Genomic DNA, 230,686 nt, shown 5'->3' on the forward strand with positions numbered 1-230,686 from the left:
TTACCTCTTTACCAGATCGTTTTTTCCGATGGGGAAAATGGATTTTGGAGTGGAAGTCTTCTTTATGGCGGGGGATTGGTTGACAGAACAAAATGTTGAATCTTTGAATCTTTCTACCTACCTTTTTGGTATCCTCGCGACTCTTCTCATCATTCCTATTGCCCATTTTCTTTATTATTTTCTGATTCAAAAAGGGAATCGGAAAGTTGGGTTCTTTTATGTAGTGATTTTCCTTATAACACTCTTTTTGCTGGTGGGAATTTATTTCTTCGGTCGGAAATTTGTATGGATTGTCCCTCGTTTTTGGACCTTGGGACTTGTGGGGGCTTATATTCTCCCCTATCAACTCTTTCTTTTCTATCGAAACCGTAGAAAATTTGGAACATGGTACAATCCAGATGACAGACTGTTAAAGCAGGAAATGAAAGCTGCTAAGAAGACAGTATTTTCAAATCAACTAAAAAAAGAATTGCACAAAATTTATGCGAGACGTTTCCGAAAACACTTAGCCAAAGGCAACTCATCAGAAAGCTTTTACCAGAAGTTGGAAAAGGATTTGCGACGGGATAAAGTCATTGCCAAGTGGTATTGGTTGCTAGGAGTAGTGATAGTTCTATTTTTTGTTATTTCTATCTATCTGAAGGATTCGCTGGTGGAGAGCCTCATTTTTACAGCGATTGAGGTAGCGGTTGTTTTTCCTATTGTATTTTATGTCCGGCGACTCACAACAAGTGGTTTTCCATTAAGAGAGCGTTGGCTGGAAAAAGCAGCGCCTTATCGAGCAAACTTACAGGAATTTTTTGACCAGAAGGAGGGTGACAAATGATTGAATTTTTCTTTGAACTATTAGGCATGTTGGTCTTTGAATTTGCGGATTTTGTAACAGAACAAAAAGTAGCCAAGCAAGCTAAATATCGTCACTTTTATTTCTGGGGTGGGTGGCTAAGTTGTCTAGCAGTTCTGATAATGACAGGTATCGTTGGCTTAACAACATGGGCAATTGTTGCTATTTCATTGCGAGATGATAATTTTAGATGGATGCTGTTGCTGGGCTTTTTTTTACTAGGGTTGTTACTCTTTAGTCTCAGACGCTTTTGGCGTAATTTAAAAATCATGTGGCACTTAAGAAGAGTCTATTTCAATTTGTGATGTCAGGGCATGCAAAAGGATATCATAGTTTAAGCTGGAATTTCTCCAGCTTTTATTATCTGGACGTATCGTTATACTTAACAAACATCAAAAATTACTTTTTTGTTTCTTTCTTAAAAGTGCGGACGCTCAAAAGGTTTGGGGAACCTTTTGAGGTGGGAAATAGAGTTGACAAAGTCAATATCAAAACCTCCTATGGAGTTTCATTGCTACTTTTTGAGCCTAGGTCTCAAAAAGTCCGTTCTTATCAAGCAAATTACCCTCGCTTTTTTATTTCTGAGCTTGGGCTAAAACTGTCCACTGGACAGTTTCACTAATAAGAATACCACTATAGCGAAAGAAACGTTTTAACCTCACTTCGTTCGGTGGTCTATCAATAATATTAGAAGTTCTAAAATGCTAATTTTGATTTTGGATGAGTATTAAAAAATGTTCACCGTTTTAAAAAGACAACTTTCTTCCTATTTAATTATATGTTTTTTAATGAATGGTACTTTTTAAATATTTCTAAATTGAAAAAATTTTTTTAGTGAATAGTAAATAGGAAGAAAAGGAAAAATGTGATTTCCACATTAAATTTTGAGTGTACCTTTTGTGAAAAAAGTGCTATGATAATTCCTAAGGAGGTGGACTATGAGTCTTGCATCACAAGCTATTTTAGAGGTCGAAGGAAAAATTTCAGATCGTCTAAGAGAGCATGAGGAGGCAATTTCAGCCCTTAGTCATAAGACAGACCAAGATTTAGCAGCTGCGGCAGAAGCTAGTGGCAAAGCGATTTTAGCATATCAAAAAGCTAAAGAGTCTCAGTTGACTGGCGAAATTGCCCAAAAAGAAACGGCATCTCAGCAACAGATTTCAGAAGAAGTTGCGAGATTAACAGACAAGGTTGCTCAGAAAGAAGCTGAGCTCATTGCTAGCATTTTAGAGGAGGTAAGGACGCGGTATGGCGGTATCTAAAATGCAAAAACTTCTCATTCTGACGGATTATCAGACGAGAGGTGAACTTTTAAAATCCGTCCAAGAATTTCAAGCTTTTGAGCCGGCTGCGGTAGAGGATATGCGTTGCGGGGACAAGACATTGAGTGAGTTAACAACTCAAATACAGTCCCTTGAAACAGAATTAGCTCAAGTAGCGCAGGCTCAGACCTATTTGAAAGCTGTCACCCCGAAAAAAATTTGGAGTGATCGTTTCCATTTAACTGCGCAAGCTTTTGCCAAAAAAATGACAGAGGTAAAAGAACGTGACCTTTTAGGGCAAGTTCTGGCTCTTCAGCAAAAGTCCGGTTTGGTGCAAAAGCAACTGGATGATTTGGATGAAAATATCGAGCTTGCCAATAAGTGGAAGACACTTTCTTTTTTGAAAAAAGATCGCAGAGCATTGAAGGCAACTTATGCTATCATAGGGACTTTGCCTGAGGATCCAAATCAAGAAAAGCTAAGTCAACTTTTGGCGCGTGATGATTTCTATGTGGAGCGTTTGTTCCAAAATGATTTGGAACAAGGCTTAGTGGTCTATGCGAACCGTGCTGCCAAACATGAGCTCAAGGAGTTTTTGGACACTCTTCACTTTGATCAGTTTGATTTTCCTTTTGGAAAATTACCTGCTGAGCAATTGAAAGATTTCAAGATTGAACGTTCAAAGCTACTGGATGAACAAAAAGCAGTTGCTGCTAAATTAAGGGTTCTCAGTCAAGATTATGCAGATTTGATGTTCTTAGAAGAAGACCTTTACAATCAAAAGGAGCGTCTTCGTGCAGAACAATTACTGGCATCTGGTCAAGAGCTGGTTGGTTTATCTGGCTGGGTCAGAGAGGAAGACATTTCTCATTTGAAGGAGCTTTTAGCAGAGACTCTGCCATCAGGATCTTACATCAGTTTGGTTGACGATACAGAGGTTCCTGAAAAAGAGATACCAACGCAATTATCTAACCATCCTTTAGTTGAACCATTTGAACTTTTGACAGAGATGTATAGTCTGCCTAAGTATTCTGAGGTTGACCCTACTCCATATATGGCTCCTTTCTATGCTGTCTTCTTTGGGATGATGGTTGCTGATATTGGGTATGGGTTACTTATGCTCTTAGGGACTGGTTATGCCCTAACGAGAATGAAGCAGTCCAAAGGGATGCGTAAAAATATGAAGTTGTTTCATATTTTGTCTTACCCAACCATTTTATGGGGAGTTTTCTTTGGTTCCTTCTTCGGGATTGAATTACCTTTCCACGTCTTATCAACATCGACAGATGTTATTTCGATTTTGATTTTGTCAGTGGTATTTGGATTTATCCAATTGATGTTTGGTTTAGCCATCAATACAGGCTTACAAATTAAGGCAAAAGATTACCCAGCTGCTGTTTCAGATGGTATTGGTTGGTTAGGATTACTAGTAGGTGTTATCTTACTTGTTTTACAATCAGTAACTGGACAGGCTATTCTTGGTGAAGTTGGGAAATGGGTGCTTATTGTCAATGCTGTGCTTATTGTTTTAGGTACTGCAGCAGGTGCAAAAAATAAATTCCTAGGTCTTGGCTCAGGTCTTTATAAATTATATGGGGCAACCTCTTATATTGGTGATGTGGCTAGTTACACACGTTTGATGGCACTTTGTGTGTCAGGTGCAAGTATTGCTTCTTCCTTTAACATGGTTGTTGGCTTATTACCGCCTCTGGCACGTTTTTCAGTCGGTATTCCCTTAATTCTTGCTTTACAGGCACTAAACCTAGGGATGTCACTACTGGGAGCTTATGTTCATGCGATCCGTCTTCAATTTGTTGAATTTTTTGGCAAATTCTATGAAGGTGGTGGGCGTGCTTTTAAACCACTAAAAACTTACGAAAAATACACAGATTTAAAAACTAGAAAAATGGAGAAATAATAACATGAAAGCATTTTTAGAATTTTTGACATCAGCTAACGGTGGTGTCCTTATGGCTGTAACAGGTATGGCGATTTCAATGATTTTTGCAGGAACTGGATCAGCTAAAGGTGTTGGTATGACAGGTGAAGCAGCAGCTGCACTTGCAAAAGAACAACCAGAAAAATTTGGTAAATCATTGATTTTACAATTGTTGCCAGGTACACAAGGTTTTTACGGCATGATCATCTCATTGATGATTTTCTTGAAATTAGGAAGCGAGATTGATTTCCAACTTGGTGCGAAGCTTTTGGCAGCAGGCTTCACAATGGGATTCACTGGATTAACATCAGCAATTGCCCAAGGCCGTGTTGCTACGACTGGTATTCAAATTTTGGCTAAAAACGAAGAACACTTTATGAAAGGTGCTATCTACGCAGGTATGGTTGAGATGTATGCCATCCTTGGTCTCGTTATTGCCATCATGATTCTTGTCTAAGCGGGTGGCGCTTATGGCAGAATTACAGGAATTTACAGCTAATATTTTAGCTCGTAAAGAGGAAGAATTGTCGCTTTTATTAGAAAAAGCAACAGCTGATGAGAAGGCTAGACTAGAAGCAGGTTTAATGGCTATTTCTGAAAAAGAAAGAGCAGAAAAAGCAAAGCTAGATAGTAAATTTGCTTTAGAGACGGCAACGGCCTTGCAAGGTATTGACAATAAAAGCCGTAATACCATTCTTTCAAATCGACAAGAGCAGTTGCGTAGTTTGTTTGACAAGGCCTATCAAACCATGGCAAATTGGGATAGCCAAACTTTTAATGGTTTCTTACAAGGTGTCTTGGAGCAGTTGGATAAAAGTAAACACTACCGTTTACAGCTAGGTGAACAGAGTCAACATGACCTGAATTTACCATCTCATGTGAGTTTAGATTCAGAAAGTATTCCAAACGAAGCAGGTTTTGTTCTTGAAGCTGATGGTGTGCGTTACAATTATCTTTTCCGTGCCCTTTTAACTGATTTGACCCAAGACATGATGGGACGTTTGTCACGTCAACTTGGATAGCAAGGAGGTTGCTATGCTAGATATTGACTATGCAAGTATCAATACGGCTGTCCGTATTCGTGAAAAGGACTTATTGAGTCGAGATACCTTTGAAAGTCTTCTAAAGGCTAAGGACTTCGTTCAAGCTCAGCAACTGTTGAAATCAACTCATTACCATGATCTTACTGAGGATTTTGAACCACTATTAATGACAGAGTTGGCTAAAACGGCTGAATTTGTGACAGAACAAGTTGAAGATGCCCCAGTAGCTCAGATTTTTGCACTGATTTATACTTATCATAATCTAAAAGTGCTTTTAAAAAATCATTTGGCAGGTTTGGAGTTAACAGACCTCCTCTTACCCATGGGAGCATATCCTATTGATGAGTTGAAAAATCTAGTCAAGACAGAACAATCTGAAACCTTACCAGAAGTTTTGGTACAAGCGGTGCAAGATACCTGTCAAGATTATCGTGAGTATGGACGCCTAGAAAGTGTCGATGTCCTTCTTGACCGTCGTTACTTTAAGCATTTAGTAGCTGTTGCAAGAAGTTTAAACGATTCAACTATTCTGAATATGGTTCAGGCTTGGGTGGACCTTTATAATTTGAATTGTATTTTCCGTTTACGGGATAAAAAGCTGTCGCGAGCCTTTCTGATGACCGTTTTGTCAAACGAAGGTCAACTTAATCAACTAGAACTTATTGGGCTAGCGCAAGCCAATCGGTATGAAGAGATTCTTAACTTGTTGAATGAGACAGCCTATGCTAGTGCTTTAACAGGTATGATTGATCAAAATGGAAACTTAAATTTATCGCTAGAGTTAGCACGTGATCGTGTGTCTCATGCCTATTTAGACGATGCTCGTTTTGAAGCCTTTGGCTATTTACCCTTACTAGCTTATCAATATTATAAAGAGATGGAAGTTAAAAACCTGCGCTTGATTTTAACAGGTAAGGTGAATGACTTTGACCAATCCATGTTAAGAGAAAGGATGAGACCAATTTATGACTTATAAGATTGCTGTTGTCGGTGATAAGGACTCAATCCTACCTTTCAAAATGATTGGCTTTGAGATTTTTGATGCCAAAACGAGTCAGGTGGCTCGTCAAACGATTGATCAGCTTGCGCAGGACGACTATGGTATTATCTATGTGACAGAGAGTCTTGCTCAAGAAATCCCTGAAACGTTAGAGCGCTACCGCAGTCAGGCAGTGCCGGCGGTTATTCTAATTCCTAACTACAAGGGGAGCCTAGGTCTTGGCATGCAAAATATTCAGGATAATGTCGAAAAAGCCATTGGGCAAAATATTCTCTAGAAGATAAAACACGAAAAGATCTTATGAAAGGAGCTCGTGTGAAAACTGGAACAATTATAAAAGTATCTGGTCCACTGGTTATGGCTAGTGGCATGGAAGATGCTAATATTCAAGATATCTGTAAGGTTGGGACAATCGGCCTTATCGGTGAAATTATTGAGATGCGTAAAGATGTCGCATCTATTCAGGTTTATGAAGAAACATCAGGTATTGGTCCTGGTGAACCAGTTGTGACAACTGGTGAAGCCCTTTCTGTAGAGTTGGGTCCAGGTATCCTCTCTCAGATGTTTGATGGGATTCAACGCCCTCTAGATACTTACCATGAGGAAACAAACAGTGACTTCCTTTTGCGTGGTGTTGAGATTAAACCATTGAGCCGTCAAAAGGTATGGCACTTCACCCCTGCAGTAGCTGTTGGTGACAAGGTAGTTGCTGGTGATATTGTCGGAACGGTTCAAGAAACTTCTGTTATTGAGCATCGTATCATGGTACCTTTTGGTAAAGAAGGAGTTATTAAGTCTATTGAAGAAGGTGACTATACTCTCAACGATACGGTTTATGTCCTTGAAACAGCGACTGGTGAGGAAAGCTTTACCTTGATGCAAAAATGGCCAGTTCGTCGTGGTCGTCCATTTGCTCAAAAATTAAATCCAAAAGAGCCGATGTTGACTGGTCAACGTGTTATTGACACTTTCTTCCCAGTTGCTAAGGGTGGTGGTGCTGCGGTACCTGGTCCGTTCGGTGCTGGTAAAACCGTTGTGCAACACCAAGTGGCGAAATGGTCTGACGTGGACATCGTGGTTTACGTTGGTTGTGGGGAACGTGGAAATGAAATGACAGACGTTCTGAATGAGTTCCCAGAATTGATTGACCCAAATACAGGTCAGTCGTTGATGAACCGTACCATTTTGATTGCAAACACGTCTAATATGCCCGTAGCGGCACGTGAAGCATCTATTTATACAGGTATTACCATTGCAGAATACTTCCGTGATATGGGCTACAATGTGGCAATCATGGCTGACTCAACTTCTCGTTGGGCAGAAGCGCTTCGTGAAATGTCAGGACGTTTGGAAGAAATGCCTGGTGACGAAGGGTACCCTGCCTATCTTGGTAGCCGTATTGCGGAATACTATGAACGTGCAGGTAAAGTGATTTCACTTGGTAGCACAGGGCGTGAAGGGTCTGTGACGGCTATCGGTGCGGTATCACCTCCAGGGGGGGATATTTCCGAGCCTGTTACGCAAAATACGCTTCGTATCGTTAAAGTGTTCTGGGGCTTGGACGCTCTCTTGGCACAAAAACGTCATTTCCCATCAATGAACTGGTTGTCATCTTACTCGCTTTATTCAGATGAAATTGGTGAGTATCTTGATGAGAAGCTTGGAACAAACTGGTCTGAAAAAGTGACGCATGCCATGAAAACTCTTCAAGAAGAGTCAGAATTGGAAGAAATCGTGCGTTTGGTTGGTCTTGATTCGTTATCAGATAAAGACAAGATTACCATGTTGATTGCTCGTATGATCCGTGAAGATTACCTTCAACAAAATGCCTTTGATGAGATAGATACCTTTACATCATACGCGAAACAGTCACTCATGCTTGACTTGATTAGTAATTTTGAAAAAGAAGCGCGTAAAGCGTTAGAGCTAGGTGCCTACTACAATGAAATTTTATCAGGGACAGTTGCCTTGCGTGACCGCATTGCGCGTGCCAAGTATGTTGCTGAAAAAGACCTTGATCAGTTAGAAGCTCTGCTATTGTCAATCCCAGAAGAGCTTAAAGCTATCGTTGGGAAAGGAGGAATGACTGCCAATGATTAAAGAATACAAAACGGTCAGTGAAGTTGTCGGCCCTCTGATGATGGTCGAAGGTGTCGAGGGTATCAAGTTTGATGAACTGGTTGACATTCAAATTCAAGATGGTTCAACCCGTCGTGGTCAGGTCTTGGAAGTTCAAGAAGATAAGGCTGTTGTGCAGCTCTTTGAAAGTGCTGCAGGAATTAACTTGCGTGATACGAAAGTTCGTTTCCGTGGAAAACCGCTAGAACTTGCGGTGTCAGAGGATATGCTTGGGCGTGTCTTTGATGGGATGGGTAAAGTGAAAGATGGTGGTCCAGAGATTTTGGCGGAGCAAAGCCTTGATATCAATGGTCAAGCCATTAACCCAATTCGTCGTGACTATCCAGATGAATTTATCCAAACAGGTATTTCTGCTATTGACCATTTGAACACGCTGGTGCGTGGTCAGAAATTGCCAGTGTTCTCTGGTTCAGGTCTGCCTCACAAGGAATTGGCGGCGCAGATTGCCCGTCAAGCAACGGTACTTAATTCAGATGAGAAATTTGCCGTTGTCTTTGCAGCAATGGGGATTACCTTTGAGGAAGCCGAGTACTTCATGGAAGATTTCCGTAAGACAGGTGCCATTGAGCGTTCAGTCATGTTTATCAACTTGGCCAATGACCCAGCGATTGAGCGTATTGCCACACCGAAAATGGCTTTGACAACAGCTGAGTATTTGGCTTACGAAAAGGACATGCACGTTTTGGTTATCATGACAGACATGACGAACTACTGTGAAGCCCTTCGTGAGGTCTCAGCAGCTCGTCGTGAGGTTCCAGGTCGTCGTGGTTACCCAGGTTACCTTTATACTAACTTGTCAACGCTTTACGAGCGTGCAGGACGTTTGGTTGGTAAAAAAGGATCTGTGACTCAGATTCCAATTTTGACCATGCCAGAGGATGATATCACTCACCCAATTCCTGACTTGACTGGTTATATCACAGAAGGTCAGATTATCTTGGCGCGTGATTTGTACAATGCTGGTTACAAACCACCAATCAATGTGTTGCCATCTCTTTCTCGTTTGAAAGATAAAGGAACTGGTGAAGGCAAGACACGTGCTGACCATGCAGCAACCATGAACCAACTCTTTGCGGCCTATGCCCAAGGGAAACAGGTTAAGGAATTGGCAGTGGTGCTTGGGGAATCAGCTCTCTCTGAAACGGATAAATTATATGTGAAATTCACGACCCGTTTTGAGGAAGAATACATTAACCAAGGCTTCTATACCAACCGTAGCATCATTGATAGTTTAACCCTAGGTTGGGAACTCTTGTCAATCTTGCCACGAACGGAGTTGAAACGGATTAAGGACGATATGCTGGACGAATACCTTCCAAAAACGGAGGGCTAGTCTATGGCAAGACTTAATGTAAAACCGACTCGTATGGAGTTGTCAGTCTTGAAAAAACGATTGAAAACCTCTACCCGTGGTCACAAATTACTCAAGGATAAGCAAGATGAATTGATGCGTCGCTTTATTGACTTGATCAAGCAAAATAACCTGTTGCGTCAGTCAGTTGAAGAACGCTTGACGCGTGCGATGCAGGCTTTCGTCCTTGCCAAGTCAACCTTGTCAGAAAGTTTCATCGAGGAATCGTTTGCTTTGCCAACACAGGCTGTCAACTTACAGATTGATCAGAAGAATATCATGTCCGTGAATGTTCCTCAGCTACACGTCCAGTTACCTGAGAAGGCAAGTGAGTTCCAATACGGTTTCTTAAACTCCAATAGTGAAATGGATGATGCCATTGATACTTTCCAAACCATCAGTCAAGACTTGTTAGAATTGACAGAGATTGAAAAAACCTGTCAACTCTTAGCAGATGAAATCGAAAAGACGCGTCGTCGGGTTAATGCCTTGGAACACATGATTATTCCTCAGCTGAAAGAGACGATTGATTACATCCAGATGAAGCTGGAAGAAAATGAACGGAGTAACATTATCCGTATGATGAAAGTTAAAGATATTCAGTAAGGAGTGTTATGCCAAGAAGGGAGCAAGCGATTATCACAAACATGTGCTTGATTGAGGATGGTCAAGGCAACCTTGTCATGCAACGGCGAGATCCTAACCGTTATCGCTGGAGCGGCTGGTCTTTGCCTGGCGGACATGTTGAACATCAGGAGAGTCTTCATGATGCAGTCATCAGAGAGATTTTTGAAGAGACTGGATTGACGATTAGTCAGCCTAAACTTGTTGGTGTGAAGCACTGGCAGACTCAAAACGACGAGCGCTATTTAGTCTTTTGCTACAAGGCAAGTCACTATTCAGGAGAGTTACAGTCTTCTGAAGAAGGAGAAGTCGCGTGGATTTCTCGTCAGGAGTTGCCTCAGCTAGACCTTGCTTATGATATGCTGGCGATGCTCCGTCTCTTTGACGAAGAGAATCTTTCAGAATTTTATTACCCACCCGAAAAGGAAAACGGAGACTGGGTGAAACGCTTTTATTAAAAAATAGGACTGAGTACAGAGGTACTTGGTCTTTTTTGGTAAGATGGGAAGATGTCTTATATCTGAAGTGAATGTCTTCTGTGGGTATCTGCTACCGGTGAACCCAATAGCGATTCCCGAGCCTGATTATCGTGAGGTAGTGGGTTAATGAACATAGCGAGGATAAAACGCTTCTTTTGCCATAGTGGAATCCTAAGGTTTACCCAGAAAAAAACTATAACGCAAAATAGATTTAGATATAATGCTAAGAAAGCCCAGTAATGAAAACGCTTGCTGCAAAAAACAACAGATTTTTGAAAAAACATCAAAAAATTATTGTGAAACTATTTACAAACTTAAAATATATGCTATAATAAAACCATATCACAAATGTGAAAAACTTAACAAAGTTTTTTAAAAAAGGAGACAACATGGCGGGAAAAACAGTAACCCCTGAAGAAAAATTAGCAGTAGCACAAGCTCACGTTGATGAACTTGTTAAAAAAGGTCTAGTAGCCCTTGAAGAGTTCCGTAAACTTGATCAAGAACAAGTGGACTACATCGTTGCCAAAGCCTCAGTAGCTGCTTTAGATGCACATGGTATTCTTGCTGACCATGCGGTTCGTGAAACAGGACGTGGTGTTTTTGAAGATAAAGCAACTAAAAATTTGTTTGCATGTGAACACGTTGTAAATAATATGCGTCATCAAAAAACAGTTGGTATCATTGAAGAAGATGATGTTACTGGATTGACCTTGATTGCAGAACCTGTGGGAGTTGTTTGTGGAATCACGCCAACAACTAACCCTACATCAACTGCTATTTTCAAATCACTGATTGCTTTGAAAACACGTAATCCAATCGTTTTTGCTTTCCACCCATCAGCTCAAGAATCATCTGCTCATGCAGCGCAAATTGTACGTGACGCGGCTATTGCAGCTGGAGCTCCTGAAAACTGTGTCCAATGGATTGAAAAACCATCACTTGAAGCAACAAATGCGTTGATGAACCACGACGGTATTGCAACAATCCTCGCGACTGGTGGTAATGCTATGGTTAAAGCAGCTTACTCATGTGGTAAACCTGCACTTGGGGTAGGTGCTGGTAATGTCCCTGCCTATGTTGAAAAGTCAGCGAATATCCGTCAAGCAGCTCACGATATTGTCATGTCTAAATCGTTTGATAACGGTATGGTTTGTGCCTCTGAGCAAGCCGTTATTATTGATAAAGAAGTCTATGATGACTTTGTAGCAGAGTTCAAATCTTACCACACTTACTTTGTGAATAAAAAAGAAAAAGCGCTCCTTGAAGAATTCTGCTTTGGGGTGAAAGCTAACAGTAAAAACTGTGCTGGTGCGAAATTGAATCCAGACATTGTTGGTAAACCAGCAGCATGGATTGCAGAGCAAGCAGGATTCACCGTTCCAGAAGGAACAAATATTTTAGCAGCAGAGTGCGCTGAAGTAGGTGAGAAAGAGCCATTGACTCGTGAAAAACTGTCACCAGTTATTGCAGTATTGAAATCTGAATCAACAGAAGACGGTCTTGAAAAAGCGCGTCAAATGGTTGAATTCCACGGTCTCGGTCACTCAGCAGCTATTCATACTAATGATGAAGCCCTTGCAAAAGAATTTGGAACACGCGTTCGTGCTATCCGTGTCATCTGGAATTCGCCATCTACGTTTGGTGGTATCGGTGACGTTTACAATGCCTTCTTGCCATCATTGACATTAGGTTGTGGATCATACGGTCGCAACTCAGTTGGTGATAACGTTAGCGCTGTCAATCTCTTGAACATCAAAAAAGTAGGAAGACGTAGAAATAATATGCAATGGTTTAAAGTTCCTTCAAAAACATACTTCGAACGTGACTCTATCCAATACCTTCAAAAATGTCGTGACGTTGAACGTGTCATGATTGTTACAGATAAATCAATGGTAGAACTTGGCTTCTTAGATCGTATCCTTGAGCAATTGCACCTTCGTCGTAACCATGTAACTTATCAAATCTTTGCAGAAGTAGAACCAGATCCAGATATTACAACAGTTCAAAAAGGGACAGAATTGATGCGTCAATTCAAGCCAGATACTATTATTGCGCTTGGTGGTGGGTCACCAATGGACGCTGCCAAAGTGATGTGGCTCTTCTATGAACAACCAGAAGTGGACTTCCATGACTTGGTTCAAAAATTCATGGATATCCGTAAACGTGCCTTCAAATTCCCAGAACTTGGTAAGAAAACGAAATTTATCGCCATTCCAACAACTTCAGGTACAGGTTCAGAAGTGACACCATTTGCGGTTATTTCAGACAAAGCAAACAACCGTAAGTACCCAATTGCTGACTATTCATTGACACCTACAGTGGCAATTGTTGACCCGGCGCTTGTAATGACAGTTCCAGACTTTGTTGCGGCAGATACTGGTATGGACGTCTTGACACACGCAACGGAAGCTTATGTGTCACAGATGGCTAATGACTTTACAGATGGTCTTGCTCTACAAGCGATTAAGATTGTCTTTGATTATCTTGAAAAATCAGTAAAAGATGCTGATTTTGAGTCTCGTGAGAAAATGCATAATGCTTCAACAATGGCAGGTATGGCCTTTGCGAATGCCTTCCTTGGTATTTCACACTCAATGGCTCACAAAATTGGTGCGCGCTTCCATACGGTGCATGGTCGTACCAATGCTATCTTGTTGCCATATGTCATTCGTTACAATGGTACTCGCCCAGCTAAAACAGCGACATGGCCTAAGTACAACTACTACCGTGCGGATGAAAAATACCAAGACATTGCAAGAATGCTAGGTTTACCATCATCAACACCAGAAGAAGCTGTTGATGCCTATGCTAAAGCAGTTTATGATCTTGGATGTCGCCTCGGCATTAAGATGAACTTGCGTGACCAAGGTATTGATGAGAAAGAATTAAAAGAATACTCTCGTGAACTTGCACTTCTTGCCTACGAAGACCAATGTTCACCAGCTAACCCACGTCTTCCAATGGTTGACCACATGCAAGAAATCATTGAAGATGCTTACTATGGTTACGAAGAACGTCCAGGACGTCGTAAATAATAAGATTTTATGTTAAGCAAATGAGCGGCTGAAAGGCCGCTTTTTATAGTGTTTGGATGTTACTAGGGTAAATGGAATAAAAGATAGGTCAGTTCTAATCCCCTCTAAGACTTCCAGTTTTATCTGCATCATTTTGTTTTGGTGGGGATATGGCGTTGTCCAATAAATCTTTTAAGGAAATATATAACTGGTTAAATATATTTTCAGAAAAAACTTTGAAAATTACCTTGACATTTTTTGTGAAATGGCTTACAATTTATATGTAAACGATTTCAAAATCGAAAAAATATTATTTGGAGGCTTTTATGAAAGCAGTAGTAGTAAATCAAGCAAGCACAGGTGTTGAAGTTGTTGACCATGAACTTCCAAAAGTTGGTCATGGTGAAGCCCTAGTCAAGGTAGAGTATTGTGGTGTTTGTCACACAGACCTCCATGTGGCTCACGGTGATTTTGGTCAAGTACCAGGCCGCATTCTTGGTCACGAAGGTATCGGTATCGTGACAGAACTTGGTGAAGGGGTAACCTCTCTTCAAGTTGGTGACCGTGTCTCAATTGCTTGGTTCTTTGAAGGTTGTGGTCACTGTGAATATTGTACGACAGGTCGTGAAACACTTTGCCGTTCTGTAAAAAATGCTGGTTACTCAGTTGATGGTGGGATGAGTGAGTATGCTGTTGTGACAGCTGATTATGCGGTTAAAGTTCCAGAAGGACTTGATCCAGCGCAAGCTTCATCAATCACTTGTGCAGGTGTTACTACTTACAAAGCTATCAAAGAAGCTGGTGCGGCACCAGGTCAATGGATTGCTATCTATGGTGCTGGTGGTCTTGGAAACCTAGCTGTTCAATATGCGAAAAAAGTTTTCAACGCCCGTGTTGTAGCAGTTGATATCAATCAAGACAAACTTGAACTAGCAAAAGAAGTAGGTGCTGATTTAATCGTTAACGGTAAAGAAGTTGAAGATGTTGCAGCTTATATTCAAGAAAAAACGGGTGGTTGCCATGGTGTTGTTGTAACAGCAGTTTCTAAAGTAGCCTTTAACCAAGCTGTTGATAGTGTCCGTGCTGGTGGTACGGTTGTTGCTGTTGGATTGCCATCAGAATACATGGAGTTGTCAATCGTGAAAACAGTTCTTGATGGTATCAAGGTTGTTGGATCACTTGTGGGAACACGTAAAGATTTGGAAGAAGCTTTTGATTTTGGTGCGCAAGGTTTGGTGGTACCAGTAGTTGAAACTGTGCCAGTTGATAGTGCTCCTCAAGTTTTCCAAGAAATGGAAGAAGGTAAAATTCAAGGACGTAAAGTACTTGACTTCAGTAAATAATTAGTATTAGAGTCATGCAAAAGAAGAGGTTGGGGTGCCAACCTCTTTGTTTATGGTTTTGAGTGCAGGATTTGACCGATGGAAAGTGATAAGATTTTCAAGATGCACGACAATCGCATGAAAGATTTTTAGCAAGAAAGCAAAGTTTTTTGTATTTCAATTTTCGGCTTTTTCAAAAATACGTTTTATTATTGAGCTGTTTTGCTATAGGAAAAGCATTGAGAGTATCTACTTTAAACTGTACTATAATTCGGAAATAACTGTTTCATGCGTTTGTCCTGTTCAAGATGGTCAGTTGTGTAAATTTTCTGAACATTGTGCTATAATAGATAAAAGATTATCAAAAAATGAGGATATCCCATGACCCTAGTTTACCAATCAACTCGAGATGAAAAAAATACTGTCACAGCTAGTCAGGCTATTTTACAAGGTTTAGCAACAGATGGTGGTTTGTTTACCCCTGTGAATATGCCTAAGGTAGCTCTTGATTTTGAACAACTAAAAGAGGCGTCTTATCAAGAGGTTGCTAAAATCGTTTTGTCAGCTTTCTTAGATGATTTCACGGAAGAAGAGCTTGACCACTGTATCACATCAGCCTACGATGACAAATTTGATACGCCAGCTATCGCTCCTATTGTTAAATTAGGGAACCAGTACAACTTGGAACTTTTCCACGGCTCAACGATTGCCTTCAAGGATATGGCTCTGTCAATTCTCCCTTATTTATTGACGACATCAGCTAAAAAACAAGGTGTTGACAATAAAATCGTTATTTTAACAGCGACGTCTGGAGATACTGGTAAGGCTGCTATGGCAGGCTTTGCTGATGTCCCTGGAACAGATATTATTGTCTTTTATCCAAAAGACGGCGTGTCAAAAATCCAAGAATTGCAGATGACCACACAGACAGGTGCCAATACGCATGTGGTTGCCATTGATGGAAACTTTGATGATGCTCAGACCGATGTGAAACGCATGTTTAATGACGCTGATTTGCGTGAAAAACTCTTAGCTAACAAGGCGCAATTTTCATCAGCTAACTCAATGAACGTTGGTCGCTTGGTACCTCAAGTCGTTTATTATGTTTATGCTTATGCACAAATGGTTAAGGCGGGGCATATTTCTAACGGCGATAAGATTAACATTACGGTGCCAACTGGTAACTTTGGGAATATCTTAGCGGCCTACTATGCGCGTGAAATCGGTGTCCCAGTTGGGAAACTCATCTGTGCCTCAAATGAAAACAAGGTTCTAACAGACTTCTTTGCAACAGGGACTTACGACAAAAAACGTGACTTTAAAGTGACAACAAGTCCGTCAATGGATATTTTGGTATCGTCAAACTTAGAGCGCCTCATTTTCCATTTGGTGGGCAATAGCGCAGCGAAAACTAAGGCTTTAATGGAAAGTTTGACGACAGCAGGAGAATACACGCTCTTGGATGTTGATCAGTCTATTCTTGACCTCTTTGCAGCAGGTTATGCGACTGAAGAAGAGACAGTTGCTGAGATTAAACGTGTGTATGAAGAAAGTAAGTACATCGAAGATCCTCATACAGCCGTAGCATCTGCAGTATATCAAGCTTATGTTGCCAAAACAGGAGATAAAACGCCAACTGTTATTGCGTCAACGGCTAGCCCATATAAATTCCCACGTGTGGCTGTTGAGGCTGTGACAGGGGAAGATTCAGGTGATGATTTCACAGCGGTTCAAGAATTACATGACCTATCTACTGTTGCTATTCCTTCAGCGGTAAATGGTCTTGAAACAGCTGACGTTCGTCACAAAACAGTCGTTGCGACAGCAGACATGCAAAAAGCTGTGGAAAGCTATCTAGGCTTGGTGTAGAGCATGTTAAATATCTTTATTCTTGAAGATAATCTACAACAACAGTTTCGTTTGGAAAAAATTGTAGCGGGAATTTTAACGAATAGAGGTATCAAGGCAAGACATCTGAATGTTTTTGAAAAACCTAGTCAGCTATTAGACAGTATTTCTGAAAAGGGTAGTCATCAACTCTTTTTGCTAGATATTGAAATTAAGGATGAGTTACGCAAAGGACTTGATTTGGCTAAAGAAATTAGAGCCTTGGATCCGTTAGCACATATTGTATTTGTGACGACTCATTCTGAATTTCTAACCTTGACCTATCGCTATAAGGTGTCAGCCTTGGATTTTATTGATAAGGGGCAAAATGATGCAGAGCTGACCGAATGTTTGGAAGAGGTTGTTTCATACGTTCTTGAGCAGTTAACAGGGGTTCCTCAGGAGGATATTTTTCTATTCAAAACAGCTTACGCTCATATTCAGGTACCCTTTCGTGATATTTTTTATTTTGAGACCTCGGAAAAATCCCATAAAATCAATCTTCGGACAAAGACAGAGCGTTTAGAATTTTATGGAAAACTGTCAGATATCATCGCCTTAGATAAACGACTTTATCAGAGCCATCGCTCCTATGTGGTCAACCCAGAAAATATTTTAGCGTTGAACTATAAGGACAATGTAGCCGTCTTTCCAGATAAGGAGACCTGTCTGGTGTCACGTCTCAAGATGAAGGGGCTGAAACAGCGCATTTTAGAAAGCAGTACTAAGAAAGGTTGAGAAGCATACTCTCAGCCTTTTAGTTATCTGTTAATACTTAACAAAAATCAAAAATTACTTTTTGTTTCTTTCTTAAAAGTGCGGACGCAAGCAACCTCCTACGGAGTTTCATTGCTATTTTTTGAGCCTAGGTCTCAAAAAATCCGTTCATATCGAGGGTAAACTCTCGATATGAATACCACTATATCGAAAGAAACATTTTAGCCTCACTTCGTTTGGTAGTCCATCAAAAGTATTAGAGGTTCTAAAATGCTAATTTTGATTTTGGATGAGTATAAATCAACCATTCAGGGTGAAAAAAAGACCGTTTAGGGAAAGGTAGCCAGTCAAGAACTGGTTTTTGTTATACTTGGACCATAAAGTTTAGGAGGTAAATAATATGAAAAAAGAATACCAATCAAAGATCTATTATCGTTTTTTGAAATGGTTCTACGGGATTGAAGGAGATTTTACGACTGACCATGAGCTAGAGATTCAGAAATTGTCATCAGAAGTTTATCCTTTTATGATAACAGTCTTAATCGGAGGTTTCTTATTATCTATGCTATTTTATACTGACTTAACCAGTTGGGCATATCTGATAGCTGTTGGGTATCCGTTAGCCTATCAAGCGACTACTGCCCGAAAATTAGGTTGGGACAAGCTTACAGTAGTTCCTTCTCAGCTGAAAGAGGCTCGTCGTAAAATGTTTCGTAAAACACTGAGAATGGCCCTGTTTTATGTTATTGTTCTCCTTTTAACAACTGTTTGGCTCTGGCAATCAGGGATTCCACAAGAAGCTGGAACCACTTTTGAGGTTTATTGGAAAATCGCTGTGCCGGGCGTTATGGTGCTGTACACACCGATTATATTTATGATAGCCTTCTTCAGTAATCGTCGAAAAATTAAAGTAATCAAAGAATAGGAAAAATGGATATGTTACAATTAATGAGAAGAATTGATAAACAAATTGAAGTTAGCTTTAATCACCTACCTTGGTTTTTACGTTATACCGTTGGGATTTTGTTTTTCTTAGCTATCATGTGGTTTATATCAGAATGGTGGCCAAAAATTTATGAAGTTGGCAATGAGTTTGGCAGAGAACTTTATCGCTATTTTCATAAATAGGGTGGTGGGTGACTAATAGCAAAGGAGACATATGGACATTGTTTTACACCTCTTACTTATTGCCATGCAGATTATTGGTTTGAACTACCTGCTAAAAGCAATTAGTGGGATTACAATAACCTGGCAACAGAGCATTTTTCTAGTTCCTATCTGGTATATTTTTGACGATTTTGCCCTGTTACTTGTTTTTGGTTACTGCTGGCTCTTGGTTCGCCAAAAGCTCCCTTTTGAAACAAAGACACGGCGATTCTTCTATGCTGCCACTCCTTACACGATGATTTGTCTCTTTCAGATTAGCCTAGAGGTTTATTTCAAAATGCTTTTCGGAGAAGCAATAGTTAATTCCTATAAGGATTGGTTTGCGCTATTGAGCTACGTGTTGGTCTTTGCGTTATTCAAAGGATTAACGAAATGGTTGAATATTGATTATGCCTTGATTAGGCGTTACACCTCGCAAGCCTTATTAGACAAGCTATTAGTACCGATTAATATATTGACGGTATTTTACTGGTCTTCGACAGTTATTAGCCTATTTGTGCTAGGCATGATACAAGGCATGGTTGAAGCAGGTCTCACACTATCAGTAACGATTTCAGAGCAATTGGCTTTTCACATTGCAGAGCAGATAGCAGTGATTTGTTGTGTGATGTATATCGCAGCGATGCTGTCACTGAGTTATCGCATCCGTATCAACCAAGAAAAAGAATCGCGTGACCGTTATGAACACCAGTTGCGTTCCTTATCAGATTATAGTCGGCATATTGAACAGTTGTATCAAGAAATTCGTAGTTTTAGACATGACTATGTGACGATTTTAAGTAGCCTATCCAGTGCTATTGAGGATAAGGATATGGAAATGGTTGAGTCTATTTATACCAGTGTCTTGGCGGATACAGGGAAGTCTTTCTACCAAGAAAAATATGAAATTGGCAACCTTTCACGCATAGCTAATACCGCTATTAAAAGTGTGATTTCTGCTAAATTAAGAGAAGCCCAGTATGAAGGCATTGCTGTAACGGTAGAAGTAGAAGAGATGATTGATGAACCACCAATGGATTTATTAGATTACATTACGTTGTTATCGGTATTCCTAGAAAATGCGATTGAAGCAGCTAAAGTGAGTGACTCTCCTGAGTTGATACTGGCCTATTTTATGGAGAACGGTACCTATCATCTCATTATTGAAAATAGCACAGCAGAGGAAAAAATTTCCATTACTAAGGTGTTTGATAAAGGTTATTCGACCAAAGGAGAAAATCGAGGGCTAGGTTTATTTAAAGTAAGAGGCATTTTGGATAGGTATCCTCAAATATCATTGAACACAAAGAGTGATGCTTACCGTTTCAAACAACGTTTGGAGGTGAATTCCTAAACACTGAGAGTTGCTTTCTCAGTGTTTTTTTCTATATAATAGAAGAATGTTCAAGTATTCCAAAAAAATCCTCTCCATTGCTTTACCAGCGATGGCGGAAAATATTCTCCAAACCCTTATGGGAGTTGTTGATAGTTATTTAATAGCTCAGCTTGGTCTTATTGCTATCTCGGGGGTATCGGTAGCTACCAATTTACTAGCAATTTACCAAGCCCTTTTTATCGCATTAGGAACAGCGATCTCAAGTCTGATTGCCCGTAATAGAAGAGATTCTAAAAAACTACTTTTCTATCAAAGGCAGGCAGTTATATTGACCGTTTTGCTTAGCGGTTTTCTTGGTATCTTAGCTATATTTGGAAGTCATTTTATCTGGCCGTTATTAGGTGTCAAGGGAGAGGTTCTTTTAGCTGCGAATCGGTATTTTGCTATTGTTGGGGGTGGGGCAATTAGTTTAGGTTTGCTGACTAGTCTTGGAGCTATCCTGCGTTCTCAAGGAAATCCCAGAATACCGATGTATGTTAGCTTGACAACGAATATTTTAAATGCTCTTTTATCAGCTTTATCGGTATTTGTTTGGGATTTTGGAATTACTGGTGTTGCACTAGCGACGGTTCTATCGCGTTTTATAGGGATTATAATTATCACTAAACAGCTTCCAACTCTCTGGTCTGCTCAGCCTTGGTCTTGGGGAATCAATAGAGAATTACTGAGCTTAAGCCTACCAGCGGCAGGGGAGCGCTTGATGATGAGGGCAGGAGATATTGTCGTTCTTTCGATTATTATCCCCTTAGGAACGATAGTAGTATCTGGAAATGCAATTGGAGAAACCCTTACTCAGTTTAACTATCTACCAGGTGTTTCGATTGCAACAGCTGTTGTTATTTTGATAGGAACATTATCTGACGCAGATAGAAAACAATTGATAAGGACAGCCTATGTCCTAGCTTTGATCCTTATGCTGTTGGTAAGTGGTTTAGTCCTAGTGTTTGGGCCAACTCTTATTGCATTTTTTACGGAAAATAGCAGTGCCTCAGAAACCAGTGAGTTAGTATTACTAGCGTCGTTTCTAGGAACAACGGCTACTGCAGGGACTTTAGTCTATACAGCAGTCTGGCAAGGAGTAGGAAATGCCAAACTCCCATTCTATGCCACAACTATAGGAATGTGGTGTGTCAGAGTCTTATTTGCCTATCTAATCGTTATTGTACTACATCAGGGATTTGTGGGTATCTGGATAGCAACGATTTTGGACAATCTCTTTAGATGGCTAGTATTAAGTTATATCTATAGAAGACAGGGATATCAAAACGAACACTCGAAAAATTGATTAAAACGATGAGTTCAGTTTAATACATTTGAACAAATCACACGAAAATTTTCGAAGATAATTCTGACTTTTTAAGAGAAGTGAGAGCAAGGTTAAAAAATGGAAAGTTCTAAAATGAAGTTAGCCACCTAAGGGTATCAAAAAACATCTCAGAGAGATATAATTGTAATCACCACAACAACAATTAGAAAGATTCTGAGATGCAAAACTATTATACACCAAAAAGTAAACATTTGACACTAACTGAACGTAGAATGATTGAACGTTGGCTTCAAGAAGGGCTCTCAAATCGTGAAATCGCTAGGAGATTAGCTAAAGCTCCTCAAACCATTCACAACGAAGTCAAACGTGGTCAGGTTAGACAACAAGTGCGTAAAGGAAAATTTGAAGTGATCTACTCAGCTGATTTCGCTCAAAAAGCCTATCAAAACAATCGTAAACGTTCTGTTAAACAGCTCTCCCTAACCAAGGGACTCAAAGAAAAGATAACTCACTACATCGAACAGAAATATTCTCCCGAGATGATGGTAAAGTCAAAAGGGATACCTGTTCCCATCTCCACCATTTACTACTGGATGCATCATGGACACTTAGGATTGACCAAGGCTGATATGCTTTATCCTCGACAAGAGAAAGCTAAGAAAAAGCATGCTAGTCCCAATTTTAAGCCAGCTGGAAAGTCTATTGAGGAACGACCAGAAAGCATTAATAAGCGTGAGAATATCGGTGATTTTGAAATTGATACGGTTATTCAAACACGGGCAAAAAACGAGTGTCTGTTGACCCTAACCGATAGAAAGAGTCGTTATCAAATCATTCGACTCATTCCCGATAAGTCCGCGTCTTCAGTCAATCAAGCTCTGAAAGCAATCCTCAAGGATTATCAAATGAACTCTATCACAGCTGATAACGGGGCTGAGTTCAGTCGTTTAGCAGAAGTTTTTGACCCTGCTCATATCTACTATGCCCACCCGTATTCTTCTTGGGAGCGTGGTACTAATGAGAATCATAATAGACTCATCCGGCGTTGGTTGCCTAAGGGAAGCAAAAATGCGACTCAACAACAAGTCGCATTTATTGAAAACTGGATTAACAACTATCCAAAGAAACTATTCAATTATAAATCTTCTATAGAGTTTTTACAGACTGCCTAACTTGAACTTGAAATTTGGCAAGGTTAAAAAATAAGCCAAAAAAATAAAAAATCGCATCAAATCTCTTGCAACAGCAGGAGATTTTTGTTAAACTATTATGGTGCTGTAAATAAACAGCTATAGCTTTGACGCAAGAGGTTGCGACACGCACGGTTGCATTGCCACGCAACGCGAGTCGGTTTTTCTTGAAGAGCTAGCCTATTATCTTAAATAGACGAAAAAGGAGAAAAAGATGGCAAACAAAAAAATCCGCATCCGCTTGAAAGCGTACGAACACCGTACACTTGACACAGCAGCTGCAAAAATCGTAGAATCTGCAACTCGCACAGGCGCAACAGTTGCTGGGCCTGTTCCACTTCCAACTGAACGTAGCCTTTATACAATCATCCGTGCGACACACAAGTATAAAGATTCTCGTGAACAATTTGAAATGCGTACACACAAACGTCTTATCGACATCATCAACCCAACTCAAAAAACAGTTGACGCTTTGATGAAACTTGATTTGCCAAGTGGTGTTAACGTAGAAATCAAACTTTAATTGATTTCGGAGCACAAAAAACGCTCGTAAAAAACTTTTTTGAGCATAAAAAACGCTCATTAAAAACTTTTTGAAAACAAAATTAAGAAAAGGAAATATTTTCTCATGACAAAAGGAATCTTAGGGAAAAAAGTGGGAATGACTCAAATCTTCACTGAAACTGGTGAATTTATCCCTGTTACTGTCATCGAAGCAACTCCAAACGTTGTTCTTCAAGTGAAAACTGTTGAAACAGATGGTTACACTGCAACTCAAGTTGGTTTCGACGACAAACGCGAAGTATTGAGTAACAAACCTGCCAAAGGCCATGTCGCAAAAGCGAACACTGCTCCTAAGCGCTTCATCCGTGAATTCAAAAACATTGAAGGCTTAGAAGTGGGAGCAGAACTTACTGTTGAACAATTTGAAGCTGGTGATGTTGTTGACGTAACTGGAACTTCAAAAGGTAAAGGTTTCCAAGGTGTTATCAAACGCCATGGTCAATCACGTGGTCCTATGGCTCACGGTTCACGTTACCACCGTCGTCCAGGTTCAATGGGACCTGTAGCACCTAACCGTGTATTCAAAGGTAAAAACCTTGCAGGACGTATGGGTGGCAACCGTGTAACAGTTCAAAACCTTGAAATTGTTCAAGTTATCCCAGAGAAAAACGTTATCCTTATCAAAGGTAACGTACCAGGTGCTAAGAAATCTCTTATCACTATCAAATCAGCAGTTAAAGCTGCTAAATAATAAGGAAAGGGGAAATCAGTTAACATGGCAAACGTAAAACTATTTGACCAAACTGGTAAAGAAGTTAGCTCAGTTGAATTAAACGACGCTATCTTCGGTATCGAACCAAACGAATCAGTTGTCTTTGATGTAGTCATCAGCCAACGTGCTAGCCTTCGCCAAGGTACTCACGCGGTTAAAAGCCGTTCAGCAGTATCAGGTGGTGGTCGCAAACCATGGCGCCAAAAAGGAACTGGACGTGCTCGTCAAGGTTCTATCCGCTCACCACAATGGCGTGGTGGTGGTGTTGTCTTCGGACCAACTCCACGTTCATACGGCTACAAACTTCCACAAAAAGTTCGTCGCCTTGCTTTGAAATCAGTTTACTCAGCAAAAGTTGCTGAAGATAAATTTGTAGCTGTTGACGCTCTTTCATTTGCAGCACCAAAAACTGCTGAATTTGCAAAAGTTCTTTCAGCTCTTAGCATTGATACAAAAGTACTTGTTCTTGTTGAAGAAGGAAACGAATTTGCAGCACTTTCTGCACGTAACCTTCCAAACGTAACTGTTGCAACTGCAACAACTGCAAGTGTTCTTGATATCGTAAACGCAGACAAACTTCTTGTAACTAAAGAAGCAATCTCTACAATCGAGGAGGTTCTTGCATAATGAATTTGTACGACGTAATCAAAAAACCTGTTATCACAGAAAAATCAATGATTGCTCTTGAAGCAGGCAAATATACTTTTGAAGTTGACACACGTGCGCACAAACTCCTTATCAAACAAGCTGTTGAAGCTGCGTTTGAAGGTGTTAAAGTTGCAAGTGTGAACACTGTAACATCAAAACCAAAACAAAAACGTGTTGGTCGTTACGTAGGTTTCACTTCAAAAACTAAAAAAGCTATCATTACACTTACAGCTGATTCTAAAGCAATCGAGTTGTTTGCAACTGAAGCTGAATAAGACAAAGGAGAAATAACGTGGGTATTAAAGTTTATAAACCAACGACAAATGGCCGTCGTAACATGACTTCTTTGGATTTCGCTGAAATCACAACAAGCACACCTGAGAAATCATTGCTTGTTTCTTTGAAGAAAAAAGCTGGTCGTAACAACAACGGTCGCATCACTGTTCGTCACCATGGTGGCGGTCACAAACGTCACTACCGTTTGATTGACTTCAAACGTAACAAAGATGGCGTTGAAGCAGTTGTTAAAACTATCGAGTACGATCCAAACCGTACAGCTAACATCGCTCTTGTACACTACACTGACGGTGTTAAAGCATACATCATCGCTCCAAAAGGTCTTGAAGTAGGTCAACGCATCGTTTCAGGTCCAGAAGCTGATATCAAAGTTGGTAACGCACTTCCACTTGCTAACATTCCAGTTGGTACAGTTGTGCACAACATTGAATTGAAGCCAGGACGTGGTGGTGAACTTGTTCGTGCGGCAGGTGCGTCTGCACAAGTACTTGGTCAAGAAGGTAAATACGTTCTTGTTCGTCTTCAATCAGGCGAAGTTCGTATGATTCTTGGTACTTGCCGTGCAACTGTTGGTACAGTTGGTAACGAACAACAATCACTTGTTAACATTGGTAAAGCAGGACGTAGCCGTTGGAAAGGTATCCGCCCAACAGTTCGTGGTTCTGTAATGAACCCTAACGATCACCCACACGGTGGTGGTGAAGGTAAAGCACCAGTTGGACGTAAAGCGCCATCTACTCCATGGGGTAAACCTGCGCTTGGTCTTAAAACTCGTAACAAGAAAGCGAAATCAGACAAACTTATCGTTCGTCGTCGCAACCAAAAATAATCAACTAGCAAGTTGATTCATCCGCCAGCTCGGTAGCCAGCGCTTGCTGGCAAGCCGTTGTGGTACAACATTTTAAAGGAGAAAAACTACTAATGGGACGTAGTCTTAAAAAAGGACCTTTCGTCGATGAGCATTTGATGAAAAAAGTTGAAGCTCAAGCAAACGACGAAAAGAAAAAAGTAATTAAAACTTGGTCACGTCGCTCAACGATTTTCCCAAGTTTCATCGGTTATACAATCGCAGTTTACGATGGACGTAAACACGTGCCTGTATACATTCAAGAGGACATGGTAGGTCACAAACTTGGTGAATTTGCACCAACTCGTACTTACAAAGGTCACGCTGCAGACGACAAGAAAACACGTCGTAAATAATTAGGAGGAACACATAATGGCAGAAATTACTTCAGCTAAAGCAATGGCTCGTACAGTGCGTGTTTCACCTCGTAAAACACGTCTTGTTCTTGATCTTATCCGTGGTAAGAAAGTTGCTGACGCAATCGCAATCTTGAAATTCATGCCAAACAAAGCTGCTACTGAAGTTGAGAAAGTTCTTAACTCAGCAATCGCTAACGCGGAAAACAACTTTGGTTTGGAAAAAGCTAACTTGGTAGTATCTGAAACATTCGCAAACGAAGGACCAACAATGAAACGTTTCCGTCCACGTGCGAAAGGTTCAGCTTCACCAATCAACAAACGCACAACTCACATCACAGTAGTTGTGTCAGAAAAATAAGGAGGTAAAATCGTGGGTCAAAAAGTACATCCAATTGGTATGCGTGTCGGAATCATCCGTGACTGGGATGCGAAATGGTATGCTGAAAAAGAATACGCGGATTACCTTCATGAAGATCTTGCAATCCGCAAATTTATTAACAAAGAGTTGGCTGACGCTTCTGTTTCTACAATCGAAATCGAACGTGCAGTAAACAAAGTTATCGTGTCACTTCACACTGCTAAACCAGGTATGGTTATCGGTAAAGGTGGATCAAACGTTGACACACTTCGTGCACAACTCAACAAATTGACTGGTAAACAAGTACACATCAACATCGTTGAAATCAAACAACCAGATCTTGATGCACACCTTGTTGGTGAGTCAATTGCGAAACAATTGGAAGCTCGTGTAGCTTTCCGTCGTGCTCAAAAACAAGCTATCCAACGTACAATGCGTGCAGGTGCTAAAGGAATCAAAACTCAAGTATCTGGTCGTTTGAACGGTGCTGATATCGCTCGTGCTGAAGGTTACTCAGAAGGAACTGTTCCACTTCACACACTTCGTGCAGATATCGACTACGCTTGGGAAGAAGCAGACACTACATACGGTAAACTTGGTGTTAAAGTATGGATCTATCGTGGTGAAGTTCTTCCAGCTCGTAAAAACACTAAAGGAGGTAAATAACAGATGTTAGTACCTAAACGTGTAAAACACCGTCGTGAATTCCGTGGAAAAATGCGCGGTGAAGCTAAAGGTGGAAAACAAGTTGACTTCGGTGAATTTGGTCTTCAAGCTACTACAAGCTCATGGATCACTAACCGCCAAATCGAAGCTGCCCGTATCGCTATGACGCGTTACATGAAACGTGGTGGTAAAGTTTGGATTAAAATCTTCCCACACAAATCATACACCGCTAAAGCTATCGGGGTACGTATGGGTTCTGGTAAAGGGGCGCCTGAAGGTTGGGTAGCACCAGTTAAACGTGGCAAAGTAATGTTTGAAGTTGCAGGCGTTTCAGAAGAAATCGCACGCGAAGCATTCCGTCTTGCTGGCCACAAATTACCAGTTAAAGTTAAATTCGTAAAACGCGACGCAGAATAAGGAGAAGACATGAAACTTGAAGAAATCAAAAAGTTTGTTGAAGAGCTTCGTGGCTTGTCTCAAGAAGAGCTTGCGAAAAAAGAAAACGAACTTAAAAAAGAACTCTTTGAACTTCGTTTCCAAGCAGCTGCAGGTCAACTTGATCAAACAGCTCGTTTGAATGAAGTTAAAAAACAAATTGCACGTGTTAAAACTGTGCAATCTGAAATCAAATAATAGATTGGGAAAGGAGAAATTCAAATATGGAACGTAATCAACGTAAAACTCTTGTTGGACGCGTAGTATCTGACAAGATGGATAAAACAATCACTGTTGTAGTTGAAACAAAACGTAACCACCCAGTCTATGGTAAACGTATCAACTATTCTAAAAAATACAAAGCTCATGATGAAAACAACGTTGCTAAAGAAGGCGATATCGTTCGTATCATGGAAACTCGTCCACTTTCAGCTACAAAACGTTTCCGTCTTGTAGAAGTTGTGGAAGAAGCTGTTATTATCTAATCACACTAAAAGGAGAATATTGGAATGATTCAACAAGAAACTCGCTTGAAAGTTGCTGATAATAGCGGTGCCCGTGAAATCCTTACTATCAAAGTACTTGGTGGTTCAGGACGTAAATTCGCTAACATCGGTGACATCATCGTTGCTTCTGTAAAACAAGCTACTCCTGGTGGAGCAGTTAAAAAAGGTGACGTGGTTAAAGCTGTTATCGTTCGTACAAAAACTGGTGCACGCCGTCCAGACGGTTCATACATCAAATTTGACGACAACGCTGCTGTAATCATCCGTGAAGACAAAAACCCTCGCGGAACTCGTATCTTCGGCCCTGTTGCACGTGAATTGCGTGACGGTGGTTTCATGAAGATCGTATCACTTGCACCAGAAGTTCTTTAATTAACACTCAAACAATTAGTCCCCTGCAGTATTTGCAGGGTGCCCTAAGGGGCGTAAGAAATATATAGGAGAAACTCTCAATGTTTGTAAAAAAAGGCGACAAAGTTCGCGTTATTGCTGGTAAGGACAAAGGCACTGAAGCTGTTGTTCTTAAAGCACTTCCAAAAGTTAACAAAGTTATCGTAGAAGGTGTTGCTATCGTTAAGAAACACCAAAAACCAAACAGCGAAACCCCTCAAGGTGCTATCGTTGAAAAAGAAGCAGCTATCCACGTGTCAAACGTACAAGTTCTTGACAAAAATGGTGTAGCTGGTCGTGTTGGTTACAAATTTGTTGACGGCAAAAAAGTTCGTTACAACAAAAAATCAGGCGAAGTGCTTGATTAATCACGAAGGAAAGGAGAAGTATAATGGCAAATCGCTTAAAAGAAAAATATCTTAAAGAAGTTGTTCCTGCGTTGACAGAACAATTCAACTACACATCAGTTATGGCTGTGCCAAAAGTTGAGAAAATCGTTCTTAACATGGGTGTTGGTGAAGCTGTATCAAACGCTAAGACTTTGGAAAAAGCTGCTGCTGAATTGGCACTTATCTCAGGTCAAAAACCACTTATCACTAAAGCTAAGAAATCAATCGCCGGCTTCCGTCTTCGTGAGGGTGTTGCGATCGGTGCAAAAGTTACCCTTCGTGGTGAGCGTATGTACGAATTCTTGGATAAATTAGTTACTGTTTCACTTCCACGTGTACGTGACTTCCACGGTGTTCCAACAAAATCATTTGACGGACGCGGAAACTACACACTAGGTGTGAAAGAGCAATTGATTTTCCCAGAAATCAACTTTGATGATGTTGATAAAGTACGTGGTCTTGATATCGTTATCGTTACAACTGCTAACACTGACGAAGAAGGACGCGCACTTCTTAAAGGCCTTGGAATGCCTTTTGCAAAATAATATAGGAGGTAAATCTAATGGCTAAAAAATCTATGATTGCTAAGAACAAACGTCCAGCGAAGTTCTCTACGCAAGCTTACACACGTTGCGAAAAATGTGGACGTCCACACTCAGTTTACCGCAAATTCAAACTTTGCCGTGTTTGCTTCCGTGAATTAGCATACAAAGGTCAAATTCCAGGTGTTACAAAAGCATCTTGGTAATTTATGATGCAAAGGACGTTAAAAAATCCGTAGGATTTTAGTCCGTGCTCAAATTGTATGATACTAAGGGCGTGACAGTCTAAGTGAAAATAGGAAATCTAACGACGAACGCTTGCGTTCTAGGCAGATTTGTCTTTTTCACACAGGCTGTAGCCTGAGTTCAAATATGATAGTGCGGATGTATTCATGCGCACATCTCGCCTTCGGGCACACATTAACTAGCAAGTGCATCCTGCAAACTACTAGTAAGAGGAGAAATATAAAATGGTTATGACTGACCCAATCGCAGACTTTCTAACACGTATTCGTAACGCTAACCAAGCACGTCACGAAGTTCTTGAAGTACCTGCATCAAAAATTAAAAAAGGTATCGCTGAAATCCTTAAACGCGAAGGTTTCGTAAAAAACATCGAAATCATCGAAGATGATAAACAAGGAATTATCCGCGTATTCTTGAAATATGGACAAAACGGTGAGCGTGTTATCACTAACTTGAAACGTGTTTCAAAACCAGGTCTTCGTGTTTACACTAAACGTGAAGATCTTCCAAAAGTTCTTAATGGACTTGGAGTTGCAATCATTTCAACATCAGAAGGTCTTTTGACAGACAAAGAAGCACGTCAAAAGAACGTTGGTGGAGAAGTGTTGGCTTACGTTTGGTAAAATAATGATACAAAGCCCGTCAAGGACAAAGCAAATTTAGGAACTCTTTGAAGTTTGCTTGCAAACAAAAAGAGTTCCTAAATTTGCACGGTTCTTAGGGCGTGTTCAAATTAGCTTTTATGCTTTGAACGGTATTTATTTATCATCGCCCCGTGAAAACTAGTCGCTCGTCGGCTTGATAATTTAACAGGAGAAAATAAAAACATGTCACGTATTGGTAATAAAGTTATCAACTTGCCAGCTGGTGTTGAAATTAAAAACGACAACGGTTTGGTAACAGTAAAAGGACCTAAAGGTGAATTGACTCGTGAATTCAACACTAACATTGAAATTCGTGTTGAAGGTACAGAAGTAACTCTTCACCGTCCAAACGACTCAAAAGAAATGAAAACAATCCACGGTACTTCACGTGCAAACTTGAACAACATGGTTGTTGGTGTTTCTGAAGGGTTCAAAAAAGAACTTGAAATGCGCGGGGTTGGTTACCGTGCTCAACTTCAAGGAACAAAACTTGTACTTTCAGTTGGTAAATCTCACCAAGATGAAGTGGAAGCTCCAGCAGGAATTACTTTCACAGTAGCAAACCCAACTTCAATCACTGTTGAAGGAATCAACAAAGAAGTTGTTGGTCAAACAGCTGCTTACATCCGTAGCCTTCGTTCACCAGAACCATATAAAGGTAAAGGTATCCGCTACGTTGGTGAATTTGTACGCCGTAAAGAAGGTAAAACTGGTAAATAATAGATTATGGCAAAGCTGGCAAGAGGTAAACTTTTGTTGGCAGTCATACTCTAGAATTTTGCTAGCGTCTTAGTAGACAAAGAAAATTTTAAGAGGTGAAAATTGTGATTTCGAAACCAGATAAAAACAAACTCCGCCAAAAACGCCACCGTCGCGTTCGCGGAAAACTCTCTGGAACTGCAGAACGCCCACGTTTGAACATTTTCCGTTCTAATACAGGCATCTACGCTCAAGTTATTGATGACGTAGCGGGTGTAACGCTCGCAAGTGCATCAACTCTTGATAAAGAAGTTTCTAAGGGAACTAAAACTGAACAAGCCGTTGTTGTCGGTAAACTCGTTGCTGAACGTGCTGCTGCTAAAGGCATCACTGAAGTCGTGTTCGACCGCGGTGGCTATCTCTATCACGGACGTGTGAAAGCTTTGGCTGACTCAGCTCGTGAAAACGGATTGAAATTCTAATAGGGAGGACACTTAATAATGGCATTTAAAGATAATGCAGTAGAACTTGAAGAGCGCTTGGTTGGTATCAACCGCGTATCGAAAACTGTAAAAGGTGGACGTCGTCTTCGTTTCGCTGCTCTTGTAGTTGTTGGTGACCGTAACGGCCGTGTTGGATTTGGTACTGGTAAAGCTCAAGAAGTTCCAGAAGCAATCCGTAAAGCTGTTGAGGCCGCTAAGAAAAACCTTATCGAAGTACCAATGGTTGGTACAACAATTCCTCACGAAGTTCGTTCAGAATTTGGTGGAGCTAAAGTATTGTTGAAACCAGCTGTAGAGGGTGCTGGAGTTGCCGCTGGTGGTGCAGTTCGTGCCGTTGTGGAATTAGCTGGTATCTCTGATATCACGTCTAAATCACTTGGTTCAAACACACCAATCAACATCGTTCGTGCAACTGTTGAAGGTTTGAAACAATTGAAACGTGCTGAAGAAGTTGCTGCACTTCGTGGCATCTCAGTTTCTGACTTGGCATAAGAAAGGAGATTAACATGGCTCAAATTAAAATTACTTTGACTAAGTCTCCAATCGGACGCAAACCAGAACAACGTAAAACTGTTGTTGCCCTTGGACTTGGTAAATTGAATTCTTCAGTTGTTAAAGAAGACAACGCAGCTATCCGTGGAATGGTTAACGCTATTTCTCACTTGGTAACTGTTGAGGAAGCTTAAAAACTTTTGAAGTCGTAGAATTTTTCTGCGACTTTAACTTGAATATATGCATAGGCGAGTTTCACCGGAGCGTCCTTTTTCACTCTGGTGGAGCGCTAGCATTATGCCCATAAAAAAGGAGAAAAAATAAATGAAACTTCATGAATTAAAACCTGCAGAAGGTTCACGTAAAGTTCGCAACCGTGTTGGTCGTGGTACATCATCTGGTAACGGTAAAACTTCAGGCCGTGGTCAAAAAGGTCAAAAAGCTCGTTCAGGCGGCGGTGTACGTCTTGGATTTGAAGGTGGACAAACACCATTGTTCCGTCGTCTTCCAAAACGTGGATTTACAAACATCAACGCTAAAGAATACGCTCTTGTTAACCTTGATCAATTAAACGTCTTTGAAGATGGTACAGAAGTAACACCAGTTGTTCTTAAAGAAGCTGGTATCGTTCGTGCTGAAAAATCAGGCGTAAAAATCCTTGGTAACGGTGAATTGACTAAGAAATTGACTGTTAAAGCAGCTAAATTCTCAAAATCTGCTGAAGCGGCGATTACTGCAAAAGGTGGTTCAGTCGAAGTCATCTAAGCGAGGTACTCGGATGTTCTTTAAATTATTAAAAGATGCGCTAAAAGTGAAACACGTTAGACGAAAAATTCTATTTACGATTTTTATCATCTTCGTTTTTCGCTTAGGAACGCATATCACAGTTCCTGGTGTAAATGTAAAGAGTCTTGAGCAATTAGGTGATCTGCCGTTCTTGAATATGTTAAATCTAGTCTCAGGGAATGCTATGAATAATTTCTCAGTATTCTCATTGGGGGTTAGTCCATACATTACTGCATCAATCGTTGTTCAATTACTACAGATGGATATTTTACCAAAGTTTGTAGAATGGGGAAAACAAGGTGAGGTTGGCCGTCGCAAGTTGAATCAAGCGACACGCTATATTTCACTTTTCTTAGCCTTTTTCCAATCAATTGGTATTACTTATGGATTTAATGCTTTGTCAAGCGTAGCACTTGTTCCAACACCAAATCCACAGACCTATATCTTGATTGGCGCGATTTTGACAACAGGTAGTGTTGTGGTAACTTGGCTCGGTGAACAGATTACAGATAAAGGATTTGGGAATGGCGTCTCAATGATTATCTTTTCAGGTATCGTTTCTGCTTTACCAAATACGATTTCAAGTATCTATGATGATTACTTTGTTAATGTTCGTTCAAGCGATTTGCAAAGTTCATACCTTTTCATTGCAGGCTTGATTGTTGCAGCACTCATTATTATCTTCTTCACAACTTTTGTTCAGCAAGCAGAGTACAAAATTCCTATTCAGTACACTAAGTTGACAAAAGGAGCCTCAACAAGCTCATACTTACCATTGAAAATTAACCCTGCTGGAGTTATTCCAGTTATCTTTGCAAGTTCGATTACAGCACTTCCAAGTACTATAATTCCATTTGTTCAAAGTCAGGGTTGGAATTTATCATGGTTATCATCAGTACAATCAGCATTTGACTATCGAACACCAGTTGGTATGGTAGTTTATGCAATCTTGATTGTCGTGTTCTCATTCTTCTATACGTTTGTTCAGGTTAATCCTGAAAAAACAGCTGAGAATTTACAAAAGAATGCTTCTTATATTCCAAAAGTTCGTCCAGGTCGAGAGACCGAGCAATACCTCACTAGTTTGCTTAAAAAATTGGCAACTTTAGGAGCTATCTTCTTAGCCTTTGTCGCTCTAAGTCCAATCTTAGCGCAACAATTGTATGGGCTATCGGCTGGTGTGGCTCTAGGAGGAACAAGTCTTCTTATCTTAATTTCAACAGCAATTGAAGGAATGAAACAGCTAGAAGGTTACTTACTGAAGAGAAAGTATGCTGGCTTTATGAACGTTGAAGATTAAGCACATTGCAAACAAAATTGAGGATAGGGATTTCCCTATTCTTCTATTTTGTTTTTAGATAAGTTTGTCACTATTGGCAAATTTATGTGAAAACAAAATAAAGTTGTCCAAAGTTAACACAAAAAGCATTCCTTATTGACCTAAGTCACTTACGCATTTGCTTTTTGTGTAAGCAAGGACAAACCTTTAAGAAACTCTAAATCACAAAAAGGAGAAACTCATGAATCTTTTGATTATGGGCTTACCGGGTGCTGGTAAAGGTACTCAGGCTGCTAAAATCGTTGAGCGTTTTGGTGTGGCGCACATTTCTACAGGAGATATGTTCCGTGCAGCAATGGCGAACCAAACTGAAATGGGGAAACTTGCTAAGTCATATATTGACAAAGGCGAGTTAGTTCCAGACGAAGTAACTAACGGTATTGTCAAAGAACGTCTTGCACAAACTGATATTGCAGAAAAAGGCTTCTTGCTTGATGGTTATCCACGTACTATTGAACAAGCGTACGCTTTGGACCAAACATTAGCAGAACTCAACATCACACTTGATGGGGTCATCAATATTGAAGTTAATCCAGATAGCCTTTTGGAACGTCTTAGTGGACGCATCATCCATAAAGTCACGGGTGAAACTTTCCATAAAGTCTTTAACCCACCAGCTGGTGATTACAACGAAGATGATTACTATCAACGTGAAGATGATAAGCCTGAAACAGTAAAACGCCGCTTGGATGTTAACATTGCTCAAGGAGAACCAATCCTTGCTCATTACCGTGAGAAAAACCTTGTTCATGATATCCAAGGCAATCAAGAAATTGATTCTGTTTTTGCTGATGTAGAGAAAGTGATTTCATCTTTAAAATAATAGATAATCTCACTTGCATATTGACTAAACTCATGATATAATAGCTTAGTCTGACTTATAATTGTTACCTCTGTGCTCAGAGGACATCAAATCGAAATTTAGGGGGTGCTTTTGCGTGGCAAAAGAAGACGTGATTGAAATTGAAGGCAAGGTTGTTGAAACAATGCCTAATGCAATGTTTACGGTTGAACTCGAGAACGGACACCAAGTTCTTGCGACTGTATCAGGAAAAATCCGTAAAAATTACATTCGTATTTTAGTCGGTGACCGTGTGACAGTTGAACTTAGTCCATACGATTTAACACGTGGACGTATCACATACCGCTTTAAATAATTCGAAATAATTGGAGGGATTAGAACATGAAGGTAAGACCATCGGTTAAACCAATTTGCGAATACTGTAAAGTTATTCGTCGTAACGGCCGTGTTATGGTTATTTGTCCAACAAATCCAAAACACAAACAACGTCAAGGATAAGATAGAAAGGAGAAAACATGGCTCGTATTGCTGGAGTTGATATTCCAAATGACAAACGCGTAGTAATCTCATTGACTTATGTCTATGGTATCGGTCTTGCGACATCTAAGAAAATCTTGGCAGCTGCTGGAATTTCAGAAGATATCCGCGTTAAAGATTTGACATCTGATCAAGAGGACGCTATCCGTCGTGAAGTGGATTCAATCAAAGTTGAAGGTGACCTTCGTCGTGAAGTAAACCTTAACATCAAACGTTTGATGGAAATCGGTTCATACCGTGGTATCCGTCACCGTCGTGGTTTGCCAGTTCGTGGACAAAACACTAAAAACAACGCTCGCACTCGTAAAGGTAAAGCTGTTGCGATTGCTGGTAAGAAAAAATAAGTAAAATAAAATAGGAGGTAAAAATCTTGGCTAAACCAACACGTAAACGTCGTGTGAAAAAGAACATCGAATCTGGTGTTGCTCACATTCACGCTACATTTAATAACACTATTGTTATGATTACAGATGTGCATGGTAATGCTCTTGCTTGGTCATCAGCTGGTGCTCTTGGATTTAAAGGTTCTCGTAAATCTACACCATTCGCTGCTCAAATGGCTGCTGAAGCTGCTGCTAAATCTGCACAAGAACACGGTCTTAAAACAGTTGAAGTTACTGTAAAAGGTCCAGGTTCAGGTCGTGAGTCTGCTATTCGTGCACTTGCTGCTGCTGGTCTTGAAGTAACTGCAATCCGCGATGTGACTCCTGTGCCACACAATGGTGCTCGTCCTCCAAAACGTCGTCGTGTGTAATCATAATAACTAATACTACACAAGATTCGTTTCGAGGGAGTAACTAAATGATTGAGTTTGAAAAACCAATAATAACAAAAATTGATGAAACAAAAGATTATGGCAAGTTTGTGATCGAACCATTAGAACGTGGTTACGGAACTACTCTTGGTAACTCTTTGCGTCGTGTACTCCTGTCATCTCTTCCAGGTGCAGCGGTAACATCTATCAAAATTGATGGTGTACTCCACGAATTTGACACAATTAAAGGTGTTCGCGAAGATGTTATGCAGATTATCCTTAACATTAAGGGACTTGCTGTAAAATCACACGTCGAAGACGAAAAAACAATTGAACTTGATGTGGTAGGACCAGCTGAAGTTACAGCAGGTGATATCTTAACAGATAGTGATGTTGAAATTGTGAACCCTGACCATTATCTTTTCACAATTGCTGAAGGTGCAACTATGAAAGCGACTATGACAGTTGCTAAAAAACGTGGTTATGTACCAGCTGAGCAAAATAAACGTGAAGATTTACCGGTTGGAACACTGGCAGTAGATTCTATCTATACACCAGTTAAAAAGGTTAATTACCAAGTTGAACCAGCTCGTGTTGGTAGCAACGATGGATTTGATAAATTAACCGTTGAAATCATGACAAACGGCACAATCATTCCTGAAGATGCCTTAGGTCTTTCAGCTCGCGTCTTAATTGAACACTTGAATCTCTTTACTGACTTAACTGAAGTAGCAAAAGCTACTGATGTGATGAAAGAAACAGAAAAAGTGTCAGATGACAAAGTGCTTGACCGTACAATTGAAGAACTTGATTTGTCAGTACGCTCATACAACTGTTTGAAACGTGCAGGAATTAATACTGTACTTGATTTGACAGAAAAAACTGAGCCTGAAATGATGAAAGTCCGTAACCTAGGACGTAAGAGTCTTGAAGAAGTCAAGGTGAAATTACAAGATTTAGGTCTTGGACTAAAAAACGATAAATAATAGAGGAGGAACACATGGCTTACCGTAAACTTGGACGCACTAGCTCACAACGTAAAGCAATGTTGCGCGATTTGACAACAGACCTTTTGATCAATGAATCAATCGTGACTACTGAAGCTCGTGCGAAAGAAATTCGTAAAACCGTTGAAAAAATGATTACTCTTGGTAAACGTGGTGATTTGCACGCACGTCGTCAAGCAGCTGCATTTGTTCGTAACGAAATTGCATCAGAAAACTATGATGAAGCAACTGATAAATACACATCAACAACTGCTCTTCAAAAACTTTTCTCAGAAATTGCACCTCGTTATGCTGAACGTAATGGTGGATACACTCGTATCCTTAAAACTGAACCACGCCGTGGTGATGCAGCCCCAATGGCTATCATCGAATTAGTATAAAATCATCAATTTTGTTGAGTGTTATGATGATGGAAGATTATCTTCTTAGTCTAGCTCTGGTCTACCGCTAGGATTTTTTCCTAGCGGGAACACTCATCATATGATGAAAAAATAACAAGTCAACGCTTGTTTACGAAATGTCTCTAGTCTTAGAAACACTTCGTAAGCAGGCGTTTTTGAGCTTTAAAATTTCTATAGTAGATGAATCCGGCTCTATAATTTCTGTAGTGGGTAAATTCCACTATGGAGATTATAGGCCTTTTTGAGCACCTAAAAAGTCCAATAAGACATATAATGAAAAGCGACCAAACAATTCATTAGAAAATATCTCACGAAGCATCTCGCGATTGCCATGTACCCATCGGAATTAAAGGTAAAAATATCCCCTTAGAGAAAGGTGCTCACCCCTATACCCAGCAATCTCATCTGTTCGTTTTCCGTCCACAAATTTTGGAATATTTTCTAATTCTGTACTTAAACAGATAATATCTTTTTGAGGATTGATGTAGATACCATCATTTGCATTAGAGTAACCGCCACGTTTTGTAAAAATTTTTTTCATCATAAAATACCTTTCATTTATAAATATAGTTTTCAGAGAGTATTGTCATAGATTAGTGCATTTTAATCACCTCTTCTTTGTTAAACAATTTGTGTCAAAAGAAAGGTAATAAACCTATGAATAAAAAAATGACTTACACATCACTTGCAGGAGTAGCATTACTAGCAGCATCATCTGTATCAGTAAAAGCTGAAGAACAGGTAACACCTGTTACAACAGAAGAAACAGTAGCAACAACTGAAGTAAAAACAATTGAAGAATTAGAACAAGCAGTTGAAACAGCAAATCAAGAAGTTGTTGAACCAACTGTTGAAAAAGAAACTGCCAAAACTGCGGAGACAGAAGTTGCAAATGCAGAAGAAGCACTCAAATCAGCAGAAGAAAAACTAACAACAGCTCCATCAGGTACAGTGACAGAAACACACAATATTACAGTACAAGACAATGAATCAACATCAGGTTATTTGACTGAAGAAGAGATTGAACAATCAGTTAAAGATGGAGAAAATCGTACAATCAGTGGTGCAGATGAAGTATCCCCATATTCTAAAAACGACATGCAACCAGCTGAAGGTAAAACGGTTATCACAACAACATTATCAGATGAACAAGTTAAAGAGCTAGAAAACAAAGGCGTAGTAACCTTCACACCTGATGCTCAAGAGACATCTAAATACTATGCACAATTCACAAATGAAGTGAGACAATTAAATGGTTTGACAGATGTTACAAAAGAAGTAGGTCATTCTGTACAAGCATATGCACAACTTCGAGCAGAAGAAAATGCAGAACGTCAACGTATGGGTCATGATACAATTTATACCTCTAAACAAAATCCTGAAATGGTAAAACGTGATATTCTACAAGGAAATCATGAAAGTGACATTTACCGATTTGGAAGTGAAAATGCACTGGAAATTGGAGTTGTCTTAGGATATTCTCCAAATTATAAAGGTGGCGGTATACAAGTTACCTCTAATGAACAATTAGCTTATATGGCAACACAAATGTGGATGTTCGATAATGGTTGGAGAAACTTTGGACATGCAATCAATGTATTAAATGACGCCAAATACGTAGGACTAGGATTTGCTATTGAAAAAGATAGTGAAAAGCCCGTATATGACGAACACAATAACGTTATTGACGGATTAAAATACGTAGTGTTACATGGTATAGCAATCACGTCAAGAGCAACGACACTAGGTAAAAATCCATTTACGCCTGTTGTCCAAGACAATTCATTTGTAGCAATCAAAGATAAAGAAACAGGACGTAAATTTGTCAATTTACCATTGTATCAATCAATTATCAGTTACGAAACAACATCAAAAACTGACACATCTACACTTGAACAAGAAGTTGCAACTGCTAAAGAAAATCTTCAAGCGGCAAAAACAAAACTCAATAACGCTAAAGTAGCATTGGAAAACGCACAAACAAAACGTGACGTTAAACAAATTCTTGCAAACAAAGCACTTAGTGATTACAATGCGTCTCTCAAAGAACTTGAAGACGCAAAAGCAACATTGACAGCATTAATTGGAAAATTGGCATCAGCTAAAGTTACCAAACATGATGCCGAACGTGAACTAAACGCTCTAAAAATCAAAGAAGCTGTTGAAAAAGGTGAAACACCGACTATTGTAGTACCTGAAAAAACTGTTGTAGAAGTGCCTAAAGAAGCCCCTGTAGCAGAAGAAAAACCTGTTGTAGAGGTTCCAAAAGAAGCTCCTGTAGCAGAAGAAAAACCTGTTGTAGAAATGCCTAAAGAAGCTCCTGTAGCAGAAGAAAAACCTGTTGTAGAGGTTCCAAAAGAAGCCCCTGTAACACCAGAAAAAACCGTTGTAGAAGTTCCTAAAGAAACCCCTGTAACACCAGAAAAACCTGTTGTAGAGGTTCCTAAAGAAACTCCTGTAGCAGAAGAAAAACCTGTTGTAGAAGTTCCTAAAACAACACCTGTTGTTGAGAAAGCAGAAACTAAAGGTTCTGTAGCAACGGTTGTAGAAGACAGTGACACAACTGCTAATACATCAAATGTACAACAAGTCACTTATTCACGAGTTGCTAAAAAAGCTAGTTTACCAGAGACAGGAGAAAAAGATTCTCTTCTAGCTTTAGCTGGTGTCAGCCTCATGGCTACCCTTGGATTAACAACATTACGAAAAGTGAAGCGATAAGAGGTGAGATTATGACCTTAGAAAAATCACTATTTAAATTAAAACAAGTACTACAACGTTATCCTAAAGAATTGAAAAATGCTGAAATTTCCATTGAAACAATTAATGAAAATAATTTAAGTGAATTAAGAACAAAAGTAAGTTCAATGCCAAATTGTGCTGAGTTGTTACAATTAATTACTAAGATAGAAAGCTTAAAAGCAGCTAATGACGAGTGTGATTTCTTTGATCCTAGTCAGTTCGAAGTTAAAAATACTGGAATTCAACGATAAGTAACTATTGCGTCAAATTATCGGGAATAGAAAATGGAGGACTGGAATACTTTTCCCAGTCCCTATTTTCGTTAATCATATTTTTAGAAAGAGAAAGGGAACAGCAACAAATCAAAGCGTAAAATTAACAAGAAGACTGATATGCTGTAAAAGATTTCTTTGAAAATACATCAACGTTGCGTTTGTATAAGAACATATGAGGATAGGTGTTGTCTTAGTATTACAGATAGGATAGCCCGACAGTTACTACTTGAATTCATAAAATAAGCCAAACTTTTTTAGAAAAAAAGAAAAAAGTTTGAAAAAGGTGTTGACAGAGTAAGGGAAGATTTGGTAAGATATATGAGTTGTCTCGCGAGGGACGCTGGCAAAGATGACTTGAAAAAACTTTAAAAAAGTAGTTGACAAGTTATTAAAGATTTGCTAGAATATAGAAGTTGTCTCTTAGGAGAAGTCCATTGAAAACTGAACAAGACGAAGCAAGTGCGGGTTATGAAAATAACCTGTCAAGAAAAACAATAAGTCAGCGATGACAAAACAGTGAGTTAAGAACTCAAACTTTTAATGAGAGTTTGATCCTGGCTCAGGACGAACGCTGGCGGCGTGCCTAATACATGCAAGTAGAACGCTGAAGTCTGGTGCTTGCACTAGACGGATGAGTTGCGAACGGGTGAGTAACGCGTAGGTAACCTACCTTATAGCGGGGGATAACTATTGGAAACGATAGCTAATACCGCATAACAGGTGTTAACACATGTTAATATCTTGAAAGGGACAACTGTCTCACTATAAGATGGACCTGCGTTGTATTAGCTAGTTGGTGAGGTAACGGCTCACCAAGGCGACGATACATAGCCGACCTGAGAGGGTGATCGGCCACACTGGGACTGAGACACGGCCCAGACTCCTACGGGAGGCAGCAGTAGGGAATCTTCGGCAATGGGGGGAACCCTGACCGAGCAACGCCGCGTGAGTGAAGAAGGTTTTCGGATCGTAAAGCTCTGTTGTAAGAGAAGAACGGGTGTTAGAGTGGAAAGTTAACACTATGACGGTATCTTACCAGAAAGGGACGGCTAACTACGTGCCAGCAGCCGCGGTAATACGTAGGTCCCGAGCGTTGTCCGGATTTATTGGGCGTAAAGCGAGCGCAGGCGGTTTCGTAAGTCTGAGGTCAAAGGCATTGGCTCAACCAATGTACGCCTTGGAAACTGCGGAACTTGAGTGCAGAAGGGGAGAGTGGAATTCCATGTGTAGCGGTGAAATGCGTAGATATATGGAGGAACACCGGTGGCGAAAGCGGCTCTCTGGTCTGTAACTGACGCTGAGGCTCGAAAGCGTGGGTAGCGAACAGGATTAGATACCCTGGTAGTCCACGCCGTAAACGATGAGTGCTAGGTGTTAGGCCCTTTCCGGGGCTTAGTGCCGCAGCTAACGCATTAAGCACTCCGCCTGGGGAGTACGACCGCAAGGTTGAAACTCAAAGGAATTGACGGGGGCCCGCACAAGCGGTGGAGCATGTGGTTTAATTCGAAGCAACGCGAAGAACCTTACCAGGTCTTGACATCCCTCTGACCGTCCTAGAGATAGGACTTCTCTTCGGAGCAGAGGTGACAGGTGGTGCATGGTTGTCGTCAGCTCGTGTCGTGAGATGTTGGGTTAAGTCCCGCAACGAGCGCAACCCCTATTGTTAGTTGCCATCATTAAGTTGGGCACTCTAGCGAGACTGCCGGTAATAAACCGGAGGAAGGTGGGGATGACGTCAAATCATCATGCCCCTTATGACCTGGGCTACACACGTGCTACAATGGTTGGTACAACGAGTGGCAAGCTGGTGACAGTAAGCAAATCTCTTAAAGCCAATCTCAGTTCGGATTGTAGGCTGCAACTCGCCTACATGAAGTCGGAATCGCTAGTAATCGCGGATCAGCACGCCGCGGTGAATACGTTCCCGGGCCTTGTACACACCGCCCGTCACACCACGAGAGTTTGTAACACCCGAAGTCGGTGAGGTAACCTTTTAGGAGCCAGCCGCCTAAGGTGGGATAGATGATTGGGGTGAAGTCGTAACAAGGTAGCCGTATCGGAAGGTGCGGCTGGATCACCTCCTTTCTAAGGAAATGGAAGCACTTGTAGCGTCTTGTTTAGTTTTGAGTGGTCTCAGGAAGAGACAGATGTGGGGCCTTAGCTCAGCTGGGAGAGCGCCTGCTTTGCACGCAGGAGGTCAGCGGTTCGATCCCGCTAGGCTCCATTAACATCGAAGAGATGTTAAGGATTGTCCATTGAAAATTGAATATCTATATCAAATTCCACGATTCAAGAAATTGAATTGTAAGAATAGTAACAAGAAAATAAACCGAAAACGCTGTGAATTAATGAGTTTTCTAATTTGAAAGAATTAGGTTAATAAGGTTAAGTTAATAAGGGCGCACGGTGGATGCCTTGGCACTAGAAGCCGATGAAGGACGTGACTAACGACGAAATGCTTTGGGGAGTTGTAAGTAAGCGCAGATCCAGAGATGTCCGAATGGGGGAACCCACTAACTAATGGTTAGTATCCATATCTGTTAAGGATATGAGAAGGAAGACGCAGTGAACTGAAACATCTAAGTAGCTGCAGGAAGAGAAAGCAAAAGCGATTGCCTTAGTAGCGGCGAGCGAAACGGCAGGAGGGCAAACCGAGGAGTTTACTCCTCGGGGTTGTAGGACTGCAACGTGGACTTAAAGATTATAGGAGAATTACCTGGGAAGGTAAGCCAAAGGGAGTAATAGCCTCGTATCTGAAATAGTCTTTATACCTAGCAGTATCCTGAGTACGGCGAGACACGCGAAATCTCGTCGGAATCCGGGAGGACCATCTCCCAACCCTAAATACTCTCTAGTGACCGATAGTGAACCAGTACCGTGAGGGAAAGGTGAAAAGCACCCCGGGAGGGGAGTGAAATAGAACCTGAAACCGTGTGCCTACAAGAAGTTCGAGCCCGTTAATGGGTGAGAGCGTGCCTTTTGTAGAATGAACCGGCGAGTTACGATATGAAGCGAGGTTAAGTTGAAGAGACGGAGCCGTAGGGAAACCGAGTCTTAATAGGGCGAATTAGTATCATGTCGTAGACCCGAAACCATGTGACCTACCCATGAGCAGGTTGAAGGTGCGGTAAGACGCACTGGAGGACCGAACCAGGGCACGTTGAAAAGTGCTTGGATGACTTGTGGGTAGCGGAGAAATTCCAAACGAACTTGGAGATAGCTGGTTCTCTCCGAAATAGCTTTAGGGCTAGCGTCGATGTTAAGTCTCTTGGAGGTAGAGCACTGTTTGGGTGAGGGGTCCATCTCGGATTACCAATCTCAGATAAACTCCGAATGCCAACGAGATATAATCGGCAGTCAGACTGCGAGTGCTAAGATCCGTAGTCGAAAGGGAAACAGCCCAGACCACCAGCTAAGGTCCCAAAATATATGTTAAGTGGAAAAGGATGTGGGGTTGCACAGACAACTAGGATGTTAGCTTAGAAGCAGCTATTCATTCAAAGAGTGCGTAATAGCTCACTAGTCGAGTGACCCTGCGCCGAAAATGTACCGGGGCTAAAACATATTACCGAAGCTGTGGATCCCGTAAGGGATGGTAGGAGAGCGTTCTATAGGCGACGAAGGTGTACCGTGAGGAGCGCTGGAGCGTATAGAAGTGAGAATGCCGGTATGAGTAGCGAAAGACAGGTGAGAATCCTGTCCACCGTAAGACTAAGGTTTCCAGGGGAAGGCTCGTCCGCCCTGGGTTAGTCGGGACCTAAGGAGAGACCGAAAGGTGTATCCGATGGCCAACAGGTTGATATTCCTGTACTAGTGTATATAGTGATGGAGGGACGCAGTAGGCTAACTCAACCCAGCGAATGGAAGAGCTGGGCTAAACAGTGAGGTGTGATATGAGTCAAATGCTTATATCTCTAACATTGAGCTGTGATGGGGAGCGAAGTTAAGTAGCGAAGTGAGTGACGTCACACTGCCAAGAAAAGCTTCTAGCGTTAAGTATACACTACCCGTACCGCAAACCGACACAGGTAGTCGAGGCGAGTAGCCTCAGGTGATCGAGAGAACTCTCGTTAAGGAACTCGGCAAAATGACCCCGTAACTTCGGGAGAAGGGGTGCTGACTTAAAGTCAGCCGCAGTGAATAGGCCCAAGCAACTGTTTATCAAAAACACAGCTCTCTGCTAAATCGTAAGATGATGTATAGGGGGTGACGCCTGCCCGGTGCTGGAAGGTTAAGAGGAGGGTTTAGCGGTAACGCGAAGATCTGAATTGAAGCCCCAGTAAACGGCGGCCGTAACTATAACGGTCCTAAGGTAGCGAAATTCCTTGTCGGGTAAGTTCCGACCCGCACGAAAGGCGTAATGATTTGGGCACTGTCTCAACGAGAGACTCGGTGAAATTTTAGTACCTGTGAAGATGCAGGTTACCCGCGACAGGACGGAAAGACCCCATGGAGCTTTACTGCAGTTTGATATTGAGTATCTGTACCACATGTACAGGATAGGTAGGAGCCATTGATTACGGGACGCCAGTTTCGTATGAGGCGATGTTGGGATACTACCCTTGTGTTATGGCTACTCTAACCCGGATAGGTTATCCCTATCGGAGACAGTGTCTGACGGGCAGTTTGACTGGGGCGGTCGCCTCCTAAAAGGTAACGGAGGCGCCCAAAGGTTCCCTCAGATTGGTTGGAAATCAATCGCAGAGTGTAAAGGTATAAGGGAGCTTGACTGCGAGAGCAACAACTCGAGCAGGGACGAAAGTCGGGCTTAGTGATCCGGTGGTTCCGTATGGAAGGGCCATCGCTCAACGGATAAAAGCTACCCTGGGGATAACAGGCTTATCTCCCCCAAGAGTTCACATCGACGGGGAGGTTTGGCACCTCGATGTCGGCTCGTCGCATCCTGGGGCTGTAGTCGGTCCCAAGGGTTGGGCTGTTCGCCCATTAAAGCGGCACGCGAGCTGGGTTCAGAACGTCGTGAGACAGTTCGGTCCCTATCCGTCGCGGGCGTAGGAAATTTGAGAGGATCTGCTCCTAGTACGAGAGGACCAGAGTGGACATACCGCTGGTGTACCAGTTGTCTCGCCAGAGGCATCGCTGGGTAGCTATGTATGGAAGGGATAAGCGCTGAAAGCATCTAAGTGCGAAGCCCCCCTCAAGATGAGATTTCCCATGATTTTATATCAGTAAGAGCCCTGAAAGAAGATCAGGTAGATAGGTTAGAAGTGGAAGTGTTGTGAGACATGTAGCGGACTAATACTAATAGCTCGAGGACTTATCCTAGAAATAAGAAAGTATATTGACAGCGTAGCGGTTTCTTGATAGAATATAGGTATTCAATTTTGGATGGATAATCCAAGAAGAAGTTAAGTGACGATAGCCTAGGAGATACACCTGTACCCATGCCGAACACAGCAGTTAAGTCCTAGAACGCCGGAAGTAGTTGGGGGTTGCCCCCTGTGAGATAGGGTAGTTGCTTAGCGAATCATAAGGATTCAAACAAATCCTTTGGGAGTTTAGCTCAGCTGGGAGAGCATCTGCCTTACAAGCAGAGGGTCAGCGGTTCGATCCCGTTAACTCCCATGATTAAGGAAACTTAATAGGTCCCGTAGTGTAGCGGTTATCACGTCGCCCTGTCACGGCGAAGATCGCGGGTTCGATTCCCGTCGGGACCGAAGACTCGTTAGCTCAGTTGGTAGAGCATTTGACTTTTAATCAAAGGGTCGCTGGTTCGAGCCCAGCACGGGTCATGATGCGGGTTTGGCGGAATTGGCAGACGCACCAGATTTAGGATCTGGCGCCGAAGGGCGTGGGGGTTCAAGTCCCTTAACCCGCATAGGAAATATAAGCCGGCTTAGCTCAGTTGGTAGAGCATCTGATTTGTAATCAGAGGGTCGCGTGTTCAAGTCATGTAGCCGGCATAAGTCAAAGAGATGCGAATGTAGTTCAGTGGTAGAACACCACCTTGCCAAGGTGGGGGTCGCGGGTTCGAATCCCGTCATTCGCTTGAGGCGCCGGGGTGGCGGAACTGGCAGACGCACAGGACTTAAAATCCTGCGAGGGGTAACCTTCGTACCGGTTCGATTCCGGTCCTCGGCACTAATTGGAAAGATAGCGAAGAGGCTAAACGCGGCGGACTGTAAATCCGCTCCTTCGGGTTCGGGGGTTCGAATCCCTCTCTTTCCATCTTACGGGCATAGTTTAAAGGTAGAACTAAGGTCTCCAAAACCTTCAGTGTGGGTTCAATTCCTACTGCCCGTGTTTAAAATATGGCGGATGTGGTGAAGTGGTTAACACATCAGATTGTGGCTCTGACATTCGGGGGTTCGATTCCCCTCATTCGCCTATTGTTAATGGGGTATAGCCAAGCGGTAAGGCAAGGGACTTTGACTCCCTCATGCGTTGGTTCGAATCCAGCTACCCCAGTTATATTTTTAAGCCGGCGTGGCGGAATTGGCAGACGCGCTGGACTCAAAATCCAGTGTCCTCACGGACGTGCCGGTTCGACCCCGGCCGCCGGTATAGCTTAAAAATGGGAAACGTTGATTCGTCAGCGTTTTTTGTTTTTCTACAAAAATTTTATATCGCCCGAAGAAGGTGATCAGGAGTGATACTCATTAAGAATCAGAATTGGTACTTTAGTTAAGATGAAAAATGTACAAGTGTGTTAACCTGAGGAGGTTGTTTGCGTCCATCAATCGGACTTTGGTGATCTTTCAAAATAATAAATATGGATATTATAGGACTATGACCTACGACACTTTTAAGGAAGAGACCAAAAAGTAATTTTTGATGTTTCTTAAGTGTGAACGTATCGCATGTTTATTGTTTTCGTTTAGTCTGATTTTTTTGCTTTTAATTTTGGGTGTTGAGTGCTATTGTTGAGGTGTTTTATAGTCATTTGAATCAAGAATAAGACAGCAGAAAACGGATCACTTAGCAGAATTATTCTATATACCCCGATTAGTTACTGTCCTAATGTTGATTCATTGCACTAAATATGGCACTTTCTAGTGAGACCTTTAGTGCGTTTCTTCATATGTCTTATGGGACCTTTAAAAGCACCATAATTTTTGTTTTTTTGTGTCTACTGCAGAAATGGTGGTGTCTCGTAGTATCCTCTGCTCATAGTAATTTCTGCTAAGAGCATGGACTGTTGTTAGATGTTGTTTATGGTGAAGACCACAATCATACTTTAAACAAAAATGCTGCCTTTAATTTAAACCTGTTACGGAAGATGTGCCTGCATTTTCGTAAAGTCATGACTTTTCCCAAAAAAGATATAAGCTATTGTCGTAAATAACGCTATATTTCTGTCCATTTGGAAGATTATCTTGAACAGTTATTTGGTAAGAAAGGGTGACAATTGGTTTGCCTCCTACGATTACCATTTTAAAAATTGGAAGTAGGCATAAAAGAAGTGGAAGAAACTTTTCTTGCGTACGATTTGCTGGTAAAGTTCTAGAGGTTGACATTGCTTTTTAGTTTCAAAATGGAGTTACGGAGCAGTTATTAGTAGGGCAAGGTGGCGGTTTCTTCACTATTGTTACTATGTTAGTTCTTGTAGTGATTTGAAGTTTTGGGATTGCTTTTTTGAATCATTCCTGCTGTTCTTCCTCCAAGTATTATCAAGTGATTGGAAGACTATAAAAATAAAAATCGCCATATGATATTAGCGTCTTAGCTTATCAACTTATAGAAGAACTTCCATTTTTCAAAATTATAGCCACAAAGTTTTGGCGTTTTCAGATATGAAGGTAATTGAAATTGTTGGTGTAAGGATAGTTGGACCGCGCATAATATGGGTTATTTGTTTTTTTTTAAATTGACTTTTCTATCCTGAAATCACTCATTGAAATTAGCAACTTCGGGAATGTTTCTTTTTTACTTGAGAGTTTAGTTTTAGGGGCTTTTATGTTAAAATGGGAGTACGAAATGCAAGGAGAAAGTTATGTCTGAACTGTTTAAGAAATTGATGGAGCAGATTGAGATGCCACTTGAATGGAGAGATTCAAGTGTTTTTTCGTCTGGTGATATTCTTGAAGTTAAGGTACATACTGTTAGCCGTCATTGGGAATTTCATTTTTCGTTTTCGGAAGTTTTGCCTATTGAGCTTTATCGTGAATTGGCTAGTCGTTTAGTTGCGACTTTTGAACGTGCAGATATAAAGGCAACTTTCGATATTCGTGCAGAAAATAGCAGGGCTTCTGAGGAATTGATTCAGGCTTACTATCGTGAAGCGTTTGAATTACCTCTTTGTAATAGCGCTAGCTTTAAGGCTTCTTTTGCTCATTTGACGGTGAAGTCTGTTGGTGATAAAGTGATGATAGAAGCGCCAGCTTTTGTCAATAATGATCATTTTAGGAAAACTCATCTGCCACGTCTTGAGGAGCAGTTTGAGGCTTTTGGTTTCGGTCGGATAACTTTTGATATGGAGTCGCATGAGGAGATGACGCAGGAACTTCAAGAGGAGTTCTTGTCGTCTCGTGAGGCTTTGGTTGAAAAGGCTGCGCAGGAGAATTTGCAAGCTCAGAAATCTCTGGAAGCTATGGCACCAGCGCCAGAAGAGAAACCGGCTCCTAGTTTTGATTTTAAAGAACGTGCGGCTCAGCGTCAGGCTGGGTTTGACAAGGCTGAAATTACGCCAATGGTGGAGATTGAGACTGAGGAAAATCGGATAACGTTTGAGGGGCTGATATTTGATGTTGAGAAAAAAACAACTCGTACTGGTCGCCACATCATCAACTTTAAGATGACGGACTATACGTCTAGTTTTGCGATGCAGAAATGGGCTAAGGATGATGAGGAACTCAAGAAATTTGAGATGATTGCTAAGGGCAATTGGTTACGTGTTCAGGGGAATATTGAGAACAACCAGTTTACGAAGTCTTTGACCATGAATGTTCAGCAGGTTAAGGAGATTGTCCATACTCCACGTAAGGATCTGATGCCTGAGGGGCAAAAACGTGTGGAGCTTCATGCCCATACGAATATGTCTACTATGGATGCTCTTCCGACGGTTGAAGATTTGATTGATACAGCGAAGCGTTTTGGACATTCAGCGATTGCGATTACAGACCATGCCAATGTGCAGTCCTTTCCTCATGGTTATCATAGGGCTAAGAAGGCTGGTATTAAGGCTATTTTTGGCTTAGAGGCAAATGTGGTTGAGGATAGTGTTCCCATTACCTACAATGAGGTTCCGATGCCTTTGAAAGAGGCTACGTATGTGGTGTTTGACGTGGAGACAACGGGACTGTCTGCGGTTCATAATAGTTTGATTCAGATTGCGGCCTCTAAAATGTACAAGGGGAATATTATCGAGCAGTTTGATGAATTTATAGATCCAGGTCATCCATTATCTGCTTTTACGACGGAATTGACAGGAATTACGGACAATCATGTTCGTGGTTCTAAGCCTTTGCAACAGGTTTTAGAGGAATTTCAAGCTTTTTGTGAGGGAACTGTGCTGGTTGCCCATAATGCGACCTTTGACGTTGGTTTTATGAATGCTAATTATGAGCGTCAGGGGCTGCCAATCATTACGCAACCAGTTATTGACACTTTGGAGTTTGTGCGTAATCTTTATCCAGAATTTAAACGTCATGGTTTGGGACCTTTGACGAAACGTTTTCAAGTGTCGTTGGAGCATCACCATATGGCCAATTATGATGCGGAAGCTACAGGTCGCTTGCTCTTTATTTTTATCAATGATGTTTTGGATCGTCATGGCATTACGGATTTATCTGAACTCAATACAAAATTGATTGCTGAGGATTCTTATAAGAAGGCTCGTGTGAAGCATGTGACCATCTATGTGCAAAATCAGGTTGGTTTAAAGAATATTTTCAAATTGGTTTCTCTTTCTAATGTGAAGTATTTTGAAGGGGTGGCCCGTATTCCAAGAACGGTTTTGGATGCGCATCGTGAGGGCTTGTTATTGGGGACGGCTTGCTCAGAAGGGGAAGTGTTTGACACCTTGTTATCGTCTGGTATTGAGGCAGCTGTAGAGGTGGCTAACTATTATGATTTTATTGAGATTATGCCGCCAGCCATCTATGCGCCGTTGATTGCTAAAGATTTAATCAAGGATGAAGCTGCTGTTCAGCAAGTGATTAAAGATTTGATTGAGGTTGGGCGTCGTGCAGACAAGCCAGTTATGGCAACTGGGAATGTGCATTATTTAGAGCCTGAAGATGCGATTTATCGTGAAATTATTGTCCGTAGTTTGGGACAGGGGGCTTTGATTAACAGGACCATTGGTCGTGGTGAGAATGCTCAGCCTGCTCCGCTACCAGAAGCTCATTTTCGTACGACAAATGAGATGCTTGATGATTTTGCCTTTCTTGGTGAAGAATTGGCTTATGAGGTTGTCGTGACCAATACCAATGCTTTTGCGGACATTATTGAAGAGGTTGAAGTGGTTAAGGGAGACCTCTATACGCCTTATATCCCGCAGGCGGAAGAAACGGTTGCTGAGATGACTTATCAAAAGGCGTTTGAGATTTATGGTAATCCGTTGCCTGATATTATTGATTTGCGGATTGAGAAGGAATTGACCTCTATCCTAGGTAATGGGTTTGCGGTGATCTATCTGGCTTCTCAGATGCTGGTAAATCGTTCGAATGAGCGTGGTTATTTGGTTGGTTCACGTGGTTCTGTTGGGTCAAGTTTTGTTGCAACGATGATTGGGATTACGGAAGTTAACCCGATGCCACCGCATTATGTTTGTCCAAATTGTCAACATAGTGAGTTTATCACGGATGGTTCTTATGGTTCGGGATATGATTTACCTAATAAGGATTGTCCAGAATGTGGAACGCTCTATAAAAAGGATGGGCAGGATATTCCCTTTGAGACCTTCCTTGGTTTTGATGGGGATAAGGTTCCTGATATCGATTTGAACTTTTCGGGTGATGATCAGCCAAGTGCCCATTTGGATGTGCGTGATATTTTTGGAGAAGAATACGCTTTTCGTGCAGGTACAGTAGGTACAGTTGCAGATAAGACGGCTTATGGGTTTGTTAAGGGCTATGAGCGTGATTATGGTAAATTTTACCGTGACGCTGAAGTTGACCGTTTGGCAAAAGGTGCGGCAGGTGTTAAGCGAAACACGGGACAACACCCTGGTGGTATCGTTGTTATTCCTGATTATATGGATGTTTATGATTTTACACCTGTTCAATACCCTGCTGATGATGTGAACGCGGCTTGGCAGACTACTCACTTTAACTTCCATGATATTGATGAAAATGTTTTGAAACTCGATGTTCTGGGACATGATGATCCTACCATGGTGCGTAAGTTGCAAGATTTATCGGGCATTGATCCTAAGGACATTTTAGCTGATGATCCAGGCGTAATGGCTTTGTTCTCTGGAACAGAGATTCTTGGGGTGACACCAGAGCAAATTGGAACACCGACTGGTATGTTAGGAATTCCTGAGTTTGGAACGAACTTTGTTCGAGGCATGGTTGAAGAAACCAAACCGACAACCTTTGCGGAATTGTTACAGTTATCAGGGCTATCACATGGTACGGACGTTTGGCTTGGAAACGCACAAGATTTGATCAAGCAAGGGATTGCAACGCTGAAAACGGTTATTGGGTGTCGTGACGATATCATGGTTTATCTGATGCATGCGGGACTTCCTCCTAAGATGGCCTTTAACATCATGGAGCGGGTTCGTAAAGGGATGTGGCTGAAAATCTCTGAGGAGGAGCGTAATGGTTATATTCAAGCCATGCGTGATAACAATGTTCCTGATTGGTATATTGAATCCTGTGGTAAAATCAAGTACATGTTCCCGAAAGCTCACGCGGCAGCTTATGTTTTGATGGCTTTGCGGGTGGCTTACTTCAAGGTTCATCATCCGATCATGTATTACTGTGCTTACTTCTCTATCCGTGCGAAAGCTTTTGAATTGAAAACCATGTGTGCAGGTCTGGATGCAGTCAAGGCTCGTATGAAGGACATTACTGAAAAACGCCAGCGTAATGAGGCAAGTAATGTTGAAAATGACTTGTTTACCACTCTTGAAATTGTCAATGAGATGTTAGAGCGTGGTTTTAAGTTTGGGCAACTAGATTTGTATAAATCAGATGCAATTGACTTCTTGATTGAAGGAGATACCTTGATTCCACCATTTGTAGCTCTTGAGGGATTGGGGGAAAACGTTGCGAAGCAACTAGTTGCGGCGCGTGCAGAAGGGGAATTTCTTTCTAAGACAGAATTGCGTAAACGAGGTGGTTTATCATCGACTCTTGTTGAAAAATTAGATGAAATGGGCATCTTGGGTAATATGCCAGAGGATAACCAATTAAGTTTATTTGATGACTTATTTTAAGAAAACAGTTCGTGAGAGCTGTTTTTTCTTGTTTAAATAGCTGTTCTTTGATAGAATAGCACTAAATAGTAATAAAGGAGGTTTTATGCCGAATTTTAAGAATAATGCAGTCAAGTCAATGGTGGTTCTTCGTAAGGCATTTCGTACGATTGATGCTAAGGTTTCAGAAAGTTTTAAGGAGTTTGAATTGACACCTGCTCAGTTTGGTGTTTTAGATGTCCTTTATGCTAAAGGCAGTATGAAAATTGGTGATTTGATTGATAGTACACTAGCTACTTCTGGCAATATGACTGTGGTCATTAAAAATATGGAGAAAAAGGGTTGGATAAATAAGACTGCTTGTCCTAATGATAAACGTGCTTTTTGGATTGATTTGACAGATCAAGGAAGAGAGGTTATTGCGGCAGCTTTACCAGCCCATATTGAAAAAGTTGAGGAGACATTTGCTGTTTTGTCACCAGATGAGCAGGTGCAGCTGATTGACTTACTTAAGAAATTTAAAAATTGTTGAGCAAATGGGTTGACTATATTACTAAGTAGTGATAATATGGTGCCATAACATTACTATGTAGTGTTTTTAGAAGGAGACGTCATGTCAATCATCAACACTATCAAATCATTTTTCAATATCAATAAAAAAGAAGAGGAAAAATCTATGAAAAACATTCTATTTATCGTTGGTTCACTCCGTGAAGGCTCATTTAACCATCAACTAGCAGCAAATGCTGAAAAAGTTTTAGAAGGTAAAGCAAACGTTTCTTACCTCAACTGGAAAGAGGTTCCTGTTTTTTCACAAGATCTTGAAACACCAGTATTGCCAGCTGTTCAAGCTGTACGTGATGCAGTTGTTGCAGCAGATGCTATCTGGATTTTCTCACCAGCATACAACTTTGCTATCCCAGGTTCATTGAAAAACTTGCTTGACTGGTTAAGCCGTGCGATTGATCTTTCTGATACTACTGGTGCGTCAGCACTTCAAGATAAAGTATCAACCGTATCTGTTTTAGCTAACGGTGGACACGAGCAAGTAGCAGATGCCTTCCGTAACTTGATGCCATTTATCCGTACACAATTCGTTGATCAAGTGACTTTCTCAAAAGTTAACGATTCAGCTTGGGCAGATGGTCAATACGTTGCAACAGAAGAAGTTCTTGCAGACCTTAACAAACAAGCAGAAGCTCTTCTTGCAGCTCTTAACTAATCAACTTTATAGATTCTGTCATTATTGGCAGGATTTTTATTTTTTTGAAAAAATATAGAATAAGGGGTTGACATTTGAATAAATATAACATAAAATACATATACGATAATAAAAATACAAAGAAAAGGTTGGAATTATGAAAAAATTATTAACTTATGTCATGGCAGGATTTTTAGCATTAACCTTGTCAGCTTGTGGTAGCTCTAGTAGCAAAGAGGACACTTCTTTGAAGGATGTTCAGGATAAGGGGAAATTAGTGGTGGCTTTGAGTCCTGATTATGCTCCTTTTGAGTTCAAAACCTTGGTGGATGGCAAAGATACAATCGTCGGAGCCGATGTGGAAATTGCTAAGGCAATTGCAGATAAATTGGGTGTCGAAGTTGAATTGTCACCAATGTCATTTAACAATGTGTTAGCTAGTCTTTCTTCTAAGAAAGCTGACATTGCAATCTCAGGAATTTCTGCGACTGAGGAGCGTGCAAAAACGTTTGATTTCTCAGATGTGTACTACAATGCAAAAAACATCGTTTTAATTAAAAAAGAGAACTTGGAAAAATACAATACAGCCGCTAGCCTATCTGGTAAATCAATTGGGGCACAAAAAGGTTCGATTCAAGAACCGATTGTAACAGAACAATTGTCTGAAGGGCACTTGGTATCTTTGGTTCAAGTCACTGAAATGATTAACGAGTTGAAAACAGGAAAACTCGATGCAGTGGTCTTGGAAGAGACAATTGCTAAAGGTTATGTCTCTCAAAATGATGATTTAGTCATTGCTGAGATTCCCCTAAAAGAAGATGATAGCGAGCCAGGAAGTGCGGTAGCTATGGCCAAAGGAAGTGAGTCACTTAAAAAGGCTGTCAATGAAGTGATTGAAGAATTGAAAGCATCTGGTAAAATCGATACTTTTGTTCAAGAAGCCTATGAGTTATCACTATCTGCTGAATAAGTCAAAATGCCTGAGAGGAGTTCTCAGGTTTTTTGTTCGCCTAAAAAGTTTGTGAAATCACTAACTATAACAGCGTTTACAAAGGGTGGAATATGCTAAAAATAAGCGGTTCAAAAATTTGCACTTTGTGAAAAAAAAGAATATCATATTGGGGTAATATGATTAAATGGAGGCCGTAATGGTAACACTTTCAAAAGAACAACATTTAGAAATGTTTCTGAAAATGGAACGCATTCGTGAATTTGATATGCGTATCAACAAACTTGTTCGTCGTGGTTTCGTACAAGGGATGACTCACTTTTCAGTTGGTGAAGAAGCTGCTAACGTGGGTGCGGTTCAACACTTGAGCTACGATGATATTTTCTTCTCTAACCACCGTGGGCATGGTCAATCAATTGCTCAAGACATGGATTTGAATGCTATGATGGCTGAGCTTGCTGGTAAAGCAACTGGTGTTTCAAAAGGCCGTGGTGGTTCAATGCACGTTGCTGACTTTGCTAAAGGTAACTACGGTACTAACGGTATCGTTGGTGGTGGTTATGCGATGGCTGTTGGTGCAGCCTTGACACAACAATATAAAGGAACTAAGAATATCGTTGTGGCTTTCTCTGGAGATGGTGCGACTAACGAAGGATCATTCCACGAGTCTGTTAACATGGCAGCAACATGGAAATTGCCAGTTATCTTCTTTATCATCAACAACCGTTACGGTATCTCAATGAGTATCGAAAACGCAACAAACACGCCTCACCTCTACACTCGTGCTGAGGCTTATGGTATCCCAGGTTTCTACTGTGAAGATGGTAACGATGTTCTTGCCGTCTATGAAACAATGGGCAAAGCTGTTGAACACGTTCGTGGTGGTAACGGACCAGCGATTGTTGAGGTTGAATCTTACCGTTGGTTTGGTCACTCAACTGCGGATGCAGGTGTTTACCGTACGAAAGAAGAAGTTGATGAGTGGAAGAAAAAAGATCCAATGATCAAATACCGTCAATACTTGACAGCAGAAGGTATTGCTACTGATGAAGAACTTGATGCCATCCAAGCACAAGTGAAAAAAGAAGTTGACGATGCTTACGAATTTGCACAAAACAGTCCAGATCCAGACTTGTCTGTAGCCTTTGAAGACATCTGGGTAGATTAAGAAATTTTTAGCAAATAAACTGTGATATTTCAGACAGGGCGACGTAGTCGCTCGCTAAAAGGCACTTTCCGCCGTGGTGAAAGCACTAGAAGATAAGCGGTCTAGTGCGAAAGGGGTCTGCGAGACTTTGGCTCGCAGAAAAGGAATGGAACACCGAAGGTGTTCGCTTCCGCCCCTCACCACTTAAGGATACGTGCCAAAAGAAAAAATCATTTTCGGAGAAAATAACATGTCAGAAACAAAATTAATGGCTTTGCGTGAGGCGATTAACCTTGCAATGAGCGAAGAAATGCGTAAAGATGAGAACATCTTCCTTATGGGTGAGGACGTTGGTATCTATGGTGGTGACTTCGGGACATCTGTAGGTATGCTTGCTGAGTTTGGTGAGAAGCGTGTTAAAGACACCCCAATCTCTGAAGCAGCGATTGCCGGTGCGGCAGTTGGTGCTGCGATTACTGGACTTCGTCCAATCATCGACCTTACTTTCATGGACTTTATCACTATTGCGCTTGATGCGATTGTCAACAATGGTGCGAAAAACAACTACATGTTTGGTGGTGGTTTGAAAACTCCTGTTGTTTACCGTGTGGCTTCAGGTTCAGGTATTGGTTCAGCAGCGCAACACTCACAATCACTTGAAGCGTGGTTGACACACATTCCAGGGATTAAAGTGGTTGCTCCAGGTAATGCTAACGATGCTAAGGGGCTTTTGAAATCAGCTATCCAAGATAACAACATCGTTATCTTCATGGAGCCAAAAGCGCTTTACGGTAAAAAAGAAGAAGTGACTCAAGACCCAGATTTCTACTTGCCACTTGGTAAAGGTGAAATCAAACGCGAAGGTACAGATATCACTATCGTATCTTACGGTCGTATGCTTGAGCGCGTGTTGCAAGCGGCTGAAGAAGTTGCTGCAGATGGTATCAATGTTGAAGTTGTTGACCCACGTACGCTTATCCCACTTGATAAAGAAATCATTATCAACTCAGTTAAGAAAACTGGTAAATTGATGCTTGTCAACGACGCCTACAAGACTGGTGGTTTCATCGGAGAAATCGCAACAATCGTTACAGAAAGCGAAGCCTTTGACTACCTTGACCACCCAATCGTACGTTTGGCGTCAGAAGATGTGCCAGTACCGTACGCACGCGTTCTTGAACAAGCAATCTTGCCAGACGTTGCCAAAATCAAAGCAGCGATTTACAAAATGGCAAACAAAGGAAACTAATTTTCCAACTTAGACGTTTAGGGCTAAAGCTGACGAAAGTTAGCTTTAGCTCGATAGTTTCTGTGTAGTGAGATTATGAGTATTGAATTGGTATTTGAACTAATTGCCTTTTCTCACCACAAGGAATTATCATAAAAGAAACTTTCTAATAAAACTGAAAGGAAAAAACATGGCTTTTGAAGTAATCATGCCGAAACTCGGTGTTGACATGCAAGAAGGTGAAATCATCGAGTGGAAAAAAGCTGAAGGTGACACGGTCACTGAAGGCGAAGTCCTTCTTGAAATCATGTCAGATAAGACAAATATGGAGCTTGAAGCAGAAGAATCAGGTGTTCTTTTGAAAATCACTCGCCAAGCTGGTGAGGTTGTTCCAGTTACTGAAATTATTGCTTATATTGGTGAAGCTGGTGAGAGTATTTCGACGTCAGCTTCTGAAACAGTTACTGAGGTGGCAGATCCAGTTGAAGCAGCTGTTGTTGCACCTAAAGTAGAAGCGCCAGCAGTTGTTGCAGCTACACCACAAAATCATGGTGGTAAGGTTCGTGCAACGCCAGCAGCTCGTAAATTAGCTGCTGAACAAGGTGTTGACCTTGGTCTTGTACCTGGAACGGGTGCGAATGGTCGTGTGCATAAAGAAGATGTTGAAAACTTTAAAGGTGCACAACCTAAAGCAACTCCACTTGCTGCTAAAATTGCAGCTGATAAAGGAATTGACCTTGCAACTGTTGTTGGAACAGGTGCTCGTGGTAAGATTACCAAAGAAGATGTCCTTGCTCTTGTAGCGCCAGCAGTTGTTGCAGAAGCAGTACAAGCACCAAAAGCTGAAGAAAAACCGGCTAAAGAATTGCCAGAAGGTGTTGAAATCATCAAGATGTCAGCAATGCGTAAGGCTATTTCGAAAGGTATGACGCACTCATACTTGACGGCTCCAACCTTTACGCTTAACTACGACATTGACATGACGAACCTTATGGCGCTTCGTAAACAAGTGCTTGAACCAATCATGAATAAAACAGGTCTTAAAGTGACCTTTACAGACCTTATCGGTCTTGCTGTTACACGCACGTTGATGAAAGAAGAACACCGTTATCTTAACGCTTCTCTTATCAATGATGCTCAAGAAATTGAGCTGCACAAGTTTGTAAACATTGGTATTGCAGTTGGTCTTGATGAAGGCTTGGTTGTACCAGTTGTTCATGGTGCGGATAAGATGAGCTTGTCAGACTTTGTGGTGGCGTCTAAAGATGTCATTAAAAAAGCACAAACTGGTAAGTTAAAAGCAGCAGAAATGTCAGGTTCAACCTTCTCAATCACTAACTTGGGAATGTTTGGTACGAAGACATTTAATCCAATTATTAACCAACCTAACTCAGCAATCTTGGGTGTTGCCTCAACAGTTCAAACTCCAGTTGTTATTGATGGTGAAATCAAAATCCGTCCAATCATGGCACTTTGCTTAACAATTGACCACCGTATTGTGGATGGTATGAATGGTGCTAAATTCATGGTTGACCTTAAGAACTTGTTGGAAAACCCATTAGAATTGTTAATCTGATAAGAACATGCTGCTATCCCATTAAGGGAGTCCGGTAATAATCGTCACTCTTGATGGGATGGCTTTGAGGCGACGAAGTCGCTAATACTTGCTTTGTACCATAGTGGAAATTAAGCTCTTATCGTAGTAAAATAAAAATAAGAAGCTGGGCTATTATCAGTGGTATCGTTTGTAATTCTCCAACAGAAATGAATTGACGGTACTGATTGATGGTCTTTGCTCTGCTATGTGACGAAAGCAAAAAAGAGAAATAAAGCTTTAACCGAAAGGAAACTAAATAAAATGGCTTTTGAAGTAATTATGCCTAAACTTGGCGTTGATATGCAAGAAGGTGAAATCATCGAGTGGAAAAAAGCTGAAGGTGATACAGTCACTGAAGGTGAAGTTCTTCTTGAAATCATGTCAGATAAAACAAATATGGAACTTGAAGCAGAAGAATCAGGTGTTCTTTTGAAGATCACTCGCCAAGCTGGTGAAGTTGTTCCTGTTACCGAAATCATTGCTTACATTGGTGAAGCTGGTGAGACTATCGCAGACGCGTCTGCTGCAACTCCAGCTCCTGCTGAAGTAGCACAAGCTACAGCTGATCTTAAAGCAGCTGGTCTTGAAGTGCCTGCTGCACCTGCTGTTGCAGCGGCACCTGCTGCTGATAAAGCTCCGCTTGCAGACAATGAGTACGATATCGTTGTTGTTGGTGGTGGACCTGCTGGTTACTACGCAGCTATCCGTGGTGCTCAACTAGGAGGTAAAATTGCTATCGTTGAAAAATCAGAATTCGGTGGTACTTGTTTGAACGTTGGATGTATCCCAACGAAAACTTACCTTAAAAATGCTGAAATTCTTGATGGTCTTAAAATTGCAGCAGGACGTGGTATCAACCTTGCTTCTACGAACTATGCGATTGATATGGATAAGACTGTTGACTTCAAAAACTCAGTTGTTCGTACCTTAACAGGTGGTGTTAAAGGTCTTTTGAAGGCTAACAAAGTAACGATGTTCAACGGACTTGGTCAGGTGAACCCAGACAAGACAGTTACTATCGGTTCAGAAACCATCAAAGGTCGCTCTATCATCCTTGCAACAGGTTCAAAAGTATCACGTATCAATATCCCTGGTATCGAATCACCACTTGTATTGACTTCAGATGATATCCTTGACCTTAAAGAAATGCCAAAATCACTTGCTGTTATGGGTGGAGGTGTCGTTGGTATCGAGCTTGGACTTGTTTGGGCATCATATGGTGTGCCAGTTACTGTTATCGAAATGGCCGACCGCATTATCCCAGGTATGGATAAAGAAGTGTCACTTGAACTTCAAAAAATCCTTGCTAAGAAAGGCATGACCATCAAGACGAACGTTGGTGTGTCAGAAATTGTTGAAGCTAATAACCAATTAACATTGAAACTTAACAATGGTGAAGAAGTTGTTGCTGAAAAAGCTCTGCTTTCTATCGGACGTGTCCCACAATTAGCAGGACTTGAAAACCTTAACCTTGAAATGGATCGTAACCGTATCAAAGTTAATGCCTACCAAGAAACATCAATTCCAGGTATCTATGCTCCAGGTGATGTGAATGGTACGAAAATGCTTGCTCACGCTGCTTACCGTATGGGTGAAGTGGCTGCTGAAAATGCAATGCATGGTAACGTTCGTAAAGCAAAACTTGACTACACACCAGCCGCTGTTTACACACACCCAGAAGTGGCTATGGTTGGTTTGACTGAAGAACAAGCGCGTGAACAATATGGAGATGTTCTAGTTGGACGTTCTAGCTTTGCTGGAAATGGTCGTGCCATCGCTTCTAATGAAGCACATGGTTTTGTTAAAGTGATTGCAGAGCCAAAATACCATGAAATCCTAGGTGTTCACATCATCGGACCTGCAGCAGCAGAACTTGCTAATGAAGCATCAACAATTATGGAAGCTGAATTGACAGTTCATGATGTTGCACAATCAATCCACGGACACCCAACCTTCTCAGAAAACATGTATGAAGCCTTCATGGATGTTCTTGGAGAAGCTATCCATAACCCACCACGTCGTAAATAAGAAATGACTTAAAGATTCTAGTATATAGTGCTAGAGTCTTTTTATGCTTGTTCAGAACAGGAATAGTCCTTTTTATAGTGTTTTATCTTTAATACTTAACAAAAATCAAAAATTACTTTTTTGCTTCTTTCTTAGAAAGGTGCGGACGCAAGCAACCTCCTTTGGAGTTTCATTGCTACTTTTTGAGCCTAGGTCTCAAAAAGTCCGTTATAATCAAGAGTTTACTCTTGATTATAATACCACCATGGCGAAAGAAGCGCTGGGAAATTGATACCTTTATTGGTCCTTTAGTTTGCTCAATATGCTAATTTTGATTTTTATAGAGTATAAAATAGTAAACTCGTTTAAGATAAATTGTCTCAGTCACAATGAATTCCCCTTCAATATATGGTTGTTTTATCATATCTTATTGCTGGTATTTTCTGCAATCATTACGAGCGACGAAGTCGCCACAACTAGCACTTTCCGCAGTGGTGATAACACTAAAACTAATAAGTTTTAGTGTGTGTGGGTGAAATTGTCCAGTGGACAGTTTCAGCCTGAGCTTAGAAACCTGGGAGCGAAGGAAACCTAGGCTTGCCAAGAAGGAATGGAACTCTGTAGGAGGGGAGGTTCTGATACTGACTTCGTCAGCTTCATTTCCCACCTCAAAAGGTCTCCTAGACCTTTTGAGCGCCCCACACCCATTAGGAGAAGTGCTAACAAAAATACTAAATAAAAACTAATTGATTTTATCAGTATTTAGAATCACTTTAATGTTATTTAAAATGCTTAGATTAACTTGACGACGATTTGATATTTTGTTAATTTAAGAGGTATTGCAATGCTTTGTAGGCTTTGAGGGAGGTAACTCATGAAAGCATTAAATGGGTTAGTCCCTGTGTTATTTATATTGATTTTTTTATCTTTAACGATTGGGGCTAGTTCCCAGTTTTCTTGGCTAGGCTTATATCAAGGTGATGATATGGCTAGTCACGTTTTTTGGCAGTCACGTTTGCCAAGAACTTTAGCTATTTTATTATCAGCTGGAGCGATGAGTTTATCTGGCTTACTCATGCAGACAATTACACAAAATCACTACGCAGCGCCATCAACTGTAGGAACTGTCGAGGCGGCACAATTAGGGATGTTAGTGTCACTCTTCTTTTTTCCACGGGCGACCTTGTTTCAGAAAATGGTCTTTGCCTTTAGTGCTGCTATGTTAGCCACGCTCTTTTTTATCAAGGTTGTGCGTCGGTTACAGTTTAAGGAGAAATGGCAGTTGCCTTTAGTTGGAATGATTTATGGTGGGATGATAGGGGCCTTTGCACAAATGATTGCTTATCGTTTTAATCTGGTACAGTCTATGTCCTCCTGGACGCAGGGATCATTTGCCATGATTCAGACGAAGCAATATGAATGGCTTTTCTTAAACCTTGTGATTTTAGGAGCCGTTTGGTATTTTTCAGAAGGATTCTCGCTGATGAGTCTAGGTGAGGATACAAGTCGTGTACTAGGTCTTCCCTTTGAACGTATGGAAGGACTTGCCTTATTGTTGATTTCGCTGACGACAGCAACAACGATGATTACAGTTGGAGGTCTTCCCTTTATTGGGATTATTATTCCTAACTTGGTGCGTTTGCATATTAGCGAACACTTGAAAAATTCTCAGGCTGTAGTGGTGTTAGCGGGTTCTTGCCTCGTACTAGCTTGCGATATCTTTGCACGGTTAGTCATCCGTCCTTATGAGGTATCAGTTTCTCTAATTTTAGGTATTTTAGGGTCATTGGTCTTCATTTTACTCTTGTGGCGAGGTGAGCGACATGGGTAAGATGCAATCTAAACGTCGGCAGTTATTGTGGTTACTGATTATTTTGGCAATAGGCTGTGCAGTACTCTATACTTATCCTTTTGGTGGTCGTGTGGTTCCTTATATTTTGAAGTTGCGGCTACGGAAAGTTTTGACTTATGCCCTTGTGGCTGTTATTGCAAGCTTTTCAACCATTAGTTTTCAGACTATCACAGGAAATCGCTTTTTAACCCCATCAGTTCTCGGGCTAGAAAGTCTTTACGTTCTCATGCAATCTGTTTATCTTTTTTTCTATTGGAAATGGATTGAGCAACAGGCACCGAATCCCATTGTGGAATTCCTCGTGGTTTTGCTGATTCAATTGCTGTTCTTTGGTCTTTTGCAACCGATTATTCGTAACTTATTGACCAAGGGATTTGGAACGATTTTACTCATCTGTATGTCATTAGGAACCTTGTTTAGAAGTTTTTCGACTTATTTGCAGGTACTTATGGATCCTAATGAGTATGACAAATTGCAGGGCAAACTTTTTGCTTCCTTGCAACATGTTAATACCGATGTGCTTGCTATTGTAACGGTTCTTGTGGCCAGCTCTGCTATTTTCCTTTATCGTAAAAGTGCGATTCTGAATGTCTTTTATCTTGGGAAATCTAATGCGACGCTTCTTGGGGTTGATGTGGAAAAAACGCAACAGACGGTCCTGTGGGTGGTAGTGCTATTGGTGTCTGCCTCGACAGCCATGGTTGGTCCGATGAGTTTTTTTGGCTTTATGGTGGTCAATATCGTCCATCAGTTGCTTAACTATTATGAACACAAGTGGTTGTTTGGTGTGGCTAGTTTGTTAGGATTTGTGGTCTTAGTGATAGGCCAAGGTGTTTTAGAGCGGTTATTTAACTACCAGATCACGATTGCCATGTTGGTGGAACTATTAGGTGGAGCCTTTTTCTTCTATTTATTGTATAAGGAGCGGATGACATCATGATGAAGATGGCACAAATTGTAAAATCTTACGGAGACAAAGCTATTTTAAAGGCTGTTAATCTGGATATTGCTCCTGGGCAATTTACGGCTTTTATTGGACCGAATGGAGCTGGAAAATCAACACTTCTGTCAATCATGAGTCGGCTCTTGGTTAAGGATGAAGGGCTCTTGATGATCAAGGGTCAGGAAATTGAGGCTTGGCATTCGGCTGAGTTGGCAAAAGAATTGACCATGCTCAAACAGCAAATTCATTTTCAAGTCAAGTTCACTGTCGAAGAGCTAGTTGCTTTTGGGCGCTTTCCTTACAGTCAAGGTCGTCTGACAGCAGAAGACCATGCTAAAATTAATGAAGCACTGACTTATATGGACTTGCAGGATTTACGTAGTCGGTTGATTGACACCCTGTCAGGTGGGCAATTACAGCGGGTCTATATTGCGATGGTCTTGGCACAAGATACTGATATTGTCTTGTTGGATGAACCTTTGAATAACCTTGACATTAAGCAAGGGATTGCGATGATGAAAACTTTGAGACGTTTGGTTGATGAATTAGGGAAAACAGTCGTTATCGTCATCCATGATATTAATATTGCCAGTCAATTTGTCGATCAGATGGTTGGTTTTAAAGAGGGGGAAATCTTTTGCCGTGGAACCCCTCAAGAGGTGATGACAAAAACGATTTTGGATGACCTCTATAACATGGATGTTATTGTTGATGAAATCCATGGCAAACGCATTTGTATTTATCACTAAAAAGGAGACAGATATGTCAAAAACAATGAAACGATTACTTAGTGCAGTAGCACTTGTTGCAACATTTATTTTAGTAGCTTGTGGTTCAAAAACAGCTAAAGAGGAGACACCAAAGGAAACGAAAGCAGTTCCAGCAGAAGTAACGATTAAAGCGGAAAATGGGGATATCACTGTTCCAACGAACCCTAAAAAAATTGTTGTTCTCGATTTGGGAATGGCCGATACCTTACGTGCATTGGGGCATGAAGATGCGATTGTTGGTATGCCGTCTCAATCTTTACCAACTTACTTAGCTGACCTTGGTAAGAAGGATTCTGTCACAAATGTTGGTAACTTGAAAGAAGTTAATCTCGAAGCGATTGCTGAATTGGCACCTGATGTCATTATTGCTTCAGGCCGAACTCAAGGGAAAATTGCAGAATTTGAAGAAATTGCACCGACAGTTTACTTTGCTACAGATAGCGCTGACTATCTTAATTCGGTTAAAAACAATGTGACAGAAGTGGCTAAACTGTTTGGCGATGAAGCAGTAAAAACAGCCAAAAAAGAATTGGCAGAGCTAGATAATATTGTTTCTATTGCCACAAAAGCTAATGACGGAACAGCTCAAACAACCTTGATGGTTCTTTTGAATGAAGGAAATATTGCAGGTATCGGATCGGAAGGTCGCTATGGCTTTGTCTATAATACTCTAGGTTTCAAGCCAACAAGTCTTGAGATTAAAGAAGAAGCGCGTGGCGGTCGCCGTGGTGGTGGCCATGGACAAGGGCTCAGCTTTGAATCAATTGCAGAAGTTAATCCAGATACGATTTTTGTTGTAGATCGCACCCTTGCTATTGGTGGTGATACGTCAACCAATGCGGACGTCCTTAATAACGCGTTGTTACAAGGAACAAAGGCTGGTCAGAACAAACGTATCATTACGCTAACATCAGACCTGTGGTACCTATCAGGTGGTGGACTTGAGTCAACACGCCTCATGTTTGAAGAAGTTGCTGAACACGCAGGAAAATAATTAATAAGATGAACTCAGACAGGAAAAGTAGTCTGAGTTTTTTGCTGTGCAAAATTGTCTAGTTTCCAAATTATAATAGACTGAGAAAGGAATAGGACAAGAAAAGGAGCTACTGCTAGAACTAGCTTTCATCCCATTTTTTAACGATATCCTAACCTTTACTCAATTCACTATCGAAAGGGCTTTCTTAGGTACTTGTCACCCACATAATCCAAGGATAAGCGTTGATAAGCAATTCAGGGTGTCAATTATTTTTCAGTTTTTACTTGCTTTTATGGAATTATAGGTTTATAATCTATATATACTTAAATTAAGCATATGTAAAAATTAAGGAGGTTGATATGTATTACCCTATTCCATCCCCTGTGATTGAGTTTCTGGTGCTGGGGATTGTGGCTGAGCAAGATTCTTATGGCTATGAGATTAGTCAGACCTTGAAATTGCTCACTCCCATCAAAGAGTCAACGCTTTACCCTATTTTGAAGAAAATGGAGCTGAGCGCTTATCTCGAAACCTATTCGGAAGCTCATCAAGGAAGACAACGCAAATATTATCGTAGAACCACTCTAGGGAGCCAACAGTTTACGTATTTAGAAGAAGAATGGCTGCGCTACTCAGCAGCAATTCTTGACATGGCGAAAGGAAGATTGAAAAAATGACAGGACAAGAATTTTTACAGCGTTTAGAAATGGCTTTGGCTAGTTTAACAGACAGTCAAAAGCAAGAAGTAATGGCTTATTTCAAAGAATACCTTGCAGAAGCTGGGGATAATGCGGAGGCAATTGCTGAGCTTGGTCATCCAGAAGAAGTGGCTAAAGAACTGGTTGGGCAATTTCAAGAAAAAGGCATTTTAGAAGAAAGAGCCCAAGAGCTAACCGTTCGTGAGTCATTGGCTGATGTGACAACTCTTCAAATCACTTTACACGATTTTGATGTGATTGTTGAGCAGGATGATGTGTCAGAAGTTGTTATCGAAGCGGTAGAAGAGGTGAAAGAACTCTTAGCCATCTCAAGAGAAAATGGTAAGGTCACTATTGCGCAAACTTCTGATACGGCACGTTATAAAACCATTTCTATTTTAGGGTTATTTTCAGTCAAGACAAGAATGGCGTCTGGAGTAACGGTAAAAGTACCACGAAGTACGAGTTTTAAAACGGTTACGGTGACGTCAAGGGATGGCGATGCAACATTATCAGGAGTGACTGCTAATCAGGCTGTTGTGACATTAACAAATGGTGATTTAGAGTTAAAAGATTGTCGCATTGCTGATCTCAAAATGACCTTGCAAAATGGTGATGGAGAAGTAATCCATAGTACTATGGAGAATGTTTTAGGAAATTTGCAAAATGGTGACTGTGAGATTGCTGAGTGCCAACTGGGAGTAGCTGAGTTTTATTTAGCCAATGGTGATTTAGAATTAGAAAAGGTGGAAAGTCACGAAACTCTCGAATTACAACTGTCAAATGGTGACCTGATCTACCGTCACGGTAAGGCTGATCATGCAAGGGCAAAATTATCCAACGGAGACGCAACGGTGTCAGATCTTGATTTTAAAGATTTAATGCTAACACATCATTGTGGAGATGCCGCTGTTTCCTTAAAAGACGGCCAGGCAGAGGACTTAGCTATAGTGGTTGAAACAAAATTTGGAGATTATCGCGTGTTAGGTCATTCTGGAGAAAATGGTCGGTATACTCATATCAATCATCAAGCGACTCGCCAACTAACAATCACCAATCACTTTGGAGATGTTTCAGTTAACTAATACCTCTTCACTTTTTAGAGTAAGTGAAGGCTTTGGGCTTGTCTTTTGCGACCGTTTTCACTAAAATAGAAGTATCTATAGGAGGATTAACCTGTGAAATATATTGTTAACACATCAAATAACCCAGCTTATAATATTGCTCTTGAAGCCTATGCTTTTAAAGAATTGCAAGGTGAGGATGAGCTTTTTATCCTTTGGATCAATGAGCCTGCCATTATCATCGGAAAACACCAAAATGCGGTGCAAGAAATCAATAAGGAATACACAGATGCTCACGGTATCCATGTGGTTCGTCGTCTGTCAGGTGGCGGAGCTGTTTACCATGACCTTAATAACTTGAACTACACCATCATTTCTAACAAGGCTGACGAGGGGGCATTTGACTTTAAAACCTTCTCACAACCTGTGATTGAAACCTTGGCTGACCTTGGGGTAACAGCCTCATTTACGGGACGTAATGACCTTGAGATTGACGGTAAGAAATTCTGTGGTAATGCGCAAGCTTATTACAAAGGGCGCATGATGCACCACGGTTGTCTACTCTTTGATGTGGATATGACTGTTCTTGGCGATGCCCTCAAAGTCTCAAAAGATAAGATTGAATCTAAGGGAGTAAAATCTGTCCGTGCGCGCGTGACGAACATTTTAAATGAGTTGCCAGAGAAAATCACCGTTAATGAATTTTCAGATAAGCTTTTAGATAAGATGAAAGAGCATTATCCTGATATGACAGAGTATGTTTTGTCAGAAGATGAGTTGGCTAAAATCCAACAATCTTACGAAGAACAATTCTCAACCTGGGACTGGAACTATGGTACGGCACCAGATTACACCGTCGAACGTTCGGTGCGTTACCCAGCAGGTAAAATTACAAGCTATATTAAGACTGAAAACTCTGTAATCGAGACTATCAAGATTTACGGGGACTTCTTTGGAATCGGCGACGTCTCAGATATTGAGCAGCTCCTTATCGGCACGCGCTATGAGTATGCGGATGTTTTGGAGAAATTGCAGAGCATTGACACGACACACTACTTCTCACGGATGACAACAGAAGAAGTCGCAAAAGCAGTTGTGGCATAGGACAGGAATAGATGAAAAAGTTAGGAATTTTAAGTCTTGTGGTTTGTGTCACTTTACTTTTTTCTGCCTGCCAGAAAGGAAATAAATTAAATCAGGGAAACATTGAGAGAGATACTGAGAAGGTTGTTGAAGCCAAGACAGAATCGTCACAAACTACGGTATCTACTAGCTCAGAAATCCGTCAGGAGGCGCAAACCACTATTGCTGAAACATCAGAAGTTGCGGCTATTGAGAGCAATCGTAAGTGGGAAAATGCCTACGCCTGGTCTTTAGAACAAATTGGATCGGACCAGACCGAAGGGCATGCGACTCATTATGCCTTTTATGATATTGATAATGGTAGCATGGAACTGATTACAGGTCATGCTGGCAGTGATGGACAGATGTTTCTGGCATCAATTTATTACCTCAAGTCAGGGGTTTCGACCTATCTAGCTGAGTCCTATGTTCGCTCTGCTGGAGGTGGCCGAGCTGCTGCTATCATCTTTACTGACGGAATAGTTTCTCAATATTTTTGGCATTCTGGATCTGGAAATGGCGAAGCCTATCTCTATCGTTTACGGGCTGATAATAGTGGCCATGATATTCTTGACCAACAGTCCTTTGAACAAATTCAGTTCCCGGATTATCAGACAGGCCGAGATGAGGTGGACATTCAGCGTTTTGATTGGCATACATTTTAGAATAAAGATACGAATAAACAGGGAAAATTTCCCTGTTTTTGCTTTTTTATATTGACAAAGGAATAAATATGCAATAAAATGGTTTTATTCTCAAAAAAGGAAGTATATTTATGTCAAAAGAAAAAGTGATTTTAGCCTATTCAGGTGGTCTTGATACGTCCGTAGCTATTACTTGGTTGAAAAAAGATTATGATGTCATTGCCGTTTGTATGGATGTTGGTGAAGGAAAAGACCTAGAATTTATTCATGATAAGGCTTTGACTGTTGGTGCCATTGAATCGTATGTGCTTGATGTTAAGGATGAATTTGCTGAAGAGTATGTTCTCCCAGCCCTTCAAGCCCATGCCATGTATGAGCAAAAATATCCTTTAGTATCTGCTCTTAGCCGTCCTATTATTTCTAAAAAATTGGTGGAAATTGCTCACAAGACAGGTGCGACAACGATTGCTCATGGTTGCACTGGTAAAGGAAATGACCAAGTGCGTTTTGAAGTTGCTATTGCAGCACTTGATCCAAACTTGAAAGTGGTAGCTCCAGTCCGTGAGTGGAAATGGTCACGTGAAGAAGAAATTGAATATGCTAAAGCAAATGGTGTTCCAGTTCCAGCTGACCTTGATAATCCTTATTCTGTTGACCAAAACCTTTGGGGTCGTGCCAATGAATGTGGTGTCTTGGAAAATCCATGGAACCAAGCACCAGAAGAAGCCTTTGGAATTACAACCTCACCAGAACAGGCACCAGATACTCCTGAATTTGTAGATATTACCTTTGTATCTGGAAAACCTGTTGCCATCAATGGTGAAAAAATGAAACTAGCTGACCTTATTCAAACATTAAACGTGATTGCTGGTGCGCATGGTGTTGGTCGTATTGATCATGTTGAAAATCGTTTAGTGGGTATCAAATCACGTGAAATTTATGAATGCCCAGGAGCCATCACATTGTTGACTGCTCATAAAGAAATTGAAGACTTGACCTTGGTACGTGAAGTGTCTCATTTCAAACCAATCCTTGAAAATGAATTATCAAACTTGATTTACAATGCTCTTTGGTTTAGCCCAGCAACTAAAGCCATCATTGCTTATATTAAAGAAACGCAAAAAGTGGTTAATGGGACAGCTAAGGTGAAGCTTTATAAAGGACATGCTCAGGTTGTGGCTCGGAAATCTCCGAACTCTCTTTACGATGAAAATTTAGCAACCTACACGTCAGCAGATAGTTTTGACCAAGACGCAGCAGTTGGCTTCATCAAACTGTGGGGGCTTCCTACTCAAGTAAATAGTCAAGTTAATGGAACTAAGGATTAAATCATGGTAGGAAATCATAAATTATGGGGTGGTCGCTTTGAAGCTAGCCTCGAAAAATGGGTGGAAGAATTTGGGGCGTCAATTTCCTTTGACCAGAAAATGGCAGAGCAGGACATAACAGGATCCCTTGCTCATGTCACGATGCTCGGTGAGAAAGGTATTATTGCTAAAGAAGAAGCAGAGCGGATAAAATCTGGCTTAGAGGAACTTTTGATAGATTACAAAAATGGGCAACTTACCTTTGATGTAACCAACGAAGATATTCACATGAACATAGAAGCCTTACTAACCGCTAAAATTGGTCCAGTGGCTGGTAAGCTCCACACAGCTCGCTCGCGTAATGACCAAGTGGCAACGGACATGCACCTTTATTTAAAAATGAAGTTAGACGAAGTCCTAGCTAAATTAAAAAATCTTCGTCAGGTTTTGGTGGACTTAGCTGACAAGCATGTGGAAACCATCATGCCAGGCTACACGCATTTGCAGCATGCGCAGCCGATTTCGTTTGGGCACCATCTGATGGCTTATTATAGTATGTTTACTCGTGATGCGGAGCGTTTTGAATTTAATGTGAAACATACTGATTTATCACCACTGGGAGCAGCAGCCTTGGCAGGAACAACCTTTCCGATTGACCGTGAGAGGACAGCGCAGCTTATGGGCTTTGCCAAACCTTACAGCAACTCCTTAGATGCTGTATCTGACCGTGATTTTATTTTGGAATTTTTAGCCAATAGCTCTATTTTGATGATGCACATGAGCCGTTTATGTGAGGAAGTCATTAACTGGTGTAGTCACGAATACCAATTTGTGACCCTGTCAGATACCTTTTCAACAGGTTCTTCTATCATGCCTCAGAAGAAAAATCCTGATATGGCGGAGCTGATTCGGGGGAAATCAGGTCGTGTTTATGGTAATTTAATTGGGCTTTTGACGGTTATGAAATCCCTGCCTCTGGCTTATAACAAAGACCTCCAAGAGGATAAGGAAGGTATGTTTGATACGGTGGAAACCATTACAGTATCCCTTGATATTTTAGCTGGCATGCTGAGCAGTATGACTGTAAATGATAAGCGTATGGCAGAGTCAACCGAAAAAGACTTTTCAAATGCGACAGAGTTAGCAGATTACCTTGCTACTAAAGGATTGCCTTTCCGTGAAGCCCATGAAATCGTAGGTAAATTAGTCCTAGAATGTACCAAGGCAGGACACTATTTGCAAGATGTTCCCTTGGCACGTTATCAAGAAATCTCTGACTTGATTGAAGAAGATATCTATGTAGCTTTACAATCAAAAACAGCAGTTGAGCGCCGTAACTCACTTGGAGGCACAGGATTTGAACAGGTGAGATGGCAGATTGAGATGGCGAAGAAGGAATTTTAAAATAAAACGTTCGATTTATACGGACGTTTTTTGGTTTAAATAGAATGTTTGGAAAGTTTATGCTAAAATAAACAAAAAGATAAGGAGTTTGATATGAAAGCTATTGTAACGGTTGTTGGTAAAGATGGAAAAGGGATTGTAGCAGGCGTGGCAGGTAAATTGGCTGAGCTAAATCTGAACATTGATGATATTTCTCAGACGGTTTTGGATGAGTATTTTACCATGATGGCGGTGGTATCATCTGAGGAGAAACAGGATTTCACGGCTTTGCGTAGCGACTTGGAGGCCTTTGGACAAACGCTGAATGTCAAAATCAATATTCAAAGCGCAGCTATTTTTGACGCCATGCACAATTTGTAAGAGGTGACCTATGGATATTAGACAAGTTCGTGAAACAATTGATATGATTGAGGAGCAGCACTTCGATATTAGGACCATTACGATGGGGATTTCCCTCTTGGATTGTATTGATTCGGATATTGAAAAAGCTGCGCAGAAAATTTATGACAAAATTACAACTAAGGCAGCGAATTTGGTAGCGGTGGGTGATGAGATTGCAGCAGAGCTGGGGATTCCCATTGTCAATAAACGTGTCTCTGTAACGCCAATTGCGCTTATCGGAGCTGCAACGAATGCGACAGATTATCTTCCGCTAGCACATGCGCTTGACCGTGCAGCAAAGACGATTGGCGTTGATTTTATCGGTGGCTTTTCAGCTTTAGTACAAAAGGGTTACCAAAAAGGGGACGAGATTCTCATCAACTCCATTCCGCAAGCCCTAGCTCAGACAGATAAGGTCTGTGCGTCTGTCAATATTGGATCAACCAAGTCGGGTATCAACATGACCGCCGTCCGTGACATGGGGCGTATTATTAAGGAAACAGCTGACGCTTCTGACATGGGGGCAGCTAAATTGGTGGTATTTGCCAATGCGGTTGAAGACAACCCTTTTATGGCGGGTGCTTTTCATGGGGTCGGCGAAGCTGATGTCGTGATCAATGTTGGGGTCTCAGGACCTGGTGTGGTAAAGCGTGCTCTGGAAAAGGTGCGTGGTGAGAGCTTTGATGTTGTGGCTGAAACGGTCAAGAAAACAGCCTTCAAGATTACTCGTATCGGTCAATTGGTCGGTCAGATGGCGAGTGAGCGCCTTGGTGTTAAGTTTGGGATCGTTGACCTCTCGCTTGCTCCAACACCAGCAGTAGGTGATTCTGTGGCGCGTGTGCTTGAAGAAATGGGCTTGGAAACTGTCGGCACACACGGGACAACAGCTGCGCTTGCGCTTCTTAATGATGCTGTTAAAAAAGGTGGCGTGATGGCATGTAACCAAGTCGGTGGACTCTCAGGTGCCTTCATTCCTGTCTCAGAAGATGAGGGAATGATTGCGGCGGTGCAGAGTGGCTCTCTTAACTTGGAAAAACTAGAAGCTATGACGGCTATCTGTTCCGTTGGTTTGGATATGATTGCCATTCCAGAGGACACGCCTTATGAGACTATTGCAGCTATGATTGCTGATGAAGCAGCTATCGGTGTCATCAATCAGAAGACAACAGCTGTTCGCATTATTCCAAAAGGCAAAGAAGGCGACATGATTGAGTTTGGAGGGCTTTTAGGAACAGCTCCGGTTATGAAGGTCAATCAGAACTCATCAGCAGATTTCATCCATCGAGGCGGACAGATTCCTGCACCAATTCATAGTTTTAAGAATTAGTTCATCAACAGATATCAGTAGAGAAATTTATAAGAATAACAAATGAAGATTGGAGAAACACTCAAAAGGGTCTTTCTCAGTCTTCTTTTTATTTTTTCAAAAAAATAGTAAAAATGTTTGACTGTTTTCCAGATGAAGTGTACAATGTCTTTAAATAGTAAAAATATTTGACTAAATAAGGAGGTTGTGATGAAAGCCGTGGTAGTTAATCGTCCAGGTAGTTCCGATGTTTTAGAGTTAGTTGAGAAAAGCATTCCAAAGGTTAGAAATGGGTGGTCCCTAATCTGTGTCAAAGGTTTTGGCATTAATCGTTCAGAAATTTTCACGAGACAAGGTCACTCTCCTAGCGTCTCCTTTCCTCGTGTGCTTGGTATAGAGTGCGTGGGAGTAATTGTTGAAACGACGGATCATAGTCGCTTGCCTGTCGGTCAGAAGGTCTTGTCAACTATGGGCGAAATGGGGCGAGCTTTTGATGGTTCTTATGCGGAGTATGTTTTAGTACCAAATGAGCAAATTTATCCAGTGGAAACCAATTTGACTTGGGAGGAATTTGCGGCTGTTCCGGAAACCTTTTTCACAGCTTATGGGTCTATGCAGCAGCTACGTTTAGAAGATGGTGATCGGATTTTGGTCCGTGGAGCCTCTTCGGGTGTCGGTGTGGCTTTTACAAAATTAGTCAAGGCGATTTTCCCTAAGTGTCAGGTTTATGGGTCTGTCCGTAATCGTCAGAAAGAAGCGCAGCTTTTAGCCGTTGGCTATGATGGCGTTATTGTCGATAAGGATGGGAAACTGGAAACGGACCTGACCTTCCATAAGGTGTTTGAGCTAGTAGGGCCAAGCAGTATCAAAGATTCCATTGCTCACATGGAGATGTATGGCATTGTTTGCAGCACGGGGCTTCTGGGAAACCAGTGGTATTTGGAAGAGTTTGACCCGACTTATGAGTTGAGAAAAAATATCTATCTGACCACTTTTTATTCTGGTAATGTTTCGGAGGAACAATGGCAGAGCTTGTTTGACGTGATTGAGCACTATCAGATTGATGTCAAGCCAGAGAAGGTGTTTAGTCTAGATGATATCAGATTGGCACATGATTATCTTGAAAGCTCACAAGCATTTGGCAAAGTCATTGTGAGAAATAAAGAACGCTAATCCCATTTATAATGGATGTGCTGTCACCAAATTGAAAGGAAATCTTATGAAAACCGATTTAGAAATGAAATCCTATGTGCGTATCATGGATGAACAAGCTGCGCTTTATGAAAACTACGCGAGAAAACATGGCATGCAAAGCAAATCCTTGCAGCTCTTGCTATGGGTGACGAATTATCCACTAGCGACTGGAAACTATGTGACTCAAAAATTGCTAGCAGAGAAAACGTACTCAACCAAGCAGGTTGTCAATGCCACTGTTAAGAGTTGGCAGAAACAAGGCTATGTCGAATTGCGAGAAAATGCCAGTGACAAACGCCATAAATTAGTCGTTCTGACTGAAAAAGGCAGAGAGTTTGCCTCAAGTGTTGTTGAGAAACTCAATCGTATTGAAAATGAAGCGGTTCAGGTATTGACAGAAGAAGAACAACAGACCCTGACAGCCCTGACTGCCAAGTATAATGCTGCTTTGAAATTAGAAATGGAGAAGGCCTATGATAAGATTTGAAGAGGTAACGAAACGCTTTGGAAGTAAGACCGTTCTGGACCATCAAACATTTGACATTGCGGATGGGGAATTCTTAGTTTTGGTTGGGCCATCAGGCTCAGGGAAAACGACCATTCTCAAGATGCTTAATCGTCTGGTTGATTTGACTGAAGGGAAAATCATCATTGATGGCAAGCAACAAAATCAACTGGATTTACGTGAACTGCGCCTGTCTATGGGCTATGTCTTGCAACAAATTGCACTTTTTCCAAATCTGACTGTGGCTGAAAATATTGCCGTTATTCCAAAAATGAAAGGCTGGAGTAAGGACAAAATTGCAGAAAAAACACGTGATTTACTTGAAAAGGTTGGACTACCTGCGGCTGCTTACTTGAACCGTTACCCAAAAGATTTATCGGGTGGTGAACAACAAAGGGTTGGAATTGTTCGTGCGATTATTGCCGAGCCAAACTTTTTACTGATGGATGAACCTTTTTCTGCTCTGGATCCGATTAGCCGTGAACAGTTGCAGAAATTGACTAAGGCACTCCATGATGAGTTTCAGATGACGACAATATTTGTCACGCACGATGTTCGCGAAGCCTTAGAATTAGCAGATCGTATTGCCGTTCTTAATCAGGGACGTATTGTACAGTTAGCGACACCGCAAGAGCTGTTAAGCCACCCTGCTGATGCCTTTGTTCAAGAATTATTTGGAGGTGTGCTTGATGACTAATTTAATAACGACATTCCAAGATAGATTTGATGAATGGCTGCTAGCCTTGATTGAGCACTTACAAATTTCCTTGATTGCTCTTTTGATTGCTATTGTGATTTCGGTGCCACTTGCTATTTTACTGAGCAAAAATAAACGCTGGGCAGAGCTGTCCTTGCAAATGACAGGTATCTTTCAAACCATACCTTCTCTGGCCTTGCTAGGACTTTTCATTCCTTTTATGGGAATTGGGACGTTGCCTGCGGTAGTAGCGCTAGTGACTTATGCGATTTTCCCGATTATGCAAAATACCATTACCGCCCTAGATAGCATTGATCCTAGTCTGGTTGAAGCCGGTACAGCTTTTGGGATGACTAAGTGGGAACGGCTAAAAACTTTTGAAGTTCCTATCAGTCTTCCGATTATCATGTCAGGGATTCGGACGTCAGCTGTGATGATTATTGGTACGGCAACCTTGGCGTCACTCATTGGGGCTGGGGGCTTAGGTTCCTTCATCATGCTGGGAATTGACCGCAACAATTCCTCGCTCATTCTTCTTGGTGCCCTGTCTTCTGCGGTGTTGGCTGTCCTCTTTAATGCGGTTTTGAAGCTTTTGGAAAAGGCAAAGCTGAGAACCATTTTAGTTACCCTGTTTGCCATTGTGTCTGGACTCTTTGTCTCCTATGCGCCAGCCCTTTTCCCCAAAAATGAACCGACTAAGGAAACGATTACCGTTGCAGGAAAATTAGGGGCAGAGCCTGAAATCCTAATCAATATGTATAAGGAACTCATCGAGCAGGACACTGATATAAGGGTTGAGTTGAAACCAAGTTTTGGGAAAACCAGTTTTCTCTACGAGGCTCTTAAAGCTGGTCAGATTGATATCTATCCTGAATTTACAGGGACAGTGACAGGTTCTTTATTGAAAAATTCGCCCCAACTATCAAATGACCCTGAAACGGTTTTTGAAGCAGCGCGTGAAGGCATTTTAGCGCAGGACAATCTGGTCATGTTAAGGCCGATGGCTTATCAAAACACTTACGCTCTTGCAGTGACACGTGACTTTGCAGAGGAGCATGGCCTGACAAAAATTTCAGATTTGGCTAAGGTACAAGACCAATTAGTTGCAGGATTTTCATTGGAGTTTAATGACCGTGCAGATGGCTATCCTGGCTTACAAAAACTGTATGGATTAAATTTCAAGGTAAACACTATGGAGCCAAGCCTTCGCTATCAAGCTATTCAAACAGGAGATGTGAACCTTATTGACGCTTATTCAACAGATAGTCAAATCAAGCAATATGATTTAGTGGTCTTAGAAGATGACAAACAGCTCTTCCCGCCATATCAGGGAGCACCGCTTTTGAAAAAAGAGTTATTAGACAAGTATCCAGAACTGGAAAAAGTCCTAAACCGGTTAGCTGGCAAAATTTCTGAGAGCGATATGTCCGAGATGAACTACCAAGTTGATGTCAAAGGAAAACCAGCGGCGGAAGTCGCACATACTTATTTAGTGGAAAATGGATTTATTGAAAACTAGGAGAAAATGATGACAAGATACAAAGAATTATTGATTGATGACCTCACACGCGCCTACGAGCGGTTTGGAAGAGCTTTTGAAGGTGTGACTGTGGAGCAGGCTAATGCCTTTCCAGCTGCACAAATTGCTCCGCAGATTAAGTCAATGACCTGGCTACTTTGGCACACGGCAATGGTCTTGGATATTCAGATAGCAGAGTTAGCTGGTACCGAATGGCTTTATCACCAAGATTGGAAGACAAAGTTACCAGAAAACAAAAGTCAAAATCCAAGTTGGTTACATACGCTAGAAGAGGCACAAACCATCACAGTGGATAATTTTGACGATCTCTTTGCTTATTTCAAGGCAGCAAAAGAGCAAGCAGTTGCTTATATTGACAGTCTGACTGAAGACAGCCTTGATGATATTGTGGATGAGTCTTGGACACCAGCGGTAACTCGTGGGGTACGCTTGGTATCAACTTTAGATGATGTGACCATGCACTCAGGTCAGGTCTTTTATGCACGTCGCCTTTTGGGATTGACAGATTAAGGAGGAAATGATGATTGCTATTACTGGAGTGACTGGACATTTAGGAAGTCAGTTGGCACGTGGTTTATCAGAAAAAGGAATTTCAGCTAGACTTTTAGCTCGCCGACCAGAGGCTGTTGAGGTCTTACCTCACACGACCATTCACAGAGCTTATTATGATAATAGCCAAATCACTATTGATAGTCTATCTGGTGTGGATGTTCTTTTTATGGTATCAGCACGAGAGTCAGTTAATCGTGTCAAAGAACATAAAGACTTGATTGATGCCGCAAAAACGGCTGGGGTCAACCATATTATCTATACAAGTTTTTACAACGCAGCTCTTGATGCGACCTTTACCTTGGCGCGTGACCATGCCATGACTGAGGATTACATCAAACAAAATGGTTTTACCTATACCTTTTTACGTGATAATTTTTATATGGATTTCTTTGTTGATTTGGCTAATACTTACGGTGAGATAAAAGGACCCGCTGGTAAGGGAAAGGTGTCTGCTGTTGTTCGTGACGATGTTGTCAGCGTTGCGCTAGCCATTCTTCAAAATCCTGAAAAATGGGAAAATGAAACCTTGGATATGACGGGTCCTGAAGAATTGACCTTGTCAGAAATGGCAGAGCAAATTAGTAATATATGGGATAAGAAGATTTCATATGTTGAAGCAAGTGTTGACGAAGCCTACGTCTCTCGTAAAGTCTGGGAAGCAGAAGATTGGGAATACGACAGTTGGGTATCTACTTACACGGCTATTGCCAGAGGTGAACAGGCTGGAGTATCACATGATATAGAGAGGGTTTTGGGCAGAAAGGCAACAAGTCTTTCTCAGTTTCTAGAGTGAGCATAATGATGTCAAAAAAAGAAACCAATCACATAAGAATTGTCCCAGCTGGTAAATTTTTAAAACTCTTTAAAAAGGACTCCCTCTACCAGACACCGATTTTTAGAAGAAATAAAGATCGTAAAAACCTCTACTTCATCATTGTGTTTAAGTTGGATGACAAAGACAGTCTGTACGTGTTGAACCGATCAAAATTGGGCTACAGCGACAATTGGCAACGTATCAAAACCTTTACCCCATCACAACTTTACCAAGCTTTATTAGCGGTTCCTCATCGAGGGCAAATTTCGATTCAGATTTTACAGGTGCCAAGTGATCGAAAGAACCTCAAATCCTACATTACTTACTATGAACCTCAAGAGATTGATAGGCTATTGTCTGGGAAAATAGCTGACGCAGACACCTACGATCCCTTTCGAGACGCCCATTCAGCTCTTTTTCATAAAGAACATGAAGGCGATAACTTTGTTCCTAAGGAAGATTATCAAGGAATCCAAGATTTTCACCCCTTTTTAAGAGACGGTGACCAAGTCTTTTCACTGCCCTGCTTTTACCAAGATCCCGTCCGTAAAATGACCATCAAGCTCCAACTGATGGGCTGGTACTATCTAGACAAACAATTAAAAATCAGCTGGAAGCCTGATAATCAAAGTAATGCCCGCTGGCGCTCGTCCCTTCTTGCCATTGATCGAAAAACGCGCCGCTATTTCTTTCAAGGCAACATTTATCAGCAAAAAGGAACAGATCCAGTATTTCTTGAGTACCTGCAATTTGACGCTAAAGACAATATCACTGCGCAGCAAGAATTTCATCATTTAATAGAAGAAATCAAAAAACAAGAGCGACTAGCTCTGATGAAAATGAGATAGCAATACTAATAAGGCGAGACTTTTTAAAGTCCGCCTTTAGTTTTTACTTGACTTGGAGTGCACTTCAAGGTTTATAATAAGGACAAGATGAAAGGAGGCGGTCATGAATATTAAAAAGTCAGTGAAATGACGGGGATTTCCGCAGATACCATTCGTTACTACGAGAGGATTGGTTTGATTCCACCTGTAACGAGAAATACGTCAGGAATCCGTGATTTCACAGAGCATGAGGTGCAATTGTTGGAATTTGTCCGCTGCTATCGTAATGCTGGTGTGGGCGTGGAGCCTTTGATTGAGTACATTCAATTATTGAATCAAGGAGATCAGACCGTACCAGCTCGTATTGAATTGTTATCTGAGCAGTTAGAGGACATGAATCAGCGCTTAGCAGAGTTAACGCAGGCGCGTGATCGTTTGCAGTACAAGATTGACAACTACAAGAATGGTATTCTCCCTCATGAGCAAGAATTATTTGACGAATAGAGGAGTGACTAACGGCAGAAAACGAAATAGTCTACTCAAATCCGATTTTTGAACTAGGACTTGACTTGGAGTGCACTCCAAGGTGTATGATGATACTATCGAAAGAAAGGAGTAGGATAGTTGGGATGTTTTCCCTGCTATCCGAATATAGAAAAAATGAAAACTGCTATTTTTGAAAAAGCTGGCTCTATGATTATTGAAGAAGTGGCAAAGCCAACAATTCAAGCCAGTGATGATGTGATTTTAAAGATTGTTCGTGCCTGTGTCTGTGGGTCAGACCTCTGGTCTTATTCACACGGAGATGCGCGTGATAACCATACCAATAACTCTGGTCACGAAGCGCTAGCCATTGTCGAAGAAGTCGGACCAGACATTACAACGGTAAAACCTGGTGATTTTGTCATTGCTCCTTTTACACATGGTTGCGGTCACTGTGATGCCTGCCGTGCTGGATTTGACGGGACTTGTGACAATCACCCAGCCCCAACCAACTGGGGTGGCGGTTTCCAAGCTGAGTATCTCCGTTTCCACTACGGAAACTGGGCTCTCATCAAGGTTCCAGGACAGCCATCAGACTATTCTGAAGGCATGTTGAAATCCCTCCTCACCCTTGCTGACGTCATGCCAACTGGCTACCATGCTGCGCGCGTGGCACAGGTCGAAAAAGGAGACAAAGTGGTCGTTATCGGAGATGGTGCCGTTGGGCAGTGTGCGGTTATTGCGGCAAAAATGCGCGGAGCTTCTCAGATTATCATGATGAGTCGCCACGAAGACCGTCAGAAACTCGCGCTTGAGCTAGGAGCTACCGCTGTCGTAGCCGAACGTGGTGCAGAAGGGATTGCCAAGGTACGTGAAATCTTAGGCGGAGGTGCTGACGCAGCTCTTGAATGTGTCGGTACAGAAGCTGCCATCGAACAAGCCCTAGGTGTGCTTCATAATGGTGGACGAGTAGGTTATGTTGGAGTACCGCACTATAATAACCGTGCTATCGGCTCAACCTTCGCACAAAACATCTCCTTCGGTGGTGGATCAGCATCTGTAACAACCTATGTCAAAGGTGGACTTCTAAAAGCCGTCCTAGATGGAGATATCAACCCAGGTAAAGTCTTCACCAAAATCTACGACCTCGCAGATGTCAACCAAGCCTACCAAGACATGGCAGATAGGAAAACGATCAAGTCAATGCTAGTAGTCGCTGAATAAGTCAATTATTCGATGTTATAAAATGAAAGAGCCTACGACTCATAAATTTGAGTAATAGGTTCTTTTTAACACTAGCTAAATATTGGTGTAATACTCATCCAAAATCAAAATTGGCATTTTAGAACTTCTAACATCATTGATAAATCAGCAAACGAAGTGAGGTTAACAGGTTTTAGTTAGTATTATGTTCAACTTATGGTAAACTATAAGGGAGAGAATTAAATAGAAGGAGAGCGTTCAGCTATTGATGACTGAACATGGGTGATCAGCTAGGTTTTGAATGGAGATTTTAAATCTATTAGTTTACCCCACACATGTTATGACGACACGTTTATTTATTGCACGACATGGTAAGACGATGTTTAATACTATTGGAAGAGCACAGGGGTGGTCGGATACGCCTTTAACTGCAGAAGGTGAAAGAGGTATCCGTGAGCTTGGGCGTGGTTTGCGTGAGGCGCAGCTTGATTTCCAATCGGCTTATACCAGTGACTTAGGGCGCACAATCTTGACCTTGGATATTATCTTAGAAGAGATGAAGTTATCCCGCCTTCCTCATACGAGAGATAAGCGCATTCGTGAGTGGTGTTTTGGCAGTATGGATGGTGGCTTTGATGTTGATTTGTTCCATGGCATCTTACCACGTATTTTCAACCGTTCACACAAGGAGTTAAGCTATCAAGAGATGGCTGAGGGGATCTATGAGGCTGATACAGCTGGTTGGGCTGAAACGTGGGAACAGCTGAGCGGAAGAATTTTAGATGGTTTCACAAGCATTGCCAAGCAAGTTGAAGCTGGCGGTGGTGGCGATGTCCTTGTTGTCAGTCATGGAATGACGATTGGGACCTTCCTATCCTTGATTGACCCAGATTATGTGAAATCGACTTATATCGCTAACGGTAGCATTACCCAAGTCACATTTGAAGATGGGGCATTCACGATTGAGACGATCGGTGATCTCTCTTATCGTGAAAAAGGGGCAGAGCTGTTAGCTTTAAACTAATCTATTGAGATAAAAAGGTGTAGAGGTGTGTGCTTCTACACCTTTTTCTGACACTTTGTGAAGTGACCTAAAAATGACAACAGTCAATCAGTCGTAATATAATCAATCCTAGATTGGTAGCATTTTTTAATAGAAATATAGAAAGAAATTGTTGTTACGTATATTATTTCAACTAGAAGTGATGACATGATACGAGTTGAGTAAAATCGAAGCATAAAATATTCTTTTGATATTAAATTAGAAACAAGTCGCAACTGTAGCATGTTTTTTATCTGCTAGTTGACTACAGTAAAAAAACAGTTGTTATGGAAGATAATCTCATCTTTTTTCTTAAATAGACAATAGCCTCTCGTTTGTTTTTAGACACCTGTTCAGTTATAAAAACCATATTTTATACAGTTTTTGATGCAATACATAAAGATGAATATATACTATTGTTCGCTTTTTGTGTGTTTTTGAAGAGTATTTTAAAGTAAACATAGTCCTAATGTGGATTTTTTCTAATAAATAAGGAACTTTAAAGCCTAAAATGACTTAATTTTTTTCAAAAAAGAAACAAAAAACCTTGACATCGATAACAAAAAGGTGTATTATTATTATTTTTTTAGGATGATAATCCTAGAAAAAGAAAAAATAAGAGGTTCTCAAAATGAAAAAATTTGCATTTTTATCACTTGCAGCATTGACACTTGCAGCTGCTACACCTGTATTAGCTCAAGGACCAAACTTCCAAGGTAACTACGATGCAGCTCAAACAACTCGTAACGATGCTGCTGCTAAAGCTTTCCTTTACGAGCAACTTGATGCAGCTAAAGTTCTTGTAGTTGACGCAGAAGCTGAAGTGGCTCGTGCTCAAAAAGAATACGATGCTAAAGTTGCTGAAATCAACGTTCTTAAAGCTCAACTTGCAGACGTTCAAGCTAAAGTAGGTGCTGCTGAAACTGCACCTAAAGCTGAAGACAAAAAAGCTGAAGAAGCTCCAAAAGCTGAAACTAAAAAAGAAGCTAAAGTTGTAAAAGCTGCTAAAACTGCTACTACTTCTAAAGCTCTTCCAAAAACATCTGCAGTAAAATAATTTAAGATTATTTTCATAAAAAAAGGCTGTCTTATACGACAGCTTTTTTAGTAAAAAGATAAGGATACATGATGACAAGCAGACGACAAATGAAAAATAAAAAATTATTTCCAGTCTTATTTTCTATCTTAGCAGTTGCTCTAGTTGCTATTGGTGGTTACTTCTTCTTTAATAAAAACCAATCCTCTAACACGAATACTGGTAATTTTCCAAAAACAGAGCAAAAAGCCACTAAATCTGAATCCAAGAAGGCAACCTATACTGTTAGTGCTGAAGAAAAAGAATATCTAGCTAACCGCTTTGCTGGATTATCAGCGACTAACTCAGAAACAGTAGGTTACGTTTATGCTCCTGGAACGTTATTAGATGAACCTGTTGTTCAAACGACAGACAATGCGACCTATCTTGACAAAACCTTTGAAGGTGAGAATGTTCCCTTGTTAGGTGCTGTCTTTATGGATATGGACAATTCTAAAAATTTTGATGATGAGTTGACATGGCTATTTGGCCATGCTCGTGGAAGTAAGGTTCCTGACCATCGGATGTTCAAGGTGGTTAATTACTATGATGATCAAGCTTTTTTTGATGAACACCCTTATGTCGTTATTGAGACACCTGAGCGTAAATACTATTATGAAGCAGCCTTCTTGATTATTGTCCCTGAGACGACAGCTTTCTATAAAACAGAGTTTGCAAGCAAAGCTGAATTTAAAGAGCAATTGACAGAAGTTCAAAAGCAGTCGCATACAAGCAATAAAAATATCGTGATTAACGAAAATGATAAATACCTTGTTCTTTCGACTTGCCGTGAAGATGATGATACCATCCGTAGCAATCTTTACATGCGTCAAATTCCAGACGAAGAACTTCCAGAATTCTTGGAAAAACATGGTGATCAGTTAACTTATACACCAACTCGTTAATCTTGCTAAAACCCCATTTCCATAATTGGAAATGGGGTTTTTAGATGAGAATATGAAGACTTTTTGCTAGAGTGAATATTGGACATGTCCATCTGCCTTTCTATACTGAGTTGGGCATATCAGACGAATATGTCTTTTTCTGTTGCACGTCATTTTACAACGCGGGACCACTTTTTAATTATAATTTAGTTATATTTCCATCTTGTTTGAGAAAATGAATCATTGTTTCCTTTAATTCTTCGAAGTCTCCCTGAAATGTAGCAATTTCAATTGTTTTTTTTCAGTCCATCACTTAGTGAGAGATGGGACTGATAGCCATTCATTGCTAGAAACATATGTAAGGCAAGAACGGCAGTTCGTTTATTGGCATTGTAAAAAGGGTGTTTCTTAATCAAGTTTATCCAGATGATAGCCCCCTTGCTGTAAATATCTGGATAGAGTGTTTTTCCAAAAATCTCTTGTTTAGGCTGTTCAATAATCATCTGCAAGCTATTAGGATCAGCTATTCCAACGGGTTCTTTGGGAGAATATTTCCCAATAACCATAACATTGATTTTGATAATATCTTCAGCAGTTAGATACCTCATCTATCCACCAATTCTTTCAAGAGTTCATCGTATTGGTTCATTGCTTTTTCTAGTTCTCTGTCGAAATCAAATTTTGGCTTGGCTTTACGGATGATGACATTATTTCCTGAAGTGACAAATTCAATTTCTTCGCCAATTTCTGCTCCAAGTGTTTCTTTAATTTTATTTGGAATTGTGATGACAGTGCTGTTTCCTGTTTTTCTTAAAATAACATTCATGATTCCACCTCGTTTTTTGTATATACATTATAAAATGAATATACAAAAAAGTAAAGTAAATACATGGTTCTTTCAATTACATTATCACTTTCGAATGATATAAATGTTAAGTATGTTAGTGTTTTACTTGACACTTAGACTAACCTTTGGTATCTCTAAACATAGAAAAAGAGGTTGGGACATAAAATATCTCAACCTTCTATTTTTAATGGCATTAACATTAACAGATTGACGCAGTGGTTGATTGGAAGTCCTAACTGGACACTTTTTCATTTTCAAGTGTCCACCTAAAATAGTCCACTGGACTATTTTGCTACCACGCAATCGTTAGCGGCCATCCTATACGAATGTGATGAACTTCGTTCATCTTATTTCCAACCTCCAAAGGTCTCCCAGACCTTTGGGGCTGTGCGGATGTGGGAGTGAAACTGTCCAGTGGACAGTTTCAGCCTAAGCTAAGAAACCAGAGAGTGAGATCTAGGCTTGCCAAGAAGGAATGGAACTCTGTAGGAGGTCGCTTCCGCCCCACACCACATTAGGAGAAGTGTTAACAAAAATACTAAATAAAAACTAATTGACTTTAAAAAGTAATTTTTGATTTTTGTTAAGGATAAAAATATTCCTAAATATTAAGATAACTGATTGGCGCAACAGGCAGTATGATAGCTGTTTAATGGCTTAATCAAAATGATACTAGGTCTCTAGACCGATTTTTAGCACTCTTGTAAAAAGAGTGCTAATTTTGTTGACAAGGGCATAAAAAAGAGTATAATAGAATCATGAGTTAGCACTCAGATATAAAGAGTGCTAAGATGAAAGAAGGTGACGTCTCTCATGATAACTGAACGTCAGAATGACATTTTGAATTTGATTGTTCAGATGTTTACACAGACGCGTGAGCCGGTTGGCTCAAAAGCCTTACAGGATTTGATTGCTTCGAGTTCTGCCACGATTCGAAACGACATGGCAAAGCTTGAGAAATTAGGTTTCTTGGAGAAAGCTCATACGTCAAGTGGGCGTCTGCCTAGTCGAGCTGGCTTTCAATATTTTGTGACGCATTCGCTGAATCTAGATAGCATTGATGAGCAGGATGTCTATGAGGTGATAAAGGCTTTTGATTTTGAAGCGTTTAAACTGGATGACATTCTCGGTGCGGCGAGCAACCTATTGTCGGAAATGACAGGTTATACAGCGATTGTTCAGGATGTTGAGCCGACTCGTCAGAGGCTAACAGGCTTTGACATCGTTCAATTGTCGAGCCACGATGCGCTGGCGGTACTAACCCTTGATGAGTCTAAACCTGTGACGGTGCAGTTTGCGATTCCTAAAAATTTCTTGACCAGTGATTTAGTCACTCTTAAAGCGTTGATCGATGAGCGTTTTTTGGGAAAAGCGGTGCTAGACATCCATTATAAGCTGAGGACGGAAATTCCTCAGGTGGTTCAAAAGTATTTTAAAACCATCGATAATGTCTTACCACTTTTTGATTACATTTTTAGTCATCTCTTTAAGGAAACGGTTTTTGTTGCTGGAAAAATAGCTGCGCTAACGTATGCTAATCTAGCCATCTATCAGTTCCTAGATAATGAACAAAGGGTCGCACTAGAATTACGCTCTGCCATTTCCCAAGAGCAAATGACCAAAGTGCAAGTCGCAGAGAGCAAGGAGCCTGCGCTATCGGAGTTGACGGTGATTAGCCATCAATTTCTTATTCCTTACCGGGGGATGGCGCTGATGAGCTTGATTGGTCCTGTCGAGATGGATTATCGTAGGATAGTGAGTCTCATCAATATTATCAGCCGCGTGATGGTTGCTAAGTTGACCGATTACTATCGCTATCTCAATAGTAACCACTATGAAGTGCATTAGAGATGAAAGCATTTATTAAGAAGTTAAGGAGGCACCTTGTGTCAGAAGAAGTAAAAAACGAAGAACTTCAGGAAGAAGCTGTCGAAACCGCTGAGGAAGTGGTGGAAGAGACAACAGAAGTTCCTGAAAAATCAGAATTAGAATTGGCTAATGAGCGTGCTGAGGATTTTGAAAATAAATACCTCCGTGCGCATGCCGAAATGCAAAACATTCAGCGCCGAGCTAATGAAGAGCGTCAACAATTGCAACGCTATCGCTCACAAGACTTGGCTAAAAAAATCTTGCCAAGTTTGGATAATTTAGAGCGTGCCCTAGCTGTTGAAGGTCTGACAGACGATGTCAAAAAAGGCCTTGAAATGACGCGTGATAGCCTTATCCAAGCGCTGAAAGAAGAAGGGGTTGAAGAAGTTGCTTTAGAAACCTTTGACCACAATCTTCACATGGCTGTTCAAACCCTGCCAGCAGATGACGAACACCCAGCGGACACTATCGCTGAAGTCTTCCAAAAAGGCTACAAACTTCACGAACGCCTACTGAGACCAGCTATGGTGGTGGTGTACAACTAGTCACTAATGATGGCCATTAAAATGGCTCATCATTAGACGGCAACCGTTATGGCGGATTGCCTAGACTCCTTACTAGCTCGATAACAAAATGATATCGATTTTGTTATCTCACGTCGCAACTATCCAATAGTAACGGCATCGAAATAAAATAATCTCGTCCGAAATGACGGTAAACTATGACAATAAGAAATAAAATTGCTATCTCGGACGCGTCAGCAATGAAGCGAACGAAGTGAGCAAAGTACGATATTTTCCGCTCGTGGTGAGAGTAACAGTTGCGTCAGTAACCGTTATGAGGAAATTCTTGAGACCATAGGCTCAAGAATTAAGGATGGAACTCCGTAGGAGGTCGCTCCTGTCCCCACAACTTAAGGAAAATATTAAAAGAAAACATTAACATAAAAGAGGAAAATGAAAGGAATTGAACCCGAACGGAAAGCTCGGAATTTAGATAAATCGCCTTGTGTGCAAGCAGACTGCGTTGATTTCCTAAAATTCTAATCGCTTTCTCGGCGTTCTTGGTATCTTATATTATGTCTAAAATTATTGGTATTGACTTAGGTACAACAAACTCAGCAGTAGCAGTTCTTGAAGGAACTGAATCAAAAATCATCGCAAACCCAGAAGGTAACCGTACAACACCTTCAGTAGTGTCATTCAAAAACGGTGAAATCATTGTTGGTGATGCGGCTAAACGTCAAGCGGTAACAAACCCAGATACCGTTATCTCAATCAAATCAAAAATGGGAACTTCTGAAAAAGTTTCTGCTAACGGTAAAGAATACACTCCACAAGAAATTTCAGCAATGATTCTTCAATACCTTAAAGGTTACGCAGAAGATTACCTTGGTGAAAAAGTAACAAAAGCAGTTATCACTGTTCCAGCTTACTTTAACGATGCGCAACGTCAAGCAACGAAAGACGCTGGTAAAATTGCAGGTCTTGAAGTAGAGCGTATTGTCAACGAACCAACTGCAGCAGCTCTTGCTTACGGTATGGACAAAACGGACAAAGATGAAAAAATCTTGGTATTCGACCTTGGTGGTGGTACATTCGACGTTTCAATCCTTGAATTAGGTGATGGTGTCTTCGATGTATTGGCTACTGCTGGTGATAATAAACTTGGTGGTGACGACTTTGACCAAAAAATCATTGATTTCTTGGTAGAAGAATTCAAGAAAGAAAACGGTATTGACTTGTCAGCTGACAAGATGGCGCTTCAACGTTTGAAAGATGCTGCTGAAAAAGCGAAAAAAGACCTTTCAGGTGTGACTCAAACACAAATCAGCTTGCCATTCATCACTGCTGGCGCTGCTGGTCCTCTTCACTTAGAAATGAGCTTGTCTCGTGCGAAATTTGATGATTTGACTCGTGATCTTGTTGAGCGTACAAAAGTTCCAGTTCGTCAAGCTTTGTCAGATGCAGGTTTGAGCTTGTCAGAAATCGACGAAGTTATCCTTGTTGGTGGTTCAACTCGTATTCCAGCCGTTGTAGAAGCTGTTAAAGCTGAAACTGGTAAAGAACCAAACAAATCAGTTAATCCTGATGAAGTTGTTGCTATGGGTGCTGCTATCCAAGGTGGTGTAATCACTGGTGATGTTAAAGACGTTGTCCTTCTTGACGTAACACCATTGTCGCTTGGTATCGAAACAATGGGTGGTGTCTTTACAAAACTTATTGACCGTAACACAACTATCCCAACATCTAAATCACAAGTCTTCTCAACTGCAGCAGACAACCAACCAGCCGTTGATATCCACGTTCTTCAAGGTGAGCGCCCAATGGCAGCAGACAACAAGACGCTTGGACGTTTCCAATTGACAGACATTCCTGCGGCTCCTCGTGGTATTCCACAAATTGAAGTGACATTTGACATCGACAAAAACGGTATCGTATCTGTTAAAGCAAAAGATCTTGGAACACAAAAAGAACAACATATTGTGATTAAATCAAATGATGGTCTTTCTGAGGAAGAAATCGAACGCATGATGAAAGATGCAGAAGCTAACGCTGAAGCAGATGCAAAACGTAAAGAAGAAGTTGACCTTCGTAATGAAGTTGACCAAGCTATCTTTGCAACTGAGAAAACGATCAAAGAAACAGAAGGCAAAGGCTTCGACGCAGAACGTGATGCCGCTCAAGCAGCTCTTGACGAATTGAAAGCAGCGCAAGAAGCAAACAACCTTGACGACATGAAAGCGAAACTTGAAGCGCTTAATGAAAAAGCACAAGCTCTTGCAGTGAAAATGTACGAACAAGCTGCCGCAGCACAACAAGCAGCGGGTGGTGCAGAAGGTGCACAATCAACTGACAACGCAGGTGACGATGTCGTTGATGGAGAGTTTACTGAAAAATAAGATGTGAGAGCGTAAAAAGAACGACAGAAAAATAGGAGATTGACAACGGGTGCTTGCACCCTAGGAAATCTATCTTTTTTCCGAAGTTCTTAGCTCGAACTCAGTTTAGCTGGCTTTACCCACTTGGTGAAAACTAGAAACGAGTGAGAGAATATTCTTTCGACGTAACACAAAAACAATCACAGAGGTTGAATCCCAGCCTCTGTTTTTGGGTAAAAGCGATAATGTTAAAGCGGTCGAAGACCGTCTAATCGGATAAATCCGTCGTAGCGAAAGCGTCAAATCATCTCTACCCTAAAAATTCAAGAGGCTGGGATAGTTTTGCCAAAAAGGAATGGAATTCCGAAGAAGGTCGCTTACGCCCCACGCGACTTAAGGTCTTGTCCAAAAATGAAACCTTTATAGAAAGGAAATGAACCCGGGCTACGGACTGTGCAAAAAAGATAGATTTTTCTAGGATGCAGCATCCGTTGTCAAATCTCCTATTTTTGCAGTGTCCGCTTAACGCCCTTGGTATCTTAATTATGAACAATACGGAATATTACGATCGTCTTGGCGTTTCTAAAAACGCTTCGCAAGACGAAATTAAAAAAGCTTATCGTAAGATGTCTAAAAAGTACCATCCAGATATTAACAAGGAGGCTGGTGCTGAGCAGAAATATAAGGATGTTCAAGAAGCTTACGAGACATTAGGTGATGAACAAAAACGTGCGGCTTACGACCAATATGGTCCTGCGGGGGCCAATAGTGGCTTCGGCGGCGGTGGTTTTGAAGGCTTTGGAGGTGCTGGTGGTTTCGGTGGCTTTGAAGATATCTTCTCATCATTTTTCGGAGGAGGCGGAGGGATGCGTAATCCTAATGCCCCTCGTCAAGGTGATGACCGTCACTACCGTGTTGACTTGACGTTTGAAGAAGCCATCTTTGGAACGGAAAAAGAAGTCAGCTACCAACGTGAGTCAGAGTGTAACACCTGTGGTGGTAATGGCTGCAAACCAGGTACAAGTCCTGTAACTTGTGGTCGTTGTCATGGTCAAGGGGTTATCAATGTGGATACGCAAACGCAACTTGGTATGATGCGTCGTCAAGTGACTTGTGACGTCTGTCATGGTCGTGGAAAAGAAATCAAAGATCCGTGTCAAACTTGTCGTGGAACAGGTCACGAAAAACGTGCTCATAAAGTCTCTGTTAAAATTCCAGCAGGTGTTGAAACAAGCCAACAAATTCGTTTAACAGGACAAGGAGAAGCTGGTTTCAACGGCGGTCCTTACGGAGACCTCTATGTCATTATAAACGTCAAACCAAGCGACAAATTTAAACGTGACGGCACAACGATTTACTACAGTCTTGATTTGAACTTTGTTCAAGCAGCGCTAGGAGATACTGTGGAAGTGCCTACCGTTCATGGCGATGTGGAAATGACCATCCCAGCGGGAACGCAAACTGGAAAAACCTTCCGATTGAAAGGTAAGGGAGCACCAAGATTGCGTGGTGGCGCTCAAGGAGACCAACATGTGACAGTCAACGTTGTGACACCAACAAAACTCAATGACGCTCAAAAAGAAGCTCTTAAAGCCTTTGCGGCAGCAAGTGGCATGAAAACAGTTCAGCCAAAGAAAAAAGGTTTCTTTGACAAGGTAAAAGACGCTTGGGAAGAAATATAGATATATTTATGCAGAGGATTGTTCCTCTGTTTTTTAATTTTATACTAGAAAATTTGTGGTGGAAAACGTCGGTATTATATTTCTGAAATTGCTATTTTTGTATGTTTTTCAAACAACATTAGAATTTATACAGGTGTCTGTATAGTATTTTGTCAGAAGTGATTGAAATATTTGATAAAATATGTGAGAATATTTACAAAGCAGTTTTAGGACAATATAGGGAGAGGTATTATGGCAGTTTCAAAAATATTAAAATCTATTGAAATTTTTCGTGAAGAGAATAATATTGAGTTGGCAACTAAGAATTTTTTAGAGAGAGTCTATAAAGATACAGGAATCACAAATGAACAGATTAATGTTCTTGTTGATGATGAAGCTTTAGAAAATTTTGTAGATCTAAAAGTGATAAAAGATGATATTTTAAAGAGTAAACAAGTTAAGGAAAATTTAGCAACAGAATTTTCATCAGAAAAAATTGATTTTGAAGAGTATAAGATAGCTTTTATGAAATCTTACTATCTTAAAATTTCCAAGTTTTTTAATGAGTTAATTTTAGTTGTTTTAAGTTTGATAATTCCGACAATTGTTCAATTGTATTTCATTGATAAAGTTTCTGTGCTTAGTGCAGTTTGGTTGACAATTCCTATTACCATCTTTAGTTTAATTAGAGAAAGTAATATCATGGACTTTTTGGCTTTGAAAAATAGCTATAAAGGGATTGTAATCAAGGACTACTTTAAAAATGTATTTAGAGGAAATTCTAAAAATAAACTTTTTAATATTTTATTATTACCTTTTTATTTGATAAAATGGCTTCTTTCATTTTTGCATTCTTTCATTTTTGCATTCTTTCATTTTTCAGTACAAGTTTCAATTATTGTTCTATGTGGCACTAATTGTTCTTTTGACAGTGGGCTATCAACAGGTTACTGAAATTTTTGGATTTAATAGAAATAAAGAGAGTAAAGTGGTATCAACATCTTTATCAGCTACTAAATTAGAAAGCAAACAAATTAAGAAGAAAGAAAAAACTTTAGTTGTAAAACCTTTATTAGATGAAGAAGTTGTTGAAAATGAAGTCAATCAAGTTGTTTACTTTCCGGGAGAAGGACAAGATACAGTAACAGAACAGGCAAAGGAAAAAGAATATTCTTATATTGCGCCTAATACAGGTATATATTATTTTGAACTTTTAGATATAAAGCAGGGAAGTTATTTAGATGTTGATTTACTAGATGAGTCAGGTAAACAAATTGCACAACTTGACATGCAGGGAAAAGGAGTAGAGTTAGAAGCTGGAAAAACGTATAAAATAAAAGTTGCTCGAAGTGGATCTGATTTATCATATCGTTTGAAAGTAACTGTTGCTAAGAAAATATTAGATATATCAAAAGGTACGACTGTGAAAGACTCTATTGTTTTTCCTGGGCAAGCAAATATTTATTCTTATACTGTTGCAAGAAATGGGAGTTATCACTTCGAATTATCAGATGTTGTTGCAGGTTCAAGTTTTGAGGTTTATGTCCTAGATGGTTTAGGTAATAAATTAGATAGAGTAGGGTATGAAGGTTTCACTTTTGAACTAAAAGAGCATGAAACGTATACATTAGGAGTGCGTCATTATTCAAGTTATGAGTTGAGTAACTATACCTTAAATATTGGAGTTCAAAAACCTATCGAGAAAGTAGATGATTATACTAAAGTTAAAGACAGTATTGAATTTATAGATCAAGTGAATCACTATACCTTTAAAGCGCCAGAAAAAGGAATTTATGGATTTGGAATTACTGATAAAATGGCAGACACTGACATATCTGTAGTCATTTCAAATAAACTAAAAGAAGAGTTAGGAAAAATATCTTCTTATCAATCCTCTACAACGGTTGCTTTGGAAAAAGATGAAGAATATGTGATTTCAGTGCATCAAGAAAAAGGTTTGACTAATTATATCCTTAAAATAGGTTATGCCAAACCTGAACGCGATATTTTGCAAGAAACAACGTTAACAGATGAAATGAGTTTTTCAAAAGAGGTACACAACTATAGATTCATTCCATCCGCTACGAGCAGTTATTCCATTTCTTTGACAAATGATGTTGCTGATATTGCTGTACTTGATGAGTATGATAATCCAATTAGTGGGAACTATAGAAACGAATTTGAACTCAATAAAGGGAAAAAATATACAATCCAACTGATTCAAAATGGAGATTTAGGAAAATATGAAATTAACATTAACAAAATGAAGGAATAGATGAGAGTTATCTCAAGGGTGTGACAAAAGGAATAAAAATTCGTTGAGGACATTTTTGGTCTCGCCATATCATATAAAGTTAAATTAAAGGGTAGAACAATAAATCTGAAAGATATGATAGTAAAAGGTTATATCGCTATAACCCATCAGCAAGAAGAAATTCTTGCTGATTTTTTCATTTCATGATAGGCTACAAGAAAGGAGAATAAGCGATGACATGGAAAGATGCGACAGAACAAGCAAGTGCGATTAAGTCTGGAAAAATATCTGCAAAGGAATTAGTTCTTGAAACAATTGAGAAAATTGAAAAACTCAATCCAGAGTTGAATGCCGTCGTTTCAACACAATTTGATGAGGCTTTGGAAAAAGCGACTGCGCTGACAGATACCAAAGTGCCATTTGCAGGTGTACCAATATTACTTAAGGATTTAGGGCAAAATCAAGTAGGACAATTATCAACATCAGGTTCAAGGTTATTTGCCCACTACCGTGCTAGTCATGATGATTACTATACTAAGAAAATTCAAGAACTAGGTTTTATTGTCCTAGGTCGTACTAATACCCCTGAATTTGGCTTTAAAAACATTTCAGATAGTCAGCTTCATGGTTCGGTTAACCTTCCTAAGGATTATACGCGTAATGCTGGTGGCTCGTCTGGTGGTGCGGCAGCAGCTATTGCTTCTGGGATGGTTCAAATAGCTGGAGCTTCTGACGGGGGTGGTTCTATCCGTATCCCAGCAAGCTTTAATGGTTTGATTGGATTGAAGCCTACACGTGGGCGTCTGCCTGTGGGACCTTCCTCCTACCGAGGCTGGCAAGGAGCCTCTAGCCACTTTGCCCTCACCAAGTCTGTCCGTGATACCAGAGCCCTTCTTTATGGCATGCAGACTTGCCAGCTAGAGAGTCCTTTTCCTCTCCCTATGCTTTCTCAGGCATCTCTTTTTGGAAAAATAGCAGAGCCCTTGACGATTGCTTACTGTTTGGAATCACCAATTGGGACATCAGTTTCTAAGGAAGCTCAACAAGCGGTACTAGAAGCAGTAGATACTCTTAAACAACTGGGACACAAAGTTGTTCAGCTAGATAGTCTTCCTGTAGATGGTATTGAAGTCATGAAATCTTATTACCTCATGAACGGTGTGGAAACCGCACAAATGTTTGATGAGATTGAACAATCTTTTAAAAGACCAATGACCATTGATGACATGGAATTGATGACTTGGGCGATTTACCAAAGTGGGCAAACCATTCCAGCCAAACGTTATTCAAAAGTCTTACAGGATTGGGATAGGTATAGTGCCGTCATGTCTGATTTTCATCAAACATATGATCTTTTATTAACCCCAACGGTAGCAGACGTGGCGCCAAAACATGGACAATTTACGCTTTCCAAAACTTTGCAAGAAAACCTCAGACAAATGGATACTTTTTCAATGCTTGACCAGCAAGATTTGATTTGGCAAATGTTTGAACACAGCTTAGCTTGGACACCTTTTACCCAGTTGCAGAATCTGACGGGGCAACCAGCTATTTCCCTGCCAACATTTGAGAGAGAAGATGGCTTACCAATAGGTGTGCAATTAGCAGCAGCCAAGGGGCGTGAAGACCTACTCTTAACCCTTGCCGCACAGCTTGAAGAAAATCATTTTCTGAAAATGTAAACGCCTCATTTTCAGGTTAAAATAGTTGTCTTGTCAAAGTGATTGTGATAAAATTAGGGAGTTGGTCGCCAAAGACCAGCTAAGAATAGGAGAATCATAAATGTTTAAAAAGTTGTTGACCTCAGCAGCCTTGCTTTCTGCCCTTGTATTGACGGCGTGCTCATCTAATGGTGAAAAAGCTGAACAAACACAATGGGATAAAATCAAAGAAGCTGGTGTCCTTAAAGTTGCAACTCCAGGGACGCTTTTCCCAACATCATATCATGACGACAGTGAAAAACTTGTTGGTTATGAAATTGACATGATGAATGAAATTGGTAAACGTCTCGATCTTGAGATTGAATACCAAGAAATCGGTGTTGCGGAAGCTTTGACATCAGTAGACTCAGGAAAAGTTGATGTGTCGGTCAACAACCTTACCCCAACAGCAGAGCGTCGTGAAAAATACAACCTTTCAGAGGCTTACAAATACTCTGTGAGCGGGATGATTGTCCGTGAAGATGGCTCATCAAACATCACAGCAGAAGACCTTTCAGACTGGAAAGGGAAAAAAGCTGGTGGTGGCGCTGGAACGACCTTTATGAAAATTGCTGAAAAACAAGGCGCAGAACCAGTGATTTACGATAACGTGACCAATGACGTGTACCTTCGTGATGTGTCTACAGGTCGTACAGACTTTATTCCAAACGACTACTACACACAAGTCATCGCAGTAAAAGTGATTACGGAAAAATTCCCAGATATCAAAGTTAAAATGGGAAATGTTAAGTATAATCCTAACGAATCTGTAATCGTCATGAGCAAAAAAGATGACAGTCTAAAAAAAGAACTTGATAAGGTCATCACAGAAATGAAAGAAGACGGCACGCTTAAGAAAATCTCTGAAACGCATTATGCTGGTCAAGATTTGACAAAACCTGCCGAAGATGCCGACAAATTACCAGTAGTCAATATTGACTAAGGTTTTCTACATTTGACTTGTTTGTAATAACCACTAAAGAGGTCAGGGAGTGTCCCAACCTCTTTCTTACTCTTAAAAATGAAAGGTGTAGTTATGTCTATCAATTGGCAGGCGATTTTCGACCCCAAATTAGCCCTAGAAGCGATTCCTGATATTCTTCAAGGATTGCCTTATACGCTAGCGTTGTCTTTGATTGGATTTGGGTTGGGGATTTTCTGTGGCTTTTTCGTTGCTCTGATAAGGATGTCAAAAGTCTTGCCTCTGCGTTATCTAGCAATTTGGCATGTATCCTTGATGCGCGGAGTTCCCCTCATGGTGCTGCTTTTCTTTATCTATTTTGGTCTGCCATTTATGGGAATTCAATTAGATGCCATCGTCGCCTCTATCATTGCTTTTACAGCCATGTCTAGTGCCTATATTTCAGAGATTATCCGCTCAGCCCTAGCAGCGGTTGATGTAGGCCAATGGGAAGCTGCGCGCTCGCTAGGTTTGCCGACGTCAGTCATTTATCGTAAGATAATTATTCCACAAGCCTTTCGCATTGCTCTGCCACCGCTTAGCAATGTCTTTCTGGACATGATTAAATCAACCTCGCTCACAGCCATGATTACAGTCCCTGAGATTTTTAACAAGGCAAAAATTGTCGGCGGTGCCAAATCAGATTATATGACTGTCTACATTTGTGTTGCCTTTATCTACTGGCTCATCGCCACCTTCTATGCCTTGGGACAAGGTATCTGGGAAAAGAAACTCCATACTTACTGATTGCCAAGATGAGCTTTCTGAGATGAATTGACTTTGTACACATTTTGTCTAGAAGGTGAAAATGTTTCCTATTACAAACAAAAACAGCTTTTCGTCAGTTGAAAAGCTGTTTTAGCATTTTTTTACGCTGTTTAGCGACTAGAACTTCTAGAGATTAGTAAAGCTCCTTTAGGATAAATTCCTTCGAATACTTTGTAGTGTTGTTCTTCGGTTAGAATATAGCTCAATTCAGGGTCTTTATTCAAATTGTCATTGATTGTCTTATAAAAAGTAGCTTCATCTAGTTTTGAGCCAGAATGATTAGAAAGGTCGTAATCTCTATAAGTTTCATATTCAATTTCAAATACAGCCATAATACCGTTGTGAACTTCCGCTAAATCTTTACCATTGTTAAAATATCTAAAGCTACGTTCTTGCAGGGTTTGATAGAGTTGTTCCTTGGCTTGAGTAACTGGATTAGTTTGCTGTGAACTTTGGATAGCAATAGCTTTTGCTTCTGTAATGGTCAAAGCTCCTGCCAATGTTAAGCCTGTTAAGGCAGTTCCTAGTAATGTGATTGCCTTTTTAGTGAAATGATTTTGTTTTGCACTCATGTCAGTGCCCTCCTTAAATAACATTATGATAATGTTACTATAACGAATGGAGGTCATTGTGTAAATACTGTTCTAGCAACTTTTGTGAAATCTTTGGCTTATCTTTATCTTATGTTTATGTTGTTAATAATATATTAAGAAACTTCGTTTATGTTTTGAGAATATCGTGTTAATCAAGTTCTGTTTAGATGAAAACAAGGCTGAGCCTAGGAGCATTTTTGTAGACGAATATGAGCTGCCTATATAAGCAGGAAGTAAATTTAGTGAGAGGTTTATTGTGGATAATGTCATCACGATTTTGAGTGTCTAGATGAATTGATTTTGGAAATATAAGACAATAGGATTGGTTACAAAACCTCTTCCAAAGTAGCTACCAAATGAACAAATTCCTCTGTGGTCATATTAGCGTATTGAATGACGAAGTGATTTTGAGGAACCGTAGCTTTGTTGTGGGCAAAGTCGCTCAAGGGGCTTAAGAGAATACCCTTCTGACGGCAGTTTTTGACTAAATCTTTTTCGTTTAAATCTGTTTTGACAACCAAAACAAAATGCAACCCTGAATGGTCCTCTGTAATGGTAATCTTGTCTTTGAGAGGGCTTTTTTTGATGGTCTGATGACAAGACTCAAGTTTTTTCTGATAGCGCAACCGCATGCGACTCAGGTGTCTTTCAAAATATCCCTGTGAGATAAATCGTGCTAAGGTGTACTGTTCCAAATTGGAGACGGTCGGTGAATAAAATCCCAGTTTATCGTGGAAGGTTGCTAATAACTTTGGTGGCAAAATCATGTAGGCAATGCGGAGCGTGGTCAACAGACTTCGACTAAAAGTATTCATGTAGATAACCTTGTCGGATTGGTCAATTTCTTTGAGGCTGGGAATGGGGCGGTGCTTGAAACGAAATTCACTATCGTAATCATCTTCGATAATGTAACGATTGTCAGCTTGGCTAGCCCACCCCAATAATTGATAGCGTTTATTCACAGGTAACACCTGACCTGTGGGAAACTGGTGCGAGGGAGAAATATGTAAAATATCTGCTCTGCTTTGTTCCAAATCCTTAAGATTAATGCCATCGGCGGAAATTGGTAGGTAGGTAAGAGGAATCTGGTGGGAAAGGTAAACCTTAGCGATACGGCTGTATGATGGGTCTTCAATGGCGATGTGTTGCTTGGGACCAAAGAGCTGACTGATCAGGGAGTAGAGGTATTCGGTGCCTGCTCCGATAATAATCTGCTCAGGAGAGACAAGCATACCACGGAAGTCATAGAGGTGCTGGGCAATGGCTTCTTTCAAGTCTTGAACACCACCGCTGGGTGCGGGTTCCAGTAACTTATGGGAATCTTGATTAAGCACCTGCTTGAGTAATTTACTCCAGACGCTAAAGGGAAAATCTTGCTGGTGCTGATAGGGTTTGGCCGGAACAAGTAAGGAGTTATCCACAACTGGACTGGTAGTTTTGTGGAAAACTGGTCTGATTGGGGAGTCAGTTGATATTAGGACATGCTGAATATCAGAGACAAAGAAACCGCTATTTGGTTTACTGTAAAGGTACCCCTCGGCAATCAATTGCTGGTAGGCAGTGTCCACAGTTGTGACGGACAAGCCTAGATGTTTAGCCAATTTGCGCTTGGATGGTAATTTTTCATGTCCCCGGAGTTTAGCGGTGGTAATATCGTTTTTGAGGGCGAGATAAAGCTGTTGATAAAGTGGTTCAGATTGATGTGGGTTGAGGTTGTAGGTCAGCATAGAAACTCCTTTTTGACATCTTAAAAAAAGACTAAAATGATTATTTATATCATACCAGTTTTTGTTAGAATAAGTCTATTAATTTTTATTAAAACTGTTCAGTAATGCTATTTCTGTGGATAATGAGTCTCTCTCTATGGGGCTTGTCTTATTTGCACAGGGCTTGTTTTCTTGCTATAATGCTAGTCATGGTAAGATATAAAGCGATTATTTCATATGACGGTAGAGATTTTTCAGGTTTTCAGCGTCAGCCTCATGCGCGGAGCGTTCAAGAGGAAATTGAAAAGACCCTTTTGAAGCTTAATAGTGGTGTTCCTGTCACGATTCACGGTGCAGGTCGAACAGATGCAGGTGTTCACGCCTATGGACAGGTCATTCATTTTGACCTCCCTCAATTGCGCGATGTGGAAAAACTGCGCTTTGGTTTGGATACGCAGTGTCCAGACGATATTGATATTGTTGAGATTTCAATTGTTCCAGATGATTTCCATGCTCGCTACAATAAGCACAGTAAGACCTATGAATTTTTAGTGGACACCGGTCGTCCTAAAAATCCTATGATGCGCAACTACGCTACCCATTATCCCTATCCAGTGGATTTGGCTCTCATGCAAGAAGCCATCAAGGACCTAGTAGGAACGCATGATTTCACAGGTTTTACCGCTTCAGGAACCAGTGTTCAAAATAAGGTACGCACCATCACTCAGGCGACGGTTGTTGTCGATGACAAAACAGGGTTTCTAGTCTTTACCTTTTCTGGTAATGGTTTTCTCTATAAGCAAGTACGAAATATGGTAGGTACTCTGCTGAAAATCGGAAATGGGCGCATGGCAACAAGTCAGATTCGAACAGTTTTAGAATCCAAAGACCGCAACTTAGCTGGTCCAACAGCAGCAGGAAACGGTCTGTATCTAAAGGAGATCACTTATGAAGAGTAAGTATATTTTGGCAATTTCAGGAAATGATATTTTTAGTGGTGGCGGTCTTCACGCTGATTTGACCACCTACACCGTTAATGGACTACATGGCTTTGTTGCCGTGACATGTCTGACTGCTATAACTGAGAATGGTTTTGAAGTTTTTGGTACAGACTCGAATATCTTTGCACATCAATTGGCTTCCCTCAAGGATGTCCCTTTTGCAGGGATTAAATTAGGCCTTCTTCCAAATGTGGAAATAGCAGAGCAGGCATTGGATTTTGTAAAGGCTCATGCAGATATTCCAGTAGTTTTAGATCCTGTCTTGGTCTGCAAGGAAAGTCACGATGTTGAGGTCTCAGCTTTGCGTGACGAACTTCTCAAATTTTTCCCTTATGTGACCATTATCACACCAAATCTGGTAGAAGCTGAGCTATTGACCCAAAGCAGTATCAAAACCTTGGACGATATGAAAGTTGCCGCTAAAACCCTGTACGAACTTGGCGCTAAAAATGTCGTGATTAAAGGTGGTAGCCGTCTGGATGATACGGTTGCAACGGACGTTTTCTATGATGGAACAGAGTTGGTTGTCCTTGAAAGTCCAGTGATTGCTAGAAACAATATCGGTGCAGGTTGTACCTTTGCTTCCTCTATTGCCAGCTATTTAGTTGCTGATAAGACAGCTCAGGAAGCTGTTCGTGATGCTAAAGCATTTGTGCATGCGGCGATTCAAAAATCTGACGATTATGGAGTGATTCAGTATGAGACAAACTAAAACAAAACAACTCACGCTGTTAGCGATTTTAACAGCTCTGACCGTCGTTCTTGGACTTTTTGTCAAGATACCTACAGTTAAGGGAGTAACCACTTTATTAGATGCAGGCATTTTCTTCGCAGCTTTTCATCTGGGTAAAAAGGAAGGCGCCATTGTCGGAGGGCTATCAGGCTTTCTTTTTGACTTGATTGCAGGATATCCACAATGGATGTTTATTAGTTTGGTTGCCCATGGAGGTCAAGGCTATTTAGCAGGTTTTACTGGGAAAAAACGTTACCTTGGGATTCTCTCATCTGTGATAGTTATGGTAGCAACCTATTTTGTAGCTTCTAGTGTGATGTATGATGTCACCGCCGCTACGGCAGATATTATTACTAATATCTTACAAAATGTGGTTGGTATTCTCGTTGGCTTGACTTTGGTAAAAGCAGTAGAGCAGGTGAAATGAAAATAGTAGCACGATATGTTCGGATCTACCGTTAGAAGAATAGCGGTAGGTTTTTATGTTTCGTGATATAATATTAAAAAGGGAGAGAACGATGGATTTAAAGCAATTAGCAGAAGAAACAAGACAGATTATTACAGACATTCTTAACCGCTCAGCTATTAAAAAAGGACAAATTTTTGTCCTGGGTTTGTCATCTAGCGAGGTGGCAGGTGGTGTGATTGGAAAAAATTCTAGCCGAGAAGTCGGGCAAGTTATTGTGAAAACGATTCTAGACGCTTGTACGGAACGTGGTATTCATCTAGCCGTTCAAGGATGTGAACACTTGAATCGTGCTCTTGTGGTTGAACGTGAAGTCGCAGAGCAATACAATCTTGAAATTGTTAATGTCCTACCTAGCCTACATGCGGGTGGCTCTGGGCAGTTGGCAGCCTTTGATTATATGACCAATCCAGTTGAGGTAGAAGAGCTTGTTGCTCACGCAGGAATTGACATTGGAGATACGTCAATTGGTATGCATGTCAAACGTGTTCAAGTGCCGTTAAGACCGATTCAGCGTGAATTAGGAGGTGCCCATGTGACAGCTCTTGCTAGTCGTCCGAAACTTATTGGCGGTGCGCGTGCTCTCTATCAAGAAGACGAGATTAGGAAAAATTAAAGTCATTTGAACTAGATTTAATATATCGTCACTTTTGACTTGCCGTACTTTTTTAGGAAAGCCCTGTTTTCCCCAGTTACAGAGCCTCAAAGACCCCATTGGAGCCTTTGGAATGTCTGCGTCACAGCTCTTTGTTTTATACTCCTCCAAAATCAAAATTAGCATTTAGAACCTCTAATATAGTGTTTTAGCTTTTTTTGATTTTTGTTAAGTATTAAAGTTAATTCATTCGACTATAAAACACAGAAAAAGGCTCAGAATGTTTCGTCCTTAAAACGAGACTTCTAAGCCTTTTTAGTCTATTATTTTGGTGAGGTGCTAAAGGTATTTGCTGTAGGTAAGGCAATATTCTCTTTCACCAATCCTTCTTGATACAGTCTGAAAAATTGAGAGTAGATACGATTTTGTTGACCATTTTGAACAAAAATATCCACACGATAGATGAATTGCCCATTTGGGAGTGTTCGTGGTCCAATGAGTGTTGGTACACCGACAATTTCAGGATAATTTTCCAATTGTTCATCATTAATAGCTTGAATAATCTGCCCAATTTTTTCTAAATTGCTATGGGCAAAAATCGGAATATCAATTTGTACCCGCATATCACCTCGCGATTTATTGCTGACGATGGTGATGTTACGATTTGGAATGAAATGAAGCGTACCGTCAAATCCTCTGATTTGCGTTGTCCGAATACCGACACTGGAAATATTCCCAATGATGCTACCAATTTCAACCGTTTCACCTACATCGAATTGATTTTCCAAGAGAATGAAGAAACCATTAAGAACATCCGATAAGAAGCCTTGTGCCCCAAGTCCAATAGCCACCCCGGCAATTCCAGCTCCTGCTAGCAGGCTTGAAACAGGCACCCCGATAATCGTCAACATCCAATAAATCAAAATGAAGTAGAGGGTGTAATTAAGAGCGCTGTGCATCAATTTGATTAAGGTTTTCTGACGAGCAGGTTTAGTCTGAGAAAAGGTTAAGGATTTTTCGATGGTATGTTTAAAAGCAAAATGGCAGAGCTTTTTAGTTAGCGTAAAAAGGATGAGTAAGAGAAGAAGTGAGACGAGCTTTGTTCCTAGCTCCTCCAAGTGCCAAGAAATAAGATAGTTTTCGATAATTTTCATACGTCTAGTTTACCAAAAAGTAACGTAAAAAACTTTAAAAAACTCATAAAATATGGTAAACTAAGCTGTATAACATTTTTTAAGGAGAATGACTAATGTCAGTATCATTTGAAAACACAGCAACTAACCGCGGTGTCATCACATTTACAATTAGCCAAGAGCAAATCAAACCAGCTCTTGATAAAGCATTTAACCGTATTAAAAAAGATTTGAACGTTCCAGGTTTCCGTAAAGGTCAAGTGCCACGTCCAATTTTTAACCAAAAATTTGGTGAAGAAGCGCTTTACGAAGATGCATTGAACAGCATCCTTCCATCAGCTTATGAAGCAGCTGTTACTGAACTTGGACTTGATGTTGTTGCACAACCAAAAATTGATGTGACATCAATGGAAAAAGGTCAAGACTGGACAATCACAGCAGAAGTTGTGACTAAACCTGAAGTTAAACTTGGTGACTACAAAAACCTTGCTGTTGAAGTAGAACTTTCTAAAGAAGTTACTGATGAAGAAGTTGATGCTAAAATTGAGCGTGAGCGTAACAACTTGGCTGAATTGGCTGTTAAAGACGGCGCGGCTGAAAATGGCGACACTGTTGTTATCGATTTCGTAGGTTCAGTTGACGGCGTTGAATTTGATGGCGGAAAAGGTGAAAACCACTCACTTGAACTTGGTTCAGGTCAATTTATCCCAGGCTTTGAAGAGCAACTTGTAGGCGCTAAAGCTGGTGAAACTGTAGAAGTTAAAGTAACATTCCCAGAAGAATACCACGCAGAAGATCTTGCAGGTAAAGCAGCACTCTTTGTAACAACAGTTAACGAAGTTAAAGCTAAAGAAGTTCCAGCTCTTGACGACGAACTTGCAAAAGACATCGACGAAGAAGTTGAAACACTTGATGAGTTGAAAGCTAAATACCGCAAAGAACTTGAAGCAGCTAAAGAAATTGCATTTGATGACGCTGTAGAAGGCGCAGCTATTGAGCTTGCTGTAGCAAATGCTGAAATCGTTGAATTACCAGAAGAAATGGTACACGACGAAGTTCACCGCGCTATGAACGAATTCATGGGCAACATGCAACGTCAAGGTATCTCACCAGAAATGTACTTCCAAATCACAGGTACAACTCAAGATGACCTTCACAAACAATACGAAGCAGATGCTGATAAACGTGTGAAAACAAACCTTGTTATCGAAGCAATCGCTAAAGCAGAAGGTTTCGAAGTATCAGATGAAGACATCGAAAAAGAAATTAACGACCTTGCAGCTGAGTACAACATGGAAGTTGAACAAGTTCGTAGCCTTCTTTCAGCTGACATGCTTCGCCATGATATCACAATGAAAAAAGCTGTTGAAACAATCACATCAACTGCAACAGTTAAATAAGAATCTTAGAAACGTTGAGCTAATCTAGACACGTTTCATGATAACGAAAAAATCTTCCAATTGTGGAAGATTTTTTCTATACCTTTTTTACTAAAGTGAGGTGCTGTAAAAAAGAAATATCCTTATAGGGGGTTAAATCAGCAACAGCTAATTCAGCTTTAAGCAAGTTGTCTAACCATCCCTCTTCTGATTTGACGGAGTTGGGTTGTAGGGCGTAGAAGGTGCGTAGTCCACGGTAGTTTTGCAGAGTGAGAGAGGTATATTCTTTTAAATCCTCAAAATCATAGGTTGTTCCATTCGCAAAAGAGAGACTCTCGTAGCTTTTCCCGTCCAATAAGTCTAAAGCGAGATTGATGTCGTTGCTAAAAACCACAGCCTGCATGACTTTACCGACTTGATTATGCTTAATCAGAGATAATTGTCCGCCTGGAACCAGCAAACGCTCAAATTCACTGAAATAGCTTGGTCGCTCATCTTCTGGGATATATTCCATGACATTGTGACAGATGATGGCATCAAATTGTGCGTTTGGTAGTTGTTTCAAAGCATCCAATGAGCCATGGATTTTAGTAAAGCTTTTCCCAGCATCAGCAAATAACATATCGGCATTAGGTTCGATAGCCGTGATGGTATTTTCTTGGGACAAATGCTGAGCAGTCAAGCCGAAACCAGCTCCAAAATCAAGTATTCTTTTTCCTTTGATACTTTCCAACTGAGCAAAAATCAATTCATACATGATTTTCCCCCACGGCTGTGTTAACATCTCTTTATAAGTTTCTAAATTAACAGACATCTGATCCTCCTTTTTGTCATTATATCACATTTTTAATTTCTCTTACGAATAGTAAGGTAAGGAGGTACAAAACATGTACAATAAAGTGATTATGATTGGGCGTTTAACGTCCAATCCTGAAATGGTTAAGACTGCCACAGATAAAGCTGTTTCTCGAGTAACTATTGCGGTTAATCGCCGTTATAAGTCTAGTTCTGGTGAACGTGAAGCAGACTTTGTCCAAGTTGTTTTCTGGGGACGCCTAGCAGAAACACTTGCAAGTTATGCGTCAAAAGGTAGCCTCGTTTCCATAGATGGTGAGTTGCGGACTCGTCAGTATGAAAAAGCAGGGCAGAAACACTATGTGACTGAAGTGTTAGGTCATGGATTCCAGTTGCTAGAAAGCCGTGCCCAACGTGCCATGCGAGAAAGTAATGTAGCGGATGAATTGGCTGATTTGGTCTTAGAAGAAGAGGAATTGCCATTTTAAGAATAAGAAAAATCTAGGATAGATTTCCTAGATTTTTTCTATTTAGTCACCGAATGACTTTTCTGAAACAGGATTAGTTGCCTGAAACTTCAGAAGCGTAATCATCCATTGAAAGAACTTCGTGGAAGACACGTTGTGTCAATTCAGTTTTTTGTTCTTTAGTGAGGTATTTAGTGTTTACGCAGTATCCAGAGATACGAACGATAACATCTTCACCATCCATGATTTTCTTGTAAACGTCGTTCAAGTCCATAACGTTCAAGTTAACGTGTTGACCACCGTTTTCGAAGTAACCATCAAGGATTGTTACCAAGTTATCAACTTGCTCATCGTGTGTTTTACCAAGAGCGCGTGGTGATACTTGAGTTGTCAATGAGATACCGTCAGCAGCATATGAGAAGTCAAGGCTTGACAATGCGTTCAAGTTTTGCAACCAACCACCTTTAGCTTTGTTTGATGGGTTAGCACCTGGTGAGAAGAACTCAAGTTGTGACAAGTTAGTTGTACCATCTTCGTTGAGGTAAACACCACGGTGAACTGGAGAGTTACCAGTTTGTTTAGAGTAAGCAACGTTTGAAGTGATTGTAAGAAGTGATACAGTTGCTTCAGCGTTCTTATAAAGTTTGTGGCTGCGAAGACGAGTTGTGTAAGCTTCAATCAACCATTCAGCTAATTCGTTTGAACGAGGATCGTCTTCACCCCAACGTGGGTATTCACCAATTGTTTCGTAGTCGTAGATGTAACCATCTTCGTCACGGATTGGTTTAACAGTAGCGTATTTAATAGCTGACAAAGTATCAACAGTATTTGCAAAACCACAGATACCGAATCCCATGTTAGCACGTTGGTGACTTGGCAAGAATGCCATTTGAACAGCTTCGTAGTTGTATTTATCAGTCATGTAGTGAATGATGTTAAGAGCGTCTACGTAAGTATCAGTCAACCAGTCAAGTGATTTTTCAAAGTTAGCTTTAACAGTATCGAAGTCAAGAACGTCATCAGTAACTGGCTCGATGTCAAATACTTTATAGTCTTTGTGAACATCGTCATAACCACCGTTAAGACCAGTAAGAAGAGCTTTAAGGACGTTTACACGAGCACCGAAGTACTGAATGTTGTGACGTTGTTCTTCGTTTTCTGGGTCAAGTGGAGATACACAGCATGAGATACATGACATTTCACCGTAACCATCTTTAGCCATTGTTGTTACACCTTCGTATTGGATAGAAGAGTGTTTGTGGCTCATGTGCATACAGTAACGACGGAATGCGTATGGCAATTTATCAGTCCAAAGAACTGTCAAGTTTGGCTCTGGAGAGTTACCGATGTTATCAAGAGTGTTCAAGAAACGGTAGTCCATTTTAGTAACACGGTGACGACCGTCGTTACCCATACCAGCCATAGAAGTTGTGATGAATGTTGGGTCACCTGAGTAAAGGGCATCGTATTCTTTAGTACGAGCAAATTTAACGGTACGAAGTTTCATAACGAAATCATCAACAAACTCTTGGATTTCACTTTCAGTGTAAGTACCACGAGCAAGGTCACGTTCTGCGTAAACGTCAAGAACGATTGGCACACGTCCAAGTGAAGTAGCCGCACCATTGATCACACGACATACAGCCATGAAAGCAATGTTAGTCCATTGGATAGCTTCTTTTGTATCGTAAGCAGGACGACGAACATCAACACCGTAAAGATCACCAAGGCGAACAACTTGTTGCAATGCTTGGTACTGCATGTTGATTTCTTCACGAAGACGAATAGTTTCTTCGTCGATTTCAGTGATTGCGTTCCAGTCGTTAACTTTTTCTTGCATCAAGTAGTCAGCACCGTACAAAGCAAGACGTGCGTAAACCCCGATGATACGTCCACGTGAGTAAGCGTCTGGAAGACCAGTAACTGTGTGGGCGTGACGAGCACGACGGATATTTGAAGTGTAAGCGCGGAAGATACCGTCATTTACAGTTGTAACGTGTTTAGTGTAAATTTCGTGAACGGCTGGATCTGGCTCATAACCATGTTCTTTAAGAGCTGTTTCAGCCATACGGATACCACCTTTTGGCATGAAGTTCAATTTGAACAATTGGTCATTTTGAATACCGAAAATCAATTCATCTTCTTTAGAGATGTAACCAGCGTCAATGTCGGCGATTGAAGTTGGGCGTGTATCCATTGGGAAACGTCCTTCAGCTTCATAACCAGCTTTTGTTTCATCTACGATTTTTTTGATTTTGAGTGAGCGCTCAGTTGGACCAGCCAAGAATGACTCATCGCCATCATAAGGTGTGTAGTTTGCTTGAACGAAACGAGAAACGCTAGCTTTTTTTTTCCAGTCAGTTCCTTTAAATCCGTCCCAAGCTTTTTCAAAAACATCAGTGTTTGTTTTGACAGTTACCATAATAGGTCTCCTTAAAATTCTAGTAACAAAATCATCTGTTACAATTTACGAATTCATTGTATCACACAGTAAACGGTTTCAGCAAGCATAAAACTTGACAAAAAGACTTTTCTTTTGTAATACAGTTATTTGATTTTTTATAAACTGTACTATAAATTTGAAAACACATGAAAGAAATGTAAAAGTGTTATAATAATGTTGTAGTATTTACAGAAAGAAGGCGATTGCTTGTGTTGATTTTTCCTCTCATCAATGACACATCACGGAAAATTATTCATATTGACATGGACGCTTTTTTTGCTGCCATTGAAGAAAGGGATAACCCTGATTTGAGAGGAAAGCCAGTTGTGATTGCTAAAAATCCTCTGGAAACAGGTGGACGTGGTGTGGTTTCAACCTGTAATTACGAGGCAAGAAAATACGGCATTCGATCTGCTATGTCCAGCAAAGAAGCCTATGAACGTTGTCCACAGGCGGTTTTTATCTCTGGAAATTATAGTAAGTACCGTGAGGTCGGGATGCAGATTCGTGAGATTTTTAAGCGCTACACAGACCTTGTCGAACCGCTTTCTATTGACGAAGCCTACCTTGATGTGACAGATAATAAGTTAGGGATTAAATCTGCTATCAAAGTGGCAAAGCTCATTCAACATGACATTTGGCAAGAGGTTCACCTCACCTGTTCTGCTGGGGTTTCTTACAACAAATTTCTTGCTAAATTAGCGTCAGATTTTGAAAAACCAAAAGGTTTGACCTTGATTTTACCAGAAGAAGCGGAGGCTTTCCTAGATAAATTGCCAATTGAAAAATTTTATGGTGTGGGTAAAAAATCAGTAGGACGCCTCCATGACATGGGTGTTTATACAGGTAAAGATTTAAGGCAAATTCCAGAAATGACCTTAATTGATACCTTTGGTCGCTTTGGCTACGACCTTTATCGCAAGGCTAGGGGGATTTCAAATAGTCCCGTCAAGCCCAATCGTATCCGAAAATCCATCGGAAGCGAGCGGACTTATGGCAAATTGCTTTATGATATCGAAGATGTCAAGCTAGAACTTTCTAAAAATGCCCGTCGGGTAGCTGATGTTTTGGAGAGCAATAGCAGAGCAGGAAAAATAGTTGTCATTAAAGTGCGTTATTCAGACTTTTCAACGCTGACCAAGCGTGTCACCCTACCTGTCGTAACTAAAGAATTTAGCATTATCGAGCGAGTTGCCCATGAAATCTACGATAGTTTAGAGGAAAATCCCTTAGGTATTCGTCTTTTGGGAGTGACGGTGACAGGGCTAGAAGATGAAGATGATGAAGTGCTTCTAGATATCTAACTGGGTGTAATCACAAGGTTAAAAGTATTCAAAAAAGTGAGTATGATCCGTTTTTATCATTGAAAACGAAATCGTACTCACTTTTATTTTACAGTGTGTAGGAAAAACAGTTGTTTGTTACTGTTCTTCTTTTTCTTTCAGTGTTTGAGCTTTTCTGAGTGTGAAAACATGGAAAAATCCAAAGAGCAAGACCCAGATTGGAGACAGTAAAGATAAGGTGCCCAGCATTAAAAATTCTAAAATAACAGAGATAACAGCCCATCCAATACCGATATAGTAGACGGTGTAGCTAATTTGGCTGTCTAAATTTTTATTAGCTTTACTACGATTGATAAGGGCTAAAACAGCGATCACAATGGTAACGATAAGTCCCAAGCCAAACGTAAAAAGAGCAAAAGGTGTTGTTGAAAGGTGAAGTGCCTCTAAGGTAATCTCATCTAGACTAGCATAAACCTCAGGTTGTTTCTCCAACATAATTTTATTCACAGCTCCACCTAGCAATGAAAAAAGGAAAAGAACAGCATTTAAAATGTAAAGAACACCGATTGTTGTGTTCCAAGTTTTAAAAGATTGACGAACTTTTTCATATGAAATCATTAAAAAAATCTCCTTGACTTATTTTGATGATACAAGTATATCAAAAATGAAAGTGTTTGTAACGATTTGTTAGGCTTTTTTCACAAAAATTAATTGATTTTCAGAAGAAAGGTCTTCGCGGTAATGAAAATCAGCAAATGTGAGTTTCATCAAATCAGCGACGGTCTGTGCCTCTTGGGCAAGTGCCTGGCTGAGAAAGGCACCTCTAGCTTTTTTAGAAATGGTCGAGTGTGTTTTGAGTTGCCCGTCTTTGTCTTCCATAAAAGTCACTGTTATCAATTGTTTCTTGATGTGACTTGAAAAAATGTCTAAAAACTCACTAGATAGCAGGGACACGATGGTTTCTTGTTGCTTGGCAAAGGCATCGTAATCAGGTCTCCAAAATTCTTTTAATGACTGATTGTTGACCTTGATTTTGGTATGAAAGTCATGGCGATGCTCTGCTATTGGCTCCAGCGCATGAATGATTCCGTAAAACGACGAGGTGATATAAACTGGGCTTTGCTTTGAGATGACATTTTTATCCAGATGTCGGTACATTAAACCATTAAAAAGCGATGTCGCAGGATAAGCAGGTGCAGAATTTTCCACAATAGCCTGCCAACGTGTGGCTTCTTTTTGGGCAGCTGTTTCTGAGATTTTGTAAGCTTTCGCAAGTTCCTCTAAAGATAGTTCTGACATTTCTTGGGCAATAGCGGAGCTTTTTTCAGAAAGCTGGTGAGGTAAAGTCTCTTTGGGAATGTTCATCTCTTTTGCTGTTGGAATCAGAAAGGTTAATGACATAATGCTCTCCTTTGGTGTGATATAATAAGTTTAACAAAAGATGTGTGAGAATACTACTAGGAGAAGGAGATACCTGATTGGAAACTAAAACGAATGCCAAAGGTTGTGTCAAAGTAGGCTGTTTGACGATTTTAGGGTTATTTGTAGTCTTATTGGCTTTTATATTGTTGTGGTCTTGGGAAGGGAAGAGAAAGGATGCCCTTAATCGAGAAATCCTAGTTCAGCAAACTGCCCTCTATATTTACAACCACTATGAGGATGTCAAAACCATTCAGTATGATGAGTTTACTGTGGGTTCCTTTGGACTTGGAAGCCACACTTACGATTTTAAGATTACGGTCAATGGCAGAGCAGAATTTGAGTTAGACATGAATTGGGATTATGAGATTGAACGAGGAGATGAGATAGCCGCATGGGAGACACAAACCCATCTAATGACTGAAAAGTCGCTTCCTACTGAAGAAAAATCCTTACCTGATGATGTCAAAATCATCGACAATACGGATTAAACCTTTTAAATCATCAAAAATCTGTTACAATAAAAACAACGAAATGTCCAAGGAGGAAACTATGCAAACCTATCTTCAAGCGCGTGTTACTAATTTTGTAACGAAACTAGCTCAAACCGATGTTGACGCGATTTTAGTCACTAATTTAACGAATATCTACTATTTAACTGGTTTTTCAGGGACGGCTGGGACAGTTTATATTTCTGGCAAAAGACGTCTCTTTTTGACGGATGCTCGCTATAGTTTAATGGCTAAAAAAGCAGTTCAAGGTTTTGATATTATTGAAACGAGAGCGCCCCTAGCTGAGATTGCTAAGATAGCAGCAGAAGATGGTCTTTCTCGTCTCGGCTTTGATAGTCAAATCAGCTATGCCTATTATCAGCAGTTGCAAGAAACGTTTTCGGGTGTTGTGTTAGTTCCGCAGACTAATTTTACAGAAGAACTACGGATGATTAAGGATGCCATCGAAATTGAAACGATTCGTAAGGCTTGTTCAATCTCTGACCGTGCTTTTACGGATGTTTTGGATTTTATCAAGCCAGGGCAAACAACAGAGATTGATGTGGCTAATTTCTTAGATTTTCGTATGAGAGAGTATGGGGCGTCAGGGATTTCCTTTGAAACTATCGCAGCGTCAGGTTACCGCTCTTCTATGCCTCACGGTCGTGCCAGTGATAAAGTGATTGAAACTGGTGAGACCTTGACCCTTGATTTTGGATGTTACTATAACCATTATGTGAGTGATATGACCAGAACCATTCATATAGGGCAGGTGACGGACCAAGAACGCGAGATTTACGACCTTGTTTTACGTGCTAATAAAGTTCTGATTGAAAAAGCCAAAGCTGGTTTAACTTATCGAGATTTTGATGCCATTCCTCGTCAAGTGATTACTGATGCTGGCTATGGTAACTACTTCACCCATGGCATTGGTCACGGTATTGGATTGGATATTCATGAAGAGCCCTATTTTGGGAAATCTGATGAAACCATTAAGGCTGGTATGATATTGACGGATGAACCAGGTATTTATCTTGAAGGTCAGTATGGTGTTCGCATTGAAGATGACCTACTCATTACAGAAACAGGCTGTGAAATCTTGACCCTTGCACCAAAAGAACTCATTGTTATTTAAGGGGGGAGTTATGGAAGAAAGACTTTCATGGCAAGATTATTTTATGGCAAATGCAGAGCTGATTTCAAAGCGCTCAACCTGTGATCGTGCCTTTGTTGGTGCCGTTTTAGTGAAAAATAATCGAATCATTGCCACAGGTTACAATGGCGGTGTTTCAGCAACGGATAACTGCAATGAAGCGGGACACTATATGGAAGATGGGCACTGCATTCGTACGGTTCATGCCGAGATGAATGCCCTTATCCAGTGTGCCAAAGAAGGCATTTCGACAGACAATACAGAAGTCTATGTCACTCATTTTCCATGTATTAACTGCACCAAGGCGCTGCTTCAAGCCGGAATAACCAAAATTACCTACAAATCGAATTACCGGCCGCATCCCTTTGCCATTGAGTTGATGGAGAAAAAAGGTGTCTCTTATGTGCAGCACGATGTACCAAGTATTCATCTGGGAGAGAGGTAAACGTTAATACTCGTCCAAAATCAAAATTAGCATTTTAGAACCTCTAATACTTTTGATGCACTACCGAACGAAGTGAGGCTAACATGTTTCTTTCGCTATAGTGGTATTCATATCGAGAGTAAACTCTCGATATGAACGGATTTTTGGGAGAACTACAGAAATTGAAAGTCAATTTCGTAGTAGTTCCCCCGCAAGGATGATTAGGGTGGCCGTTGTCGAGTAGTCGACAAGTACATCCAATCATCTACTGCGATAGAGATAAGCTCAAATCTAGCAATGAAACTCCGTAGGAGCGTCCGCACTTTTAAGAAAGAAACAAAAAGTAATTTTTGATTTTTGTTAGGTATAAGAATATTTTCTAATAAAAAAGAGCGGACAGAAGTCACCATGACGATGACTTTTGCCTGCTTTTTTCTATCTACTTTTATAACTTAGTTTTGTTATGTTATTACGTGATAGGAATGCTTATCTTTCTTGAGAGATTGTCATGTTTTGCTCAGAGTAATAGTTTTGATGTATGAAAATTGAAATCATCCTGTTGCTGCCACATTAACTATTGGATTGGGTGAATAAAAAATACCACTGGTGCTTCATAGATATAAATAACAGCCTAAGTGTAGAAAAGCTGATCTCATCGTATTAATTCTCCACATCTTGACATGTTATTTTGAGCAAATATGAGAGCTATCTCTCAGTTCTGACACGACAAACGCATGAAGAAAATATGGCTTACAGAAAAGACTTTCATGGATGAATTCAAAATCCTTCGCTATAATAAAAGTGGAGGATTTTGTTATGGAAGACCTTTTAAATTTCTTGATTACTGTTAGAGACGACCGTTCCCCATGGAAAATTAAACACTTATTGTCAGATATCGTTCTTCTCATCTTCTTTGCTCGCTTATCAGGCGCAGAACACTGGGATGAGATAGAGGAGTTTGGTATTGCCTATGAGAAATCCTTACGCACCGTTCTCAAATTAGAAAATGGCATTCCCTCTCATGACACTCTACAACGTGTTTTTGCGACCTTAGATTCACAAGTTCTTGTAGAACTCACACAGATATGGACTTCTCTTCTTGAAGCGTGTGACTCATCATCTAAAACCTTACCACAACTTTCAAAACGTTTAGTAGCCATTGACGGGAAGACTATCCGTGGTAATGGCAGTCAAACTCAAAAAGCCCTACATATTGTCTCAGCCTATGCGACAGATTTAGGGATTTCGTATGGCCAGGTAGCGACTGATGAAAAAAGCAATGAGATTACAGCGATTCCACGATTATTAGACATGATTTCAGTAAAAGGGTGCATGATTAGTATTGACGCCATGGGCACACAAAAGGCTATTGCGGATAAGATTATCATGAAGAAAGCAGATTATTGTCTAGCAGTCAAAGAGAATCAAAAGAGCCTTCTAGAAGATATTCGTCCCTATTTTGAACTCTCTCAGAATTTTGACGATAGCTATGAAACGCTTGAGAAAGCGCACGGTCAGATTGAATTGAGACAGTATGAAGTCATTACTGATACAGAGTGGATACGTCAAGAGCATCCTGATTGGGGACATATCCAAAGCATTGGACGGGCGCGTATTCAGATAACAAAGAATGGTCAAGAGAGCGAAGAAACCCGCTACTTTATTTTAAGTTGTCAGGTTAGCGCTAAAGAGTTGTGTGACTATGTGAGAGGTCATTGGCAAATAGAGAGTATGCACTGGCTACTAGATGTTGTTTTTCGTGAAGATGCCAATAAGACTTTGAATAAACAACTCGCATTTAATTTAAATGTCATGGATAAATTCTGTTTAGCGGTATTAAAACAGTTAGATTTTGGAAAGAAGATGAGTCTGCGTCGTAAGAAATATGCCCTAAGTCTGTCCTTTGACAAGTATTTAAAACAATTGCTTTAGGGCAAAAAACTTTCAACACTTGCAAAATGGAAATAGAAGATTTCATGCGTTTGTCGTGTTATATCAATTTTTCTCTTGACAAATTTCTGTTGTATGGTAACATTGATACATAGGTATTGTATTGATTTAAACATACAAAAAAGAGACTAAAAATTCAGAAGGAGTATTGTAATGGTTGAAACATTGTTACAGATTAGCGATATTAGTAAAAAATATGGTAAGCAAGAAGCTTTATCACACGTTAGTTTTGACATCAAAAAAGGTGAAATTTGTGGTCTTGTTGGACAAAATGGTGCAGGTAAAACGACCCTCATTCGAGTCTTATCTGGGCTTATCAATGCTAGTTCAGGAAAAATTGAGCGCTGTCAAGATTATAAAATTGGTGCTTTGATTGAGTCTCCAACGCTTTATCCTAATATGTCTGCTTACGCCAATCTTAAATATACAGCCTTGCAGATTGGTTTGCCAAAGGCTGATGAGCGCATTAAAGAAGTTTTAGACTTGGTTGGTCTAGCAGATGTTGACCGTAAGAAAAAGGTCAAAAATTTCTCTCTTGGTATGCGTCAGCGTATGGCGATAGCACTTGCCATTATTGATTTTCCAGATTTTCTGATTTTGGACGAACCGATTAACGGGCTTGATCCATCTGGTATCAAGGAGATGCGTGATATTATCCTGAACCTCAGAGACACATTTGGCATCACCATTCTTATCTCCAGCCATATTCTGTCTGAATTGGAGCTGGTGGTTGACCGTTTTGTTATCATGCATAAAGGGCGCGTGATTAAGGATATTGAAAAAGCTGCGCTTAAAGCAGAAGTGGAGAACCGTATTCGCCTAGAGACAGTAGATAATGCTAAAGTCGCGAAAGCGCTGCAAGCAACAGGGGTGTCACTAGATGTTGTGGAAGATTACCTCAGCATTAAACCAGAAAAAACCGTTCAAGAATTGATTGATTTAGTAGCTGAACTAAATGTTGAGATAAAAGGAATCTACCAAACAGGTTCAAGTTTTGAAGATTATTATCTAAGTTTATTACAGTAAGGAGAAAAATAATGTTAAAATTTTTAAAAGCCGATTGTTACCGCATTTTTAAAGAGCGTTTGAGTTTGATTTCGTTGATTATTTTACTCCTACTTAGTGGAGGGATAGCTTATGCCATTTCTCGTCAAACGATACCTCAAACAGCAGTGGTACCTTTCATGATGCCATTTTTTACCAGTTTCTTTCCCCTCTTTTTTGTCACTCCAGGAAAAATCTTCTTTGGTGAGGATTTTGTACAGCGTACCATTAATAATAGTTTGGTTAAAATTCAAAGCCGACCAAAGACATTTGCTTATCGTTGGTTAATGAGTATTGTTGTCAGCTTTTTGTATATTGTAATTGCCTATACGTTTGCAGGTATTGTTTATCAAATACTTACTGGCGATATGATTTTTTCAGGACTTTTTGAAGCTTTTAGCTACCAATTTCCTTATTATTTAGCGACAGCAGCATTGCCTTTGGTTTTCTTTAATTTGTTTGATAAACTTTATAAAACCAATACACTTTTCATCATTGTCTTTACCATATTTGAAAGCTTTACTAACCTTATTCTTGGCATGTTGTTAAAAATTGATTCAGAAGTGTACAGGCCTTATATGATTTTCGATAAACTGGCTAATACAGTAGATGGTTCAGAAGCGTTTATTAACCATTCAAGCATTGTTGCCTTTGTTTACACAATTCTTTTTGCAGGAGTTTCTTATCTTCTCTTTGCTCGTCGTGAGTTTAAGTAAAAAGCAGGGCAGGAAAGACGCTAAAGGGACAGGAGCTTTTCTGTAGAAGCTCTGCTATTTCCAAAAAAAGCAATAAAATCCTTGCAAAAGGCTGTGAATTCTAGTAGAATAGTATTCTGTGAGTATCCCTCACTTCCTGCTGGCAAAGTTCAGTAGGCATTAGACCAAAAGGAGGAACATATCAATGGCTAAATACGAAATTCTTTATATCATTCGTCCAAACATTGAAGAAGAAGCTAAAAACGCTTTGGTAGCACGCTTTGACTCTATCTTGACTGACAACGGTGCAACTGTTGTTGAATCAAAAACATGGGAAAAACGTCGTCTTGCATACGAAATCAATGATTTCCGTGAAGGACTTTACCACATCGTTAACGTTGAAGCGACTGACGCAGTAGCTCTTAACGAGTTTGACCGTTTGTCAAAAATCAACGGCGACATTCTTCGTCACATGATCGTTAAACTTGACGCGTAAGAAGGTGCTCTATGATTAATAATGTAGTACTTGTGGGTCGTATGACTCGTGATGCAGAACTTCGTTACACTCCAAATCAGGTGGCTGTAGCAACTTTTACCCTGGCTGTTAACCGTATTCGTAAAAACCAAAATGGTGAGCGTGAGGCGGACTTCATCAACTGTGTCATCTGGAATCAACCAGCTGAACACTTGGCGAACTGGGCTAAAAAAGGAGCTTTGATTGGAATTACAGGTCGTATTCAGACTCGTAACTATGAAAACCAACAAGGTCAGCGCGTTTACGTAACAGAAGTTGTTGCTGAAAATTTCCAAATGTTGGAAAGTCGTGCTACACGTGAAGGTAATGCTGGTAGCTCTTATAATGCAGGTGGATTTGATTCATTTGGTGGAGCACCAACAGGTGGAGGTTTTACTTCTCAACCATCACAATCAACACCAAATTTCGGTCGAGATGAAAGCCCATTTGGTAACGCAAATCCAATGGACATTTCAGACGATGATCTTCCATTCTAATGGATAAAACGAATTAAATATATAAAGGAGAATTAAACATGGCTCAACAACGTCGTGGCGGATTCAAACGCCGTAAAAAAGTTGATTACATCGCAGCTAACAAAATTGAATATGTTGATTACAAAGATACTGAGCTTCTTAGCCGTTTCGTTTCAGAACGTGGTAAAATCTTGCCACGCCGCGTAACAGGTACTTCAGCTAAGAACCAACGTAAAGTAACAACAGCAATCAAACGTGCTCGCGTTATGGCTCTTATGCCTTTCGTAAACGAAGACTAATCAAAATGACCTTTCGGGGTCATTTTTTGATGTCTTTATAATATTAATGAATGTAGAGTTAGCTTTCATACTCATTCAAAATCAAAATTAGCAGTTTAAGTCAAATCAAGAACCAATAAATGGTTTGATTTACCAGAGCTTCTTTCGCCATGGTGGTATTATAATCAAGAGTAAACTCTTGATTATAACGGACTTTTTGAGACCTAGGCTCAAAAAGTAGCAATGAAACTCCGTAGGAGGTGGGGACACTGACTTCGTAAGCTTTATTCCCCACCTCAAAAGGTTCCTCGAACCTTTTGAGCGTCCGCACCTTTTTAGAAAGAAGCAAAAAAGTAATTTTTGATTTTTGTTAAGTATCAATTGATGTTTCAATTTAAAAACTGAGCATTTTTGTTTTGCCATTTTCATGGTCTAAAAAAGCTATTTTATTAAATCAAATCAGGTCAAATTTCTTGCATTTGCTATGTATATATGCTAAACTAACAAAGTTTTATATGCTTTTTTTGAGAAACTGTCTAATTTAATTAGATGGAAAATGATGAGATATAAAAAGTGAGAAATCTGAGTAAAAATAGGTAGAAAGTATCATGGAAATTAAACAACTAAAAAAATTAAAAAGAGAACAGTTAATTGCCATTATGCTAGAGCAGCAAGAAAAGATTGAGAAACAAGAAGAAACAATAATGCAATTAACAGAGCGTTTGGAAGATAAAAAGATTTTATTGGAAAAATCTGGTTCGATTGCGGAAGCTTCTTTGGCTCTGAATAAAGTTTTTGAAGCAGCTCAAGCGGCGGCTGACCAGTATCTACAAAATATCAAGAGAGACATTTAATATTATAAGAGGATGATCAAAAAGAAGGTGAATATTTCGGAACTCAGTTCTAAAGAGTTGGCGCAAGAATTAGAGCGCCTAAGGTATAGAGGTCGTTTTTGGACGATTATTAAACAAACGTTATATACCTTGTTAGCAGTTGTAGCTGTAGCCATTTTGATAGCGGTATTGTGGTTGCCGGTGCTCAGAATTTATGGGCAATCCATGAATAAAACATTGCAAGAGGATGATCTTGTCCTTACCGTAAAGGGGTCTAGCTTTGAAACGGGAGATGTCATTGCGTTTTATTACAATAATAAGGTCTTGGTAAAGCGTGTGATTGCGCAGTCTGGAGATTGGGTAAATGTTGACTCTGAGGGTGATGTCTATGTCAATCAGAAAAAATTAGATGAGCCTTATGTGCTGGATAAAGCACTTGGCAAGAGTGATATTACCTATCCTTATCAAGTGCCGGATCAAGAAATTTTTGTGCTAGGCGATAATCGTTCGGCATTTATAGATTCCCGTAATACAGCCATTGGTGGCATTTCTGAAGAACAAATCGTCGGAAAAATTTCTTTTAGAATTTGGCCGTTGGATAAATTTGGCACCATCAAATAAAGGTTATAATGAGAAAAAACTGTTTTTGGAGAGCTGTATGAGATTATGATGATGGATTGGAGGTAAAGTGGACAAGATTTATAAATACGTAACGACTTATGTTGGTAAGCTTGAAAATAAACTAAAGTGGAAGAGTATGACCTGGACTCTCTTGGCTATAGCGACTTTTCTAACCACCTATTTTTTGATTTTGCCAGCGATTACAGTTACAGATAAACAAGCTGATGAGGCTGCGATACGACTGGAGGTTCCGGAAACGGAAGAAACATTTCCAGAAAAGGGAGAAGGGCTAGGCGATGTTGAGACGTCAACCGTTTCGATGCAGTCGGAAGGAAGTGTAGAAACGTCAGAGTCAATGACAATTGTTACAGAGGTAGCAACGACGACCGAAGCTACTAGTGAAACAGAGGCTGCGGTAAAGTATTTTGATGATGTTTTGACTTATCGAGGTAGTGATTACACTGTCAAAGTAAGTATTCCGAAAGAGGCAAAGATACCAGATAACGTTCAGTTGGATGCACAAGAAATTAAAGAACAAGAAGCTGAGTATCATGGCTATAAGGAAAAAGTTCTTGATAAGGTTGCTCGTCAAGAAGAAGAAATTCAACTGTTGAGGCTATATGATATTCGATTGCTGGTTGATGACCAAGAAGTGGAACCGCAAGCTTCCGTAAAAGTTGAAGTGTCATATGACGAAAAGTTAGATGCCAAGGATGAAGATTTGAAAATTGTCCATTTCAAAGATGACGGACAGACAGAAATTTTAAAATCAAAGGCAACTAAAGAAACCAAAAATACCGATAGTGATATTGCCTTTAAGACAGACTCCTTCTCTATTTATGCCATTGTGCAAAATGGAAAAGAAGTTCCGAGGCATACTTATAGGTTTCAAAATTATGATGGAACAGAGTATAAGTTTGTCAATAGTTCTGGCGAATTAGTTTCTGAACAAATCATAAAAAATGGGGAAGAGCTGCATGGTGTGGGGATTCCGATTACCGAGCATCAGCAACGATTCAATGGTTGGTTTGAGTATAGCAACAATACGCTGGGAAATCGTGTTAACTTTGATCAGTCAATAACAGTTAATGAAAGTAAAATAATCTACGTTAGACCAAGTATGGATCAAATAGTTTATCTTACAGTTTATGATGATGAAGCTGGGACAATTATTCTTGAAAAAGATCAACTAGCTCTTAAAGATGGTGGAGTAATGGTAGATTTATCAAGGTATAGTGAAGTAATCAAGCCACCGACAGCAACGAAACGTTTAGTTGGATGGTCATTAGCTCCGAATGGCCAAGATAGTATTTTTGATATAGGTGCAAAATTACCTATGGATAAGGATGCGAATATCTATCCAGTCTTTAAGGAATCTAAACGTTTAGAGTTTTACACAAATACTGTCAATGATACAGATAGTATTTCAAATGGTGCTCCATATGTTCCTCCTAAATTTGTAATTGATGGGGAATTGGCAAGTAAATCACAACCAACGGATCCTGAACGTTATGGTTATACCTTTGATGGTTGGTATTCTAATAAAGAGTTTATAGGATCTAAATTTAACTTTGCTCAACCATTGACTGCGGATACACAGTTATATGCGAAATGGAATCCAGACAAAGCAAGTTACACAATTGTGTATTGGTTGCAGAGCTCGACAGATAAAAAAGATGCAAGACCAGAAGATAAAAATTATGATTATGCAGGTCAACGGTATGTTACCTCAGCACAAGTTGGTACTCGGGTTGCACCCAGTCAGAGTGATATATCTGGGGCTAATGTCACAGGTTTTGTATCGGCAGGATTTGAATATACACAAGATCGTGGAGAGACTTCGACAACAGTTAAGGCAGATGGCTCCTCTGTACTGAATGTCTATTTCAATAGGCGCTTAATTACCATGAGATTTTATGATAGTCCTACTACTATTGGAGCAAATGATAGTAGATGGTTTACTAGTAGAAATTTAACTACTATGACTGGATTATATGGAACATCATTAGAGAATAATGGATATACTTGGAAAGATAGTGGAACTAATACGTGGCGCTACTATGAGTATAACCAATACGGCAATGTTAGTGACAGAGGGATGACCTATTTAGGTGAGTTTGTCTTACCAGAGGGAACTTATCCTAGAATTCAAGCTTTTCCATCAATAAGCCAAGAAATACGTTTATTTAAATCAACTGATAAAAAAGCAAAGACAATTTATTTTTATAAACAAAAGGCAGATGGTACCTATCCTGATATTGGAAATCATGATGATACAGGTTCTTCTAGCGAAATCTCGACTCTATTTACCTTTTCAGAAAAATATAATGGGTTTAATGTCCACAGTTATCGTCGCTATGATATAACAAATCGTAGAAATGTGGATGATGATTGGAGAACTACTAAATCTGGAAGTAACGTAGATACTGTTGGCTACAGCAGGCAATATGATTATTATAATTATAGGTGGTATAACTATATTTCTAGTCAATATGACTTGCATATTCGTTATCAAAGAAAAGAATTCAATCTAAAGTTTAGATATCCAGATACGAATGCTCCGTTAAAAGATTTTGATGACAAAAAGGTATTATACGAAGCAAGCTTGCTTGCTTATCGACCAGATACGACAGTAGTCAAGCCTAAACCACATTTGAACGGCTATGAGTGGGATGGGAAATGGTACAAAGATCAGACATTGACACAAGAGTTTGAGTGGGATAGCAATATGCCTGACCATGATCTCGCTATTTATCCTGGATTTAGAAAAATAAAATATAATATTATCTTAGATGCCAATGGTGGGGAACTGGCAGATTCACAAGATACACACTTTACTTTGGAGTATGGTCAAACTGTTCCAAAATATGAAGATATTTCACGTAATTTCATTGAGGATTCACAGGGGATGTACTATTATCGAAAAGATACTGTAAATCTAATTGATATCGTCAATGATGGGAAAAATCAACATGCACACTATACACAAAATCCAGTGTCCGCAAGGACGTGCCGGTTCGACCCCGGCCGCCGGTATAGTTAAAAATATTGAAAAGACAAGGTTTCTAAGCCTTGTCTTTTTGTTTTTTCTCTATTTGCTGTTTGTGTGAATTACTAAAAATTACTAATCTTATAACAAATCATCTAGTTTATCAGCCAAATCTTTCTGCTTACTAGGGTATAAATGAGAATAGGTATCAATTGTAGTCGTGATAGAAGCATGTCCTAGCCGTTCTTTTACAACTAGATAATCTTCCCCTTGGTTAATCAGTAGGGAAGCATGGGAGTGTCTAAAATCGTGTATGCGTATTTTTTTAAGTGTGTTATCACGCTCAAGAATTTTCTTGTATTGCTTTTCAACAGTATTTTTTGTAATTGTGATAGGGCTACTTTGAAACACTTGTAGGGTCAAGCTATCACTAGTAAATTTCTCTAACAGATGTTTTTGGTGCTCTTGCCAATGTTGTAGTTCTTGGCTTAATTTTTTATTGATAACAATTCTTCTTGTTCCTGCTTTAGTTTTTGTTGTGCTGATGTGGCTAATCCCCTTATTGACATAAACAGATTTTGTGATATGAATTATATCGCTTGAAAAGTCGATGTCTTTCCATGTTAGTGCAAGTGCTTCCCCAAGTCTTAACCCTGTGAAGAATAGAACAGTAAAGAGTAATTTTATATTATATTCTTCTTGTTCAAACAGTGTTAGAAACTGCTGGAATTCTTTGACCGTCCAAAACTGCATTTTAATCTTTTCAACAGGCAATTTTTTTAGTAGCTTTACTGGATTTGTAGTGTAATAACCTTTTCGCAAGCCGACGTCAAAAATCTTTTTAAGCAAAATCATGATTTTGTTGATAGTATTTGTGCTTAAAGGATTATCAGAATTTTGGGCAACTTTTCGCCTAAGATGTTCTCTGAACTGGTAAATATCTTCATAGGTTAGTTTTGCGACATTATCAACCTTTGAAAAATAACCTTTTATGTGTTTGTTATAGTTATTTTCTTGTGTGTTGATATAGCTAACTTTTCGATGATTTATATTATCTTCTTCTTTTAGCAGTTCATAGAGCATTGAAAGGGTAATTTTAGCCCCATAGAAGCGTTCTTTGAGCTCTACACTTCTTAGGTAGTGTTCTGCTTCAGTAGCCTCTTTCTTGGTCTTATAGCCCTTTCTGACTATTCTACGTTGCTTAAGTGTTATTGGGTCAAAACCATTGCTAATATCAACTATCCAACCGCCGTCTTTATCTTTTCTAATTGCCATATATTACCCCCTAGAAAGAGAGCTATTTTGGACATCAAAACCAAGTAATTCAGTAGCGATAGAAGCAGGGATAGTTCCAATACGCTTATTTTGATAAACCCTAAATCCTCTTGCTATTAAAAGTTCTTTCCCCTGTCTGATAATTCGTTTAGAAGTTCCCTCAGAGAAACCGAGGGCAATCAGGTCATTCTTATTTACGGTTGCTATCATGTGACTTACTCCTTTGTATCTAACTTTATCTTTTTGTAGGTAACGTAATTATCGAAATACTGTCCGTCTTTATAGACTTTGCTGGTGTATTCCGTTTCATATAGGACGGTTGAGTTATTATAATCAAAAGTTTCATAAGTATAAAACTTATCCTCATCAGGCTTCTTCAAATTACGTGATGATAGATAGGCTTGTTTACCAAAGTTTTCCAATAGCTCCTGTCCGATACCTTTTTCAAAATATTTGGTAACATATCGACCGCGGTTTTCTTTGCTATCGACATCAACTTTATTTATCCGTACTGCTCCATATCCCCAAAGTTCCAAGAGTTGACGGTGTGGAACATAAGGAACGCTGAAAAGCAGAATATGAGCATGCCATGCCCCACGTTTTTGTTTTTCTAATACTGCTATATATCTCAATTGGCTTTTCTTAGTCTTAAATATGTGATAATTAAAGCGTTTAATAAAGGTTTTGAGTAAGTCTTTGAAATGGTTTCTATCGCTGATATTTTCTTTAGTGGTTAATGTGAGAAAAGAAGTCGTATCATCAAAATTACAATCGACTAGACGGAGTAAATTCCACTTTGCTTCTAAGCGAGTTTTCTTCATGCGTTCAAGATGTTGTTCTTGTTCTTCTGGTGTTAGTTCGTCAAATGTTCTGCGTTTTGATTTTTCCTTGTTTTCAGCATTAGTATCTAAAATTGATTTTCCCTTTGAAAATATTGGCTTTTCATATTCCCAAATTTCAATATAAGAAGAAGTGCGGACTATTTTTTTATTATATGAAGTCATAAAAAATAGTTCCTTTTAACTTTGCTTTTCGCCAAAAGATTGTCTATATAATAAATAAACTAGGAGGAGCTTTGCTCCCCCTACTTCTATCATGTGATCCTCAGCATCGCTCTGCTAAACACGCTTCCAGCTTGCCGACCTCCAGTCGGCAGTTTTGCCTAGGTACATGATTAGAAGTCATAGAAAGTAATATTTCTTGGTAGTAATATCAAATGCCAAAACAGGTATAGTTTTGCTTTGACTTACAAAACCATCAATAAAATAATGGCTTTTTTGGTCATAATAGATTTTTCCAAGATAGGTTGGGTCATTTGCTACTTCACAAGAAGAAATGTGACCTGAAATAATATCTTTATAGAATTTACCAGTGGTAAGAGGAAATTTATTTGTGAATATTTTAGTATCTGTTAACACTTTCCATAATTCACCTGCTTCTTCATCAATACCAGCATGGACAAAAATTTGATTTTCTGTTTCAAAATAGCGACTATCCTCATATCGTTTTTGAAACCAATTTATGAATGGAATAAACTTAGTATTATTTCTAATTTCATTTCTTATGGTGGTTTCAAAATTATTAGGATTAAAAGTTAAGAGTTTGTTTAATTCCTCTGTAGAAAAGAAACTTTGTATTGTTTCACCATATGCAGAAGCAGTAGGTTTTTCTAAAATCAACCAATCATAAAACCATTCTTCATGATTTCCAAAAAGCGTAATAATTTGTTTTGGATGAATCTTTTCAAGTTCAATTATTTTAGAAATGACTTGAAAAGATTGAGAACCGTTATCAATATAGTCTCCAAGTAGTATAAGTCGATTATCCTTATCAGATAAATCTATTTTTGAAAGGCTCTCAACAAATTCATTAAAATATCCATGAATATCGGACATAGAGTAATAAATAGCCATAATGTCATCTAATTGTTTATCGAGCATTTAAGGCATAGATATAAGCCACAAAGCAAGCAAAGTCTCCAATGCGTTTTCTATCATCGTTAAATTTTTCAAACCAAGAAACATCATTACCCTGTTCATTTGCCAAACCTTTTAAGAGTTTTAGTTGATAAATCACCTTATTATGAGTAACAGTTCTTGCTTCATCATTGGCAAGTTTTTCTTCTCTTGAGAGTGTGAGCCATTTGCCACGTGCAGAGGCATACTCTACGCAGAGTAGTATAAATGTTGTCCATTCTTCTTGAAATTCTTTATCAAGCTGATTAGAGGAATTAAGAAGATTAGAATAGATTTGTTCCGCTTCAGAAAATGATATAATCCCCTTTTCATTTTTAAAATCATCGTAGCTAAAAATTTGCATTGTAAAACTCCTTTATATGTTTTTGTCATATTTTAACATAACTATTTTGTTACAGGTAAGATATCAGAGCAAGCAAACCAAAGATTGCCATTGAATTGTCCAACATTCAAATCTTTAAGTGCAACAGGACAAGTCTTGTTGTTTGCCATTTCTTGAACAGAAACAGTAGGCGTGAGAGTATTAACCTTGACTTGTATCATTTCCATGAAGAAATCTGAGGTCTCATCTTGGATGGAAACATTCAACCGAAGAGCAGTTGGTTTTCCAGTCTCACGGTCTAGAACCTCACTGTATCCCTTTACGGCTACAAAACGGCTACCTAACAATTCTGCTTTAAGAAAATCATTTAATTTCATGTGTACCTCTTTTCTATCATCGCAGAGCGATGAGGAACAGATATTGTTGCTGAAAATCTAGCGAATTTAAGCAACAACATCCGTTGTAATTAGTTTGTTTCTGTTAAATAAAGTTGTAATTCTTTGATAAAGTCAAATTGAGTAGTATCAAGATAAGGACTTTCCCAGTATTGTGCTGTCTCCTTGCCTGAACCTTGCATATAAAGATAACCTGCCCCTTTTTCTTCGATAGGTTTTAACTTATCAGGAGTAGCTGAACCAAAGACCATGCGGTAGCCCTCACTAGAATTAGCGCCAAGAGCAATTCTCAATCCCAAGTTATCTCTAAGGTCGGTATTTAGGGTTTCGGCTCTCATTTGTTGAGCTGACAAAAGGATAAATATGCCTGATTGTCTCCCTAGTAGAATAATTTGTTTAATGCCATCCATAACTTCAACAATAATTTCTTTTGATTTTTTATCTGTTCCTGAAGCTTGAAATGCTCCCATTTCATCGAAGATAAGCCATAGTGGTTTAAAATCATGGTTGGTAAAATTTGAGCCGTATTGAAAGTTGTCCCGCATATATTGATATCGTTCTTGCATTTCTTCAACTACTAAACGGACAATACGAGCGATATTGTTCGGAGTTGTTGCTACATACTTTTCTCCGAAATAATATGATAAGCTACCTAGGTCAGAATTTTTAGGGTCTGCTATATAGACAGTTGATTGCCGTTTGAGAAGTTCTAAAATCAAGAAAGATATGAAAACAGATTTTCCACTTCCAGTACCACCAGCAACTAGAATATGAGGGCACTTGACAGGATTATAATTCACACCATATCCTAAATCTATATTAAGGTTATCAATTTCTTGCTTCTGGTTGTGAGATTGAAGAACTAACCTATCAGGTTTCTTGTAATAGAAATGATATTCCACAAAATTAGGACGAATAATTTTTTCTTCTAGTTCCAGTTCGAGTACTCCGGCAAGGACATCATCAAGTGATTGTACCTTTTTGCTAAATTCATCACCAGTAATCAGAGCTTTGATAAGAATATGCCCTTTTTGTTTGTCTAGCTCGTATTGCAAGATTGCACTTCTAGAGATTCTTTCATATCCTGAGCTATCTTTATATGTTGTATAAAGGTGGTTTGTATGTAATACATACAATAAGCTTTCTCTGATAATTAGGTAATAATCCAAATGATATCTAAAATATTTTAATTGACGATGAAATTTGTATATGACAAATCCTGCTAGAATAAATAAAGGGATTTTAATAAGGTCAGGAGCTCTAATATTTGCAATAATAGTAAGCATAATACAAGTAGAGAAGCCTAATATTGACCAATGAGCTATCTTTAATTTGCTAGTTGAAATAATATAATTTCTCTTTAAGTCAGCGACTTTCTTTATTTTAAACATAATCAGCGCCTCATGGAGAATTATAAAGAAATAGTTGCTGATAAAATCGCATGGTCTGGGTAGCCTACTTGGCTTTTATAATCAGGATTTTTTAAGAATTCCCAAGAATAATTTTCATTTACTATAGGGATATTTGCAAAAATATGGTCTAACTTACAATACTTCCAAGAGTTTGAATCTGATGGAGTATATACAGTTAATCCTGCCTTACTCATTATCGACTTAAGTAATGGATAAGAGTAAAACTCTCTAGCTTTTCCTTGATAGGAATGAATATCATCATTCTGTTTGAAAAAACCATTATTAAAGTCACCTAGAATGATGGTATGTTCATGACTTGCAGGCAAATTTGAAATTAGATTATCTAGCTGTATTTTGCGCTCTTTAAAATCTTCAATGATATCTTTTCCACCAGTTTTTATACGAGTACCTATAATATTTAATTCCTTACCAAATATATTTACTGCGACTCGCAAAAAGTTTGGATTACTATCATCATGATGCTAGTAGTATTATTGTCCGTGGAAGTCAAAAAGTTCGCTTGGTAAATGTGATTGCCAAAGTAAATCTTAAACCTACTGAAAAAGGAGAGTTACTCAGAGACTTCATGGTACGATACTTAGAAGCCGAAGAAAAAACAGTGGCTATTGGCGCCTCAGTTTATTTTACGGATGTCGCTTTACGAATTGATAGCATGAAATCTGGACAAATTACGCGTGTGGAAGTGATTAAGTCCTCAGTGTGATTTTCTTGAAAATTTCTGAAAAAAATGAAAGTTGGATGAAAATTTAATGAATGTAAGAAAAAGATTGAAAAAAGAGTGATAAAGCGATATCATAGTATATGATTTAGATATTTATAGGAGAATAGCATGTCACATATTACATTTGATTACTCAAAAGTTTTAGAAAAATTTGCTGGTCAACATGAGATTGACTACTTGCAAGGTCAAGTCTCAGCAGCAGATAAATTATTGCGTGAGGGAACTGGACCAGGTTCAGACTTCCTAGGATGGATTGACCTTCCAGAAAATTACGACCGTGAAGAATTTACTCGTATTCAAGCAGCTGCTGAAAAAATCAAGTCAGATTCTGAAGTCTTGGTTGTTATCGGTATCGGTGGGTCTTACCTTGGTGCGCGCGCAGCTATTGATTTCTTAAGCAACCATTTTGTAAACCTTCAAACAGCTGAAGAGCGCAAAGCCCCACAAATCCTTTATGCTGGAAACTCAATCTCATCAACTTACCTTGCTGACTTGGTTGAGTATGTTCAAGATAAAGAGTTCTCAGTTAACGTGATTTCAAAATCAGGTACAACAACTGAGCCTGCGATTGCTTTCCGTGTCTTCAAAGAGCTTTTGGTTAAAAAATACGGTCAAGAAGAAGCTAACAAACGTATCTATGCGACGACTGATAAAGCTAAAGGTGCTGTTAAAGTTGAAGCTGACGCTAATGGTTGGGAAACATTTGTGGTTCCAGATGACATCGGTGGCCGTTTCTCAGTCTTGACAGCAGTAGGACTTCTTCCAATCGCTGCATCAGGTGCTGATATCACTGCTCTTATGGAAGGTGCAGCAGCAGCACGTAAAGAGTACTCATCAGATAAAATCGCTGAAAATGAAGCATACCAATACGCAGCAGTTCGTAACGTCCTTTACCGTAAAGGTTACTCAACTGAGATTTTGGTCAACTATGAGCCATCACTTCAATACTTCGCAGAATGGTGGAAACAATTGGCAGGTGAATCAGAAGGGAAAGACCAAAAAGGGATTTACCCATCATCAGCGAACTTCTCAGCGGACCTTCACTCACTTGGTCAATACATCCAAGAGGGTGCTCGTATCATCTTTGAAACAGCTATCCGTGTTGACAAACCACGCAAAAACGTGATTATCCCAGAACTTGCTGAAGATCTTGATGGCCTTGGCTACCTCCAAGGTAAAGATGTAGATTTCGTTAACAAGAAAGCAACAGACGGTGTGCTTCTTGCTCACACAGATGGGGATGTGCCAAACATGTTTGTGACCTTGCCAGCGCAGGACGAATTCACATTGGGTTACATCATCTACTTCTTCGAGCTTGCAATTGCTTTATCAGGTTACCTCAATGGTGTTAACCCATTTGACCAACCTGGTGTTGAAGCCTACAAGAAAAACATGTTTGCCCTTCTTGGGAAACCAGGATTTGAAGAACTTTCAGCAGAATTAAACGCACGTCTATAATTAAGACTAATCTCTCCTTTTTTGAGGAGGGATTTTTTGCTAGTAGAGTTGTAAAGTTCGTCAGAATTTACATTAAGATGTGACCTCTTTATGCAAAATTCCACTCGGCCTCTTTTTATACTTATCCAAAATCAAAATTAGCATTTTAGAACCTCTAATACTTTTGATGGACTACCGAACGAAGTGAGGCTAAAATGTTTCTTTCGCTATAGTGGTATTCATATCGAGAGTTTACCCTCGATATGAACGGATTTTTTGGGAGAACTACAGAAATTGAGAATCAATTTCGTAGTAGTTCCCCCGCAAGGATGATTAGGTTGGACGCTGTCGAGTAGTCGACAAGTACAGCCAATCATCTACTGCGATAGAGGGCTCAAAAAATAGCAATGAAACTCCGTAGGAGGTTGCTTGCGTCCGCACTTTTAAGAAAGAAACAAAAAGTAATTTTTGATTTTTGTTAAGGATTAATTTCCAAATTTTCAGACAATTTGTTATAATAGTAAGCACATAAACTTGAAATTGAAAGGACTGGAGTGTTTAGTGAGGGAGAGTTGCAGTAACTGTTCTTTTGCTAAAAGTGTCAAAAAAAGAGTGAATAGCTTACCTGTCTCTTTTTCTCGCTTTGGTAACACTCTAGGGGATTTTAACTATGACAGCGCAAAAAATGTCTGCTCAGGAAATTATTGCTTTTATTGGAAATGCTGTGAAAAAAACGACTGTAAAGGTAACGTTTGAAGGTGAATTGGCGGGAGCTATTCCTGCTGAGGTAACTAAACTTGGTAATGTTCTGTTTGGTGATTGGAAGGATATTGAGCCACTACTTGCGAACTTGACTGAAAATAAAGACTATGTGGTTGAGCAAGATGGCCGTAATTCAGCTGTGCCATTGCTTGATAAACGGAATATCAATGCTCGTATTGAACCAGGTGCCATTATTCGTGATCAAGTAACTATCGGTGATAATGCGGTTATTATGATGGGGGCTGTTATCAATATTGGTGCTGAGATTGGTGAGGGAACCATGATTGATATGGGAGCAATTCTAGGTGGTCGTGCAACGGTTGGTAAAAATAGTCATATCGGTGCTGGTGCAGTCCTTGCTGGCGTGATTGAGCCTGCTTCTGCTGAGCCTGTTCGTATTGGTGACAATGTGCTTGTCGGAGCAAATGCTGTCGTTATCGAAGGTGTTCAAGTAGGTAATGGTTCTGTCGTAGCGGCAGGTGCTATCGTGACTCAGGATGTGCCAGAAAATGTTGTTGTAGCAGGCGTTCCTGCACGAGTTATCAAAGAAATTGATGCACAAACGCAACAAAAAACAGCGCTTGAAGACGCTCTTAGAAATTTGTAATAACTAAAAAGGTTGAGGAAGCTCAGCCTTTTCCCTTAAGGAGATAGTATGTTAGATTTAATTAAAACACGTCGTGACTTGCATCAAATTCCTGAGATTGGCTTGGAAGAATACAAGACACAGGCTTATTTGCTAGAACGCATTACCGAAATCACAGCTGGCAAATCATTTGTGGAGCAGCGCCTTTGGAAAACAGGGATTTTAGTCTTTTTACATGGTTCGTCTCCGATGAAAACCATTGGTTGGCGGACGGACATTGATGGGCTTCTTATCACTGAGGAGACGGACTTGCCTTTTTCCAGCCAACATGAAGGGCGGATGCATGCCTGTGGGCACGATTTTCATATGACGATTGCTTTAGGGCTTTTGGAGAAAATGGCAGAGCAACAACCTAAAGAAAATATGCTTTTCCTATTTCAACCTGCAGAAGAAAATCTGGGTGGGGCTAAGCTCATGTATGAAGATGATGCTTTTAAAGATTGGTTGCCTGATGAATTTTATGGGCTTCATGTTCGACCAGATTTTAAGGTGGGAGATATAGCAACTAACCGTTCAACACTTTTTGCTGGTACCTGTGAAGTCTATCTAACTTTTAAAGGAAAAGGTGGGCACGCAGCCTTTCCACACCTTTCCAATGATGCCTTGGTAGCGGCAGCTTATTTTGTAACCCAGGCTCAGACAATTGTGAGTCGAAATGTTGACCCTATCGAGGGAGGTGTTGTGACTTTCGGTGCTATGCACGCAGGGGTGACAAGTAACATCATTTCTGAGACAGCCAGTCTTCGCGGAACCATTCGTGCCTTGACGCAGGAGATGAGCTTGCTCATGCAGGATCGCGTCAAGACCATAGCACAGGGCGTAGCGGTTAGTTTTAACATGGAAGTTGAAATCGAACTCCGTCAAGGGGCTTGGCTTCCTGTGGAAAATCAACCTGAACTAGCTGATGAGCTAATGGCTTTCTTTGGACAAAGCAGTGCGGTCAATCTGATTGATTGTCCTCCAGCAATGACTGGTGAAGACTTTGGTTACTTACTACAAAAAGTTCCTGGTGTCATGTTCTGGTTAGGGATTGATACTCCTTACCCGCTCCACCATGCCAAAATGAGCCCTGATGAAACAGCTCTGCCCTTTGCCGTAGAGGAAATTTCAACATTTTTGAGTTATAAAGTTCAGTAAGATAATTATATAAAGAGAGAGTAGGATAGAAGTTATAAGTTCAAAGAAAATAGCTTCCGTCCGCTCTTTATTTTTTACATTTAGACTGAGGTTAGGGCAAAAATATCTCAACTTATACTCATCCAAAATCAAAATTAGCATTTTAAGTAAAATCAAGAACCAATAAATGGCTTGATTTACCAGAGCTTCTTTCGCCATGGTGGTATTCTTATTAGTGAAACTGTCCAGTGGACAGTTTTAGCCCAAGCTCAGAAATAAAAGAGTGAGGGGAATTGGCTTGATAAGAACGGATTTTTGGGAGAACTACAGAAATTGAAAATCAATTTCGTAGTAGTTCCCCCGCAAGGATGATTAGGTTGGACGCTGTCGAGTAGTCGACAAGTACAGCCAATCATCTACTGCGATAGAGATAAGCTCAAATCTAGCAATGAAACTCCGTAGGAGGTTGGGACACTGACTTCGTCAGCTTTATTTCCCATCTCAAAAGGTTCCCCCAACCTTTTGAGCGTTCGCACCTTTTTAGAAAGAAGCAAAAAAGTAATTTTTGATTTTTGTTAAGTATTAATGCTAATAACAAATTGAAGCAGTGGGTGATTAGAAATCCTGAAACTGGATATTTTTTATTTTCAAGTATCCACCTAGAATACCCACTGAACTATTCTTGCTCTTTAGTACCACGCATCGTTAGTGGCCGTCCTATACGACTGTGACGGTTTTATACCTAACTTCAAAAGCCTTTAAGACTTTTTGATTAAACAGTAAGTGATGATAAAAAAGCGTACTTGTTTAAACATGGAATGACTATTGGTCAAGTGGAATCATCTATTTGAGAAATCTGAAATGAATGCCAAAAAGCGAACAAGCCCCTCGGAGTGAGGAGCTTGTTCAGGAGATTTATGAAAAAGTGGGAAATTAGGAGATTTCCCAACCACTTAAGGAAGTGGTGATTAGGATATTTATATCATAACGTTTTATTGTTAAGATAAGGTTAAAAAAACCTAAAACTTTCCTAAATTTTAGTGATATCGCAATTTTTTTGCCAAAATGAAGCTACTTGGAGCTAAAATGATAACACTTCCTAACCAAGCGGCGGGGCTTGCACTGGCAACGCCGTAAAATCCAAAGTAAATCATGCCGATAATGGCGACACCAGCTCGCATGATGAGCTCCATAATACCAGCAAGGGTTGGAACAAATCCTTTGCCGAGACCTTGGATAAAACTTCTAAGGATAAACAAAATGGCTAAAATCCAGTAACAGAAACCATTGATAGTGAAATAAATCAAGGCAAGGTCAAAAACCTCTTTACTACCATTTGATAGGAAAAGTCCCGAGAAGAAATCGTGGAAATTTACGAGGATAATGGCAAAGATGATGGACCAGATGATATTAATTACCAGAGATTGTTTAAGACCTTCTAAAATGCGACGGTATTGTTTAGCTCCGTAATTTTGGGCGGTAAAGGTTGAGACAGCAAGACCTAGATTCATCATTGGTAACATGGCAAGTTGGTCGGTTTTACCGGCAATAGCCTGCGCTGCGATAGCATTTGTCCCTAGTTTATTTAAAACGACTTGAAGCGTAATAGCACCCAGTGCGATGATACTGGCTTGAAAGGCCATTGGGAAGCCTAAGCGTGCATGGATGTTTAAATTTTTCCTGTCCAAATGCCAATCACTTTTGTGAATATGAAGTTGAGGCACCGCTTTTTTAATGTGAATGAAAAGGAAGAGGACAGAAAAGGCTTGAGCGATGATGGTTGCAAGACCTGCCCCGAAGACTCCCATGTGGAAATTAAGGATAAAGCTGAAATCTAGAATGATATTGATGATACAGGCAATAATCAGAGCATATAGAGGCGTTTTTGAGTCTCCGAGACTGCGCAAAATGCTGGAGAGATAGTTGAAAAGGATGGTGAAAATCATACCTCCAAATATAGCTATTAAAAAGTTTTGCGAATGTTCGATTAGATTCTCTGGTGTCTGCATGAGTATCAAGAGAGGACGCAAGCCAAGTAAGGAGATACTACTAAGGGTGATTCCAGTTAGTAGGGCATAGAACAGTCCATGGACAAAACTTTGCCGAATACCAACATCATCCTTGGCACCGAATTTTTGAGCTGTGATAATCGCTAATCCACTGGTAAGACCTTGAGCAAATCCTAAAATTAAAAAGGTAATACTCCCAGTTGCCCCCACACTAGCAAAGGCGTCTTTTCCTAGGGTGTGACCTACAATCATACTATCAGCGAAATTATAGGCCAGCTGAAAGAAGCTTCCTATCAATAGCGGAATGGTAAATAATAAAATAACCTTAATCGGTTTTCCTTTTGTTAAGTCTTGCATATCCCAGAACACCTAATATTATGCGTATCTAAACTATACGCCAATCTTTCTACAAAATAATATCTCCGGTCAGTATTTTACGTTTTCGTCGTTAGAATTGCAAGAAGAAAGTCGTTAAAAGATGTTTTTTTTCGTTTTTGTATAAATTTGTTTTTTAATTCTTGAAAAAGTTGTCATTGGTTGATGAAGACGCTTCGTTTAAAGGGTTTTGAGCTGGTCTAAGGAGAAGCATAAATTTTGTATAAAAAGGGGACAAAGATTTTTCATGAAAAAAGTAATAAATCATGATATGATGTGAACATGGACAAAAAGAAACTTAGGACGACAATGTTAACGATGTTAAAGTCGCAAGATAGGGAGTGGAAATCACATTATGATAAACGATTGGCAGAACGCTTATTTCGTTTACCGATTTATCAAACAGCGACAACGATAGCGGTTTATCTTTCATTTGATTTTGAATACGACACCACTCTGGTGATTGAAAGAGCTTTGGCGGATGGAAAAAGGATTGTGATTCCTAAAACCTATCCAAACGGCAAAATGATTTTTGTTGACTACGATCCCACGGCGCTAGTAGCCTCTTCCTTTGGGGTGTTAGAGCCTGTGAGTAGTCAAGAAGTAGTTAAAGAGACGATTGATTTGGTGGTGGTTCCAGGGGTTGTTTTTAGCAATCAGGGCTACCGCATTGGTTATGGGGCAGGTTATTACGACCGTTATTTGAAGGATTATCTGGGTGAGACTATCAGCCTCATTTATCCTAGTCAGCTCAGCCATTTTCAACCACAAAACCATGATATTCCCGTGAAAGGATTACTTTATGAAGACGATACAACAGACATTTAGACAAAGTCCTGTGACAGCGACGCTTTTGTCTTTGACCATAGGCTATTTTCTCCTGATTCAGCTTCTCTTTTGGGGGAAGTCGACAACAGCTGTTTCTATCTTGAGAGCTGGCGGGATATATGGCGCTTACTTGCACTTTTATCCAGCAGAGCTGTGGCGCTTGATTTCTCCCATCTTTATTCATATTGGTTGGGAACACTTGATTATGAATGCTATTTCGCTTTATTTTGTGGGTGCAATGGCAGAGCAGTGGTGGGGAGTGTGGCGTTTCTTAATGCTTTACCTTCTTTCGGGGGTGATGGGAAATGTTTTTGTCGTCTTTTTTACTCCTGATGTTGTGTCTGCAGGAGCCTCCACATCAATTTTTGGGATGTTTGCAGCCATTTCTGTAATCGGTTATTTTGGCAGAAATGCCTACCTCAAGCAAGTAGGGCAAAATTACCAAGTTCTCTTAGTCATGAACCTTGTGTTTAATGTCTTTATGCCAAGCGTCAGCATAGCAGGACATATTGGTGGAGCTATTGGTGGTGGTCTGTGTGCCGTTTTTCTGACCACTCGCTTTGACCGCTTTATATTTAAACAATCTCAGAGAATGTTGGCCTTGGTGGCTTATGTTGCCCTACTCATCCTGCTCTTAGGAATCGTTTTTGTGAGACCATTATAATTGAGGAAACAATATGACTGAAAATGATAAACAGCTGATTGAAACTATGGAAGCAAAATATGACGCCTTTAATTCAAAACTAGAGGCACTGAGAAAAGCCGTAGAGGATTTTCAAAATCACTATGATGATTATATCGCCTTGAAAGATTTTTATGGTAGTGATGACTGGCATAGACTTTATGACCAACCTCATGACGACGTCAAATGTGGAGTCCTAAGTCAGGATCAATTATTTAACCTCGTCACTGACCATAACGATCTCCTCAAAAACTTCTTAGAACTTGCCCCTAGCATGTATAAGAATATGTGAGGAAATTAGTCACTCAATATTGGAATAAAAAATAAGGCTAGGATTTTATTCTTAACCTTATTTTTATTGGAGATTTTAAATAGAAAATTAATCGAGTTTTCCACCTTCAACAACAATTTCATCTGGTTTGGCCTGATCACCGTAGACAGGGTGAAGGGTTTCTTCGTAGTTCTTGTGGAAGAAGTTTTCTGCCACGAGGCCTTCGATGTGTTTGTTGATGTAGTCTAACAGTTCAGTGTTTCCTTTTTGAACAGCTGGTGCAATGGTATCAACATTTCCAAGAGAAGTAATACCGACTTCAAATCCTTTATTTTCAATAGCCCAAGCCAGAACTTCTGTGTTATCTGTTGAAAAAGCGTCGCCACGTCCGTCAAGGAGAGCTGAGTAAGCATCACTGTACTGGTCAAATTTGATTAATTCTACTTCTGGGAAGTTTTCAGAGAAATAAGTCTCAGCAGTTGTTCCTTTAGCGACAATCAATTTTTTACCGTTGAGCTGCTCTGCGTCTGTGATGACCTTACCTTCTGGTGAAACAACACCGAGAGATACTTTCATGTAAGGATGGGCAAAATCTACCTGCTCTTTACGTTCATCAGTGACAGTGAAGTTTGCTAGGATGACGTCAACTTTAGCAGATGTTAAAAATTCCACACGGCTGGCAGCTTCTACTGGGACATATTTTACTTTGACTCCGAGGTCTTTTGCAAGTCGGTTACCATAGTAGACATCGTATCCTTGGTAGTCTCCGTTTTCGTCAACATAACCAAAAGGTTTTTTATCACTAAAGACGCCGATAGAAATTTCTCCACTTTTTTTGATATCGTCTAGTGTACGAGCTTTGGCAACACTAGGTGCATTGGTAGATGAAGTGCTTTGTTTATCTGAGGATTTATTAGCACAAGCTACCAAGAAAAATGTTGTAACAAAAGCTAAAATAACAGTTAAAAGATTTGATTTTTTCATAAATAATACTCCTTTTTAGATATTATGCGATTTGACTAAAGTCAAAGACGTTTAGAAAGTCACGTGCTCTTTCAGTTTTAGGATTAGTAAAAAATGCTTCTGGAGTGGCTTCTTCGATAATTTTTCCCTTATCCATAAAGATAATACGGTCTGCAATAGCACGTGCAAATTGTAATTCATGGGTAACGATGATCATTGTCCGTTTTTCATTAGCTAGGTCACTGATGAGTTCAAGGACTTCTCGAACCATTTCAGGGTCTAGAGAAGCAGTCACTTCGTCAAATAAAATAATTTCTGGATGCATGAGTAAAGCACGTATTATAGCAACCCGCTGCTTTTGACCGCCAGATAATTGCCTTGCAAAGCTGTGCTTTTTATCCAATAAGCCAACCCGATTGAGAAGTTGTTCAGCTTCCTCAATAATACTAGCCTTAGGTTGTTTGGTTACCTTGCTAGGAGCCAAGGTAAGATTTTGTAAGACATCTAGGTGAGGAAATAACTCGTAGTTTTGAAAAACCATTCCAATTTTTTGCCGAACCAGATGCAGGTTTTTGGTATTGTTGATTAAAGGATTTCCGTCTAAGAGGATTTCCCCTTTTTGGATGGTTTCGAGACCGTTAAGGCAACGTAGTAAGGTACTTTTTCCACAGCCAGATGGACCTAGAACAACGACAACTTCTCCTTTTTTGACTCGAAATGACAAGTCATGAATAATGGTCTGGTCATCGAAGGTTTTTGTGAGATGAGTGATGATTAAAGTATCTGTCATGACTTAGTCCTTCCAATTGTTTTCTAAATAACTTGCAAATTTTGAGATGGGATAACAGGAGATAAAATAAAGTATTAGGATAACTCCGTAAACCCAGAGTGCTGCTGAGGGATATCCAAGGCGATTGCTTTCGATGATTTGTTGTCCTGTTTTAACCATTTCGACAACTCCGATTAGTACGATTAAGGATGTGGTTTTAATCATTCTGGTAACAAGATTGATGGCTTGTGGGAGTAGACGCCGTAACATTTGAGGAATTAGAATATGGCGGTAGACCTGATTTTTTGAGAGTCCTAGTGCTAATCCACTTTCTATCTGATGACTAGGTAAGGAAGTGATTGCTCCTCGTACTAAATCTCCGATCTCTGCCGTTCCCCATAAGGAGAAGACTAAGATTGCAGCAATCTCTCCGGACATGTTTATATTGAATGCTCTTGCTAATCCAAAATAGATTAAAAAGAGGAGAACGAGCTGTGGCATAATTCGGATAAATTCCAGATAGGTTTTGGATAATAGTCTTATTGTGAAATGATGCGAGGTCATAATAATGCCAAAGATAGTCCCCAATACGAGAGAAATTAAGACTGACACCAAGGCAATGCCAAGTGTAATGCCCAATCCTTGTAATAACCGTAAAAAATTATTTCCCTGAAAGAGAACTTGTAGACCCAAATCCTGCATAACGTAGCCTCCTTTCAATTAGACTAAGGATAATAGAAAGAGGAAGTAAAATAATCAAGTAGGAAACCACCAGCATTAATAGAGCTTCGTCCGTTTCATAATAAATACCAATCAATTCTTTTGCTACATACATTAAATCCGCTAGTGCAACAATTGAAAATACAGATGTTTCCTTAATTAAGAAAATCACATTAGCACTGATAGATGGCAGTGAAATAGCTAAGGCTTGCGGCCAAATAATATAAACAAATACTTGCCAAGATTTAAGACCTAGAGCAGTAGCAGATTCTTTTTGACCAAGACTAATAGCTTCCATACCACTGCGGAAAGATTCTGCCATATAAGAGCCTCCTAAAAAAATGAGCCCAATAATGGCACAAGCTTCAGACGATAGGGTCAGCCCAATCTTAGGCAAACCAAAGTAGAGAAAGAATAGTTGGATGAGGAGAGGTGTGTTTCGAGAGAGTTCAATATAAGCGCCAGCTACTTTACTAATAAGAGGAATCTTAAAGTAACGAATGAGACTGATAAGCGAACCGATTACCAAGGAACCTAAAATCCCCAAAAATGCCAAGCGAATGGTTAATAAAAATGCCTCTTGATAGAGTGGGATATTCTCTTGTATAAAATCCCAATTCAACTGTTACCACCACCTTTAACTAAAAGATGAATTTAGTTTAGCATAGATTTAATCATAAGAATAATAGATATTTTTAAAGGCAGCTATAAATAAAAACTATTGGATTTCAAAATATTGAAAGAGTTGTAGATAAGTTATAACTAGTTATTCAAGAGTCTTATTTAGAATAATTTAAAAAGATAATTTATTGAGATTAGCTTTTGATGTTGTTAATAAACAAAAAATCGTTCACAGAAAACATGAACGATTTTTTCAATCTTAGTAAGTCAATACAGAGTATTTTTTCTTACCGCGACGAATAACAGTGAGTTCGCCATCGATTTTATCTGTATCTGAAAGTGTGTAGTCTAAGTCTTGAACACGGTCGCCGTTGATGTAGATGGCACCGTTTTGCACATCTTCACGGGCTTGGCGTTTAGATGGAGACACGCCTGCAGTTACCAAAATATCCACGAGGTTAAGGTTATCATCAGTTTGAACGGCGTAGGTTGGGACACCATTAAGAGCTGCTTTCAAATCTTTAGCGGAAAGGGCACGGATATTTCCAGCAAAGAGTTGCTCTGTGATATTGAGGGCTTGGTTATAAGCTTCTTCTCCATGGACAAGCGTGACAACTTCGCGAGCAAGAATTTTTTGAGCTAAGCGTTCGTGGCGTGCTGCATCAAATTGTTTTTCAATGTCAGCAATTTCATCTAGTGAGAGGAAAGTGAAAATTTTCAAGAAACGAACGGCGTCATCATCCATCACGTTGAGCCAGAATTGGTACATTTCGTAAGGTGATGTTTTCTCAGCATCAAGCCAAACGGCGTTTCCTTCTGATTTACCGAATTTTTTACCAGTTGAGTCAGTGATAAGTGGAACCGTCATAACGTGACCGGTTTTATCAGCTTTACGGCGAAGCAATTCAGTACCAGCAGTCATGTTGCCCCATTGATCTGAACCACCGATTTGAAGGGTAACATTGTGCTTGTCATTGAGTTCGTAAAAGTCATAGCCTTGCATAATTTGGTATGCAAACTCAGTGTATGAAATCCCTGTCTCGATACGTTTTTTAACAGAGTCTTTACTCATCATGTAGTTGACGGTGAAGTATTTACCGACATCACGTAGGAAGTCAATAAAGCTCACTGAGCCGAACCAGTCGTAGTTATTCACCATTTCAGCTTTGTTGTCGCCATTTTCAAAGTCGAGGAAACGTGATAGTTGACCTTGGATTTTAGTCACCCAACCATCAACGGTGTCCTTTGTTTGAAGGCTACGCTCTGCATCTTTAAATGATGGGTCACCGATGAGACCAGTAGCACCACCAACAAGGGCATAAGGTTTGTGCCCTGCTAATTGTAAGCGACGTGATGTCAAGATTGCTACCAAGTGACCAAGGTGAAGACTGTCTGCTGTTGGGTCGTAGCCAGTATAATAGGATACTTGCCCTTCTGTTAATGCTTTGACGAGGGCTTCTTCGTCTGTCGTTTGAAAGACGAGGCCACGTGCTTTGAGTTCTTCGAAAATATTCATTGGCTTTCTCCTTTTATTAAGATACAAAGATTTAGACTTAAAAGTCTACTACACCCTTGCTCATTTTATAAAACTTAGATTATTATATCAAAAAATAAGGAAAATAAGCAAGTTGGGTAAAAGAATCTTGAAATAATTTAGCATAATTTGATAGTGGTTTCTCTATTTTTTGAGTGAGTTGTTCAAAAAGGAAAAGTGAACTTAAAAGGATATTGGCTAACCTTAAGAATAGTAGTGTTTTATTAAGTTTGGCTTATCTATTCTTAATGTAATCTTATGAAATAAAGGCTGTATTTTGTGCTAGAATTAAACGTGCAGAAGAAGTGTTTTTGTCTAAATAACGAAATTCTAAATCATAAAGAAAAGAATAGGTGGAAATGAAAATAAATCAAGAAATCACATTAAAACGACTTGCTCTTAAGCTAACCGTCGGGGTTATCGGGGTAGTCCTTACCGTTGGAACACCTGATGTTAGTGCGGAGAACCACGCTAGAGCCGTAAGCCAGTCGAGAGTAACTTATCAAGCGCCTAGTATCCTATCACGTGTCATGGATAAAAGGGATGCCAAGCATAAGTTTAAAATGTCAGAGTTATCTCTTAAAGAATCATTGGAGAAAGCGTTTTCAGAGTCTGGAAATAAGTCAATTAGTGTTCATACCTTCGCTGGTGAACGAAGCAAAGCAGAAGTGGGGACTACAGCTGACATTTTGACTCAACTGAAGAAAGAGCTTGGTGACAATGTAGAATCTGATTATACGTTATTGCTAGTAAATGATACATTTTTGAACCATAATACCATAGCGTATGTTGTTAAGAAATCAGGTCGCATTGTCAATACCATGTCTGAATATCAGGCCTTAGTTCGAGAAATGTTAACCACTAATCAAATGGAGCAAGAAGTCTATGCTTCTATTGGTTTCAAGAGAAGTTTCTCAGATATTCTACTACACGCGAATGGCCTAGCACTTGTTCCGCAAGAGCGTCGCTACAATATTATCAATGATGTTGAAATGCACGGGGCGAATTATCGCTTGTCTATTTCTGCTGAAGAGTTAAGTCAGATTCCTCAGGATAAAACTCTGTTAAAAATGGAATCATATATTCAGAATGACACAAAAATTTGGGAGTTGATTCAAAAGTCAGGTGTCTTAGATAAGAAAACGGACGAGGAAAAAGTCAAGGCATGGTCTGATTTTGTGCAACGAAATTTCCCCTACGATACTGCCGCTTTGGCAGCAAGAAAAAACAACTATAATGTTGCCTCTAGTATTTTTTCGGTAACCGAACGTGCAAAAGCCATGTGTGTCGGCTACAGTACCCTATCGGCTCGTGCATTCAATATGATGGGAATTCGTTCTTATGTGGTGTATGGCTTTACTCCTAGTGGAGGCGGGCATGCGGTGACTCGTAGCTATTATGATGGGGCTTGGCATTTTGTGGGTACGACGGCTGCTGAAAATGCAAGCATTGTTTCGTATGTCATTGATACTTACGTTGGGACTGATGGTTCTGCGACCAATAATCAAATGGTCGTTAATAAAGCCTTTGAAAAATGGGCTGAGAAGCAGCGACCGCGTGATTTATTGCTAGTCAATACGGAAATTGGGAAATCGTCGAATCAACGTGATGACGAGTTTATTTCGGTAAATGAATACAAAGAACTTCAAGAACGACAACAATTTATCCGTGAACGCTATCAATATATTGTTGAAAAAGTGAAAAAAGATTATCCAGATAATCCATATTTATTGGAAAATGTAGAAAGTTTTCTTAAAGCTGTTGAAAAAGATCAAGAAGAAACAACAACGAGCGACCTACTAATTGGAAGCCTAGCAGATAACTATACAGAGCATCTAACGGACTTAGAAAAACAAGCAGGTGCAATTGAATATCAATTAAAATTTGAACCATTCAAAGAGGGTAAATCATTTAAAGATATTACGTATGTGAAAGCATCACAGGATGAGGTTCTGAAGGAAGAATCAAATACAGTACAACAATTAAATGAGACTTTGAACAATATAGAACTTGATGAAAAGTCGGAGCATTTAAGAACAAAATATTCTGAGTTGTATCGACAATATGAAACAACAGAAAATACAACAGAGAAAGAGACGATTGCTAAACAATTGTTGGATTTGGGGCGACAGATTGAGACAGAACAAGTAAAAACAATGTCGCAAGATTCAACTAGTCGTGATTACCAAGCGGTAGAAACGGGAGAATCAAATCAAGATGTTCGTGAAGAAGTACCTGTTCAAGAACAAGGTGAGGCGTTCTCGCAAGAAGAAGCCACACTTGAAACCGCATCACTCCAGAATACAGCTGATGCCCTGACAGATATTAATCAAGAGGCGACGACCAATTTTATGAATGACTACGTTGCTCCAGTATTTGACTATGCTGTACCTGTTGTTGAAACAGACAAGCATTTGCGACGGAGATTTGGAGCTCAATCAGTTCAATTTGGCAATAAACAATAGTTAAGAAACGACAAAAAAAGGAGAAGTAACCTAATGAATAACCGTTTATCAAATAAAAGAAATGTCACAAGCGTTTGTGCCTTGGCACTAGCCACAATGTTCTTGTTTTCTAACCATCAACCAGTGATTGTAAGAGCGCAAAGCAATACTGCTACCCATCAAGGGGTAGTAGATAAGTCAAAAGCGGGTCAGATAGTGGAGGATATTCGCTCTGGGAGAAGAGGCCCCCTCTATGCAGGGTATTATCGAACATGGCATGATGAAAAGGCGACAAAGAATAAAGAAGCAGCAGGAAGTAATCCATCCGAAATTGATAAGCCATTGGGGGGACTCAATCGTATGTCAGATGCTCCGAAAGAAGTAGATATTCTTTTTGTATTTGATAGTTTCGTCCATGAGAAAAGTCCTTTTTGGACAACATTGAGAAATGATTATGTTCCTAAATTACATAAAAAAGGAACAGCGGTTGTACAGACAATTGGCATTAAATTTCTAACTGGTGAAGCAGGCCTCTCAGTTGATAGTAAGACTTATCCTGATACTGATGAAGGAAACCAAAAACTTGCCAAAGCTATTGTAGATACCTATGTTAAGGAACGTGGGGTAGATGGCTTGGACATTGATATTGAAGCTCCAGATTATGATGTGGAACAGAAACCTAAAGAGGCCAAACGTGCACTAGCAGTGTTTAAAGAAATTGCTAAATTGATTGGTAAAGATGGGGCTGATAAATCAAAATTATTGATTATTGACACAACCCTTGCGCCGGATAAGAACCCTTTGTTTACAGAAACGGCTAAGTCTATTGATTTCCTTTTACGTCAATATTATGGGAATCAAGATGGAAGTGATGGTTTCAAAAAAATCAATGAAGAATGGTTGCAGTTCAAAGAGCATATTAAGTCGGAACAGTTTATGCCTGGATTCTCATTCTTTGAAGAAAATACCCCGGATAAGAGCCTATGGTTTGATGTTGATCAAGAGGATAGTAATGAAGAAACACGTGCTGAGAAATACGCTAAATGGCAACCTCAAACGGGTGGTCTAAAGGGAGGGATTTTCTCTTATGCTATTGATCGTGATGGTGTTATACATCCAAGTAGGAGACTATATTCCCCTCATCATAAATCAAATGAAAAAGTAAAAACAGAGTATAAATTCTCGCAAAAATTGAAAAAAATGATGACTGATGATGAGCGAAACAAAACGATTTCTGAGAAGGATATCCATGATGAAATACTGCGCAAAGAGATCATGAAGCAAGTAGGAAGAGGTCAAGGTAACTTTGACTTGTTTGATGGAACATTGGTTATCAATAATCCTGAAATTACTTCTCTTAAAGGTTTAGAGAATTTTAAGAATGTTAAGAAGATTGTTATTGATGGTTTGAAAAATATAAAAGAATTGTCTACTAACCATTTTCCAGAAAGTTTAAAGTATGAAAATGGTCAAACGGATTCTGTTATTGAAATTAAAAATATGCCTACTTTGGAAACAATTGATTTGTCTAATTTGAAGATTCAAACATTAGATGGTATTGACTTCAAAAGTATGCCTTTGTTGAAAACGGTTGATATTTCTCAAAATGCTATTGATTTTTCACTTAACAGTAAAGATTATACTACTCTTACGTCTCTCTTAGATAATCGTAAGCAAGTGACTTTTGATAAGCAACGTCCAAAAGGGTATGTTCCAAACCGTTTTGGAAACTCCAAGGTACAATGGGATAAATCTGGGAATGCTATCAATTTGATTGATGCCTTTTTAACTGGTGGTCAGACCGTTAGTGGAAGGACTCTTTTTGATGAGAGAAGTTTTAATGAGATGGTAGAAGAGAAAATTCACGGCCAAACATTCATTGATCCGAACTATAAATTCGATGAATTTAAAGTAAACTATAGTGACTATACTGTTGATATTGTTGATCATCGTTTAGTAAGATCAAAAGAGAAGACTTTGGTGCCCTCTCAAGATTCGGTTTATAAGATTACTTTTAAAGATCCGGCGGATAAAGAAGTGTTGTTTGCAGACGGTGCAAATCAAGCTGTGCTGACAGTTGGTAGTGGTGCAGATACCTTAGATGATTTAGCAGTAGGGGCTAAAGAATTATATAGAACAGGAGTTTCGGATAGTAGATTACTTTTTGATGGAAAATATGAATCAGGAGAGATTTACAAAGAATATCAAGATAGATTTGTTGTATTTGAATTATTAAATCCTGGTGTAGCTCAGTACTGGAATCTTTATAGAAGTGGATATGGAATAGGGGGGTCAAATGGTGATGTAATTCAAGCTAGTTTGAAAATTTTGAAGAATGAAGAGGCGTATTATGAATTACTATCAAATTCTAATATTGCATTAGAGTATTTGAAGAATGAGGATAATTGGCAAGAAATATCAAGTTTTTCTAATGATGTGAGTGGTACTACGCTTTCCTTGCCTATAACTGTGCAACAGGCTCGTATCTTTAAGGTGCATTTTCAAAAATCTTCTGATGGTTATGGGGTTGCGAGTGTCGAACTACAAATTGTAGGGAAAAAACTAGCTAATAATGAGACAATTGTTACTCCAGTGGCCCCTTTAAGTGAGTTAAAAGCAAAACAAGCAGAGTTATCTAAGAAACAAGAGAGCATAGAAGGGACTTCTGAATTTCATGCAATTGCTCAGCAGTTGCATGAAATTAATCGTCAAATAGAGGAATTAGAGGGGAATAGGTCTTCGAGTTGGGAATCTTCAGATGAAGATACGGGTCAGAAAGTAGAGAAAGAATTAGAGCTGAACGTAATTCCTCCTGAAACGGTAGCTCTACAAACGGAAAATTCTTCAGAAACCAATTACATTGATTCAGCATACGAAACTGTTCAAGAGCTTGTCTCTAAAGCATGGAAAGACATCAGTGAGTGGGCTCTTCAATATATTCAATAAAGTAATAAAAGACAAAAAAGTGTTAGGACACTTTTGCAAAGAAAGAAAAATATGCAATGACTTATAAGCAAACAAATATTAAGAAATACGCTCTTAGAAAATTAGCTATCGGAGTAGCCTCATGTGCGATTGGCTGTGCAGTTGTTAATATAGGGTCTCTAAAAGTTTATGCGAATACAAGTGCAGTAGCAACAACAGGTAGCGCTTATGATATTTCGGACATCATTGCAAGAATACCTAAATCCAAAAAAATTGCGGAACGTCAATTTAAGAAAGTCAATTTATCGGAAATTACTAGCATACAAGAAGCTATTAAAAAGGAGAATCCTGAAAACGGAACAGTCCATATCAGTAAGATGCTTGATTCAACTTTTATGGAAATGGATGTTCCTATTAACAAATTAAAGGAAACGTTACAGCAAGAGCGATTTAAAGAATATTCTATTGTAATGCTTGATAGTCAAAAATCATCTTATTTAGCCGGTAGTAAGATTCTTTATTTGATGAAAACTGATGGTAGGATTGTTAATTCTGAGGAAGAGTACAATCAATTAGTGTCAGAATTATTACAGGCGAATACTGTTGAGAATCGTGAAATTTACGCACCATTTGAGTTTGAAAACTCCTACATTGACTTACTCCTAGATGGTAATGGATTAGGTTTGGCAGGTTATCGTAATTCCGTAACCATTAATGGTATCAATATGTATACTGGTAAACTGAGATTAGCTACTTCTGGTGAATCAATTAATAGAACAGAGTTCAGTCAATTAAATCGAACCATTGAAGACTATGCTAATAATGATAAAAAGATTTTGGAGTTAATTTATAAGTCAGGTGCTTTGAATAAGGAAACAGAAGCGGAACGTGTTCAAGCATGGTCTGACTTTATCAGAAAAGAATTTTCTTATGACATTGATGCACTAAGGGACGGAGGAGAAGATTATAATAAAGCTTCTAGTATTTTTTCGGCAGTAGAGCGTAAAATGGCGATGTGTGTTGGTTTTAGTACCCTGTCTGCTAGGGCATATAATATGATGGGGCTTAGAGCTTATGTCGTTCATGGCAAAAGGCAGAATGGTTCACCACATGCTATAACACGTGTCTATTTCGGTAATAAGTGGCATTTTTTGGATACGACAGCTTCGATTGATGGCAACCGTTACGCGTACCTTTTAGATACTTATAAAGAGGCCGATACAAGCGCATTGGCAGGTGAGATGGTTATCCATCGAGACTTTGAAAAGTGGCTAGAAAAACAACGGCCACGTGATATTCTTTTGGTGAATAATGATGTAGCAAAAATTTCTCCAACATCATCAGTTGATTCTTTTGCTGAAAGAACTGAGCTACAAAAAATGTACGACAGAGTTGTATTTGATATTGCCCGCTATAACTATTTAATTACAAAGTTAGAGGAAAAGGCATCACAACCAACAAGTATTATCAGTCAATCCAAAGATGCTGTGCGTGAGTTAGAAATGTATCGCGATGATATTGATGTTTCAGATAAAGTAGTAAAAAGTTACCTGGAATTACTTGACTGGAAAATAAAAGTTTTAGAAAATTTTGCTGGCCAAGTTGAAATTGGATTTGAAATTCCAAAATTTTTAGAACAACGGACAGCAAATAAAGAAGAAACTATTCTTGAAAAGCATATCTCATCAAATGACTCAGATGAAGATAGTCTACATTCTGAAGATGAGCGGATGTCTCCTCAAGAGGATGTTCAAATAAAAAAAGTAGAGAGTACAGTTGAGGAAGTAAAAGAACTTATAGTACCAGAAAGTAATGGTATTGAGGAAAGTAGGCATAATGAAGAAAATTCAGAACTTGTAGAAAATGTGCCGGTTTTGCATGAATCAATTCCAACTAATGATAATTATAGTGACGTAACTTTAGGAACTGTTCAAAATATTATTTTTTCACTTTGGAACGATGTAAGTAGTCTGTTTTCAAGTAACTAAATTATATAGCACCACCTCTACCTCCAAAATAATCATAAAATCCTTAGTAAGTATTATCTACTTATTGAGGATTTTTGGGTTATTGAAGTCTATCTGAATGTGACAAGTAAGGAGTAGATTCAGATTTTGTGAGTCATGGAAATATTTTTAAGATAACATTAATGTCATCTTAAGAGTGTCTTTATGATGGTGTGATAGAATATTACCAAAAAGAATAGAAAGCAGTATTGATTTATGAATGGTAAGGTAAAACAAACAACTAATCGAAAAATAGATTCACAAAAAGTAAAACTTGGGCTCGCTTTAGGTGTTATCGGAGCAAGCTTGGCGCTCCAAAGTTATTATGCTAAAGCAGAAGATATCTTATCTCAAAATTTAACTCAAAATAGTTCATTTTCAAGGTTTCTTGCTGAAATGAACAGGAATCAAAAGAGCTCAAATACATTTAGTAAAGATGGTTTAGGTGTTGATACTGCCTTTGGTAAAATTAAAGATGAGCTTTCAGTTACCAAGCGAACAGCTATTAATGTGCGTGAATTAGGTGGGAATGAAGGGCTTCTTACTCAAGTTGATGTTCAGGAGTTGTTACCTAAATTAAGACATCGAATTCCTAATTTTGATTCAGACTATACTCTCGTGACTGTTAATGGGAAATATCTTTATGATGATGTTACGCTTTACATTGTTAAAAAGTCAGGTCACATCGTTAATTCTATGCAGGATTATAGTAAGGTGCTGCACGACTTAATGAAGAACAGTGGAAAAGAAATGGATGTCTATGCTCCTTTTAATTTAGATGAGAGTCATTTGAATTTATTGCTACAAGCTAATGGTTTTGGTCTAGTAGGAGATCAACATACTATAGCGGTTAATCATTTAAATATGTATCATGGGAAAGTAAAGGTAGCACCAGTATCCGAATATTTCACTCGTGTTAAGTATAAAAATTCTAATAGAACTCTAGAAGATTACTTAGAAAATGATAATAAGATTCTAGAGCTGGTAAGAGCTTCAGGGGCAATGGAACAAGCAACAGAACGTGAAAAAATTACTCAGTGGTCAAACTTTCTAAAAAGTAAGTTTCGCTATGATAGAAGCTTACTAGATATCGGGGGGACAGACAATTATAATATCGGTTCAGATATTTATTCGATTACAGAACGTGATACAGCCATGTGCGTGGGATTTAGTGTTCTATCAGCGCGAGCTTTGAACATGATGGGAATGCGCTCTTACGTTGTTTATGGTAAAACAAAGGATGGTATCGAACATGCTATCACTAGGGTGTTCTTTGATAATAACTGGCATTTTGTAGATACTACAACACCTCTTAATCATTTGGTGCAACTAACGATTGATACTTTCTCTGAGATGGATAAAAACGAAGGTGGCTATACTCCTAACGGAACAATGCGTGTTGACAAGTCTTTTGAAAAATGGGTGGAGAACCAAAATCCTAGACATCTTTTGCTGTTGAACACTGAAAAAGCGCTTTTCACAAATAAACGTTTAGAATATTATATTTCGGATGGTGAAAAGCAACAGTTGTTAAGTTTGCAACAACTATTGAAAGATCGTTATGACTATATTGTATCAACATTAGAGAAATCTCCTCAGAAAAATGAAAACTTGTTAAAAAACATCAAAGGGTTTGTTGATAACATTGAACAGGATATTGAACAAGTTAAGAGCTATGACAAGATGATTGGTAGTGTCGCAGATAAGTATCGAATGACGATTGACCGATTTAATAGCACTGCTGGATCTATTGAAAGAGAACTTGCCATACAAAATTTCAGTAAAAGTTCAGAAATTGAAAAAGATATAAAAGCTATCAGTAAAAAAGCAACAGAAATAGCCGCTATGACTGAAGATAAGTATACAGAGGCGGAAAAAAATGCTTACAGTGACCACGAGGTAGAACAAGAAGAGAAGGTTGTGAAGACTGAAGAGAGTAAAAAACGCTCTAGGCGTTCGTTGCCAAGTGAATCAGAAGAATCAATCAGTCATAAGGAGAAGCAAGAGTCTGATCAGGATGCCCTTTCTCAAGAACTAGAGACGCTAGTTTCTCAAGAAGTTACAACAGAGGAAAAAGTTGTAGTAGAAGAGAAACAAAAGCTAGAAGAGAGCACTCCAATATCAGAAAAAGTTGATCAAGGAAATATCGTGTCAGATACTTCTGAACAGCAAGAATCATCGCAATCAACGGATAGTAGTGGTACAATGTCGTTTGATAATGGTCTTACAACAACACTGGATGTTATTAAAGAGATTGTTTCTACCGTTTGGGAGAGTCTGAGCTGGATTTTGGAATAGCCAATTTATAAAGGCTTCTTAAATGATTTAACAGAGAAATGACAGATAGAATTTAGTACTGGCTGGGTTCTAGTTGTCGTTTTTTATTGGGCAGAATTTGAAGGTTCGTAAACGTCTAAACAGACAAACCCATTAAAGGAGGAGATGACGATTTGGAGGCTAAATTCCCAAACTAACTTCCACCGTCTGTTAAAGTGGAAGTTAATCTGATAAAACCTCTAACAACCAGTGAAACTCCGTGTCAGGGTAAGTTCCACTGGTTTTTATAAAGGTTGATTTATTGCATTTTTAGGCTAATTTAGTTGACAAAAAGGGTACACAAAATCCCCTCATCTGAAAGCGTTTCAGATTAAGTTCCGCTATGGTGGAAGTTAGTGTGAGACGTTTGAGTGGCTTATATTAGGTTGTTTTTAGAATTTGTGTTGGAGTAATTTTGGAGACTGACAGACGTCTTCTGCTGGAATTAAGGAAATGCCGAGTAGTTTAGCCAGTTCTTCGTCATAGGTAAAGGTAAAGAGCTCATAAGCTGATTTCCCATTCAGAGCAGCGCGTTTCACGCTATTCACATGAGAACAGACTAGGTTGATATCGTTCTGAGTTAAGTTGTCAAAAGAAGTTCCCTTGGGTAAAATATCGCGAATAAGTGTGTGATTTTTCTCAATTCTTCCTTTCTGGTCAGAGCGCTTAGGGTCGCAAAAGAATAGTTTAATCTCACCTCTGATATCCATCTCAATGTCATCAACTTTGGCAAACTCTCCACCATTGTCAGTTAGAATGACAGGGAAAACATCGAAGAAATCTCGGTCAGCCTCATAAAGCGTGTTCTTGATAACATAGAAGTGTTTAGCGACCTCAAGAGCGGTTTTATTGTCCAGAAGTCTAGCGAAGATAAAGTTACAGAAAGAGACATTGAAGGTGAGTAATACTTTTCCACCAACCCGTCCAATAACGGTGTCCATTTCAAGCCAAGAGGTCAGCTGTCTATGTGTCAGGAAGTTTTGGAAGTCCTCATAAGAACGCCCTTTTTTAGCTTCTTTAGGGATAGCAGGTAGTGTAGCCTTTCGTCTAGGTTTGAATTTTACAGCTCTAGCCAGATCAATAGGAGCGATAGAAAGGTATCCTTTACGGATGTGTCGATAGACGGTTGAGGAACTGACATCAAGGTTATGAGTTTTAAGGATGTGATAGATGTGCTGTCCCTTTTTCACACCATCGGAGATGACTTTATCCATGTCCCAGAACGTTTGAGAGTTGAGAGGTGTTCCTTCTCGAGCCTCAACGAGGGTTTGTTCGTATTGTTTTTGAGCCTGTTTAGCGAGGTAGAAGATTTTCTTGTAGCCACAATTTTGTCTTCTCTTAGGACATCCGTTACAGACAAATGGGGATTTATCAAGGAGAGGGCAAGGAAGCCCATCATTGGTAGAGGTTTGACCTGTCTGTTACGTTTGACCTCTTTGGAAACGGTAGTAGGATCTTTTAGGATAGTTTGTCCAATGACTTTGAAGGTTTCTCCACGTTCTAAGCCAAGTTGGATGTCATTGCGGTCTGAGAGGGTAAGGTGTTTATATTTTGTCATAGTAAGGACTCATTTCTAACGCAAACGTCTCAGACTTAATTCCACCATAAAAATCCGTTTTAGACTAACTTCCGCTTCGAAAGCTAAAGTGGAAATTACTTTGGGAAATTACCTGACGATTTGGAGAATGTATAAGCCTCGTTGCAAACTGTTAATTTTTATCTTTTTTTGATATAATGAATAATGAGGTATTTTATGAACGATTGGAAAAAGAAGTTTGCTGATTTTTGGCAAGGCTTGAAAAATAAAAACGGCTCCAAAAATTCATCGCGATCATCAAAAAGTGCTGAACGCTATAATTGGAAAGATTATGGCTTGGTTTTTTTGAGAACTTTAAAGCTCTTGGTTGATTTCGCTTATTTGATTCTTGCCTTGATAAGCTTGCTAGGCGCGGGTATTGGTGCTGGTTATCTTGCTAGTCAAGTCGATACCGTGGATGTTCCAGAAACTAAAGAATTGACCGCTAAGGTTAGTGATTTGAGCAAGATTTCTCAGTTGACCTATGCCGATGGAAAACTGATTTCAAAGATTGATACGGATTTGCTACGAACACCTGTTGAAAGCTCTGCTATTTCTGATAATATCAAAAATGCTATTGTCGCAACTGAGGATGAAAATTTTAAGTCCCATAAAGGTGTGGTTCCTAAAGCGATTTTTCGTGCAACCTTGGGCTCTGTCCTAGGTATTGGAGAGTCTAGTGGTGGTTCAACGCTGACACAGCAATTGATTAAACAACAGATTTTAGGTGATGATCCGACCTTTAAGCGTAAGGCGACAGAAATTCTCTATGCCTTAGAGCTTGAGCGGAATATGGATAAGGACACTATTCTCACCAACTATCTGAACGTTTCACCGTTTGGTCGAAATCATAAGGGGCAAAATATTGCAGGGATTGAAGAAGCAGCGCAGGGGATATTTGGAGTCTCTGCGAAAGATTTGACCATTCCGCAAGCGGCTTTCTTGGCTGGTTTGCCACAGAGCCCGATTGTCTATTCACCGTATTTGCCGACAGGTGCCTTTAAGACGGATGAAGACATGACGTTAGGACTGACACGTCAAAAAAATGTGCTTTATAACATGTATCGCGCAGGCATGTTGACCAAAGAAGATTATGAGAGCTATCTTGCCTATGATTTAAAACAAGATTTCAGACAACCAGAAGCAAGGACAACTGACAGTCATGATTATCTCTACTACGCTGTTTTAGAGGAAGCTCAGGAAATCATGTATCAATATCTTATCAAACGTGATAAGGTATCTGAACAAGAGTTGAAAAATGATGCAACCAAGGAGACTTATCGTGAATTAGCCTACCAAGAATTATCGCAAGGAGGCTATACGGTTAAAAGCACCATCAAGCCTAATATTTACAAGGCTATGCAGGATACAGTTGCTAATTATGGTCATCTACTTGATGATGGTACTGGTGAGGTTCAAGTGGGGAATGTCTTGCTTGATAATAGCACCGGAGCTATCTTAGGTTTTGTTGGTGGTCGTAATTATAATACTAACCAAAATAATCACGCTCTAAATTCTCTACGCTCCCCAGGTTCGAGTATCAAACCTATTCTTCCCTATGCTATCGCAATTGACCGAGGTTTAATGGGAAGCGCAAGTATTGTCTCTAACTACCCGACGACTTATTCTAGTGGTCAACGGATTTATCACGTTGGTGATGCAGGGACGAAGATGATTACGCTTCAGGAAGCTTTAAATATTTCTTGGAATATTCCCGCTTTTTGGACTTATAAAATGTTGCGAGATAAAGGTGTGGACGTTGAATCCTATATGACAAAAATGGGATATGATATCCAGGAATACGGTATTGAAAGTCTTCCTTTAGGTGGAGGTGTTGAAGTATCGGTCTTGCAACAAGCTAATGCTTATCAGACCTTGGCAAATGGTGGAGCTTATTTAAAACATTATATTGTTGAATCTGTGACGGCAAGCGATGGAACAGTAATTTTCAAACATGAAAAAAAACCTGTTCAAGTGTTTTCTAAAGCAACGGCAAGCATCATGATGCATCTACTTAGAGGACCGTTGACATCAGGTTATACCACACGTTATTTAAGTGCTTTAAGAGGCGTTAATGGAAATCTTGCCAATGCCGATTGGGCAGGTAAAACTGGAACCACTGATGACTACACAGATTCTTGGCTCGTTGTTACAACGCCAGGAGCTTCGCTGGGTTCGTGGATTGGTCACGATGATAATACACCGCTAGCTGCTGGTACTGGTGTTACCAATATGGCATCCTACCTAGCACAACTAACCAATGCCATTCATGCAGCGGATTCGTCTGTATTTGCGACTAATAAGCGCTTTGAATTGGATTCTAGTGTGATTGGCTCAACCGTTCTAGCTTCAACAGGGCTAAGACCAGGTACTGTGTTGGTAAATGGGAAAAGTATCACTGTTGGTGGTGCAACAACGACAAGTTATTGGGCTAAAAATGGTGCGCCAAGCATGACTTACCGCTTTGCGATCGGTGGAACAAATGCAGACTATACCAACGCATGGGGGGCTTTCATGCCAAACGATTCCAATAAAAATAAACAAGAGTCTCGAACAGACGAAAAAGATAAAGATAGAGACAAAAAGGAAGACACTAAAACGGACGATAAAGAAAGCTCCGAATCGAGTGATGCGGAAAGTGATTCGTCAGAATAAAATAGTTGCTTCTAACAAGAAAATATGATAAAATATCATAAATTATTTGTCGTCTGTTTTCTTGAAATATTGTCCAGGAAGACTTACAGCAGTTAAATCCAGCTTTTATAGTCAGATTTAGCTGCTCTTTTTGTGCTTAATTTTGACGAATTTAAATCTTGTCACAAAGATTTAAAAGTTCTGAAAATTGCAAGAAGGACAAGGAAGTCTGTTAGCTCAGACGTGTAAAAGCTGTGACCTAAGGTCACGTGTCAGATAATAAAAAGGAGAACAATCACTTGGCAGGACATAATGTTCAGTACGGTAAACATCGTACTCGTCGTAGTTTTTCAAGAATCAAAGAAGTTCTTGATTTACCAAATTTGATTGAAATTCAAACCGACTCATTCCAAGAATTCTTGGACAATAGTTTGCGTGAAGTTTTTGAAGACGTACTTCCAGTATCAAACTTCACTGATACAATGGAACTTGAATTTGTTGGCTACGAATTAAAAGAACCTAAATATACTTTAGAAGAAGCGCGTGCACACGATGCTCACTATTCAGTGCCTCTCTTTGTCACTTTCCGTTTGGTTAACAAAGAAACTGGTGAGATTAAAACGCAAGAAGTTTTCTTTGGTGACCTTCCTTACATGACTGAAATGGGTACGTTTGTTATCAATGGTGCAGAGCGTATCATCGTATCTCAGTTAGTGCGTTCACCAGGTGTTTATTTCAACGATAAGGTTGATAAAAATGGTAAAGTTGGCTATGGCTCAACAGTCATTCCTAACCGTGGCGCTTGGCTTGAATTGGAAACCGATTCAAAAGATTTAGCTCACACACGTATTGACCGTACGCGTAAAATTCCATTTACAACACTTGTTCGTGCGCTTGGTTTCTCAGGTGATGATGAGATTTTAGATATCTTTGGTGATGGCGACTTGGTGCGTAACACGATTGAAAAAGATATCCATAAAAATCCAGCAGATTCACGTACAGATGAAGCCCTCAAAGAAATTTATGAGCGTCTTCGTCCAGGTGAGCCAAAAACTGCAGATAGCTCACGTAGCCTTTTGACAGCACGTTTCTTTGATCCAAAACGCTATGATTTGGCAGCTGTTGGTCGCTATAAAATCAATAAGAAACTTAATGTTAAGACACGCTTGTTGAACCAAACTATTGCTGAAAACTTGATTGATGCTGAAACAGGCGAAATTCTTGTTGAAGCTGGTACAGTGATGACGCGTGACGTGATTGATTCAATTGCAGAGCACCTTGATGGTGATCTTAACAAGTTCGTTTACACACCAAATGATTTTGCGGTAGTAACAGAGCCTGTTATTCTTCAAAAATTCAAGGTCGTAGCTCCAACTGATCCAGACCGTACAGTAACTATCGTTGGTAATGCTAATCCAGATGACAAGGTTCGTGCCTTGACAACTGCGGATATCTTGGCTGAAATGTCATACTTCCTTAACCTTGCTGAAGGTATTGGTAAAGTGGACGATATCGACCACCTTGGAAACCGTCGTATCCGTGCGGTTGGTGAACTTCTTGCTAACCAATTCCGTATTGGTCTTGCTCGTATGGAACGTAACGTTCGTGAGCGCATGTCAGTTCAAGACAACGAAGTGTTGACACCACAACAAATCATTAATATCCGCCCTGTTACAGCTGCCATCAAAGAATTCTTTGGTTCATCACAGTTGTCACAGTTCATGGACCAACACAATCCACTTTCTGAGTTGTCACACAAGCGCCGTTTGTCAGCCTTAGGACCTGGTGGTTTGACACGTGACCGTGCAGGATATGAAGTCCGAGACGTTCACTACACCCACTATGGTCGTATGTGTCCAATCGAGACACCTGAGGGACCAAACATTGGTTTGATCAATAACTTGTCAACCTATGGTCACCTTAACAAATATGGTTTCATCCAAATACCATATCGTAAAGTTGACCGTGCAACTGGTCAAGTAACTAACGAAATTGTTTGGTTGACTGCCGATGAAGAAGATGAATTTACAGTAGCGCAAGCTAATTCAAAACTTAATGAAGATGGTACTTTCGCTGAAGAAATCGTTATGGGACGTCACCAAGGTAATAACCAAGAATTCCCAGCAAGTATCGTTGACTATGTAGACGTATCACCTAAACAGGTAGTTGCCGTTGCGACAGCATGTATTCCATTCTTGGAAAACGATGACTCTAACCGTGCCCTCATGGGGGCGAACATGCAACGTCAGGCTGTGCCGTTGATTGATCCTAAAGCACCTTACGTTGGTACAGGTATGGAATATCAAGCAGCGCACGATTCGGGTGCTGCAGTTATTGCCCAACACGATGGTAAAGTTGTTTATTCAGATGCTGATAAGGTTGAAGTTCGTCGTGAGGATGGTTCACTTGATGTTTATACCATTCAAAAATTCCGCCGTTCAAACTCAGGTACTGCTTATAACCAACGTACGCTTGTAAAAGTTGGTGATATTGTTGAAAAAGGAGACTTTATCGCTGACGGACCTTCTATGGAAAACGGTGAGATGGCGCTTGGACAAAACCCAATCGTTGCCTACATGACTTGGGAAGGTTACAACTTCGAGGATGCGGTTATCATGTCTGAACGACTTGTGAAAGAAGATGTTTACACATCTGTTCACTTGGAAGAATACGAATCAGAAACGCGCGATACGAAGTTAGGCCCTGAAGAAATCACTCGTGAAATTCCAAACGTTGGTGAAGAAGCCCTCAAAGATCTTGATGAGATGGGTATTATCCGTATCGGTGCGGAAGTTAAAGAGGGTGACATTCTTGTTGGTAAGGTAACACCTAAAGGTGAAAAAGACCTTTCAGCAGAGGAACGCCTCCTTCACGCTATCTTTGGTGATAAATCACGTGAAGTTCGTGACACTTCTCTTCGTGTACCACACGGTGGTGACGGGGTTGTTAGCGACGTTAAAATCTTTACGCGTGCTAATGGTGACGAGCTTCCTTCAGGTGTGAATATCCTTGTTCGTGTCTTCATTGCTCAAAAACGTAAAATCAAGGTCGGAGATAAGATGGCCGGTCGTCACGGAAACAAGGGTGTCGTTTCACGTATTGTTCCAGTTGAAGACATGCCATATCTTCCAGATGGAACGCCTGTTGATATCATGTTGAACCCACTCGGGGTGCCATCACGTATGAATATCGGTCAGGTTATGGAACTTCACCTTGGTATGGCGGCTCGTAATTTGGGTATCCACATTGCAACTCCTGTCTTTGACGGTGCAAGTTCAGAAGACCTCTGGTCAACTGTTCGTGAAGCTGGTATGGATTCAGATGCCAAGACAGTTCTTTACGATGGTCGTACAGGTGAACCATTTGACAACCGTGTTTCTGTCGGTGTCATGTACATGATCAAACTTCACCACATGGTTGATGATAAACTTCACGCACGTTCAGTTGGTCCTTACTCACTCGTTACGCAACAGCCACTTGGAGGTAAAGCTCAGTTTGGTGGACAACGTTTCGGTGAGATGGAGGTTTGGGCCCTTGAAGCTTACGGTGCGTCAAATGTTCTTCAAGAAATCTTGACTTACAAGTCAGATGACGTTAATGGACGTTTGAAAGCCTATGAAGCTATCACAAAAGGTAAACCAATTCCAAAACCAGGTGTGCCAGAATCATTCCGAGTTCTTGTCAAAGAATTGCAATCTCTTGGACTTGATATGCGAGTTCTTGATGATGAAAACAATGAAGTTGAACTTCGTGACCTTGATGAAGGTGAAGATGATGACGTGATGCACGTTGATGATCTTGAAAAACTTCGTCAAAAACAAGCAGAAGAAGAAGCTCGCCTAGCAGCAGAAGTTGCAGCTGAAAATGGTGAAACACCAAGTGAAGGTGAATAAAACAGTCCAGTGGACTGTTTTATCCGACACTTGGAACTTGAAAAGTGTTGTCAGTCAGTTTGGATGAGTTACTCAGCACTTTGACTGGTGTTTGAAAACACAACATTAAATTTAACGAGAGGAAGAGCTTAATGAGAATAGTCCTTCTCATTAGCTCCTAATACCTCTGAATGCTCTGTCTGAATGTAGCTCTGCTATGTTCAAAAGAAAAAAGAAAGGTAATACTAGTGGTTGACGTAAATCGTTTTAAATCTATGCAAATCACATTAGCCTCACCAAGTAAGGTCCGTTCATGGTCTTATGGTGAAGTTAAAAAACCTGAAACAATCAACTACCGTACGCTCAAACCAGAACGTGAAGGTCTCTTTGACGAAGTCATTTTTGGACCTACAAAAGACTGGGAATGTGCTTGTGGTAAATACAAACGTATCCGTTATAAAGGAATTGTCTGCGACCGTTGTGGTGTCGAAGTGACACGTGCTAAAGTTCGTCGTGAACGTATGGGACACATCGAGCTTAAAGCACCAATTTCTCACATTTGGTACTTCAAAGGTATTCCATCACGTATGGGGCTTACCCTTGATATGAGTCCACGTGCGCTTGAAGAAGTTATTTATTTTGCTGCTTATGTGGTCATTGATCCAATGGATACCCCACTTGAGCCAAAATCACTTTTGACTGAACGTGAATACCGTGAAAAACTTCAAGAGTACGGCTACGGTTCATTTGTTGCGAAAATGGGTGCGGAAGCTATCCAAGATCTTCTTAAACGCGTCGATTTGTCAAAAGAAATCGCAGAGCTTAAAGAAGAGTTGAAGTCAGCAACAGGTCAAAAACGTGTTAAAGCTGTTCGTCGATTGGACGTGCTTGACGCTTTCTATAAATCTGGAAACAAACCTGAATGGATGATTCTTAACATCTTGCCAGTTATTCCACCAGATTTACGTCCGATGGTTCAATTGGATGGTGGTCGTTTTGCCGCTTCTGACTTGAATGACCTTTACCGCCGTGTTATCAACCGTAACAACCGTTTGGCTCGTCTCTTGGAACTTAACGCTCCAGGTATCATCGTGCAAAACGAAAAACGTATGTTGCAAGAAGCGGTCGATGCGCTTATTGATAATGGTCGTCGTGGTCGTCCAATTACAGGACCAGGTAGCCGTCCATTGAAATCTTTGAGCCACATGCTTAAAGGTAAACAAGGACGTTTCCGTCAAAACTTGCTCGGTAAACGTGTTGACTTCTCAGGACGTTCCGTTATTGCCGTTGGTCCAACGCTTAAAATGTACCAATGTGGTGTGCCACGTGAAATGGCAATTGAGCTCTTCAAACCATTTGTGATGCGTGAAATCGTTGCCCGTGATATGGCTGGTAACGTTAAAGCGGCTAAACGTATGGTTGAGCGTGGAGACGAGCGCATTTGGGACCTTCTTGAAGAAGTAATCAAAGAACACCCAGTTCTTCTTAACCGCGCACCGACTCTTCACCGTCTTGGTATCCAAGCCTTTGAACCAGTTCTTATCGATGGTAAAGCCCTTCGTCTTCACCCACTTGTGTGTGAGGCCTACAATGCCGACTTCGATGGAGACCAAATGGCGATCCACGTGCCACTTTCAGAAGAAGCTCAAGCAGAAGCTCGTCTTTTGATGCTTGCTGCGGAGCACATTTTGAACCCTAAAGATGGTAAACCAGTTGTTACCCCATCTCAGGATATGGTACTTGGTAACTACTACCTTACAATGGAAGATGCTGGTCGTGAAGGTGAAGGTATGGTCTTCAAGGACCGCGATGAAGCTGTTATGGCTTACCGCAATGGTTATGTTCACTTGCACTCACGTGTCGGTATTGCTGTTGATAGCATGCCAAATAAACCTTGGAAACCAAATCAACTTCACAAAATCATGGTGACAACTGTTGGTAAAATCCTCTTTAATGATGTGATTCCAGCAGAAATTCCTTACCTTCAAGAGCCAAACAATGCAAACTTGACAGAAGGAACACCTGATAAATACTTCCTTGAACCAGGACAAAACATCCAAGAAGTGATTGATGGCTTAGCAATCAATGTGCCATTCAAGAAGAAAAATCTTGGTAATATCATTGCTGAAACCTTCAAACGTCTTCGTACAACAGAAACTTCTGCTTTCCTTGACCGTTTGAAAGACCTTGGTTACTATCACTCAACTCTTGCTGGCTTGACTGTGGGTATTGCCGACATCCCTGTTATTGATAACAAAGCTGAGATTATTGAAGCAGCTCACGAAAAAGTTGAGCAAATCAATAAAGCCTTCCGTCGTGGTTTGATGACAGATGATGACCGTTATGTTGCGGTTACAACAACATGGCGTGAAGCTAAAGAAGCTCTTGAAAAACGCTTGATTGAGACACAAGATCCTAAGAACCCAATCGTTATGATGATGGACTCAGGAGCCCGTGGTAACATCTCAAACTTCTCGCAACTTGCGGGTATGCGTGGTTTGATGGCTGCTCCTAATGGACGCATCATGGAACTTCCTATCCTGTCAAACTTCCGTGAAGGTCTTAGCGTTTTGGAAATGTTCTTCTCAACTCACGGTGCGCGTAAAGGTATGACGGATACGGCTCTTAAGACAGCCGACTCAGGTTACCTTACTCGTCGTTTGGTTGACGTTGCCCAAGATGTTATTATCCGTGAAGATGATTGTGGTACTGACCGTGGTCTTCTTATCCGTGCTATTACAGATGGTAAGGAAGTTACAGAAACTCTTGAAGAGCGTCTTCAAGGTCGTTACACTAAGAAAACTGTTAAACATCCAGAGACAGGTGCTGTTATCATTGGCCCTAACAAGTTAATCACAGAAGATAAAGCTGCTGAAATTGTTAATGCAGGTGTTGAAGAAGTGACGATTCGTTCTGTGTTCACATGTAACACGCGTCATGGTGTTTGCCGTCACTGTTATGGTATCAACTTGGCAACAGGCGATGCGGTTGAAGTTGGTGAAGCAGTTGGTACAATCGCTGCGCAATCTATCGGTGAGCCAGGTACTCAGCTTACAATGCGTACCTTCCACACGGGTGGTGTAGCCTCAAATACCGATATCACTCAGGGTCTTCCACGTATCCAAGAGATCTTTGAAGCTCGTAACCCTAAAGGGGAAGCAGTTATCACAGAAGTTAAAGGTACTGTTATCGAGATTGAAGAAGATGCGTCAACACGTACTAAGAAAGTTTACGTTCAAGGTGAGACTGGTATGGGAGAATATGTCGTACCATTTACAGCTCGCATGAAAGTTGCTGTTGGTGACGAAGTTGCTCGTGGTGCGGCCCTTACGGAAGGGTCAATCCAGCCAAAACGTTTACTTGAAGTTCGTGACACACTTTCTGTTGAAACTTACTTGCTTGCGGAAGTTCAAAAAGTATACCGTAGCCAAGGGGTAGAAATCGGAGATAAACACGTTGAGGTAATGGTTCGCCAAATGCTTCGCAAAGTTCGTGTTATGGATCCAGGTGATACTGATCTTCTTCCAGGTACTTTGATGGATATCGCAGATTTCACAGATGCTAACAAAGAAATTGTTATTTCTGGTGGTATTCCAGCGACATCTCGTCCAGTCCTCATGGGAATTACAAAAGCTTCTCTTGAAACTAACTCATTCTTGTCGGCTGCATCCTTCCAAGAAACAACACGTGTTCTTACAGATGCTGCTATCCGTGGTAAGAAAGATCACCTTCTTGGTCTTAAAGAAAATGTTATCATCGGTAAAATCATCCCAGCTGGTACTGGTATGGCTCGTTACCGCAACATTGAACCACAAGCAATCAATGAAGTTGAAATCATTGAAGAAGCAGAAACGACAGAAGAAGTGGTTACAACAGAAGCAGAATAAGATAATCGTTGCTTAAATTGGTTTTTTGAATCGATTGGTAGCTGATTTGGAAAATCATAAAACAAGGCGACTCCTGAAGGGGTCGTCTTTTTGAGTATCTGTTAATAAAAATGCCTCTTTGTGAATTATGGTGGGGAACTTATAAAAATCAAGATAGGCAATATTTTATACCTACCAGGCTTATTCATTTTATAAGTGATTAATGGTGTCTCTCTCATGGCAAAAAGGGATCTCTAAGATTCCTTGCCAGCTGGAAATAATATTAAAATATACTTGATTAAGTGTATATAATTAGGTAAATAGGTTAAACCATGTTATACTAAGAGAGTAATTATATTAACTTAGGAGATTAATACCCCATGCCAAGAATCCAACGATTCTCAATTAAAAAATTATCAGTAGGTGTTTGTTCTATTTGCATCGGATATGCTTTTTTATCAGGTGCAGTTGTTCGAGCAGATGTTGTCACTGATACTGCGGAGTCTACTGCAGTAGTTGTATCTGATTTGAAACAGGCTTCAGAGGATTCAGCACCTTTGCTGACTAAGGAAGAACAGCCGATCTTAGGTAGTGAGCCAGTTTTAGAAGACGTAGAAGAGACACAACAACTTCAACCACAGGATTCTGAGTCTACTGCTCTACCATTGACAAAAGACCTAGAGGTGACTGATAAAGTATCTCCTGAAAATACAGCGGTAGAAGCTCCTAAAGAAGTGTCAAAGAGTGAAGAAGATGCAAGTGCTCCTCTTTCTCAGACAGGATTTAGAGCCGCAACTACAGCAACGACAGGGTCTCAGACTGCTATAGATGTTTTAACAGAAGAAGCGGCAACATTCCCGAATAGCAAGGTTATAGCAATATTAAGTAGTGACGATCAAAAGCGTTTGAATGAGATAGTGGTCACTAACTTTGAAACTAAGGCTAATGAAGTTGCTCTTCGTGATGTGGTGAAACCTGTCACATCGTTGACAATTGACCAAATTACAAAGTATTTAACGCCGACCATCACTAAATTGCGCACCGAAGCTAAAAACCGTGGCGAAGATATTACTAATACTGAGGTTTTGAAAGGTATTGTTGCACAGGCAAATAAACAAGCCCTAGCTGCCGCCAATGCCGACCTTTATAAGGATGAGGCGTTTAGCAATTTAGCACCAGAGGCTAAGACGTTGTTGACTTCTTTCTTGGATAAAGGGTTGTTGGCAACTAACCAGCAATTGACAGTTTCCCAATTGAGAGCGGATTTAGGGGCTCTGTATCGTGGTGTTCTCTATTTGCAACAACAATTTTCGTTTGCGGCGGATTTGCCAGAGCGCTTAGTCTTTGATCCACAAATGATTAGTGGAACTGCAGAACGTGATACTGCTTACGATCGCTTAAAAGCATATGGTACGGTATCACTAAAAGACCCTCAACGGGTGAAGCGGTCTATGACCTTACTTCAAAACATTAATCAATTTCAAGATCGTAAAGTAGCTTATTACACTGGTACAGCTAATCCAGCAGATTTGGTGGAACGTTTAGCCCAAGAAAAAGGGAAATCGGCAGCTGATTATTTTGAGGAGCAGACACAAGCTCTAGTTGGGTCAGTTTCTGGAACACGTATTTTTGACTTATTGAAGGCAAATAGACCGGAGTTGATTTTACCGCTCTTGTCACAAGGGAAAGGCCTTTACGCAGCAACAACTTCTAAAACGGTATCGGTTGGAATGCTGGCTAGCTATGTTGATCAATTCCCAGAATTAGCGAACTTTAACAAAGCTAGAGGAGATAAGCAACCCGAGTTACCATTCTTTGCGCAGCCATTGGCTTACCAAGAGAATTTTGTGAAGTTCTTAGAGTCGGTCAAGGTGAAACCAATTTCTTTCACATTGGCTATTGACACCATGAACCGCTATAATACATCTGGAAAAATTGGTTGGTCACCGAGTGAGGGAGATAATGCAGAGAAGGCTGTCATTAATTTCTTTGTACCAATGAATTACTATGATTCTACCTATTCTAACGCTAAGAATTTGGGTGGAATGTCTACGAGTCAAACGTCAATGCGCATTTTTGAAAATCGCTTGATGGCCAAAGAAGCGGCAGGATTAGCTGTTTTCACTCATGAATTAACCCACAGTAATGATGAAGAAGGATTGTTTGGTGGGACTTATCAAAAGAATGGTCGTAGAAAAGGTCAAGGAGCGGAGCTTTATGTACGTGGCTTGTTTGAGGTGATTGACAATACGCAAAATCAAAAAGCGAGTGAATTTGTTCCTGTCTTTAACTTGAACACAGCTATTGAGATTGCCAAGACACCAAATCGTGTTCAGGCAGCGCTTCCTCAAACGTCTAAAGAAGCCTTGGAAAACTATAGTAGAAACTTGATGGATTTGGTTGCCTACTTAGAAGTTAAAGAGGCTGAAGCAGCTCTTGCTAGCCTATCAGCTGAAGATCAAGCGATTTACTTTAATAAGGTTGCTCAAGTGAATCCACAGTTGCGTAGTGGTGCTGTTGATACAGCGCGTGTGGCAAATAAATCAACCAATGACCAGTTTGTCCCATTTGGAAAACTCGGTCAAGCGGAGTTTAAGCCAGCAACCAGTGTTGCAGATTTAGTGGATCAAGCAGCGGTCAGTGGTCAGTTTATCCCACGAGGGGTAACACCATTTATCCGCAATCTTGATACCAACCAATATGATAATGTACCGCTATTAGAAAGTTTTTATGCAGCGAATGTTGCTCCTTCTGGTATGAATACGGTAGGTGATATTAGCTTTAAACGTAATGCCTATGAAATTCTTGGTTGGCAGGGCTGGGATGCTTTTGTAGACTATTTGAGTAACCGTTATACAAGTGACCAAGAGGTGTTTTCTAAAATCTTAGCCGATGACACGGAAAAAAGCTGGGCTGATTATAAGAAAGCTCAGTATAACCGCTTATCAGAATTAGAAGCAGTTAATCATCTTTGGGAAACAGATACCTTAATGGCAGATTTGAAGGTGGCTATTCAAAAAGATTTGGCAGTTATCAAAAACTTTAAAGCTCAGGTTGAACCTAGCTGGACAACTGCTACTGTAACAGATTCTGAAGTTGCTAGCCGCCTTGGTTTCCCAACACAGGCAACTAATGTCCGTAAAGTTAAATTGGCAATCTTGCGAGCAGCATTAGATTATAATGAATTAGTTGAGACTGTCTTAGTAAAAGATCAAATAGAAACAGCAAAAGGCTCAGGGCTTGCTCAAGATGCGAAACCAGAGTTAATCTGGGAAATCGCGAAAGGTTCAGGTCTTGTTCAAGAAGAGAAACCCGAATTAGTTTGGGAAATCGCCAAAGGCTCAGGGCTTGTTCAAGATGCAAAACCCGAATTAGTTTGGGAGACCGCAAAAGGTCCAGGTCTCGTTCAAGATGCGAAACCAGAGTTAATCTGGGAAATCGCGAAAGGCTCAGGTCTTGTTCAAGATGCAAAACCCGAATTAATCTGGGAGACCGCGAAAGGTTCAGGTCTTGTTCAAGAAGAGAAACCCGAATTAGTTTGGGAAATCGCGAAAGGTTCAGGTCTTGTTCAAGAATCTAAACCAGAGTTATTGTAGGAAACAGCAAAAGGTTCAGGGCTTGTTCAAGAATCTAAACCAGAGTTAATCTGGAAGACTGCTAAAGGCTTAGGTCTTGTTCAAGAAGAGAAACCCGAATTAGTTTGGGAAATCGCCAAAGGCTCAGGTCTTGTTCAAGAATCTAAACCAGAGTTAATCTGGGAGACTGCTAAAGGTTCAGGGCTTGTTCAAGAATCTAAACCAGAGTTAATCTGGGAAACGGCGAAAGGCTCAGGTATCACACAAGCTCAAAAACCAGAAGCAGAGTTACTAATCCAACAATTAGGTACTCAAAATCAAAAAGTTGATCAAATGGCTACAAAGGAATCAAATAACACTACCGCTGAGACGACTTCTGCCAAACTACCTGAGACAGGTGAACAATTTAATTTCCTAGCGTTACTGGGCTGGCTATTATTATCTGTATTTAGCTGGATTACATTTGGTGATAAGAAAAAAGATACGAATTAAAGGACGTTACAGTACTGTTAATCATATTACTAGTGACAATCATTGGTGATTTTAATCCTGATTTTCTATTTTGGAAAATCAGTGAAAAAGTTGAAAACGCATTCTGAGCATATATTTTCCTATTTCTTTAAAAAAGGTTTATAATAATCGAACAGTTAGATAAATAGTGGAAAGGAATGTTCAGTTAATAGGTCTAACTGAACGGGGACAAGTTTATCAAGAAAAAGGTCTATCCTTATTTGAATATCAGGCAGTCAATAGCTGCTTTTGTCCCTTGCGTTTAAATTATGTATCAAGTAATCAATTTATGTGGAGATTTCGAGCCTTGGTGGTTTTTAGATGATTGGAAAGAAGATATCACTGAACTCCAAGAGTTTAGCACTTTTGAAGAAGCGGAACAGCATTTCTTAAAACAGTGGCAGGACTTGCAGAAAGGCTTTCCCTATTTTGAGAGCCGTTCGGATTATTTAGCAGCTTTTTGGGATAATAAAGAGCTCCGCTGGTGTGAAGAGTGTACAGAGGATTTGCAACAATACCATTCCATTTTATTGCTCAAAGATTATCAACTCATTAGCGAAGACAGGTATAACGATAAACTGTCTATTTCCAATGCGGAACCTCGTCAACCCTCAAGTTGTCGCCTATCTCTTTAAATCTATTCTTAGTGAGACTGGAAAAAATTCCGGTCTCCTATTTTTTGTCCCTAATAACCACTGATACTCATCCAAAATTAAAATTAGCAGTTTAAGTTAAATTAAGAACCAATAAATGGCTTGATTTACCAGAGCTTCTTTCGCCATGGTGGTATTCTTATTAGTGAGGTTGGGGCATAAATATTTCAACCTTCTATTTTTAATGGTAATAACAGATTGACGCAGTGGTTGATTGGAGGTCTGCAACTGGACACTTCTTCATTTTCAAGTGTCCACCTAAAATAGTCCACTGGACTATTTTACTACCACGCAATCGTTAGCGGCCATCCTAATCAACTGTGCGGAGGTGGGACGACGAAGTCAATTTCTTCGAAATCATGACTTCTGTCCCACTCTCAGCCTGAGCTTAGAAACCTGGGAGCGAAGGAAACCTAGGCTTGCCAAGAAGGAATGGAACTCTGTAGGAGGGGAGGTTCTGACACTGACTTGGTCAGCTTCATTTCCCACCTCAAAAGGTCTCCTAGACCTTTTGAGCGCCCCACACCACATTAGGAGAAGTGCTAACAAAAATACTAAATAAAAACTAATTGACTTTATTAACATTTTAGAGTATCAACTTATAGAAGACTGTCCATTTTTCAGAATTATCTCCACAAAGTTTTGGCATTTCAGATATAAAGGTAATTGAAATTGTTGGTGTAAGGACAGTTGGATTGGGGATAATAGGGGTATTTGATTATTTTTCAAAAAATCGAATTTTCTAGAGTGAAATCACTCATTGAAAATAGCAACTACGGGAATGATTCAGCTAATCAAATACTACAAAAATATTGTACTTTTTGTTATAATAAGGTCAGTATTAGTCAAAAACCTCTAGTTTTTCGATCAGCAAAAGCGATATTAGAAAAGTGATAGCTGGAGGTAATGAGGAATGAAAAGAGGGGCCGATGGCGTTAAAAAATACATCTGATTATATTGAAGAACACATCAAACGCTTGCTTGCCCAAACAGGTGTTGCAGAAATTCAACGGTCGCAACTGGCGGAATCTTTTCAAGTGGTTCCTAGCCAGATTAACTATGTGATTAAAACACGTTTCACGGAAAGTCGTGGCTATGTTGTTGAGAGCAAGCGAGGTGGTGGTGGCTATATTCGTATTGTTAAAGTTGCTTTCTCTGACCAGCACCATTTTTTAGGAGATTTGCTTAGCAAGCATTGCCAAAATCCTAGCGAGCAAGTTTTTGCTGATGTGATGCAGCTCCTTTATGATCACGGGGTGATTACTGAGCGAGAAGGTAATCTGTTGCTAGGCATATGTAGCGATGAGATTTTGGGAGTTGATGCTAATCAGATAAGGGCAAGGCAACTTCGGAAAATTCTTCAAAGATTAGATAGAAAAGGTTAAGTATGGTTAAATATTCGTTAAAAATGCAGGAAGTCTTTCGCTTAGGACAAGAGCAGGCAGCCCGCTATGAAAGTCTTTACCTAGAGACTTGGCATTTGCTTTTAGGGATGGTGGCCCTCCATGATTCTGTAGCAGGTCTTAGTTTTTCAGAGTATGAGGATGAATTTCCTTTAGAGGAGTATGAAGCGGCAGCTATTTTAGCCATGGGAAAAGCTCCGCAGGATGATGTGAAAAGGACTGATTTTCTGCGTCCATCGTCTAAAGCCTTAAAAGAGGTTCTTGACTATGCGTTAGCTATTGCTCAAGTGATGGCTAATGATGAAGTCGGAACAGAGCACGTTCTTTTTGCTATGTTAGTGAATGCTGACTTACTGGCAACGAGAATTTTAGAGTTAGTGGGCTTCAAGGTCAAGGATGATGGGAATTCTCTTCGCTTAATTGATCTGCGCAAGACTTTGGAGCGTCATGCGGGAATCACTAAAGAAGATTTGAAAGCCATTCATGAATTGAGAAAACCTAAAAAAGCAAAATCTGCTGGCAACTTCTCTGATATGATGAAGCCACCTTCAACAGCAGGGGAACTTTCTGATTTTACACGTGATTTGACGGCAATGGCAGAGCAGGGATTGTTAGATCCTGTTATCGGACGCGACAAAGAAGTAACACGCATGATTCAGGTATTGAGCCGTAAGACAAAAAATAATCCTGTCCTAGTTGGGGATGCCGGTGTCGGAAAAACAGCTCTAGCTTACGGCCTTGCCCAGCGTATTGCTACTGGAGAAATCCCATATGAGCTCCAAGACATGAGAGTCTTAGAACTTGATATGATGTCTGTGGTTGCAGGAACACGTTTTCGAGGTGACTTTGAAGAGCGAATGAATCAAATCATCGAAGACATCGAAACAGATGGGAAAATCATTCTCTTTATTGATGAACTTCATACTATTATGGGGACTGGTAGCGGTGTTGATGGGACGCTTGATGCAGCCAATATCTTGAAACCTGCCCTTTCACGTGGAACCCTTCACATGGTTGGAGCTACCACACAGGCTGAGTACCAAAAACATCTTGAAAAAGATGCCGCTCTCTCTCGTCGATTTGCAAAAATTATCATTGAAGAGCCAAGCCAAGCTGACGCTATTGCCATTTTAAAAGGACTTAGACCAAGTTACGAGGCTTTTCACAATGTTTCTATCTCAGATGAAGCGATTGCGACGGCTGTCAAAGCTGCGCATCGTTACTTAACAACGAAACAGTTACCAGATTCGGCTATTGATTTGCTTGATGAGGCTAGTGCTACTGTTCAGGTCATGACTAAAAAAGAAGTCCAAGAGACTCTTAGCCCAGTTGACCAAGCTCTGCTTGCAGGAGACTTAAAACGTGTTAGCCAGTTATTAAAAGTCTCACAAAAAGAGACCCTTCGTCCAGCAATCCCTGTGACCGAAGACCATATTTTAACAACTCTAAGTCGCCTATCAGGGATTCCTGTGGAAAAATTAAGTCAGAAAGACAGCCAGAAATACTTGAACCTAGAGACGGAGTTACACAAACGTGTTGTTGGTCAAGATGCCGCTGTTTCAGCTATTAGTCGTGCCATTCGTCGCAATCAATCAGGCATTCGTACAGGGAAACGACCAATTGGTTCCTTCATGTTCCTAGGCCCAACGGGTGTTGGTAAGACGGAGTTGGCAAAAGCTTTAGCAGAAGTGCTCTTTGATGATGAATCAGCTCTTATTCGCTTTGACATGTCTGAGTACATGGAAAAATTTGCGGCAAGTCGTCTTAACGGTGCCCCTCCAGGTTATGTTGGTTACGATGAGGGTGGCGAATTGACTGAGAAAGTTCGTAATAAACCTTATTCAGTTTTACTCTTTGATGAGGTTGAAAAAGCCCATCCAGACATTTTCAATGTGCTGTTACAGGTTCTCGATGACGGTGTTCTGACAGATAGTCGTGGACGTAAAGTTGACTTTTCAAATACCATTATCATCATGACCTCAAATCTTGGGGCAACCGCTCTCCGTGATGATAAGACCGTTGGATTTGGAGCGCAAGCCATTTCCCACGACCATAAGGCTATGGAGAAACGTATCCTGGAGGAATTGAAAAAGGCTTACCGCCCAGAGTTTATCAACCGTATAGATGAAAAAGTGGTCTTCCACAGTCTTGAAGAGGTGCATATGCGTGAGATTGTGACGATCATGGTTCAACCTTTGGTGAAAGCTTTGGCAGACAAGGGAGTGACCTTGAAGTTCCAACCAGCAGCTCTGAAACATCTGGCCCAAGATGGCTATGATATTGAAATGGGAGCTCGCCCACTGCGTCGCACCATCCAAACAGAAGTTGAGGATAAACTATCTGAACTCATCTTAGCTGGTGAGCTAGCCCAAGGACAAACTCTAAAAATCGGTTTCTCTAAAGGAAAATTAAAATTTGATATGGCTTGATAATAAGTAAGCTACTGCGTCAATCTACTTTTCACATTAAAACAAGAAGTGGTTGGTCAAAAACTTAAATTTTAGTCTTGCTGTTGAAAATGGAACAAAATAAAATGGCTTAGAATCAACGTTTTTTGACGACGTTACTCTAAGCCATTTGCTATTTTGAAGATTTTTTGTCCACTCTCTCTTTTTAATATAGTTTAAAACTATACTAAAACTTATAAAACAACTATTTTTCAACAAATTAGTTATAGTTTATAATAATACCATAACAAATAAATGAGGTAAGACACATGGCACAATCTAAATTTCAACTAGTCAGCTCACTCCTTCGTCCAGCAAATCTTCGTGAATTCAAAACTGAAATTGAGCACCGTGATGATATTCAATATCCTTTCTATGATGCTCTACCTGGTTACCAAGAAACCGAAACAGCTGGCATCAAGCAGATTATTGTAGATCAAAAATCAAATGGTATTGATATTTTAACAGATGGGGAGTATGGTCGTTCTATGTGGCATCTTGATTTTGTATGGGGCCTCAAAGGAATTGAACGCTATATTGCGGAGCATGGCTACCGCTTCAATGACCACGATGGCGGAGATTTTGAAACACGAAAAGACATTGGGATTCGTATCACAGAGCCACTTTCAGGAAAAGGCCATCATTTCCTTAACATTTTTAAATTAGTTAAGGCAGAAGCAGGTGGTGAACAAACGAAACAAACCATTTGGGGACCAGCTCATGCCTATACAGAACTAGCTATTTTTGATAAACTAGCTGGTGAAGGCCAAGTTTATGAGACAAACGAAGAATTGAAAAAAGGCTTGATTCAGGCTTACAAAGAATTTTTAGCTGAATACAAAGAAGCAGGTGGTGAAATCATTCAGTTTGACGACTGCCTTTGGGAACTCTTTGACGAGTCAAATCCTGCCTCTTTCTTCGCTGATGGTAATGCTGCCTTAGCAGATTTAGCGGATGAATTTATTGCCATCAATAATGAGGTTGTGGATTATGCTCATGAGATTGGCTTAACGGTTTGGACTCATAACTGTCGTGGAAATTACGAAAGCCGTTCTGCTGCAGAAGGGACTTACGAAGCTATTGCGAAAAAATTCTTGGCAGAGCAACACTATGACCGTTTCTTCTTAGAGTGGGATAGCGACGTAGCCGGTGATATTCGTGCATTAGAAGCTTTAAAAGATAGTGAAGCAGAAGTTGTTTTAGGTCTTTTGTCTTCTAAAACGACAACACTTGATGATGAAGAACGTGCCCTTGCCTTGCTTGAGGAAGCTAGCCAAATTTTGCCAAAAGAGCGTCTTTTCCTCTCTCACCAATGTGGTTTTGCCTCATGCGACTCGGGAAATGAACTTGCCATTCCACAACAATGGGAAAAAATCAAACAAGGTCAGGAAATCGCAAAAAAATTCTGGAATGATTAGACTTTTTCTATTGAATCGATTAAGAAGTCGATATTATACTCATTCCAAATCAAAATTAGAATTTTAGAACCACTAATATCGTTGAGATAGTGATGAGCGTAGCGAGAAAAATGTTTCTTTCGCTATAGTGGTATTCTTATTAGTGAAACTGTCCAGTGGACAGTTTCAGCCTGAGTTTAGAAATTAAAAAGCGAGGGTAATTTGCTTGCCAAGAACGGACTTTTTGCGATAGAGAGGCTTAAAAAAGTAGCAATGAAACTCCAAAGGAGGTTTTGATGTTGACTTTGTCAACTCTATTTCCCACCTCAAAAGGTTCCCTGAACCTTTTGAGCGTCCGCACTTTTAAGAAAGAAACAAGAAAGTAATTTTTGAATTTGGTTAAGTATTAATATAGTAAAAAGCATAAAATCTCGTTCAAACAGACAGATTTTATGCTTTTCATTTTACTGTTTAATTTCTCGTAAATGGATGGTCGTCAGCATCAGCGGATTGTCCGATAAGGATGCGGTCGGTGTCTGTTACATCTCCAAAATGAGGATTCGGAACATTGGCAGGGATGACGATAAAGACAGCTCCCCCTACCAATTGGTTAGGATCACCGATGCCTGCAAAGAAGCAATTATCATGAACTCTTCCTTGAGAAATTTGGAGTGTTGTTGTTTTTTGTGTGCTTGTTACTTGCCCATCTTGGTTAATGGTGATAATTTCCCCTAGGTCATTAGACCAAGTTCCAGCGATGGTTGTTAAGTCTTCGTTGAGGAGTGCATCGATGTCGATAGAAGAGCTAGTATGAGCTGGTTGGACAGTTTGTGCTTGGCTGGTAGTTGCTTGTGTTTCTGCATTGCTAGAGTTGCTCGCTAAAGTAGTTTCTGTGCTTGAATCAGATGCTTTTGAGGTATTCTTGGTAGTTGAAGAAGATTTTTCAGATTTTTTAGGAGTAACTTTGCTGCTTTGAACAGTAGATTGGTTATTTGTAGACTTACTTTCTTTTTTTCCACAAGCTCCTAATAGGAAGAGACTAGTTAGTAGGACGATGGCAGTTGCTTTCTGGCTGTTTTTCATGAGGCTACTCCTTATTTATTGTGTTGATTTGATTACATTATATTACAAATATGTTTCAAAATCAACAAAAATGTCATTTTTTTGAAATATTCATTTAGCTATTAATTTATTTATTTTTAGTTAGGTGCTTTTATGACAAATGACTATGACTTGAAAGACCATTCTCAGTAGAATTAACGTGAAGATGGTATCACATATAAAAATGGTGTGTCTTTAGAAAATAGCACATGCCTATTCCTCGTAAGTTATCTGACTAACTTGACATTTCTGTACCAATTGGTACAATTGTAACAATCAGCTTTTAATGATTTGTAAAAAATGTCACCTAGGAATCAAAACATCTCATTTCCCCCTCCTTAAATTTATGAAACTCGCTTGAAAGGACTTGATATGGCAGTAAGAGATACGATTATATTAAAGACGCAAGAGCTTATATATTTAAAAGGCTATGTTGCCACGTCAATAAGCGATATTTTGACTGCATCTGGTGTGGGGAAAGGGCAGTTGTACCATTATTTTTCATCGAAGAAGGAGTTGGGCTTAGTTGCAACGAAACTGCTTTTAGAGCAATGGCGGGTGGAATTATTTCAAAGTATTTTCCAATCAGACAAATCGCCTTCAGCTAAATTTTTAGCCATGCTAGATTGGGTTTACAATTTTCACTTAAACCAAGAAGGAGACGTTTTTAATGGTTGTCCAGTAGGTAACCTCATTGTGGAGCTCTCGACGAAGGATGAAGAATTTCGCTTATTGCTTCAAGGGTTTATGGAAGAATGGCAGAGCGAGTTATCGAAGGTTTTGAATGGTAGTCATCGAAGCTGGTCAAAGAAAAAATGCCTCCAAGAAGCTCAGCAGATTATTGCCAGTATTCAAGGAGCGATTATCCTTCTGAAAGTTAGTCAAGATTTTTCTGTGATTACAACTGTCACGATGGATTTAAAAGAGAAGTATCTGTAAATAAAGAAGAAAAATGCTTTAAATAGCATAATGAGGTTGGGACAAAGGTCCCAACCTCTCTTTAGGGTAGCGATCATTTGATGCAGTAGGTTATTGGAAGTGAATGCTTCAAAATTACGATTTCTGACAGATTCTCATTATGATAGCGTATTATACTGTGAAAAAGTTTTCAAAAAAAGGCTTGTTTTTTTGAAAATATATGACAAAGGCTGGGTAAGCTATCATGGAAGTCTTCCCCAGCCTCTTTTATTTATTATGCTCGTTTGGAGCAAGTTGGAAATCATCTCAAGGTATTAAAATGTCCTTGAACTTCCTCAAATGTTTCAGCCTTAGCAACAGCTGAACGAACTTTAGCAGCGCCAGAAGTACCACGGAGATAGTAAGGAGCAAGTCCTCGGAATTCACGGACAGCTACTTTTTCACCTTTGAGATTAACGAGACGGCGAAGGTGTTCTTCTGCGATGTCCAGTTTTTTGACAAAAGGAAGATCAGGTAATTCTTCACCGGTTTCAAAGAAGTGATTGATCTGAGTGAAGAGATGTGGATTGTTAAGGGCTGCGCGGCCAATCATAACGGCATCCACACCAAGTTCTTCAATCATGAATTTAGCATCTTTGACACTACGAACATCTCCATTTCCGATGAATGGAATTTTTGTAATGGCTTTGGCAACACGAGCAAGGGTTTCATGGTCACAAGTACCAGTGTACATTTGTTCACGGGTACGGCCATGCATGGCAAGCGCAGAAACACCAGCTGATTCTGCAGCAAGGGCATTTTCAACTGCTAGAGAGCTATCAGACCAACCTGTGCGCATCTTGACAGTCAATGGGATATCAAGAACAGAAGTTACTTCTTTAACGATGTGGTAAATCTTGTCTGGGTCTTTTAGCCACTTAGCACCAGCTTCATTTTTGACAACTTTGTTCACAGGGCATCCCATATTGATATCAACGATATCAGCTTTGGTATTATTTTGAATGAAATCAGCTGCGCGTTTAAGACCTTCTGCGTCTCCACCGAATAATTGAATGGACATTGGGTGTTCATTTTCATCGATGTGGAGCATGTGGAGGGTTTTTTCATTGTTGTAAAGAAGTCCTTTTTCGGAAATCATTTCCATAACGACGAGACCTGCACCAAATTCTTTAGCAATGGTACGAAAGGCAGAGTTGGTAACTCCAGCCATCGGAGCTAAAACAGTGCGGTGTGGAATTTCAACGTTTCCAATCATAAAGGATGAACTGAGTTTAGTCATTGATAAGATCCTCCAAATCAGTTTCGGTGAAGTTGTAGTGATTTCCACAGAATTGGCAAGTGATTTCAGCCCCGTGGTCTTCCTTAGCCATGGCTTCCAGCTCTGCTTTTCCAAGAGTGATAAGAGCGCCTTCAAAACGTTCACGTGAGCAGTCGCAGGCAAAACCGATTTCTTCTTCAGAAAGCACTTTGTAGTCATCATCTCCATAAATAGCTTCTAGTAGAGCTTGGGTGTGATTGTCTGATTCAAGAAGGGTTGAAATAGCAGGCATTTCCTGAATGCGTTTTTCGTAGCGTGTGATTTCTTCCTCAGAAGCTCCTGGGAGGACTTGAAGCATGAAGCCACCCGCAACCTTAACCTTGTCATTTTCATCTAGAAGGACATTGAGCCCGACAGCTGACGGTGTTTGCTCTGATTCGGTCAAATAGTAAGCAAAATCTTCTCCAATTTCTCCTGAGATAAGAGGAGTTGTAGAAGTGTAGGGGTTACCTGTACCGTAGTCGATGATACTAACAAAGTGTCCATTTCCCATGAATGGCCCAACTAATACTTCACCAGTGGCAGTTTTTTTGATATCAACACCAGTGTTTTGGATGTAGCCTTTGACATGTCCCTTTGTATCAGCAACTGAAATGATGTGACCAAAGGAACTGTCACCGATCACTTTGACAGTGATTTTGCTGTCGCCTTTTTGGTTGGCTGCTAAAATCTGATTAGCAATCAATGTACGTCCAAGTGCGACAGTAGAAGAGGAGAGGGTTTGGTGTTTTTCTTGAGCGGTTCTAACAGTTTCAGTGCTATCAAGAACATAGGCACGGAAAGAACCAGATGTTGCAATTGATTTAATAAGTTTATCCATAATGTTCTTATTATAACATAAACAAGAGAAAACGAGACTTGCTTTAGCCTCGTTTATGTCATTTAGTTTATAAAAATAATACTGCTTGAAATTGTGCCACTCTCTTTAGTTGGGTGTGACGTCTTCCCTTGGACGCTCAACTTCTTCTTGAACTTGTTTTCCTTCGTTGAGGAGGGCAGCGACGATTTTCTCATCACGCAATTTAACAGAATCGTTGATGGTTTCAGCTGACTTGATGATGGCTGTTTCTAGTTGAGCACGTTGCTTGCGACCAGTTTCAATAGCGGCGATGATACCATTGTTTTGAGCGACAAGGCTTTCTGCTAAGGCAGCAACAGATGTCATGGATACTGTTGGACTTTGGGCAGAACGTTCCAGAGCAGGAATGGCTTCCTTACTTGTCTCAGCAAGCATTTGGAGAGCTGCATTGTTAGCGTTGACAATAGCATCTGCAGTGACACCAGATTTGACAGACTGTTGCAACATGCCGAGTTGGGCAATTGAGAGCTTCATTGTAGGAATCGTGTTACGGCGTAACATGCCTAATTTTTGCCGCATATCTGAGGAAACCTTAACCAGGTTGCGCATCTGAGGTGTGGTTGCCCAAGCCACATAAAGACGGCTGACATACTCGGTATGCTGTTGTTCCAAGGTATTGATGACTTCAGTTATGCGTGCCAGTTCTTCAGATTTGGTATGAAATTCTGGGCTTTGTGTTTCAAGAGTCGCAATTTCAGCCTGCAATTGGCTAGCGCGTTTAGCACCTTCAAGGCTGGTGGCTTCAAGAAATGAAATCACTCCCACTAGATTTTCGATAGACTTGGTATTGTCTTCAATTAGCATTTCAGCTGAGACGATGTTACGAGCTAAGATCTCTTCTTGTTTAACAACGGAAGCAGCCATACCATCCATCTTTTGTTCGATATTCTGTGAATCGAAGTAGAATTCTTGAAGAGTGTTTTTGCTTTGTTTAAATAAACGTTGCAAGAAGTTTGGTTTTTCTTCCAATTCAGCTGGTTTCACATCCTTGTATTTAGCGATAAAACCATTAAGCTCACGGTTGGTATTTTTTAAAAGTTCATCAACTTGAGGAATTTCTAATTTTTTCTGTTCAGATAAGATGTGGTTAACTGTTGTATTGACTTGTTCAACGGCAGCTGTTCCAAAATCAAGCAAGGCATTTTGATCCACCAAGAAATTATCAACGAGAGCAGGAGCTTTTTCAGTAATCGCAGCCTGCTGCTCAGGACTTAATTTTTCAAGGAAAGAAATTTGCCCAGTCGAGGTTGTTGTCTCTGTGGCGATAATTTCAGTAGTTTTATCTGTTTTTGTGATGGCGTTATTAGCAATTTTATCAATATCGAAGTTAAAGTCGGCCATGGTCATCTCCTTTTAATAAATATCAGAACCAGTATTGGTATCTTCCATCATGCGCATGCTAATTTCAAAATCTTTGAGTTCTTGTTCGTTGAGCTTGCGTAGGGTTTCGTCTAGGGACAAATCAAATTTTTCTAAGGTTGCTTTAGCCTGAGATAAGCGTTCGTCAGCATTATAAAAATCTTTTGGTGATTGCTTGATTTTCAGGTAGCCAGAAAGAATATCCTTGAAACGATTCATTTCACTCTCGTGAATGGCTAGCAATTCTGCCTTATTATCCATCTGTTCAATCTTATCTAGAATAACCCCGTGGTCTCTTTGAATATTACGGTAAATCGTCAGAAGTTCAGGAGCATTTTCAAGAAGTGATTTTTCTTCAGCAGAAGCAGCCTTGAGATCAGGAGCGATATCTAACCGTTTTAATTGTTTTTGAATGTCTGTGATAACATCAGTCGCTTTTTTATTCACACGTTTGTAGATGTTGAGGTCCATCTTATCTTTCAAAGCTTCGCTCTCGTCCCTGATATGTTCCACCTGAGGAAGCACCTCTCGGGCAAGTAGGGTGTACTGACCGTAGTCTTTATTGCTTAAATATTTTTCTAATAGTTTAACTTGACTATCTGTTTGGTGAATATCGTCTCTAAGATCTTGTAAGCGTAGGCTCGTGTTGCGTTTTTCTAAACTGGCTTGGCGTGTAGCTAGGCGATAAACTCCATAGCCGATAGCACCAACAACGACGATTGGCAAGATTGACTTGATGAGAACAGCCAATAAAATGAGAAAGACAATACCTTTTAGAAAAACATTACCTGTATTGTTAGGATTTGAATGGTGATGGGACATCTTTGATACACTCCCAAATATAATTGTAGTATGATATTTATTCTATCGTAAAACTGAAGTAAGGACAAGATTTTACTCATGTTTCTGGGAAAAGTTCTTGTTTTTATGCTATATTAGATGGTATAGAGTAAATGTGATAGCAAATAGTCTATACCAAGATTTTCGTTGGTATAATTTATACTTGTCAAAAATCAAAAATTACTTTTTTGCTTCTTTCTTAAAAGTGCGGACGCTCCAAAGGTCTGGGAGACCTTTGGAGGTGGGAAATAAGACGAACAGAGTTCGTCACAGTCGATAAGGTTTGGGAAACCTTTTTAGGTGGGAAATAGAGCTGACGAAGTCAGTATCACAACCTCCTTTGGAGTTTTATTGCTAGATTTGAGCCTATCTCTATCGCAGTAGATGATTGGCTGTACTTGTCGACTACTCGACAGCGTCCAACCTAATCATCCTTGCGGGGGAACTACTACGAAATTGACTTTCAATTTCTGTAGTTCTCCCAAAAAGCCCGTTCTTATCAAGCCAATTCCCCTCGCTCTTTTATTTCTGAGCTTGGGCTAAAACTGTCCACTGGACAGTTTCACTAATAAGAATGCCACCACAGCGAAAGAAGCGCTGGGAAATTGATACCTTTATTGGTCCTTGAGTTTGCTCAATATGCTAATTTTGATTTTGGTTGAGTATTAGATCATTTGAGATAGGAGAGAGTATGGATAATAAAAAGCAGGATTTTCAAATGCTTGGTAGGGAGTTAGACCAGGCAATGGAGCGTCGTTGGCTTGATGAAAAATTACCTCTTTATTTAAGGAAGAGGTTTATTGTTCTTATTGGGCTTTTGGTGATGGGCTTTCTGGTTATTAGGCTGGTGACGCCAAGTCGATTAACCTTTAAAAGTGTGTCTGAGTTACCGGCAAAAACGGCGCAGGAATTTCAATTCAAATGGACAGAAGAAAACTTTTCGGAACTTCGGAAAGGTACTACAATCAACGATGTGTTAGAAAGCTATGGTCGCCCATCGAGTAGTAGGGATTTGATAATCGCAGGAGATCCTGGTGTAGAATTAACCTATGATCAGGGAGCATTTTCAGGGCAGTTTAATCAAGGTGCTCTGATTACTTTGATTTTTAAAAATATTGACGAACCAATCCTAAGTTCTAAATCTTTTTATAGATTGCCTGTTTTGCCCTACACTGACCAAAAATCGGATACTGCTTCTGACGAATGGACAGAGAAAGTTGTGCAAGGGTTAAAAGTAGGAAGTACAGATGGGCTGGGTGGTGATACATTAGAAGATATCCTAGATAAATACGGGTATCCTAAGTCTTACGAAACCTCAGGTTATAATGATGATAGGCAGATTATTATATCTTATCATTTTGAGAACCGTCACCTATATTTAACCTTTTATAAGCAAAGTCAAGCGCAGGAATATCGTTTGTCACACAAGGAATGGAGATTGCAGTGAGTAAGAAAGTTAAAAAGAAGGAATCTTTTGGGAGTTTAGAAAAAGCACTCCATGTAGAGTTTGAAAGAGAATATCAGAAATCTCAAAAAATCAAAGCTTATGTTGGGTACGGCCTATTGGCTGTTTTTGGTCTTTTGATATTGATATGGCTGCAACGAAATCAATCAGATAAGAAAGTGGAAGATAAAAGTGTTGAGAAGGTTTATCAATTTAAGTCAGCTGATGTGACGACCGAAAATTCAATAAATGAGTCAGAAATAAGGACGGATTTTACCAAGCAACTAATAGCGAGCGAAAAAGAATTTGATTTCAAATGGGGGATTGAGAATTTTTTATCCCTAGAGGTTGGAAATATATATGATGGTGGGGGCGCAACCTTAACAAAGGTGTTGCAGGATTATGGAAAACCTTCAGATGCTTATTTTTATGACTCATATTTTGATGAAAGATCCCTTTACCTTACCTACGATTATGGCATTTATACTAACTTTGCTTACACTTCTGAGAAAGATCCTAGAGATCGGGGAGATATCAATTTGAATTTTTACAAGAGTGGTGATGAGTATTATTTACAGTCAAAGGATGCTTATAGTTTAGAGGATGATGCCTATCCTGTAGCTGGGAAAGATGATCCTAAATTTGAGTGGACCCTAGAGGAGTTTGGAAAGGTAACGGTGGGAGATGGCAATACCGGTGATGGAGGAGTTAGTTATGATGAGGTTATTGCTAAATACGGGCTTCCAGACAAATCTCTCTTATCCCTTATAGGAAGTAAAGAGGTGCGACAAAGTCTTGAAATGGTTTATCTTAATGGCTATCAAGGACACGTTAGTTTTCGTTTATATAAACAGGAAGATGGTGTATTTCGGCTATTTGCCAAGGATACTGCGCTAAGTCAATGATAGGAATAGTTGAACCTCTTCACTCAACACAAGGTTCGGAAATTTTATAAAACTCTCTTAAAAATAACAAAAAAATCGCTAAAAACCGAATTTACACTTGGAAAGTTCGCCTGTTTTTTGCTATAATAGGGTGTAATATGTAAACTTGCAGGTGAGATTCCTGCCATAAGTTTTAAGTCTGAAAGGAATTGGACAGCGGGCAGATTCTAAAGTCAGGAAGCGCCTAATGTCCTAGGTATCTTAGTTATGACATCAGTAGTAGTTGTTGGTACCCAGTGGGGTGATGAAGGTAAGGGGAAAATCACTGATTTCCTCAGTCAAGATGCAGAAGTCATTGCACGTTATCAAGGTGGGGATAATGCAGGACATACCATTGTCATTGATGGAAAAAAATTCAAACTGCACTTAATTCCATCAGGGATTTTCTTCCCAGAAAAAATCTCAGTTATCGGTAACGGTGTTGTGGTAAACCCTAAATCATTGGTGAAAGAAATTAACTACCTTCACGATGAAGGGGTGACGACAGACAATCTTCGTATTTCTGACCGTGCCCATGTCATTTTGCCATACCACATCAAATTGGACCAGCTTCAAGAAGATGCTAAAGGGGATAACAAGATTGGTACAACCATCAAAGGGATTGGCCCAGCTTACATGGACAAGGCTGCGCGTGTTGGTATCCGTATTGCAGATTTGCTTGACAAAGAGATTTTTGCTGAGCGTTTGAAAACAAATCTTGCTGAGAAAAACCGTCTCTTTGAGAAAATGTATGACAGCACACCGCTTGAATTTGACGAGATTTTTGAAGAATACTATGAGTATGGTCAACAAATTAAACAATATGTAACAGACACTTCAGTTATCTTAAACGATGCTCTTGATGCAGGTAAACGTGTTCTCTTTGAAGGTGCGCAAGGGGTTATGCTTGATATTGACCAAGGGACCTACCCATTTGTAACTTCATCAAACCCAGTTGCAGGTGGTGTAACGATTGGTTCTGGTGTTGGTCCAAGCAAAATCAACAAGGTTGTTGGGGTATGTAAAGCCTACACTAGCCGTGTTGGTGATGGTCCATTCCCAACCGAACTCTTTGATGAGATTGGTGAGCGTATCCGTGAAATTGGTCATGAGTATGGTACAACAACAGGTCGTCCACGCCGTGTGGGGTGGTTCGACTCAGTTGTGATGCGTCATAGCCGTCGTGTCTCAGGTATCACAAACTTATCACTTAACTCAATTGACGTGCTTTCAGGTCTTGAAACAGTTAAAATCTGTGTGGCTTATGACCTTGATGGTGAGCGTATTGATCACTACCCAGCGAGTCTTGAGCAGTTGAAACGTTGTAAACCAATCTACGAAGAACTTCCAGGATGGGAAGAAGACATTACAGGTGTTCGTAGCCTTGATGAGCTTCCAGAAAATGCTCGTAACTATGTTCGTCGTATCGGAGAATTGGTTGGCGTACGCATTTCAACCTTCTCAGTAGGTCCAGATCGTGACCAAACGAACATTCTTGAATCAGTTTGGGCAAATATTTAGGAAAAATTAAGCCAATCTTTATGTTATCTTAATATTGTTTGGTTATACTAGTATCATCCTAGAAATAGGGGACCTATCAATTTTCTTTTTCATATTAAATCTCCTAAAAATAGCTCTATCGTCGATAGGGCTATTTTTTTGCTCTCTAGAATAAGATTGTCAATTGAGAGATAAGGAAGTATAATAAGGTTAACTAACATAGAAAGCGTTTGCCTATATACTAGTCAGATAGGAGAAGAGAATGTCGAAACATGAATTAGTTGTGCCTACAAATAACTTACCAGCTTGGGTTTATTTGCACGAAGAGAATCAATCTACCTTTATTGAGCCTCACTGGCATTCGTCTGTCGAATTAAGTTATACGATAAGTGGGCATATTGCTAATTTTTTTATTGCTAACACTCCATATATGACTGAGCCAGGGACGATTTTGGTGGTTAATACGATGGAAGTTCATAGTATCAGAACCTATCGTTCGCCAGATGGTGAATCTCGGGCGATTTCCATTATTTTTCCGTATAGTCTATTAAAAATGTATCAACCGGATATTAGTGACTATAAGATTCTTATTAACGATTTTTCTGGTGAAAAAGATTGCCGTTACGAGGCTTATTGTCAACTACAAGAAAAATTGAATGCCCTTGCGGATTGCTATCATGGGAAAGATACTTTACGGAAATCAATCTTGATTTTAGAAATTTTGGAACTTCTACTCAAACATTTTTTGGTCAAGAGGCACTTATCTCTGTCAGATAGGAATGATGATAAGCAAAAAGAACGATTAAGCAACATTAAAAGTTTTTTAGAGGAAAATTACAGGGCAGAGATTACCTTAGATGATGTTGCGGAGCATTGCTATTTATCCAAGGAACACCTATCACGTTTTTTTAAGGAGCAGATGGCAATTACTGTATTTCAATATTTGAATTATATAAGGGCAAAGCACGCGAAGCCATTATTGTTGAAAACTAAGAAAACAGCAACTCAGATTGCGCAAGAGTGTGGTTTTAGTGGGCTTAGAACGATGGATCGAGCATTGCAAAAAGTTTATGGTCTTTCATCTCGAGAACTAAGAAAGCAACATATCAATCAGAGCCCAAAATCTGCTAAATGAAACAAGTCAAAGTTTAAATGACTTATGGTATAGTCAATTGAGATAAAGGAGGAAATTATGGCTTATTATTTAACAATTGATGTCGGAGGTACTCACATTAAGTATGCCATCATGACAGAGGATGGTGAGCAAACAAAGCGTGGACACATTCCGACACCTCAAAATCAAGTTGAAGATTTTTTGAATAGCATTTATGGTATTGTGGATGATTGCACAGAAGAGCTTTCAGGAATAGCGTTTAGTGTGCCAGGAAAGGTTGACACGTCAGAAGGTGTTATCTATTTTGGCGGTGCTCTTCAATACCTAGATGGGTTGAGAATTGTTGATATTATGACTGAAAAATACCAGATTCCTGTTAGCGTGCAAAATGATGCTAAAGCAGCAGCTCTTGCAGAGCTTTGGAAAGGGAGTCTTAAGGGAATTCAAGATGGTGCTGTCATTGTGCTTGGTACAGGCGTTGGAGGCGGTATCATTCTTGATGGTAAATTGCGCCTAGGCCCACATTTCCAATCTGGAGAATTAAGTTTGTCTATCTTAGATGCTAGTAAAGATGGCTTTGACAAGATGGTAGGTTATAGTGGTTCAGCTGTGAGAATGATTAGTCAAGTGAATGAGGCGCTAGGGCAGGAGGATGTGACGGACGGTTTATTGGCATTTGAGGCAATCAATAATAGAGATGAAGTTGCCTATCCACTCTTTCAGAATTATTGTCGTCAGATTGCCTATCTTATTTTGAATCTACAAGCCTTTTTTGATCTAACTACCTACGCTATTGGAGGGGGAATCAGTTCTCAAGCTATCTTAGTTGATGAGATTCGTTATCAGTTTGACAGTTTCCTAGAAACAAATCCGGTGATGAAGTTAAATGTACCGAAAGTAGATATTGTAGCAGCTAAGTTTACTAATGATGCTAATTTATATGGTGCCCTCTTTCACCTTTTGTCAGTTAAATAGATTATAAAGACCTCCGCTATGATGGAGGTCTTTATTGGGAACATCTGATAAAGTCAATTAGTTTTTATTTAGTATTTTATTAGCACTTCTCCTAATGTGGTGTGGACGCTCAAAAGGTCTGGGAAACCTTTTGAGGTGGGAAATGAAGCTGACCAAGTCAGTGTCAGAACGTCCCCTACTACAGAGTTCCATTCCTTCTTGGCAAGCCTAGGTTTCCTTCGCTCCCAGGTTTCTAAGCTCAGGCTAAAACTGTCCACTGGACAGTTTCATTAATAAGAATACCGTCATGGCGAAAGAAGCCCTGGTAAATCAAGCCATTTATTGGTTCTTGATTTGACTTAAACTGCTAATTTTGATTTTGAATGAGTATGAAAATCAAAAACTTACAGGTGCAAATAGGATCGAGGACTATATATTGAGATTCAGTTAGATTTACTCTGTTTTTACAAGATAGCGCCTAAAGAAATTTAACTCATCCTGATTACATTGATTTGCCATTTCATCTCTGATATTACAGTGAAAAACATGGTGTTTTGGGTTATCAGGTGTTCCATAAATGTGAAATTCGTGTTCAATTCCTTTTGCGATGAGGTAACCGTCTAATCTAGTAGAATTATCCCGAAGAAAATCATCAGATGCCGTCATAATAAATAATGGGGGACAAGCAGTGGTGAGGTATTCTTCGGTGCGGAGCAATTCCCCATGTTTAGCAAGGCTTTCATCTGTAAAGTAAGCTTCCGTTGCTCCTGAAATCGCACCGGGAAGGTGGAGGAAACTGCCACCGCAATTGATGGCTGCTGCCCTCAGAGTAAGATTTGGTTTCTCATATTTAAACAAGTTACGGAATTTCTCATTTGTCAGAATAGCAATATACTGAAGAGCCATTTGTCCGCCTGCACTATCTCCGACGATAAAGACATTAGTGAGGTCAAGCTGATAGCGTTCGGCATTTCCGCTTAACCAATGAATGGCAAGATTGATATCGTCTAATTCAGTTGGAAAGACAACTTCTGGGGCTAAACGATAGGTAATATTAACAAAAGCAAAGTCCTCTTTGGCAAGGCTCATACCATAAAATTGGTAGGTTTCTTTAGTCCCATATACCCACCCACCTCCGTGAATATTGATAATAACAGGAAGTTTCCCTGTCTGTTTTTTAGGGCGATAAATGTCCAGTAAATGCCATTTAGAGTCAAATCCATATTGGAGATTGTCAAAGCGTTGCACTTCTGGAATAGTAGTTGGTAATCCCTGGTCTCGTTTTTCATCTCCTTTTTGGAACAAGTCGCGTAGTTGTTTTGCTAAAGCAATAATGTCATCTCGGTTACTCATGGTAAACCTCCTTGTCAATAAAGATACCTCAATTATAGAAGATTGTCAGACGATACTGATTGTGATTTTTGATAAAAAAGAGGCGTTAGTTGATACAAAAAATATCAAAGAGCGCCATTTTTTGGTTAATAGAAGACTTATAAAACAAAAATGTAAGCGCTATACTTGAACTATCATAAGACGGAGGAAGTTGAAATGACACATACCTTTCCTGAAAATTTTTTATGGGGCGGTGCAACAGCAGCCAATCAGTATGAAGGTGGTTATCGTGAGGATGGTAAAGGATTAAATACCAGTGATGTTCTTACGAATGGTAGCCATACCGTGGCGAGACGATTGACGTGGCGTATTCCTGAGACAGGTGAGACTGGTTCAACGGGAATGGGCTTTGGTGCTGATTTGGAATTACCTGATGGAGCGGTCCTTGATATTATTGAAGGCGAGTACTATCCTTCTCATATCGCAACAGATTTCTATCATCACTATAAGGAAGACATTGCTTTGTTTGCAGAACAAGGGTACAAATGCTTCCGTTTGTCCATTAACTGGGCACGTATTTTCCCAAATGGAGATGATGCAGAGCCAAATCAAGCTGGGATTGATTTTTATCATGCTGTTTTCGATGAGTGTTTGAAGTACGGTATTGAACCCTTGGTGACTATTTCTCACTATGAAACACCGCTAGCTTTGACCAATAAATATGGTGGCTGGTTAGATCGTCGTGTGATCGGTTTCTACTTAAATCTTTGTCGTGTATTATTTACAGAATATCGAGACAAAGTGAAGTATTGGATGACTTTCAATGAAATCAATATCATGGCAGCAGCTCCTTATATGGGTGGTGGCCTTGTCAAATCTGACGAGCAAAGTAAAGCTCAGGCAGCTCACCATCAATTTGTTGCCAGTGCTAAGGCTGTTCAGTTAGCACGAGAATTATCGCCAGAAGCTAAGGTTGGTATGATGGTTGCTTATGGTGTTACCTACGGTGAGACTTGTAATCCTAAAGACCAACTCATGGTGATGGAAGGTTCTCACTGGGGACACTTTTATACTGATGTTCAATGTCGTGGAAAATATCCAGCTTATAAATTAAAAGAATATGAGCGTAAAGGTATCCAAGTTGTAATGGAAGAAGGAGATTTGGAAATCTTGGCAGATGGTACGGTTGCCTTCATTGGATTCTCGTATTACTCGACTCACGTAGCTAGTTCGGCTAAAGCAGCGGAGCAAGGTGGAAACTTCATGGCGGGGGTTAAAAATCCTTACCTCGAAGCTAATGCATGGGGCTGGCAAATTGATCCGATTGGCTTACGTATTGCCCTTAATACACTTTGGGAACGTTACGAGTTGCCACTTTGGATTGTTGAAAATGGTCTTGGCTACGAAGATGTGCTAGAAGAAGATGGAAGTATTCACGACGATTATCGAATCGCCTATATGAAAGGTCATATTGAAGCAATGGCAGATGCCATTAATCTTGATGGGGTAGACCTTATCGGCTACACTCATTGGGGATGTATTGACCTTGTAAGCTGTGGCACAGGAGAAATGCGCAAGCGTTACGGTATGATCTATGTTGATCGTAATGATGATGGTGAGGGAAGTCTCGTTCGCCGCCGTAAGGATAGTTTTTATTGGTATCAAAAAGTTATTCAGTCAAATGGTGCTGATTTAGATTAAAAGGAGGACATAACATGTCATTCATGGAGTCAATGCAATCAGGGCTTGAAAAAATCATGGGCCCTTTTGCTCAGAAGTTAAGTGAGAGTAAGATTATTTCTGCTTTAACAGCAGGGATGATGTCGTCTATGCCAATCACGCTAGGGGTGGCAGCATTTGCGATTTTGGGGAATTTACCTATTGGAATTTGGCAAGATTTTTTGACGACCACTGGTATGGGGCAGCACATGCTTGATATTGTAGCTGGAACCTCTAGCCTACTGGCTATCTATATTGTACCGACCATTGCTTATCATTATGCTAAAAATGAAAAGGAAAATGGTTTGACAGCGGCTGTTCTTGCATTAGCGGCATTCATTGTTCTTCAACCGCAAAATATCTCCCTAGGAGAACAAACAGTAGCGGGTCTTCTCCAAACAAATCTTGGTAGTAATGGGATTTTCGTCGGAATGATTACGGCTGTGGTTATTGGGATGAGCTATTCTAAATTGATGAAACAAAACATCAAATTGAAATTGCCATCATCAGTACCACCGAATGTTTCAGAATCGCTTAGTCCAACCTTTGTGGCGATGATTCTTTTTGCAGGTGTCTTTGTTGTACGATACCTAGCAGGGTTGACCCCTTATGGAAATATCTTTGATTTGGTGAGTAATGTGGTTGCAAAACCTGTTATGCTCTTTGGCGCAAATCCATGGTCATTGATTGCTTTCCACTGCTTCATGAATCTTTGCTGGTTCTTTGGTATCCACCCAGCGCCAATCTTGAGTGTCTATATCCCAGTATTGATGTCAGCAGGGACAGCTAATACGGAAGCATTCTTAGCAGGAACTCCATCAGCTGAACTCCCATTCTTGACCTTCTCATTGCTTTATGGTTTCTGTTACATTGGTGGTACAGGAAGTACCCTCTCACTTGCATTTTCAATGTACACTGCGAAATCAGAGCGGTATAAAGTCTTTAGAAACATCGCTGTTGTGCCAAATATTTTCAATATCAATGAGCCTATGATTTTTGGGATGCCAATCATGCTTAACCCAATATTCTTCATTCCAATGATTCTATCAAGTCTAGTGGGTGGCCTTATGGGTTACGTAGCTCTTGAATTCTTTGGTGTCGGCTCAGCTTTTAATCCAACAATTTCACTACCTTGGGTAATGCCTCCATTTATCGGTCCATTTATCACAGGTGGTTGGAAACTTGGCGTATCAATTATTGCTGTTATCTTTGTTCAAATGTTTGTTTGGTACCCATTCTTCAGAATTGCGGATAATCAAGCACTTAAAGAAGAACAAGCTGCTTAGTCATGTTAAAAACGAAAGGAATGAAATATGAGAAATGTATTATTAGTTTGTGCTGCGGGTATGTCAACCTCACTTTTGATGAATAAAATGCGTGAGTATGCTGAAAGTATTAATTATGAAATTTCAGTAGAAGCTCACCCTGTCTCAGTTGTTGATGAAAAGGGAAAAGAGGCAGACGTTATCTTATTAGGACCACAAATTCGTTTCAACCTTAACAAAGTGAAGGGACTTTTCCCAGACAAGCCTGTTGAAGCTATGGATATTCAAGCCTACGGTACAATGAATGGGCAAAAGATTGTAGAGCACGTTAAAACCCTTTTGGGAGATTAGGAGGCTTGTATGGAAGGAATTGAATTAATCGCATTTCAAATTATTGCTTCTGTAGGCTCTGCTCGCTCATCGTACATTGAAGCTATTCAAGCAGCTAAAGCGGGGAATTTTGAAGAAGCAGAAGCTCTTATTAAAGCAGGTGATCGTGAGTTCAATGAAGGTCATCATGCCCACGCCTCCTTGATTCAAAAAGAGGCGAACCAAGAGCAAGTTGACCTTAAGCTTCTTCTGATGCACGCAGAAGATCAACTCATGAGTGCAGAAGGTTTTAAAGTCATTGCACAAGAATTTATTGATGTGTATGACCGATTTAGTAAGTTAGGATAATGAGAAAACGGGGCTATTTCATTTGACAGTAATCAGATTGAAATAGCCTTTTATAGGATTGTTCAAGGAGTTAGTATATGAAATTGCGTATTGGTAAATATGTTCTCCTAGCGTTAGCAGGAATTTCGTTGGTAGCTTGTAGTAAAGGAGGAAATGAGAATGTGACAAAGACACAAGAAAAACTAGCTATTAATCAAGTGAATATTGGTGTAACAGGTTACGAATGGGGGCCGTCGGTATCACGCCTTGTGCTAGAACTCAATCAAGAAGTAGAGAGCTTATCGACAGATAAGTTAGAGGCAGTCACAGCAGGTGTGAAACGGAACATCAAGGACGCCTATCTCTCAGATGCCAACGGGGAAAAAGTCAAGGGAGCTAGTCAATATGTTACTCTTGATTTGGAAGTGACTTACACTTTTATGGCTGAGGATAATGCCTCTCCGTTTGCCTTTAATTTTACCAATATGATGAATGAGTGGGCAGCAGAGTACCCCGTAAAAGTCACAGGTCTGACTATTGGCGATAATGACTTATCTGTTGAAGCGGATGCCATAAACAATCGTGTGATTCCAGAAACCGCTGTTTTCAATATTCGAGAAAAGACAACGGGCAACTATCGCAATCCTCTAACTGGGAAAGACGAAGAGGTGACACTTCACTACGCCGCTTTTGAACCAGAGTATTTGAAAGAGAGTAACGCTAAGAGCCCTCTCGTGATTTGGCTGCATGGTCAAGGTGAAGGGGGAACGGATACCGATATTACTCTACTTGGCAATGAAGTGGTTGCCTTGGCGCGTGAAGAGATACAGTCTCACTATACAGCCACTGGAAATGCCAAAGAGAAGGGAGCCTATGTCCTAGCAGTTCAAACCCCAACCTATTGGATGGACGAAGGTGATGGCACAAATGGAGCTGGAGCGGGTGTGTCTCGCTATACCGAGGCCCTGATGGATACGATTGATGCCTATGTCAAGAGCAATCCAGATATTGATACCAATCGTATCTATCTTGGAGGTTGCTCAAACGGTGGTTACATGACGATGAATATGGCCATTCACTACCCAGATTATTTCGCAGCAGCCTATCCAATTGCTGAGGCCTATTCCTACTATGAATTTGAGAAAAATCCAGATGGGACCTATGTGCGCCAAACCAGTGAGGAAAATCCTGTCGGTGTAGCGGTTCAAAAAGACACGCCTTACTTTACCGAGGATAAATTGAACAAGATTAAGGACCTTCCGATGTGGTTTGTGACCGCTCAAAATGACGACACGGTTAAACCAGCGACTTATACTCTACCAACCTATCAAGCGATGGTGAAAAGCGGTGCACAAAATAAATGGTTCTCTTACTATGAGACTGTAGAAGGTGCAGACATTGAAGAAAATGAATACATGGGCCACTGGTCATGGATTTACTTCTTCAATAATGAAGTGACAGGTGTGCAAGATGTTGTTGCAGTTAAGAACGCAGCAGATGTGACTTCTGGATTTAAAGCCGACAACGCCACTAAAGGGGGAAGTGATAAAGCTATCGTAAATGGTACCACTTACGATAATATCTTTGATTGGATGAATGCTCAGACAAAATAACGATTCCGTTCTTTCAAGAAAAACAATAAAAATCTGGGATTAAGACTCTCAGATTTTTTTGCTAAGCACGATTCAAGCCCCTTGAAATAAGAACGGGTTCATTGAACGAAGCTAAAAATGAAAAGATATGCTATACTAAAGAGAGAATATGTATAAAAACAAGAAGAGGATAGGGGAACTTTTATTATGATTTGGTCAATGCTTATTGGTTTATTTATTGGTGCTGTTGCAGGTTCTATCACAAATCGTGGGGAACGCATGGGCTGTTTTACAAAAATGTTTGCAGGTTGGATTGGTTCGTCAGTGGGTCAATCATTGTTTGGTCACTGGGGACCGAGTTTTGCAGGGATGGCGCTGATTCCATCTATCATCGGAGCAGTTATTGTGATTGCTGTTGTGGATTTCTTCTTTGGAGGTAGACGTTAGACCAAGTCGGGAGTGTTTTATGGATTGTATTTTTTGTCAACTGCCCAAGGAAAATTGGGTGTCTGAGACTTCACATTTTTTTGCGGTTTGGGATATTGATCCTATTCAAGAAGGGCATTTACTGGTGATTGCTAAAGCACATCGCCTGTCGCTGAGTGAGCTAACAACTGATGAAAGGCTCGATTTGCTAAACTTTCAGGAGCAATTGATTGAAAAGTTGGAAAGAAGCTCTGCTATTTCAGGAGTAACCATTGCTATCAATAATGGGCGTCTGATGGACGAGGGAACGCATTTTCATAGTCACTTGATTCCTCGTTATGAAAATGATGGTTTTTGGGATAACCTTGTCCTTAAAAATCACCCTTTTGATAAAAGCTTATTTTAAGAAGAAATTTTGCCTAGTAGTTGTTGATAACTGCTAGGTTTTTAAATCGCTTTATGGTAAAATGAAACAGATACGTGCTTGATACAAAGGTGAGTTAGTAGGGGCTGATTGACCTTTGTAGCCAAGACGTAGCTAAGAAAATGTAAAAGGAGACTAAGATGTCTAAACAAGTATTTCAAACAACTTTTGCGGGTCGTCCGCTTGTGGTTGAAATTGGTCAAGTTGCCAAGCAGGCTAATGGTGCAACTGTCGTTCGATACGGTGAGTCAACCGTCTTGACAGCCGCTGTCATGTCTAAAAAAATGGCAACAGGTGATTTCTTCCCGCTTCAAGTGAACTATGAAGAAAAAATGTATGCTGCTGGGAAATTCCCTGGTGGTTGGATGAAGCGTGAGGGTCGTCCGTCAACAGATGCGACTTTGACAGCCCGTTTGATTGACCGTCCGATCCGCCCAATGTTCGCTGAAGGCTTCCGCAATGAAGTCCAAGTCATTAACACGGTGCTTTCTTATGATGAAAATGCTAGCGCTCCAATGGCAGCCATGTTTGGTAGTTCATTGGCTTTGTCAATCTCAGATATTCCGTTTAATGGTCCAATTGCGGGTGTGCAGGTTGGGTATATTGATGGGGAATTTATCATCAACCCAGACAAGGCACAGCAAGAAGCTTCGCTTTTAGAATTGACAGTTGCTGGTACCAAAGAAGCAATCAACATGGTAGAGTCTGGGGCAAAAGAATTGTCAGAAGATATCATGCTTGAGGCCCTGCTTATTGGTCACAAAGCCATCCAAGAATTGATTGCCTTCCAAGAAGAAATCGTAGCGGCTGTTGGTAAGGAAAAGGCGGAAGTAGAGCTTCTTCATGTTGACCCAGAATTGCAGGCTGAAATCATCGCAAAATACAATGCTGATTTGCAACAAGCGGTGCAAGTTGAAGAGAAAAAAGCGCGTGAAGCAGCAACAGAAGCTGTTAAAGAACGCGTGACTGCTGAATACGAAGAAACATTTGCAGAGCATGAAGAATACGCTCGTATCATGCGTGATGTGGCAGAGATTCTTGAACAAATGGAGCATGCCGAAGTCCGTCGTTTGATTACAGAGGATAAAATCCGTCCTGATGGTCGTCGTGTGGATGAAATCCGTCCTTTGGATGCTGAGATTGATTTCTTGCCAAAAGTTCATGGCTCAGGTCTCTTTACACGCGGTCAAACTCAGGCCTTGTCAGTCTTGACGCTTGCTCCTATGGGTGAGACACAAATTGTCGATGGTTTGGATGACGAGTACAAGAAACGTTTCCTTCACCACTATAATTTCCCACAATACTCTGTTGGTGAAACAGGTCGCTACGGTGCCGCAGGTCGTCGTGAAATTGGTCACGGTGCACTTGGTGAACGTGCGCTTGAGCAAGTCTTGCCAAGCCTTGAAGAATTCCCATACGCTATTCGTTTGGTAGCGGAAGTGCTTGAGTCAAATGGGTCATCGTCACAGGCTTCTATCTGTGCAGGCACCCTTGCTCTTATGGCGGGTGGTGTGCCAATCAAAGCACCAGTTGCTGGTATCGCTATGGGACTTATCTCAGACGGGACAAATTATACCGTACTGACAGATATCCAAGGTTTGGAAGACCACTTTGGAGACATGGACTTCAAGGTAGCTGGTACCCGTGATGGTATTACAGCGCTTCAAATGGATATCAAGATTGAAGGTATTACGCCTCAAATCCTTGAAGAAGCGCTTGCTCAAGCTAAGAAAGCTCGCTTTGAAATCCTTGACTTGATTGAAGCAACGATTGCTGAGCCACGCCCAGAATTAGCACCAACAGCACCAAAAATTGATACCATTACGATTGATGTTGATAAGATTAAAATTGTCATCGGTAAAGGTGGGGAAACCATCGATAAAATTATCGCCGAGACAGGTGTTAAAATTGACATTGACGAAGACGGTTTGGTATCTATCTTCTCATCTGACCAAGCAGCGATTAACCGCGCCAAAGAAATTATTGCTGGTCTTGTTCGTGAAGCCAAAGTTGATGAAGTTTACCATGCTAAAGTGGTTCGTATTGAAAAATTCGGTGCCTTTGTGAATCTCTTTGAAAAGACAGATGCCCTTGTTCATATTTCAGAAATGGCTTGGACACGTACAAATCGTGTAGAAGACTTGGTTGAAATTGGTGACGAAGTAGATGTTAAAATCATTAAGATTGACGAAAAAGGCCGTATTGATGCCTCTATGAAGGCTCTTCTTCCAAAACCAGAAGGTTATACTGAAGAAGCTAAAAAAGAACGTTCAGACCGCCCACGCCATCGTGAGCAACATGGAGATCGTAAACCACATCATAATGGTGGATTAGGTGGACATTTCCGTGAACCAAAACCTCGTTCAACAGAAGAAAAGGCAGACTAAAATGACTGGATTAGGAAAACTTGACCAACAGCTCCGCGATTTTATTGCAGACCCAACTGATTTTTTGAGTATCATATCTTTTGTTACGGGGCTTCATGGGCAAGCGGTGCTGGCAAGCGATAAACCGTATGCCCTTGAAATTGATGGCAAGAAGGTCACGCCGGTCTTTACAGATGACTTTGACCTTGAAACCTTTAAGGCGCAACAAGCTAGTGCTCGTGAACAAAATTGGATTGAACGAAAGACGCTGGACATTCTAGAAGAGGTCATCGTGAAACAACTCTCGGGTCTCGTTTTTAACCTGAAAAAAGAAGGGGATATGGGAAATTCAAGTATTTTCCAGTCTAGTGAATTAATCGCTTTTGTCAATCATTACACGACAATTCTTAATCAAGTGATGGGAGATGGGAATATCCAAGCTCCTCTGCTTGAAAAAACATATCTTGTACCTGTCTTTGTTCATCCAAATGAAGATGGCTCCAGTGATCGAATGTTCCCTACCTTATCAAATCAAGAAAACGATAGTTTTGTTCCGGTATTTTCAAATATGGCTAGTTTTGCCAAATGGTATCGCGAAGATGACTTCGGGGGACGCTTTAAACAAGCTAATGGTGTTGTGGTTGCGTGGACGCTACAAGAGATTAAGTCACCTGTAGATGGAGAAAATGAGATTTCAGACACCATTGGTGTAGTGATTGATTCTTTTGATGATAAACAAATTTTAGTGAAGTGGGAAGACATTAAGTAGGGAGGTAACCATGGGCTGGTGGAAAAAAAGTATCGATATCGTTAAGGAACTTGATCCAGCGGCTCGTAATAGCCTTGAAGTTCTCTTAACTTATCCTGGATTGAAAGCCTTGGCAGCACACCGTTTGTCACATTGGCTCTGGAATCATAATTTTCGATTATTAGCACGGATGCATAGCCAGTTTTGGCGTTTTTGGACCAATATTGAAATTCATCCAGGCGCTCAGATTGCAGCGGGGGTTTTCATTGACCATGGTGCTGGCTTGGTCATCGGTGAGACAGCTATCGTTGAGGAAGGCGTGATGCTTTATCACGGTGTTACTCTCGGAGGTACTGGGAAGGATGTGGGGAAACGCCATCCGACCGTCCGTAAAGGTGCCCTTGTTTCAGCACACGCTCAAGTGATTGGACCTATTGAAATTGGTGAGAATGCTAAAGTAGGTGCAGCCGCAGTTGTTCTTGCAGATGTACCAGCAGATGTCACGGTGGTAGGTATGCCAGCTAAAATTGTGCGTGTCCATGGGAAAAAGGATGACGAGGTCATCCATGATTTGGAAGACCATCGTGAACATTACTTGCACAAATTAGAAGAATTACGTGAGGCTAGTCACCGTTCAGCAGGATTATAAAACTAAAGAGGAAACTCGTGTTATGAAATATAAAGACAATCCTTCCAGATTTTAAAAATAAAGCAGAGCTCCAAAGTCGTTGTGATTTTCGGAGCTTTTGTTTATAATAAATTAACAAACTGAGGAGGTGCCTTATGTTATTGAATGAATTTGATAATTCCAAAGCGGTCATTGAGCCAGAGACTATTTTGTCGCTTAAGAAAGGGTTAGATATTCAGGAAGTTTGCGATACCATCATCATGCCTTTTTCAGGTACTTTGTTTGATAAGATTATCAATCTAGATGGTGTTTACCAAGGTGGTTATAAATCTAATATCAACGGCAAGCAACCTTGGTACATTTATGAGTATATGGGCAAAAAGGTGGCTGTGATGAAGGCGCTTCTTGGTGGACCAGCTTTGGTAGGAACTTTAGAAGAATTAAAGGCATCTGGTTTTAAAAACTTTATTATTTTTGGAACCTGTGGTGTACTAGATGGTGATTTAGAATCAAATAAGATTATTTTACCGACATCTAGTCTGCGTGATGAGGGGATTTCTTATCATTATGCACCAGCTTCTGATGAGATTGGATATTCAAATGAACACATGAACTATTTTGCCAGTATTTTAGACAAGCACGGCATTCCTCATACTCAGACAAAGGCTTGGACAACGGATGCCTTTTATCGTGAGACGCCTGACAAAGTTAAGCGTCGTATGGAAGCGGGAGCTCAGGTGGTTGATATGGAGTGGGCTTCTGTGGCAGCCTGGGCACAGTACCGAAAAGCTGATGTTTACCATTTCTTTTACACCTCCGATTATGTAGATGTAGATAAGGGCTGGGATGCGCGTGATGGGCACGATGAAGAAAACCTGCTTCGTTTTTTCAATGTTGCCCTAAAGATTGCGGAAGAGTTATCATAATTTATTTCAAGGAGGTTAATGATGGTATCATTTCTAAAAAACTATTGGGCTTATCTGGTCATGATTGCCTGTGGTAGTTGTTTAGCGATTAATTATTTCTTATCAGATAAAACTTGGATGGGATTTGTCTGGGTAACTTTTGCTATGGTGTGATGTGTTCGCTTTTATCAACAATATCAGAAGGATAAAGGTCACAGATAAGGATAGTCATTCAAAAAATATTACAAATACTAAAAAGCCTAGAATCCGACTGGTGGATTTTAGGCTTTTTATTGACTTATGGCTCTTTAAAGAGTTATTATCTCTTTGTGTGTTTACCTCCCTTGTTCTAGCTTACTAGATAGATTAACTTTTTTGACATAATTAGAGAAGAAATCTTTTTTAAAGTAGGTGGCATATAGGGTGTTAAGAATAAATAAGATGGATTCTTCAGTTGAGAAGTTTCCAATTTTTTTAAATTTATCTTCTTTGGTACATAGAAGAAAGGTTGTGTCAGCAGCTTCTTTGAGCAAATCTCCACTTTCACTGGTTAGGGCAATGATTTTTGTCTTATTGGCTTTTAATAACGGAATGTAGCGAAGGCTCTCCATGGTTTCAGAGTTACCAGAATAAGAGATAATAATGGCAAGATCATCTTCTTGGAGTGACGAACTTGTTAGCCCAAATTCTCCTGAATGCCCAATTTCAATGACTTTACCAATAGTGAGCATTTTACGTCTGAAAAGGTAGCCTAAGTATTCATTAGGACTGAGCCCAAAGAGAACCACTCGTTTGGCTTGTTTGATCAAGTCAGTAGCCTTATCAAGATCTTCTGGTTTGATTTTATCAGCAGTGTCTTGAATGCTTTCTTTTTCAACAGTTGCAATTTTTTGGATGATAGTAGTAATATCGTCATCTTCGTTAAAGGGCAGATTATGATCGACATCTGAATAATGGGTATCAGAATAATAACGTTCGGCTATCAAAGCAGGGAGAAAATCGGTCCATCCTTTGTAACCGAGAGATTGTGCAAAACGAACCAAGCTAGCTTTTGAGGTAAAGGTTGCGGTAGCTAGTTCTTCCAATGAAAAATGTTCAATGGTGCCTAAGTTTTCTAATAGAAATGCTGCAATAACGGCTTTTGATGTTTGTCCATTGACAGTATAATCTTTAATCGCTTGTAACATAGCGCCTCCTTATTTCACTTCATTTCACGATTTGAGGCTATTTTAAGTAGATTTTGAAACCGTATTCCAAGTTTAGCAAAAAAGCTAGCTCTTGTCCAACAGCTGGGATATACTGGGGGTAGAAGTTGAAATAGTTATCTTTTGAGTTTGTAATGAGTGAGAAAGGAAAATAGATGACATTACCAAAGAATTTTTTATGGGGTGGTGCAACAGCTGCTAATCAAGCAGAAGGTGGTATTTTTGAAGGTGGTCGTGGTCTCACGAATACGGACTTGATGCCAATTGGTGAAGATCGCAAAGCCATAGCTTTTGGGAGCTTAGATAATCTAGAGCGTCGCTCCGATTATTTCTATCCAAGTGAAGAAGCCATTGATATGTACCATCATTATATGGAGGATATTGATTTATTGGCGCAAATGGGTTTAAAAGTCTATCGGATGTCAATTTCTTGGACCCGCATTTTCCCAAATGGAGACGATGCACATCCTAATGAAGTAGGTTTGCGTTTTTATGAGGCGATTTTAAAAAAATTACGCGAGCATCAGATTGAACCGTTGGTAACCTTGGCTCATTTTGATGTACCAGTGGCTTTGATTAAAAAATTTGGTGGTTGGAGAGATCGCCGTATGGTCAAAGCCTATGTCAATTATGCGCAGACCGTTTTTACGCGTTATAAAGGGCTAGTCAAGTATTGGCTAACAATCAATGAAATCAATATCTTACTGCATCAACCTTTTGTTGGTGGAGGCTTGATATTTAAAGAGGGAGATAACATTGAAGCCCTCAAATATCAGGCAGCCCATCATCAGTTAGTAGCGTCAGCTTTGGCAACGAAAATTGCCCATGATATTGATGAGAACAATCAAGTTGGTTGTATGCTTGCAGGAGGTAGTCACTACCCTTATAGCTGTCGTCCAAAAGATTATCTTGAGGCGATTCATCGTGACAATGGGGAATATTTCTTTATTGATGTTCAATCTAGAGGTTATTATCCTAGCTATGCTCTCAAGAAATTGGAACGTGAGCATATCACTTTATCTGTTGAACCAGAAGATGAGCGTATTTTAAAAGAAAATACTGTGGATTTTGTCTCTTTTTCTTACTATTCTTCACGGACGGTATCTGGGTATGATGAGGATTATGCCACTACAACTGGGAATCTTTTTAAATCTATCAAAAACCCCAATCTCCCTTCAACAGACTGGGGGTGGCAAATTGATCCTCTTGGGCTTAGATCATCGCTTAATATGCTTTACAATCGTTATCAAAAGCCTCTTTTTATTGTGGAAAATGGCTTGGGTGCTAAAGATGTGCCTAATGAGATGGGTTATGTAGAGGATGATTACCGGATTGATTACACGCGCCAGCATATTGAAGCCTTTAAGGATGCTGTAGAGATTGATGGTGTGGAACTATTAGGATACACAACTTGGGGCATTATTGATGTAACTGCCGCATCAACTGGCCAAATGAGTAAGCGCTATGGTTTTATTTATGTTGACCGTGACGACGAAGGCAACGGTACACTAGCAAGAACGCCTAAAAAATCATTTTATTGGTACAAGGATGTCATTGCAAGTAATGGAGAAGTGCTATAATGAAGAAAGAAGGTGAAATGATGCGTCGGTATCACAAGGCTTGGACCGTTTTAGCTGTTTTATGTGGTCTAGCAGCAGCGGCTATTGGAGTATCGATTAACACCTCAGGAGTTTTTTATACAGTGGTTTCTGAAGATTTGGGAATGCTGAGAGGTGCCTTTGCTTTCCACATGACCATATTTTCTTTAGTGACTGCGATTAGTGCCTTATTTGTACCGCGCTTGCTAAATCGTTACCCTTTCAAACGCTTTTTAATGATAGCTGTTCTGGTTGGCGTGGTAGGGACAGGTTTGATGGCAGTTTCTAGTCAACTTTGGCAATTTTATCTTTTGGGAGCTATCCGCGGCTTTTCAACAGGGATGTTTTCGATTGTGACAATCACGTTGATTATTAATCAGTGGTTTAAAGAAAAAAACGGTTTGGCTACGAGTATTGCGCTAGGATTTTCAGGGTTAGTGGGTGCTGTATTTTCACCTATCTTTTCATGGGTTATTGCCCATATAGGATGGCGAGGAGCTTATGGTCTTGAAGCGCTACTGATTGGCTTGCTTTGCCTACCGGCTATTCTTTATCCTTTTACGATGATGCCAGAAGATGAAGGTAGCAAAGCGTATGGAAAACAATCAGTGAAAAATCATCAGGTTGTGACTGCTCAGGATAAGAAAGTGGCAACAGTTTTTCAGTTAGGAGCTTTGTTAATCTTTGCTAGTTTAATCGGATTTATGTCGAGCATGACCCAACATTTACCAGGATATGCTACAAGTGTTGGTCTATCAGTGACTTTAGGTGCTAGTCTTTTATCGATGGGCATGCTAGGTAATATTATTTCTAAATTAGTGATTGGCGTTTTAAGCGACCGCTTTGGGTCCTTAAAAGCAACAACTGTTCTACTAGCGCTAGCACTTTTAGGGAATCTGCTATTGATGCAAACACAGGTAACGGTTTTCTTATTATTGGCAGCCTTTCTTTTTGGATCTTGCTATGGTTTAGGCAGTGTATCACTAGCGTTAGTAACGCGTGATATTTTTGGAGATGACGCCTATGGGAAACGATTCCCGATTATTTCCATCGCGGGGAACTTGGGCGCAGCTCTAGCTTTTTCAATTATTGGTTACATTTATGATTTTACAGGAAGTTACTTTCCCACACTGATAATGCTTGTTGCCTTTCTTTTGATCAGCACAATAAGTTTATTTTCAGCTTTTTATAGGAGAAAAATGGTAAGGGAGAAATGAGATGAAATTATCATATAGTTCGCATGGACAAGCCATGCCTGTTGCAACAGAACAAATCACTCAAGAGGCCTTTGCGGCTATGTCGCATACGGAGATTCGTTGGTTGGGTAATGCCAGCATCTTAATTAATAGTCGAGGTCACATTATCCTAATTGATCCCATTTTAGATGGATTTGATATGCCTCTATTGATTGATATGCCGATTGAAAGTACGGCTATTCCGAAAGTTGATAGCTTACTGATTAGTCATATTGATGGAGATCATTTGAATTTTGACACGTTGACAAATATCAAAGCAGTTACTAAAGCATATTATGCACCGCCTTACGTTTCTGAGGTAATGACAGAAAAAGGTTACTCAACACAAGAGTGTTCACTAGGGCAACCATTTACGATAGGCAATACTTTGGTCACTCCGACACCAACCAAGCACAACTGGCAAAATGGATTGGAAAAATATAAGTACCGTGAGTGGCGAGAGGAAGAGTATTTAGGTTACTGGATGGATACACCAGATGGTGCGATCTGGTTACCGAGTGATTCTAAGTTATTACCAGAACATTTAAATATGCCCGAGCCAGCTGTTATTTTGTTTGATTTTAGTGATAATGATTGGCATATTACTTATGAAGGGGCTGTTACATTAGCCAATACTTACCCTAAGGCTGAATTGATTTGCATTCACTGGGGAAGTGTTGATGCGCCAGACTGGAACACCTTCAATGGAAATCCAGAAAAATTATTGGCTGATGTTGTCAATCCAGAAAGGGTACATGCGTTAAACGTGGGACAAAAATTAGTTTTAACAGACAAGGTAGCTAGTCTGTAAGAAGTTATCTGATCAAATTCAATTCAAATCTTGTTATGATATTGGAGGAAATTATGGAATATACAAAACTTGGAAATACTGGATTAGAAGTATCAAAAATCTGTCTTGGTTGTATGAGTTTTGGAGATGCTAGTCAAGGGTTTCATTCAGGATGGTTACTTGATGAAGAAAAATCACGTGTGATTATCAAAAAAGCCTTGGATATGGGGATTAACTTTTTTGACACTGCAAATGGTTATGGTAAAGGGTCCAGTGAAGAATATCTGGGGCGTGCTTTACGCGATTTTGCAGATCGAGACGAGGTTGTTATTGCGACAAAAGTGTTTTTCGGAGACGGTCTCCACGAGGGAAGAAATACAAAAGGTTTGTCACGAAAGGCCATTTTTAACCAAGTAGAGGCGAGTTTGAAACGTTTAGGAACAGATTATATTGATATCCTTTATATTCACCGTTGGGACTACCATACACCAATTGAGGAAACCATGTCAGCCTTACATGATTTAGTCAAGGCTGGTAAAGTTCATTATCTCGGAGCTTCGGCTATGTACGCTTGGCAATTTCAAAAAGCCCAGTATATTGCTGAGAAAAATGGTTGGACACCGTTTTCCGTCATGCAAAATCACTACAATATGCTCTATCGTGAAGATGAACGGGAGATGATTCCATTTTGTAAAGATTATGGTGTTGGTCTTGCCCCTTATAGCCCACTCGCAGCAGGTCGTATCGTTCGAGACTGGGATGCTGACACTGCTAGAAGTAAAGCAGATACAATAGCTATTTCAAAATATGATAGTACGATGGAGCAGGACAAAGCAATTGTAATGAGAGTGGCAGAAATTTCAGAAAAATATGGGATTACCCGTTCTCAAGTAGCACTTGCATGGCTATGGAAGAAAGGGATAGATTCCCCTATTGTTGGTGTAACAAAGGAAAAATATTTAGATGATTTTATGGGAGCATTTGAAGTAGCATTAACAGATGAAGATATTGCTTACTTGGATGAACTATACCGGCCACATCAGATTATGGGAGCTTTATAATATTTTTAGTAATCCATTATCCATTGTATGGGTAGTGCCATTTTAATATTATAGTGTTTTATCTTTAAAATAGTAAACTCGTTTAAGATAAATTGTCTCAGTCACAATGAATTCTTCTTCAATATATGGTTGTTTTATAATATTTTATTGCTGGTATTTTCTGCAATCATTACGAGCGACGAAGTCGCCACAACTAGCACTTTCCGCAGTGGTGATAACACTAAAACTAATAAGTTTTAGTGTGAAGGGGTTGGCAAGACCTAGGCTTGCCAAGAAGGAATGGAACTCTGTAGGAGGTCGCTTCCGCCCCACACCACATTAGGAGAAGTGCTAACAAAAATACTAAATAAAAACTAATTGACTTTAATACTTAACAAAAATCAAAAATTACTTTTTGTTTCTTTCTTAAATGTGCGGACGCTCCAAAGGTCTGGGAGACCTTTGGAGGTGGGAAATAGAGTTGACAAAGTCAACATCAAAACCTCCTACGGAGTTTCATTGCTAGATTTGAGCCTACTTTTCGCAGTAGATGATTGGATGTACTTGTCGACTACTCGACAGCGTCCAACCTAATCATCCTTGCGGGGGAACTACTACGAAATTGATTCTCAATTTGTAGTTTTCCCCAAAAAACGTTCTTAGCAAGCAAATTACCCTCGCTTTTTGATTTCTAAGCTCAGGCTGAAGCTGTCCACTGGACAGTTTCACTAATAAGAATACCACTATAGCGAAAGAAACATGTTAACCTCACTTCGTTCGGTAGTCCATCAAAAGTATTAGAGGTTCTAAAATGCTAATTTTGATTTTGGATGAGTATAAGAAAGATTCACCCTCGTATTTTTGTGCGAGGGTGTCTTTGTGGTATAATGAAAGCATTAGAAAAGAAGAGAGTATGAGTATGACGATTAAGATTTATGATACTATGACCCGTAGCTTGCGTGAGTTTGTGCCTTTGGAAGAGGGCAAGGTTAAGATGTATGTCTGCGGTCCCACAGTTTATAATTACATTCACGTGGGAAATGGGCGGAGTGCGGTAGCTTTTGATACCATCCGTCGTTATTTGGAGTACCGTGGTTATGACGTGACTTACATTTCTAACTTTACGGATGTGGACGATAAGATTATCAAGGGTGCGGCCGCAGAAGCTATGACCACCAAGGATTTTTCAGACAAGTACATTGCGGCTTTTATGGAAGACACGGCAGCGCTTGGTATCAAGCCGGCGACAAAAAATCCTCGTGTCATTGACTATATGGATGAGATTATTGCTTTTGTAGTTGACCTTGTAGAAAAAGGCTTCGCTTATGAGTCAGAAGGGGATGTCTATTTCCGTGTGGAAAAATCTGTGGATTACGCTAAGTTAGCCAATAAAACCCTCGATGATTTGGTTTTAGGAGCCAGTGGGCGTACAGACGAAGAAACTGCTCGCAAGGAAAATCCTGTGGATTTTGCCCTTTGGAAATCGGCTAAGGCAGGCGAAGTGTCTTGGGAGAGCCCTTGGGGAGCTGGTCGTCCAGGCTGGCACATCGAGTGTTCAGTCATGGCAACTGAAATTTTAGGCGATACCATTGATATTCATGGTGGCGGCGCCGACCTTGAATTCCCACACCACACCAATGAAATTGCGCAATCAGAAGCCAAAACGGGTCATAAATTCGTCAACTACTGGATGCATAACGGCTTTGTCAATGTGGACAATGAAAAAATGTCAAAATCCCTTGGTAACTTCATTACCGTTCACGATGCCCTCAAAACCGTTGATGGACAGGTTCTACGTTTCTTCCTTGCGACGCAACAATACCGCAAACCAATTAATTTTACCGAAAAGGCCATCCATGATGCTCAGACCAATCTGAAATACCTGAAAAACACTTATGAACAACCTTTCACAGGTCAAGTGAATGCTGATGAACTAACTGATTTTGTAACAAAATTCACTGATGCTATGGATGAAGATTTCAACACAGCAAACGGGATTACAGTGATTTTTGAAATGGCCAAGTGGATTAACTCAGGCAACTATGATGAAACAGTTAAAGCGGCATTGACCAAGATGTTAGAGGTCTTTGGGATTGTCTTTAAGGAAGAAGTTTTGGATGCTGACATTGAGCGCTTGATTGAGGAACGCCAAGCAGCGCGTGCCAATCGTGATTTTGCGACAGCTGACCGTATCCGTGATGAATTGGCAGCGCAGGGGATTAAGTTGCTTGATACCAAGGATGGTGTGAGGTGGACGCGTGACTAATCTTGATGTCAATTTGATCAATGGCATAGCGCTCGCATTTGAAGGGGACGCGGTGTATTCCATGTATATTCGCCGTCACTTGATTTTTACAGGTCAGACCAAGCCCAATCAGCTGCACCGCTTAGCGACAAAATATGTGTCTGCAAAAGCACAGGCAAGTCTGATTACGAAAATGTTAGAAGCGCAGCTATTGACCGAAAAAGAAGAAGAAATCTACAAGCGTGGCCGCAATGCCTCAACCCATACCAAGGCTAAGAATACGGATATCATCACTTACAAGATGTCCACAGGTTTTGAAGCGGTTCTTGGCTACCTTCACATGACCGAGCAAATTGAGCGCATGGAAGAGCTGATTGGGTGGTGTATCAAGACTATTGAGGAGGAAAATCAGTGATTTCTTTTTTCAAAAATTTGTTGAGAGGTCAGGAAGATTATCTTGAATTTGATAACTTTAATTTTAAGTTAGTAATTATCCAAGAGCTCATGTATGAACAGGAAGTTCTGACACCGAAGTTTGATGTCTACGAGTATGCCAAACAAGTTCCTGTTGATTTCGAAGCGACCTACGATGGTGTGGCACCAGAAGTTAAGAACTATTTTGAGGCTTTCAAAATTCCCAAACGATTAGCAAAATATGTTAAAAAGCTCTATTTAGATGGTGGTAATGACATTTATTTACAGCTAATGCCTTACGGCGATGGTGAGGGAGATGAGTTCGATATCTCAGAAATCTCTCCAAGAGAACTTGGTCAATTTAAACAGTTAGTTGAAATTGATGCTCAAGCAGTGAATTATTTTTCTCCAGAAGCAACTGACTATCTACGAAGTCAAGGTATTGCTGTAAAAGAATATCAACATAAAGTAAAAAAGAATTGAAATGCTCAATTCTTTTTTTGTTTTCTTACGAATAGTTAGATAAGAGGGACAGAGAGTTCCGATTTTATATGTTGAGGAGAAAAGAAATGACTTATAAACGTTTATCATCAGCAGTCCTTTTAGGGGGTGCACTACTAGGATTATCAGGACAACAAGTGGCTATGGCAGAGGAAACTCCTAATCAAGTAGTAGAGCAAACGACAGAATTGCAATATAGTTTAGGTATTCCTACAAGTGCCACTCTGCGCTCTGATCAGACAGCTATTGACCTTGCGATAACCCTGCCTAAGAAATTTGAGGAAGCCAAGGTTGTCACAGTTGAGTTGAGAAATATTGTAGGGAAAGAGTTGAATACGTTAGATTATACCGTTCCTAAAGGACAACAAAAATTCACTTGCTGGTTTAGTTTGGCAGGATTGCAAGAAGAAGGGTACTATGTGACGGTTACTCTTCCAGATGGATCAGTTACCCACTCAGGCTATTCTAAGAGCATCTACATCCAGCAACCTAATGAAACAGGAACACCAGAAAAAAATCAAAATACAGAAAAGGTTTCTCAAGAGAAAATAACTCAGAAAAATGCACCTCAGCAAGCCAATCAATCACCGACAGTAGAAGGTGAAGAGAAGCCAAAAACTCAAGAGAAACCTACTGTTTCTTCTGTCAAAAGTGACGAAAAACTAGACACGACAAAGGTGAATGGTGCAAAACAAACTGCTGTAACTCAAAAAGCAACTCTTAGTTCATCAAATCAGCTGTCGCAAGCTCCCAAAGACTCAGGGTTTTCTAAGGTAGTTATAGCAGTAATGGGAATCGGTGCTGTCGGATTACTAGCAGGATTGACCTATTTTTTCAAAAAACGATAATTTATAGAGAACAGATTAGCAAGCTCTAGCTGTTATTGAGATAAAAAAGAAACGAATGCTTAACACTTTAGAAGGTATTTTCTAGTGTTAGCGTCGTTTTTTATTTGCTCTGACTTGTCCAAAATCAAAATTTATGAAAAGGGATAAAAAATGACCTCCTAGCTGAGTTTCGTGCTATAATGAAGACATGAAAGAAAGAAAACAAGAAGAAGTAACAGATATCGTCTACGGCGTACATGCCGTCACTGAAAGCCTGCAAGCCAATACAGGTAATAAACTCTATATCCAAGATGACCTTCGTGGCAAAAATGTGGATAAAATCAAAAACCTAGCCACTGAAAAGAAGGTTTCGATTTCTTGGACACCCAAAAAGACCTTGAATGAGATGGCCAACAACGGTATCCACCAAGGCTTTGTCTTGCGTGTATCGGAGTTCGCTTATGCCGAATTATCTGCGATTATGGAAAAAGCAGAGCAGGAAGAAAATCCCCTCATTCTTATTTTGGACGGACTGACAGACCCACATAATTTGGGGTCAATCTTGCGAACAGCTGACGCTACAAAAGTAGCAGGCGTGATTATTCCAAAACACCGTGCCGTTGGTGTAACACCAGTTGTTGCTAAAACCTCAACAGGTGCTGTGGAACATGTTCCGATTGCCCGTGTGACCAATCTCAGTCAAACCTTGGATAAATTAAAAGCAGCAGGTTTCTGGATTTTTGGAACGGACATGAACGGTACTCCAAGCCACAAATGGAATACTGCTGGCAAGCTGGCTCTTATCATCGGCAACGAAGGTAAAGGCATTTCAGCTAACATCAAAAAACAAGTGGATGAGATGATTACTATTCCTATGGATGGGCATGTGCAGAGCTTAAATGCTAGTGTAGCGGCAGCCATTCTCATGTATGAGGTGTTTAGAAATAAACAATAGGGGCAACAGAGGAGGCAATCCATGAAAAAGAAACTCATGCTAGTTGATGGTTATAACATGATTGCCTTCTGGCAAGAGACCAAGCAGGCATTCAAAACCAATCAATTAGATGAAGCGCGAAACATTTTATTGCGCAAACTCAATAACTATGCTAATTTTGAACAGATTGAGATAACCTGTGTCTTTGACGCTCAGTATGTTCCAGGAAATCGACAACGCTACGATCAGTACAAGGTAGAAGTCATTTTTACCGAAGAAAATGAGACTGCAGATGATTACATCGAACGTATGGCGGCTGAGCTAAACACATCATTAAATTTGGTAGAAGTAGCAACCAGCGACCTCAATGAACAGTGGACCATTTTTGCACAAGGTTGTTTGCGCGTCTCTGCGCGTGAATTAGAACAACGTGTCAACACTGTGAAATCTGACTTAGATAAATTATCTGCACAAATTGACTTGAAAAAGCCTCGCTTATCAGCAATTGCAGATGACCAAATGGATTTATTGAAAAATTTATTACATTCTATGGAATAATAAAAAAAGCTGGGCTTCCAGCTTTTTTGTTATCTTTAGTCGCTTAGTCTAAAATAATCACACCATCTTCGATTTTAAAAGGTTCAGCAATGTTGATGCGGTCATAGAACATGACACCGTTGAGGTGGTCGATTTCATGCTGAACAACAATGGCGTTGTAGCCTTTGAACTTGACCTTGTGTTTTTCGCCGTTTTTATCAAGGTATTCGACAGTAATACGAGCGTGACGAGGGACGTAACCTTCAACAACGCGATCGACAGATAGGCAGCCTTCTCCGTCAGCCAGCGCAGCTTGTTGGACAGAATGTGCGACAATTTTAGGGTTGTACATAATCGCTTGTAAACTGTAGGCTTCTGTCGGAGGATTGCCCTCTTCATCCTCTGGATTTGGGACAAGGCAAGCAATAATGCGTTTTGACACATCTAATTGTGGAGCAGCAAGGCCAACCCCACCACGTAGTCCCATCTTTTCAGCGGTCACTGGGTCTTGGGAGTTTTTCAAAAATTGCATCATTTTTTCGCCAAGAATAATGTCCTCATCGCTTAATGGCAGAGCAACTTCAGCAGCTTTTTCACGAAGTGTCGGATGACCTTCGCGAATAATATCATCCATGTTAATCAAGTGACTAGCTTTGATTAATTTATCTTGTGCAGTCATAATAAATACCTAGAGCCTGTCATCCTTTCGTATTGACTAGAAAAAAGTTGAAGAGATAACTGTTTCTGGCTCTTAATCCTTTCCGTTCTAACAATTTCTTATTCATTCTATCACAAAAAAAGAGATAATAAAAGCAAAGATGGATAAGCGAACGATTTAAGTTTTTTTGATAAAATAGTTCAGAAATGTTGCTAATGTTTTCTAGTTTTGTTATACTGTAGTCTAAAAATTAATGAAAAGGTGTATTATGTCTCAAGATAAAGTTCTTATTGACCACGGACATGTGGAAGAAACACATGATGAAATGCTCTATAACATTGAAGATCGTCCGCCGCTTGGTGTATCGGTAGTTCTAGCACTCCAACATATCCTAGCAGCTTTTGCAGGTATCATTGCGGTACCGCTTGTTGTTGCTGGTGCTATTGGGTTATCTGTTGAGGATACTGCTGTCATGGTATCTGCAACTATTTTTGTAGCAGGTTTAACAACTATCTTACAGTCTAAAGGATTGGGACCAATCGGCTCTCGTGTGTCAGGAATGATGGGAACTGACTTTACTTTTGCGAATCCTGCTATTAGCGTTGGTGCTAAGTTTGGGATTGCAGGAATTGTTGGTGCGACCATTGCAGGTTCTTTGGTAGAAATTGTTCTCAGTCGCTTTATCAAACCGTTGATGAAATTTTTCCCACCGTTGATTACAGGTACCGTTGTCTCTCTTATTGGGATTACCCTTTTGCCTGTCAGCATGGACTGGGCAGCGGGAGGTTCAGGAGCAGCAGATTACGGTTCAGTTCAAAATGTAGCCATCGCTTTTGCGGTTATGGTATTTACCCTTGCCTTAAATCATTATGGTAAAGGGATGTGGTCAACAGCTTCTGTTTTCATAGGAATGATTTTTGGCTATGTTCTCTGTATCGCTCTTGGCAAGGTTGATTTGTCAGCTGTGGCAGATGCCTCATGGTTTGCGATTCCAAATGTGCTTCGTTATGGTGTGACTTTTGATTTTTCATCAATCTTGTCATTCATCCCAGCCTATATCGTTTCACTTATCGGTACTGTTGGGATTATGATGGCTATTGGTGAGGCGTCAAATGTTAAGATTTCGAGCGACCGTGCTGCAAACGGTGTCTTAGCTGATGGTGTAGGTTCTCTTATTGCTGGTGTCTTCGGAGCTGGACCTAATACGGCTTTCTCACAAAACGTTGGTTTGATTACCTTGACGAAGGTTGCTAGCCGCCATGTTATGGTGATTGCTGGGATTATCCTTGCTGTTCTTGGTGTCTTTCCAAAACTATCTGCTCTGATTTCAATTATGCCTCAGCCAGTCCTTGGTGGTGTAGGGGTTATCATGTTTGGACTTGTTGCCGCTCAAGGGATTAAAACCCTAGCAACGATCAAGATTGGTGACCGAGAACTCCTTATTATCTCAGTTGCCTTTGCGCTTGGTATCGGCGTGACTGTTCGTCCAGAACTCTTAGCAAACCTGCCAACGCCTATCCAGATGGTTTTATCATCAGGTATTTCAACAGGTACCCTTGCAGCCCTCATTTTGAATGTCGTTCTAAAAGACAAACGTTAATGAATTTTGGAGCCATTGGCTCCTTTTTCTTTGGGAAATAGCAGAGCTACCCTACCAGTTTTTCCAAAACTATCAGTTGACGAAGCTCAGCCATTTTGCTAAAATATAGAGGTCTATAAGACAAATAACTTCTTCTTGGTTGTAGGAATGCCAACCTGCCACTCGGATGAAGCCAAATAAAAAGGAGAAACATCATGGCAATCTCAAAAGAGAAAAAAAATGAAATCATTGCACAATATGCACGTCACGAAGGTGACACAGGTTCAGTAGAGGTTCAAGTTGCTGTCCTTACTTGGGAAATCAACCACCTTAACGACCACATCAAACAACACAAAAAAGACCACGCTACTTACCGTGGTTTGATGAAAAAAATCGGTCACCGTCGTAACCTTTTGGCTTACCTTCGCCGTACAGACGTTAACCGTTACCGCGAATTGATCGCTTCACTTGGTCTTCGTCGTTAATCAAGATACGGAGCCGTTAAGCGACACACAGCAAAATAGGAAAGCTGACGAAGACGCAAAGCGTCTAGGAGGTCTTTATCTTTTTGCCAAGTGTCGTAGGTGAGTTCAATTAGGCATCTCTGCTTCAGGAGATGTCTTTTTACTTTCTCGGAATAGACTGGATGACTCACTAGGATTTTAGGTTGGGTTCAGTTAGGCACTCTAGTTGATGAGTGCTTTTCTTTTTTGCCAAGTGTCGTAGGCGAGTTCAATACATAACTAAATTAAGTAGAGTTCGAAAAGTATACTAGTTAAAAGGATGCTCTTTCGAAATTGTAGTTTGTGTTTAACATAGCCTAGCTGGATAAACGTTTTATCACCTAAAATCTGAGTTTCTCAAATTGTGGGGGAGTTACTTTTAAGTGTGTGATGGAGCGTATTAATCGCTTCTAGTTAGTTTCCTATAAAAATTCTTTGACGAATAGGATTTTTTAGCGTAAAATAATAAGGAATATTAAATTAGGGATAGACTGTGCTTTGTCTCTTAAAAAGGAGAATACCTTTGGAATTAGATGTATTTGCTGGACAAGAAAAAAGTGAATTGTCAATGATTGAAGTGGCGCGTGCGATTTTAGAAACACGTGGTCGTGGAGACGAGATGTACTTCAATGACTTGGTTAATGCCATCCAAAACTATTTAGAAAAATCAGATGCTGCTATTCGTGAAGCACTGCCATTTTTCTATTCAGACTTAAATACTGATGGTAGCTTTATCCCACTTGGTGAAAATAAATGGGGCCTTCGTTCATGGTACGCCATTGATGAAATCGATGAAGAAATCATTAGTCTTGAAGAAGATGATGAAGATGCACCAAAACGCAAGAGAAAACGTGTTAATGCCTTCATGGACGGTGATGAAGATGCTATTGATTACTCTGATGATGATCCAGAAGATGAAGATTATCGTCCTGAACGTGATAGTCTTGAGTACGACGAGGATAACCCAGATGATGAAAAATCAGAAGTGGACTCATATGACTCAGAGTTAAATGAAATCATCCCAGACGAAGACTTGGATGAAGATGTTAACATCAACGAAGAAGATGATGAGTTTTCAGACGAAGAAGAAACAGAAGAATAATGTTTCGCAGGAGGTTGGGAGAAATATCCCAGCCTCTCTTTTTATGTCAATTTTTTTCGTTGAAGATTCGTGGAGAAAGTAGTATAGTAATGACATCATAAGATAAAGGAGAATTGAGGATGAAAAAAATCTATTCAACAAAAATGATTAACACTGGCGGACGTACAGGTGAAGTACATTCTCCAGATAATAGTTTCCAATTACAGATTGTTCAACCAGGACAACGTGTGGAAGGTGCTACAAACCCAGAACAGCTATTTGCTGCGGGTTACAGCGCCTGCTTTAACAGTGCTCTTAGCTATGTCCTATCTAGTCATGGTGTAACAGCTGAAGCAACGATTACAGCAACAGTATCGCTCTTTAACCTTAGCGTCAGCAATGTTCCAGACGTTCAGCTTGGTGTTGAACTTGAAGGACACATTGAAGGTGTTAGCTTAGAAGAAGCGCAAGCTTATCTTGAAGAAGCACACCAAGTTTGTCCGTATTCACGTGCTACCAAAGGAAATATTGAAGTGACTGTTAAGGCTGTTTAATAGCGATTAAGGCGTTTGCTGCAGCAACCTGATAAGTTAACGTGGTCAGGTTGGTTTGCTTGTTTGCTAAAATCAGACAAGGCATCACAGTTGTCGTTTAGAGAACTAACCTCAGATGGTATGACTGAGGTTTTTCTGTATTTCCATGTTTCAGCTAAATTCCCAAACTAACTTCCACCGTCTGTTAAAGTGGAAGTTAATCTGATAAAACCTCTAACAACCAGTGGAAATCCGTGTCAGGGTAAGTTCCACTGGTTTTTATAATGGTTGATTTTATTGCATTTTTAGGCGAATTTAGGTGAAAAAAGGGTACACAAAATCCCCTCATCTGAAAGCGTTTCAGATTAAGTTCCGTTATGGTGGAAGTTAGTGTGAGACGTTTGAGTGGCTTATATTTAGATTAGTTTTTAGAATTTATGTTGGAGTAATTTTGGGGACTGACAGACGTCTTCTGCGGGAATTAAGGAAATGCCAAGAAGTTTAGCCAGTTCTTCGTCATAGGTAAAGGTAAAGAGCTCATAAGCTGATTTCCCATTCAAAGCAGCGCGTTTCACGCTATTGACATGAGAACAGACTAGGTTGATATCGTCCTGAGTTAAGTTATCAAAAGAAGTTCCCTTTGGTAGAATATCGCGAATAAGGGAGTGATTTTTCTCAATTTTTCCTTTCTGGTCAGAGCGATTAGGGTCACAAAAGAATAGTTTAATCTCACCTCTGATATCCATCTCGATGTCATCAACTCTGGCAAATTCTCCGCCATTATCTGTAAGAATGATAGGGAAAACATCGAAGAAATTTCTATCAGCCTCATAAAGTGTGTTCTTGATGACATAGAAGTGTTTAGCGACCTCAAGAGCGGTTTTATTGTCCAGAAGTCTAGCGAAGATAAAGTTACAGAAAGACAAATTGAAGGTGAGTAATACTTTTCCGCCAACCCGTCCAATAACGGTGTCCATTTCAAGCCAAGAGGTCAGTTGTCTATGTGTCAGGTAGTTTTGGAAGTCCTCATAAGAACGCCCTTTTTTAGCTTCTTTAGGGATAGAAGGCAGGATAGATTTGCGCCTTTCTTTGAATTTTACAGCTCTAGCCAGATCAATAGGAGCGATAGAAAGGTATCCTTTACGGATGTGTCGATAGACGGTTGAGGAACTGACATCAAGGTTATGCGTTTTAAGGATGTGATAGATGTGTTGTCCCTTTTTCACACCATCAGAAATGACTTTATCCATATCCCAGAACGTTTGAGAGTTGAGAGGTGTTCCTTCTCGAGCCTCAACGAGGGTTTGTTCGTATTGTTTTTGAGCCTGTTTAGCGAGGTAGAAGATTTTCTTGTAGCCACAATTTTGTCTTCTCTTAGGACATCCGTTACAGACAAATGGGGATTTATCAATGAGAGGGCAAGGAAGCCCATCACTGGTAGAGGTTCTGACCTGTCTGTTACGTTTGACCTCTTTGGAAACGGTAGTAGGATCTTTTAGGATAGTTTGTCCAATGGCTTTGAAGGTTTCTCCACGTTCTAAGCCAAGTTGGATGTCATTGCGGTCTGAGAGGGTAAGGTGTTTATATTTTGTCATAGTAAGGACTCATTTCTAACACAAACGTCTCAGACTTAATTCCACCATAAAAATCCGTTTTAGACTAATTTCCACTTCGAAAGCTAAAGTGGAAATTACTTTGGGAAATTACCTTTCCATGTTTCAAATGCGTTTTCTATATAAAATAATTCACCCAAAGTGTCGGAATATGCTATAATATTAAAGATTGAAAACTATACAGGAGAAAACAATGTCTAACGAAATTCGTGTACGTTATGCCCCAAGTCCAACTGGACTATTGCACATCGGGAATGCCCGTACTGCCCTTTTTAACTACCTTTATGCGCGTCATCATGGCGGAACTTTCCTTATTCGTATTGAGGATACGGACCGTAAGCGCCATGTTGAAGATGGTGAGCGTTCGCAACTTGAAAACCTACGCTGGTTAGGGATTGATTGGGATGAAAGTCCAGAAACGCATGAAAACTATCGCCAGTCAGAACGCTTGGAGCTTTATCAAAAATATATTGACCAACTCTTAGCAGAAGGCAAGGCTTACAAGTCTTATGTGACAGAAGAAGAATTAGCCGCTGAGCGTGAGCGCCAAGAGGCAGCAGGTGAAACACCGCGCTATATCAATGAATACCTTGGCATGTCTGAAGAAGAAAAAGCAGCCTACATCGCAGAGCGTGAGGCAGCAGGTGTGATTCCAACAGTTCGTTTGGCTGTCAATGAAGCTGGTATCTACAAATGGAATGACATGGTCAAAGGTGAAATCACTTTTGAGGGGGGCAATATCGGTGGTGACTGGGTTATCCAGAAAAAAGATGGTTACCCAACTTATAACTTTGCTGTGGTGATCGATGACCATGACATGCGTATTTCACACGTTATCCGTGGTGATGACCATATTGCTAACACGCCAAAACAATTGATGGTGTACGAAGCTCTTGGTTGGGAAGCGCCAGAATTTGGTCACATGACCCTCATCATCAATTCTGAGACAGGTAAAAAACTCTCAAAACGTGACACTAATACGCTTCAATTTATCGAAGATTATCGCAAAAAAGGTTACCTTCCGGAAGCGGTCTTCAACTTCATTGCCCTTCTTGGATGGAACCCAGGTGGTGAAGATGAGATTTTCTCTCGTGAGCAATTGATTGAGCTCTTTGATGAAAATCGTTTGTCTAAATCACCAGCAGCTTTCGACCAGAAGAAATTGGATTGGATGAGCAATGACTACCTTAAAAATGCTGATTTTGAAACGGTATTTGCCCTTTGTAAACCCTTCTTAGAAGCAGCAGGTCGCTTGACAGACAAGGCTGAAAAATTAGTTGAACTTTATAAACCACAATTGAAATCAGCAGATGAAATTGTTGGTTTGACAGATCTCTTCTTCGCTGATTTCCCAGAATTAACTGAGGCAGAAAAAGAAGTGATGGCAGGTGAGACTGTTCCAACAGTTCTTGAAGCCTTTAAAGCTAAATTAGAAGCTCTATCTGACGAGGAATTTGTAACAGAAAATATCTTCCCACAAATCAAAGCTGTTCAAAAAGAAACAGGCATCAAAGGGAAAAACCTCTTCATGCCAATCCGTATTGCGGTTTCAGGAGAAATGCACGGTCCAGAATTGCCAGATACAATTTTCTTGCTTGGTCGTGAAAAAGCGATTAAACATTTGGATAACATGCTAAACAGCTTATAATCTTAGAAACTCACCTAGAAAACTGGGTGAGTTTTTGCTATAATTGTGAAAAAAGTATAAAGAAAGCGTACTCTAATGACAGAATTATTTCCTTATCGTTCCATGAATTTGTATCAAAATTATCTAGAAGCTAGTCAGGCTTATCCTGATTGTGAAATCATTTTTGATCAACCTGCAATAGCTTTTCCTGAATTGGGGACAGAAACGACTTATCTTGCCAGTCATGATGCCATCGTTAGGCGTGCAAAACAGCTGGCGCACCTTGGAATTAAAAAATCAGATAAGGTGATTATTTTTAAAGGTCAGGCTTTTGACACTTATATGTTGGCTGTTGCAGTCACTTACCTTGGTGCGGTGCCGGTTATGGTTTCTTATCACTTTAACAGCCAAGTTATTTCAGTCTTTGCGGATCGTCTAGAAAATCCCTTTATCATTTTTGATGATGTGACGGCAGCTGTTGTGGCTGAGGTTGAAAACATTTCTGATGTTCATAAGATTTCAATTGAGAAACTGTTAACAACTGATGCTCTTGAAGTATCTTTCAGTCCGCTTCCAGATGATCAGATTGCTTATATCACACATACTTCTGGGACGACTGGAATTCCTAAATTAATTTGTCACTCGGCAAATACTATGGGCTGGCGTACAAAATATCAAAAAACCATCCTAAATCATATGCCAGAACGCCGTATTGTTGGTTTTCAAATTTCACCGGTACATTCACGTTTTAATATCGGAATGTCCTCTTTGATGATTATGGGCTTCCCGCTTCTTCCTTTGGCAAATACTGACCGCGAAACAGTTGAACGTCTCTTTCTCAAGTACCAGCCCCAAGCTGTTGAAACTCACCCAAATCATTTTGTACAGTGGGCAACAATCGCACGTGAACATCCAGCAGTTTTTGCAAAGACAAATTATTATCACTCAACTTTTGATGCCATTAACAACGCGACCATGTTGGCTTTTCTAGAAGCGTCTGACAATGCGCAAGCCATTTTCCTTCAAATCTACGGTCAAAGTGAGTGTGGACCAATGATTTTAAAACCTCATACAAGAGAAAGTTTGAAACATTCAAATGCCCGTGATATGGGTGTTGGCTTGGGAGAATTGACCAAAGCGCGCATTACTGATGACAAGGGAAATTCTTTGCCGGTTGGTCAGGATGGGCACATCCAACTCTTTTCAAGAGGGCGTGCGCTGACCTATTTCAAAGAAGACCAGCGTTTCCAAGATAATGTTTATGGAGACTGGTGGGATAGTGGCGACTATGGCTGTATGGATGAAGATGGCCATCTTTTCCTTAAGGACAGACAGGTTGACCTCATTGATAAAATAGATAGTAACCTCGCACTTGAAGATATGTTACTGGATAAACTGACTTTCTTAGCAGAGGTTGTACTGGTTCGTGATCAACATGGTAAACCTCAGCCCTTTATTGCTTTGGAAAAAGGCAGAGCAATGGATATGGATGCTTGGTGGCAGGCAGTATCAGAACTTCCGTTCTTGAATGCACCGATTCTTCTTGATTATGACGAGCTACCACGTACGGCAACCATGAAAATCCAACGATTACAATTAGAAAAAGACTTAAAAGAAGGAAAATACCAAGTTAGTTAATAGTAAAAAGGCACTCGGTTAACAAACCGGTGCCTTTAATGATTATATCGTCGAATGAATGAGTTGCAAGTACGGCAAGTTGAAAGCAGAGATGTATTACAACAAATTCAAGTGATTATGAATTGCTATTTTTGACAACGTGGCTGTATTTCACAGCAACAAGCGTTGCGACAATTGCTTTTAGGGTGTCTCCTGGGATGAAAGCTAGGTTTGCCCAGAGTGCAGCATCCAGGGTCATTTCAGTCATATGCGCCAGCCAGATTGCTCCCAAAACATCAACGAATAAAACCCCACCAAGACAAATAATAACAAATGTTAGAATGGGATTCTTAGTGGGAAGTTTTGACAATCCAGTTCCGATTAAAAGTGGGACACCAATCCAAGAGACGACATAACCTGCTGTTGGCCCCATAAGGACTGGAATAGTATTGCTGCCGCCAGAGAAAGCAGGAATGATCGTCCCCAAGAGGAGAAAGAGTAAGACAGAGAGAGTACCGCGTTTGGCACCTAATAGAACCCCTGCTAACATAATAGCAAGGTTTTGTAGGACAATAGGTACTGGAATGAACCCTAATGGAATACCAGGAATATTACCCAGAATGATGATTAGAGTAGCCATCATTGCGATGTAAACTAGATCTCTTACTTTGGTTGACATAAAACTAAACTCCTTTAAAATAAATAGAATAATGTGCTTTACAATTTGGATTAAAAGGATGATGACAGTTGGGGCAACTACCGGTTTGATAGTCTATAAAATCTAAATAAGTCATACAGTTACCGCACAGAATTGGCTTGCCACTAGTGACATTGGAAGCTTGAAAATGATGATTTTCCAAACTATCATGGCAATGATAACAAGCGTAGTAATGTTGACAAGTAGCACACTTTAATGCCACTATATCACAGGATGTATGATAATGACGACAACGCCCAGCTGAATCTAAATCAAGTCCTTTAATCTCCATAAGTCATAGTTTAAAGGTTTTTATCTTCCGTGTCAACCTAATTTTAAATATCGGTTAACAAAAACAAAAAGAAAACCTCTGAAAAATGATGCATACAGAGGTAATGTTAGTTTTTGGATATAACTATTGTCTGTTGTTCGATTTGCGACATGATAATATCCGCAGAGTCTTCGTGGGATTTGTAATAAGTTTCATACTGTTGGCGCCTGGCAAGATGTGCTTGTAAGACAAAGTCAGTTTGTCGGCCTCGGACTTTGGTGTCACGTTCGAGACGGCGATTTAGCTCAGTCTCTTCGTCTGTTACCAGTGCGATGCTCAAGTCAAAAAGTGTCTTATTCTAAAAAGCCGGCAGACATTCCCTCGATAATGAGAATAGGTTTACTGCCTTTAAGGATACGGCTAGGCGCCCAAGGTTCATCAATGGTTAAGATGTCCATCCCCATTTGTAAGGCTGTGATGTCTCTTTTTAGGCTATTAAGCTCGTGAGATATAGGCATGCTAGCTGTCACTTTTTGATTGGGAAAGGCTTTTGGAGAAACCAGCTGCCTGAGTTCTCCGTTGATGATATAGGGATCTGTTTCAAGAAGATTTACCTTATCGCTAGGCAGTATCTCCAGCAATTTCTTAGCAAAAGTGGACTTACCTGCTCCGCCATGTCCGAAAATACGGACAGTGTGCCTTTGACCATCAGAAAGGTAGTTATGGAGATAATCTAGTAGTTCTATTTTGGTCATAAGTACCTCCTAGTTTCCTAGTTGGAAGATTTGGGCAAAATACTCATCCAAAATCAGTTGGTGTTGGGTATTAACGATAGTGATCTGCTTGGTTTCTTCCTGAGTAAAAAAGCGGAGCTCTAAGGTTTCTTGGTTTGAAAAGGTGCTAATGTCGTAAGGTTCCTTGGCTTCAACCTCATAAACAATTCCGACTGTCTGAGCGACATCGCCATTGGGGTAAGAATCTTCAAAATTCGTATAGACATTGAGCAGGCGTTTGGGAATAATAGCAATACCAGATTCCTCTTTAAATTCCCTAATTAACGTATCGACGGAACTTTCACCTAGCTCCATACAGCCACCAAGAAGTCCCCAAGTGCCCTTGTCCCCACGCTTTTGCAGCAAAATAGCTCCGCAGTTATCCGTGAGAATACCAGCCGCAAAGGTTAGGAAAATCTTATCGTGTCCAACTTTGGAGCGAATGTATGAAATATAGTCTTGAGTCATGAAAGCCTCCTGTAGTAGTGATGACAGTGTGTTAAAAAACGTTTGAGACAAGCAGTGCCCCAAACGTCGTTGTTTAGAAATTACGGTTTGAACGGTTATAGCCGTATTTCTCCATGAAATCTTGACGGAATTCAAGAAGGTTATCGTCCATGATAGCTTGACGAACCTTTTTCATCAAGTTAACCAAGAAGTAGAGGTTGTGGTAACTTGTCAAACGGATACCGAAGGTTTCGTCGGCTTTCAACAAGTGACGGATATAAGCGCGTGTGTAGTTTTTGCAAGTGTAGCAATCGCATTCTGGATCAAGTGGCGTGAAATCCTCTGCAAATTGAGCATTTTTGATCACAAGGCGACCGAATGAGGTCATACAAGTACCATTACGAGCAATACGCGTTGGTAAGACACAGTCAAACATGTCAACACCACGGATAACACCATCAATCAAACTATCTGGTGCCCCAACTCCCATCAAATAACGCGGTTTATTTTCAGGAAGTAGTGGTGTGGTGAAGTCAAGAACGGCATTCATTTCGTCGTGCGTTTCGCCAACAGCAAGTCCCCCAATAGAGTAACCTGGGAAGTCCATGCTGACAAGGTCAGCAGCTGACTGGCGACGAAGGTCTTCAAAGCCGGCTCCCTGAACGATACCAAATAAGCCTTGATCGTGTGGACGACGGTGTGCCTTAAGGCCTCGCTCAGCCCAGCGACTGGTACGCTCAATTGATTTTTTGACGTAGTCGTAAGGTTGGTAGAATTGAGGGCACTCGTCAAAACTCATCATGATATCAGAACCAAGGTTGTTTTGAATAGAGATCGCTTTCTCTGGAGAGAGGAACATTTTTGAGCCGTTTAGATGATTTTTAAAGGTTACCCCTTCTTCAGTAATATTTCTGCTATCAGCAAGTGAGTAGACTTGGAAACCACCACTATCTGTTAGGATGGCTTGGTCCCAGTTCATGAATTTGTGTAATCCGCCAGCTTGGGCAATCAATTCATCCCCAGGGCGCAGCCAAAGGTGATAGGTGTTTGAAAGGATAATACCTGATCCCATTTCTTTCAATTCCTCGGGGCTCTGCGTTTTAACCGTGGCTTGTGTCCCAACAGGCATGAACATTGGCGTAGGGAAGGTACCGTGTGGGGTGATGATTTCACCAAGTCTAGCACCCGTGTGCTTTTCCGTCTTAATGAGACGGTACTTAATAGGATAATCTGTCATTTTTTCCTCGCTTTCAAGAAATACAGTCTTGTGCAATTTAGTGCTTATCTATTCTACCAAAAAGACAGGGGTTTGTCAGTTATCATCAGAAGAAATGAAAAAGCGAGAAACTGTGGCAGAATGTTAGCAGTTTTGAACATTTTGTGATATAATGAACGAGTAAACTAAAAATTTAAGGAGCTTACTAATGGCTAAATTGACTGTTAAAGACGTAGAACTTAAAGGTAAAAAAGTTCTTGTCCGTGTTGACTTTAACGTGCCTTTGAAAGATGGTGTTATCACAAACGATAACCGTATCTCTGCGGCACTTCCAACAATCAAATACATCATCGAACAAGGTGGTCGTGCAATCCTCTTCTCACACCTTGGACGTGTGAAAGAAGAAGCTGATAAAGCTGGTAAATCACTTGCACCAGTAGCTGCTGATTTGGCTGCTAAACTTGGTCAAGAGGTTGCTTTCCCAGGAGCTACTCGTGGTGCTGAATTAGAAGCAGCTATCGACGCTCTTGAAGATGGGCAAGTTCTCTTGGTTGAAAACACTCGTTTTGAAGATGTTGACGGCAAAAAAGAATCTAAAAATGACGAAGAGCTTGGTAAATACTGGGCATCACTTGGTGATGGTATCTTCGTAAACGATGCATTCGGTACTGCTCACCGTGCGCACGCATCAAACGTTGGTATCTCAGCAAACGTTGAAAAAGCAGTTGCTGGTTTCCTTCTTGAAAACGAAATTGCTTACATCCAAGAAGCTGTTGAAACTCCAGAACGTCCATTCGTGGCTATCCTTGGTGGTTCAAAAGTTTCAGATAAAATCGGTGTTATCGAAAACCTTCTTGAAAAAGCTGATAAAGTCCTTATCGGTGGTGGTATGACTTACACCTTCTACAAAGCACAAGGTATCGAAATCGCTAACTCACTTGTTGAAGAAGACAAATTGGATGTTGCGAAAGCACTTCTTGAAAAAGCAAATGGTAAACTTGTCCTGCCAGTTGACTCAAAAGAAGCTGACTCATTCGCAGGTTACACAACTGTTCGCGATACTGAAGGTGAAGCTGTTTCTGAAGGCTTCCTTGGTCTTGACATCGGTCCAAAATCTATCGCTAAATTTGACGAAGCATTGACTGGTGCAAAAACAGTTGTATGGAACGGTCCTATGGGTGTCTTTGAAAACCCAGACTTCCAAGCTGGTACAATCGGTGTGATGGATGCTATCGTTAAACAACCAGGCGTGAAATCAATCATCGGTGGTGGTGACTCAGCAGCAGCTGCTATCAACCTTGGTCGTGCAGACAAATTCTCATGGATTAGTACGGGCGGAGGCGCAAGTATGGAATTGTTAGAGGGTAAAGTTTTACCAGGTCTTTCTGCATTGACAGAAAAATAGGCCTTGAAGGCTAGAAAAAAGAGACGCAGGTCTCTTTTTTCTGTACATCGCGTAGAGTTTCTACGAAGCAGTGCGAGTTAGAAAATCTAGCAAGGTATAAAGTTCTCCCTGGACTTGCAGCATTAACTGAAAAATAGGCGGTAAGTCAGAAATCTTTGATTTCGTAGACGCACCCCCGCAAGGCTGAATAGGTTGGTCACAAATGAAATGAAGTGAACTGCTATTCAGCTACTGCGTTCAAAAATGAAGGCTAGAGGTTGGGCAAGACTCAAATTTCCGCCTTGCTGTTAAAAATTGAACAAAATAAAATGGCTTAGAATCAACGTTTTTTGACGACGTTACTCTAAGTCATTTGCTATTTTTAGACTTTTTGCCCAGCCTCTGTGCATGGCGTAGAGTTTCTGTGACGCGTAGCGAACTAGAAAATCTGGCAAGGTGTAAAGTATTACCAGATTGGCAGATCTTGCTGAAAAATAGGAGATTTAAAGAGGGGTTACGGCCTCTCTTTGTTTATACAATTATGTTATACTGATGGCAAGACGTGCTATTTCTAATTTATCTATTCTGTATTGCAATAAAAATATAAGACTAGTAATATTTGAGCGCTATAAAAATAATAACTGTTTACAACAAAGAGAAAAGAGATTTGAGTATGTTGATTATTAACTATTTTATTCTTGCGGTGATGGTGTCTTTAATTCTTTGGATGCTAAAAGGAAGTCGACAGATATTTCAATTGACCGGTGTCTTTGAGAGGATAATGTTCTGTGTATCTTTTGTTTTAATCAGTTATAGCGTTGGTTTTGTTACTAGCTATTGGCTTTCAACGATGTTTCTAGTTATTGTATTGGTTACCTTTGGAATGGCTCTCTTACAGTGGATATTACCTTATTACAGTTTGAATTTGTGGAATCATCGTGCTTTAAATCTGTGCCAAACTTTTTTTCACTTAGTTTCATTTTTTTGTATTTGCTACCTTTTTGTCATTATTATGACTTTTGAAGATAAAGTCAATGTAGATGGATATAATCATTTGGTTGTTAACCAACTTGCAAAGCAAATTGCTCAGGTGGCAATAACACTCTTTCTGATTATTCAATTGCTACGGTTTATCTATGTGATGTTCTTTTTAAAGAAGAAAAATTAATGCTGTGCAGGGCGTGTGTTTGTGCAAGGAGAAAAAATATGAAATGTCTGTATCAATAATTTTGGGATGTTTTGAGAAAGAGGTTGAATTTATTTTATCTAACATATTTATCCCAAAAATCTTCTCGTTCATGTTAAAATAATCTTATGTTTAAAAATTATCGTTTTGACCCTAAAAAGTTTCGTTTGGGGATGAGGACTTTGAAAACAGGAATATCAGTTTTTTTAGTTATTTTACTGTTTCAATTTTTAGGTTGGGAAGGGACAAATATCGCGGCCCTGACGGCAGTTTTCAGCCTACGTGAGGATTTTGGGCAGAGTTTACACTTTGGAAGTTCTCGTATTTTGGGAAATACCATCGGAGGTCTTTATGCGGTGGCTTTCTTTGTTGTGTCTCAAATTCTTCATGGACAATCGTGGGTTTTCTTGATTTTTGTGCCTATTTGTACCATGCTGACGATTATGACCAATGTGGCAATGAATAATAAATCAGGGATTATTGGTGGTGTATCTGCTCTTTTGATTATTACCTTGTCCACTCCATCTGGTGGCCCGATTCAGTATGCAATTGTCAGGGTCTTTGAAACCTTTATCGGTGTTTTTATTGCAATTTTGGTCAATGCAGATGTTGACAAAATACGAACTTTAATCCAGAAAAGAAAATAATTCAAAATGATGTCACAAAATGTGACATAAATACTTGACAGACATTTTTTTAACCCCTATAATGTAAGAGTAACAGGAGTATTTTTGTGAAAGAAAAAGAACTAAGGCGAACGTTAGCAGTGTTTCCTATTGGAACCGTTATGAAATTAACGGATTTAACGGCGAGGCAAATTCGCTATTATGAAGATCAAGGTTTAATTTTGCCTGAACGTACTGAAGGTAATCGGCGCATGTATTCATTAAATGACATGGATCGTCTCTTAGAGATTAAGGATTTCTTGTCTGAAGGACTTAACATGGCGGCGATTAAGCGTGAGTACGAGGCTAGAAAAACTAAGAGTCAACAGAAAAAAGCTCTAACAGACGCTGATGTTCGACGACTTTTACAGGATGAACTTCGTACTCAAGCGGGATTCGGAGCTCCTAGTACGCAATTTGGTGGTATGCGCCTATAGCGCATCAAGATTTATTAAAATGGAGAATTTAAATGACAATCACAGCAGCTGACATCCGTCGTGAAGTCAAAGAGAAAAATGTCACCTTCCTTCGTTTGATGTTTTCAGATATTCTTGGAGTAATGAAAAACGTCGAAATTCCTGCGACTGAAGAGCAGTTGGAAAAAGTGTTATCAAACAAAGCCATGTTTGATGGTTCCTCAATTGAAGGGTTTGTCCGTATTAACGAATCAGACATGTATCTTTACCCTGATTTAGATACTTGGACAGTTTTTCCTTGGGGAGATGAAAATGGGGCTGTTGCAGGTCTGATTTGTGACATCTATACAGCTGAAGGTGAGCCATTTGCTGGGGATCCTCGTGGAAATCTTAAAAAGGCTTTGCGTCACATGGAAAAAGTAGGCTACAAGTCATTTAACCTTGGACCAGAACCAGAATTTTTCCTTTTCAAATTGGACGAACAAGGAAATCCAACCCTTGAAGTTAATGATAAAGGTGGCTATTTTGACCTTGCTCCGACTGACTTGGCAGATAATACGCGTCGTGAAATCGTGAATGTCTTGACGCAAATGGGCTTTGAAGTGGAAGCGAGCCACCATGAAGTGGCGGTTGGTCAGCACGAGATTGATTTCAAATATGCAGATGTCTTAAAAGCCTGTGATAACATCCAAATTTTCAAGCTCGTTGTTAAAACCATTGCTCGTAAACATGGGCTCTATGCGACCTTTATGGCGAAACCGAAATATGGTATTGCAGGTAGTGGGATGCACTGTAACATGTCTCTCTTTAATGATAAAGGAGAGAATGCCTTCTTTGATCCAGAAGATCCACGCGGAATGCAATTGTCAGAGGATGCTTATTATTTCCTAGGTGGTTTGATGAAACACGCCTACAACTATACGGCTATCATTAATCCAACTGTAAACTCATATAAGCGTTTGGTTCCAGGCTTTGAAGCGCCAGTTTACATTGCATGGGCTGGTCGTAACCGTTCACCGCTGATTCGTGTTCCAGCTTCACGTGGAATGGGAACGCGTTTGGAGCTTCGTTCGGTTGACCCAATGGCTAATCCCTATCTTGCCCTTGCGGTTCTCTTAGAGGCTGGACTTGATGGTATTGAAAATAAAATTGAAGCACCAGCTCCGATTGAAACAAATATTTATGCGATGTCTGCTGAAGAGCGTAGAGAAGCAGGTATTATTGATTTACCTTCTACGTTACACAATGCACTTAAAGCTTTACAAGAAGATGATGTTGTGAGAGCAGCTCTTGGTGATCATATTTACTACAACTTCCTAGAAGCTAAACGTATAGAATGGGCATCATACGCAACCTTTGTTTCACAATGGGAAATTGATAATTACCTTGATATTTATTAATGCTCATTCAAAATCAAAATTAGCATTTTAGAATCTCTAATATCATTGAGAGCGTAGCGAGAAAAAATGTCTCTTTCGTTATAGTGGTATTCTTATTAGTGAAACTGTCCAGTGGACAGCTGCAGCCCAAGCTTAGAAATCAAAGAGCGAGGGCAATTGGCTTGATAAGAACGGATTTTTGGGAGAACTACAGAAATTGAAAGTCAATTTCGTAGTAGTTCCCCGCAAGGATGATTAGGTTGGACGCTGTTGAGTAGTCAACAAGTACATCCAATCATCTACTGAGAAAAGTAGGTTCAAATCTAGCAATGAAACTCCAAAGGAGGTTTTTGATGTTGACTTTGTCAACTCTATTTCCCACCTCAAAAGGTTCCCCGAACCTTATCGACTGTGACGAACTCTGTTCGTCTTATTTCCCACCTCCAAAGATCTCCCAGACCTTTGGAGCGTCCGCACTTTTAAGAAAGAAACAAAAAGTAATTTTTGAATTTGGTTAAGTATAAAAAATAAAAGCTCTCTATGACGGAGAGCTTTTTGAGCGTGAAAAAACCGAGTTCGTAAGAACTCGGAAATAGTCTATTCATCGGGTGTTAAAATCATCGGAATGATAATTGGTTCACGCTCTGTTTTTTCGTACAGGAATGGACGGAGAGCATTGACCGCAGCGCCACTAACGGTTTGAACGCTAGCGTCTTTATTCTTAAGTGCGATACGAATAGCATTAAATAGCACGCGTTGGCTCTCGCGGATAAGGTCGCCAGATTCACGCATGTAAATAAAGCCGCGACTGAGAATATCTGGACCAGCCAATATCATTTTTGAATTGAAATCAACGGTAGCAACTGCTAGTACGACACCATCGTCAGATAAATCTTTACGGTCACGAAGGACTGCAGCGCCGATTTCACCGATACGGTTTCCGTCTACATAAACGTCTTGCGCGTTGAATTTTCCAGCCATACGAGCTGAATCTTTAGTCAGAGCAAGTACGTCACCATTTTCCATGATGAAAATATTTTCTTTAGGAACGCCGGTATCAACTGCTAGTCCGGCATGGACTTTTTGCATGCGGTATTCACCGTGTACTGGCATAAAGAATTTTGGCTTCATCAGGCGGAGCATGAGTTTTTGTTCTTGTTGTCCACCGTGTCCAGAAGTATGGATGTTATTGATTTTACCGTGAATAACTTCGACACCAGCTTCTTGAATGGTGTTGATGAGTTTGTTAACGCTAGTTGTGTTTCCTGGAATTGGACTTGATGAGAAAATAACAGTATCACCTGGTTGCAAGGTCACTTGACGGTGCATACCGTTAGCAATACGTGCTAGCGCAGCCATGGATTCCCCTTGAGAACCTGTACACATAATGAGGATTTCACTAGCGTGGTAGTTTTTCATCTCGCTAGGGTCAATGATTGTACCTTTTGGGACTTTGATGTAGCCAAGCTCAACACCGTTGATGATGGCTTTTTCCATAGAGCGACCAAAGACAACAATTTTACGCCCGGTTTTAACAGCAGCTTCTGCAGCCTGTTGGAGACGGAAAATATTTGAAGCGAAGGAAGCGAAAATGATACGTCCATCAATACCTTCGATAATTTTCATGATTGATTGCCCAACGACTTTTTCAGAATTGGTAAAAGTTGGCACCTCAGCATTTGTAGAGTCTGACAACAGACAGAGGACACCTGACTCACCAAGTGCTGCCATGCGGTGTAAATCAGCTGGTTCCCCTACAGGAGTGAAGTCAAATTTGAAATCTCCCGTACAAACTACCTTACCCTGAGGAGTGTGGATAACAATACCTAGTGGTTCTGGGATTGAGTGAGTTGTGCGGAAAAAGGTTACGCTGAGATTTTTAAAGGTTAACTCAGTGTTGTGATTGATTTCGTGAAGAGTCGCATCTCGAAGTAAGCCGTGTTCTTCCAGTTTACCTTTAATTAATGCAAGAGCAAGTGGTCCAGCGTAAATTGGGACATTAGCTTGCTTGAGCAAGAATGGGATACCGCCGATATGGTCTTCGTGCCCGTGAGTAATCACCAAGGCTTTAACACGGTTTAAGTTTTCAACGATGTAAGAGTAGTCTGGGATAACGTAGTCGATGCCAAGTAAATCATCTTCTGGGAATTTAATACCAGCATCTACGATAATAATCTCGTTTTGATATTCAATACCGTAAGTATTTTTTCCGATTTCACCTAAACCACCAATCGCATAAACCCCAACCTCATGTGGTTTTAGATTGATATTAGACATATTAAAGCTCCGTTAAGTTGAATACGCCAGTTTCTTTTTCGTAGGCAAGTGATTTATCATCCAAGAGTTGGATGTGCTCAATATTATAAGCAGTTTTTTCTTCAACTAGCTTACGGGCTTTGATGCGTCCTTCCAGTTCTGTTTGAGCATCAATCTCTAAATAGAGAGATTTAGTCGTCTCACGACGAGGGCTACGGTTTTTGGTTTCTTGATAAAATACTTTATAAATCATTAGATTTCCTTTCTTTTGAGCGGGCTGACTGTGCAAAAAGCCTTCCAAAACTAGCCTTGTTTTGAATGATTTTTATGTTAAGATCAGTCTAATCAATTTTTACCCGAGTTTACAATTATTATAATTATATCATAAAGTCTGTTTTGAGTAAAAAAATCAATTGAAAATCTTTGCAAAGGTTCGTATTTGTGATTTATGGTATAATTGAAAAAGATTATATCAAAGGAAGAACAATGAAAGTATTAGCATTTGATACCTCAAGTACAGCATTATCGGTCGCTCTTTTAAATGGCGACAAGGTAATGGCAGAACAAACACTTAATATCAAAAAAAATCATAGCATTAGCTTGATGCCAACAATTGATTTTCTGATGAAGCAACTTGATTGGGTGCCAACTGACTTGGATCGTATTGCCGTTGCACAAGGACCAGGATCTTACACTGGGCTTCGTGTGTCTGTAGCAACGGCAAAGACAATGGCTTACACACTTGATATTGATTTGGTCGGTGTGTCAAGTCTACAAGCGCTGTGCCCCAAAATAGAAGGCTTAGTAGTTCCTGTAATGGATGCTCGTCGGAATAACGTTTATGCTGGTTTTTATGAAAATGGCAGAGCAGTACAACAAGATTGTCACATCAATTTTACAACACTTTTAGATCAGCTAAAAGATATGGCTCAAGTGACTTTTGTTGGTGAAGTGGAAGCATTTCGAAGCCAAATTGTTGAAGCTCTGCCAAATGCGAGTATTCAACCGACCTTGCCATCGGCTACGACGATTGGAAAAATTGGTCAATCTTTATCGCCAGTTTCAGCGCATGCTTTTGTCCCAGAATATCTGAAAAAAGTAGAAGCAGAGGAAAATTGGCTTAAAACGAATCAAGAAGTTGAGACAACTTATATTAAGCGAGTGTAAGATGAGAGATAGGGCAAGTGAAATTTTCGAGGTTTTAACAGACGTCTATGGAACTTCTCCTTGGAATCTCGAACAGATTATTACTGACTTAGAACAGGAAAATACGGATTATTTTTTTGAATACATGAACGGTCAGCTTGGCGGTTTTTTATCTATTCAAAATCTAGTTGGAGAGCTAGAAATTACCAATATTGCAGTGCGAAAAGAATATCAAGGTCAAGGAGTTGCAAAACGCTTGATGGAACAGTTGGACGAACGTTCTGAAACTGTTTTTTTGGAAGTGAGAGAAAGTAATTTACCCGCGCAGGCTTTGTATCAGAAATACCATTTTGAAATGATTGGACGTCGTAAAGAGTATTATCACAATCCGATTGAAGATGCGATTTTAATGAGAAGAGAAAGGAAATAACGAGGGAATCTGAGAGATTCTTCTTGCTTAAATTATGACAGATAGATATATTTTAGCCATTGAGTCCTCTTGTGATGAGACGAGTGTGGCAATTGTCAAAAATGATAAAGAATTATTAACCAATATTATTGCCAGTCAGGTTGAGAGTCATAAACGGTTTGGTGGTGTGGTACCTGAAGTTGCCAGCCGTCATCATGTTGAAGTGATTACAACTTGTATTGCGGATGCTTTGACAGAGGCAGGTATCGAACCCAAAGACTTGTCGGCGGTGGCGGTAACCTATGGTCCAG

The 230,686-nt window shown here is 40.1% G+C and carries 212 protein-coding genes, 13 tRNA genes, 3 rRNA genes and 5 pseudogenes (2 of these 233 only partly in view); 192 read left to right on the top strand and 41 right to left on the bottom strand.

The window, feature by feature from the left end; all coding sequences use genetic code 11:
- From AB6M99_RS00295 to rplQ, 51 genes are all read left to right on the top strand, one after another.
- On the top strand, nucleotides 1-83 hold the end of the coding sequence (locus tag AB6M99_RS00295; protein ID WP_121835887.1) for a hypothetical protein. 241 nt of this gene lie to the left of the window's left edge; only the last 83 of its 324 coding nucleotides appear in the window; the start codon falls outside the window, past its left edge; it ends in the stop codon at nucleotides 81-83.
- Complete coding sequence (locus tag AB6M99_RS00300) at nucleotides 65-826, top strand: hypothetical protein (protein ID WP_121835888.1); 762 nt, start codon at nucleotides 65-67, stop codon at nucleotides 824-826. Before AB6M99_RS00295 ends, AB6M99_RS00300 begins: the two co-directional genes overlap by 19 nt.
- Nucleotides 823-1,149 carry a hypothetical protein gene (locus AB6M99_RS00305; RefSeq protein ID WP_121835889.1) on the top strand — a complete coding sequence of 109 codons (327 nt, stop codon included), beginning with the start codon at nucleotides 823-825 and terminating at the stop codon, nucleotides 1,147-1,149. Before AB6M99_RS00300 ends, AB6M99_RS00305 begins: the two co-directional genes overlap by 4 nt.
- Before the next feature lie 633 nt (nucleotides 1,150-1,782).
- Nucleotides 1,783-2,106, top strand: a complete 324-nt coding sequence (locus tag AB6M99_RS00310) for a hypothetical protein (RefSeq protein WP_121835891.1) — start codon at nucleotides 1,783-1,785, stop codon at nucleotides 2,104-2,106.
- On the top strand, nucleotides 2,093-4,024 hold the full coding sequence (locus tag AB6M99_RS00315; protein WP_121835892.1) for a V-type ATP synthase subunit I: 1,932 nt from the start codon (nucleotides 2,093-2,095) through the stop codon (nucleotides 4,022-4,024). Before AB6M99_RS00310 ends, AB6M99_RS00315 begins: the two co-directional genes overlap by 14 nt.
- Nucleotides 4,025-4,028: 4 nt before the next feature.
- Entirely contained in the window at nucleotides 4,029-4,502 is a 474-nt protein-coding gene (locus AB6M99_RS00320; protein WP_121835893.1) for a V-type ATP synthase subunit K, read from the top strand.
- A gap of 13 nt (nucleotides 4,503-4,515) precedes the next feature.
- Nucleotides 4,516-5,067: a hypothetical protein gene (locus AB6M99_RS00325; protein ID WP_121835894.1), complete on the top strand. Its 552-nt coding sequence runs from the start codon at nucleotides 4,516-4,518 to the stop codon at nucleotides 5,065-5,067.
- Nucleotides 5,068-5,080: 13 nt separating this feature from the next.
- A complete protein-coding gene (locus AB6M99_RS00330) occupies nucleotides 5,081-6,064 on the top strand; it encodes a V-type ATPase subunit (protein WP_121835895.1) in 984 nt (327 codons plus the stop codon).
- Nucleotides 6,054-6,365 (top strand): V-type ATP synthase subunit F, encoded by a 312-nt coding sequence (locus AB6M99_RS00335; protein WP_121835896.1) that lies wholly within the window; start codon nucleotides 6,054-6,056, stop codon nucleotides 6,363-6,365. Before AB6M99_RS00330 ends, AB6M99_RS00335 begins: the two co-directional genes overlap by 11 nt.
- A 38-nt stretch (nucleotides 6,366-6,403) precedes the next feature.
- On the top strand, nucleotides 6,404-8,188 hold the full coding sequence (locus AB6M99_RS00340) for a V-type ATP synthase subunit A (RefSeq protein ID WP_369350867.1): 1,785 nt from the start codon (nucleotides 6,404-6,406) through the stop codon (nucleotides 8,186-8,188).
- Nucleotides 8,175-9,560, top strand: a complete 1,386-nt coding sequence (locus AB6M99_RS00345; RefSeq protein ID WP_121835898.1) for a V-type ATP synthase subunit B — start codon at nucleotides 8,175-8,177, stop codon at nucleotides 9,558-9,560. The genes AB6M99_RS00340 and AB6M99_RS00345 overlap by 14 nt, the downstream gene beginning before the upstream one ends.
- Nucleotides 9,561-9,563: 3 nt before the next feature.
- On the top strand, nucleotides 9,564-10,184 hold the full coding sequence (locus AB6M99_RS00350; RefSeq protein ID WP_121835899.1) for a V-type ATP synthase subunit D: 621 nt from the start codon (nucleotides 9,564-9,566) through the stop codon (nucleotides 10,182-10,184).
- A gap of 8 nt (nucleotides 10,185-10,192) precedes the next feature.
- Nucleotides 10,193-10,660 (top strand): 8-oxo-dGTP diphosphatase, encoded by a 468-nt coding sequence (locus AB6M99_RS00355; RefSeq protein WP_369350869.1) that lies wholly within the window; start codon nucleotides 10,193-10,195, stop codon nucleotides 10,658-10,660.
- A gap of 410 nt (nucleotides 10,661-11,070) precedes the next feature.
- Nucleotides 11,071-13,719, top strand: coding sequence for a bifunctional acetaldehyde-CoA/alcohol dehydrogenase (adhE, locus tag AB6M99_RS00360; protein ID WP_121835901.1), 2,649 nt, complete (start codon nucleotides 11,071-11,073; stop codon nucleotides 13,717-13,719).
- A 305-nt stretch (nucleotides 13,720-14,024) separates the two neighbouring features.
- Nucleotides 14,025-15,041: an alcohol dehydrogenase AdhP gene (gene adhP / locus AB6M99_RS00365; protein ID WP_121835902.1), complete on the top strand. Its 1,017-nt coding sequence runs from the start codon at nucleotides 14,025-14,027 to the stop codon at nucleotides 15,039-15,041.
- Between the two features lie 360 nt (nucleotides 15,042-15,401).
- The gene (gene thrC / locus AB6M99_RS00370) at nucleotides 15,402-16,889 is read left to right on the top strand and encodes a threonine synthase (RefSeq protein ID WP_121835903.1); all 1,488 of its coding nucleotides are present in this window, start codon (nucleotides 15,402-15,404) and stop codon (nucleotides 16,887-16,889) included.
- 3 nt (nucleotides 16,890-16,892) lie between these two features.
- A complete protein-coding gene (locus AB6M99_RS00375; RefSeq protein ID WP_121835904.1) occupies nucleotides 16,893-17,645 on the top strand; it encodes a response regulator transcription factor in 753 nt (250 codons plus the stop codon).
- A 379-nt stretch (nucleotides 17,646-18,024) separates the two neighbouring features.
- Nucleotides 18,025-18,549, top strand: a complete 525-nt coding sequence (locus AB6M99_RS00380; protein ID WP_121835905.1) for a DUF3278 domain-containing protein — start codon at nucleotides 18,025-18,027, stop codon at nucleotides 18,547-18,549.
- Between the two features lie 11 nt (nucleotides 18,550-18,560).
- Nucleotides 18,561-18,752 carry a hypothetical protein gene (locus AB6M99_RS00385; protein ID WP_369350875.1) on the top strand — a complete coding sequence of 64 codons (192 nt, stop codon included), beginning with the start codon at nucleotides 18,561-18,563 and terminating at the stop codon, nucleotides 18,750-18,752.
- Nucleotides 18,753-18,783: 31 nt separating this feature from the next.
- Entirely contained in the window at nucleotides 18,784-20,124 is a 1,341-nt protein-coding gene (locus AB6M99_RS00390; protein WP_121835907.1) for a GHKL domain-containing protein, read from the top strand.
- 46 nt (nucleotides 20,125-20,170) lie between these two features.
- A complete protein-coding gene (locus AB6M99_RS00395; protein ID WP_369350877.1) occupies nucleotides 20,171-21,451 on the top strand; it encodes an MATE family efflux transporter in 1,281 nt (426 codons plus the stop codon).
- Nucleotides 21,452-21,651: 200 nt separating this feature from the next.
- Nucleotides 21,652-22,605 carry an IS30 family transposase gene (locus tag AB6M99_RS00400; protein WP_369350879.1) on the top strand — a complete coding sequence of 318 codons (954 nt, stop codon included), beginning with the start codon at nucleotides 21,652-21,654 and terminating at the stop codon, nucleotides 22,603-22,605.
- A gap of 232 nt (nucleotides 22,606-22,837) precedes the next feature.
- Nucleotides 22,838-23,146, top strand: a complete 309-nt coding sequence (rpsJ, locus tag AB6M99_RS00405; protein WP_018368193.1) for a 30S ribosomal protein S10 — start codon at nucleotides 22,838-22,840, stop codon at nucleotides 23,144-23,146.
- A 105-nt stretch (nucleotides 23,147-23,251) separates the two neighbouring features.
- Nucleotides 23,252-23,878 (top strand): 50S ribosomal protein L3, encoded by a 627-nt coding sequence (rplC, locus tag AB6M99_RS00410; RefSeq protein WP_121836373.1) that lies wholly within the window; start codon nucleotides 23,252-23,254, stop codon nucleotides 23,876-23,878.
- Between the two features lie 24 nt (nucleotides 23,879-23,902).
- The gene (rplD, locus tag AB6M99_RS00415) at nucleotides 23,903-24,526 is read left to right on the top strand and encodes a 50S ribosomal protein L4 (RefSeq protein WP_369350882.1); all 624 of its coding nucleotides are present in this window, start codon (nucleotides 23,903-23,905) and stop codon (nucleotides 24,524-24,526) included.
- Nucleotides 24,526-24,822, top strand: a complete 297-nt coding sequence (locus AB6M99_RS00420) for a 50S ribosomal protein L23 (protein ID WP_121836375.1) — start codon at nucleotides 24,526-24,528, stop codon at nucleotides 24,820-24,822. Before rplD ends, AB6M99_RS00420 begins: the two co-directional genes overlap by 1 nt.
- Before the next feature lie 17 nt (nucleotides 24,823-24,839).
- Complete coding sequence (gene rplB, locus AB6M99_RS00425; RefSeq protein WP_121836376.1) at nucleotides 24,840-25,673, top strand: 50S ribosomal protein L2; 834 nt, start codon at nucleotides 24,840-24,842, stop codon at nucleotides 25,671-25,673.
- A gap of 92 nt (nucleotides 25,674-25,765) precedes the next feature.
- Nucleotides 25,766-26,047 (top strand): 30S ribosomal protein S19, encoded by a 282-nt coding sequence (gene rpsS, locus AB6M99_RS00430; RefSeq protein ID WP_000533766.1) that lies wholly within the window; start codon nucleotides 25,766-25,768, stop codon nucleotides 26,045-26,047.
- Between the two features lie 16 nt (nucleotides 26,048-26,063).
- On the top strand, nucleotides 26,064-26,408 hold the full coding sequence (rplV, locus tag AB6M99_RS00435) for a 50S ribosomal protein L22 (protein ID WP_027974083.1): 345 nt from the start codon (nucleotides 26,064-26,066) through the stop codon (nucleotides 26,406-26,408).
- A gap of 12 nt (nucleotides 26,409-26,420) precedes the next feature.
- Nucleotides 26,421-27,074, top strand: a complete 654-nt coding sequence (rpsC, locus tag AB6M99_RS00440) for a 30S ribosomal protein S3 (protein ID WP_121836377.1) — start codon at nucleotides 26,421-26,423, stop codon at nucleotides 27,072-27,074.
- A gap of 3 nt (nucleotides 27,075-27,077) precedes the next feature.
- Nucleotides 27,078-27,491: a 50S ribosomal protein L16 gene (rplP, locus tag AB6M99_RS00445; RefSeq protein ID WP_121836378.1), complete on the top strand. Its 414-nt coding sequence runs from the start codon at nucleotides 27,078-27,080 to the stop codon at nucleotides 27,489-27,491.
- A gap of 9 nt (nucleotides 27,492-27,500) precedes the next feature.
- Nucleotides 27,501-27,707 carry a 50S ribosomal protein L29 gene (gene rpmC, locus AB6M99_RS00450; RefSeq protein WP_121836379.1) on the top strand — a complete coding sequence of 69 codons (207 nt, stop codon included), beginning with the start codon at nucleotides 27,501-27,503 and terminating at the stop codon, nucleotides 27,705-27,707.
- A 26-nt stretch (nucleotides 27,708-27,733) separates the two neighbouring features.
- Entirely contained in the window at nucleotides 27,734-27,994 is a 261-nt protein-coding gene (rpsQ, locus tag AB6M99_RS00455) for a 30S ribosomal protein S17 (protein WP_002885836.1), read from the top strand.
- A 24-nt stretch (nucleotides 27,995-28,018) separates the two neighbouring features.
- Nucleotides 28,019-28,387, top strand: a complete 369-nt coding sequence (gene rplN / locus AB6M99_RS00460) for a 50S ribosomal protein L14 (protein ID WP_018164522.1) — start codon at nucleotides 28,019-28,021, stop codon at nucleotides 28,385-28,387.
- Nucleotides 28,388-28,467: 80 nt separating this feature from the next.
- A complete protein-coding gene (rplX, locus tag AB6M99_RS00465) occupies nucleotides 28,468-28,773 on the top strand; it encodes a 50S ribosomal protein L24 (RefSeq protein ID WP_369350899.1) in 306 nt (101 codons plus the stop codon).
- Nucleotides 28,774-28,796: 23 nt separating this feature from the next.
- Nucleotides 28,797-29,339, top strand: coding sequence for a 50S ribosomal protein L5 (rplE, locus tag AB6M99_RS00470; protein WP_121836381.1), 543 nt, complete (start codon nucleotides 28,797-28,799; stop codon nucleotides 29,337-29,339).
- A 17-nt stretch (nucleotides 29,340-29,356) separates the two neighbouring features.
- Nucleotides 29,357-29,542 carry a type Z 30S ribosomal protein S14 gene (locus AB6M99_RS00475; RefSeq protein WP_001085697.1) on the top strand — a complete coding sequence of 62 codons (186 nt, stop codon included), beginning with the start codon at nucleotides 29,357-29,359 and terminating at the stop codon, nucleotides 29,540-29,542.
- Between the two features lie 264 nt (nucleotides 29,543-29,806).
- The gene (gene rpsH / locus AB6M99_RS00480) at nucleotides 29,807-30,205 is read left to right on the top strand and encodes a 30S ribosomal protein S8 (RefSeq protein ID WP_121836382.1); all 399 of its coding nucleotides are present in this window, start codon (nucleotides 29,807-29,809) and stop codon (nucleotides 30,203-30,205) included.
- A 204-nt stretch (nucleotides 30,206-30,409) separates the two neighbouring features.
- Entirely contained in the window at nucleotides 30,410-30,946 is a 537-nt protein-coding gene (gene rplF / locus AB6M99_RS00485; protein ID WP_121836383.1) for a 50S ribosomal protein L6, read from the top strand.
- Nucleotides 30,947-31,050: 104 nt separating this feature from the next.
- Nucleotides 31,051-31,407: a 50S ribosomal protein L18 gene (gene rplR / locus AB6M99_RS00490; protein ID WP_121836384.1), complete on the top strand. Its 357-nt coding sequence runs from the start codon at nucleotides 31,051-31,053 to the stop codon at nucleotides 31,405-31,407.
- Between the two features lie 18 nt (nucleotides 31,408-31,425).
- Complete coding sequence (gene rpsE / locus AB6M99_RS00495; protein ID WP_121836385.1) at nucleotides 31,426-31,920, top strand: 30S ribosomal protein S5; 495 nt, start codon at nucleotides 31,426-31,428, stop codon at nucleotides 31,918-31,920.
- A gap of 14 nt (nucleotides 31,921-31,934) precedes the next feature.
- Nucleotides 31,935-32,114: a 50S ribosomal protein L30 gene (gene rpmD, locus AB6M99_RS00500; RefSeq protein ID WP_000057245.1), complete on the top strand. Its 180-nt coding sequence runs from the start codon at nucleotides 31,935-31,937 to the stop codon at nucleotides 32,112-32,114.
- A 130-nt stretch (nucleotides 32,115-32,244) separates the two neighbouring features.
- Nucleotides 32,245-32,685: a 50S ribosomal protein L15 gene (gene rplO / locus AB6M99_RS00505; RefSeq protein ID WP_121836386.1), complete on the top strand. Its 441-nt coding sequence runs from the start codon at nucleotides 32,245-32,247 to the stop codon at nucleotides 32,683-32,685.
- A gap of 13 nt (nucleotides 32,686-32,698) precedes the next feature.
- Nucleotides 32,699-34,006, top strand: a complete 1,308-nt coding sequence (gene secY, locus AB6M99_RS00510) for a preprotein translocase subunit SecY (RefSeq protein WP_121836387.1) — start codon at nucleotides 32,699-32,701, stop codon at nucleotides 34,004-34,006.
- Nucleotides 34,007-34,226: 220 nt separating this feature from the next.
- Nucleotides 34,227-34,868, top strand: a complete 642-nt coding sequence (locus AB6M99_RS00515; protein WP_121836388.1) for an adenylate kinase — start codon at nucleotides 34,227-34,229, stop codon at nucleotides 34,866-34,868.
- A 115-nt stretch (nucleotides 34,869-34,983) separates the two neighbouring features.
- Nucleotides 34,984-35,202, top strand: a complete 219-nt coding sequence (gene infA, locus AB6M99_RS00520; protein ID WP_027974096.1) for a translation initiation factor IF-1 — start codon at nucleotides 34,984-34,986, stop codon at nucleotides 35,200-35,202.
- A 26-nt stretch (nucleotides 35,203-35,228) separates the two neighbouring features.
- Nucleotides 35,229-35,345, top strand: coding sequence for a 50S ribosomal protein L36 (gene rpmJ, locus AB6M99_RS00525; RefSeq protein ID WP_000868345.1), 117 nt, complete (start codon nucleotides 35,229-35,231; stop codon nucleotides 35,343-35,345).
- Nucleotides 35,346-35,362: 17 nt separating this feature from the next.
- On the top strand, nucleotides 35,363-35,728 hold the full coding sequence (gene rpsM, locus AB6M99_RS00530) for a 30S ribosomal protein S13 (RefSeq protein ID WP_027972207.1): 366 nt from the start codon (nucleotides 35,363-35,365) through the stop codon (nucleotides 35,726-35,728).
- A 26-nt stretch (nucleotides 35,729-35,754) separates the two neighbouring features.
- Complete coding sequence (gene rpsK / locus AB6M99_RS00535; protein WP_001118387.1) at nucleotides 35,755-36,138, top strand: 30S ribosomal protein S11; 384 nt, start codon at nucleotides 35,755-35,757, stop codon at nucleotides 36,136-36,138.
- 47 nt (nucleotides 36,139-36,185) lie between these two features.
- Nucleotides 36,186-37,124 carry a DNA-directed RNA polymerase subunit alpha gene (locus AB6M99_RS00540; RefSeq protein ID WP_121836389.1) on the top strand — a complete coding sequence of 313 codons (939 nt, stop codon included), beginning with the start codon at nucleotides 36,186-36,188 and terminating at the stop codon, nucleotides 37,122-37,124.
- A 14-nt stretch (nucleotides 37,125-37,138) separates the two neighbouring features.
- Nucleotides 37,139-37,525, top strand: a complete 387-nt coding sequence (gene rplQ, locus AB6M99_RS00545) for a 50S ribosomal protein L17 (RefSeq protein ID WP_000331493.1) — start codon at nucleotides 37,139-37,141, stop codon at nucleotides 37,523-37,525.
- A gap of 367 nt (nucleotides 37,526-37,892) precedes the next feature.
- On the opposite strand, the gene AB6M99_RS00550 is transcribed toward rplQ, so the two are convergent.
- Entirely contained in the window at nucleotides 37,893-38,090 is a 198-nt protein-coding gene (locus tag AB6M99_RS00550; RefSeq protein ID WP_142925604.1) for a hypothetical protein, read from the bottom strand.
- Nucleotides 38,091-38,203: 113 nt separating this feature from the next.
- On the opposite strand from AB6M99_RS00550, the gene AB6M99_RS00555 reads away from it, so the two are divergent.
- The 51 genes and pseudogenes from AB6M99_RS00555 to srtB all read left to right on the top strand — a co-directional run bounded on the left by AB6M99_RS00555 (nucleotide 38,204) and on the right by srtB (nucleotide 84,321).
- Nucleotides 38,204-40,267 (top strand): LPXTG cell wall anchor domain-containing protein, encoded by a 2,064-nt coding sequence (locus AB6M99_RS00555; RefSeq protein ID WP_369350921.1) that lies wholly within the window; start codon nucleotides 38,204-38,206, stop codon nucleotides 40,265-40,267.
- A gap of 11 nt (nucleotides 40,268-40,278) precedes the next feature.
- Nucleotides 40,279-40,539: a hypothetical protein gene (locus tag AB6M99_RS00560; protein WP_121836392.1), complete on the top strand. Its 261-nt coding sequence runs from the start codon at nucleotides 40,279-40,281 to the stop codon at nucleotides 40,537-40,539.
- Nucleotides 40,540-41,099: 560 nt separating this feature from the next.
- Nucleotides 41,100-42,648, top strand: a 16S ribosomal RNA gene (locus AB6M99_RS00565).
- 66 nt (nucleotides 42,649-42,714) lie between these two features.
- Nucleotides 42,715-42,787 (top strand) — tRNA-Ala (locus AB6M99_RS00570).
- Nucleotides 42,788-42,946: 159 nt separating this feature from the next.
- Nucleotides 42,947-45,846: ribosomal RNA gene (locus tag AB6M99_RS00575) — 23S ribosomal RNA — on the top strand.
- Nucleotides 45,847-45,929: 83 nt separating this feature from the next.
- Nucleotides 45,930-46,045 (top strand): 5S ribosomal RNA (rrf, locus tag AB6M99_RS00580).
- Together the 16S, 23S and 5S rRNA genes with 13 tRNA genes alongside form the textbook arrangement of a ribosomal RNA operon.
- A gap of 28 nt (nucleotides 46,046-46,073) precedes the next feature.
- Nucleotides 46,074-46,146, top strand: a tRNA-Val gene (locus AB6M99_RS00585).
- Nucleotides 46,147-46,165: 19 nt separating this feature from the next.
- Nucleotides 46,166-46,238, top strand: a tRNA-Asp gene (locus AB6M99_RS00590).
- Between the two features lie 2 nt (nucleotides 46,239-46,240).
- Nucleotides 46,241-46,313 (top strand) — tRNA-Lys (locus AB6M99_RS00595).
- A gap of 4 nt (nucleotides 46,314-46,317) precedes the next feature.
- Nucleotides 46,318-46,399, top strand: a tRNA-Leu gene (locus tag AB6M99_RS00600).
- Between the two features lie 12 nt (nucleotides 46,400-46,411).
- Nucleotides 46,412-46,484, top strand: a tRNA-Thr gene (locus tag AB6M99_RS00605).
- A 14-nt stretch (nucleotides 46,485-46,498) separates the two neighbouring features.
- A tRNA-Gly gene (locus AB6M99_RS00610) sits at nucleotides 46,499-46,570 on the top strand.
- A gap of 6 nt (nucleotides 46,571-46,576) precedes the next feature.
- Nucleotides 46,577-46,662, top strand: a tRNA-Leu gene (locus AB6M99_RS00615).
- A 6-nt stretch (nucleotides 46,663-46,668) separates the two neighbouring features.
- Nucleotides 46,669-46,749 (top strand) — tRNA-Tyr (locus AB6M99_RS00620).
- Nucleotides 46,750-46,753: 4 nt separating this feature from the next.
- Nucleotides 46,754-46,824 (top strand) — tRNA-Trp (locus AB6M99_RS00625).
- 11 nt (nucleotides 46,825-46,835) lie between these two features.
- Nucleotides 46,836-46,908, top strand: a tRNA-His gene (locus tag AB6M99_RS00630).
- Nucleotides 46,909-46,917: 9 nt separating this feature from the next.
- Nucleotides 46,918-46,989, top strand: a tRNA-Gln gene (locus AB6M99_RS00635).
- Between the two features lie 12 nt (nucleotides 46,990-47,001).
- Nucleotides 47,002-47,085 (top strand) — tRNA-Leu (locus AB6M99_RS00640).
- 634 nt (nucleotides 47,086-47,719) lie between these two features.
- Nucleotides 47,720-47,866, top strand: a pseudogene (locus AB6M99_RS00645) (ISAs1 family transposase); the annotation flags it as partial.
- A gap of 648 nt (nucleotides 47,867-48,514) precedes the next feature.
- Nucleotides 48,515-52,909 carry a PolC-type DNA polymerase III gene (locus AB6M99_RS00650; RefSeq protein ID WP_121835853.1) on the top strand — a complete coding sequence of 1,465 codons (4,395 nt, stop codon included), beginning with the start codon at nucleotides 48,515-48,517 and terminating at the stop codon, nucleotides 52,907-52,909.
- A gap of 85 nt (nucleotides 52,910-52,994) precedes the next feature.
- Nucleotides 52,995-53,420, top strand: coding sequence for a MarR family winged helix-turn-helix transcriptional regulator (locus AB6M99_RS00655; protein WP_121835852.1), 426 nt, complete (start codon nucleotides 52,995-52,997; stop codon nucleotides 53,418-53,420).
- A gap of 81 nt (nucleotides 53,421-53,501) precedes the next feature.
- A complete protein-coding gene (locus AB6M99_RS00660; RefSeq protein ID WP_183121670.1) occupies nucleotides 53,502-54,110 on the top strand; it encodes an NADPH-dependent FMN reductase in 609 nt (202 codons plus the stop codon).
- A gap of 136 nt (nucleotides 54,111-54,246) precedes the next feature.
- Nucleotides 54,247-55,059, top strand: coding sequence for a transporter substrate-binding domain-containing protein (locus tag AB6M99_RS00665; protein ID WP_121835851.1), 813 nt, complete (start codon nucleotides 54,247-54,249; stop codon nucleotides 55,057-55,059).
- Nucleotides 55,060-55,237: 178 nt separating this feature from the next.
- On the top strand, nucleotides 55,238-56,206 hold the full coding sequence (locus tag AB6M99_RS00670) for a thiamine pyrophosphate-dependent dehydrogenase E1 component subunit alpha (RefSeq protein ID WP_121835850.1): 969 nt from the start codon (nucleotides 55,238-55,240) through the stop codon (nucleotides 56,204-56,206).
- Nucleotides 56,207-56,435: 229 nt separating this feature from the next.
- Nucleotides 56,436-57,434 (top strand): alpha-ketoacid dehydrogenase subunit beta, encoded by a 999-nt coding sequence (locus tag AB6M99_RS00675; protein ID WP_121835855.1) that lies wholly within the window; start codon nucleotides 56,436-56,438, stop codon nucleotides 57,432-57,434.
- A gap of 169 nt (nucleotides 57,435-57,603) precedes the next feature.
- A complete protein-coding gene (locus tag AB6M99_RS00680; protein WP_121835849.1) occupies nucleotides 57,604-58,989 on the top strand; it encodes a dihydrolipoamide acetyltransferase in 1,386 nt (461 codons plus the stop codon).
- A gap of 282 nt (nucleotides 58,990-59,271) precedes the next feature.
- Nucleotides 59,272-61,038: a dihydrolipoyl dehydrogenase gene (gene lpdA, locus AB6M99_RS00685; protein ID WP_121835848.1), complete on the top strand. Its 1,767-nt coding sequence runs from the start codon at nucleotides 59,272-59,274 to the stop codon at nucleotides 61,036-61,038.
- 853 nt (nucleotides 61,039-61,891) lie between these two features.
- Nucleotides 61,892-62,848 carry an ABC transporter permease gene (locus AB6M99_RS00690; protein ID WP_121835847.1) on the top strand — a complete coding sequence of 319 codons (957 nt, stop codon included), beginning with the start codon at nucleotides 61,892-61,894 and terminating at the stop codon, nucleotides 62,846-62,848.
- Nucleotides 62,841-63,809 (top strand): iron chelate uptake ABC transporter family permease subunit, encoded by a 969-nt coding sequence (locus AB6M99_RS00695; RefSeq protein WP_121835846.1) that lies wholly within the window; start codon nucleotides 62,841-62,843, stop codon nucleotides 63,807-63,809. Before AB6M99_RS00690 ends, AB6M99_RS00695 begins: the two co-directional genes overlap by 8 nt.
- Nucleotides 63,809-64,561 carry an ABC transporter ATP-binding protein gene (locus AB6M99_RS00700; protein ID WP_369351183.1) on the top strand — a complete coding sequence of 251 codons (753 nt, stop codon included), beginning with the start codon at nucleotides 63,809-63,811 and terminating at the stop codon, nucleotides 64,559-64,561. The genes AB6M99_RS00695 and AB6M99_RS00700 overlap by 1 nt, the downstream gene beginning before the upstream one ends.
- 13 nt (nucleotides 64,562-64,574) lie before the next feature.
- Nucleotides 64,575-65,576, top strand: coding sequence for a siderophore ABC transporter substrate-binding protein (locus AB6M99_RS00705; protein ID WP_121835844.1), 1,002 nt, complete (start codon nucleotides 64,575-64,577; stop codon nucleotides 65,574-65,576).
- A 341-nt stretch (nucleotides 65,577-65,917) separates the two neighbouring features.
- Nucleotides 65,918-66,235: a PadR family transcriptional regulator gene (locus tag AB6M99_RS00710; protein ID WP_121835843.1), complete on the top strand. Its 318-nt coding sequence runs from the start codon at nucleotides 65,918-65,920 to the stop codon at nucleotides 66,233-66,235.
- Nucleotides 66,232-67,341 carry a DUF4097 family beta strand repeat-containing protein gene (locus tag AB6M99_RS00715; protein ID WP_121835842.1) on the top strand — a complete coding sequence of 370 codons (1,110 nt, stop codon included), beginning with the start codon at nucleotides 66,232-66,234 and terminating at the stop codon, nucleotides 67,339-67,341. Before AB6M99_RS00710 ends, AB6M99_RS00715 begins: the two co-directional genes overlap by 4 nt.
- A gap of 93 nt (nucleotides 67,342-67,434) precedes the next feature.
- Nucleotides 67,435-68,424 (top strand): lipoate--protein ligase, encoded by a 990-nt coding sequence (locus tag AB6M99_RS00720; RefSeq protein WP_121835841.1) that lies wholly within the window; start codon nucleotides 67,435-67,437, stop codon nucleotides 68,422-68,424.
- Between the two features lie 11 nt (nucleotides 68,425-68,435).
- Entirely contained in the window at nucleotides 68,436-69,107 is a 672-nt protein-coding gene (locus AB6M99_RS00725; RefSeq protein WP_121835840.1) for a hypothetical protein, read from the top strand.
- A 110-nt stretch (nucleotides 69,108-69,217) separates the two neighbouring features.
- Entirely contained in the window at nucleotides 69,218-70,414 is a 1,197-nt protein-coding gene (locus tag AB6M99_RS00730; protein ID WP_121835839.1) for an argininosuccinate synthase, read from the top strand.
- The gene (gene argH / locus AB6M99_RS00735; RefSeq protein WP_369351184.1) at nucleotides 70,415-71,797 is read left to right on the top strand and encodes an argininosuccinate lyase; all 1,383 of its coding nucleotides are present in this window, start codon (nucleotides 70,415-70,417) and stop codon (nucleotides 71,795-71,797) included.
- Nucleotides 71,798-71,890: 93 nt separating this feature from the next.
- Nucleotides 71,891-72,157: an ACT domain-containing protein gene (locus tag AB6M99_RS00740; RefSeq protein ID WP_121835837.1), complete on the top strand. Its 267-nt coding sequence runs from the start codon at nucleotides 71,891-71,893 to the stop codon at nucleotides 72,155-72,157.
- 10 nt (nucleotides 72,158-72,167) lie between these two features.
- Nucleotides 72,168-73,505, top strand: coding sequence for a PFL family protein (locus tag AB6M99_RS00745; protein ID WP_121835836.1), 1,338 nt, complete (start codon nucleotides 72,168-72,170; stop codon nucleotides 73,503-73,505).
- A gap of 189 nt (nucleotides 73,506-73,694) precedes the next feature.
- A complete protein-coding gene (locus tag AB6M99_RS00750; protein ID WP_121835835.1) occupies nucleotides 73,695-74,657 on the top strand; it encodes a zinc-binding dehydrogenase in 963 nt (320 codons plus the stop codon).
- Between the two features lie 46 nt (nucleotides 74,658-74,703).
- Nucleotides 74,704-75,165, top strand: coding sequence for a MarR family winged helix-turn-helix transcriptional regulator (locus AB6M99_RS00755; RefSeq protein WP_121835834.1), 462 nt, complete (start codon nucleotides 74,704-74,706; stop codon nucleotides 75,163-75,165).
- Entirely contained in the window at nucleotides 75,152-75,880 is a 729-nt protein-coding gene (locus tag AB6M99_RS00760; RefSeq protein WP_369350932.1) for an ABC transporter ATP-binding protein, read from the top strand. The genes AB6M99_RS00755 and AB6M99_RS00760 overlap by 14 nt, the downstream gene beginning before the upstream one ends.
- Entirely contained in the window at nucleotides 75,873-77,399 is a 1,527-nt protein-coding gene (locus tag AB6M99_RS00765) for an ABC transporter permease/substrate-binding protein (protein WP_369350933.1), read from the top strand. Before AB6M99_RS00760 ends, AB6M99_RS00765 begins: the two co-directional genes overlap by 8 nt.
- A gap of 9 nt (nucleotides 77,400-77,408) precedes the next feature.
- On the top strand, nucleotides 77,409-77,930 hold the full coding sequence (locus AB6M99_RS00770; RefSeq protein ID WP_121835831.1) for a DinB family protein: 522 nt from the start codon (nucleotides 77,409-77,411) through the stop codon (nucleotides 77,928-77,930).
- Nucleotides 77,931-77,940: 10 nt separating this feature from the next.
- Nucleotides 77,941-78,765 (top strand): SDR family oxidoreductase, encoded by an 825-nt coding sequence (locus AB6M99_RS00775; protein WP_369351185.1) that lies wholly within the window; start codon nucleotides 77,941-77,943, stop codon nucleotides 78,763-78,765.
- 5 nt (nucleotides 78,766-78,770) lie between these two features.
- The gene (locus AB6M99_RS00780; RefSeq protein ID WP_369350936.1) at nucleotides 78,771-79,634 is read left to right on the top strand and encodes a hypothetical protein; all 864 of its coding nucleotides are present in this window, start codon (nucleotides 78,771-78,773) and stop codon (nucleotides 79,632-79,634) included.
- Nucleotides 79,635-79,760: 126 nt separating this feature from the next.
- Nucleotides 79,761-80,117 carry a MerR family transcriptional regulator gene (locus tag AB6M99_RS00785; RefSeq protein WP_121835828.1) on the top strand — a complete coding sequence of 119 codons (357 nt, stop codon included), beginning with the start codon at nucleotides 79,761-79,763 and terminating at the stop codon, nucleotides 80,115-80,117.
- 156 nt (nucleotides 80,118-80,273) lie between these two features.
- Nucleotides 80,274-81,320, top strand: a complete 1,047-nt coding sequence (locus tag AB6M99_RS00790) for an alcohol dehydrogenase catalytic domain-containing protein (RefSeq protein ID WP_121835827.1) — start codon at nucleotides 80,274-80,276, stop codon at nucleotides 81,318-81,320.
- Between the two features lie 280 nt (nucleotides 81,321-81,600).
- Nucleotides 81,601-82,323: a histidine phosphatase family protein gene (locus tag AB6M99_RS00795; protein WP_121835826.1), complete on the top strand. Its 723-nt coding sequence runs from the start codon at nucleotides 81,601-81,603 to the stop codon at nucleotides 82,321-82,323.
- Between the two features lie 649 nt (nucleotides 82,324-82,972).
- Nucleotides 82,973-83,398: a hypothetical protein gene (locus AB6M99_RS00800; protein ID WP_121835825.1), complete on the top strand. Its 426-nt coding sequence runs from the start codon at nucleotides 82,973-82,975 to the stop codon at nucleotides 83,396-83,398.
- Between the two features lie 89 nt (nucleotides 83,399-83,487).
- Nucleotides 83,488-84,321 (top strand): class B sortase, LPKTxAVK-specific, encoded by an 834-nt coding sequence (gene srtB, locus AB6M99_RS00805; RefSeq protein ID WP_245962709.1) that lies wholly within the window; start codon nucleotides 83,488-83,490, stop codon nucleotides 84,319-84,321.
- A gap of 178 nt (nucleotides 84,322-84,499) precedes the next feature.
- On the opposite strand, the pseudogene AB6M99_RS00810 reads toward srtB, so the two are convergent.
- Both AB6M99_RS00810 and AB6M99_RS00815 read right to left on the bottom strand, forming a co-directional pair.
- Nucleotides 84,500-84,908 (bottom strand): annotated as a pseudogene (locus AB6M99_RS00810) (type II toxin-antitoxin system death-on-curing family toxin).
- Nucleotides 84,905-85,126 (bottom strand): AbrB/MazE/SpoVT family DNA-binding domain-containing protein, encoded by a 222-nt coding sequence (locus AB6M99_RS00815; protein WP_121835823.1) that lies wholly within the window; start codon nucleotides 85,124-85,126, stop codon nucleotides 84,905-84,907. The pseudogene AB6M99_RS00810 and the gene AB6M99_RS00815 overlap by 4 nt, the downstream one beginning before the upstream one ends.
- An 834-nt stretch (nucleotides 85,127-85,960) precedes the next feature.
- On the opposite strand from AB6M99_RS00815, the gene hrcA reads away from it, so the two are divergent.
- The 9 genes from hrcA to AB6M99_RS00860 all read left to right on the top strand — a co-directional run bounded on the left by hrcA (nucleotide 85,961) and on the right by AB6M99_RS00860 (nucleotide 97,220).
- Complete coding sequence (hrcA, locus tag AB6M99_RS00820; protein ID WP_121835822.1) at nucleotides 85,961-86,995, top strand: heat-inducible transcriptional repressor HrcA; 1,035 nt, start codon at nucleotides 85,961-85,963, stop codon at nucleotides 86,993-86,995.
- Between the two features lie 2 nt (nucleotides 86,996-86,997).
- Nucleotides 86,998-87,561: a nucleotide exchange factor GrpE gene (grpE, locus tag AB6M99_RS00825; protein WP_121835821.1), complete on the top strand. Its 564-nt coding sequence runs from the start codon at nucleotides 86,998-87,000 to the stop codon at nucleotides 87,559-87,561.
- Between the two features lie 533 nt (nucleotides 87,562-88,094).
- Nucleotides 88,095-89,918, top strand: a complete 1,824-nt coding sequence (gene dnaK, locus AB6M99_RS00830) for a molecular chaperone DnaK (RefSeq protein WP_121835820.1) — start codon at nucleotides 88,095-88,097, stop codon at nucleotides 89,916-89,918.
- 524 nt (nucleotides 89,919-90,442) lie between these two features.
- The gene (dnaJ, locus tag AB6M99_RS00835; RefSeq protein ID WP_369350942.1) at nucleotides 90,443-91,579 is read left to right on the top strand and encodes a molecular chaperone DnaJ; all 1,137 of its coding nucleotides are present in this window, start codon (nucleotides 90,443-90,445) and stop codon (nucleotides 91,577-91,579) included.
- A gap of 231 nt (nucleotides 91,580-91,810) precedes the next feature.
- Nucleotides 91,811-92,512 (top strand): hypothetical protein, encoded by a 702-nt coding sequence (locus tag AB6M99_RS00840; protein WP_369350944.1) that lies wholly within the window; start codon nucleotides 91,811-91,813, stop codon nucleotides 92,510-92,512.
- A gap of 34 nt (nucleotides 92,513-92,546) precedes the next feature.
- Nucleotides 92,547-93,833, top strand: coding sequence for a hypothetical protein (locus AB6M99_RS00845; RefSeq protein ID WP_369350946.1), 1,287 nt, complete (start codon nucleotides 92,547-92,549; stop codon nucleotides 93,831-93,833).
- Nucleotides 93,834-94,045: 212 nt separating this feature from the next.
- Nucleotides 94,046-95,494: an amidase gene (locus AB6M99_RS00850; protein WP_121835817.1), complete on the top strand. Its 1,449-nt coding sequence runs from the start codon at nucleotides 94,046-94,048 to the stop codon at nucleotides 95,492-95,494.
- Nucleotides 95,495-95,594: 100 nt separating this feature from the next.
- Complete coding sequence (locus AB6M99_RS00855) at nucleotides 95,595-96,455, top strand: transporter substrate-binding domain-containing protein (protein ID WP_121835816.1); 861 nt, start codon at nucleotides 95,595-95,597, stop codon at nucleotides 96,453-96,455.
- Between the two features lie 93 nt (nucleotides 96,456-96,548).
- The gene (locus tag AB6M99_RS00860) at nucleotides 96,549-97,220 is read left to right on the top strand and encodes an amino acid ABC transporter permease (RefSeq protein ID WP_121835815.1); all 672 of its coding nucleotides are present in this window, start codon (nucleotides 96,549-96,551) and stop codon (nucleotides 97,218-97,220) included.
- Between the two features lie 131 nt (nucleotides 97,221-97,351).
- Here AB6M99_RS00860 and AB6M99_RS00865 read toward each other — a convergent pair whose 3' ends face one another.
- Nucleotides 97,352-97,813, bottom strand: a complete 462-nt coding sequence (locus AB6M99_RS00865) for a hypothetical protein (RefSeq protein WP_121835814.1) — start codon at nucleotides 97,811-97,813, stop codon at nucleotides 97,352-97,354.
- Between the two features lie 347 nt (nucleotides 97,814-98,160).
- Nucleotides 98,161-99,561 (bottom strand): PLP-dependent aminotransferase family protein, encoded by a 1,401-nt coding sequence (locus AB6M99_RS00870; RefSeq protein WP_369350949.1) that lies wholly within the window; start codon nucleotides 99,559-99,561, stop codon nucleotides 98,161-98,163.
- A 188-nt stretch (nucleotides 99,562-99,749) separates the two neighbouring features.
- Here AB6M99_RS00870 and truA point away from each other — a divergent pair, with 188 nt between their 5' ends.
- From truA to AB6M99_RS00890, 4 genes are all read left to right on the top strand, one after another.
- Nucleotides 99,750-100,499, top strand: a complete 750-nt coding sequence (truA, locus tag AB6M99_RS00875) for a tRNA pseudouridine(38-40) synthase TruA (protein ID WP_121835854.1) — start codon at nucleotides 99,750-99,752, stop codon at nucleotides 100,497-100,499.
- Complete coding sequence (locus tag AB6M99_RS00880; RefSeq protein WP_121835812.1) at nucleotides 100,489-101,253, top strand: bifunctional hydroxymethylpyrimidine kinase/phosphomethylpyrimidine kinase; 765 nt, start codon at nucleotides 100,489-100,491, stop codon at nucleotides 101,251-101,253. Before truA ends, AB6M99_RS00880 begins: the two co-directional genes overlap by 11 nt.
- Nucleotides 101,240-101,701, top strand: coding sequence for an ECF transporter S component (locus AB6M99_RS00885; RefSeq protein WP_121835811.1), 462 nt, complete (start codon nucleotides 101,240-101,242; stop codon nucleotides 101,699-101,701). Before AB6M99_RS00880 ends, AB6M99_RS00885 begins: the two co-directional genes overlap by 14 nt.
- A gap of 91 nt (nucleotides 101,702-101,792) precedes the next feature.
- Nucleotides 101,793-102,356, top strand: coding sequence for a TIGR01440 family protein (locus tag AB6M99_RS00890; RefSeq protein WP_121835810.1), 564 nt, complete (start codon nucleotides 101,793-101,795; stop codon nucleotides 102,354-102,356).
- Between the two features lie 302 nt (nucleotides 102,357-102,658).
- Here the strand turns inward: AB6M99_RS00890 and AB6M99_RS00895 are convergent, their stop codons facing one another.
- Nucleotides 102,659-103,489, bottom strand: coding sequence for a mechanosensitive ion channel family protein (locus AB6M99_RS00895; protein ID WP_121835809.1), 831 nt, complete (start codon nucleotides 103,487-103,489; stop codon nucleotides 102,659-102,661).
- 95 nt (nucleotides 103,490-103,584) lie between these two features.
- Between AB6M99_RS00895 and tig the strand changes: the two genes are divergently transcribed.
- A complete protein-coding gene (tig, locus tag AB6M99_RS00900; RefSeq protein ID WP_121835808.1) occupies nucleotides 103,585-104,868 on the top strand; it encodes a trigger factor in 1,284 nt (427 codons plus the stop codon).
- 76 nt (nucleotides 104,869-104,944) lie between these two features.
- Here the strand turns inward: tig and AB6M99_RS00905 are convergent, their stop codons facing one another.
- Nucleotides 104,945-105,661, bottom strand: coding sequence for a class I SAM-dependent methyltransferase (locus tag AB6M99_RS00905; protein WP_369350952.1), 717 nt, complete (start codon nucleotides 105,659-105,661; stop codon nucleotides 104,945-104,947).
- A 73-nt stretch (nucleotides 105,662-105,734) separates the two neighbouring features.
- Here AB6M99_RS00905 and AB6M99_RS00910 point away from each other — a divergent pair, with 73 nt between their 5' ends.
- The gene (locus tag AB6M99_RS00910) at nucleotides 105,735-106,130 is read left to right on the top strand and encodes a single-stranded DNA-binding protein (protein WP_369350953.1); all 396 of its coding nucleotides are present in this window, start codon (nucleotides 105,735-105,737) and stop codon (nucleotides 106,128-106,130) included.
- A gap of 73 nt (nucleotides 106,131-106,203) precedes the next feature.
- Here AB6M99_RS00910 and pflB read toward each other — a convergent pair whose 3' ends face one another.
- Entirely contained in the window at nucleotides 106,204-108,531 is a 2,328-nt protein-coding gene (gene pflB, locus AB6M99_RS00915) for a formate C-acetyltransferase (RefSeq protein ID WP_121835805.1), read from the bottom strand.
- 230 nt (nucleotides 108,532-108,761) lie between these two features.
- Between pflB and dinB the strand changes: the two genes are divergently transcribed.
- Entirely contained in the window at nucleotides 108,762-109,856 is a 1,095-nt protein-coding gene (gene dinB / locus AB6M99_RS00920; RefSeq protein ID WP_121835804.1) for a DNA polymerase IV, read from the top strand.
- 117 nt (nucleotides 109,857-109,973) lie between these two features.
- Here the strand turns inward: dinB and AB6M99_RS00925 are convergent, their stop codons facing one another.
- The gene (locus tag AB6M99_RS00925; protein ID WP_121835803.1) at nucleotides 109,974-110,453 is read right to left on the bottom strand and encodes a hypothetical protein; all 480 of its coding nucleotides are present in this window, start codon (nucleotides 110,451-110,453) and stop codon (nucleotides 109,974-109,976) included.
- Between the two features lie 69 nt (nucleotides 110,454-110,522).
- Nucleotides 110,523-111,236 (bottom strand): peroxide stress protein YaaA, encoded by a 714-nt coding sequence (yaaA, locus tag AB6M99_RS00930; protein WP_121835802.1) that lies wholly within the window; start codon nucleotides 111,234-111,236, stop codon nucleotides 110,523-110,525.
- 77 nt (nucleotides 111,237-111,313) lie between these two features.
- Here yaaA and AB6M99_RS00935 point away from each other — a divergent pair, with 77 nt between their 5' ends.
- The 12 genes from AB6M99_RS00935 (at nucleotide 111,314) to AB6M99_RS00990 (ending at nucleotide 122,776) form a co-directional block, all read left to right on the top strand.
- Nucleotides 111,314-111,745, top strand: coding sequence for a hypothetical protein (locus tag AB6M99_RS00935; RefSeq protein ID WP_121835801.1), 432 nt, complete (start codon nucleotides 111,314-111,316; stop codon nucleotides 111,743-111,745).
- A gap of 61 nt (nucleotides 111,746-111,806) precedes the next feature.
- The gene (locus AB6M99_RS00940) at nucleotides 111,807-112,880 is read left to right on the top strand and encodes a Xaa-Pro peptidase family protein (RefSeq protein WP_121835800.1); all 1,074 of its coding nucleotides are present in this window, start codon (nucleotides 111,807-111,809) and stop codon (nucleotides 112,878-112,880) included.
- Nucleotides 112,881-112,890: 10 nt separating this feature from the next.
- Complete coding sequence (locus AB6M99_RS00945) at nucleotides 112,891-113,343, top strand: deaminase (RefSeq protein ID WP_121835799.1); 453 nt, start codon at nucleotides 112,891-112,893, stop codon at nucleotides 113,341-113,343.
- A gap of 750 nt (nucleotides 113,344-114,093) precedes the next feature.
- Nucleotides 114,094-115,254, top strand: coding sequence for an ISAs1 family transposase (locus tag AB6M99_RS00950; protein WP_121836465.1), 1,161 nt, complete (start codon nucleotides 114,094-114,096; stop codon nucleotides 115,252-115,254).
- A 171-nt stretch (nucleotides 115,255-115,425) separates the two neighbouring features.
- Nucleotides 115,426-116,298 carry an ABC transporter ATP-binding protein gene (locus tag AB6M99_RS00955; RefSeq protein WP_121836172.1) on the top strand — a complete coding sequence of 291 codons (873 nt, stop codon included), beginning with the start codon at nucleotides 115,426-115,428 and terminating at the stop codon, nucleotides 116,296-116,298.
- An 11-nt stretch (nucleotides 116,299-116,309) separates the two neighbouring features.
- Nucleotides 116,310-117,032 carry a hypothetical protein gene (locus tag AB6M99_RS00960; protein ID WP_369350954.1) on the top strand — a complete coding sequence of 241 codons (723 nt, stop codon included), beginning with the start codon at nucleotides 116,310-116,312 and terminating at the stop codon, nucleotides 117,030-117,032.
- Between the two features lie 184 nt (nucleotides 117,033-117,216).
- Nucleotides 117,217-117,507, top strand: coding sequence for a 30S ribosomal protein S6 (gene rpsF / locus AB6M99_RS00965; RefSeq protein WP_121836170.1), 291 nt, complete (start codon nucleotides 117,217-117,219; stop codon nucleotides 117,505-117,507).
- Between the two features lie 11 nt (nucleotides 117,508-117,518).
- A complete protein-coding gene (locus AB6M99_RS00970; protein ID WP_121836169.1) occupies nucleotides 117,519-118,022 on the top strand; it encodes a single-stranded DNA-binding protein in 504 nt (167 codons plus the stop codon).
- Between the two features lie 38 nt (nucleotides 118,023-118,060).
- Nucleotides 118,061-118,300, top strand: coding sequence for a 30S ribosomal protein S18 (gene rpsR, locus AB6M99_RS00975; protein WP_000068664.1), 240 nt, complete (start codon nucleotides 118,061-118,063; stop codon nucleotides 118,298-118,300).
- A gap of 593 nt (nucleotides 118,301-118,893) precedes the next feature.
- Entirely contained in the window at nucleotides 118,894-119,133 is a 240-nt protein-coding gene (locus AB6M99_RS00980) for a DNA repair protein (RefSeq protein ID WP_121836176.1), read from the top strand.
- 12 nt (nucleotides 119,134-119,145) lie between these two features.
- The gene (lepB, locus tag AB6M99_RS00985; protein ID WP_369351243.1) at nucleotides 119,146-119,733 is read left to right on the top strand and encodes a signal peptidase I; all 588 of its coding nucleotides are present in this window, start codon (nucleotides 119,146-119,148) and stop codon (nucleotides 119,731-119,733) included.
- Between the two features lie 136 nt (nucleotides 119,734-119,869).
- On the top strand, nucleotides 119,870-122,776 hold the full coding sequence (locus AB6M99_RS00990; RefSeq protein ID WP_121836175.1) for an InlB B-repeat-containing protein: 2,907 nt from the start codon (nucleotides 119,870-119,872) through the stop codon (nucleotides 122,774-122,776).
- Nucleotides 122,777-122,863: 87 nt separating this feature from the next.
- On the opposite strand, the gene AB6M99_RS00995 is transcribed toward AB6M99_RS00990, so the two are convergent.
- From AB6M99_RS00995 to AB6M99_RS01030, 8 genes and pseudogenes are all read right to left on the bottom strand, one after another.
- Nucleotides 122,864-123,997, bottom strand: coding sequence for a site-specific integrase (locus tag AB6M99_RS00995; RefSeq protein WP_121836167.1), 1,134 nt, complete (start codon nucleotides 123,995-123,997; stop codon nucleotides 122,864-122,866).
- A 3-nt stretch (nucleotides 123,998-124,000) separates the two neighbouring features.
- Nucleotides 124,001-124,207 (bottom strand): DUF3173 domain-containing protein, encoded by a 207-nt coding sequence (locus tag AB6M99_RS01000; RefSeq protein ID WP_105153632.1) that lies wholly within the window; start codon nucleotides 124,205-124,207, stop codon nucleotides 124,001-124,003.
- 5 nt (nucleotides 124,208-124,212) lie between these two features.
- On the bottom strand, nucleotides 124,213-125,001 hold the full coding sequence (locus AB6M99_RS01005; RefSeq protein ID WP_369350968.1) for a Rep protein: 789 nt from the start codon (nucleotides 124,999-125,001) through the stop codon (nucleotides 124,213-124,215).
- Nucleotides 125,002-125,178: 177 nt separating this feature from the next.
- Entirely contained in the window at nucleotides 125,179-125,910 is a 732-nt protein-coding gene (locus AB6M99_RS01010) for a metallophosphoesterase (RefSeq protein WP_369350969.1), read from the bottom strand.
- Nucleotides 125,911-125,926: 16 nt separating this feature from the next.
- A complete protein-coding gene (locus AB6M99_RS01015; protein ID WP_121836166.1) occupies nucleotides 125,927-126,316 on the bottom strand; it encodes a hypothetical protein in 390 nt (129 codons plus the stop codon).
- A 41-nt stretch (nucleotides 126,317-126,357) separates the two neighbouring features.
- Nucleotides 126,358-126,672 (bottom strand): hypothetical protein, encoded by a 315-nt coding sequence (locus tag AB6M99_RS01020; protein ID WP_121836165.1) that lies wholly within the window; start codon nucleotides 126,670-126,672, stop codon nucleotides 126,358-126,360.
- Nucleotides 126,673-126,761: 89 nt separating this feature from the next.
- Nucleotides 126,762-128,081: an FtsK/SpoIIIE domain-containing protein gene (locus AB6M99_RS01025; protein WP_121836164.1), complete on the bottom strand. Its 1,320-nt coding sequence runs from the start codon at nucleotides 128,079-128,081 to the stop codon at nucleotides 126,762-126,764.
- A gap of 20 nt (nucleotides 128,082-128,101) precedes the next feature.
- Nucleotides 128,102-128,578: pseudogene (locus AB6M99_RS01030) on the bottom strand (endonuclease/exonuclease/phosphatase family protein); the annotation flags it as partial.
- Here AB6M99_RS01030 and AB6M99_RS01035 point away from each other — a divergent pair.
- From AB6M99_RS01035 to AB6M99_RS01050, 4 genes are all read left to right on the top strand, one after another.
- Nucleotides 128,563-128,826 (top strand): hypothetical protein, encoded by a 264-nt coding sequence (locus tag AB6M99_RS01035; RefSeq protein ID WP_369350970.1) that lies wholly within the window; start codon nucleotides 128,563-128,565, stop codon nucleotides 128,824-128,826. The pseudogene AB6M99_RS01030 and the gene AB6M99_RS01035 overlap by 16 nt on opposite strands.
- Before the next feature lie 126 nt (nucleotides 128,827-128,952).
- Entirely contained in the window at nucleotides 128,953-130,302 is a 1,350-nt protein-coding gene (locus AB6M99_RS01040; RefSeq protein ID WP_121834982.1) for a glucose-6-phosphate isomerase, read from the top strand.
- A 649-nt stretch (nucleotides 130,303-130,951) separates the two neighbouring features.
- The gene (dapD, locus tag AB6M99_RS01045) at nucleotides 130,952-131,650 is read left to right on the top strand and encodes a 2,3,4,5-tetrahydropyridine-2,6-dicarboxylate N-acetyltransferase (protein WP_121834983.1); all 699 of its coding nucleotides are present in this window, start codon (nucleotides 130,952-130,954) and stop codon (nucleotides 131,648-131,650) included.
- A 48-nt stretch (nucleotides 131,651-131,698) separates the two neighbouring features.
- A complete protein-coding gene (locus tag AB6M99_RS01050; RefSeq protein ID WP_369350971.1) occupies nucleotides 131,699-132,826 on the top strand; it encodes an N-acetyldiaminopimelate deacetylase in 1,128 nt (375 codons plus the stop codon).
- 1,016 nt (nucleotides 132,827-133,842) lie between these two features.
- On the opposite strand, the gene AB6M99_RS01055 is transcribed toward AB6M99_RS01050, so the two are convergent.
- A complete protein-coding gene (locus tag AB6M99_RS01055) occupies nucleotides 133,843-135,171 on the bottom strand; it encodes an MATE family efflux transporter (protein WP_121834986.1) in 1,329 nt (442 codons plus the stop codon).
- Between the two features lie 300 nt (nucleotides 135,172-135,471).
- Between AB6M99_RS01055 and AB6M99_RS01060 the strand changes: the two genes are divergently transcribed.
- The 3 genes from AB6M99_RS01060 to AB6M99_RS01070 are packed head-to-tail and all read left to right on the top strand — an operon-like array spanning nucleotide 135,472 to nucleotide 136,991.
- Nucleotides 135,472-136,017: a 5-formyltetrahydrofolate cyclo-ligase gene (locus AB6M99_RS01060; RefSeq protein WP_121834987.1), complete on the top strand. Its 546-nt coding sequence runs from the start codon at nucleotides 135,472-135,474 to the stop codon at nucleotides 136,015-136,017.
- Nucleotides 136,001-136,681, top strand: a complete 681-nt coding sequence (locus AB6M99_RS01065; RefSeq protein WP_121835044.1) for a rhomboid family intramembrane serine protease — start codon at nucleotides 136,001-136,003, stop codon at nucleotides 136,679-136,681. Before AB6M99_RS01060 ends, AB6M99_RS01065 begins: the two co-directional genes overlap by 17 nt.
- 13 nt (nucleotides 136,682-136,694) lie before the next feature.
- Nucleotides 136,695-136,991, top strand: coding sequence for a DUF4298 domain-containing protein (locus tag AB6M99_RS01070; protein WP_121834988.1), 297 nt, complete (start codon nucleotides 136,695-136,697; stop codon nucleotides 136,989-136,991).
- Between the two features lie 87 nt (nucleotides 136,992-137,078).
- Here the strand turns inward: AB6M99_RS01070 and AB6M99_RS01075 are convergent, their stop codons facing one another.
- The 5 genes from AB6M99_RS01075 to tyrS all read right to left on the bottom strand — a co-directional run bounded on the left by AB6M99_RS01075 (nucleotide 137,079) and on the right by tyrS (nucleotide 141,559).
- Entirely contained in the window at nucleotides 137,079-137,954 is an 876-nt protein-coding gene (locus AB6M99_RS01075) for a cysteine ABC transporter substrate-binding protein (RefSeq protein WP_121834989.1), read from the bottom strand.
- 22 nt (nucleotides 137,955-137,976) lie between these two features.
- The gene (locus tag AB6M99_RS01080; RefSeq protein WP_121834990.1) at nucleotides 137,977-138,723 is read right to left on the bottom strand and encodes an amino acid ABC transporter ATP-binding protein; all 747 of its coding nucleotides are present in this window, start codon (nucleotides 138,721-138,723) and stop codon (nucleotides 137,977-137,979) included.
- Nucleotides 138,724-138,726: 3 nt separating this feature from the next.
- Nucleotides 138,727-139,404 (bottom strand): amino acid ABC transporter permease, encoded by a 678-nt coding sequence (locus AB6M99_RS01085; protein WP_121834991.1) that lies wholly within the window; start codon nucleotides 139,402-139,404, stop codon nucleotides 138,727-138,729.
- Nucleotides 139,364-140,044 carry an amino acid ABC transporter permease gene (locus tag AB6M99_RS01090; protein WP_121834992.1) on the bottom strand — a complete coding sequence of 227 codons (681 nt, stop codon included), beginning with the start codon at nucleotides 140,042-140,044 and terminating at the stop codon, nucleotides 139,364-139,366. Before AB6M99_RS01090 ends, AB6M99_RS01085 begins: the two co-directional genes overlap by 41 nt.
- A gap of 258 nt (nucleotides 140,045-140,302) precedes the next feature.
- On the bottom strand, nucleotides 140,303-141,559 hold the full coding sequence (gene tyrS / locus AB6M99_RS01095) for a tyrosine--tRNA ligase (RefSeq protein WP_369350972.1): 1,257 nt from the start codon (nucleotides 141,557-141,559) through the stop codon (nucleotides 140,303-140,305).
- A 377-nt stretch (nucleotides 141,560-141,936) separates the two neighbouring features.
- Between tyrS and AB6M99_RS01100 the strand changes: the two genes are divergently transcribed.
- The 4 genes from AB6M99_RS01100 to AB6M99_RS01115 all read left to right on the top strand — a co-directional run bounded on the left by AB6M99_RS01100 (nucleotide 141,937) and on the right by AB6M99_RS01115 (nucleotide 151,250).
- The gene (locus tag AB6M99_RS01100; RefSeq protein WP_369350973.1) at nucleotides 141,937-144,042 is read left to right on the top strand and encodes a transglutaminase domain-containing protein; all 2,106 of its coding nucleotides are present in this window, start codon (nucleotides 141,937-141,939) and stop codon (nucleotides 144,040-144,042) included.
- A gap of 33 nt (nucleotides 144,043-144,075) precedes the next feature.
- Nucleotides 144,076-146,967, top strand: a complete 2,892-nt coding sequence (locus AB6M99_RS01105) for a hypothetical protein (RefSeq protein ID WP_121834995.1) — start codon at nucleotides 144,076-144,078, stop codon at nucleotides 146,965-146,967.
- Nucleotides 146,968-147,023: 56 nt separating this feature from the next.
- Nucleotides 147,024-148,934 carry a transglutaminase domain-containing protein gene (locus tag AB6M99_RS01110; protein WP_369350974.1) on the top strand — a complete coding sequence of 637 codons (1,911 nt, stop codon included), beginning with the start codon at nucleotides 147,024-147,026 and terminating at the stop codon, nucleotides 148,932-148,934.
- Between the two features lie 234 nt (nucleotides 148,935-149,168).
- Nucleotides 149,169-151,250: a hypothetical protein gene (locus tag AB6M99_RS01115; protein ID WP_121834998.1), complete on the top strand. Its 2,082-nt coding sequence runs from the start codon at nucleotides 149,169-149,171 to the stop codon at nucleotides 151,248-151,250.
- Nucleotides 151,251-151,660: 410 nt separating this feature from the next.
- Here AB6M99_RS01115 and AB6M99_RS01120 read toward each other — a convergent pair.
- Nucleotides 151,661-152,826 (bottom strand): annotated as a pseudogene (locus tag AB6M99_RS01120) (IS30 family transposase).
- A gap of 195 nt (nucleotides 152,827-153,021) precedes the next feature.
- On the opposite strand from AB6M99_RS01120, the gene pbp1b reads away from it, so the two are divergent.
- From pbp1b to AB6M99_RS01165, 9 genes are all read left to right on the top strand, one after another.
- Entirely contained in the window at nucleotides 153,022-155,499 is a 2,478-nt protein-coding gene (gene pbp1b, locus AB6M99_RS01125; RefSeq protein WP_369351244.1) for a penicillin-binding protein PBP1B, read from the top strand.
- A gap of 278 nt (nucleotides 155,500-155,777) precedes the next feature.
- Nucleotides 155,778-159,371, top strand: a complete 3,594-nt coding sequence (gene rpoB, locus AB6M99_RS01130; protein WP_369350976.1) for a DNA-directed RNA polymerase subunit beta — start codon at nucleotides 155,778-155,780, stop codon at nucleotides 159,369-159,371.
- A 227-nt stretch (nucleotides 159,372-159,598) separates the two neighbouring features.
- Nucleotides 159,599-163,237 carry a DNA-directed RNA polymerase subunit beta' gene (gene rpoC, locus AB6M99_RS01135; RefSeq protein WP_369350977.1) on the top strand — a complete coding sequence of 1,213 codons (3,639 nt, stop codon included), beginning with the start codon at nucleotides 159,599-159,601 and terminating at the stop codon, nucleotides 163,235-163,237.
- A gap of 359 nt (nucleotides 163,238-163,596) precedes the next feature.
- A complete protein-coding gene (locus AB6M99_RS01140; RefSeq protein ID WP_369350978.1) occupies nucleotides 163,597-166,812 on the top strand; it encodes a ZmpA/ZmpB/ZmpC family metallo-endopeptidase in 3,216 nt (1,071 codons plus the stop codon).
- A 312-nt stretch (nucleotides 166,813-167,124) separates the two neighbouring features.
- Nucleotides 167,125-167,283: an LPXTG cell wall anchor domain-containing protein gene (locus AB6M99_RS01145; protein ID WP_121835002.1), complete on the top strand. Its 159-nt coding sequence runs from the start codon at nucleotides 167,125-167,127 to the stop codon at nucleotides 167,281-167,283.
- Nucleotides 167,284-167,570: 287 nt separating this feature from the next.
- The gene (locus AB6M99_RS01150; protein ID WP_121835003.1) at nucleotides 167,571-167,936 is read left to right on the top strand and encodes a DUF1033 family protein; all 366 of its coding nucleotides are present in this window, start codon (nucleotides 167,571-167,573) and stop codon (nucleotides 167,934-167,936) included.
- 947 nt (nucleotides 167,937-168,883) lie between these two features.
- The gene (locus AB6M99_RS01155; protein WP_121835004.1) at nucleotides 168,884-169,339 is read left to right on the top strand and encodes a CtsR family transcriptional regulator; all 456 of its coding nucleotides are present in this window, start codon (nucleotides 168,884-168,886) and stop codon (nucleotides 169,337-169,339) included.
- Nucleotides 169,340-169,341: 2 nt separating this feature from the next.
- The gene (locus tag AB6M99_RS01160) at nucleotides 169,342-171,786 is read left to right on the top strand and encodes an ATP-dependent Clp protease ATP-binding subunit (RefSeq protein WP_121835005.1); all 2,445 of its coding nucleotides are present in this window, start codon (nucleotides 169,342-169,344) and stop codon (nucleotides 171,784-171,786) included.
- Nucleotides 171,787-172,073: 287 nt separating this feature from the next.
- Entirely contained in the window at nucleotides 172,074-173,222 is a 1,149-nt protein-coding gene (locus AB6M99_RS01165; protein WP_121835006.1) for a cobalamin-independent methionine synthase II family protein, read from the top strand.
- 450 nt (nucleotides 173,223-173,672) lie between these two features.
- On the opposite strand, the gene AB6M99_RS01170 is transcribed toward AB6M99_RS01165, so the two are convergent.
- The gene (locus tag AB6M99_RS01170) at nucleotides 173,673-174,284 is read right to left on the bottom strand and encodes a DUF6287 domain-containing protein (protein WP_121835007.1); all 612 of its coding nucleotides are present in this window, start codon (nucleotides 174,282-174,284) and stop codon (nucleotides 173,673-173,675) included.
- Between the two features lie 390 nt (nucleotides 174,285-174,674).
- Here AB6M99_RS01170 and AB6M99_RS01175 point away from each other — a divergent pair, with 390 nt between their 5' ends.
- The gene (locus tag AB6M99_RS01175) at nucleotides 174,675-175,241 is read left to right on the top strand and encodes a TetR/AcrR family transcriptional regulator (protein ID WP_121835008.1); all 567 of its coding nucleotides are present in this window, start codon (nucleotides 174,675-174,677) and stop codon (nucleotides 175,239-175,241) included.
- A gap of 280 nt (nucleotides 175,242-175,521) precedes the next feature.
- Here the strand turns inward: AB6M99_RS01175 and dusB are convergent, their stop codons facing one another.
- The 4 genes from dusB to AB6M99_RS01195 form a co-directional block, all read right to left on the bottom strand.
- Nucleotides 175,522-176,499 (bottom strand): tRNA dihydrouridine synthase DusB, encoded by a 978-nt coding sequence (gene dusB / locus AB6M99_RS01180; RefSeq protein ID WP_369350980.1) that lies wholly within the window; start codon nucleotides 176,497-176,499, stop codon nucleotides 175,522-175,524.
- Entirely contained in the window at nucleotides 176,492-177,358 is an 867-nt protein-coding gene (hslO, locus tag AB6M99_RS01185; protein ID WP_121835010.1) for an Hsp33 family molecular chaperone HslO, read from the bottom strand. The genes dusB and hslO overlap by 8 nt, the downstream gene beginning before the upstream one ends.
- 105 nt (nucleotides 177,359-177,463) lie before the next feature.
- Entirely contained in the window at nucleotides 177,464-178,738 is a 1,275-nt protein-coding gene (locus tag AB6M99_RS01190) for a toxic anion resistance protein (RefSeq protein ID WP_121835011.1), read from the bottom strand.
- A 12-nt stretch (nucleotides 178,739-178,750) separates the two neighbouring features.
- Entirely contained in the window at nucleotides 178,751-179,578 is an 828-nt protein-coding gene (locus AB6M99_RS01195; RefSeq protein ID WP_121835012.1) for a hypothetical protein, read from the bottom strand.
- 709 nt (nucleotides 179,579-180,287) lie between these two features.
- Between AB6M99_RS01195 and AB6M99_RS01200 the strand changes: the two genes are divergently transcribed.
- The 5 genes from AB6M99_RS01200 (at nucleotide 180,288) to AB6M99_RS01220 (ending at nucleotide 185,552) form a co-directional block, all read left to right on the top strand.
- Complete coding sequence (locus tag AB6M99_RS01200) at nucleotides 180,288-181,043, top strand: hypothetical protein (RefSeq protein ID WP_121835013.1); 756 nt, start codon at nucleotides 180,288-180,290, stop codon at nucleotides 181,041-181,043.
- Nucleotides 181,040-181,945: a hypothetical protein gene (locus tag AB6M99_RS01205; RefSeq protein WP_121835014.1), complete on the top strand. Its 906-nt coding sequence runs from the start codon at nucleotides 181,040-181,042 to the stop codon at nucleotides 181,943-181,945. The genes AB6M99_RS01200 and AB6M99_RS01205 overlap by 4 nt, the downstream gene beginning before the upstream one ends.
- Before the next feature lie 246 nt (nucleotides 181,946-182,191).
- Entirely contained in the window at nucleotides 182,192-183,484 is a 1,293-nt protein-coding gene (locus AB6M99_RS01210; protein ID WP_121835015.1) for an adenylosuccinate synthase, read from the top strand.
- 241 nt (nucleotides 183,485-183,725) lie between these two features.
- Entirely contained in the window at nucleotides 183,726-184,598 is an 873-nt protein-coding gene (locus AB6M99_RS01215; RefSeq protein WP_121835016.1) for an AraC family transcriptional regulator, read from the top strand.
- A gap of 57 nt (nucleotides 184,599-184,655) precedes the next feature.
- Entirely contained in the window at nucleotides 184,656-185,552 is an 897-nt protein-coding gene (locus AB6M99_RS01220) for an ROK family protein (RefSeq protein ID WP_121835017.1), read from the top strand.
- A 432-nt stretch (nucleotides 185,553-185,984) separates the two neighbouring features.
- On the opposite strand, the gene AB6M99_RS01225 is transcribed toward AB6M99_RS01220, so the two are convergent.
- Entirely contained in the window at nucleotides 185,985-186,884 is a 900-nt protein-coding gene (locus AB6M99_RS01225) for an alpha/beta hydrolase (RefSeq protein ID WP_121835018.1), read from the bottom strand.
- Nucleotides 186,885-187,079: 195 nt separating this feature from the next.
- Between AB6M99_RS01225 and AB6M99_RS01230 the strand changes: the two genes are divergently transcribed.
- From AB6M99_RS01230 to AB6M99_RS01285, 12 genes are all read left to right on the top strand, one after another.
- Nucleotides 187,080-188,564: a glycoside hydrolase family 1 protein gene (locus AB6M99_RS01230; RefSeq protein WP_369350981.1), complete on the top strand. Its 1,485-nt coding sequence runs from the start codon at nucleotides 187,080-187,082 to the stop codon at nucleotides 188,562-188,564.
- Between the two features lie 14 nt (nucleotides 188,565-188,578).
- Nucleotides 188,579-189,868: a PTS sugar transporter subunit IIC gene (locus AB6M99_RS01235; protein ID WP_369350982.1), complete on the top strand. Its 1,290-nt coding sequence runs from the start codon at nucleotides 188,579-188,581 to the stop codon at nucleotides 189,866-189,868.
- 27 nt (nucleotides 189,869-189,895) lie between these two features.
- Nucleotides 189,896-190,198, top strand: coding sequence for a PTS sugar transporter subunit IIB (locus AB6M99_RS01240; protein ID WP_121835021.1), 303 nt, complete (start codon nucleotides 189,896-189,898; stop codon nucleotides 190,196-190,198).
- 9 nt (nucleotides 190,199-190,207) lie between these two features.
- The gene (locus AB6M99_RS01245) at nucleotides 190,208-190,525 is read left to right on the top strand and encodes a PTS lactose/cellobiose transporter subunit IIA (protein ID WP_121835022.1); all 318 of its coding nucleotides are present in this window, start codon (nucleotides 190,208-190,210) and stop codon (nucleotides 190,523-190,525) included.
- A gap of 77 nt (nucleotides 190,526-190,602) precedes the next feature.
- Nucleotides 190,603-192,117 (top strand): prolyl oligopeptidase family serine peptidase, encoded by a 1,515-nt coding sequence (locus tag AB6M99_RS01250; RefSeq protein ID WP_121835023.1) that lies wholly within the window; start codon nucleotides 190,603-190,605, stop codon nucleotides 192,115-192,117.
- 186 nt (nucleotides 192,118-192,303) lie between these two features.
- Nucleotides 192,304-192,543 (top strand): GlsB/YeaQ/YmgE family stress response membrane protein, encoded by a 240-nt coding sequence (locus AB6M99_RS01255; RefSeq protein WP_121835024.1) that lies wholly within the window; start codon nucleotides 192,304-192,306, stop codon nucleotides 192,541-192,543.
- 19 nt (nucleotides 192,544-192,562) lie between these two features.
- On the top strand, nucleotides 192,563-192,928 hold the full coding sequence (locus AB6M99_RS01260; RefSeq protein ID WP_121835025.1) for an HIT family protein: 366 nt from the start codon (nucleotides 192,563-192,565) through the stop codon (nucleotides 192,926-192,928).
- 158 nt (nucleotides 192,929-193,086) lie between these two features.
- Complete coding sequence (gene pnp / locus AB6M99_RS01265) at nucleotides 193,087-195,333, top strand: polyribonucleotide nucleotidyltransferase (protein ID WP_121835026.1); 2,247 nt, start codon at nucleotides 193,087-193,089, stop codon at nucleotides 195,331-195,333.
- Nucleotide 195,334: 1 nt separating this feature from the next.
- Nucleotides 195,335-196,081 carry an SseB family protein gene (locus tag AB6M99_RS01270; RefSeq protein WP_121835027.1) on the top strand — a complete coding sequence of 249 codons (747 nt, stop codon included), beginning with the start codon at nucleotides 195,335-195,337 and terminating at the stop codon, nucleotides 196,079-196,081.
- A gap of 10 nt (nucleotides 196,082-196,091) precedes the next feature.
- A complete protein-coding gene (cysE, locus tag AB6M99_RS01275) occupies nucleotides 196,092-196,709 on the top strand; it encodes a serine O-acetyltransferase (RefSeq protein ID WP_121835028.1) in 618 nt (205 codons plus the stop codon).
- 134 nt (nucleotides 196,710-196,843) lie between these two features.
- Nucleotides 196,844-197,614 (top strand): nucleoside phosphorylase, encoded by a 771-nt coding sequence (locus AB6M99_RS01280; RefSeq protein WP_369351245.1) that lies wholly within the window; start codon nucleotides 196,844-196,846, stop codon nucleotides 197,612-197,614.
- Nucleotides 197,615-197,632: 18 nt separating this feature from the next.
- Nucleotides 197,633-197,767 carry a hypothetical protein gene (locus AB6M99_RS01285; protein WP_369350984.1) on the top strand — a complete coding sequence of 45 codons (135 nt, stop codon included), beginning with the start codon at nucleotides 197,633-197,635 and terminating at the stop codon, nucleotides 197,765-197,767.
- 161 nt (nucleotides 197,768-197,928) lie between these two features.
- Here the strand turns inward: AB6M99_RS01285 and AB6M99_RS01290 are convergent, their stop codons facing one another.
- The gene (locus AB6M99_RS01290; RefSeq protein ID WP_121835030.1) at nucleotides 197,929-198,780 is read right to left on the bottom strand and encodes a MurR/RpiR family transcriptional regulator; all 852 of its coding nucleotides are present in this window, start codon (nucleotides 198,778-198,780) and stop codon (nucleotides 197,929-197,931) included.
- Between the two features lie 173 nt (nucleotides 198,781-198,953).
- On the opposite strand from AB6M99_RS01290, the gene AB6M99_RS01295 reads away from it, so the two are divergent.
- The 10 genes from AB6M99_RS01295 (at nucleotide 198,954) to AB6M99_RS01340 (ending at nucleotide 208,940) form a co-directional block, all read left to right on the top strand.
- On the top strand, nucleotides 198,954-200,378 hold the full coding sequence (locus AB6M99_RS01295) for a 6-phospho-beta-glucosidase (RefSeq protein WP_121835031.1): 1,425 nt from the start codon (nucleotides 198,954-198,956) through the stop codon (nucleotides 200,376-200,378).
- Nucleotides 200,378-201,613, top strand: a complete 1,236-nt coding sequence (locus tag AB6M99_RS01300) for an MFS transporter (RefSeq protein ID WP_369350985.1) — start codon at nucleotides 200,378-200,380, stop codon at nucleotides 201,611-201,613. Before AB6M99_RS01295 ends, AB6M99_RS01300 begins: the two co-directional genes overlap by 1 nt.
- 1 nt (nucleotide 201,614) lies before the next feature.
- Entirely contained in the window at nucleotides 201,615-202,442 is an 828-nt protein-coding gene (locus tag AB6M99_RS01305) for an MBL fold metallo-hydrolase (RefSeq protein ID WP_121835032.1), read from the top strand.
- A 53-nt stretch (nucleotides 202,443-202,495) separates the two neighbouring features.
- A complete protein-coding gene (locus tag AB6M99_RS01310) occupies nucleotides 202,496-203,482 on the top strand; it encodes an aldo/keto reductase (RefSeq protein WP_121835033.1) in 987 nt (328 codons plus the stop codon).
- 898 nt (nucleotides 203,483-204,380) lie between these two features.
- Nucleotides 204,381-205,727 carry a cysteine--tRNA ligase gene (gene cysS / locus AB6M99_RS01315; RefSeq protein ID WP_369350986.1) on the top strand — a complete coding sequence of 449 codons (1,347 nt, stop codon included), beginning with the start codon at nucleotides 204,381-204,383 and terminating at the stop codon, nucleotides 205,725-205,727.
- A complete protein-coding gene (locus AB6M99_RS01320) occupies nucleotides 205,720-206,121 on the top strand; it encodes a Mini-ribonuclease 3 (protein ID WP_121835035.1) in 402 nt (133 codons plus the stop codon). Before cysS ends, AB6M99_RS01320 begins: the two co-directional genes overlap by 8 nt.
- A complete protein-coding gene (locus tag AB6M99_RS01325; protein WP_121835036.1) occupies nucleotides 206,118-206,603 on the top strand; it encodes a hypothetical protein in 486 nt (161 codons plus the stop codon). Before AB6M99_RS01320 ends, AB6M99_RS01325 begins: the two co-directional genes overlap by 4 nt.
- An 86-nt stretch (nucleotides 206,604-206,689) precedes the next feature.
- Nucleotides 206,690-207,469: a hypothetical protein gene (locus AB6M99_RS01330; RefSeq protein WP_121835037.1), complete on the top strand. Its 780-nt coding sequence runs from the start codon at nucleotides 206,690-206,692 to the stop codon at nucleotides 207,467-207,469.
- 187 nt (nucleotides 207,470-207,656) lie between these two features.
- Nucleotides 207,657-208,403 (top strand): 23S rRNA (guanosine(2251)-2'-O)-methyltransferase RlmB, encoded by a 747-nt coding sequence (gene rlmB, locus AB6M99_RS01335; protein ID WP_121835038.1) that lies wholly within the window; start codon nucleotides 207,657-207,659, stop codon nucleotides 208,401-208,403.
- 21 nt (nucleotides 208,404-208,424) lie between these two features.
- The gene (locus AB6M99_RS01340) at nucleotides 208,425-208,940 is read left to right on the top strand and encodes an NYN domain-containing protein (protein WP_121835039.1); all 516 of its coding nucleotides are present in this window, start codon (nucleotides 208,425-208,427) and stop codon (nucleotides 208,938-208,940) included.
- 43 nt (nucleotides 208,941-208,983) lie between these two features.
- Here the strand turns inward: AB6M99_RS01340 and def are convergent, their stop codons facing one another.
- Entirely contained in the window at nucleotides 208,984-209,598 is a 615-nt protein-coding gene (gene def / locus AB6M99_RS01345) for a peptide deformylase (protein ID WP_121835040.1), read from the bottom strand.
- Nucleotides 209,599-209,845: 247 nt separating this feature from the next.
- On the opposite strand from def, the gene AB6M99_RS01350 reads away from it, so the two are divergent.
- The 4 genes from AB6M99_RS01350 (at nucleotide 209,846) to AB6M99_RS01365 (ending at nucleotide 213,294) form a co-directional block, all read left to right on the top strand.
- Nucleotides 209,846-211,177 (top strand): nucleobase:cation symporter-2 family protein, encoded by a 1,332-nt coding sequence (locus AB6M99_RS01350; protein ID WP_121835041.1) that lies wholly within the window; start codon nucleotides 209,846-209,848, stop codon nucleotides 211,175-211,177.
- A 194-nt stretch (nucleotides 211,178-211,371) separates the two neighbouring features.
- Nucleotides 211,372-211,641, top strand: coding sequence for a 30S ribosomal protein S15 (gene rpsO / locus AB6M99_RS01355; protein ID WP_018164109.1), 270 nt, complete (start codon nucleotides 211,372-211,374; stop codon nucleotides 211,639-211,641).
- Between the two features lie 541 nt (nucleotides 211,642-212,182).
- A complete protein-coding gene (rpoE, locus tag AB6M99_RS01360) occupies nucleotides 212,183-212,761 on the top strand; it encodes a DNA-directed RNA polymerase subunit delta (RefSeq protein WP_121835042.1) in 579 nt (192 codons plus the stop codon).
- A 119-nt stretch (nucleotides 212,762-212,880) separates the two neighbouring features.
- Nucleotides 212,881-213,294 (top strand): organic hydroperoxide resistance protein, encoded by a 414-nt coding sequence (locus AB6M99_RS01365; protein WP_121835043.1) that lies wholly within the window; start codon nucleotides 212,881-212,883, stop codon nucleotides 213,292-213,294.
- Nucleotides 213,295-213,701: 407 nt separating this feature from the next.
- Here the strand turns inward: AB6M99_RS01365 and AB6M99_RS01370 are convergent, their stop codons facing one another.
- Nucleotides 213,702-214,868, bottom strand: a complete 1,167-nt coding sequence (locus tag AB6M99_RS01370; protein ID WP_369350352.1) for an IS30 family transposase — start codon at nucleotides 214,866-214,868, stop codon at nucleotides 213,702-213,704.
- A gap of 211 nt (nucleotides 214,869-215,079) precedes the next feature.
- Between AB6M99_RS01370 and gltX the strand changes: the two genes are divergently transcribed.
- Nucleotides 215,080-216,534 carry a glutamate--tRNA ligase gene (gene gltX, locus AB6M99_RS01375; protein WP_121835047.1) on the top strand — a complete coding sequence of 485 codons (1,455 nt, stop codon included), beginning with the start codon at nucleotides 215,080-215,082 and terminating at the stop codon, nucleotides 216,532-216,534.
- A 75-nt stretch (nucleotides 216,535-216,609) separates the two neighbouring features.
- Nucleotides 216,610-218,151 carry an acyl-CoA synthetase gene (locus AB6M99_RS01380; protein WP_121835048.1) on the top strand — a complete coding sequence of 514 codons (1,542 nt, stop codon included), beginning with the start codon at nucleotides 216,610-216,612 and terminating at the stop codon, nucleotides 218,149-218,151.
- Nucleotides 218,152-218,266: 115 nt separating this feature from the next.
- On the opposite strand, the gene AB6M99_RS01385 is transcribed toward AB6M99_RS01380, so the two are convergent.
- The 5 genes and pseudogenes from AB6M99_RS01385 to tgt all read right to left on the bottom strand — a co-directional run bounded on the left by AB6M99_RS01385 (nucleotide 218,267) and on the right by tgt (nucleotide 221,555).
- On the bottom strand, nucleotides 218,267-218,809 hold the full coding sequence (locus AB6M99_RS01385; RefSeq protein ID WP_121835049.1) for a biotin transporter BioY: 543 nt from the start codon (nucleotides 218,807-218,809) through the stop codon (nucleotides 218,267-218,269).
- A gap of 4 nt (nucleotides 218,810-218,813) precedes the next feature.
- Nucleotides 218,814-219,119, bottom strand: coding sequence for a CHY zinc finger protein (locus AB6M99_RS01390; protein WP_121835050.1), 306 nt, complete (start codon nucleotides 219,117-219,119; stop codon nucleotides 218,814-218,816).
- Between the two features lie 106 nt (nucleotides 219,120-219,225).
- Nucleotides 219,226-219,853 (bottom strand): annotated as a pseudogene (locus tag AB6M99_RS01395) (uridine kinase).
- 9 nt (nucleotides 219,854-219,862) lie between these two features.
- Nucleotides 219,863-220,339, bottom strand: a complete 477-nt coding sequence (locus AB6M99_RS01400; RefSeq protein ID WP_121835051.1) for an NUDIX hydrolase — start codon at nucleotides 220,337-220,339, stop codon at nucleotides 219,863-219,865.
- A 73-nt stretch (nucleotides 220,340-220,412) separates the two neighbouring features.
- Complete coding sequence (gene tgt, locus AB6M99_RS01405) at nucleotides 220,413-221,555, bottom strand: tRNA guanosine(34) transglycosylase Tgt (protein ID WP_121835052.1); 1,143 nt, start codon at nucleotides 221,553-221,555, stop codon at nucleotides 220,413-220,415.
- Between the two features lie 187 nt (nucleotides 221,556-221,742).
- Between tgt and pgk the strand changes: the two genes are divergently transcribed.
- The 5 genes from pgk to glnA all read left to right on the top strand — a co-directional run bounded on the left by pgk (nucleotide 221,743) and on the right by glnA (nucleotide 226,585).
- Nucleotides 221,743-222,939 carry a phosphoglycerate kinase gene (gene pgk, locus AB6M99_RS01410; protein ID WP_121835053.1) on the top strand — a complete coding sequence of 399 codons (1,197 nt, stop codon included), beginning with the start codon at nucleotides 221,743-221,745 and terminating at the stop codon, nucleotides 222,937-222,939.
- Between the two features lie 652 nt (nucleotides 222,940-223,591).
- Entirely contained in the window at nucleotides 223,592-224,086 is a 495-nt protein-coding gene (locus tag AB6M99_RS01415) for a hypothetical protein (protein WP_121835054.1), read from the top strand.
- Nucleotides 224,087-224,232: 146 nt separating this feature from the next.
- Nucleotides 224,233-224,751: an aromatic acid exporter family protein gene (locus tag AB6M99_RS01420; RefSeq protein WP_121835055.1), complete on the top strand. Its 519-nt coding sequence runs from the start codon at nucleotides 224,233-224,235 to the stop codon at nucleotides 224,749-224,751.
- A gap of 86 nt (nucleotides 224,752-224,837) precedes the next feature.
- The gene (locus tag AB6M99_RS01425) at nucleotides 224,838-225,206 is read left to right on the top strand and encodes a MerR family transcriptional regulator (RefSeq protein ID WP_121835056.1); all 369 of its coding nucleotides are present in this window, start codon (nucleotides 224,838-224,840) and stop codon (nucleotides 225,204-225,206) included.
- 32 nt (nucleotides 225,207-225,238) lie between these two features.
- The gene (gene glnA / locus AB6M99_RS01430; RefSeq protein ID WP_121835057.1) at nucleotides 225,239-226,585 is read left to right on the top strand and encodes a type I glutamate--ammonia ligase; all 1,347 of its coding nucleotides are present in this window, start codon (nucleotides 225,239-225,241) and stop codon (nucleotides 226,583-226,585) included.
- A 576-nt stretch (nucleotides 226,586-227,161) separates the two neighbouring features.
- Here glnA and AB6M99_RS01435 read toward each other — a convergent pair.
- The gene (locus AB6M99_RS01435) at nucleotides 227,162-228,841 is read right to left on the bottom strand and encodes a ribonuclease J1 (RefSeq protein WP_121835058.1); all 1,680 of its coding nucleotides are present in this window, start codon (nucleotides 228,839-228,841) and stop codon (nucleotides 227,162-227,164) included.
- Nucleotide 228,842: 1 nt separating this feature from the next.
- Nucleotides 228,843-229,073, bottom strand: a complete 231-nt coding sequence (locus AB6M99_RS01440; protein WP_121835059.1) for a DNA-dependent RNA polymerase subunit epsilon — start codon at nucleotides 229,071-229,073, stop codon at nucleotides 228,843-228,845.
- A gap of 233 nt (nucleotides 229,074-229,306) precedes the next feature.
- Between AB6M99_RS01440 and tsaB the strand changes: the two genes are divergently transcribed.
- The 3 genes in view from tsaB to tsaD are tightly spaced (at most 34 nt apart) and all read left to right on the top strand, a layout consistent with a single transcriptional unit that may run on beyond the window.
- Nucleotides 229,307-229,987: a tRNA (adenosine(37)-N6)-threonylcarbamoyltransferase complex dimerization subunit type 1 TsaB gene (gene tsaB, locus AB6M99_RS01445; protein WP_121835060.1), complete on the top strand. Its 681-nt coding sequence runs from the start codon at nucleotides 229,307-229,309 to the stop codon at nucleotides 229,985-229,987.
- A gap of 1 nt (nucleotide 229,988) precedes the next feature.
- Nucleotides 229,989-230,396 (top strand): ribosomal protein S18-alanine N-acetyltransferase, encoded by a 408-nt coding sequence (rimI, locus tag AB6M99_RS01450; RefSeq protein WP_121835061.1) that lies wholly within the window; start codon nucleotides 229,989-229,991, stop codon nucleotides 230,394-230,396.
- A gap of 34 nt (nucleotides 230,397-230,430) precedes the next feature.
- Nucleotides 230,431-230,686: the 5' portion of a tRNA (adenosine(37)-N6)-threonylcarbamoyltransferase complex transferase subunit TsaD gene (gene tsaD, locus AB6M99_RS01455; protein ID WP_121835062.1), read on the top strand. It continues 752 nt past the right edge of the window; only the first 256 of its 1,008 coding nucleotides appear in the window; it begins with the start codon at nucleotides 230,431-230,433; its stop codon lies beyond the right edge, outside the window.

The organism is Streptococcus hillyeri (assembly GCF_041081565.1).
Lineage (GTDB): Bacteria > Bacillota > Bacilli > Lactobacillales > Streptococcaceae > Streptococcus > Streptococcus hillyeri.

Coding starts and splice junctions, on each gene's coding strand:
- AB6M99_RS01175 (WP_121835008.1), top strand. CDS start 174,675: ATGGCAGTAAGAGATACGATTATATTAAAGACGCAAGAGCTTATATAT.
- AB6M99_RS01285 (WP_369350984.1), top strand. CDS start 197,633: ATGATGGTATCATTTCTAAAAAACTATTGGGCTTATCTGGTCATGATT.
- cysS (WP_369350986.1), top strand. CDS start 204,381: ATGACGATTAAGATTTATGATACTATGACCCGTAGCTTGCGTGAGTTT.
- AB6M99_RS00355 (WP_369350869.1), top strand. CDS start 10,193: ATGCCAAGAAGGGAGCAAGCGATTATCACAAACATGTGCTTGATTGAG.
- AB6M99_RS00390 (WP_121835907.1), top strand. CDS start 18,784: ATGGACATTGTTTTACACCTCTTACTTATTGCCATGCAGATTATTGGT.
- rplX (WP_369350899.1), top strand. CDS start 28,468: ATGTTTGTAAAAAAAGGCGACAAAGTTCGCGTTATTGCTGGTAAGGAC.
- AB6M99_RS00750 (WP_121835835.1), top strand. CDS start 73,695: ATGAAAGCCGTGGTAGTTAATCGTCCAGGTAGTTCCGATGTTTTAGAG.
- AB6M99_RS01240 (WP_121835021.1), top strand. CDS start 189,896: ATGAGAAATGTATTATTAGTTTGTGCTGCGGGTATGTCAACCTCACTT.
- AB6M99_RS00665 (WP_121835851.1), top strand. CDS start 54,247: ATGAAAAAATTATTAACTTATGTCATGGCAGGATTTTTAGCATTAACC.
- AB6M99_RS00680 (WP_121835849.1), top strand. CDS start 57,604: ATGGCTTTTGAAGTAATCATGCCGAAACTCGGTGTTGACATGCAAGAA.
- AB6M99_RS00375 (WP_121835904.1), top strand. CDS start 16,893: ATGTTAAATATCTTTATTCTTGAAGATAATCTACAACAACAGTTTCGT.
- pnp (WP_121835026.1), top strand. CDS start 193,087: ATGTCTAAACAAGTATTTCAAACAACTTTTGCGGGTCGTCCGCTTGTG.
- AB6M99_RS01085 (WP_121834991.1), bottom strand. CDS start 139,404: ATGCAGGATTTGGGTCTACAAGTTCTCTTTCAGGGAAATAATTTTTTA.
- AB6M99_RS01145 (WP_121835002.1), top strand. CDS start 167,125: ATGGCTACAAAGGAATCAAATAACACTACCGCTGAGACGACTTCTGCC.
- cysE (WP_121835028.1), top strand. CDS start 196,092: ATGGGCTGGTGGAAAAAAAGTATCGATATCGTTAAGGAACTTGATCCA.
- AB6M99_RS00880 (WP_121835812.1), top strand. CDS start 100,489: ATGAAGAGTAAGTATATTTTGGCAATTTCAGGAAATGATATTTTTAGT.
- AB6M99_RS00790 (WP_121835827.1), top strand. CDS start 80,274: ATGAAAACTGCTATTTTTGAAAAAGCTGGCTCTATGATTATTGAAGAA.
- rpsR (WP_000068664.1), top strand. CDS start 118,061: ATGGCTCAACAACGTCGTGGCGGATTCAAACGCCGTAAAAAAGTTGAT.
- AB6M99_RS01400 (WP_121835051.1), bottom strand. CDS start 220,339: ATGACTCAAGACTATATTTCATACATTCGCTCCAAAGTTGGACACGAT.
- rpmD (WP_000057245.1), top strand. CDS start 31,935: ATGGCTCAAATTAAAATTACTTTGACTAAGTCTCCAATCGGACGCAAA.
- adhP (WP_121835902.1), top strand. CDS start 14,025: ATGAAAGCAGTAGTAGTAAATCAAGCAAGCACAGGTGTTGAAGTTGTT.
- AB6M99_RS00870 (WP_369350949.1), bottom strand. CDS start 99,561: ATGCTGACCTACAACCTCAACCCACATCAATCTGAACCACTTTATCAA.
- AB6M99_RS01060 (WP_121834987.1), top strand. CDS start 135,472: ATGGACAAAAAGAAACTTAGGACGACAATGTTAACGATGTTAAAGTCG.
- AB6M99_RS01225 (WP_121835018.1), bottom strand. CDS start 186,884: ATGAGTAACCGAGATGACATTATTGCTTTAGCAAAACAACTACGCGAC.
- AB6M99_RS00990 (WP_121836175.1), top strand. CDS start 119,870: ATGACCTGGACTCTCTTGGCTATAGCGACTTTTCTAACCACCTATTTT.
- rpsQ (WP_002885836.1), top strand. CDS start 27,734: ATGGAACGTAATCAACGTAAAACTCTTGTTGGACGCGTAGTATCTGAC.
- AB6M99_RS00765 (WP_369350933.1), top strand. CDS start 75,873: ATGACTAATTTAATAACGACATTCCAAGATAGATTTGATGAATGGCTG.
- rpmC (WP_121836379.1), top strand. CDS start 27,501: ATGAAACTTGAAGAAATCAAAAAGTTTGTTGAAGAGCTTCGTGGCTTG.
- AB6M99_RS00890 (WP_121835810.1), top strand. CDS start 101,793: ATGGATTTAAAGCAATTAGCAGAAGAAACAAGACAGATTATTACAGAC.
- AB6M99_RS01080 (WP_121834990.1), bottom strand. CDS start 138,723: ATGACAGATACTTTAATCATCACTCATCTCACAAAAACCTTCGATGAC.
- AB6M99_RS00335 (WP_121835896.1), top strand. CDS start 6,054: ATGACTTATAAGATTGCTGTTGTCGGTGATAAGGACTCAATCCTACCT.
- AB6M99_RS00555 (WP_369350921.1), top strand. CDS start 38,204: ATGAATAAAAAAATGACTTACACATCACTTGCAGGAGTAGCATTACTA.
- AB6M99_RS00695 (WP_121835846.1), top strand. CDS start 62,841: ATGGGTAAGATGCAATCTAAACGTCGGCAGTTATTGTGGTTACTGATT.
- AB6M99_RS00350 (WP_121835899.1), top strand. CDS start 9,564: ATGGCAAGACTTAATGTAAAACCGACTCGTATGGAGTTGTCAGTCTTG.
- AB6M99_RS00950 (WP_121836465.1), top strand. CDS start 114,094: ATGAATTCAAAATCCTTCGCTATAATAAAAGTGGAGGATTTTGTTATG.
- AB6M99_RS01245 (WP_121835022.1), top strand. CDS start 190,208: ATGGAAGGAATTGAATTAATCGCATTTCAAATTATTGCTTCTGTAGGC.
- AB6M99_RS01155 (WP_121835004.1), top strand. CDS start 168,884: ATGGCGTTAAAAAATACATCTGATTATATTGAAGAACACATCAAACGC.
- secY (WP_121836387.1), top strand. CDS start 32,699: ATGTTCTTTAAATTATTAAAAGATGCGCTAAAAGTGAAACACGTTAGA.
- rpsF (WP_121836170.1), top strand. CDS start 117,217: ATGGCTAAATACGAAATTCTTTATATCATTCGTCCAAACATTGAAGAA.
- AB6M99_RS01000 (WP_105153632.1), bottom strand. CDS start 124,207: ATGATAGCAACCGTAAATAAGAATGACCTGATTGCCCTCGGTTTCTCT.
- AB6M99_RS01385 (WP_121835049.1), bottom strand. CDS start 218,809: ATGTCAACCAAAGTAAGAGATCTAGTTTACATCGCAATGATGGCTACT.
- AB6M99_RS01255 (WP_121835024.1), top strand. CDS start 192,304: ATGATTTGGTCAATGCTTATTGGTTTATTTATTGGTGCTGTTGCAGGT.
- AB6M99_RS00785 (WP_121835828.1), top strand. CDS start 79,761: ATGACGGGGATTTCCGCAGATACCATTCGTTACTACGAGAGGATTGGT.
- AB6M99_RS00310 (WP_121835891.1), top strand. CDS start 1,783: ATGAGTCTTGCATCACAAGCTATTTTAGAGGTCGAAGGAAAAATTTCA.
- AB6M99_RS01160 (WP_121835005.1), top strand. CDS start 169,342: ATGGTTAAATATTCGTTAAAAATGCAGGAAGTCTTTCGCTTAGGACAA.
- dnaK (WP_121835820.1), top strand. CDS start 88,095: ATGTCTAAAATTATTGGTATTGACTTAGGTACAACAAACTCAGCAGTA.
- AB6M99_RS01290 (WP_121835030.1), bottom strand. CDS start 198,780: ATGTTACAAGCGATTAAAGATTATACTGTCAATGGACAAACATCAAAA.
- rlmB (WP_121835038.1), top strand. CDS start 207,657: ATGAAAGAAAGAAAACAAGAAGAAGTAACAGATATCGTCTACGGCGTA.
- AB6M99_RS00675 (WP_121835855.1), top strand. CDS start 56,436: ATGTCAGAAACAAAATTAATGGCTTTGCGTGAGGCGATTAACCTTGCA.
- AB6M99_RS01270 (WP_121835027.1), top strand. CDS start 195,335: ATGACTGGATTAGGAAAACTTGACCAACAGCTCCGCGATTTTATTGCA.
- rpsE (WP_121836385.1), top strand. CDS start 31,426: ATGGCATTTAAAGATAATGCAGTAGAACTTGAAGAGCGCTTGGTTGGT.
- AB6M99_RS01010 (WP_369350969.1), bottom strand. CDS start 125,910: ATGGCTATTTATTACTCTATGTCCGATATTCATGGATATTTTAATGAA.
- AB6M99_RS00840 (WP_369350944.1), top strand. CDS start 91,811: ATGGCAGTTTCAAAAATATTAAAATCTATTGAAATTTTTCGTGAAGAG.
- AB6M99_RS01440 (WP_121835059.1), bottom strand. CDS start 229,073: ATGATTTATAAAGTATTTTATCAAGAAACCAAAAACCGTAGCCCTCGT.
- AB6M99_RS00850 (WP_121835817.1), top strand. CDS start 94,046: ATGACATGGAAAGATGCGACAGAACAAGCAAGTGCGATTAAGTCTGGA.
- AB6M99_RS01370 (WP_369350352.1), bottom strand. CDS start 214,868: ATGACAAAATATAAACACCTTACCCTCTCAGACCGCAATGACATCCAA.
- lepB (WP_369351243.1), top strand. CDS start 119,146: ATGATCAAAAAGAAGGTGAATATTTCGGAACTCAGTTCTAAAGAGTTG.
- AB6M99_RS00780 (WP_369350936.1), top strand. CDS start 78,771: ATGATGTCAAAAAAAGAAACCAATCACATAAGAATTGTCCCAGCTGGT.
- pbp1b (WP_369351244.1), top strand. CDS start 153,022: ATGAACGATTGGAAAAAGAAGTTTGCTGATTTTTGGCAAGGCTTGAAA.
- AB6M99_RS01295 (WP_121835031.1), top strand. CDS start 198,954: ATGACATTACCAAAGAATTTTTTATGGGGTGGTGCAACAGCTGCTAAT.
- AB6M99_RS01140 (WP_369350978.1), top strand. CDS start 163,597: ATGCCAAGAATCCAACGATTCTCAATTAAAAAATTATCAGTAGGTGTT.
- AB6M99_RS00855 (WP_121835816.1), top strand. CDS start 95,595: ATGTTTAAAAAGTTGTTGACCTCAGCAGCCTTGCTTTCTGCCCTTGTA.
- AB6M99_RS00300 (WP_121835888.1), top strand. CDS start 65: ATGGCGGGGGATTGGTTGACAGAACAAAATGTTGAATCTTTGAATCTT.
- AB6M99_RS01190 (WP_121835011.1), bottom strand. CDS start 178,738: ATGGCCGACTTTAACTTCGATATTGATAAAATTGCTAATAACGCCATC.
- pflB (WP_121835805.1), bottom strand. CDS start 108,531: ATGGTAACTGTCAAAACAAACACTGATGTTTTTGAAAAAGCTTGGGAC.
- tsaB (WP_121835060.1), top strand. CDS start 229,307: ATGAAAGTATTAGCATTTGATACCTCAAGTACAGCATTATCGGTCGCT.
- AB6M99_RS00385 (WP_369350875.1), top strand. CDS start 18,561: ATGTTACAATTAATGAGAAGAATTGATAAACAAATTGAAGTTAGCTTT.
- AB6M99_RS01150 (WP_121835003.1), top strand. CDS start 167,571: ATGTATCAAGTAATCAATTTATGTGGAGATTTCGAGCCTTGGTGGTTT.
- tgt (WP_121835052.1), bottom strand. CDS start 221,555: ATGACAGATTATCCTATTAAGTACCGTCTCATTAAGACGGAAAAGCAC.
- AB6M99_RS01110 (WP_369350974.1), top strand. CDS start 147,024: ATGACTTATAAGCAAACAAATATTAAGAAATACGCTCTTAGAAAATTA.
- AB6M99_RS00740 (WP_121835837.1), top strand. CDS start 71,891: ATGAAAGCTATTGTAACGGTTGTTGGTAAAGATGGAAAAGGGATTGTA.
- thrC (WP_121835903.1), top strand. CDS start 15,402: ATGACCCTAGTTTACCAATCAACTCGAGATGAAAAAAATACTGTCACA.
- rplO (WP_121836386.1), top strand. CDS start 32,245: ATGAAACTTCATGAATTAAAACCTGCAGAAGGTTCACGTAAAGTTCGC.
- AB6M99_RS00730 (WP_121835839.1), top strand. CDS start 69,218: ATGTCAAAAGAAAAAGTGATTTTAGCCTATTCAGGTGGTCTTGATACG.
- AB6M99_RS00745 (WP_121835836.1), top strand. CDS start 72,168: ATGGATATTAGACAAGTTCGTGAAACAATTGATATGATTGAGGAGCAG.
- AB6M99_RS00800 (WP_121835825.1), top strand. CDS start 82,973: ATGAAAAAATTTGCATTTTTATCACTTGCAGCATTGACACTTGCAGCT.
- AB6M99_RS00550 (WP_142925604.1), bottom strand. CDS start 38,090: ATGATGAAAAAAATTTTTACAAAACGTGGCGGTTACTCTAATGCAAAT.
- AB6M99_RS01100 (WP_369350973.1), top strand. CDS start 141,937: ATGAAAATAAATCAAGAAATCACATTAAAACGACTTGCTCTTAAGCTA.
- AB6M99_RS01165 (WP_121835006.1), top strand. CDS start 172,074: ATGGCACAATCTAAATTTCAACTAGTCAGCTCACTCCTTCGTCCAGCA.
- AB6M99_RS01115 (WP_121834998.1), top strand. CDS start 149,169: ATGAATGGTAAGGTAAAACAAACAACTAATCGAAAAATAGATTCACAA.
- AB6M99_RS00315 (WP_121835892.1), top strand. CDS start 2,093: ATGGCGGTATCTAAAATGCAAAAACTTCTCATTCTGACGGATTATCAG.
- AB6M99_RS00690 (WP_121835847.1), top strand. CDS start 61,892: ATGAAAGCATTAAATGGGTTAGTCCCTGTGTTATTTATATTGATTTTT.
- AB6M99_RS00320 (WP_121835893.1), top strand. CDS start 4,029: ATGAAAGCATTTTTAGAATTTTTGACATCAGCTAACGGTGGTGTCCTT.
- AB6M99_RS01435 (WP_121835058.1), bottom strand. CDS start 228,841: ATGTCTAATATCAATCTAAAACCACATGAGGTTGGGGTTTATGCGATT.
- rplQ (WP_000331493.1), top strand. CDS start 37,139: ATGGCTTACCGTAAACTTGGACGCACTAGCTCACAACGTAAAGCAATG.
- gltX (WP_121835047.1), top strand. CDS start 215,080: ATGTCTAACGAAATTCGTGTACGTTATGCCCCAAGTCCAACTGGACTA.
- AB6M99_RS01040 (WP_121834982.1), top strand. CDS start 128,953: ATGTCACATATTACATTTGATTACTCAAAAGTTTTAGAAAAATTTGCT.
- tig (WP_121835808.1), top strand. CDS start 103,585: ATGTCAGTATCATTTGAAAACACAGCAACTAACCGCGGTGTCATCACA.
- AB6M99_RS01015 (WP_121836166.1), bottom strand. CDS start 126,316: ATGCAAATTTTTAGCTACGATGATTTTAAAAATGAAAAGGGGATTATA.
- AB6M99_RS01070 (WP_121834988.1), top strand. CDS start 136,695: ATGACTGAAAATGATAAACAGCTGATTGAAACTATGGAAGCAAAATAT.
- AB6M99_RS01210 (WP_121835015.1), top strand. CDS start 182,192: ATGACATCAGTAGTAGTTGTTGGTACCCAGTGGGGTGATGAAGGTAAG.
- AB6M99_RS01200 (WP_121835013.1), top strand. CDS start 180,288: ATGGATAATAAAAAGCAGGATTTTCAAATGCTTGGTAGGGAGTTAGAC.
- yaaA (WP_121835802.1), bottom strand. CDS start 111,236: ATGTCATTAACCTTTCTGATTCCAACAGCAAAAGAGATGAACATTCCC.
- rpsJ (WP_018368193.1), top strand. CDS start 22,838: ATGGCAAACAAAAAAATCCGCATCCGCTTGAAAGCGTACGAACACCGT.
- rimI (WP_121835061.1), top strand. CDS start 229,989: ATGAGAGATAGGGCAAGTGAAATTTTCGAGGTTTTAACAGACGTCTAT.
- AB6M99_RS00420 (WP_121836375.1), top strand. CDS start 24,526: ATGAATTTGTACGACGTAATCAAAAAACCTGTTATCACAGAAAAATCA.
- AB6M99_RS01260 (WP_121835025.1), top strand. CDS start 192,563: ATGGATTGTATTTTTTGTCAACTGCCCAAGGAAAATTGGGTGTCTGAG.
- hrcA (WP_121835822.1), top strand. CDS start 85,961: ATGATAACTGAACGTCAGAATGACATTTTGAATTTGATTGTTCAGATG.
- rpsM (WP_027972207.1), top strand. CDS start 35,363: ATGGCTCGTATTGCTGGAGTTGATATTCCAAATGACAAACGCGTAGTA.
- truA (WP_121835854.1), top strand. CDS start 99,750: ATGGTAAGATATAAAGCGATTATTTCATATGACGGTAGAGATTTTTCA.
- AB6M99_RS00925 (WP_121835803.1), bottom strand. CDS start 110,453: ATGATTTCATATGAAAAAGTTCGTCAATCTTTTAAAACTTGGAACACA.
- AB6M99_RS00515 (WP_121836388.1), top strand. CDS start 34,227: ATGAATCTTTTGATTATGGGCTTACCGGGTGCTGGTAAAGGTACTCAG.
- AB6M99_RS01310 (WP_121835033.1), top strand. CDS start 202,496: ATGGAATATACAAAACTTGGAAATACTGGATTAGAAGTATCAAAAATC.
- AB6M99_RS01005 (WP_369350968.1), bottom strand. CDS start 125,001: ATGACTTCATATAATAAAAAAATAGTCCGCACTTCTTCTTATATTGAA.
- AB6M99_RS00705 (WP_121835844.1), top strand. CDS start 64,575: ATGTCAAAAACAATGAAACGATTACTTAGTGCAGTAGCACTTGTTGCA.
- hslO (WP_121835010.1), bottom strand. CDS start 177,358: ATGGATAAACTTATTAAATCAATTGCAACATCTGGTTCTTTCCGTGCC.
- rplC (WP_121836373.1), top strand. CDS start 23,252: ATGACAAAAGGAATCTTAGGGAAAAAAGTGGGAATGACTCAAATCTTC.
- AB6M99_RS01380 (WP_121835048.1), top strand. CDS start 216,610: ATGACAGAATTATTTCCTTATCGTTCCATGAATTTGTATCAAAATTAT.
- AB6M99_RS01330 (WP_121835037.1), top strand. CDS start 206,690: ATGACTTATAAACGTTTATCATCAGCAGTCCTTTTAGGGGGTGCACTA.
- AB6M99_RS01055 (WP_121834986.1), bottom strand. CDS start 135,171: ATGCAAGACTTAACAAAAGGAAAACCGATTAAGGTTATTTTATTATTT.
- AB6M99_RS01305 (WP_121835032.1), top strand. CDS start 201,615: ATGAAATTATCATATAGTTCGCATGGACAAGCCATGCCTGTTGCAACA.
- AB6M99_RS00395 (WP_369350877.1), top strand. CDS start 20,171: ATGTTCAAGTATTCCAAAAAAATCCTCTCCATTGCTTTACCAGCGATG.
- dusB (WP_369350980.1), bottom strand. CDS start 176,499: ATGACTAAACTCAGTTCATCCTTTATGATTGGAAACGTTGAAATTCCA.
- AB6M99_RS01415 (WP_121835054.1), top strand. CDS start 223,592: ATGTTGATTATTAACTATTTTATTCTTGCGGTGATGGTGTCTTTAATT.
- AB6M99_RS01390 (WP_121835050.1), bottom strand. CDS start 219,119: ATGGAGATTAAAGGACTTGATTTAGATTCAGCTGGGCGTTGTCGTCAT.
- AB6M99_RS01105 (WP_121834995.1), top strand. CDS start 144,076: ATGAATAACCGTTTATCAAATAAAAGAAATGTCACAAGCGTTTGTGCC.
- lpdA (WP_121835848.1), top strand. CDS start 59,272: ATGGCTTTTGAAGTAATTATGCCTAAACTTGGCGTTGATATGCAAGAA.
- AB6M99_RS01195 (WP_121835012.1), bottom strand. CDS start 179,578: ATGTCCCATCACCATTCAAATCCTAACAATACAGGTAATGTTTTTCTA.
- rplD (WP_369350882.1), top strand. CDS start 23,903: ATGGCAAACGTAAAACTATTTGACCAAACTGGTAAAGAAGTTAGCTCA.
- AB6M99_RS00795 (WP_121835826.1), top strand. CDS start 81,601: ATGGAGATTTTAAATCTATTAGTTTACCCCACACATGTTATGACGACA.
- AB6M99_RS01220 (WP_121835017.1), top strand. CDS start 184,656: ATGGCTTATTATTTAACAATTGATGTCGGAGGTACTCACATTAAGTAT.
- dnaJ (WP_369350942.1), top strand. CDS start 90,443: ATGAACAATACGGAATATTACGATCGTCTTGGCGTTTCTAAAAACGCT.
- rplE (WP_121836381.1), top strand. CDS start 28,797: ATGGCAAATCGCTTAAAAGAAAAATATCTTAAAGAAGTTGTTCCTGCG.
- rpsS (WP_000533766.1), top strand. CDS start 25,766: ATGGGACGTAGTCTTAAAAAAGGACCTTTCGTCGATGAGCATTTGATG.
- AB6M99_RS00325 (WP_121835894.1), top strand. CDS start 4,516: ATGGCAGAATTACAGGAATTTACAGCTAATATTTTAGCTCGTAAAGAG.
- pgk (WP_121835053.1), top strand. CDS start 221,743: ATGGCTAAATTGACTGTTAAAGACGTAGAACTTAAAGGTAAAAAAGTT.
- dapD (WP_121834983.1), top strand. CDS start 130,952: ATGACAGCGCAAAAAATGTCTGCTCAGGAAATTATTGCTTTTATTGGA.
- AB6M99_RS00775 (WP_369351185.1), top strand. CDS start 77,941: ATGATTGCTATTACTGGAGTGACTGGACATTTAGGAAGTCAGTTGGCA.
- AB6M99_RS00380 (WP_121835905.1), top strand. CDS start 18,025: ATGAAAAAAGAATACCAATCAAAGATCTATTATCGTTTTTTGAAATGG.
- AB6M99_RS00715 (WP_121835842.1), top strand. CDS start 66,232: ATGACAGGACAAGAATTTTTACAGCGTTTAGAAATGGCTTTGGCTAGT.
- AB6M99_RS00400 (WP_369350879.1), top strand. CDS start 21,652: ATGCAAAACTATTATACACCAAAAAGTAAACATTTGACACTAACTGAA.
- AB6M99_RS00885 (WP_121835811.1), top strand. CDS start 101,240: ATGAGACAAACTAAAACAAAACAACTCACGCTGTTAGCGATTTTAACA.
- AB6M99_RS01215 (WP_121835016.1), top strand. CDS start 183,726: ATGTCGAAACATGAATTAGTTGTGCCTACAAATAACTTACCAGCTTGG.
- rpsO (WP_018164109.1), top strand. CDS start 211,372: ATGGCAATCTCAAAAGAGAAAAAAAATGAAATCATTGCACAATATGCA.
- AB6M99_RS00330 (WP_121835895.1), top strand. CDS start 5,081: ATGCTAGATATTGACTATGCAAGTATCAATACGGCTGTCCGTATTCGT.
- AB6M99_RS00770 (WP_121835831.1), top strand. CDS start 77,409: ATGACAAGATACAAAGAATTATTGATTGATGACCTCACACGCGCCTAC.
- rpsH (WP_121836382.1), top strand. CDS start 29,807: ATGGTTATGACTGACCCAATCGCAGACTTTCTAACACGTATTCGTAAC.
- AB6M99_RS01280 (WP_369351245.1), top strand. CDS start 196,844: ATGTTATTGAATGAATTTGATAATTCCAAAGCGGTCATTGAGCCAGAG.
- AB6M99_RS01230 (WP_369350981.1), top strand. CDS start 187,080: ATGACACATACCTTTCCTGAAAATTTTTTATGGGGCGGTGCAACAGCA.
- AB6M99_RS00865 (WP_121835814.1), bottom strand. CDS start 97,813: ATGAGTGCAAAACAAAATCATTTCACTAAAAAGGCAATCACATTACTA.
- AB6M99_RS01025 (WP_121836164.1), bottom strand. CDS start 128,081: ATGTTTAAAATAAAGAAAGTCGCTGACTTAAAGAGAAATTATATTATT.
- rplP (WP_121836378.1), top strand. CDS start 27,078: ATGTTAGTACCTAAACGTGTAAAACACCGTCGTGAATTCCGTGGAAAA.
- AB6M99_RS00905 (WP_369350952.1), bottom strand. CDS start 105,661: ATGTCTGTTAATTTAGAAACTTATAAAGAGATGTTAACACAGCCGTGG.
- AB6M99_RS00710 (WP_121835843.1), top strand. CDS start 65,918: ATGTATTACCCTATTCCATCCCCTGTGATTGAGTTTCTGGTGCTGGGG.
- AB6M99_RS00475 (WP_001085697.1), top strand. CDS start 29,357: ATGGCTAAAAAATCTATGATTGCTAAGAACAAACGTCCAGCGAAGTTC.
- AB6M99_RS01235 (WP_369350982.1), top strand. CDS start 188,579: ATGTCATTCATGGAGTCAATGCAATCAGGGCTTGAAAAAATCATGGGC.
- def (WP_121835040.1), bottom strand. CDS start 209,598: ATGACTGCACAAGATAAATTAATCAAAGCTAGTCACTTGATTAACATG.
- AB6M99_RS00660 (WP_183121670.1), top strand. CDS start 53,502: ATGTCAATCATCAACACTATCAAATCATTTTTCAATATCAATAAAAAA.
- rplN (WP_018164522.1), top strand. CDS start 28,019: ATGATTCAACAAGAAACTCGCTTGAAAGTTGCTGATAATAGCGGTGCC.
- AB6M99_RS00960 (WP_369350954.1), top strand. CDS start 116,310: ATGTTAAAATTTTTAAAAGCCGATTGTTACCGCATTTTTAAAGAGCGT.
- AB6M99_RS00670 (WP_121835850.1), top strand. CDS start 55,238: ATGGTAACACTTTCAAAAGAACAACATTTAGAAATGTTTCTGAAAATG.
- AB6M99_RS00700 (WP_369351183.1), top strand. CDS start 63,809: ATGAAGATGGCACAAATTGTAAAATCTTACGGAGACAAAGCTATTTTA.
- AB6M99_RS01365 (WP_121835043.1), top strand. CDS start 212,881: ATGAAAAAAATCTATTCAACAAAAATGATTAACACTGGCGGACGTACA.
- AB6M99_RS00945 (WP_121835799.1), top strand. CDS start 112,891: ATGGAAGAAAGACTTTCATGGCAAGATTATTTTATGGCAAATGCAGAG.
- AB6M99_RS01420 (WP_121835055.1), top strand. CDS start 224,233: ATGTTTAAAAATTATCGTTTTGACCCTAAAAAGTTTCGTTTGGGGATG.
- glnA (WP_121835057.1), top strand. CDS start 225,239: ATGACAATCACAGCAGCTGACATCCGTCGTGAAGTCAAAGAGAAAAAT.
- AB6M99_RS00305 (WP_121835889.1), top strand. CDS start 823: ATGATTGAATTTTTCTTTGAACTATTAGGCATGTTGGTCTTTGAATTT.
- adhE (WP_121835901.1), top strand. CDS start 11,071: ATGGCGGGAAAAACAGTAACCCCTGAAGAAAAATTAGCAGTAGCACAA.
- AB6M99_RS00760 (WP_369350932.1), top strand. CDS start 75,152: ATGATAAGATTTGAAGAGGTAACGAAACGCTTTGGAAGTAAGACCGTT.
- AB6M99_RS01075 (WP_121834989.1), bottom strand. CDS start 137,954: ATGAAAAAATCAAATCTTTTAACTGTTATTTTAGCTTTTGTTACAACA.
- AB6M99_RS00910 (WP_369350953.1), top strand. CDS start 105,735: ATGTACAATAAAGTGATTATGATTGGGCGTTTAACGTCCAATCCTGAA.
- AB6M99_RS01020 (WP_121836165.1), bottom strand. CDS start 126,672: ATGAAATTAAATGATTTTCTTAAAGCAGAATTGTTAGGTAGCCGTTTT.
- AB6M99_RS00560 (WP_121836392.1), top strand. CDS start 40,279: ATGACCTTAGAAAAATCACTATTTAAATTAAAACAAGTACTACAACGT.
- AB6M99_RS01300 (WP_369350985.1), top strand. CDS start 200,378: ATGAAGAAAGAAGGTGAAATGATGCGTCGGTATCACAAGGCTTGGACC.
- AB6M99_RS01340 (WP_121835039.1), top strand. CDS start 208,425: ATGAAAAAGAAACTCATGCTAGTTGATGGTTATAACATGATTGCCTTC.
- AB6M99_RS00540 (WP_121836389.1), top strand. CDS start 36,186: ATGATTGAGTTTGAAAAACCAATAATAACAAAAATTGATGAAACAAAA.
- AB6M99_RS00970 (WP_121836169.1), top strand. CDS start 117,519: ATGATTAATAATGTAGTACTTGTGGGTCGTATGACTCGTGATGCAGAA.
- rplF (WP_121836383.1), top strand. CDS start 30,410: ATGTCACGTATTGGTAATAAAGTTATCAACTTGCCAGCTGGTGTTGAA.
- AB6M99_RS00815 (WP_121835823.1), bottom strand. CDS start 85,126: ATGAATGTTATTTTAAGAAAAACAGGAAACAGCACTGTCATCACAATT.
- rplV (WP_027974083.1), top strand. CDS start 26,064: ATGGCAGAAATTACTTCAGCTAAAGCAATGGCTCGTACAGTGCGTGTT.
- AB6M99_RS00940 (WP_121835800.1), top strand. CDS start 111,807: ATGCAAACCTATCTTCAAGCGCGTGTTACTAATTTTGTAACGAAACTA.
- rpmJ (WP_000868345.1), top strand. CDS start 35,229: ATGAAGGTAAGACCATCGGTTAAACCAATTTGCGAATACTGTAAAGTT.
- AB6M99_RS00655 (WP_121835852.1), top strand. CDS start 52,995: ATGCCGAATTTTAAGAATAATGCAGTCAAGTCAATGGTGGTTCTTCGT.
- AB6M99_RS00860 (WP_121835815.1), top strand. CDS start 96,549: ATGTCTATCAATTGGCAGGCGATTTTCGACCCCAAATTAGCCCTAGAA.
- grpE (WP_121835821.1), top strand. CDS start 86,998: ATGAAAGCATTTATTAAGAAGTTAAGGAGGCACCTTGTGTCAGAAGAA.
- AB6M99_RS00895 (WP_121835809.1), bottom strand. CDS start 103,489: ATGAAAATTATCGAAAACTATCTTATTTCTTGGCACTTGGAGGAGCTA.
- AB6M99_RS00955 (WP_121836172.1), top strand. CDS start 115,426: ATGGTTGAAACATTGTTACAGATTAGCGATATTAGTAAAAAATATGGT.
- AB6M99_RS00755 (WP_121835834.1), top strand. CDS start 74,704: ATGAAAACCGATTTAGAAATGAAATCCTATGTGCGTATCATGGATGAA.
- srtB (WP_245962709.1), top strand. CDS start 83,488: ATGAAAAATAAAAAATTATTTCCAGTCTTATTTTCTATCTTAGCAGTT.
- AB6M99_RS00725 (WP_121835840.1), top strand. CDS start 68,436: ATGAAAAAGTTAGGAATTTTAAGTCTTGTGGTTTGTGTCACTTTACTT.
- AB6M99_RS01050 (WP_369350971.1), top strand. CDS start 131,699: ATGTTAGATTTAATTAAAACACGTCGTGACTTGCATCAAATTCCTGAG.
- AB6M99_RS00650 (WP_121835853.1), top strand. CDS start 48,515: ATGTCTGAACTGTTTAAGAAATTGATGGAGCAGATTGAGATGCCACTT.
- AB6M99_RS00995 (WP_121836167.1), bottom strand. CDS start 123,997: ATGGCAATTAGAAAAGATAAAGACGGCGGTTGGATAGTTGATATTAGC.
- AB6M99_RS01170 (WP_121835007.1), bottom strand. CDS start 174,284: ATGAAAAACAGCCAGAAAGCAACTGCCATCGTCCTACTAACTAGTCTC.
- AB6M99_RS01250 (WP_121835023.1), top strand. CDS start 190,603: ATGAAATTGCGTATTGGTAAATATGTTCTCCTAGCGTTAGCAGGAATT.
- tyrS (WP_369350972.1), bottom strand. CDS start 141,559: ATGAATATTTTCGAAGAACTCAAAGCACGTGGCCTCGTCTTTCAAACG.
- AB6M99_RS01350 (WP_121835041.1), top strand. CDS start 209,846: ATGTCTCAAGATAAAGTTCTTATTGACCACGGACATGTGGAAGAAACA.